Here is a 224,272-nt window from a genome sequence, read left to right on the forward strand (position 1 = left end):
ACACGGCGATGCTGGGCATCGGCACGGCCGCACTGATCCTGTTCGCGTTCCCCTTCCTGCCCTACCCCGGGCAGGCCTGGCAGCCGGCCCTGCTGATGCTGCTGCTCGGCGCCGCGCTGGGCCTGTTCCAGCTGCCGCTCATCGTCGGGGTGCAGTCGACGGTGGGATGGGCGGAGCGCGGCACGACGACCGCCTCCGTGCTGTTCTGCCGCCAGACCGGCCAGACGATCGGCGCGGCGGTCTTCGGCGCGGTCGCCAACGGGGTGCTCGCCGCGCGGCTCGGCGGGGCGGGCGACCTCGACTCGGTGACGCGGGCACTCGACTCCGGCAGCGCTCCGGAGGCGACCCGGCGGGCCATCGCCGACGCCGTGCACGCCGTGTACATGGGCGCGGCGGGCGCGGCGGCCCTGGCGTTCCTGGTGCTGCTGTTCCTCGCGCCCCGGACGTTTCCGGTACTGAAGGACTGAGCGCGTCCGTATCCTCGCGCCCATGGTGACCTTGGAGCCCCTGCGGGCGGAACACGCGGACGCGTTGCTGGCCTTCGAGCGGGAGAACCGGGCGTACTTCGCCCGGACGGTGCCGGACCGCGGGGACGCCTTCTTCACGGCGGATGGGTTCGCCGCACGGCTTCGGGCGCTCCTCGACGAGCAGCACGCGCGCGTGTGCCGCTTCCACGTGGTCCTCGGGGAGGACGGGGAGCTGATCGGCCGGGTGAACCTGATCGACCTGGTGGACGGCGGCGCCGAACTCGGCTACCGCGTCGGCGAACAGGCCGCGGGCCGGGGCGTGGCGACGGCAGCCGTGGCGCAGGTGTGCCGCCTCGCGGCGACCGACTACGGCCTGACGTCCCTCACCGCGCGAACGACCCTCGACAACCCGGCTTCCATGCGGGTCCTGACCCGCAACGGCTTCACGCGGGTGGAGAACACGACCGTGGGCGGCAGCCCGGGGATCCGCTACGAGCGCCGGCACCTCGACGCCGCCCCCGGGAACCCCTAGGGCTCGCCCCCGACCCGTTTCCGGGTTCGGACACTCTTGCGGGTGACGCGGAGTGACGGGCCGTGCGTGTCTGCTGGTGGCATGGACTTCAACAGGCGCACGGCGATGGCAGCGGGACTCGGGGCGATGGTCGCGGGCAGCGGCAGCACGGCGCGGGCGGCCGCGCCCATGACGATGACGGTGACGGTGCAGGGCGAGTCCGCGGTGCGGACGAACATCCCGGTGGTGAGGGACCGCAGGGCGGCCGGCGGCCGGTACCTGCGGTTACGGACGACCGGGAAACCCCCTGCGCGGACCGGCTGGTACGCGACGTACTCCGTGCGCGCCCCGCGGGCCGGGGTGTACGCGCTGACGGCCGTGGCCACGGCGCCGGTCGAGACGCCGCACACCGAGGCCGTCGCCTCCTACCTGCACCTGTCCGTGAACGACGGCCCCTTCTCCGAGATCGCGGGCTCGCAACCGCACTGGTACGCATCGCGGCCCGCCTGGGGCGACCTGTCCCGGCTGGATCTGGGGACGGTCGAACTGCGGGACGGCACCAACACGTTCACCTTCCGCGTCACCGAACCGGCCGTCCTGGACACCACGACGGCGTACGTCCTGTCGCTGGACCGCTTCACGCTGCGCCGTCTGGACGGGCACCCGGCCCTGAGCGAACTGTCGGTCCCCCGGCACCGCGAGGGCGAACCGGCCCGGCTGCGTCTGACCCTCGACGGGCACGCCACCCGCGACCACCGGGTGCGGTACGTGGTGAGCGACCACCACGGCCACCGCGTCGCCACCGGCCACGCCGCCGTCGCCGCCGGTGACCTCGGCGCGACGGTCACGCTGCCCGCACTGCCCCCGGGGCACTACCGCGTGGAGGCGGAGGGCGTGACGGGCCGGTTCGCCCGCCTGCCGGCCCGGCCCGCCGTCACCGGCCCCGCCGCCCGCTTCGGGGTCAACCTCTGGGCGTCCTCCCTCGTGCCGCCCTCGCGTCTGGCGGACTTCGCCTCCGCCCTGCGGGACATGGGAGCCGGCTGGGTACGGGACGGCCAGTCCTGGCCCGCGGTCGAGCCGGTGCCGGGCGTCCACGACACCGGCGTCCACGACCGCCGCACCCGCACCCTGCGCGCCCACGGCCTGGCCGTCCTCGACGTGCTCTCCCCCGCCCCCGAGTGGGCCATGACCGACGCCTCACTCCCCCTCCCGGCGGACCTCAGGCACGCCTACCACTACGCCCGGCGCCTCACGGCCGCCGCCCCCGAGGCGCTCCAGCTGTCGAACGAACCGGACGTCGACACCACCCGCAGCACCGGCGACGCCCACGCCGCGTTCGTGAAGGCCACCGCGCTCGGCATCAAGGACGCCGCGCACGAACCCTGCCTCGTCGTGCTGCCGGGCATCGCCCAGACCGGCCCCTTCCAGGACCTGCTGCTCGCGAACGACATCGTGCGGTACGCCGACGTGTGGGCCTTCCACGGTTACCCCGATCCCACCGAGCCGGGCGAGCCGCGGTTCCCGGGCGCCGCGGACGAGCAGCACGAACTGGCCCGGCGGCACGAGGCGGGCATACCGCTGTGGATGACGGAGTGCGGCGCGTTCCAGAAGACGCGGCCGGGCGCGGACCTGACACCCGCGCAGGAGATGGAGCAGGCGCGGTACGTGGTGCGTTCGATGGTGGAAGGGCTGGCGGCGGGCAACGACCGGCAGTTCTGGTTCGCGGGCCCGCCGCTGCACGACGACGGCGTCTACTTCGGGCTGCTCGACCGCGACTTCCGGCCGCTGCCGGCCTACAGCGCGTTCGCGGCCCTCACCTCACTGCTCGGCGCGGCCCACTTCACCGGCCCCGCGCCCCTGCTGCCGGACGGCGTCCGAGGGTTCGTCTTCGACAGCGGCCGCGGCGAGCAGGTCACGGTGGTCTGGGCGGAGCGGCCCGTGCGCCTGACCCGGTGTCCGGCGGGGACCGCCTACGACCTCATGGGCCGCCGCCTTCCCTCCGGGAAGCCGGTGACCGCCTCGCGCGACCCGCTCTACTTCACGTCCGCGGCGCCTCCCGCGGCCTCGCCTCAAGCCCCCGCCCGGCCGAGGGGCCGGCTCTCCCCCGCCGAACACATCGTCCTCGCCCAGCGCTTCCCCGCCCGCAACGCCGCCCCCGGCAAGCAGGACGGTGACGCACCCCCGCCGCACGGTTACCGCCTCGGCCGCCGCACCCGCATGAGCGTCGACGTCTACAACTTCGACGACATCGCACACCGCGTGACGGTCTGGGCACCACCGGTGGGCGGCGGCTGGACCGCGGGGACCGACCAGGGGCAGGGCCAGACCTGCGTAAACGTGCCGGCCGGAGGGAGGGCAGGCGTCAACTTCACGATCCTCGCGGAGAGTTCGGTCCCGCGCCGGATCGACCGGCGACTGACCTTCAGGGCGACGGCCGACGGTCAGGCAGAAGTGCCCGCGTCCGTGTCGCTGATCCACCGCCGGTGACGCACCGGGAATCCCGGAAAAGCCGAGTTAACGCGGGTAACACCCGAGGTCGGAAAGGTAAGCGCATACCGACCGATCAGTTTGCAGAAACCCTCGCGCAGGACCCCTACTCCGAAGTAGCGTGCGTGGCTCCCGCCCCCCACCTCCCTGCGGCCCGCCGCACCGGATCCCACCCTCGCAAGGAGAACCGGGATGTCCTACGACCCGTCCCCGTCCTACCCGTACCGACCACCCGAACCACCCCCCTCCTACGACCCGTACACGTACGACACCTACCCCTGGGCACCGCAGGAGGCTCCCGAGCCGGCCGGACGGCGTCCCCAGCGCCACGCCGCGCTCGGACACCACAGCGACCTGCGGGTGCTGCGCAGCGCCTACCGCTGGCAGCGGCGCGTGGCCACGCTCACGGCGCTCGGCTACTTCGTCCTGTTCCTGACCCTGTCGGCGTTCGCGCCCTCGTTCATGACGAGCACCGTCACCGACGGCCTGCCCACCGGCCTGCTGCTGGCGCTCGTCCAGGTCCCCGTGACCTGGCTCGCGGTCGCCCTGTACGAACAGACGGCCCGCCGCCGCGTCGACCCGATCGCGGACCGGATACGCAAGCACGCCGAGCTGGACGCGAAGCGGGAGGGAGCGCGGTGAACACCGTCTTCAGCGGCAACGCCCAGGCGATGTCCCTCGTCGGCTTCTCCGCCGTCGCCACGATCACGCTGCTGCTGTGCGTGATGACGGGCCCGGACCGGGACGACCTGGACGAGTTCTACACCGGCTACAGCTCCCTGTCCCCCATGCGCAACGGCCTGGCGATCGCCGGTGACTACATCTCCGCCGCGACCGTCCTCGGCACCGGCGGGGTCATCGCCCTGTTCGGCTACGACGGGATCGTGCTGGCACTGAGCACGGCCCTGTCCCTGATGCTGCTGATGTTCCTGCTGGCCGAACCGCTGCGCAACGCCGGCCGGTTCACCATGGGCGACGCACTGACCCGCCGGATGCCGGGACGCGCCGTCCGCATCGCCGCCTGTGCGGTGACCCTGGCGGCACTGGTGCCGCTGATGCTGGTCCAGCTGGCGGGGACCGGGCAACTGATGGCGTTCATCCTCGGCTTCTCGGGCGAGTCACTCCAGACAGGCTGCATCATCGGCGTGGGCGCGCTGATGATCAGCTACGCGGCGATCGGCGGGATGAAGGGCACCGCCCTCATCCAGATCCTGAAGATCGTGATGCTGCTCGGCTCCGGCATGGTGGTCGCGATACTGATCCTGAACCGGTTCGACTGGGACCCGGGCGCGTTGTTCGACGCGGCCGCACAGAACAGTGGTGTCGGCTCGGCGTTCCTCTCCTCGGGCCTCCAGTTCGCGGGCGGCCCCAGCCCCGACCTGGACATGATCACCGCGCAGCTGACCGTGGTCCTCGGCGGTGGCGTCCTGCCGCACGTCACCATGCGCATGTACACGGCCTCCAGCGCCCGGCAGGTGCGGCGCTCGATGTCCTGGGCGGTGTCGGGTGTGGCCCTGTTCGTACTGGTCATCACGGTCGTCGGCTTCGGCGCGACGGCGTTGATCGGGCGGAAGCTGATCGCGCAGGTCGACCCGCAGGGCAACACGGCGTATCTGCTGGGATCGCAGGCGGCCTTCGGGCGGGACGTGTCGTCGGCGGAGACGTTCCTGTTCACCACCGTCACCACGGCGGTCTTCCTCACGCTGCTCGCCTCCGTCGCCGGCATGATCCTGGCCTGCGCCAACTCCCTCGCGCACGACGTGTTCGCGGCCCGGGTGCAGGAGATGTCGCCCCGGCGCGAGATGACCGTGGCCCGGCTGTCGGCCCTGGCCGTGGGCATCCCGGCGATCATCCTGGCCACCCAGGTCCAGCACCGCAGCCTGCAACCTCTGGTCACGCTGTCCTTCTGCCTGGGTGCCTCGGCCATCGCGCCCGCGCTGGTCTACAGCCTCTTCTGGCGCCGCTACACGCGAACAGGCCTGCTCAGCACCCTCATCGGCGGCTCCCTCGCCGTCCTGGTGCTGATGCCGGGCACCAACCTGGTCTCGGGTTCACCCGTCTCGGCCTTCCCCGAAGCCGACTTCAACTGGTTCCCGTTCACCACCACGGGCCTGCTCTCGATACCCCTGGGCTTCGCCTGCGGCTGGCTGGGCACGATCGCCTCCGGCCGCCGGAAGTCGGAGGAGCAGCGCCACCAGTACGAGGCGGTGGAGGGGTGGATCCTGGCGGGCGCGGTACGCAGGGACAACTGACGCGAAGCCCTGGCCCGCCGGCCCGCACGGCATGCGTGCGCGCGCGTCCAGTGCCGCCCCCCGCCACGTCAACCGACGGGGTGGCGGCACTGGTACGGCGGCAGGCCGCCGGCTGTTTCAGTCCGCCGCCGCTCGTCCCGCCCACGCCGTCAGGCTGGTGTGGACACGGTCGATGTGCGCGAGGGCGTCGTCCCGTTGTTCGGCGTGCACGCGCAGGAGCCGGTCCGTCTCCGCCTCCGCGGCCTCCGCGTGCTCCCGCGCCCGGGCGACCAGTTCCGCCGCACGGGCGTGAGCCTCCTCCTCCAGCTCGCGGGCGGAGTCCTCGGCGTCGGCGAAGGCCTGCTCGGCCTCGGACAGTTCGGCCTCGGCGCGCGTCACCGCCTCGTCGTGGTGGGCGTCGAGGGCCGCTTCCCGGGCGGCCTCCTGCCGTTCCGTCTGCGCCCACCGCTCGGCGCGTTCCTTGTCCTGCTCGGCCAGCATCCCGGAGGTGCGCTGCCGCATCTCCCGCAAGGCGGCCAGGGCCTCGCCCCGATCCTCCTGCGCCTCGCGCCGGGCCGCGCCCAGGGTCTCGTCGGCCTCGGCGCGCGCGGCGAGCAGCCGCTGCCGGGCCCGCTCGTCGGCGTCGGCGCGTACGGCCTCGGCATGCGCCCGTGCGGACTCCCGCACGCCGTCCGCGGACGACCGCGCCCCCTCCACGTGTTGGCGCGCCTCTTCCCGCGCCCCCTCCCGTACGGCCGCGGCCTCCTGCTCGCCGAGTTCGAAGAGCCGGCGAGCCCGGTCGCCGAGCATTTCGTAGTTCTGCGGGGCCAGCCGGGCCACGGCCCCGCGCAGCCGCGTCAGTTCCTCGTCCATCCGCCGGGCGAGCACCGTCAGGCGGGCGGCTCGCTCCCAGGCCGCGTCGCGGTCCGCGGAGAGGGCCTCGGCGTACTCGTCGACCTGCTCGGGACGGTAGCCGCGCCCCCGCACGGCCGTGAAGCCGTGCGGCGACGCCGTCGCGCTGCTCATCCGGACCCCTCTCCACCACATCGGCGTGAAGTCGCGTCAGAAATGGGATGATTCAGCGCACATCTTGATGGATCAGACGGAAGTGTTCATAACGCGACACTCCGCTCGCAGCCCGGGGCCCCGCGGCCAGACGGGCGGCGGCCGTCATCCCCAGGTGGTGCCCGCGGGCTCCTGGATCGTCGTGTTGATGCGGTTGAACATGTTCGTGACCGAGACGGTGAGGATCAGCGCGGACAGCTCCTTCTCGTCGAAGTGGTCGGCCACCTCGTCCCACAGCGCGTCCGGCACCGACTCCCCCGAGAGGTCGGAAAGCCGCGTCATCGCCTCCGTCAGCTTCAGGGCCGCACGCTCGGCGTCCGAGAAGAAGGGCGTGTGCCGCCAGGCGGCGACGGCCGCGATGCGCTCCTCGCTCACCCCGGCCTTGCGGAGGTTGGCGACATGCCCGTACACGCAGGCACCACAGCCGTTGATCTGGCTGGCGCGCAGCCCGACGATCTCCGCCACCTCCTGTGCCAGGCCGCCCTCCCCGATCGCCTGGAAGAGCGTGCCGATGCCCTTCATCGCGCCGGAAAGGACGTACGCCGGGTTCGTCATCCGTGCCTGCATGATCTCTGCCTCCTGTGTCGGCCGTGCGTCGCTGTCACTGCACTGACGGAGCGGCGGAGGAAGATGTGACAGCCCGACGCGAAGAATTTCCGGCACGGCAGCAAGAAGCCGGGCCCGGTCGTACGAGCGACCCGGACCCGGCTTCTTGTGGCACGTCAGCGGCGACGGCTCACAGCAGTCCGTCCCACATCTCCTCCAGCAGCACCGACCACCAGCTCTCCGGCGAGCCCAGCGCCGCCGGGTCGAGCGCGGCCAGCTGGGCCTGGAAGTCGACGGTCCAGCGGCCCGCCTGCTCCTGGTTCAGCCCGAACCGCAGCCGCCACATCCGCCCGAGCAGCGCCAGGCAGCGGGCGAACTCCGGCAGCCCGGTGTTCACGAACTGCGGCGGCACGGGCGCCCCGCCCGGCCCCGCCTCCACCGGCACGGCGACGATGTTCGCCGTGCCGTACTGCACGCAGATCGCCTTGCCGAAGTCGCTGCCCATCACCAGGTAGGACCCCGCGTCCGAGGCCGGCTGCACACCACGCTCGGCCGCCAGCTCCGCCAGCGTCGGCACGGGCCGCCCCGGCTGGGCCTGCGCCCAGAAGAACGGGCCCATGTCCATCGGCAGCCCGGCCGCCACCAGCGTGTGCGCCACCACCGGCGGCACACCCTGGCGCGACACGGCGGCCTGCTCGAACCGGAACACCCCCGGCCCGAACGCGGCCCCCAGCTCCTGCCCGATGGCCTCCGGCGGGATCGGCGGCGCCGGCTGCACCGGCGGCAGCGGCGCGCGCACCGGAGCCGGACGCGCCGGGCCGTCCGCCACCTGGTGCAACTCGCCCTGGTGGGCCAGCAGCTGCTGCATGCCCTGCTGCCGGCTCGCGTGGTCGGTGCCGTACGGCGCGATGCTCGTGATGCGCGCCTGCGGCCACTGCTCCCGGATCATCCGCGCGCAGTACGCGCCCGGCAGCTCGCACGACTCCAGTTCGGTGTGCAGCTCCAGCACCTGGTCCGGGGGCACGTTCATGGCCCGCAGCTCGTGGAAGATCTGCCACTCCGGGTGCGGCGTGCCCGGCGCCGAGCGCCGGATCAGCTGCTGCTCGGAACCGTCCTGCGCGCGGTAGCGCAGCACGGCCTGGTAGCCGGGGCCCACGGTCGGCTGCCCGCCGGGCTGCTGCGGATAGCCGTACGCCGGCGGCTGCCCGGGGACGGGCGGGCCGGGCGGCGGCATCGCACCCGGAGGCATCCCGCCCGGAGGCATCGCGCCGGGCGGCATACCCGGAGGCACCGCTCCCGGCATCCCGCCGTGCGGGACGGGCGGCGGGCCACCCGGCATGCCGGGTGCTCCCGGGGCTCCCGGGGCTCCCGGGGCTCCCGGGGCTCCCGGGGCAGCGGGCGGCGCGCCGGGCGCCTGCGGCGGCGGAGGCACACCGGGGCCACCCGCCGGAGGCGTGGCGAGCATGGTCTCCGCGTGATGCACCGGACCCGGGCCGCCAGGAGCACCCGGAGCACCAGGGGCGCCGGGCGGGTGAGGAGCACCGGGCGGATTCGGAGCACCGGGCGGGTGAGGTGCGCCGGGCGCTCCGGGAGGGCCGGGCGGCTGCGGGGGCTGAGGCGCGCCCGGGCCCATCCGGCCGGGGTCGGCGAACATCGTGGCGGCATGGTGGACGCCCCCCGGAGGCGTACCACCAGGAGCACCGGGCGGCTGCGGCGCACCGGGGGCACCGGGCGGCTGCGGCGCACCGGGGGGACCAGGCGGCTGCGGCGCGCCGGGCGCATGCGCAGCACCCGCCGGCTGCGGGGGAGGCAGCGGCGCCCCCGGCCCCTGCGAAGAGCCGGCCCCCGCGGAACCGCCCGGGCCACTGGGCCCACCGGGACCACCGGGACCCTCCGAACCGGGTCCTCCCGGCCCTCCCGGCCCGTCAGGGCCGAGCGCCGACACGAGCTGCGTAGGGACGTAACCGCCCGCCGGAGTACCCGGAGCGCCGGGCCCCGACGGCGGGGGCGTGCTGCCCGGCCGCGCTCCCGGAGCACCCGGAGCACCCGGCGGGGGCGGCGTGGTCGGACCCGTGCCCCGCCCACGGCCCGGCGGCGGAGCCGCCTTGCTGGTCGCGGCGTCGGCGATGTCCCCGGCGTTGGGCGCGAGCGGCCGCTCCGGCACACCCGGCCCGGCAGGACGGGCAGGGCCGGCAGCCCCGCCACCCGATCCCTGCGGATAGCCGTACGGCTGCGCACCCGGCACTGGCGGAGGCGTACTGCCCTGCGGCACCCCACCGGCCGGCGTCCCCGGTCCACCGGGCGCGGTGGCCGGGCCCGAGGGGTAGCCGTACCCCGGGCCGCCCGCCGGGCCGGAATCCGAGGCGCCCGGACCGTCCACCGCCGGCGTCACCGCGGTCGGCGGAAGCTGACTGCCGCCCGACATCAGAGCCGTGTGGGCATCGGGCGTCGACGACGGCGGCGGCGTGGCACCGTCGGTCTCGCTCAGCGGCGGTGCGAAGACCGTCGCCGGCAGCGGTACGGAACGGTCGTCACCGGCATCGCCGTTGGTGTCCGTACCGGCCCACGGCGTCGCCCCCTCGGGCACACCCGGCGCGGCGGAAGCACCAGGACCGGCTGCCGAGCCGTCGCCCGCCTCCGCATCACTCCCCCCGGCGGCCGGCCACGCCGTACCACTCCCCGGCGCGACGGGCGCCCCCTGGGCGGGAGTCGCACCGCCCGCAGCCGAGGCACCAGAAGCGGAACCGGAACCGGAAGCCGACCCGCCGGCGGGCACCGGTCCATCGGCAGCAACCGCAGGACCCGAAGGGGCCGCAGAGGCCGAAGAAGCCGCAGAGGCCGAAGACGCCGCAGGAGCCGAACCCGTCTCACCGGCCCCCGCACCCCGCCGATCCGGAATCCCCAGCTTGTCCGCCGCATCCTGCAACCACTCCGGCGGAGTCAGCAGGAACGACGTCTGATTCAGATCCACCCGCGCGGCAGGCGCCGCCGGCGCCGGCTCCTCCGCCACGTCCGGACGGCCGTACTCCTCCTCGTACCGGCGGATCACCTCACCCACCGGCAGCCCGGGCCACAGCGTCGCCTCACCGCTGTCCCGCGCGATCACCAGCCGCTGCGCACCACCGTCCGACCGCGGCCCGTCCGCCCGGTCCTCGGCCCACACCACGAACCCCAGGTCGAACTCCCGCACCCGCACCTCACGATGCTGGTACGCCGGGAGATCCCCGTTGATCCACTCTTCCGCGCGCTCCTGCGCCTGCGCGAAGGTCACCATCGCCGACCTCACTCCCCCACGGCCGAGGACGACACCGCGCCCGCCGGCACCACACGCGCGAACCCGCCGTCCACCATCAGGTTCGCCACCGTCTCCAACTCCGGCGGATTGCCCGCCAGCCGCGACAGGAAGACATCGAAGTCGTCCCCGCACGGCAGCAGCAGCCGCTCCACCCGCTCCGCCGGCGGAACCGAGGGATCCACATCCCGCGCGTCGTCGTACGCGCAGAACCACACGGACCCGATGCGCTCACCCTTCACCTTCACGGCCAGCAGCCCGCCCTGGACGAAGGCGACCCCCAGATAGTCCTTGGTCAGATGGTCACGCAGACACTTGTTGACGTACACCAGGTCATTGACCGCGGCCTCGTCACGCACCGTGAAGAACGGCTGGTCCACCAGCAGCCCCAGCTCCGCGTCCAGCGCGGCACCCACCGGCGCGCACCCGCCCGCCGCCTTCAGGAACGACCGGTACGCACCCGGCAACCGGTAGCCGAGGTCCTCCTCGACGCCCTGCACCTGCGACTCCGTCACCGCCACACCCGACTTCGGCAGCCCGAAGTGCGCCGGACGCGTCTCCTGCAACGGCCGCGTCCCCCGCTTGGAATGGTCGACCCCCGACGTCGCCACACCCCCGTGATGCCGCAGCAAGGCCTTCACCTCGACCGGCACCAGCTCCAGCCGCCGCGACCCCACCACGTGGTGCCACGTCCAGCCGTGCGGCGTCGCCACCGCCGGCACCGTGTCCCACAGCTCGTGCCCGGACGCCGACAACGCCGTGTTCGCCGACACGTAGTCCGTCAGCCGCAACTCGTCGACACCGAAACCCTCCGGCGGCTCCGCGATCTCCGCGGCCGCACGCGCGTAAGCCGAGAAGTCGGGGTAACCATGCTCATCGACCCGTACCCCTCTCGGGTGACGGGCCGCCCGGACCGGATCCGGGAAATGCACGACCTGCCCGGCGTAGGCCGCGTTCGGCGGCGCGGCTTGCTGCCCGAGCCGACCTGTCGTCATGGCGGTTGCCCCCTGCGGCACTCTGTACGACCCGTATTGACCACCCTTGGCGCACTACGACCCGTATCGACTGTCACGTCTTGTTTCTCGACTCCACTGCACCTCGGCGCACTTCACCGCACCTCACTGCACACCCCGACCCCGCGGACCACCCTCCGGTTCACTGCATCGAACCCCGAACGGATCACCGCATCGCCAACGGTGCCGACAGCCTATGCGGTACGACGACACCGGTCACCGGCACCGGTCGGCACCCCCTCCGCTTCCGTGACCAGCCGTCACCCCACCGTGACGGCACACCCCGCTCCGGGCGTGTCGCCGCGCCCCAGCTTCCGCACCAGCCACGGCATTTGGCAGTCTGTGACCCCCGGGGGGATGCACGGAGGGGAAGACGATCATGAACGCCACGCAGACGGGACCACACACCGGCCGGTCCGCCGACCCACGAAACAGCGACCCCAGAGGCACAACCCGCGACACCGGCCCCCAAGCCGGCGACCCACGGGCCACCGACCCCCTGGGCGGCGACCCCCGCATCGGCTGGAGCACCACCGAAGCCACCCACACCCCCGCCCTCCGGCACCGCCGCGACGGCATCCTCCCCACCGTCGCCGCCGCCCTCTCCGTCCGCGGCGCCACCCTCACCGGCACCGCCGCCCGCGGCGACACACCCCCCGCCCTGCACCCCCTCGTCCAGGACTTCCTCGACACCCTCACCAGCGCCCAACGCGACCGCTTCACCGGCCGCTGCGCCGAAACCATCCTCATCTCCCGCCACATCGCCGCCGCCGACACCGCACGCAGCAAACGCGCCGCACGCAAACCCATGACCAACGGCGAGGCACGCAAGGCCCTCAAGCAGGCCAAACTCACCGCCCGACGCATCCGCGAGGACGGCGACCCCCTCCACGGCAGCTTCGCCACCCCCTGCCGCGCCTGCACCGCGCTCAGCGCCCACTTCGGGGTTCGCATAGTCGACCCGGCGTCCCAGAACGGCTGACGCCCACCCCCCACCCCCAGCACACGCAGCACGGCGCACCCTCACGCGCGCCCCAAGACCTCGACGAGACGAAGGGCAGATGCACACCGACCGCACCTCCACCACCCGCTTCGCCGTACCCGTCGACGCCGCGCTGCGTGCCGCCGGCTGGCAACCCGGACGCTGGGACATCAAACAAGCCGAAATCTGGGCCGACACCCTGCGCGACCACACCTCACCCGCAGGACACCGCCACACCGTCTTCCCCGCCGCCGTCGAAGCCTGGGCCGAATTCGGCGGACTCCACATCACCCCCACCGGCCCCGGCCGCCAAGTCGCCCCCGCAGGCCTCCACCTCGATCCGCTGCACGGCCTCCACATGGCCCGCACCCTCGCCGACCTCGGCCGCGCCCTCGACACCGACGTCTGCCCCCTCGGCACCGAAACCGACAGCCAGGCCCTCCTCGCCATCGACACCGACGGCCGCGCCTACACCCTCGACCACACCGGCGACTGGTACCTCGGCCCCGACATCGACCACGCCCTGGCCACCCTCATCACCGGCACCGAACCCGCCCGCCTCACCACCGCCTGACCACCCGAGGCGGCCTACGACGCCGGAATCACCGCCGACACCCGGAAACCCCCCGCATCCGTCGGCCCCGACACGAACACCCCACCCAACGCCGACACCCGCTCCTTCATCCCCACCAGCCCATTCCCCCCGGACGGCAACCGTGCCGACGCCGCCGCCTCCTCCGGCGGCTCGTTCTCCACCTGCATCGCGATCTCCGACACCCGATGTGCCAACCGCACATACGTCTTCGCCCCGGCCGCGTGCTTGTGGACGTTCGTCAACGCCTCCTGCACCACCCGATACGCCGTCTGCTCCACCAACGGCGCATACGACCGGACATCCCCCTCCACCGACAACGCCACCACCATCCCCGCGGCAGCCGACTGCCCCACCAACTCCTCGATCTCCGCCAGACACGGCCCCTCGTCATCCGCCGCCCGCGAAGCCGCCGCCGCGGCAGCCACCCCCACCGCCACCAGCGGCACCGACGCGGCAGACTCCCGCCGCCCCTCCCCGCCACTGCGCAGCACCCCGAGCATCTCCCGCAGCTCCGTCAGCGCCTGCCGCCCCATGTCCCCCACCAGCGCGGCATTCCTCACCGCCTTCTCCGGATCCTTCCGGGCAACAGCCTGAAGCGCAGCCGCATGCACCACCATCAGACTCACCCGATGCGCGACCACATCGTGCATCTCCCGCGCGATCCGCGTCCGCTCCTCGTTCCGGGCCCACTCCGCCCGCTCCTCCGCCCGCTCCGCGAGCAACTGAAGCTCCCGCTCCAGACTGTCCGCCCGCTCCCGCAAGCTCTCCATCAGCCGCCGCCGCGCCCCCACGTACAGCCCGAGCAGCACCGGAGGCGCCGTGAAGCCCAGCGACATCGTGATCGCAGCGAAGGGGACGAACCAGTCCCCTATGTCCAGGTCACCCCGGGACATGTCCTGCCGCGTCTTCACGAACGTCACGATCAGCGTCCCCACCAGCGACATCCCCGCCAGCGAGCCGATGATCCGCCGGGGCAGCTCGGCCGCGGCCAGCGTGTACAGGCCGACGACGCCCATCAGGAAACCCATCTCGGCGGGCGTGATGGCGATCGACACCAGCACCACCGCGATCGGCCACCGCCGCCGCACCACCAGCACGGAACCGGCCAGCAGCCCGAACACGACCCCCGCCGCCACCGGGATCCCGGCGTCCCGCGCGAACGGAATCCCCTCCAGCGCACACTCCAGCGCGGACACCACGGCCAGGCTCACATCGAACACGGCGCTACGCCGCCTGGCCCACCACCAAGGCCCTCCCCGGGCCGTCACATGGTCTTCCCCCGTCGCGGTCATGCCTCCCAGCCTACGGGCGGCCCCCGCCGGTTTTCCGGTGAGTTTCCCGGACTGGCCTACACCACACACGGTGACCGTTCGGCTGCGAAACCGCCCGATATCCCTCGAACTGCTGAATCGCTCACCGTTCGACCCCGGAGCCCACCATTCCGCCCGGACGGTATGCGTATGACACATGCACCCGGCAAGTACGCGGACTTCGAGGGACTACGGGAGAGGGCGGTGGCGCTACGCCGAGAGGGCCTCAGCCGCCGCCAGATCCGAGACCGCCTGCACGTCGACAACAACGACATCCTCAACCGACTGCTGGAGGGCGAACCCCCACCGGCCTGGACGAAGCGCCCGAACGCGAAGGACGACCTCCGCGAGAAGGCCCGGGAGCTCCGGCTTCAGGGCTGGACGTACGACCAGATCCAGGTCGAGCTGGGGTGCTCGAAGAGCTCGATCTCATTGTGGGTACGGGACCTGCCGAAGCCGGAGCGCAAGCGCAGCACCGAGGAGGCGTCGGCTATCGCCCGGCGAGGCTGGGAAGCCGCACTGCAACGTCGCGAGGATGAGCGCCGGCACGCGAAGGAGGCCGCCAAGCATGCGGTCGGCGATCTGTCCGACAGGGAGGTGTTCCTGGCCGGAGTGACCCTCTACTGGGCCGAGGGAGCCAAGGACAAGCCCTACAGTCGCCGCGAGAGGCTGCACTTCATCAACAGCGACCCGAACGTCATCAGCTTCTTCCTGCGCTGGCTCGACGTACTGGGCGTGGAGCGCGAGCGCCTGCGCTTTCGGGTGAGCATCCACGAGTCCGCCAACGTGGCGAGGTCCGAGACGTTTTGGGCCGCCTTGGCAGGTGTCGAGCCCTCGACATTCCAGAGGGCCACCCTCAAGAGACACCATGCGAAGACAAGCCGAAAGAACACCGCGGACGCGTATCACGGCTGCTTGATCGTGTACGTACTCAGGAGCGCCGACCTGTACCGTCGCATGGAAGGCGCCTGGTACGGCATAGTAGGAGGCGCTGCTCGACGACCTGGCTAGATGTCCGGTTTAGTCGAGTTCGTTCCCCCGTGGTGTAATTGGCAGCACTGTGGCTTTTGGTGCCATCTGTCCGGGTTCGAGTCCTGGCGGGGGAGCACATGCTCAAGTTCGGGCCCTGACCGGCGGCAGCCAAGTCAGGGCCCACGCTCATGCCCCCCACAAAACCCCCCGGTATCCTGCGGATGTCACCCCACCCCATCCACAGCCGAAGGGCATCCCGTGAGCGCCAACCGCCCGGCAGCCGTCGTCGTTCTCGCAGCGGGTGAGGGCACCCGTATGAAGTCGGCCACACCCAAGGTCCTGCACGAGCTCTGCGGTCGCAGTCTCGTGGGTCATGTGCTCGCCTCCGCCGGCGAGCTCCAGCCCGAGCGCTTGGTCGTCGTGGTCGGCCACGCCCGTGAGAAGGTCACCGCCCACCTCGGTGAGATCGCCCCCGACGTCCGTACCGCCGTACAGGCGGAGCAGAACGGCACCGGGCATGCCGTGCGGATGGGCCTGGAGGAGCTGGGCGGGTCCGTGGACGGGACGGTCGTGGTCGTGTGCGGGGACACTCCGCTGCTGACCGGTGCGACCCTGCGGGCCCTCGCCGACACCCACTCCGCCGACGGCAACGCGGTCACCGTGCTGACCGCCGAGGTGCCGGACGCGACGGGGTACGGGCGGATCGTGCGGGACGACGCCACGGGTGCCGTCACCGCCATCGTGGAGCACAAGGACGCCACCGAGGCGCAGCGGTCGATCCGTGAGATCAACTCGGGTGTGTTCGCGTTCGACGGTCAGCTGCTGGCGGACGCGCTGAAGAAGGTGCGGACGGACAACAGCCAGGGTGAGGAGTACCTGACCGACGTGCTGGGGATCCTGCGTGAGGCGGGGCACCGGGTGGGGGCGTCCGTGGCCGGTGATCATCGTGAGATCGCGGGGATCAACAATCGTGTGCAGCTCTCGGAGGCCCGGCGGATCCTCAACGACCGGTTGTTGACCGAGGCGATGCTCGCCGGTGTGACCGTCATCGATCCCGCGACGACCTTCGTCGATGTCACCGTCACGTTCGAGCAGGATGCCGTCGTTCACCCGGGCACCCAGCTGCACGGCACGACGCATCTCGGCGAGGGCGCGGAGGTCGGGCCCAACTCGCGGCTGACCGACACCCGTGTGGGTGCGGGGGCGCGGGTCGACAACACCGTGGCCGCGGGCGCCGAGATCGGCGCGGACGCGACGGTGGGGCCGTTCGCGTATCTGCGTCCGGGGACGCGGCTGGGTGTGAAGGGCAAGATCGGTACGTACGTGGAGACGAAGAACGCGTCGATCGGGGACGGGACGAAGGTGCCGCACCTGTCGTACGTGGGTGATGCGACGATCGGTGAGCAGACCAACATCGGTGCGGCGAGTGTGTTCGTGAACTACGACGGGCAGGACAAGCACCACACGACGATCGGTTCGCATTGCCGGACGGGTTCGGACAACATGTTTGTGGCGCCTGTCACGGTGGGGGACGGTGCGTACACCGCTGCGGGGTCGGTGATCACGAAGGATGTGCCGCCCGGTTCGCTGGCCGTGGCCCGTGGTCAGCAGCGGAATATCGAGGGTTGGGTGGCTCGTAAGCGTCCGGGGAGCGCTGCCGCGAAGGCGGCGGAGGCGGCTTCCCGGGAGTCGGCCGGCGAGGGCTGACCGGAAACCGATGCCTCAAACACGGCGTACGGTGATAAGTGCACAACCCGCACCCCCACCAGCTGAGACGGCCTCCGGCAAGCCGGCTGCGAGGTCTCTCGCCACCCAGCTGCGACACCTCTGAGGAGACAGTGCTGTGACCGGGATCAAGACGACCGGCGAGAAGAAGTTGATGTTCTTCTCCGGCCGCGCCCACCCCGAGCTTGCGGAGGAGGTCGCCCAACAGCTGGGTGTCGGGGTTGTCCCGACGAAGGCCTTCGACTTCGCCAATGGTGAGATCTATGTGCGTTATCAGGAGTCGGCGCGTGGTGCCGACTGTTTCCTGATCCAGAGCCACACGGCTCCGATCAACAAGTGGATCATGGAGCAGTTGATCATGATCGACGCGTTGAAGCGTGCGTCGGCGCGTTCCATCACGGTCATCGTGCCGTTCTACGGTTACGCGCGGCAGGACAAGAAGCACCGTGGGCGTGAACCGATTTCGGCGCGTCTGATCGCGGACATGATGAAGACTGCCGGCGCGGACCGGATCTTGACCGTGGATCTGCACACGGACCAGATTCAGGGTTTCTTCGACGGTCCGGTGGATCACCTGTTCGCGTTGCCGCTGCTGGCGGACTATGTGGGCCGGAAGGTGGACCGGGAGAAGCTGACGGTCGTGTCGCCGGACGCGGGCCGGGTGCGGGTCGCGGACCGCTGGTGTGACCGGCTGGGTGCGCCTCTGGCGATCGTGCACAAGCGGCGTGACAAGGACGTCGCGAATCAGGTCACCGTCCACGAGGTCGTGGGTGAGGTGAAGGGTCGCGTGTGTGTCCTGGTGGACGACATGATCGACACGGGTGGGACGATCTGTGCCGCGGCGGACGCGTTGTTCGCACACGGTGCGGAGGACGTGATCGTGACGGCGACTCACGGTGTGCTGTCGGGTCCGGCTGCGGACCGGCTGAAGAACTCGCGGGTGAGTGAGTTCGTGTTCACGGACACGCTGCCGACGCCGGGTGAGCTGAGCCGGGATCTGGAGAAGATCTCGGTGTTGTCGATCGCGCCGACGATCGCGAGTGCGGTGCGTGAGGTGTTCGAGGACGGTTCGGTGACGAGCCTGTTCGACGAGCAGTAGGCACCTGTGGTGGTGTTTGGGTAGATCCTTTTGGGTGCGGCCTCCCTTTCCGAGTAGACTGCTGAAGTTGCTCGGCGAGGGAGGCCGTTTCCGTTTCCGGATGCGGTGGTCCGTTATCGACGCGCTCTTCGTAGCAGGCCGTTCGTGGCCGGGTGACCACGTCCGTTTCTGACTTCGAGGAGTGACCATGTCCGAGGTGAAGATCTCCGCCGCGACGCGCACCGAGTTCGGCAAGGGTGCCGCGCGCCGTATCCGTCGTGAAGACAAGGTTCCGGGTGTCCTGTACGGGCACGGTTCGGACCCGCTGCACCTGACCCTGCCGGGTCACGACCTGCTGATGGCGCTGCGTACGCCGAACGTGCTGATCGCGCTGGACATCGACGGCAAGTCGAACGAGCTGGCGATTCCGAAGTCGGTGCAGCGTGACCCGCTGAAGGGCTTCCTGGAGCACGTGGACCTGCTGCTGGTGAAGCGCGGCGAGCAGGTCACGGTCGAGGTCCCGGTGCACACCGAGGGCGAGCTGGCCCCGGGTGGCTTCCTGCTGGAGCACGTGCTGAACGCGCTGCCGGTCGAGGCCGAGGCGACCCACATCCCGGAGTCGGTGACCGTCTCCATCGAGGGTCTGGCTGCGGGTGACTCGGTCCTCGCGAAGGACATCAAGCTGCCCAAGGGCACCACGCTGACCGTCGAGGACGACACCGTCGTCCTTCAGGTTCTGGCCGCGCAGGCCGAGGAGGCCCCGGAGGGCGAGGAGGCCGCTGAGGAAGAGGCCGCCGAGGCCTGATCCTCTGCGTCGTCGTTTCGTCGGCCGCTGTTCCCGTGCGGGGCAGCGGCCGACGCGTATGAAGGAGACATGGACGTGACGACCGATGCCGCCGCTCCCTGGTTGATCGTGGGGCTGGGCAATCCGGGGCCGGAGTACGCGGGGAACCGGCACAACGTGGGTTTCATGGTGGCCGATCTGCTGGCGGACCGGGTCGGGGGGAGGTTCAAGCGGGCCGGGCGGGCGCAGGCGCAGGTCGTGGAGGGCCGGATCGGGCCGCCGGGGCCGTTGAACCGGCGCGTGGTGTTGGCGAAGCCGATGTCGTTCATGAATCTGTCGGGTGGGCCGGTGAACGCGCTGCGGGATTTCTACAAGGTGCCGGTGGCTCATGTGGTGGCGATTCATGATGAGTTGGACATCGATTACGGGGTGCTGCGGCTGAAGCTCGGTGGTGGCGACAACGGGCACAACGGGTTGAAGTCGATGACGAAGGCGTTCGGGGCGGATTATCACCGGGTGCGGTTCGGGATCGGGCGGCCGCCGGGGCGGATGCCGGTGGCGGATTTCGTGCTGAAGGATTTTGCGTCGGCGGAGCGCAAGGAGCTGGACTACTTCGTGGACCGGGCGGCGGACGCGGTGGAGTGTCTGGTGATCGAGGGGCTGGAGCGGGCGCAAAGCACGTACAACTCCTGACTTGTCCCCCGGCTAGGTTGACGGGCCGTTCAGGCATGGCCAATGATCCCGGCCATGCCTGCCCATGCCACCCCTTCGTCCCCGGCCTCGGCCGTCGTGTTGCGGTTCGGGCGGTTCGCTGCGATGGCTGCGGTCGCGGTGCTGATCCTGATCGCGGGGGTGTGGGCGTCGTGGGGTACGGCGCAGCACGTGATGCTGACGAAGGGCCGGGAGCGGGGCACGGTCGAGGTGGCGCGGTGCGGGCCTGACGTGTGCTGGGGGCGGTTCGCGCCGTCGTCGGCGGGTGCGCAGCCGCGGTCGCGGGTGGTGCTGGAGAAGTCGGTCGCGGTGGAGAAGGGCCGGACCTACGCGGTGGTGGTGAAGCCCGGCGGTGACGACGCGGTGCGTTCGGGGCCGGCGGGGGTGTTGTACGCGTGGGTTCCGCTGGGTGGTGCGCTGTTGCTGGCGTCCGTCGTGGTGGCGGGTGGTCTGTTGCGGACGCGGGCGGCGTGGGTGCTGGCGTTGTCGGGGGTGGCGTTGCTGACGGCGGCATTCGTGACCGTCTGAGGGTTGGGGCGTTCTCTCCTTCTGTGGAGGGACGAGCGTTGTGTGTTCGTGATTGACGTGTCGGCGGCCGGGGCTGGAAGCTGAGCCGCCCCCTCCACATCTTCCCGGTCACTTCTCGAAGATGGACTACCTCGCCATGCGAACCCTCTCTCGTCTCGGCGCTGTGTGCGCCGCCGCTTCCGCGGTCCTTCTGCTCGCTCCGGCCGCTCAGGCCAGTCCTCCCGGTGACAACGGGACGGTGAAGATCCATGACGCCTCGACGGGTGAGGAGCTGCGCCGTAACGAGCCGCACGTGTGCATGTTCTACCTGGATGCCTTCGGTTTTGACGGTGGTCAGGAGGTGGACTGGCACATCGATGCGATCCCTCCGAGTGAGAACAAGGGGGAGACGGTGAAGTCGGGTGCGCTGACGCTGGACGCCGAGGGTCACGGCCGCAGTGCGGACCTGTCGCTGCCCGACGGGCACTACAAGCTGTTCTGGACCTTTGAGGGTGAGAAGGGTTCGGCCAAGCACAAGGTGTTCTGGACGGACTGTGAGGACGAGCAGGAGCCGGGTGGTGCGACGCCGTCCGGGTCGGCTTCGCCGTCGTCCTCGCCGGGGGCGTCCGAGGCACCGTCGGGTGAGCCGGGTGGGTCGGCGTCGCCGAGTTCGTCGGTGGGCGGGGGTGTGCCGGCGTCCGCGTCGCCGTCCCCGCAGGGCGGTACGGACGGTGACCTGGCCGAGACGGGCAATGGGGCCCCGGTGGGTGTGCTGTCGGGTGTGGCGGCGGCGCTGCTGGCGGCGGGCGGTTTCCTGGTGGTCCGGCGCCGGCGGGCCGGCCGCGGCTGACGTACGGCACGAGCGTGCCCCCGAACCTGTGCGAGGTTCGGGGGCACGGTCGTGTGCGGGGCTGGTTCAGCCGGTGTTGCGCAGGCCGGCTGCCACGCCGTTGACGGTGAGGAGCAGGGCGCGGGCGAGGAGCGGGTCGGGCTGTTCGCCGGCGGTGGCCGCGTCGCGCTGGCGCTTGAGCAGGGCGACCTGGAGGTAGGAGATGGGGTCGAGGTAGGCGTCGCGGATGGTGAAGGTCTGCTTCAGTACGGGCGCGGCGTCGAGGAGTTCGGTTTCGCCGGTGACGCGCAGGACTTCGCGGATGGTCAGTTCGTGCTCGGCCTTGATGGTGTCGAAGACGTGCTTGAGCTCGTCGGGGACGAGGGTGTCGACGTAGTGCTGGGCGATCCGCAGGTCGGTCTTGGCGAGGGTCATCTCGACGTTGGAGATGAAGTTGCGGAAGAAGTGCCACTGCTGGTGCATCTCGTCGAGGACGGTGTCGAGGCCGGCTTCGCGCAGGGCCTTGAGGCCGGAGCCGACGCCGAACCAGCCGGGGACGATCTGCCGGGACTGGGTCCAGCCGAAGACCCAGGGGATGGCGCGCAGGCCGTCGAGCGAGACGCCGGAGCCAGGGCGGCGGGAGGGCCGGGAGCCCAGGTGCAGGTCGGCGAGCTGGTCCACCGGTGTCGACGCGAGGAAGTACGTCGGCAGGTCGGGGTCCTCGACGAGGCGGCGGTAGGCGGCGTGGGCGGCGTCGGAGACGACGTCCATCGCGGCGTCCCAGCGGGCGAGGGCCTCGTCGGACTGGCGGGGTGCGGTGTGCAGGGCGGACGCCTGGAGGGTGGCCGCGACGGTCAGCTCCAGGTTTTCCCGGGCCAGGGAGGGGATGAGGTACTTGTCGGAGATGACCTCGCCCTGCTCGGTGACCTTGATCTCGCCCTCCAGGGTGCCCCAGGGCTGGGCGAGGATGGCGTCGTGGGTGGGGCCGCCGCCGCGGCCGACGGTGCCGCCGCGGCCGTGGAAGAGGCGCAGGCGTACGCCGTAGCGGTGGGCGACGTCGCGCAGGCGGCGCTGGGCGCGGTGGATCTCCCACTGGCTGGTGGTGATGCCGCCGAACTTGGAGGAGTCGGAGTAGCCGAGCATGACCTCCTGGACGTCTCCCCGGAGTGCGACGAGGCGCCGGTAGGACGGGTCGGAGAGCATGTCTTCGAGGATGGTGTCGGCGGCCTTGAGCTCGTCGGTGGTCTCCAGCAGCGGGACGATGCCGATCTTGGCCCAGCCGGCGTGGAGGTCGATGAGGCCTGCTTCGCGGGCGAGGACGGCGGCGGCGAAGACGTCGTCGGCGCCCTGGCACATGGAGATGATGTAGGACTCGATGACCTCGGGTCCGAAGACCTCCAGGGCGCGCTTGACGGTGCCGAAGACGCCGAAGGTCTTCTCGCCGGGTGCGTCGACGGGGGCCGGGGTGGGCGCGAGCGGCCTGCGGGAGCGGAGTTCCTTGGCGAGGAGCTTGGCGCGGTAGTCGCGGGGCATGTCGGCGTAGCGCCAGGATTCCTCGCCGAGCCGGTCGAAGAGCTGGCCGAGGGCGTGGTGGTGGGCGTCGGCGTGTTCGCGGACGTCCATGGTGGCGAGCTGGAGGCCGAAGGCGGCGAGGGTGCGGATGGTGCGGGCGAGGCGGCCGTCGGCGAAGAGCCCGCCGCGGTGCTCGCGCAGGGAGCGCTGGATGATCCGCAGGTCGTCGAGGAGTTCGCTGGTGCCGAGGTAGTCGCGGCCGTCGCGGTGGGCGGTGCCCTTGGCGAGGCGCTTCTTGGTGTTCTCCAGCTTCTGCCGGATGCAGGTGGCCTTGAGCCGGTAGGGCTCTTCGGCGTTGAGGCGCTTGTAGCGGGGGCTGATCTCGGGGAGGTTCTCCAGGTCGGCCTGGAGGGAGGTCAGCAGTTCCTCGGTGGCGCCGGCGTAGCGGATGGAGTTGGACAGGAAGCCGCGGAGTTCGTCGATGGTCTCCAGGGCGTCGTTGATGCCGTGCTCGTGCTGGAGGATCAGGACGTCCCAGGTGACCTGGGGGGTGACGTTGGGGTTGCCGTCGCGGTCGCCGCCGATCCAGGTGCCGAAGGTGAGGGGGCGGGTGTCGTCGGGGAGCTTGACGCCGGCGCGCTCCAGTTCGGCGGTGAGGTCCTCCAGGACGTCGCCGACGGCGCCCGCGTGCAGCTCGTCGAGGTAGTAGATGGCGTTGCGGGCCTCGTCGGCGGGCTCGGGGCGCACCACGCGCAGTTCGTCGGTCTGCCAGACGAGGTCGATGTTCTCGGCGAGGCGGGTGTCCAGGCGGCGCCGGTCGGATTCGATGACCGGGGTCTCCAGGAGCGCGGCGATGCGCCGGAGCTTGTTGAGGACGGAGCGGCGGGCGGCCTCGGTGGGGTGGGCCGTGAAGACGGGGCGGACGTTGAGGTTGCGGACCGTCTCGCGCAGGTGGTCGGGGTCGGCGTCCTTGAGCCGGTCGGCCGTACGGGCGAGGAGTCCGCCCTCGGCGGCGCGGCGGGCGCGCAGCTCGCGGCCGCGGTGGACCTGCTCGGTGACGTTGGCGAGGTGGAAGTAGGTGGAGAAGGCGCGGACCAGCTTGGCCGCGGTGTCGAGTTCGGTGCCGCGCAGCAGCTCGGCGGCGGCCTCGCCGTCCTCTCGGGTGAGGCGGCGGACCTTTTCGACGAGTTCCAGCAGCTCGGGGCCCTCTTGGCGGACGAGGGTCTCGCCGAGGAGGTCGCCCAAGCGGCGGATGTCGGCACGCAGCTCACTGCTCGTCGTCGTGGTCTGGTCGTCGGCACTGCTCACAGGTGCGGCTCCTTGCAGTGTTGAAGCTCGTCTGGGAGGGGAACCCGGACGGCGTCTCGCGCGGCGGGGCGCCGCATACGGATCGGACATCCGGGAAGAAATCAGAGCGGACCGCGCTGTCCGACCGACTCCAGGATAGGTGTCGGCCGGGACGCGCAGGCTCGCGGGCTCTTGCCGCCGGGCAACGCACTGCCATACTTACGATGCCGTAGGTTACGGACCCGTAGGAAGCACGTCACGGTTCCCGCGCTCCGGCCACTCCTTCTCCATCCACTTACCCCCCAGGGGACGCGTATGACCAGTAGCTCCGACGTGATCGACACCGCCCCAGAGGCGCGCGGTCAGGCCACCGACGCCGCATCCGCCACGCTGGGCGGCGAGAAGAAGCGGTCCATCGAGCAGGTCGCCCTGCTCCTCTTCATCACCGTCCCGTTCGTCGCGCTGCTGGCGGCGGTTCCGCTGGCGTGGGGCTGGGGGGTGAGCTGGCTGGACCTCGGTCTGCTGGTCTTCTTCTACTACCTGGGGTGTCACGGCATCACGATCGGTTTCCACCGTCACTTCACCCACGGGTCCTTCAAGGCCAAGCGGCCGCTGAAGATCGCGCTGGCGATCGCGGGGTCGATGGCGGTCGAGGGTCCGCTGGTGCGCTGGGTGGCCGATCACCGCAAGCACCACAAGTTCTCGGACGCGGAGGGTGACCCGCATTCGCCGTGGCGGTTCGGGGAGACCCTTCCGGCGCTGATGAAGGGCCTGTGGTGGGCGCACATCGGATGGATGTTCGATGAGGAGCAGACGTCGCAGGAGAAGTACGCGCCGGACCTGATCAAGGACAGGACGCTCCGTGCCATCTCCCGTCAGTTCGTCTGGTGGACGGTGCTGTCACTGGCGCTGCCGCCGCTGATCGGCGGTCTGGTCACGATGTCCTGGTGGGGCGCGTTCACCGGGTTCTTCTGGGGTTCGCTCGTCCGGGTGGCCCTGCTGCACCACGTGACCTGGTCGATCAACTCGATCTGTCATGCGGTCGGCAAGCGGCCCTTCAAGTCGCGCGACCGTTCGGGCAACGTGTGGTGGCTGGCGGTCCTGTCGTGCGGCGAGTCCTGGCACAACCTGCACCACGCCGACCCGACCTCGGCGCGTCACGGCGTGATGCGCGGCCAGCTGGACTCGTCCGCCCGGCTGATCCGCTGGTTCGAGATGGCGGGCTGGGCGTACGACGTGCGCTGGCCGTCACGCTCGCGTATCGATTCGCGCCGTAACACCGGGGAAGGCGGCTCCCCGCGCGGGAAGGAGCCCGTCGAGGCGGCATGATGGTCGCTGTGGCGACCGACTCGAACAGCACCCCAGGCAACGACAAGCCGCGGCGAGCGCGTCGCACCCGGATGACCGGTGCCGAGCGCCGTCAGCAGTTGCTGGAGATCGGTCGCACGCTCTTCGCGGCGAAGGGGTTCGAGGGCACGTCGGTGGAGGAGATCGCGGCGAAGGCCGGGGTCTCGAAGCCGGTGGTGTACGAGCACTTCGGCGGCAAGGAAGGGCTGTACGCGGTCGTCGTGGACCGCGAGATGCGACGTCTGCTGGACATGGTGACCAGCTCGCTCACCGCCGGTCACCCTCGCGAACTGTGCGAACAGGCGGCGTTCGCCCTGCTGGACTACATCGAGGAGTACACGGACGGGTTCCGCATCCTGGTGCGTGACTCCCCCATCCCCCAGTCGACGGGTACCTTCGCCTCGCTGATCTCGGACATCGCCACCCAGGTGGAGGACATCCTGGGCCGCGAGTTCAAGAGCCGCGGCTTCGACCCCAAGCTGGCGCCGCTGTACGCCCAGGCCCTGGTCGGCATGGTCGCCCTGACCGGCCAGTGGTGGCTGGACGTGCGCAGGCCGAAGAAGGCCGAGGTGGCCGCGCATCTGGTGAACCTGGCCTGGCACGGCCTGGACGGGATAGAGGCCAAGCCGCACCTGATAGGGCGCCGCAAGGCCTGAACCCCTGACGCTGCCGCACCGCCCGCCGGCGCGTGCGGGGGCGGTGGCCGTCAGCCCGGCTTCCGGGCGACGGCGAACACCCGGCGGAACGGGAACGGCGTGCCGTGCGGGCCGGCCGGGTACGCCTCGCGCAGGGCCTCCCGGTACTCGGCGACGAAGTCCTCCCGCGCCTCGGGCTCGTCGGCGAGGGCGGTCAGCACGGGCCGCAGTCCGGTCCCCTTCACCCAGTCGAGCACCGGGTCCTCGCCCTGGAGCAGGTGGATGTACGTCGTCTCCCACACGTCGGCCGCGCAGCCGAGGGACGTCAGCCGCTCCAGGTAGGCCTCGGGATCGAGGACGGCGTCGGCGTGGCGCAGGACGCCGTCGAGCCGGTCGCGCCAACGCGGCAAGGCGGCGATGTCGCGCATGAGCCGGTGGCTGGGGGCGTCGAAGTTGCCCGGCACCTGGAAGGCGAGGGTGCCGCCGGGCTTCAGACCGGCCGTCCAGTCGGCGAACCGTTCGGCGTGCCCCGGCACCCATTGCAGCGTGGCGTTGCTGACGATCAGGTCGTACGGCTCGTCCGGCGTCCACGTCCGTACGTCGGCGTGGCCGAAGTCGAGACGCCCGCCGTGCGAGGTCGGCCCCTCATGCTCGACGTGCGCCTTGTCGAGCATCTCGGGCGAGTTGTCGTAGCCGGTGATCAGGGCGGTGGGCCAGCGGGCGGCGAGCAGTGCGGTGACGTTGCCGGGGCCGCAGCCGAGGTCGGCGATGCGGGGCGCGCCGCCGGGCAGCTCGGGGACGCGGGCGAGGAGGTCGGCGAAGGGGCGCGCACGGTGACCGGCGTGCCGGAGGTACTGGGCGGGGTCCCAGGTGGGGGCGGCTGCGGGCATGGGTCCTCCTGGTGTCCTGGGGGTGGCCGAACGGGGCGCGTACCCAGCGTGATCGAGCAGCTATCTCGATGTCAAGAAACTAGACATCAAGAGACTCTACGTCGACACAACCACTACACTGATCGTCATGGAGGACGAGGTCGATCGGCTGGTCGCAGCGTGGCGCCGGGAGCGCCCGGACCTCGACGTGGAACCGCTGGAGGTACTCAGCCGGGTGAGCAGACTGGCCCGGCATCTCGACCGGGCCCGGCGGCTGGCCTTCGCGGAGCACAACCTGGAGCCGTGGGAGTTCGACGTCCTGACGGCGCTGCGCCGCGCGGGCACGCCGTACCAGCTCTCGCCGGGACAGCTCCTCACCCAGACCCTGGTGACGTCGGGCACGATGACGAACCGCATCGACCGCCTGGCCAAGAAGGGCCTGGTGGAGCGGCTTCCCGACCCCAGTGACCGCCGAGGCGTCCTGGTCCGGCTGACGGACGAGGGCCGGGACCGCGCGGACCAGGCCCTGGCGGGTCTGCTGGACCAGGAGCGCGCGATCCTCGCGGAACTCTCCCGGGCCCAGCGCGGCGAACTGGCGGGGCTGCTACGCCAGCTGACCGCCCCGTTCGACAACATCCCCGGCTAGGTCCGCGGGCCCGACCCCGGCCCGCCGCGCCAGGGCGACGGCGGCGAGGGTGGAGTGGACGCCGAGCTTGCCGAGGACGTTCTGCATGTGCGTCCGCACGGTGTGCGGCGACAGGTACAGGCGCTCGGCGACGGCCTTGCGCCCCAGCCCCGCCACCATGCACCGCAGCACTTCCCGCTCACGCGGAGTGAGGGACTCCACGAGCCGCTCGCTCTCGGTGCGGTGCTTGCGGGCGGCGGTGAGCTCTCGCAGGACGCCCGTCAGCAGGGCGGGAGGCAGATGGGTCTCCTCCCGCAGCACACCCCGGATGACCGTGAGCAGCCGGGACAGCGAACAGTCCTTGGCGACCCACCCCGAGGCGCCGGCCTGTAGGGCGAGCGCTGCCCGCCGCGGATCGTCCTTCTCCGCGAGCACGACGATCCGTACGTTCGGCTGCGCCGAGCGCACGCCCGTGACGAGGGAGATCCCGTCGACGAGCCCGTCCTCGTTGCCCTCCTGCACGGGTACGGCCGGGCGGGCGCCCGGCACCTTGCCGCCCAGATCGGCGTCCACGAGCAGCACGTCGAAGCGCCGCCCCTCGGCGACCGCGCGCTCCAGACTGCGCAGCGCGGCCGGACCGCTGCCGGCCGCCGAGACGTCGACATCGGGCTCGGCGGCCAGAGCCGCCGCGAGTGACTCCGCGAAGATGCGATGGTCGTCGACGACCAGGACTCGGATGCGAACCACGAAACCCCCTTCCCCGAGCTCCCGAAGAGCAGGGGCTACCCCATCACCGGAGGATGACACCGCGCGGGTACGACGCCGGAGTGTCCGGATCTGCCGCGCCGACCGTCCGTCGTTGCCGCAGCAGCCTGTTCGGGTCGCCGCAGCCGCACGGCCGCCGCCGTGCAGTAACCGCTACCCCCACCCCGGGCGTCGTACCCGGCTGTCTCGCCCCCTGATCGGCACCGGCCCCCACCGGTGCTGTTCATCAGGGTACGGACGGGGGCCCGGAGCGGAAGGTTATTTGCAGAACTGACTGTCCGACGCGTTTATGGTGTGCCGCATGTTCCGTCTTGAGACAGAAGTCGACAAGGCCCGACGTGATCTGCTCCGCACACGCCTGCGGGACACGAACACAGCCGCCTCTCCGGTCCTGCGCGCCCTGCGCGGGACTCCGGACGAAAGGGACACCCCCTTGCATGTGTGGGCTGTGAACGACGGCGACGACGACCTCGCCGGCGGCCTGGTCGGCCACACCTGGGCGACCTGGCTCCACGTGACGTACCTCTGGGTCGACGAACGCCATCGCGGCAGGGGGCTGGGTGCGCAGTTGCTCGCGCAGGCGGAACACATCGCGACAGCGTCCCGCGGCTGCCGCGCGGCCCGCCTGGAAACCTGGGACTTCCAGGCCCCGAGGTTCTACGAGAAGCAGGGGTACGAGGTGGTGAGCGTGATCCCGGACTATCCGCCGGGGATCACGGAGTACGCGTTGGTGAAGAGGCTGGGCTGATCTGCGGGGCCGAAGCCCTCCATGACGCACCGCCATAGCCCACCGATAGCGTTGGTTCGCTTGAGTTATCCCCCCACACATGATCAACGGGAGACACAGTGAACCGCCCCGCTCGGCTCGTGACAGCCGCGCTCACCGCATCCGCGGCCCTTCTGCTGACCGCCTGTGGTTCGGGGGGAGGTGACGGTTCGTCGTCGTCCGACAAGATCGCCGGAGCGGATTCGGGCGACAAGGCCTCTGCTTCGCCTTCGGCTTCGGCTTCGGCGTCCGCGGACGGGATCGACCGGCCGGAGATCAAGCTGCCCTCGGATATGAAGCTGGTGTTCGAGGGCCGGCAGACCGGGGACGCCGTCAAGGACGCGATTCTGGCGGACAACGAACGGGCCGTCAGCACGGTGTGGCAGGCCGTGGCGTCCGGCGATCTGAAGAAGTCGGGCATGGGCTTCTACTACACGGATGCCGCGCTGAGGGGCGTCTACAACTACGCGAAGGACAACAACGCCAGGAAGACCAGCTGGGCAGGAACCCTGCGCTACTTCGATCGCCAGGTGACGGTGTTCGACAAGACCTCTGCGGCGCTGACGTACTGCGTGGACGAGAGCGAAGCGAACGTCAAGGACCTGAAGACGAAGAAGGTTCAGGTGGTCGAGACCTCGCCCGACAGCTACGTGTACTACAACACCGGCGTGAAGAAGGACAAGCAAGGCGTCTGGCAGATCTGGAGCCTGCACGAGGACCGCGGTTCTCAGAGGTGCCAGCCGTGAACCAGCGCGTGGCGCTCGGGGCCCTGACCGCCGCGATGCTCTTCGGAGGAGACGTCTGGTGACGCCTCAGGACCCATGCTGGAGTCGCGCGTCAGCTTCAACGTGAAGGGCAGCGCCCCCTCGAAGGACAGTGGCGCGATCACGTCCACCGCCGTGGACTGGGAACCGCCGGCCTGCTGGTACGAGCCCTACTGGAAGGCCAAGGACTTCAAGACCTACACCGCGGCCAATTGGTCGATCTACGACTCGGTCGGTGGTGCGCCTGCGGGGGTCGCGGACGACAAGGCGCGCTACAAGGGGGCCGCCCCTACAAGAACTTCAACGTCGACAAGAACGACGAGGGCATGTGGTGGGTCGCCGTCAAGAATCCGAAGATGGAGGACGACCCCGCCGCCGGAAACTGTAAGCGCGACCCCTTCTGGGTCGACACCGGTGATGACCCCGGCGTCCCGCAGGCCATCGACACCGAGACTCTCGCCGGGCTCGCGCACCAGCGCACCGTCGTGCCGCCGACCAGGATCTCCCTGGCACCGAACGCCCGGTCGACGATGAACGCACCCACCTGGGTCTGGCTGGACAAGGGCGCCTTCAAGCCCGTCTCCGTCACGGCGAGTCTGCCCGGCACCGGACTGTGGGCGACGACGACGGCTCCATCGGAGAGCCGTACGCCCGGGGCAAGGGAGAGCTGACGCCTCCGTGCGGCGTGCGGTACCTGCGCTCGTCGGGAGACGGCACCTACGGCCTGGAGGCGACTCTCACCTGGGAGATCACCTGGGAAGGCGCGGGCGGCACGGGCGGGGACCTGCCCGACGGCACGTTCGCCACCACCACCCGGGTGCCGGTCCAGGAGATCCAGTCCGTCAATCGCTGACCGGGGCGCGCGGTGAGAGCGGCGCCCCCGCAGGGCGAGGGTGCCGCTTTCGGCGGGGCCGTCAGCGGAGGCGGCGGGCTCCTGCCGACGGGACCGCTTCGAAGACGCGGGGCGTCGTGAAGCCCGCCGCCGCGAACGCCTCCGTCACCGCCTTGGTGATGGAGTCGACGTCCGGCTCCTCCGCGAGGACGATCGCCGAGCCGCCGAAGCCGCCGCCCGTCATGCGCGAGCCCAGGGCGCCGGAGGCCAGGGCCGTGTCGACGACCAGGTCCAGTTCCGGGCAGGAGATGCGGAAGTCGTCGCGGAGGGAGGCGTGGCCCTCGACGAGGACCGGGCCGATCGCGCGGGTCTCGCCCGACTCCAGGAGAGCCACGACCCGTTCGACGCGTTCGTTCTCCGTGACGATGTGGCGGACCAGGCGGCGGACCTCCTCGTCGTCGCCCAGGCGGGCGAGCGCCGCGTCCAGGCCGGAGTAGGGGACGTCCCGGAGCGCGTTGACCCCCAGCAGGTCGGCGCCCTTCTCGCAGCCGGCCCGGCGCTTGCCGTACTCGCCCTCGCTGTGGGAGTGCTTGACCTGGGTGTCCACCACGAGGAGGCGCATGCCTTCCGCCGCCAGGTCGAAGGGGATCTGCTTCTGGGAGAGGTCACGCGTGTCGAGGAACAGGGCGTGGCCGGCCTCGCAGCAGGCCGACGCGGTCTGGTCCATGATGCCGACGGGGGCGCCGACGTAGACGTTCTCCGCGCGCTGGCACAGGCGGGCCAGCTGCCAGCCGCGCAGGCCGAGGGAGAACAGGTCGTTCAGGGCCAGGGCGACGACGACTTCCAGGGCCGCCGACGACGACAGGCCCGCGCCCGAGGGGACCGTGGAGGCGAGGTGGATGTCCGCGCCCGTGACGGCGTGGCCGGCCTCACGCAGGGCCCAGACCACGCCCGCCGGGTACGCCGTCCAGTTCTTGTCCGACCCGGGGGACAGGTCGTCGAGGCGGAGCTCGGCCACTCCTCCCTCCACGTCCTGCGAGTGCAGGCGCAGCACGCCGTCCGCACGGCGTGCCACCGCCGCCACCGCCGTGTGCGGCAGGGCGAACGGCATGACGAAGCCGTCGTTGTAGTCCGTGTGCTCGCCGATGAGGTTGACGCGGCCCGGCGCCGCCCACACACCGTCCGGTTCGGCTCCGTACAGCTCGCCGAACCGTGCGGCGACCGTCTCCGCCACAGCCTCGCTCATGCCTGACCCCTGACCCTTCCGTGCCTTCTAGTTGCCGCGCCGCTGCGCGAAGTCCCACGCGTCCGCGACGATTCCCGCGAGGTCCGCGCGGGACGGGTTCCAGCCCAGCTTCTCGCGGGCCGTGGCGGCCGAGGCCACCAGGACCGCCGGGTCGCCGCCCCGGCGCGGGGCGACCACCTCCGGGATCGGGTGGCCGGTGACCGTGCGGACCGTTTCGATGACCTCGCGGACCGAGAAGCCGTTGCCGTTGCCGAGGTTGCAGATCAGGTGCTCACCGGGAGCGGCCGCCGTCAGGGCCAGCAGGTGGGCCTCGGCCAGGTCCGCGACGTGGATGTAGTCGCGCACGCACGTGCCGTCCGGCGTCGGGTAGTCGTCGCCGAAGACGGAGATCGCCTCGCGCCTGCCCTGCGCGACCTGGAGGACCAGCGGGATCAGGTGGGACTCGGGGTCGTGGCGCTCGCCGTAGGCCCCGTAGGCGCCCGCGACGTTGAAGTAGCGCAGGGAGACCGCGCCCAGGCCGTGCGCGGCGGCCTCGCCCGTGATCATGTGGTCGACCGCGAGCTTGGAGGCGCCGTAGGGGTTCGTCGGGGACGTGGGCGCCGACTCGACGATGGGGACCTGTTCGGGCTCCCCGTACGTCGCCGCCGTGGAGGAGAAGACCAGCCTGCGGACGTCCGCCTCGCGCATCGCGGCCAGCAGCGCCATGGTGCCGCCGACGTTGTTGTCCCAGTACTTTTCGGGCTTCACGACCGACTCGCCGACCTGTGAGAACGCCGCGAAGTGGAGCACGCCGTCGAAGGAGGGGTCCAGCCATTTGGCGGCGTCGCGGATGTCGCCCTCGACGAACGACGCGCCCGCCGGGACGCCCTCGCGGAAGCCCGTGGAGAGGTTGTCGAGGACGACGACCTCGTGACCGGCCTCCAGCAGGTGCTGGGCGACCACGCTGCCGACGTATCCCGCGCCGCCCGTCACCAGGTACTTCCCGCTCATGAACTCGCTACCTCTCGCAGTCGCTCGGCCGCGCGCTCCGGCGGCACGTCGTTGATGAACACGTTCATGCCGGACTCGGAACCCGCGAGAAACTTCAGCTTGCCGGAAGTGCGGCGGATGGTGAAAAGCTCGAGGTGGAGCGCGAAGTCCTCACGCACGACCCCGTCGAACTCCTCCAGCGCGCCGAACGGGGCCTGGTGCCAGGCCGCGATGTACGGCGTCGGGGGTTCACTCTCACCGAAGATCCGGTCGAAGCGCCTCAAGAGTTCCAGATAGACCTTGGGGAACTCTGTGCGCGCGCCCTCGTCCAGCCCGAGCAGGTCGGGCACGCGACGCTTGGGGTACAGGTGGACCTCGTACGGCCAGTGCGCCGCGTACGGCACGAAGGCCACCCAGTGTTCACCCTCCAGGACGACGCGCTCACCGGCGAGTTCACGCTCCAGGACGGCGTCGAAGAGGTTCTCCCCGCCGGTCATCTCCTTGTGCGCCGCGGCCGAGCGGAGCATCAGGGCGGTGCGGGGGGTGGTGAAGGGGTAGGCGTAGATCTGGCCGTGCGGGTGCCCGAGGGTCACGCCGATCTCGGCGCCCCGGTTCTCGAAGCAGAACACCTGCTCGACGGCGGGGAGGTGGGACAGCTCGGAGGTGCGGTCCGTCCACGCCTCCAGGACCAGAGCGGCCTGCTCCTCGGTGAGGTCGGCGAAGGACGCGTCGTGGTCGGAGGTGAAGCAGACGACCTCGCAGCGGCCCGAGTCACCGGCGAGCGAGGGGAAGCGGTTCTCGAAGACGACGACGTCGTAGGACGAGTCCGGGATCTCGCTCAGGCGGTCGCCCTCGGAGGGGCACAGCGGGCACTCGTCGGCCGGGGGGTGGTAGGTGCGGCCCTGGCGGTGCGAGGCGATGGCGACGGAGTCACCGAGGAGGGGGTCGCGGCGGATCTCGGACGTGGTGACGGTGCGGTCCAGCGGGCGTCGGTCGGTGGCGTCCCGCACGCTGTCGTCACGCAGGTCGTAGTAGATGAGCTCGCGACCGTCGGCCAGCCGGGTCGAGGTCTTCTTCACGCCGGACTCCTTGTCCTTCAAACAGAACCCAACATATCAAAACACAACTCACCACAATCGTCAACATCACAATCAAACAAAGAACATCAGCGGGCGTGTTCAATTACTGAATGCGGAGAAGTGGATTCCGCGAGGTGTCAGTTCCCGCAACAAAGCGAGGGCTCATGCAAACCCCCACCTATCTGTCGGCCGAGCTGCGACTCCCCACGAACTGGCTCGACTACACGATCCTCGGCATCTACTTCGTCGTCGTCCTCGGCATCGGCTTCGCCGCCCGCCGCTCGGTGAAGACCAGCCTCGACTTCTTCCTCTCCGGCCGTTCCCTGCCCGCCTGGGTGACCGGTCTCGCGTTCATCGCGGCCAACCTGGGGGCCACCGAGATCCTCGGCATGGCCGCCAACAGCGCCCAGTACGGCGTCTACACCACACACTGGTACTGGATCGGCGCCATCCCGGCCATGGTCTTCCTCGGCCTGGTGATGATGCCCTTCTACTACGGCTCCAAGGTGCGCTCGGTCCCCGAGTTCCTGCTGCTGCGCTTCGACAAGGCGGCGCATCTGCTCAGCTCGGTCCTCTTCGCCTTCGCCGCGATCCTCATCGCCGGCGTCAACCTCTACGCCCTGGCCATCGTCGTCGAGGCGCTGCTGGGCTGGCCGGAGTGGGTGGCGATCGTGGTCGCCGGGTTCTTCGTCCTGGCGTACATCACGCTCGGCGGCCTGTCCTCGGCGATCTACAACGAGGTCCTCCAGTTCTTCGTGATCCTGGCGGCGCTCATCCCCATCTCCGTCCTCGGCCTGAAGAAGGTCGGCGGCTGGGACGGCCTGTCCGACTCCCTCACCGAGAGCCGCGGCGCCGACTTCATGACGTCCTGGGGCGGCACGGGCATCGGCAGCGACAACCCGCTCGGCGCGAACTGGCTGACGATCGTCCTGGGCCTCGGGTTCGTCCTCTCCTTCGGCTACTGGACGACGAACTTCGCCGAGGTGCAGCGCGCGCTGTCCGCGAAGAACCTCTCGGCGGCCCAGCGCACCCCGCTCATCGCCGCGTTCCCGAAGATCTTCATCGTGTTCCTGGTGATGATCCCGGGTCTGGTCGCCGCCGTCCTGGTCCCGAAGATCGGCACCTCCGGCTCCGACCTCCAGTACAACGACGCCATCCCGTACCTGATGGAGCAGTTGCTGCCGAACGGCGTGCTGGGCATCGCCGTCACCGGCCTGCTCGCGGCGTTCATGGCGGGCATGGCGGCGAACGTGTCGTCCTTCAACACCGTGTTCACGACGGACATCTGGGCCAAGTACGTCGTCAAGGGCCGGGAGGACGAGTACTACGTGCGCTTCGGCCGGCTCATCACGGCGATCGGCGTCCTCGCCTCCATCGGCACGGCGTTCCTCGCGCGGTCCTTCTCGAACATCATGGCCTACCTCCAGACGTTGTTCTCCTTCTTCAACGTGCCGATGTTCGTCGTCTTCATCATCGGCATGTTCTGGAAGCGGGCGTCGATGAAATCCGGCTTCTGGGGACTGCTCGCGGGCACCACCGCCGCGATGGTCAACTACTTCGTCCTCTACAAGCAGGACATCATCGACATCCCCTCCGACCAGGGGGCCAACTTCGTCTCCGCGATCGCGGGGTTCGTCGCGGGCGCGGTGGTGATGGTGGCGGTGTCGCTGTTCACCGCGCCGAAGCCGGTGGAGGAGTTGCAGGGACTGGTCTACGGCACGACCTCGCCGGGCATGGCGGAGCCGCCGGCGCCCGGGGACGAGGCCTGGTACCGCAAGCCGGCGCTGCTCGGCTGGGGCGCGATCGTCCTGGCAGCGGCCTGCTACATCCCGTTCTCGTTCTGACCGAGGGAGGATCGACAGATGTCCGAGCACTACTCCGACCGGGATGTGCAGCGGGAAGTCACCGACTTGGAGGGCAAGTCGGCGACCGCCGCGAGGCTGTTCGACATCCGGCGGATCATCGGCGGACTGTTCGTGGTCTACGGCGTCATCGTCACCATCGCCGGGTTCACGGCGTCCGACGCCGACCTCGACAAGGCGGAGGGGGTCAACATCAACCTGTGGACCGGGCTGGGAATGCTGCTGCTGGGCTTGTTCTTCCTGGTGTGGCTGAAGCTGCGGCCCGCGGCCCCGGCCCCTCCGGGGGTTGAGCCGGAGGACGACGAGCGGGTGGAGTGACCCGGGCCCGCCGTTGCCCAGGCCGGGTGGGTCCGCAGCCCGGCGTGGCGGGGTGCCGCCTGCGCCCACCCTCCCCCAAGCTCTCGGCTTCGCTCGAGCATGGGGCCCCATCGCCCCCAGCGGCACGCATGCCCGCAGGCTGAGCGGACTCGCACCCGCCGTCGTACGCAAGGGGACGTGTCGGGGGGTGTCCGCCCGCAGCGGTTGGCGCGTCAACGCCAGTGAGTCGGTATGACACCCCATCGCGCCGTTCCGAGGACGGACACCCCCCGGCGCGGCCCCGACCCACCACCCGGCGTCAGGCGAAGCGGGCGCGCACCCCCACCACCGATCAGACGGCTCACGGCTCCCGGGACACCGGCCCCGCCCGGTCCAGCAACCCCGTCCGCGCCGCCAGCGCCGCCGCCTCCAGGCGCGACCCCACGCCCAGTTTCATCAGCACCCGCTGGACGTGCGTACGCGCCGTCGACGGTGCGATGCCCATGCCCGCCGCGATCAGGCGGGTGTCCTCGCCGTCCGCGACGCGGACCAGGACCTCGACCTCCCGCGGCGTGAGCATGGACAGCAACCGCTGGCCCTCGTCGTCCGGTTGGGCCGCCGGGTTGAGCAACTCGCCGAACGCTCCTTGCAGCAGCTGCGGCGCCACCGCCGCCTCCCCCGCCCGCGCCTTCATGATCGCCCGCTCGACACCCTCTATGCGCTCATCGTGCCGGACATAACCGGAGGCCCCCGCCGCGAAGGCCGCCGCGATGCCCCGCGGGCTCGGCACCGGCCCCAGCACCAGCACCGCGACCTGCGGACGCTCCCGCTTGATCCGCACCACCGGGTCGAAGATCCCCGGCTCCGCCGGCGCCGCCGTCCCCAGCAGGCACACCTCCGGCGCCCGCGTGATCACCAGCTCCGCCGCCCCCGCGGCCGGCGCCGCCGCGGCGAGCACCCGGTGCCCCCGCAGCTTCAGCGCCGAAGCCAGCGCCTCGGCCAGCAATCGGTGGTCGTCGACCACCATGAGCCGCACTCCCATCGAGCAACCCCCCAGTCACCCCAGCCCCCCATGGAAGCCCCCCGGCTCCCCCGCCTTCATGCCCCCGGAAGCTACACGCTTGTTCGACGTTGCGCTCCCCCTACCGGCGAGAATCGCCCCGGATCGCCGAAATACCCCTCACTCCGGGTTGACCGCGCCAAACGCGAACGGTCCCGCCCCTGAACAGGGACGGGACCGAAAGGAACATCAGCCGATCACCGGACGATCAGCTCGTTCCGAAGCCGACCGCCAGGTACTCCTTGTCCCTCACCGTCGACCGCTTGCTCGCGTACACCTTGGACATGAAGAGGTGCCCATCGGCGTACAGGAACTCGGAGTACTCCGGCGACATGCTGGTCTCCACGTCGCGCACGGCGTCCGTCGCGGGGTTCTGGAGCAGCGTCGTCTCCTTGAAGGCGGTGCCGGAGATGCTCACGACCTGTCCGCCCTTGTCGTACGGGGGACGCTTGTACGCGATCAGGTTGCCGCCGTCCATGCGCAGCGGCGAGATCGTGTAGCCGTCGCCCGCGTCGGCCCGCTGCCCGGTCTGCTTGCCGGTGGCGAGGTCGAAGGCGACGATCTCGTTGGTCTGGCTGTACTTGCCGGTGCCGTCGTGCTCCTCGGTCGGCAGGTACAGCCGGTCGTTGCCGACGGCCAGCAGGTTGCACGCCTCGACGCGGGTGATGCCCTCGCAGCGTGCCGCGAACTGCTCGCCCGGCGCGGAGATGCGCGTGCGCAGCTTGCCGGTCTTGCCGTCGATGGAGAAGAAGTCGGAGATGCCGCTGCCGTCCCCCGCGGAGTCGCCGACGTCGGCGGCCACGACCAGCGGGTTGGTCGACACGATGCTGGCGTACTCGATGCCCTCGGTCATCTTGTACTCCGAGATCACCTTCCCGGACTTCGGGTCGATGGTCTGGATGTGCAGCTGCCGCTGGCCGTAGGAGCCGCACTTGCGCACCGCGACCAGCTTGTCGCCGCCGCCGTACCCGGCGTCGTAGCAGGAGTCGGCCGGCTTCGGGCTCCACAGGAGCTTGCCGGAGACGTCGAAGGCGGCGCCGCCGCTGGTGCTGCCGACGGCGACGGTCTTCCCGCTGAGGGTGATGTTGTCGAAGTTGATCAGCTGGTCACCGGTCTTGACCGTCTTGGTCCACAACCTCTTGCCGGCGTCGAGGTCGATGAGCGCGATCTGGCTGCACCCGTGCGAGGGGTCGGCCTTGGTGGGCATCGCCGGCTGGTAGAGGATCGCCGTCAGGTTGTCGTCCGTGACGTGGCGGCTGGCCTGGCAGACCGGACCGTCCAGCGGGATCTTCCACAGCTCGCCGCCCTTGTCGCGGTCGTAGCCGACGATCCGGGCGATGCCGCTCTTGACGTACGCCTTGTCGGTGAGCCACGAGCCGGAGACGACGACCGTGCTGTCGTTCTTCACCTCGGGCGCCGGGACCTGGAAGAGGACCTTGGCGCTGGGGTCGGACGGCGCCTTCTCCTTGCCGGCGGTGGTGCCGCCGTTGCCGTCGTCCGTGCCGCCGGTGCCGCCGCTGGAGGAAGCGGTGTCGTCCTTCTTGCCGTCGTCCTTGCCGGACGAGGCGTACCAGACACCGCCGCCGATGATCAGGGCGATCGCCACGACCGCGGCGACGATGATCAGCATCTGCGCGTTGAGCTTCTTGCCGCCGCCCGGCTGACCGGCCTGCGGCGGGTGCGGCATGGTCTGCTGCGGATAGCCGTAACCGGGCTGCTGCCCGTACCCCGGCTGCCCGAAGCCCGGCTGCCCGTACCCCGGCTGCCCGTAAGGCGCCTGCTGCGGCTGCCCGTACGGCCCCGGCTGCTGACCGGGATAGCCGTATCCGGGCGGGGTCTGCGGGGTCTGCGGGGGCTGCGGGGTCTGGGGCGCCGGAGCCCCCTGCGGATACCCGTAACCCGCCGGAGGCTGGGGCGGGTTCTGCGGGGCGGCCGGCGGAGGCGTCTGCGGCGCCTGGGGGTAGCCGTACCCCGGCTGCGGGGTCTTGCCGAGGTCCGGCCCGGCCGCGGGCGGCGGGGTCTGCGGCGGCTGGTCCTGGGGCGGCCCGAAACCGCCCCCCTGCGGGGGCTGCTGGGGCGGCGGGGGCGGCGGCTGGGTCATGGCGTGGGTACCTCGGGAAAGGGGACGGACGACTGGCGGAGTGCGGAAGGAGGCTGTGGAAGGGGAAGAGTCACTTGCCGTAGGCGAGCATCAACTTCTCCTTCGTGTCGTCGTTTCCGCTCAGCCGGGTCGTCGAGATGTAGAAACGCCCGTCGGCCCAGTCGATGTCCTTGGAGAAGAAGCTGTCCTCGATGTCCGCGGCACCCTGCGGGTTCTGGAGCAGCTTGGTCGGCTTGTGGCTGCTGCCGCCGGTCGGGATGGACACGATCTGCCCGCCCGCGTCGTACGACGGCTCCACATAGGCGATGAGCTTGCCGCCCTCGGTCTTGATCGGCAGCATCGACTCGTCGGAGGGCGACTTCACCCGCCACTTCTCCTTGCCGTTGGCCAGGTTGACCGCGACGATCTCGTTGGCGCCGGAGGTGGCCTCGGTCGGCAGGTACAGCGTGGTGTCGTCGACGGCGACGCCCTCGCAGCCCGTGAGGTCGCGTTCGAGGATGGCCCAGCCGCACTCGGGGGCGAAGTCCTCGTCGAAGCCGACCTGCGAACGGAACTTGCCGCCGGAGGTGAAGGTGGAGATGTTCCAGGCCTTCTTGTCCTCGTTGGTGCTGTAGACGACCAGCGGGCTCACCGAGTAGGTGCGCGCGACCCGCCAGCCCTTGTCGAACGGCTGGGTCCACCTGGCCTTGCCGGTCTTCGGGTCCAGCTCCTGGATCTCGTCGTGCTCCTTGTCGCTGCCGGCGCCGCAGGAGGAGACGGCGATCAGCTTCTGGCCACCGGCGAACGCGGCGGGGAAGCAGGCGTTGCCGTACTTCTTCTTGTCGAAGAGCTTGTCGCCGTTGGTGACGTCGTAGGCCGTGCCGGACTGGGAGCGGCCCACCATCAGCGTCTTGCCGGTGATGGACAGTTCGACGGAGAGCGTGGAGTCGAACAGGGCGCCGTCGGCGACCTGTTCCTTCCAGCCCTTCTCGCCGGTGACGAGGTCGATCTCCTGGAGCTGGTTGCACTTGGCGCGGTCGCTGCTGCCGCTCATGTACGCGACGACGATCTTGTCGTCGGACGTCTTCTGCGGAGTCGTCGCGCAGATCTTCTGCGGGAAGGTGATCGCGTCCCAGGCCGGCTTGCCGTCGCCGACGTTGTAGCCGGACAGCTGCTTGTAGGCGGCCTTCACCGCGGTCTTGCCGGTGATCCACATGCCGTCGGCGTCGGCGCCGGAACCGGGGGCGTCGGGCGCCTCCTTGTACCAGAGGACCTTGGCCTCGCCGGCCTGGCGGCCCGCGTTGAGGTCCTCGGGGTCCTCGCCGCCGTCGCCGCTGCCGTCACCGGGGTTGACCGGGGCGGAGGTGCCGGGCTTGGCGTCGTCGGTCTTCTGTGCGACGGGCTTCTTCTTGCCCTTGTCGTCGTCGCCGGTGACGGCCCACACCGTGCCGCCGACCACGAGCAGCGCGGCGACCGCGGCACCGATGATCAGGGCGGGCTTGCCCTTGAAGAAGTTGTTCGAGCCGCCCCCGGGCGGGGTGCCGGGCGCGCCGGGGTACTGCGGCTGCGGCGGGTAGCCGTACCCGGGCTGGCCGTACGGGCCCGGCTGCTGCGGCTGGCCGTACGGGCCGGAGTTGTACGGGCCGGGCTGGCCGTACGGACCGGGCTGCTGCGGAGCCTGCTGCGGGTAACCGTAGCCCGGCTGCGGCGGGCCCTGCGGGGGCGGCGGCGTCTGGGGCGGGCCCTGGGGCGGCGGCGGGGTCTGCGGCGCTCCGTAACCACCGCCCTGCGGCGGCTGGTTCTGCGGTGCTCCGAACCCACCGTGCGGTGGCTGACTGGGCGGCTGAGTCATCAGCGGCTCCCCCGTTCGATCACTGATTTTTAGCCACGCCCTGAGGTACGCGATGGGCTCAGAGTCGCTTCATAAAGTTCTAAGACGCCTCTTTCTATCACCAGGTTCCGACAGCACAGCGGGCCGATCACCCCCTGTTCCCAAGGGAGGACCGGCCCGTGATGCCCTCGTTATGCGCCTTCACGCACCCTTCACGCGTCCTCGGCCAGTTCCAGCCAGCGCATCTCCAGCTCCTCGCGCTGACCGGCCAACTCCCGCAACTCTGCGTCCAGTTCGGCCACCTTCGCGAAGTCCGTGGCGTTTTCAGCGATTTGGGAGTGGAGCTTGGTCTCCTTCTCGGAGACCTTGTCGAGCTGCCGCTCGATCTTCTGGAGCTCCTTCTTGGCGGCGCGCTGGTCGGCCGCGCTCTTCTCCGGGGCGGCGGACTGCTGCTGCGCGGCGGCGGGGGCCGAGGCGGCCGCGGCCTCCTCCATGCGCTGCCTGCGCTCCAGGTACTCGTCGATGCCGCGCGGCAGCATCCGCAGGGCGCCGTCACCGAGCAGCGCGAAGACGCGGTCGGTGGTGCGCTCGATGAAGAACCGGTCGTGGGAGATGACGATCATCGAGCCGGGCCAGCCGTCGAGGACGTCCTCCAGCTGCGTCAGCGTCTCGATGTCGAGGTCGTTGGTGGGCTCGTCGAGGAAGAGGACGTTGGGCTCGTCCATGAGCAGGCGCAGCAGCTGGAGCCGGCGGCGCTCACCGCCGGACAGGTCGCCGACGGGGGTCCACTGCTTCTCCTTGCCGAAGCCGAACGTCTCGCACAGCTGCCCGGCGGTCATCTCGCGTCCCTTGCCGAGGTCGACGCGCTCGCGCACCTGCTGCACGGCTTCGAGCACGCGCGTGGCCGGGTCGAGTTCGGCGACCTCCTGGGAGAGGTAGGCCAGCTTCACCGTCTTGCCGACGCGGACGCGCCCGCCGACGGGCTGGGTCTCGCCGTCGGACCGGGCGGCCTCGGCCATGGCCCGCAGCAGGGACGTCTTCCCGGCGCCGTTGACCCCGACGAGGCCGATCCGGTCGCCGGGTCCGAGCTGCCAGGTGACGTGCTTGAGGAGGACCTTGGGGCCCGCCTGGACGGTGATGTCCTCCAGGTCGAACACGGTCTTGCCGAGCCGGGTGGAGGCGAACTTCATCAGCTCGCTGCTGTCCCGGGGCGGCGGCACGTCCGCGATGAGCTCGTTGGCCGCCTCGACGCGAAAGCGCGGCTTGGACGTCCGGGCGGGCGCCCCGCGGCGTAGCCAGGCCAGCTCCTTGCGGACGAGGTTCTGCCGCTTGGCCTCCTCGGTGGCGGCGATGCGCTCGCGCTCGGCCCGGGCGAAGACGTAGTCGGAGTAGCCGCCCTCGTACTCGTAGACGTCTCCGCGCTGGACGTCCCACATGCGCGTGCACACCTGGTCCAGGAACCACCGGTCGTGGGTGACGCACACCAGCGCCGACCTGCGGTTCTGCAGATGCCGGGCGAGCCAGGCGATGCCCTCGACGTCGAGGTGGTTGGTGGGCTCGTCCAGGACGAGCAGGTCCTGCTCCTCGATGAGGAGCTTGGCCAGTGCGATCCGGCGGCGCTCACCGCCGGAGAGCGGGCCGATGACGGTGTCCAGGCCCTTGGGGAAGCCCGGCAGGTCGAGCCCGCCGAACAGGCCGGTCAGCACGTCCCTGACCTTGGCGTCGCCGGCCCACTCGTGGTCGGCCATGTCGCCGATGACCTCGTGGCGGACGGTGGCCCCGGGGTCGAGGGAGTCGTGCTGGGTGAGTACGCCGAGGCGCAGCCCGCCCGAGTGCGTGACGCGCCCGGTGTCGGCGTCCTCCTGCTTGGCGAGCATGCGGATGAGCGTGGTCTTGCCGTCGCCGTTGCGGCCCACGACACCGATGCGCTCCCCTTCGGAGACGCCGAGGGAGACGCCGTCGAGCAGGGCGCGGGTGCCGTACACCTTGCTGACGTTCTCGACATTGACCAGGTTGACGGCCATTACTCTCCTGCCAAGGGGGATGGATCGACCCTCCAGGGTAGTCGCGCGCGGGGGTGCTCCGGCCGGGCGGTCAGCCGCCGTCCGCCTGCTCCCGGCGGCGCTGGTAGCGCCACACGTCCATCAGCCGCTCGTCGTACGGCAGCTCCGGGTCGACGGGCCCGATCCGGTGCTCGGCCTCCACGCAACGCGGATCGTCGCGGTAGGCCAGACCGGACACGGCGTCGATGCGGATCTCCTGACGCTCGTCATGGGTCAGGGCGTCCAGTGCGTCCCCCACCTCGGGCTCACTCCCCCGGTAGTGCCCGAGCCAACGGCAGGCGGCCTCGCGCACGCCGGGGTCCTCGTCACCGGCGAGCGTGAGCACCACGGCGAGGCTCTCGGGGCGGACCTGCGAGCGGCCGTCCTCGGAGCGCTCCAGGGTGTCCGGCACCAGGGCGCGCACCCTCGGGTCCGGGTGGGTGAGGTGCGACAGTCCCACGGCCTCGATCTCGGGGGCGGTGTCGTGCGTCATCGCGTTCAGGAGGGCGGCCAGTACCTCCGGGTCCTCCTCCTGTCCGGCCCAGGGCACCAGCTCCCTGCCCCGCTCCCAGAACGGGTGGCTGTCCTGCGCGGCATCGCCGAGGACCAAGAACATCAGGATCTCCGCGGCGAGCAGGCGGTGCAGCCGGTCGGGGTGGTTGAGGAGGCCCTTGGTCCACTGCCAGGTCTCCTCGTCCAGGCGGCGGCCGAGGGTGAACACCACGTCCGACCAGACGACGTGGTCCCGGTCGGGGTGGGCGAGGGCGCGCGCGACCAGTTCGTCGAAGGGGGTGCGGACGCCGTAAAGGACCTCCATGGACGTGAGGATGGCCCGGTGCTCGTCGCGCACGGTCACGGGGCCGAGCGTGAGCTGCTCGCACCACCAGCCGATCTCGTCGTCCACGACCCGGATCCGCTCGACGGGCCCGGTGAGGCCGGTGATGCGGCGCAGCTCGGCCTCGGCACCCGCCTCGGCCCAGCGGCGGGCCCGGGACAGCATCTCGGCGCGGGCCCGTACCGGGAGCGGGATCCGACCGGTGGCGAGCGCGTGGACCAGGAGGTGCGCCCCGCCGTCCACGGCCCGTGTCAGCGGCGTGCTTCCGTCGGGCAGCGGGTGCAGGGGGTCGGCGCCGGCTTGCAGCAGCGCGTCGGCGACGTCCGTGTCGTACGCCGCCACGGACAGGCAGAGGACCGGCAGACCGGCCGCGAGGGTGTCGGGGTCGGCCCCGTCGTCCAGCAGGGCCCGCACCTCGTCCGGGTCTCCGCGCCGCACGGCCTCGACCAGTCGCTCCACGTTCGTGCTCCCCTCGTCGACGACCCGGAGGAGCCTAGACACCCGGCGGCTGCCGGGGCACGTGATCAACCGGCGGCCGCCACCGTCGCGCCGGGCGCCGGGCCCGCTGCCGTGCGCACGGTCCGGCAGGTCCCGGACGACACCAGCGCCTGCGCCACCTCGGCAGCCGACTCCGGGCCGCGGACCAGGAAGGCCGTGGTCGGGCCGGAACCCGAGACGAGCGCGGTGAGGGCGCCGGCGGCCCGGCCCGCGGCCAGGGTGCCGGCGAGTTCGGGGAAGAGGGACAGGGCCGCGGGCTGGAGATCGTTGGAGACGGCCGCGGCGAGCGCGTCCGGGTCGCCCTTGGCGAGCGCGGCGAGGAGTTCGCCGGAGGCGACGGGCTCGGGGATGTCCGTGCCCTCGCCGAGCCGGTCGAACTCACGGAAGACCGCCGGGGTGGACAGGCCCCGCCCGGCCATCGCGAACACCCAGTGGAAGGTGCCGCCGGTCTCCAGGGGTGTCAGCCGCTCGCCCCGTCCGATGCCGAGGGCCGCCCCGCCGACCAGGCTGAACGGCACGTCGCTGCCCAGCTCGGCGCAGATCGCCAGGAGTTCTTCGCGGGAAGCGCCGGTCTCCCACAGGGCGTCGCAGGCCACCAGGGCGCCGGCGCCGTCCGCGCTGCCGCCCGCCATGCCGCCGGCGACGGGGATGTCCTTGGCGATGTGGAGGTGGACGTCGGGGCTGCGGCCGTACCGCTCGGCCAGCGCGATCGCCGCGCGCGCCGCCAGGTTCGTACGGTCCAGGGGGACCTGGTCGGCGTCCGGGCCGTCGCAGGTGACGCGGAGCTCGTCGGCCGGGGTGACGGTGATCTCGTCGTAGAGGCCGACCGCGAGGAAGACGTTGGCGAGGTCGTGGAAGCCGTCGGGGCGGGCGGCGCCGACCGCCAGCTGGACGTTGACCTTGGCCGGGACGCGGACCGTGACGCTCACGCGGTCTCCTTCTCCTGGTGCCGGTTCGCCGCGTGCTCGGCGATCCGCGCGAACTCCTCCACGGTCAGCGACTCGCCCCGGGCCTGCGGCGAGACTCCGGCGGCGACCAGGGCCTCCTCGGCCGCGGCGGCGGACCCGGCCCAGCCGGAGAGCGCGGCCCGCAGCGTCTTGCGGCGCTGGGCGAACGCCGCGTCGACGACGGCGAACACCTCGCGCTTGGAAGCCGTCGTCCTCAGCGGCTCGCTCCGGCGGACCAGCGAGACCAGGCCGCTGTCGACGTTGGGCGCCGGCCAGAACACGTTCCGCCCGATGGCACCCGCGCGCTTGACCTCGGCGTACCAGTTGGCCTTGACCGAGGGGACGCCGTAGACCTTCGAGCCGGGCGGCGCGGCGAGCCGGTCGGCGACCTCCGCCTGGACCATGACGAGGGTGCGCTCGATGGTCGGGAAGGTGTCGAGCATGTGCAGCAGGACCGGGACGGCCACGTTGTAGGGGAGGTTGGCGACCAGTGCGGTCGGGGCCGGGCCGGGCAGGTCGGTGACGTGCATGGCGTCCGAGTGGACCAGGGCGAACCGGTCGGCGCGCTCGGGCATGCGGGCCGTGACGGTCGCGGGCAGCGCACCGGCGAGCACGTCGTCGATCTCCACGGCCGTGACCCGGTCGGCGGCCTCCAGCAGCGCGAGGGTGAGCGACCCGAGCCCGGGGCCGACCTCGACGACCACGTCGTCGGGGCGGACCTGCGCGGTGCGGACGATCCGGCGGACGGTGTTCGCGTCGATCACGAAGTTCTGTCCGCGTTGCTTGGTCGGGCGCACGCCGAGGGCCGCCGCGAGCTCGCGGACGTCGGCGGGGCCCAGAAGGGCGTCGGGGGTGGGGCTGCTGGTCACGGGACAAGGGTACGGGGGTTCGGTTCCCCCCTTGTCCGCCCGATCGTCCGCCCGCTCATCCGCCCAGCCGTGCCCCGCAGTGCGGCCAGGGGCTGGCCCCCCGCCGCACGTACAGCTTCTTCGCCCGGTACGTCTGCTCCGCCGCCGGGGCGTCCTGGGGGCGGCCGCTGCCGCCGAGGGCCTGCCAGGTGCGGGTGTCGAACTGGTAGAGGCCGCCGTAGGTGCCCGAGGAGTCGACCGCGTCGGGCCGGCCGCCGGACTCGCAGGCCGCGAGGCCCTGCCAGTCGAGGTGATCGGCCCCCTGCACCGAGGCGGGGCGCGGCTTGGTGCCGACCTTGACCACCTGCGGGCGCGGCTCGCGCACCACCTCGGACCTGATCCGGCGCGGCTTCTGCTTGACGCCGTTGACCGTGCGCAGGGAGAAGGTGACCCGGCGCAGGCCCGGCTCGCCCGCGTGCTCCACGACCTCCGTGCCCCGGAACAGGTCCGGGTCCTCCGTGCGCCGCACCTGGAACGGGATCGCCTCCTCGCGGACTTCCCTGCCGCCGGTGATCCGCAGCACGGTCACGGTCTGCCCGTCGCGCGGGAAGCTGCCCTGCGGGACCGACGTGGTGTCCTGGCCGTGCAGGGTGATCCCGGCCTCCTCGACGGCTTCCCGTACGGTCGCGGCGTTGGTGCGCACCGTGCGGGCGCGGCCGTCCGCCATGATCGTGACGGTGCGTTCGGTCCGCACGTCCAGGGCGAGCCCTTCGCGTCCGATGCGCCGGGAGCGCGACGCGGACACGTACGCGCCCTCCTGTCGCACGCCCAGCTGCCGCAGCGCTCCCTCCACCGTGTGGGCGGTCGTCCAGACCTCGCGCCGGTGCCCGTCGAGGGTGAGCCGTACGGGACGGGCGAAGTGGACGGCGACCTCGTCGCCGCTGCTGATCTCCGTGCCGGGTCCGGGCGCGACCACGTCGTGGGCGCCCACTACGACGCCCTCCTCCGCGAGCAGCTCGGTGACGTCGTCGGCGAAGGTGTGCAGGGTGCGTGCCCTGCCGTCGACGTTCAGCTCGATCGCCTTGTCCTTGGCGACGAACGCGGTGGTGCCGCCGGCCAGGAAGGCGACGACCAGGGCCTGCGGGAGGAGCCGCCGCATGGGGCTGTCCGGGCGCTCGGCGTAGCGCGCCTTGCGCCGGCGTGCGGATCTTCGGTGCGCGCCGGTGCGCGCCGCGGCACGCGATCCGGCGTGTCCACCCGGGTCCTGGCCCGGCTGTTCGACCGGCCCGGGCGCCGGCCCGTGGTCCGGAGCCCCCTGCCGGGGCAGCCCGGGCAGGGTCGGCGCCGCGTAGGCGGGCCGGTAGGTGTCCGCGTAGGCGGGCCGGTAGGTGTCCGCGTAGGCGGCGGGCGCCCCGGGCGTTCCTACGCCGAGCGTCTCGGCGCTGTGCAGATCGGCCGGTGGCGCGTCGAAACCGCCGTACACGGGGTCGGCGTAGGCCGGGCCATACGTCTCGTACGTCTCGTAAGTCTCGTACGTCTCGTACGTCTCGTACGTCTCGTATCGGGAGTTGCTCACGCCGACACGCTCCAGGGGCCGGAGGGGGTCCAGAGGGGTCCGGATCGGGCCCCCAGAACCTAGCGGAGCGTTCGTCACTCTCCAAAGCGACGCGGCTACGCACAGTAGTGCGGCCGGTGTCAGTACCCGAAGGCCCGTGCGGTGTTGGCGCCGAGCGCCGTGGCGAGGGTGTCCTCGTCGATGCCGCGCACCTCGGCCATGGCCCGCACGGTGACCGGCACGAGGTACGGGGCGTTGGGCCGCCCGCGGTAGGGCGCCGGGGTGAGGAAGGGCGCGTCCGTCTCGACGAGGAGGAGCTCCAGCGGGGCCACCGCCACCGCGTCCCGCAGGTTCTGGGCGTTCTTGAAGGTGACGTTGCCGGCGAAGGACATGAAGTAGCCCGCGCCCGCGCAGATCTCCGCCATCTCGGCGTCGCCGGAGTAGCAGTGGAAGACGGTCCGCTCGGGGGCGCCCTCCTCCTTCAGCACGCGCAGGACGTCGGCGTGGGCCTCGCGGTCGTGGATGACCAGGGCCTTGCCGTGCCGCTTGGCGATCTCGATGTGGGCGCGGAAGGACAGCTCCTGCGCGTCCTTGCCCTCGGGCCCGGTGCGGAAGTAGTCGAGGCCGGTCTCGCCGACGCCCTTGACCTGGGGCAACGCGGCGAGCCGGTCGATCTCGGCGAGGGCTTCGTCCAGCGCCGCCCGGCCGCCGGCTTCGCGGGCGCCCTGCCGCGACCAGCCGTCAGGGTCGCCGTGCACGATCCGGGGTGCCTCGTTCGGGTGCAGGGCGACCGTGGCGTGGACGGCGTCGTGGGCCGCCGCCGTGTCGGCCGCCCACCGGGAGCCCTTGAGGTCGCAGCCGACCTGCACGACCGTCGTCACTCCGACCGACGCCGCCTTCGCCAGTGCCTCCTCGACCGTGCCGGACTGCATGTCCAGGTGGGTGTGGGAGTCGGCGACCGGCACCCGCAGGGGCTCCGGAAGGGGCGGGGCCGCGTTCTTGTCCTGGCGGCCGGAGTCGTTCGAAGGCATGCCCCGATCCTACGAAAGGGGTACGCCCTCCCCGATGGGGGAGGATCGGGGAGGGCGTCGGACAAGGCGGCCGGACGGGTCAGCTCGCCTTGCGCTGGAAGGGGTGCAGCAGGTCGGACAGGTGCCAGTGGTGGTGCTCGCGCTCCTCACCCGCGGCCCCGGCCGGCGCCGCGGGCACTTCCACCGGCCCGGCGGGCGGCGGCACGCGGGAGGGCCGGTGCGCCGCGTCGCGCGCCGACGCGACCCGCCCGGGCCGCATGATCCGCACGACGTGGCTGTCGCAGTGGTGGCACTCGGGCCTGCTCAGCGGAGAGGGCACCACCTTGCCGTCCGCGACGTAGAGGACGAACTCGTGCCCCGCGGCGTCCGTATGGTGCTCTATCTCGTACGACTGCTCCCAGCCGTGCCCGCACCGCATACAGGCGAACGAGTAGGACTCGTTGACGACTGCGCTCGCACCGGCGCGGAGCCCGGTCTGCCCTGCGATCTCACTCATGCCAGCTCCTGTTCCGCTGTGCCGTGAGGACGATTCCGTCCCCGCAACCCAGTGGACTCCCCGGCCGGACCGATGGCAGCAGACCTGTCGACTGTTGGCCCCGATTTGGGCGTCCCTTGCCGTTGCACCCCTTGCGCTTTGCCCACCCATGGGGCGCACGCTCATTCGACATGCGCCCTGCTCAGAGGGGTTTGAGCGCCCCGTAAGGGGCGCGGGGAACTGCGCGATCAACCCCACACAACCGGCACCCCGCACAGCACCCCAAGGCCCCACCCCGAACCCGGCTAGGGAGCCGCGTTCTTCGCGGCGACCACCGCATCGAAGACCACCCGCTTCGGCACCCCGGCCTCCACCGCCACCGCCGCGATCGCCTCCTTGCGCCGCTCCCCCGCTTCCTCCCGCACCCGGACCCGCCGCACCAGCTCCTGGGGACCGACCTCCTCGGGCCCCTTCTCCGGCGCGCCCTCCACCACGACGGTGATCTCCCCGCGCACCCCCTCCGCGGCCCACGCGGCCAGGTCCGCGAGCCCGCCCCGCCGCACCTCCTCGTACGTCTTGGTCAGCTCCCGGCACACCGCGGCCCGCCGCTCCGCCCCGAACACCTCGGCCATCGCCGCCAGCGTGTCGTCGAGCCGGTGGGGAGCCTCGAAGTAGACGAGCGTCCGCCGCTCCCCGGCGACCTCCCGCAGCCGCCCCAGCCGCTCCCCCGCCTTGCGCGGCAGGAACCCCTCGAAGCAGAACCGGTCCACCGGCAGTCCGGACAGCGCGAGCGCGGTGAGCACCGCGGACGGCCCGGGCACGGCGGTGACCCGCACGTCCCGCTCGACCGCGGCGGCGACCAGCCGGTACCCCGGGTCGGACACGGACGGCATCCCCGCGTCCGTGACGAGCAGCACCCGCGCCCCGCCCACCAGCTCCTCGACCAGCTCCGGCGTCCGGGCGGACTCGTTGCCCTCGAAGTACGACACGACCCGCCCCCGGGGCGTGACGCCGAGTGCCTGGGTCAGCCGGCGCAGCCGCCGCGTGTCCTCGGCGGCGATCACGTCGGCTCCGGCCAGTTCCTCGGCGAGCCGGGGCGGGGCGTCCGCGATGTCGCCGATGGGGGTGCCTGCGAGTACGAGGGTTCCGATCACGCTCCCATCCTCCCAGGGGCGGCGGGGGCGGACTCCTCCCAGGGGCGGAGGATGCGGACGCATACCGGCCATGCACGGGACTCACACAGAACGGTTCCCTACGATGGCGCGGTGACCAGTACCGCGTCCTCCACGGACACCCGGCAGGGCCAGGCGCCGCTCGACCAGCGGCCGTCCTGGCAGCAGCGGCTGCGCCGCTTCGGCTACCAGGGGCAGCCCAGAAGCGACGCCCGCGACGTCCGTGACCGCCTGGTGCCGCCGTACACCGAGCCCTCCCCGCGCCTGTGGGCGGCGCTCGGCGTCCCGCACAAGCTCGCGGGCCGGCTCGTGCGCTGGTCGGGCTGGATCGGCCCGCTGCTCGTCACGCTGCTGGCCGGAGTGCTGCGGTTCTGGAACCTGGGCAGCCCCAGGGCGGTGATATTCGATGAGACGTACTACGCCAAGGACGCGTGGGCGCTGATCCACCGCGGGTTCGAGCTCAACTGGGACAAGAAGGCCAACGACCTGGTCCTGTCGTCGGGCGGGCACGTCACGCTCCCGACGGACGCCGCGTACGTCGTGCACCCGCCGGTCGGCAAGTACGTCATCGGACTCGGCGAGCTGATGTTCGGGTTCGACCCCTTCGGCTGGCGCTTCATGACGGCCGTGCTCGGCACGCTGTCCGTGCTGCTGCTGTGCCGGATCGGCCGCCGTCTGTTCCGCTCCACCTTCCTGGGGTGTCTGGCGGGCGCGCTGATGGCGGTGGACGGTCTGCACTTCGTGATGAGCCGCACGGCGCTGCTCGACGGTGTGCTGATGTTCTTCGTGCTGGCCGCGTTCGGCTGTCTGCTCGTCGACCGTGACCGGGCCCGCGCGAAACTCGCCGCGGCGCTGCCGCTCGACGAGGACGGCCGGGCCCGGCCCGACCGGCACACGGCCGAGACGGCCCGCCTGGGATGGCGCCCCTGGCGCTGGGCGGCGGGCCTGATGCTGGGCCTGGCCATCGGCACGAAGTGGAACGGCCTCTACATCCTGGCGGCGTTCTGCCTGATGGCGGTGTTGTGGGACGTCGGTTCACGGCGGGTCGCCGGTGCCCGGCACCCGTACGCGGCGGTCCTCAAGCGCGACACCGGCCTCGCGTTCCTCGCCACGGTCCCGGTCGCGCTGGTCACCTACCTGCTGTCCTGGACGGGCTGGATCCTCTCCGCCACGAACGGCTCCGGCGGCTACTACCGCAACTGGGCGGCGACCAGCGGCAAGGGCGGCAGCTGGACGTTCCTGCCCGACTGGCTGCGCAGCCTGTGGCACTACGAGCACCAGGTGTACGAGTTCCACGTCGGCCTGTCCTCGCCGCACACGTACCAGTCCAACCCGTGGAGCTGGCTCGTCCTCGGCCGCCCGGTGTCGTACTTCTACGAGTCCCCGGCCCCCGGCAAGGACGGCTGCCCCGCCGACGCCGGTGAGAAGTGCGCCCGCGAGGTCCTCGCCCTCGGCACGCCGCTGCTGTGGTGGGTCGCCTGCTTCGCCGTCCTCTACGTGCTGTGGCGCTGGTTCTTCCGCCGTGACTGGCGCGCGGGTGCCATCGCCTGCGGCATCGCGGCCGGCTACCTGCCCTGGTTCATGTACCAGGAGCGCACGATCTTCTTCTTCTACGCCGTCGTCTTCCTGCCGTTCCTGTGCCTGGCGGTGGCGATGCTCCTCGGCGCGATCATCGGTCCACCCCGCTCCAGCGACACCCGCCGCGTCGCGGGCGCCACCGCCGCGGGCGTCCTGGTCCTGCTGATCACCTGGAACTTCATCTACTTCTGGCCGCTCTACACCGGCCAGGCCATCCCGATCGACGACTGGCGGTCACGGATGTGGCTGGATACATGGGTTTGATCTGTGTTCGGTCAAAAATCGAAACTCCCGTCCCGGTAGCAACCGCTTACGCATAGAGTGCCCCCCGGCAACGAGCTTCTGAACGCGTTCAAAGGAGCGCGTGGGGCTCAACGGGGAGGGATCCGCCCATGGGCAAGGGGGTCAAAGCCGCCGTCATAGGCGGGGTGTTCGCGGTGATGGTGGGCGGGGCCGGATACGGCGCCTACAACATCGTGAGCGCGCTGAACGGTGACGGGGGCGGCACGGGCGGGGTGGCCGCGGAGAAGAAGTCGGGACCGCCCGACAAGGACGAGGTCGAGGAGACCACGGCCAAGTTCTTCTCGGCCTGGGAGAAGGGCGCCGCCGCCACGGCGGCCTCGTACACGAACAACGACGGCGCCGCCGAGCAGCTGCTCACCGCCTTCGGCGACGACGCGCACATCACCGACGTGAAGATCACGCCGGGCGCGGCCCGGGGCACCACCGTGCCGTACACGGTGAAGGCGAAGGTCGCCTACGACGGGAAGTCCAAGCCGCTCAGCTACAAGAGCCGGCTGACGGTCGTGCGCGGGCTGACCACCGGGCGGGCACTGGTCGACTGGCAGCCGTCCGTCGTGCACCCCGAGCTGAAGAAGGAGGACACCCTCGTCACCGAGCAGTCGGCCACGCCGCCCATCGAGGCCGTGGGCCGCGACGGCTCCGAGCTGACGAAGGAGAAGTACCCCTCCCTCGGCCCGATCCTGGACGCCCTGCGCGACAAGTACGGCGAGCAGGCCGGCGGCACTCCCGGCGTCGAGCTGGTCATCCGGCACCCCGGCGACGGTGCTCCCGACACTCCGCTGCTCACCCTCGCCAAGGGCAAGCCGGGCAAGCTCACCACCACGATCAGCCCGGGCGCGCAGGCGGCGGCCGAGAAGGCGGTCAAGCGGTTCGCCCAGTCGTCGGTGGTGGCCGTCAAACCCAGCACCGGCGAGGTGCTGGCCGTGGCCAACAACCGCACGGACGGCTTCAACGCCGCCTTCCAGGGCGAGGCGGCACCCGGCTCCACCATGAAGATCATCACCGCCGCGATGCTCATCGACAACGGCGTGACCTCCATGAACGGTCCGGCCCCCTGCCCGGACACCGCCGTGTGGCAGAGCCAGACGTTCAAGAACCTGACCGGCATGAAGCCCGACGAGAGCGCGACGCTCGCCAACAGCTTCATGCGGTCCTGCAACACCGCCTTCATCAAGCTCATCGACGAGAAGCCGCTCACGGACGCCTCGCTGACCCAGGAGGCCGAGGAGCGCTTCGGGCTGGGGCAGGACAACTGGAAGACCGGCATCGCCTCCTTCGACGGCAGCGTCCCCGCCGTCGACGGGCCGGACCGGGCGGCGGGCGCCATCGGGCAGGGCCAGGTGCAGATGAGCCCGCTGAACATGGCGTCGGTCACCGCGACCGCCATCACCGGCGCCTTCCGCCAGCCCTACCTGGTCTCGCCGGAGCTGGACGGCCGGGAACTGGCCCGGGCCCAGGGCCTGCGGGCGAGCACCGCCGCGCAGCTCAAGCAGATGATGCGGCTCACGGCCACGCAGGGCACCGCCGCGCAGGCCATGGCCGGTCTCGGCGGTGACATCGGCGCCAAGACCGGTTCCGCCGAGGTCGACGGCAACGCCAAGTCCAACAGCTGGTTCACCGGATTCCGGGACGACATCGCGGCGGCGGCCATGACCGAGGAAGGCGGTCACGGCGGCGACGCGGCCGGGCCGATTGTCGCAGCCGTGCTACGAACAGGTGGCTGATCTCACCTCCGCCGCACGGGACTCTAGGGTGGTGGCCGTCGTTGCAACATGGGACAGCTGAGGGCGACGGGGACCCTGGGGAATCTCGGAGGAACGGACAGCAGTGGGCAACAGAAGGCGCGTCGCCGAGCGACGGAAGACCAGACCCGCCGTGATCGGCGGGATGATCGCCGTGGTCGTCGTGGGCGCCGGGGCCGGTGCCTACGCGCTGTACGGCGGTGGCGCCGTCGCCGACGACGGGACGCGGTCCGCGGACCGGAAGCCCGAGGTGAAGACGGGCCCGCTGTCCCCCGCCGAGGTCACCACCGCCGCCCGTGCCTTCCTCACCGCCTGGCAGTCCCAGAAGGCCGACCGGGCCGCCGCGGCCACCGACGACGCGGCCGCGGCCCGGGCGCTCCTCACCGGCTACACCAAGGACGCCCACATCAAGGACGTCACCCTCACCCCGGGCAGGCCCACCGGCGACAAGGTGCCCTTCTCCGTCAAGGGCACGGTGTCCTACAAGGGCACCGACAAGCCGCTGGCGTACGAGAGCGCCCTGACCGTCGTGCGCCGCGCCGCCGACGGAAAGCCGCTGGTCGACTGGCACGCGGCGGTCGTCCACCCGGATCTGCGGGACGGCGACACCCTGGTCACCGGCGCGGCGGGCACGCCCCCGGTCAAGGCGCTCGACCGGGACGGCGGCGAACTGACCAAGAAGAAGTACGCCTCGATCGGCCCGATCCTGGACGGTCTGCGCGAGAAGTACGGCAAGGAGGCCGGCGGCAAGGCCGGCATCGAGTTGCGGGTGGTGCGCGGGAAGGCCGCCGAGGCGAAGGATCTCTCCGACAAGACCCTGCTGGAGCTGAGCGAGGGCACGCCCGGGACGGTGAAGACCACGCTGGACCCGAAGCTCCAGGCGGCGGCCGAGCAGCAGGTCGGGAAGAAGGCCCGGTCGTCGGTGGCGGTGGTGCGGGTGTCGACCGGTGAGATCCTGGCCGCCGCCAACGCCTCCCCCGGTTTCAACACCGCCTTCCTGGGTTCCCTGGCCCCGGGCTCCACGATGAAGGTCATCACCTCGTCGCTGCTGATCGAGAAGGGCCTGGCCTCGGCGGACAAGAAGCACCCGTGCCCGAAGTACTTCACGTACGGCCACTGGAAGTTCCAGAACGACGACAAGTTCCAGATCAAGAACGGCACGTTCAAGGCGAGCTTCGCCCGCTCCTGCAACACGGCCTTCATCAGCCAGGCCCCGAAGCTGAAGAACGACGACCTGACCAAGGAGGCCCAGCAGGTCTACGGCCTGGGGCTGAACAACTGGGCGATCGGTGTGCCGTCCTTCGACGGCTCGGTGCCCGTGCAGTCGGCCGCGCAGATGGGTGCCTCGCTCATCGGGCAGGGCGGTGTCCGCATGAACCCGCTGAACATGGCGTCGGTGTCGGCGACGGTCAAGGCCGGCACCTTCCACCAGCCGTACCTGGTCTCCCCGGACGTGGACGGGCGCACGCTGGCGAAGGCCGCGCGGACGATGCCGGCGAGCACCCTGTCCCAGCTGCGTGAGCTGATGGCGTACACCGCCGCGTACGGCACGGCCGCGGAGGCGATGGCCGGGGTCGGCGGCGACGTCGGTGCGAAGACCGGGTCCGCCGAGGTCGACGGGCAGAAGAAGCCGAACGGCTGGTTCACGGCCTACCGGGGCGACCTGGCCGCCGCGGGCGTGGTCCAGCAGGGCGGGCACGGCGGTTCGACGGCCGGTCCGATCGTGGCGGCCCTGCTGAAGGCGGGCGGCTGAACCCCCCCGGGGCACGAGGTCAGTGGGTCACGGGTTCCGCGGCGGCCATGTACGTCCGCCGCAGGAACCGCAGCAGCGCCTGCCGCTCGAACTGCACCACCGACACCCCTTGCGCGGAGTGGAACTCCACCACGACCTGCACCCGGCCGCACGGCCACACCCGCACCTCGCCGCTCCCGGCGGGGGCCCGCAGTCCCTCCTCCAGCAGCTCGCGGCTGAACACCCACTCGCGTCCTGCGGCGCCCGGCAGCGCCATGCGCACCTTCCGGGGGTCGTGGTCGGGGTCGTACCGCAGGGTGACCGGAACCGCCTCCAGCTCGTCGACGAGCGGCACGGCCGCGTCCGAGACGATGTGGGCTCGCGCGTACTGCTCGACTACGGACATCGGACGGCCCCTTCACCGTGCGCAATCCGAGTGGAAACCGTGCGTCCACTCCCTCTCCAATGTCGCATATTTTCCGGATTGCGCTTCTGGAGCCGGATATATCACGGGTGAGATAAAACGAGCATCACGCTCTTGCAAACCGTTCGCATCAAGCCACATCATCGAACGGTGCATGTACCTGACGGATTCATCAACGCGCCCACCTCCGCCGCCACCGGTGTGATCGCCGCGGGAGCCATCGCCGTGAGCCTGCGCGGCGCCCGCCGCGAGCTCGACGAGCGCACGGCGCCGCTGGCCGGGCTCGTGGCGGCGTTCATCTTCGCCGTGCAGATGCTGAACTTCCCCGTAGCCGCGGGGACCAGCGGCCATCTCCTCGGCGGTGCGCTGGCGGCGATACTCGTCGGCCCCTACACCGGGGTCCTGTGCGTCTCCGTCGTCCTGCTGATGCAGGGCATCCTGTTCGCGGACGGCGGTCTGACCGCGCTGGGCGTGAACATCACCAACATGGCGATCGTCACGACGGTCGTGGCCTACGCCCTGTTCCGCGGCCTGGTGAAGGTGCTGCCCCGCACCCGCCGGTCGGTCACCGCGGCCGCCTTCGTCGCGGCTCTGGTCTCCGTCCCGGCCGCCGCGCTGGCCTTCACGCTGATGTACGCGATCGGCGGCACCACCGACGTCTCGATCGGCAAGGTCGCCACCGCCATGGTCGGCGTGCACGTCCTGATCGGCATCGGCGAGGCCGTGATCACCGCGCTGACCGTGGGCGCGGTCATCGCCGTCCGCCCGGACCTGGTGTACGGGGCGCGCGGGCTGACGCAGAAGCTCAAGCTGCGGGTGAACGGCGAACTGGTCGACGCCCCCGCCGCCGAACCCGAGCCCGTGCCCGCCGCCCGGACCTCGCACCGCAAGGTGTGGGCGGCCGGTCTGGTCGCCTCCCTCGTGCTGGCCGGGTTCGTCAGCTTCTACGCCTCGGCGAACCCCGACGGCCTGGAGAAGGTCGCCGCCGACCACGGCATCGACGAGAAGGCCGAGGACCACGCGGTGGCCGACTCCCCGCTCGCCGACTACGGCGTCAAGGACGTCGACGACACCCGCCTGTCCGGCGGGCTGGCGGGTGTCATCGGCGTGGGCGTCACGGTCGTCGCGGGCACCGGTGTGTTCTGGGCGGTGCGCCGCCGCCGCACGGACGACACCTCCCCGTCGGAGACGTCGAGCGCGACGGACGCGACGGACACGACGGACACGGCGAGCACGAGCGTCTGACATGGGAGCCGGGCACGCGCACAAGCTGTACCGGCACGGGCACTCTCCCGTGCACGGCCTGCCGCCGCACACCAAGCTCGCGGCCGTCTTCGCCTTCGTGGTCGTCGTGGTGTCCACGCCGCGCGAGGCGATGTGGGCGTTCGGGCTGTACGCCGTGCTGCTCGGGGCCGTCGCGTGCGTCGCGCGCGTGCCCGCCGGCTTCCTGCTCAGGCGGCTGCTGATCGAGGTGCCGTTCGTCGCGTTCGCGGTGCTCATGCCGTTCGTGGCGGAGGGCGAGCGGGTCGACGTCCTCGGCCTGTCCCTGAGCGTGAACGGCCTGTGGGGCGCCTGGAACGTGCTCGCCAAGGGCACGCTCGGCGTCGCGGCGTCGGTGCTGCTGGCCGCCACGACCGAGCTGCGCGAACTGCTGCTGGGCCTCCAGCGCCTCAAGCTCCCGCCGCTGCTCGTGCAGATCGCCTCCTTCATGATCCGCTACGGCGACGTCATCACCGATGAGATGCGGCGCATGCGGATCGCCCGGGAGTCCCGCGGCTTCGAGGCCAAGGGCGTCAAGCACTGGGGCGTCCTCGCCAAGTCGGCCGGCGCGCTGTTCATCCGCTCCTACGAGCGCGGCGAGCGCGTGCACCTGGCCATGGTCAGCCGTGGCTACGCCGGCTCCATGCCCGTCATCGACGAGGTGACCGCGTCCCGGGCGCAGTGGTCGTACGCCTTCACCCTCCCCTGCGCCGCGCTGCTCGTCTGTCTGCTGGGATGGACCCTGTGACTGCTTCTCTGGAGGTCTCGGGCCTCGCTTTCGCCTACCCCGACGGGCACCAGGCCCTCTTCGGCGTCGACTTCTCGGTCGCGCGCGGTGAGCGGGTCGCACTGCTCGGGCCGAACGGCGCCGGCAAGACGACCCTCGTCCTGCACCTCAACGGCATCCTGACCGGCGGCGCCGGCACGGTGAAGGTCGCCGGGCTGCCCGTGGACAAGCGGAACATGGCCGAGGTCCGGCGCCGGGTCGGCATCGTCTTCCAGGACCCGGACGACCAGCTGTTCATGCCCACGGTCCGGGAGGACGTGGCGTTCGGGCCCGCGGCGGCCGGGCTGAAGGGGCCGGAGCTGGAGGAGCGCGTGCAGCGGGCGCTGGAGCGGGTCGGCATGGCGGAGTTCAAGGACCGGCCGCCGCACCACCTCTCCTTCGGTCAGCGCCGCCGGGTGGCCGTGGCGACCGTGCTGGCGATGGAGCCGGAGATCCTCGTGCTGGACGAGCCGTCCTCCAACCTCGACCCGGCCTCGCGCCGCGAACTGGCGGACATCCTGCGCTCCCTGGACGTGACCGTGCTGATGGTCACGCACGACCTGCCCTACGCCCTGGAGCTGTGCCCGCGCTCCCTGATCCTCAGCGACGGGGTGATCGCGGCCGACGGGCCGACCGGCGAGGTGCTCTCCGACAAGGAGCTGATGCGGGCCCACCGGCTGGAGCTGCCGTTCGGTTTCGATCCGCGTTCCGTCCCGGCGGTTCAGGCCCGTCCGTGACAATGGCCGCGTGACGAACGAGGAGAGCGCCGGACCACCGCTGCTGGACGACCAGCTGTGCTTCGCGCTGTACGCCGCCCAGCGCGCGGTGACGGCGGCGTACCGCCCGCTCCTCGACGAGCTGGGCCTGACCTACCCCCAGTACTTGGTGCTGCTGGTCCTCTGGGAGCGCGGTGAGACGACGGTGAAGGAGCTGGCCGCGGCCCTGCGCCTCGACTACGGCACGGTCTCGCCGCTGCTGAAGCGGCTGGAGGCGGCCGGTCTGGTCCGGCGTGAGCGGTCGGCGCGGGACGAGCGGTCGGTGCTCGTGGCCGTGACGGGGCGCGGGGAGGAACTCCGGGAGCGGGCGGGGCGGGTGCCCGGCGCGCTGGTCGCGGCGACGGGGCTCGACGGCACGGAGGCCGGGCGGCTGCGTGCGGAGCTGTGGCGGCTGGCCGAGCGGGCGGAGTCGGCGGCGGGCCGGGCCCGCTGACGGTTACCCGCGGTTGCCACCCCCTCGGCATGACAGGGGAGTTACCGGCCAGTACCTTGTGCACGATGTGTTTGTGCACACTTGGTTCCGGTGGAGGACAGCATGACTGACGGCCCCGCCGTCGACACCCGCCCGACGAAGATCATGTTCGTGGCGGAGGCCACCGCCCACGGTGGTCGCGAAGGCTACGTCACCAGCCAGGACGGACAGCTCGACCTCAAGGTCGCCATGCCCCCGCAGCTCGGCGGCGACGGCAACGGCACCAACCCCGAACAGCTCTTCGCGGCCGGCTACAGCTCCTGCTTCCACAACGCCCTGATCCTCGTCGGCAACCGTGAGGGCTACGACCTGACCGGCTCCACGGTCTCCGCGAAGGTCGGCATCGGCCCCAACCGGCAGCGCGGCTACGGCCTGGCGGTCGCCCTCAGCGTCTCCCTGCCGGTCGTCGACGCCGACCTCGCGACCAGGCTGGTGGACGCTGCCCACGAGGTCTGCCCGTACTCGAACGCGACCCGCGGGAACATCGACGTGACCATCCTGCTTGGCTAGAGGGGAACGGCCCGCAAGACGAGAGGTACCGACGTGGACGTGAACGGCACAGTCGCCGAGGGCTTCGAGCCGGTGAGGGACGCGTTCGTGCGGAACTTCGCGACGCTCGGGGACCGGGGCGCGGCGGTCGCCGTCTACCGGGACGGGCACAAGGTCGTCGATCTGTGGGGCGGCACCAAGGACGTCGACGGCACGGCCCCCTGGGAGCGCGGCACCGCGCAGGTCGTGCGCTCGGCGACGAAGGGGGTCGCCGCCGCCGTACTCCTGCTGCTGCATCAGCGCGGACAGCTGGACCTGGACGCGCCGGTGGGGCACTACTGGCCCGAGTTCAAGGCACGGGGCAAGGAGCGGGTGCTGGTCCGGCACGTGCTGAACCACCGCGCCGGGCTGCCGGTCCTCGACCGGCCGCTCACCCCTCAGGAGGCGCTCGACCCGCTGAAGGGCCCGGAGGCCGTCGCCGCGCAGACCCCCGCCTGGGAGCCCGGCACCGACCACGGTTACCACGCGCTCACCTACGGCTGGCTGCTCGACGAACTCGTGCGGCGCATCACCGGGCAGGGCACCGGACAGTGGCTCGCCTCCCAGGTCACCGGCCCGCTGGGGCTGGACCTCTGGCTGGGCCTGCCGGAGTCGGAGGCCGGCCGGGCCGGGCGGGTGGGCCGCGTGGAGGGAGCCGAGCCCACCGGAGGTCTGCGAGCCCGCCCGAAGCGTTCGGTCACCGAGGCCTACGAGGACCCGGCCTCCCTCACGCGCCGGGCGTTCGCCGCGATCTCCCCGTTCCCGGACCAGAACGATCCCGCCTACCGCGCGGCCGCCCTCCCCGCGACGAACGCCGTGGCGTCGGCGGACGGACTGGCCCGCTTCTACGCGACCCTGATCGGCGACACGGCCGGCGCCACGCGCCTGTTCACACCGGAGACGGTGGACCTGGCCCGGGCCGAGGAGTCGGCGGGCCCCGACCGGGTCCTGATGGTGGGCACCCGCTTCGGCCTCGGCTACATGCTGCACGGCAGCGCGTCGCCGTTCCTCACCCCGGGTTCCTTCGGCCACCCGGGCCGCGGCGGCGCCCTCGGCTTCGCCGACCCGGAGACGGGAATCGCCTTCGGCTACGTCACCAACGGCTTCCGCAAGACCGTGACGGCGGACCCGCGGGCGCAGGGGCTGGTGCGGGCGGTACGGGGCGCGCTTGGGGCCTAGTCCCCCTGCGCCCGGCTCGGTCCGGGACAGCCCCCGGGGCGTCAGGCCGCGATCAGCCGGGCGACCCGCTGGCCGTGCTCGGCGGCCTGCTCGTGCCCCGTCTTCATCGACTCCTCGGCCAGCCCTCGCAGCGACTCCATCTTCGGATCCCAGAACGCGTGGGTCAGCTCCGCCTCGGCTATGTGCAGGTCGAGGCCGAAGACGTCGGCCAGGATCCTGCGCAGATAGGGCGTGGCGTGGTCCCAGCCTTCCTTCGGGCTGCCGGGCCCGTAGCCGCCGCCCCGGCTCAACGTCAGGATCGCCGGCTTGCCCTTGAGCGGCCAGTCACCGTGCACCCCCACCACGGGGTGCTTGAGGATCAGGTCGATCCAGGTCTTGACCTGTTCCGGGACGTTCCAGTTGTACATCGGAACCGCGAACAGGAACGCGTCGGCGTCGAGGAGTTCCGCGCCGAGACGGTCGAGGAGCTCGTGCGCCTCGGCCGGGGCCGGTGCGGCCGGGTTGACGACTTCATGGGCGAGCGCGGTCCACGCGTCCCCGGGCAGGGGCTGGACGCCGAGGTCGCGCCGGGTCACGACCCCGCCCGGGTGCTGGGCGAGCCACGCCTGCTCGGCGGTGTCGGCGAGGGCGCGGCTCGCCGATCCTTCGGTACGGATGCTCGCGTCGAGACGGAACAGGTTCACGGTGCGGTACCTCCACAGAGTTCTGCTGTAACGCAGATAGTATGTCCAGCAGAACATCTTCTGGCAAGACCGTCTGTCGACATGCCGAATGCTGCTACGGTGATGGGATGTCCTCTGAACCCCGCGGCCGAGCGAGCAGCAGCGCTGAGTGTCCAGACCTGGACAACGACCTGGTGTGGGCCATTCGCATCATTTCGGGAGCGCTTCGGCGCGCTGCGGCCGAGGCCGCGGAGTCCCTGCCCGGAGGATCACGCGCCTACTTGGTGCTCATGGCGTTGGCCGCGACCGAAGGAAAGCCCCCCACGCAGCTCGAACTGGCCGGCCGCGTCGGCCTCGACCGAACGGTGATGACCTACCTTCTCGACGACCTGGAAGGGCTGGGTCTGCTGTCGCGACGCCCGAATCCGCGGGACCGGCGGGCTCGCCACGTGATCCTGACGGACGAAGGCCGAGCGCAGTTGCAGCGCGTGCGAACCGATGTCACGGCCACCGAATCACAGCTGCTCGCGGAGTTGAGCGAAGAGGACCGGGTCCAGTTCCGAGACCTCCTGGCCCGGGTCGCGCTCACCGCTCAGCGGGGCGCTCTGACAGAGTGAAGGGCTGCTCCTGCCGGACCGCGCCCCGCAGCCACGAGCCCGCCCGGGCACACCTTGGTATCGGCCCGACGCGAGAGCGTCCGAACGCCTCCCTCAGACGTGGATCGGGTGCGAGGTCCGCCCGGAGGCCTGGTCGATCTCCTCGTGGGCTTTGGTCAGCAACCGCATGGCGAGTTCGTTGAGCGCCCTCGCCCCGGCGATCTCCTCCCCGACCCTCGGCTGATTGGCGTCGGTCCGGTGCCAGCTCGCGTGACCGTGCGCCCGTACCTCGGAGCCGTCGGGCAGGCGGACCATCGCAGCCGCTCGCGTGTGCTGGTCGTCCTCCGTGAACTCCATCTCGACGTGCCACCCCACGGTGGTGTGCATCATGACGATCACCTCCGGAACGCTTAGTTCCAGGGTGCTCCTCGCGCGGGCCGGGCGCACCCGTCCGACGGGCCCCTATCCGCCGTGCAGCATCAGCCCGATGCCGACGACGAGCAGCCCGGCCGCCGCGATCCTCGGCGCGCCGAATCTCTCCTTGAAGAACACCGCCCCGATCGCCGCGCCCACGATGATCGACGACTCGCGCAGGGCCGCGATGGGGGCGAGTTCGGCCCGGGTCTGGGCCCACAGGACGAGGGCGTAGGCGGCGACGGACAGCGCGGCCCCGAGCAGCCCGAGCCCGGCGAAGGGCCGGAGCCGCACGACCGTGTCGCCGCGCCAGTGCCGTGCCGCGTAGGCGGGGATGACGACCCCCTGCACCGCCATCAGCCAGGCGATGTAGCCGAGGGAGGAGCCGGAGGCCCGTACGCCGAGGCCGTCGACGACGGTGTACACCGCTATGGTCAGCCCGGTCGCCAGGGCCGCGCCGATCGCCGCCCAGTCGGGCCGCCGCCCGCGCAGCCCCCACAGGGCGACGCCGGTCAGCCCCGCGCAGGACAGGGCGATCCCGGCGGCGGCCCACCCGTCGGGCACCTCGTGCGCGAAGAGGGCGGCGAGCAGGGTCACGACCAGCGGCGCGGTGCCCCGGGCGATGGGGTAGGCCTGCCCGAAGTCGCCCAGCCGGAAGGACTTCATCAGCAGGGCGTAGTAGGCGATGTGGACGGCGGCGGAGGCGAGCAGGTACGGCCACGCTCCGGCCGCCGGGAACGCCACGAAGGGTGCCAGGGCCAGTCCGATGAGGACCCCGCCGCCCGAGATCAGCGCGAAGCCGGCCAGCTTGTCGGTGATCTTGTGGGCGATGGCGTTCCAGCTGGCGTGGGTGACGGCGGCGAGCAGGACGGCGGCCGTGACCAGAGGAGTCACGCGGTGCGCTCGCGCACGTCCACCAGGGTGCCGTCGGCGTGGGCGACGAGGTCTTCGGGGGCCATAGGGAACACGGCGTAGGGCGTCCCAGCCGCGGCCCAGACGACGTCGTGCTCCAGCAGGGACCGGTCGGCGAGCACGCGGGTCCTGGTCCGGTGCCCGAAGGGCGGCACACCGCCGATGGCGTACCCGGTGGTCTCCCGTACGACGTCGACCTTGGCCCGGGTGACCTTGTCGGCGCCGAGTTCCTTGCGGACCAGTTCGAGGTCGACCAGGGAGGACCCATCCATGAGCACCAGCACCGGCACCCCATCGGCTGCGAAGATCAGCGACTTGCAGATCTGGCTCAGCTCGCACCCGATCGCGGCGGCGGCCTCGGAGGCGGTACGGGTGGCATCGTGAAACCGTCGGACCTTGCCCACGACATCCCCGAGCCCCAGCTCCCGCAGGGCCTCGGCGAATCGGGGGTGGGCTCCGGAGCCCTCGGCGTCAGTGGCGGCTGTCGTCGTCATGCCCTGCACGCTAGCGGTAGGTGTAGAGGACAAGCGAGACCGTTTCAGCCGGTGGCGTCCTCCGGCCGGACGTCCGCGAACTCCCACCAGGCGAGCGGCAGCCAGTCGCCGTCGACGAAACCGTCGACGGATCCGCCGGTGCCCTGGATGGCCACGCGGGTCCCGACCGGGTAGGTGGTGCCGGACAGTCCGGAGACCGCCACGAGAAGGGTGCCGATACGACGAGACAAAGCCCTACTTCCTTTCTCCACTGGGTGCAAATCGTCTCATCATGCACCAGCCTGGTATATGAGCCACGGCACAGACGGAGGTGCTTGACGATGAGGGCTGTCGTATACAAGGGGCCCTTCGAGGTAGCGATAGAGCAAGTGGAGGATCCACGCATTCAGCACCCGAACGACGTGCTCGTCCGGGTCACGTCAACGGCGATCTGCGGCTCCGACCTGCACATGTACGAGGGCCGCACGGCCGCGGAGCCGGGCATCGTGTTCGGCCACGAGAACCTCGGCGTCGTCGAGGAGACAGGAGAGGGGGTCACGACCCTCAGCAAGGGTGACCGGGTGGTCATGCCGTTCAATGTGGCCTGCGGGTTCTGCAAGAACTGTTCGGCGGGCTTCACGGGGTTCTGCCTGACGGTGAACCCGGGCTTCGCGGGCGGCGCCTACGGCTATGTCGCCATGGGCCCCTATACGGGCGGCCAGGCGGAGTACGTACGGGTCCCGTATGCCGACTTCAACTGCCTGAAGCTCCCGGAGGGCACCGAGAAGGAGACCGACTTCGTCCTGCTCGCGGACATCTTCCCGACGGGCTACCACGGCAACGAACTGGCCGACGTGCGCCCCGGTGACACGGTCGCCGTGTACGGCGCCGGTCCGGTCGGGCTGATGGCGGCCTACTCCGCGATGCTGCGCGGTGCGAGCAAGGTGTTCGTGGTCGACCGGGTGGCGGAACGTCTCCAGAAGGCCGAGGAGATCGGCGCGGTCCCGATCGACTTCACCCAGGGCAACCCGGCGGAGCAGATCAAGGAGCAGACCGAAGGCCAGGGGACCGACAAGGGCATCGACGCGGTGGGCTACCAGGCCCAGGCGCAGGGCGAGGACCGCGAGGAACCGGCGATCGTTCTGAACTCCCTGGTCGAAACGGTCCGTCCGACGGGCGCGCTCGGCATCCCCGGCCTGTACGTCCCGAGCGATCCGGGCGGTCCGGACGAGCAGTCCAAGAAGGGCATGCTCATGGTCTCCGTCGGACGCCTCTTCGAGAAGGGGCTCCGCATGGGCACCGGGCAGTGCAACGTCAAGCGGTACAACCGCCACCTGCGGGACATGATCATCGAGGACCGTGCGAAGCCCAGCTTCGTCGTCTCGCACGAGCTGCCGCTCGACCAGGCATCGTCGGCGTACGAGAAGTTCGACAAGCGCGTCGAGGGCTACACGAAGGTGGTCCTCCACCCACAGGCGGCGTAGGAGGCCCGGCCGGGCCGGCTGTCACTCGGTGACGTACGCGAGGAACGACTCCCACGTGGCGGAGGCGACCGTCACGTGGGGAGTCCCCGGGGTCTTGGAGTCCCGGACGTGGATCATGGCGGGGGTGTGGGCGACCTCGACGCAGTCGTTTATGTCACTGCTGCTGCTGTAGCTGCTCTTGAACCAGTGGAGTTCCGGGACACTCATAGTTCTCCCAGCTTCCGCTCGATGAAGGCCAGCGACTCCCTCGGCGTGAGAGCCTGCGCCCGGATCATTCCATAGCGCAGCTCAAGGATGCGAAGATCCCGAGGACTTGAGACCGGGCGGCCGTTGAACGCCCCTCCGGAGCGTCCGATCGCCGTGCCATCGGCGAACTTCAGCACCTCGATCAGCCCTTGGATTCCCGCGTGCTCCTCACGGTCGGTTGGCATGACCTGGAGCATGACGTTCCTCAACTGCCCTACCTCCAAAAGGTATTCGAGCTGTCGACGCAGGACCATTCTCCCACCGTGAGGGCGTTCGAGCGTCACTTGCTCCTGGACGAAACTGAGCGTGGGGGCGGGCTCCCGCTCGAAGACCGACTTCCGGGCCGCACGCGCGGCCACTCCCCGCTCGACCTCGCTCGGCGTATATGCGGGCTGGTGCATTTCGAACAGCGCCCTCGCATACTCCGGCGTCTGGAGCAGCCCGTGGATGTTGTGGTGGCTGTAGAGCAGCATCTCCACCGCCCGCTCCTCCAACTGCGCCAGCTCCCGCACCTTCTTGGGATACCGAGCCCTCTCCATGTCCTTCGTGAACGCCCTCAGATGCCCGTGGGCATTCAGCGCCCGGTCCGCCCTGTCCAGGTACTCCGGTCGGGGAATCCGTGCTCCCCGTTCCATCTTGCGGATCATGTCCTCGCCGTAGCCGAGCACCTCGCCCAGTTCGGCGACCCGCATGCCCGCCGCCTCGCGGCACACCTTCAGCAGCTTCCCCACCGCCTGGACCAGCGGCTCGATCTCGTCGCCCGGTTCGACATCCCAGCCGGCCTCGTCGACAGCCTCGTTCATGCCCCACCTCCATCGCGCAGCCGTACCCGTACAACGACCGGGACAGCCGAGACAGCACGAGACAAGCTCCGGACAGTAGCGGTACGCACACGTGCTGCGGCCGGTCGCTGCGCGCGGACTCCGCCACGCTGAGTCACATGAACCACGAGACCGCCATCCGCAACTTCAGCCTGCTGCTCTCCCCTACACCGCGGGGAGCCCGGCTGGCCCGGCTCCTCGCCGTGGAGCAACTCCGCTCGTGGGGGCTGCCGTTGGACCCTGCGGAGCAGATCGTCGCCGAGCTCGCGGCCAATGCCGCCACCCACGGGCGCGTCCCCGGGCGGGACTTCCGGCTGAAGCTCTACGTCGTCGGCGGCACCTTGCGTATCGAGGTCACGGACACGCGCGGTGACCGGCTTGCGCACCCCGCCCGGCCGGCCCCGGACGCCACCACCGGCCGGGGCCTCCTCCTGGTGGCCGCCCTCGCCGACCGCTGGGGCGTGGTTCCGGGCCCACACCCGCGCAAGACGGTGTGGGCCGAAGTAGGCGGGCTCGCATGAGAGGCCGGTGAGGGCGCACCGTCCCCACGGTGCCCTCACCGGCCGGTCCTCGTACGGGCCCGTCAGACGCGGACCGGTTCCCTGTCGTCGTCGCCGGAGGCGGTGCGCAGGCCCTCGCCCTCCACGTCGACGTTGGGGAGCGCGCGGTCGAGCCACGTGGGCAGCCACCAGGCCTTGCGGCCGAGGAGGGCCAGGACGGCCGGGACGATGGCCATGCGGACGACGAACGCGTCGAAGAACACCGCGATCGCGAGGCCGAAGCCGATCATCTTGACCATGGACTCGGACGAGCCGATGAAGCCGGCGAAGACGGCCATCATGATGACCGCGGCGGCGGTGACGACCCGGGCGCCGTGCCGGAACCCGGTGACCACGGCCTGCGCGGGCTTCTCGCCGTGCACGTAGGCCTCCCGCATCCGGGTCACGAGGAACACCTCGTAGTCCATCGCCAGGCCGAAGACCACGCCGACCATGAAGATCGGCATCATCGACATGACCGGCCCGGTCTGCTCCACGCCCATCAGGCCGGACAGCCAGCCCCACTGGAAGACCGCGACGACCGCGCCGAGGGCCGCCATCACCGACAGCAGGAAGCCGAGGGCCGCCTTCAGCGGGACCAGGATCGAGCGGAACACCACGATCAGCAGGAGGAAGGCCAGCCCGACGACCAGCACGAGGTAGGGCACCAGCGCGTCGTTGAGCTTCTCGCTGACGTCGATGTTCATCGCCGTGCTGCCGGTGACCAGGACGTTCGCGTCCGTGCCGGCCTTGATGTCCGCGCCCGCGTCCCGGATCCCGTGCACCAGGTTCTCCGTGGTGACGGAGGACGGCTTGGAGCCGGGGATGACGGTGATGGTGGCGGTGTCACCGGCCTTGTTGGGCTGCGCCGGCGTGACCGTGACGACGTCCTTCAGGTCCCTGATCCGGTCGCCGGTCTCGGCGAAGACCGCCTTGGGGTCGTCGCTGTCCTTCGCGTCGACGACGACCATCAGCGGGCCGTTGAACCCCGGCCCGAAGCCCTCGGACAACAGGTCGTAGGCGCGGCGCTGGGTGGTGGAGGTGGGCTGGGAGCCGTCGTCGGGCAGGCCCAGTTCGAGGGAGGTCGCCGGGACGGCGGCCGCGCCGAGGCCGATGACGCCGAGCAGCAGGACCGCGACCGGGCGGCGGACGACGAAGCTCGCCCAGCGCGTGCCCAGGTTCGGCTTGGCCGGCCGGTCCTTCTTCTTCGCCCGGCCGAGGAGCTTGCCCTTCTCCCCCATCGGCCTGACCTTGCGGCCCGCGTAGCCGAGCAGGGCCGGGACCATCGTCAGGGCGATCAGCACCGCGATGGCCACCGTGCCCGCGGCCGCGATGCCCATCTTCGTCAGCATCGGGATGTTGACGACGGACAGGCCCACCAGGGCGATGACCACGGTCAGGCCCGCGAAGACCACCGCGGAGCCCGCCGTGCCGACGGCCCGGCCCGCCGCCTCCTCGCGCTCGCGGCCCTCGGCCAGTTCGGCGCGGTAGCGGGAGACGATGAACAGGGCGTAGTCGATGCCGACGGCCAGGCCGATCATCATCGCGAGGATGGAGGTGGTCGAGCCGAGGTCCAGCGCACTGGCCAGGCCCGTGATCGCGGAAACGCCGATGCCCACGCCGATGAGCGCCGTCAGCAGCGGCAGCCCGGCCGCGACCAGCGAGCCGAAGGTGATGACCAGGACGACCGCGGCGACCGCGATGCCGATGATCTCGCTGGAGCCGGTGTGCGGGACCGCCTGGAGCGCGTCACCGCCGATCTCGACGGTCAGCCCGGCCTCGCGCGCGTCCTGCGCGGTGTCCTTGAGGGCGTCCTTCGCGGCGTCGTCCAGCTCCATGCCGGAGACCTTGTACGACACCTGCGCGTAGGCGATCGTGCCGTCCTTGCTGACGGCCTTCGCCTGGTAGGGGTCGGTGACGCGGACGACCTCGGAGCCGTCGGACAGCTCCTTCACGGTTTCCTGGACGGTCGCCTTGTTCCCCGGGTCGGTCATCTTCTCGCCGCTCGGCGCCTTGAAGACGACGCGTGCGGTGGCTCCGTCGGCACTGGTGCCGGGGAAGCGCTGCTCCAGCAGGTCGAAGGCCTTCTGGGCCTCGGTGCCGGGGATGGAGAACGAGCTGTTGCCCGCAGCGGGGGCGCCGGCCGCGCCGACACCGGCGAGGGTCAGCAGCGCCACCCATATCAGGGCGACGAAGTGCCGCCGCCGGAACGAGAGCCGGCCGAGTTTGTAGAGGAAAGTGGCCACGAGGGCGTACTCCCGGTCAGTCGTGGGGTGTTCAGGGCAGGGGTGATCGGCCCGACGACGTGAGCGGATACGTCAGGTTGGGGCTTGGCTAAGGGGGACTACTCGGAGGGCACGCCGAGGGCGGGGAGGACCACGGCGTCGATGTACGAGAGGAGGAACCGCTGGGTCGGAGGCCGGTCGTCGATCAGCGTGCGCGTCGCGAACGCGCCGATGAGCATGTGGACGACGTAGTCCAGCGCCGGGCAGTCGGCGCGGACCTCGCCTCTGTCGACGGCCCGCTGCACCACCCGGTGGAACTCCTCCATCTCCGGCTCCACGAGGAGTTCCTTGAACGCCTGGAGGAGGTCGGGGTTGGCGTGCACCGCCATGAACAGGCCCCGCATCAGCGCGGCGTTCTGCTGCATGGTGCAGTCGTCCTCACGGGAGGTGAGGGCGTGCAGGTCGCCCCGCAGGGAGCCGGTGTCGATGTCGGCGATGTTGCCCGGCTTGTTGTGCCGGATCGCCTTCGCCACCAGCTCCGGCTTACCGCCCCACTGGCGGTAGAGGGTGGCCTTGCTGGACCGGGTGCGCGCGGCGACGGCGTCCATGGTGAGGGCGTCGTAGCCGACTTCGCGGAGCAGGTCGAGCACGGCCGTGTAGAGCTCGGCCTCACGCTCGGGGGTGATCCGACTGCGACGCGCGGCGGCGACCTCAGTCATCTCGCTCACCTTCCTGACTCCGAACGACACGGTTTCGTACGTCACGAAGGTAGCGCACCGCTCATGAAAACGAAACCGTTTCGTACGTGTGCTGGGTCACGGGCTGGCTTTTGCCTTGAGTTGCCCCGGTCCGTCCCCCGGCAAAGCATGAGGACGTGACCTATCTGCGTCTGCCGCACCTCCATGACGACCTGCTGTGCTTCGTGGCCGAGGACGACCTCTGGCTCGCCCCGCTCGACGCACCCGGCCGGGCCTGGCGGATCACCGTCGACCGCACCAAGCTGGGCCACCCCCGCTTCTCGCCCGACGGCCGCCGGCTCGCGTACACGAGCTGGCGCAGCCTGGTGCCCGAGGTCCACGTCGTCCCGGTGGACGGCGGCCCGGGCCGCCAGGTGAGCCACTGGGGCAGCGCCGACACCCGCGTCTGCGGCTGGACCCCCGAGGGCGAGATCCTGGCCGTGGCCTCGCACGGCGAGCCCTTCTCCTTCTTCACCTGGGCCTACAAGATCTCCCCCGCGGGCGACCCGGGCCGCAAACTGCCCTGGGGGCCGGTCGCCGACATCCAGGTCGCCGACGTGGCCGGCGAGCGCAGGTCCCTGCTGCTCACCGGCACCCCGCCGCACGAACCGGCCTCCTGGAAGCGCTACCGCGGCGGCGCCACGGGCCGGCTCTGGCTGCACGGCGAACGACTGCTCGAAGGCCTCGGCGGCCATCTGCACTCCCCCATGTTCGTCGGCGGCCGCATCGCGTTCCTCTCCGACCACGAGGGCGTCGGCAACCTCTACTCCATCGCCCACGACGGCTCGGACCTGCGCCGGCACACCGACCACGACGCCTTCTACGCCCGGCACGCCGCCAGCGACGGCACCCGGGTGGTGTACCAGTGCGCGGGCGACCTGTGGATCGTCGACGACCTCTCCCCGGACTCCGAACCGCGCCGGCTGGACGTACGCCTCAGCGGGCCGCGGGCGGGGCGGCGCCCCTACCAGGTGGCGGCGTCCCGGCACGTCGACGGGCTCTCCGTCGACGAGACCGGGCGGGCCAGTGCCGTCGTCGTGCGAGGCAGCCTGTACTGGCTGACGCACCGGGACGGCCCCGCCCGCACCCTCACCGACACCCCCGGCGTCCGGGTGCGGCTGCCCGAGATGCTCGGCGCGAGCGGACGCGTGGCGTACGTGACCGGCGCGGAGGGCGAGGACGCGATCGAGATCGCCTCCCTGCCCCGGGCGAGCGGCGAGCGGGCACCCCGGCGTCACGCCCCGGGCGCGCTGGGCCGGGTGCGCGAACTGGTCTGCGACCCCGAGGGCGAGCGGCTGGCGGTCGCCTCGCACGACGGCCGGCTCCTCCTCGTCGACGTCACGGAGGACTCCGACGGGGAGGTCACCGAGCTGATCCGGTCGATCAACGGACCCGTCCGCGACCTCGCGTTCTCCCCGGACGGGGCCTGGCTGACGTGGTCCCACCCGGGCATCGGGCGGACCCTGCGGCAGATCAAGATGGCCCGGCTCGCCGACCGGCTGATCGTCGACGTCACCAACGGCCGCTTCGAGGACGAGAACCCGGTCTTCACCCGCGACGGCCGCTACCTCGCCTTCCTGTCCTGGCGCGGCTTCGACCCCGTCTACGACGTGCACACCGGCGACCTGTCCTTCCCGCTGGGCTGCCGCCCGTACCTCGTTCCGCTGTCCTCCGCGACGCCCTCCCCGTTCGCGGTGAACCCCGAGGGCCGCCCGGCCGCCGGGGGCCTGGACCCGGTGGAGGACGACGACAACGGCGACAACGGGGCTGTCACCGTCGAGGCCGAGGGCCTGGAGAGCCGCGTCACCCCGTTCCCGGTGGCCGCCTCCAAGTACTCCGCGCTGCACCCGGTGGCCGGCGGCGGGCTGGTCTGGCTGCGCTGGCCGATCTCGGGCGCCCTCGGCGAGACGTTCGCCAACCCCGACGACACCACCGGCCGGCCGACCCTGGAGCACTTCGGCATCACCAAGGCCAGGAAGACCGAACTCGCCCAGCACCTGGACTGGTTCGCCGTCAGCGGCGACGGCAGCCGGCTGGTGATCGTCGACGAGGGCGAGCTGCGCGCGGTCCCGGCGGGCGAGCAGAGCGACAGCGACTCCACCGTGTGGATCGACGCGCGCCGCATCCTGCACACGGCCGACCCGGCGGCGGAGTGGCGGCAGTCGTACGAGGAGGCGGGGCGGCTGATCCGGGCCCACTTCTGGGATCCGGGCATGTGCGGCATCGACTGGGACGCGGTGCTCGACCAGTACCGCCCGCTGGTCGAACGGGTCGCCTCCCCCGACGAGTTCGCCGACCTGCTCCGCGAGGTCCTCGGCGAACTGGGCACGTCCCACGCCTACGTCACCGCCGCCCGGCGCAACGAGGGCCCGCCCCACTACCAGCGCCGGCAGGGCCTGCTGGGCGCCAACTTCGTCCGCAGGAACGGCGGCTGGGCCGTGAAGCGGATCCTGCCCGGGGACTCCTCCGACTCCAAGGCCCGCTCCCCGCTGGCCGGTTCGGGCATCCGGGAGGGTGCGGTCCTCACCCACGTGGACGGCCGCCCGGTGGATCCGGACGCGGGCCCCTACCCGCTGCTGGCCGGCGCGGGCGGCACGACGGTGGAGCTGACCTTCGACCCCGCGGAGGGCACGGGCCCCTCCCGGCGGGTCGCCGTCGTCCCGCTCGTCGACGAGCGGCCGCTGCGCTACCAGGACTGGGTGGCCAAACGCCGGGCGGTGGTGCGCGAGTTGAGCGGAGGCCGCTGCGGCTATCTGCACATCCCCGACATGGGCGGCTCGGGCTGGGCGCAGTTCAACCGCGACCTGCGCATGGAGGTGTCCCGCCCGGCCCTGATCGTGGACGTGCGCGGCAACGCCGGCGGTCACATCAGCGAGCTGGTCATCGAGACGCTGAGCCGGACCATCCTCGGCTGGGACCTGACCCGCGACGCCCAGCCGGTGTCCTACACCTCGAACGCTCCGCGCGGCCCGGTGGTGGCCCTGGCCGACGAGGCGACCTCCTCCGACGGCGACATGATCACCGCCGCGTTCAGGCTGCTGAAGCTCGGCCCGGTCGTGGGGCAGCGCACCTGGGGCGGGGTGGTCGGCATGACCGGCCGGCACGAACTGGGCGACGGCACGGTGATCACGGTGCCGATGAACGCGGCCTGGTTCGACGCCTACGGCTGGTCGGTGGAGAACAAGGGCGTCTCCCCCGACATCGACGTCCTGCGCACCCCGCTGGACTGGGCCGAAGGGCGGCACGCCCAGCTGACCGACGCGGTGGAACTGGCGCTCGGACTGCTGGAGAGCAACCCACCCGCGACACCGCCGACCTACAGCGACGTACCGGACCGCTCCCGCCCGAAGCTGCCGCCCAGGACGTGAGGCCCGGGCCCGGACACGGGAAAGGGGCGCCCCGCACGGGGACGCCCCAGTCCGCTCAGCACGCAACGTCAGGCGTCGAAGTCCTGGTCGAAGCGGTCCTCCTGCTCGCGCTCACGGTCGCGGTGCGGCTCCGTGCGCTCACGGTCGCGCTGCGGCTGCGAGGGGTCCATGTCCTCGTCGCGCCGGCGGTTGCGGCCCGGCACCTGCTCACGAGCCTGCTCCGCCTTCTGGCGAGCCTGGTTCTGCCACTGCTCGGACTTCTCCTGGAACTGGTCCTTCATACCCATGTGGGTTCACTCCCGTTGGGGGTGAGGGGATCTGGCTCGATCAGATTCACACGGGCCGTGACGCTGCGCATGTCGATCACTCACGGAGCGTAGTGCGCTGCTGTTCATCGGCCGCGCCACCGGCCCCGACCAGGCCCGTGCGCATGCCCGTCAGCCGGTCCGCGAACCGCCGCATCTCGCGCTGGCCCACCGTCCCGATGACCCCGGGCAGGTACCCGCGCACGCCCTGCATCCCGCGCAGCCACCACTGCCCGTACACATGGCTCGACCGGCGCTCGATGCCCTCCACGAGCCGGTCCACGGCCGGCCCCAGCGGGTAGGTCTTGTTCGACGGCCAGGGCAGCCGCTGCCTCAACTCCCGCATCACATCGTCCTGGTCGGCCCCGCGCACCATGTCGGTGTCGGTCCACGACAGGTACCCGACGCCCACCCTCACACCCCGGTGCCCGACCTCGGCCCGCAGGCTGTGCGCGTACGCCTCCACACCGGACTTGGACGCGCAGTACGCGCTCATCATCGGCGCCGGGGTGATCGCGGCGAGGGACGCGATCTGGAGCAGATACCCCCGGCTCTCCAGCAGCGACGGCAGGAAGGCCCGGCCGGTCACCGCCGAACCGATCAGGTTGACCTCGATCACCCGCCGCCAGGACTCCGGGTCGGAATCGACGAAGGGCCCGCCGGTGGCGACACCGGCGTTGGCGACGACGATGTCGACCCGCCCGAAGCGCTCCTCGACCTCGCTCGCGACCCGGGCCATCGCCTCGTGGTCGGTGACGTCGGCGTGCCAGTGGTCGCTGTCGCCGTGCAGCCGACCGGAGACCTGCTTGAGCGCGTCCGGCTCCAGGCCGACCAGCGCCACCTTCACCCCGCGCGCGGAGAGCTTGCGGGCCAGCAACTCCCCGACCCCGCGCGCCGCCCCGGTCACCACGGCGACCTTGCCTTCCAGGCTCACCCTGCTCATGCGCTCTCCTCGGATACGACCTGGATGTGTGTGCGGACCAGCTCCCGGATGGTGCCGGTGACCAGCTCGGGCGCCTCGACGGGCGTCATGTGGCCGACACCGGGCAGCTCGACGATGCCGGTGCAGTGCGGCAGCGCGGCGGCCAGGGCCCGTGCCTGCACCGGCGGCGTGAGCCGGTCCGCGGTCCCGACGATCACGGCCGTGGGCACGTCCAGTGCGCGCACGCCGTGGTCGAGGTCCAGCAGATCCAGCACCTGCGACCAGGAGTGACGGACCTTGCGGGGGCAGGCGTGCACGATCCGGGCACACGCCTCGATCATGTCCGGGGCCGAACCGGGGCCCATCGTCCCGTACTTGAGAATGCGGCGAGCCAGCGGCGTGACCGGCCCGAGCGGGGCCCGGGAGCCCAGGATCCGCCGGGTCAGCCAGGTCCGTACCCGCCCGGCCCTCATCGGCACGACGGTGGAGGCCGCGACCAGCTGCGAACTGCCCGTGCTGCACAGCAGGACGGCGGCAGCGTGCGCCCGGAACGGGGCTCTCCCGGAGGCCGCCATGACGGTCATCCCGCCCATGGAGTGCCCGGCGACCACGGCCTGCTCGCCGGGCGCGAGGGTGGCTTCGAGGACCGCTTCCAGATCGTCGGCCAGCGCGTCCGCGCTGCACACGGGGCTCGCGGGGCTGCGCCCGTGGCCCCGCTGGTCGTAGGCGATGACCCGGTGGTCGGCGGCGAGATCACGGATCTGCGCGGCCCAGAAGGCGGTGGAGCAGGTCCAGCCGTGGGCCAGGACGACGGCAGGAGCGCTCTCGGGCCCGTGGACCTCGACGTGCAGCCGGGCGCCGTCGGCGGAGACGGCCGTCAGTTCACGCGCCGGAGCGGGCGGGGCGTAGGGGCCGGAATCGACGTGCAGGAGGCGGCTCACGCTTCCACCCCGGCCTTCTCCTGCGCGGTGCCCTTCCTCGCCGCGGGAGCCCGCAGGACGTCGTACTCCGCGAGGTCGACGCGCCGTGTGGCCCGCCGGAACTCGCCGGTCGTACCGGGCCAGATGGTGGTGTTGCGGCCGCTCGCGTCGAGGTACCAGCTGGTGCAGCCGCCGGTATTCCACACGGTGCGCCGCATGCGCTCCTGCACCCGGTGGTTCCAGGAACGCACCGCGTCCGGACGGGCATCGAGGGCCACCCGGCCGCCGAGCACGTCGAGTTGACGGACATAGTCGGCCAGGTAGTTCAGCTGCGACTCGATCATCAGGATCATCGAGGAGTTCCCGAGGCCGGTGTTGGGCCCGATGATCGTCATCCAGTTGGGGAAGCCGGCCGCGGAGGCGCCGCGCAGGGCCTCCATGCCGCCCTTCCAGGTCTCGGCGAGGGTCCGCCCGTCGGCGCCCACGACCCGCTCGGCGATGGGCATGTCGGTGACGTGGAAGCCGGTGCCGAAGACGATCGCGTCCACCTCGGCCTCGCTGCCGTCGGCGGCGACCAGGGTGGACCCGCGGACCTCGGCGAGCCCGCTGGCCACCACGTCCACGTTGGGCTGCGCGAGGGCGGGGTAGTAGTCGCTGGACAGCAGGATCCGCTTGCAGCCGATGCGGTAGTCCGGGGTCAGTTTCGCCCGCAGCGCCGGGTCCTTGACGGAACGGGCCATGTTGCGCCGCGCCAGCTCCTCGACGAGGCCGAGCTGCTTGGGATGCTTGGTGAACGCCTGCACCTGCAACTCCCGGATCCCCCACAGCAGTCCGCGCCGGAGCTGCGAGGTGAAGGGCAGCTGCCGGTGCAGCCACCGCTCGGCGCCGCTGATGTTCCGGTCGACGCGGGGCATGACCCAGGGCGGCGTGCGCTGGAACAGGGTCAGCCGCGAGACCTCCGGCTGGATGGCCGGCACGATCTGGGCGGCCGAGGCCCCGGTCCCCACCATGGCGACGCGCTTGCCGCGCAGATCGCAGTCGTGGTCCCAGCGGGCCGAGTGGAAGACCTCACCCGGGAAGGAGTCAAGACCCGGGATGTCCGGGATCTTCGGGTCCGACAGCGGCCCGGTCGCCGACACGACCAGGTCCGCCGACAGGCTCCCGCTGCTGGTCTCGATGTCCCAGCACAGCCGTTCGGCGTTCCAGCTCATCCGCTTCACCTCCGAGTCGAAGCGGATGTGCGGACGCAGCCGGAACACGTCCGTCACGTGCTCCAGATAGGCGCGGATGTGCTCCTGGCCCGAGAAGGCGCGCGGCCAGTCGGGGTTGGGCGCGAAGGAGAACGAGTAGAGATGGGACGGCACGTCGCACCGGCACCCTGGGTAGCTGTTGTCCCGCCAGGTGCCGCCGACACTGCTCGCCCGCTCCAGGACGACGAAGTCGGTGACGCCCTCGCGACGCAGCCGCACGGCGGCCCCCAGCCCGCCGAACCCGGACCCGACCACCGCGACCCGCACATGCTCGTGTTCGCGCTCGCCCATGCCGACACCTCCACACACCACGAGAACCATGCCAGTGAACACTGGCGCAATGGGAGCGTAGGGCAGCGGCGTACTGATGGGTAGGGGGCGGGGCGAGGAAAGTTACCCCTGGTACGCCTTAAAGTGCCCAGGTGGCCGAGAAGCGTGAATACCGCATGGAAGAGCTGGCCCGCCTCGCCGGGATCACGGTGCGCACCCTGCGCTTCTACCGCGAACGCAAACTGATCCCGCCACCCCGCCGCGAGGGCCGCATCGCCTGGTACGACGACCAGCACCTGGCCCGGCTGCGCACGATCACGGCCCTGCTGGAGCGCGGCCACACCCTCAGCGGCATCGCGGAACTGGCGGAGGCCTTCGACCACGGCCGCGACGTCGGCGACCTGCTCGGCGTCGGCGGCCCCACCGAGGAGGAACCGGTCCACCTCACCCCCGAGGAACTCGCCGACCACTTCGCCGGCGAAGCCACCCCGGAGAACCTCGCCGCCGCGATGGAACTCGGCTACCTCGGCACCGACGGCGGGGAGATCGTCCACGTCAGCCGACGCCTCCTGGACGTCTCCTCCGCCCTGGTCCACGAGGGCATCCCCCTCGCGGAGGTCCTCGCCGCGGCCCAGCAGGTCCGCACCCACGCCGACGCCCTCGCCGACCTCTTCACCACCCTGGTCCTCCGCCACGCCTCCCCGGAAGACCTGCCCCGCCTGCGCCCCCTGGCCCGCAGCGTGGTGGAGGCGGAACTGTCACTGGCGCTGGACCGCAGGATGCGGAAGCCCTAACGGTCGTAGACGACGGTCACCGGGGCGTGGTCCGACCACCGCTCCGCATGCGTGGCCGCCCGCTCCACGAACCCCTTGACCGCCCGCTCGGCGAGCCCCGGGGTGGCCACGTGGTAGTCGATCCTCCAACCGCTGTCGTTATCGAAAGCCCGCCCCCGGTACGACCACCACGAGTACGGCCCCTCCGTGTCCGGATGGAGCGCGCGGACGACGTCGACGTAGCCGCCGTCCTCGGCAGTGAGGACCCGGGTCAGCCACTCCCGCTCCTCCGGCAGGAACCCGGAGTTCTTCTGGTTGCCGCGCCAGTTCTTGAGGTCGGCCTGCTCGTGGGCGATGTTCCAGTCGCCGCAGACGAGCACCTCGCGCCCCTCGGCGGCGGCACGCTCCCGCAGTCCCTTCAGGTAGGCGAGGAACTCGCCCATGAAGCGTTCCTTCTCGTCCTGCCGCTCGGTGCCGACCTCGCCGGAGGGCAGGTAGAGGGACGCGACGGTGACCCCCGGCAGGTCGATCTCCACGTACCGCCCGCTGCCGTCGAACTCCTGCGAGCCGAACCCGACCCGGACCCGGTCGGGCTCGCGGCGGCTGTACAGGGACACCCCGGCCCGCCCCTTGGCGGCGGCCGGCGCGTGCACGACATGCCACCCCTCCGGCGCTCGCACGGACCCGGGCAGCTGCTCCGGCTCGGCGCGCACCTCCTGGAGGCACAGCACATCGGCTTCGGTCTCCGCGAGCCACTCCACGAAGCCCTTCCTCGCGGCGGCACGCAGCCCGTTCACATTCACAGAGGTCACAGTGAGCACCCCGGCACGATACCGGCACCCTGGACGGGGTCCAGTTCCGGATCGAATACGGTAGCGGCCATGCACATACGCCGGGTCTCCTTCGACCACCCCGACGCCATGAAGCTGAACGACCAGGTGCAGGCCGAGTACGCGGTCCGCTACGGCGACGACGGCGATGCCACGCCCATGGCCGCCGCGGACTTCGAACCGCCCCACGGCACGTATCTGATCGCGTACGACGAGCACGGCACGCCCGTCGCCTCGGGCGGCTGGCGCGCGCAGGACACCAACGACGAGGGCAACCTCGACGGCGACGCCGAGCTCAAGCGCATGTACGTGGTCGACGGCATGCGCGGCCTGGGTCTGGCCCGGCGCATCCTGGCCGCCCTGGAGGAGGACGCCCGCGCGGCCGGCCGCGTCCGCATGGTCCTGGAGACCGGTACCAAGCAGCCGGAGGCCATCGCCCTGTACACGTCCAGCGGTTATGAGCCGTGCGCCAAGTTCGGCTACTACCGCCTGTACGAGTCGAGCCGCTGCTTCGCGAAGCGGCTCGGAGCCGCCGACTGACGGGATCTCAGGAACCGCCTCGGTCGGTGCTCTTGTCCCGCGCCGCGCGCTGCTGCCACCACTCGGTGACCGAGCCGGTCTCACCGCGCCGGTGCGGCGGCACCAGCGCCTTCGGCCAGTTGAACCAGGCGATCGCCAGGTGCAGCGCCATCCAAGGGATCGAGCCCAGGATGAAGATCGCGCCGATATGCACGAGTGCGAGCCCGGCACCGCCCTTGGCAGCATCAATGGCTGCGACGCCGCCCGTGAGGCAGAGCGCCGACGCGGCGAGGGCGACGATGCCGCGCTCGTGCCCGCTCACGACCGACGGGTTCCACGAGTACCCGAGCATGACGTCGGGCGCCCGGTCGGAGCCCGTCCAGTGCAGCCACGCCGCCCGGACGAGGAGCAGGTCCGTCCCGCCCGCGAGGACGACGGCGACGGCGTCGGGAATGAGGTGTGCCACGGCACCTCCGCGGTGAGCGCATCGGCTGGACGCCCCAGTGTCCGCGGTGAGATCGCGCGGGAGTTCCACGGCCGGGCCAAGCTTGGGCAACGTTGTGGCGCTGAACACACGTCAGAGCCCCGGTCGGTTTCCCGACCGGGGCTCTGAGCTGCGTGGACCTGAGGGGATTTGAACCCCTGGCCCCCTCGATGCGAACGAGGTGCGCTACCGGACTGCGCCACAGGCCCTTGCAACGAGTGAAACTTTAGCACCCCGATCGGCCTGCTTGGAAATCCGTTCCTCAGGGGCGGTCACCTGCGGCTTCGCGGCCTACTCGTTGGCGGCCCGGGGACGCTCGCCGTCCTCGTACTGGTCGAAGAGCGGGGTGCGGCCGCGCTCGCGGGCCCGTCGGGCGGAGGCCGCCCGGCGGGCGTCGGTGCGTCCGTCACCGTCGTCGTCACCCGTGTCCTGGGCGGGGGGCTGTGGCTCGCCCGCGTGGTCCGCGGCGGCGGACTCGCTCCGCGCGTTCGGGGTGACCGCGCTCGACCGGGCCGCGCTCCAGGTGTCGGGGGCGCCGAGATCCACGTCACTGGTGGCCCGCGGGGCGACCGGGGCGGTCACGTACGTCGGCAGGGGCACCGGCACCGGCTCCCAGCTGTCGCCGCCCTGCCCGGGTCGCCGCTGCCGCTCGCGCTGCTGATCGACCCACTCGGCGTGGTCGGTCTGTTCGACGAGGGCGCGCCGGTCGGCCGCGAGGGCCGACAGGCCGGGGTCGGTCGCCGGCTCGGGTCCCTCCTCCGGTTCGTCGCGCTCCTCGTCGGCGAGGGTGCGCCGGCGGGGCTGGCGCTGCCGTTCCCGCAGGCGCTGCGCCGCGGCCTCGGCCATGCGGCGGTCCATCTGGTAGGCGAAGCGGCGGCGCTCCTGGGAGCGCAGGTACGCGATGTAGACGCTGAGCATGACCGCGGGCACGCCGGGTGCCCACAGGAAGGCGAGCCCTCCGACCGCGGCGACGATGGCGCCGAGGGTGAAGGCGAGGAACAGCATGGTGGTGGTGCGCCGGCGGCGCGCGAGCACCTTTGAGCGCCGGGCTCGTGCCGCGGCCGCCTGGTTCGCCTGCGCCGAGGCGTTGCGCCGGGCGGCGGGGACCCGCTCCCGGGGGCGTCCGGGTGTCGCCGCGTGCGGTGCGGGCGACTGACGGGCGGGGGGTTCGGGGGCCGCCGGGCGGGCCGGCTGCTCGGGGCCGGGCGAGGGTACGGGTGCCTGGGTCTGGGGACGGGTCTTGGACACGGCGAAGGCCCGGACGTCCACCGAGTCGGTGACGGCGTCCAGGTCGCCGGCGTCCTGCTCCCCCTCGTCGGTGGAGCGCGCCCGCAGGTCCTTGGCGTACCGGCGCTCCATCCCCGCCCGTCCGGACAGCAGCCGGATGGCGGTGCTGAAGCGTTCCGTCGGACGGGCCTCGTTCAGCTCGTCCTGCCTACGGAGCCACATCGGCACCAAGTAGGCGGCCCAGGCCCCGACAATGACTGCGTAGATGAGGCCGCTGCTGCTCACGCCTCACACCGTAGAGGGGTTTGCGTGAGGCCATCTGCCAATTGAGCCGGTGTGTCGCACGATCTGGCTGATATTTCGAACTTTTCTTGTGACTGATGCGATCAGCAGACCGCCCAGGCCGGGAATTCATTGCCCTGAGATGGTCACCGGTCGATCAATTTCGAACACTTATTCAATTTCCGGGGTGGTGCCGCATTCCCGGATTACTCTGCGATCGTGCCCGCTGCCAGCGCCTCAGCAGCCCCTCCGGCACCTCCTCCGCGGTGAGGGCGAAGACGAGATGGTCGCGCCAGGCCCCGTCGATGTGGAGATAACGCGGCCGCAGCCCCTCCTCGCGGAATCCGAGTTTCTCCACCACCCGGCGGCTGGGCCCGTTCTCGGGGCGAATGCAGACCTCGATGCGGTGCAGTCCGACGGTGCGGAAACAGTGGTCGGTGACGAGCGCGACCGCCGTCGGCATCACGCCGCGGCCCGCCACCGACTCGTCCACCCAGTAACCGACGTGGCCCGAGCACATCGAGCCCCAGGTGATCCCGGCGACCGTCAACTGCCCGACCAGCCGCCCCTGGTACTCGATGACGAAGGGCAGCATCCGGCCCGCGTTCGCCTCCGACCGCAGGTGGCGGACCATCTGGCGGAAGGTCGGGCGGTGCGTCATCGGCCCGCCGGGTGTGGGCGGCGGGATCGTCGCCTCCCAGGGGCGCAGCCAGTCGCGGTTGCGCCGGTTGACCTCGCGCCATGCCCGCTGGTCGCGCAGCTTTATCGGCCGAAGGACGATGTCGCCGTCCACCAGCTCCACGGGCCAGGATGGGCTGCTCAGCTCGCACCCCCGCCGGCGGGTCTGGGGTGGTCGCCGCCCCGGAGCTGCTCGACGGCGTGGACGAGCAGCGGCTCCAGGACGGCGAGTCCGTCCTTCACGCCGCCGCTGGAGCCGGGCAGGTTGACGATCAGGGTGCCACCCGCCACTCCGGCCAGGCCCCGGGAGAGCGCCGCGGTCGGCACCTTCTCCCGGCCGTACGCCCGGATGGCCTCGGCGATGCCCGGCACCTCGTGGTCGATGACGCGGCGGGTCGCTTCGGGGGTGCGGTCGGTGGGCGAGATGCCCGTGCCGCCGGTGGTGACGATGACGTCGTAGCCGGCGTCGACACCGGCGCGCAGGGCGGCCTCGACCGGGTCGCCGTCGGGGACGACCTGGGGGCCGTCGACCGCGAAGCCGAAGCGCTTCAGGCCGTCGGAGACCATCGGGCCGCCCTTGTCCTCGTAGATCCCGGCGGCGGCCCGGTTGGAGGCCGTGACGACGAGAGCGGCGTACGGCTGAGGCAGTGCACCGCCGATCGAAGCGTCCAGTGTCATGCCCGGCTCCAGTCGCCCGACTTGCCGCCCGTCTTCTCCTCCACCCGTACGTCCGTGATGACCGCTCCCTTGTCGACCGCCTTGACCATGTCGATCACGGTGAGCGCGGCGACGGAGACCGCGGTGAGGGCCTCCATCTCCACACCCGTGCGGTCCGTCGTCTTCACCGTGGCCAGGATCTCCACCGCGTCGTCCGCGACCGACAGGTCCAGTTTCACACCGGACACCGACAACGGGTGACAGAGCGGGATCAGATCGGGGGTGCGTTTGGCGCCCATGATCCCGGCGATCCGCGCGGTCGCGAGGGCGTCGCCCTTGGGGACGCCCTCACCGCGCAGCAGCTCGATCACGCGGGGCGAGACGAGGACACGTCCGCTGGCGCGGGCGGTGCGCGCGGTCACGTCCTTCTGGGACACGTCGACCATGCGGGCGGCGCCCGCAGCGTCGATGTGCGTCAGCCGGTCCTGGGTGGGGCCGTCCTGCGGGGGTGGGTCCTGCGTGCTCATGCTGTGTGGCGCTCCCGGTCCGGGCCCGTCGCGGTGCGGCGCACGGGCCTGTTGTGCGCGACACGGTACCCCCAACCAGCGCCTATCGGCCGAGCAGGACCACCTCGACCTCGGTGCCCGGCTCGACGGAGACGGTGTCCTCGGGGACGGCGATCAGGGCGTCCGCGTGGGCGAGGGCGGCGACCAGGTGGGATCCGGCGCCGCCGACCGGGGTGACCTTGCCGTCGGCGTAGGTGGCGCGCAGGAACTGGCGGCGGCCCTTCGGGGAGGTCAGGGCCTTGTCCGCGGCGAGGGTCGCCCGGGTCGTAGGGCGGTGAACGTCCTGGAGGCCCATCAGGGTGCGGATCGCGGGGCGGACGAAGAGTTCGAAGGAGACGTACGACGACACCGGGTTGCCGGGCAGGGCCAGCAGCGGGGTGTGGTCGGGGCCGATGGAGCCGAAGCCCTGGGGTTTGCCGGGCTGCATGGCGAGCTTGCGGAAGTCGATGCCGCTGCCGGCCTCGTCCTCGTCGCCGACGTGGGACAGGGCTTCCTTGACCACGTCGTACGCGCCGACGCTCACCCCGCCCGTGGTGACCATCAGGTCGGCGCGGACCAGCTGGTCCTCGATGGTGGAGCGCAGGGTCTCGGCGTCGTCTGCGACGGCGCCCACGCGGTAGGCGATGGCGCCGGCGTCGCGGGCGGCGGCGGTGAGGGCGAAGCTGTTGGAGTCGTAGATCTGACCGGTGCCCAGTTCCGTGTCCGGCTGGACGAGTTCGCTGCCGGTGGAGAGCACCACCACGCGCGGGCGCGGGCGGACCCGGACGGTGCCGCGGCCGATCGCGGCGAGCAGGGAGATCTGGGGCGGGCCGAGGACGGTGCCGGCCTCCAGGGCGCGGTCGCCGGCCTTCACGTCGCTGCCCTTGGCGCGCACGTGCGCGCGTGCCTCGGCCGGGCGGTAGACGTGCACGTGGCCGGTGGCGCCCTCGGGGCCGAGGCTACGGGCGCGCATGCCGCGCACCGGGCCCTCGCCGAGCCCGCCGTCGGTCCACTCGACGGGCACGACCGTCTCGGCGCCGGGCGGCAGCGGGGCGCCGGTCATGATGCGGGCGGCCTGGCCGGGGCCCACGTGGAGCAGGTCGGCCTGGCCCGCGGCGACGTCCCCGACGACCTCCAGGGCCGCCGGGAACTCCTCGGTCGCGCCCGCGACGTCCGCGACCCGTACCGCGTAGCCGTCCATCGAGCTGTTGTCGAAGGGCGGCAGGGACACCGGCACCGTGATGTCCTCGACGAGGACGCAGCCCTGGGCGTCGAGCAGGTGCAGCTCGATGGGTTCCAGGGGCCGGACGGTGGCGAGGATGTCCTCCAGGTGCTCGTCCACCGACCACAGGTGGTCGGGGCCGGCGTGGTCCTGGCCGGTGACGTGGGGCGCGGCGCTGCTCAACGGGCTACATCTCCTCGGCTACGTAACTGCGAAGCCAGGTCCGGAAGTCCGGGCCCAGGTCTTCACGTTCGCATGCGAGTCGGACAATGGCACGCAGGTAGTCGCCGCGGTCGCCGGTGTCATAGCGGCGGCCCTTGAAGACGACGCCGTGTACCGGGCCGCCGATCTTCTCGTCCTCGGCGAGCTGCTGGAGGGCGTCGGTGAGCTGGATCTCGCCGCCGCGGCCCGGCTCGGTCCGGCGCAGTATCTCGAAGATGTGCGGGTCGAGGACGTAGCGGCCGATGATGGCGTAGTTGGACGGGGCGTCGGCCGGGTCGGGCTTCTCGACCAGGCCGCTGATCCGGACGACGTCGCTGTCCTCGGTGGTCTCCACGGCCGCGCAGCCGTAGAGGTGGATCTGCTCCGGGGCGACCTCCATGAGCGCGATGACGCTGCCGCCGCGCTGCTCCTGGACCTCGACCATGCGCTGGAGCAGCGGGTCGCGGGGGTCGATCAGGTCGTCGCCGAGGAGGACGGCGAAGGGCTCGTCGCCGACGTGCGGGGCGGCGCACAGGACGGCGTGGCCGAGGCCCTTGGGGTCGCCCTGGCGGACGTAGTGCATGGTCGCGAGGTCGCTGGACTCCTGCACCTTGGCGAGACGGCCGGCGTCGCCCTTCTTCTGGAGGGCCGACTCCAGCTCGTAGTTGCGGTCGAAGTGGTCCTCAAGGGGGCGCTTGTTGCGGCCCGTCACCATGAGGACGTCGTCGAGACCCGCGGCGACGGCCTCCTCGACCACGTACTGGATCGCGGGCTTGTCCACGACCGGCAGCATCTCCTTGGGAGTGGCTTTGGTGGCCGGCAGGAACCGGGTGCCGAGGCCTGCTGCGGGAATGACAGCCTTGCTGATCCGAGGGTGCAACTGAGTCATGTCGGCCACCCTATCCGGTGCCTTTGCATGGAATCTGCGGCTCCGGTTCATAGGCGCTCATATGAGCGTATTGCGACGGTACGGGAGCAACCATTGAGGCCTATCGCACGTCCGGGCGAGCCTGACAAGCGGAGTTTGCGGCGCGAGATCCTCGCGGTGAGGAACAGGTTGACGCCGGATGACCTGCGGGAAACGTCGGCCGCACTGGCCGGGCGGGCGCTGGAGCTGCCCGAGTTGGCGCAGGCAGGGACGGTGGCCGCATACGTCTCGGTGGGGAGCGAACCCGGGACGCTCGCGCTCCTGGACACGCTGCGCGCCCGGGGCGTGCGCGTGCTGCTGCCGACGCTGCTGCCCGACAACGACCTGGACTGGGGCGTGTACGAGGGCGAGGGTTCCCTGGCGCGCGTGCAACACGGCGGCCGGATGGCCCTCTTCGAACCCGCGGGCGAGCGCCTCGGGCCCGACGCCGTGACCGCCGCCGGCGCCGTGCTGCTGCCCGGCCTCGCGGTGGACGCGCGCGGGATGCGGCTCGGCCGGGGCGGTGGCTCGTACGACCGGGTCCTGGCGCGGCTGGAGCGGGCGGGGGCGCATCCCGCGCTGGTGGTGCTGCTGTACGACTCCGAGGTCGTCGGGCGGGTCCCCGCCGAGCCGCACGACCGGCCGGTGGACGCGGTGGTGACACCGTCGGGAGTACGACGGTTCCGGCCGGCGTCCTGACGCCGAAAGGGCCCTCACGCGTGCGCGCGGAGGGCCCTTCGTTCACCGGCTCACGGTCTGAGCACCAGCTTGTCGGCCGTGCTCTTCTCGACCGCCTGGTCCGAGAAGGACCACGGCAGCAGTTCGCCGTCGGCCCACTTCTCGGTCTGGTCGACGTAGTGGGAGTTGTAGGCGTGCCCGGAGGCGCCGGTGAGGTTGATCCACTTCGACTTGTCGAGGTCGCCGAGGTTCACCACCATCCGCATGGACGGCACCCACACCACTCCGTAGCCGCCGGCCGCGTTCCAGCCGGTCGCGTTGACCGTGGCCTCGCCGCCGCCGAGCTCCCAGGGGCCGCGGTTGAGGGCGTACTGGATGAAACCGGGGCCCGCGGTGCCGAGGGTCTGGTTCTTCAGGAACAGGCGGTGCAGCCGGCCCCAGCTCCAGGTGTCGATGTCCTTGCCGAGCTTGGCGGTCAGCTCCCAGCGGGCGTCGATCATGGCCCGCTTGAACAGCTGGTCGCGGTCGACGGCGCCCGGGCGGCTGTTGCTCACCTTGGGCGTCTTCCACCAGTCGCTCTTCGGCTGGCTCATGAGCCCCCGGACCACCTCGAACCAGCGGTCGCCGCCGTCCGGCTGCGCCCGGTCGGGGTCGCGCTGGCCGCACTCGCGGACCTTCTCGGCCTCGTCGGCGGGACCGGTGGTGTTGACCGGCTCGACCCACAGGCACTGGCCCTTGGGGCGCAGCTCCTTGGGCAGCTTGTTGCCGAAGGCGAGCTTGAGGATGTTGCGCCACACCGCGTTGAAGTAGGCAGCCGCCGCGGAGTCGGCGTCCTGGGTGTAGTCCCAGCCTTCCAGGAGCTTCTGCGCCTCGCGGACGTCCTTGTTCCCGGGGTCGATCTTCAGCAGCGTGGGCACCAGGAGCCGGGCGATCTCGCTGCTGTTGTCCAGCTGCATCTGGCGCATGTCGTCCGTGGAGATCTTGCCGCCGTCCTTGATCTTCGACTGGATCAGGTCGGTGATCCGCTGGCTCCGCGCGCCGTAGCCCCAGTCCGCGGTGAGCGTGTACGGGTACTTGTCCGGGTCGATCACGGCCTGGTTGGCGGTGACGATGTAGCCGCGCTCCGGGTCGTACTCGTGGGGCAGCGCGTCCTGCGGGATGTAGCCGGTCCAGCGGTACTTGGGGTCCCAGCCCGGCGCCGGGACGGAGCCGTCGTCGCCCTTCTCGCGCAGCGGGATCCTCCCCGGCAGCGTGTAGCCGATGTGGTTCTCGGTGTCGGCGTAGATCAGGTTCTGCGAGGGCACCTCGAACTGCGCGGCGGCCTTGCGGAAGTCGGTCCAGTTCTTCGCCTTGTTCATGGCGAAGACGGCGTCCATGGTGGTGCCGGGCTGAAGGGCGGTCCAGCGCAGCGCGACGCCGTAGCCGTCGCCCCTGTCGGGTGCGGCGGTGTCGACGGTGGCCTTCCTGCCGACCTTGACGAGCTCCTCGTCGCGGTCGGACAGCAGGGGCCCGTTGTTGGTCTCGCGGACGACGATCTTCTTCGGCGAGCCGCCGGCGACCTTGATGGTCTCCTCGCGGGTCTCGAAGGGCTTGACCTTGCCGTCGTACAGGTAGCCGTTGCCGGTGATCTTCTCCAGGTAGAGGTCCGTGACGTCGACGCCGGAGTTGGTCATGCCCCAGGAGATGTTCTGGTTGTGGCCGATTATGACGCCCGGCATGCCGGCGAAGGTGTAGCCGCTGACGTCGTACTGGCAGGCGCTGGAGACGCTGCGGCAGTGCAGGCCCATCTGGTACCAGACCGACGGCAGGGAGGGCGACAGGTGCGGGTCGTTGGCCAGCAGCGGCTTGCCGGTGATGGTGTGCTCCCCGCCGACGACCCAGGAGTTGGAGCCGATGCCGTCGCCGTTCACGCCGACGGCCGGCGGGAGGTCGTCCAGGACATTGGTGAGGCCGCCGAGCTGACTGTCCAGGCCCGCGGTGCCCGAGGCGCCGGAGGCGGTGCCGCTCGCGCCGGAGGCGCCCGAGGCGGTGCCCTGGGTGCCCGCCGTTCCGGCGGAGGCCCCCGCGGTGCCACCGGTGCCGTTCACGCCGGACGTACCGCTCGTGCCGGATGCGCCGGCATCGCCACCCTGCTCGAACGCCTCCGTCAGCTCGTTGTACTGGCCCTCCTGGACGATCGCCTTGTTCCGGCTGTACGGGTACTGCGGGTACAGGTCGGCGATCTGCTTCGGGCCGAGGCGGCTGGTGAGCAGGGCGCGGTCGATCTCGTCCTGCATGTTGCCGCGCAGGTCCCAGGCCATCGCCTTCAGCCAGGAGATCGAGTCGACCGGGGTCCACTTCTGCGGCTTGTAGTCGTTGGTGAAGCCCAGCGCCGCGTACTCCAGGGAGATGTCCTCGCCGTCCTTGCCCTGGAGGTAGGAGTTGACTCCCTCGGCGTAGGCCTGGAGGTACTTCTTCGTGGTGGCCGACAGCTTGGTGTCGTACTCCTGCTTGGCGACCCGGTCCCAGCCGAGGGTGCGCAGGAACTCGTCGTTGTCGACCTGGCTCTTGCCGAACATCTCCGACAGCCGCCCGGCGGCCATGTGGCGGCGGACGTCCATCTCGTAGAACCGGTCCTGCGCCTGGACGTAGCCCTGCGCCATGAACAGGTCCGCGTCGGAGGAGGCGTAGATCTGCGGGATGCCGTAGTCGTCGCGCTTGACCTCGACGGGGCCCGACAGGCCCTTCAGCGTGAGGGTGCCCTTGGTCTGCGGGAAGGAGGCCCGGACGGTACTGATGGACCAGTACGACCCGTAGGCCACGCCCCCGATGAGGGCCAGCACCAGGACGAGCACGATAAGTCGGGCTTTGCGCCCCTTTCTCCTGCCGGACTTGCCGGGCTGCTGACCCGTGGAGGCGGTGGTGTTGGGGGGCATCGCTGTCCTTGCTGTCCTAACGCGAGCGGCAGGTTCGGCTGTGCTTTTAACTGAGCGCTGGAGCAACGATAGGCGCAGGGCCTTGCGCCCCTTGACGCGGAGTCGGGAACCGGCACGGACGGACGTTCGATCTTGCCCCAAGAAGTGTCAAGAAATCGTCAAGAGTTAGGTAAGGTAACGAAGTAGTTGGCGCGGTGCGCCACAGCTTCATGTGCGATGTACGTGAGCCCACGCGCGCGTGCGTGCGGGCCAGGGAAGGAATCGGCCGCTGACTGTTCACCACCTCAACCAGCTCCTGCTCGTCTGCTCGCTCGTCCTGCTCATCGCCGTCGCAGCGGTACGGATCTCCTCGCGCAGCGGGCTCCCCAGCCTGCTCGTCTACCTGGGGATCGGCGTCGCCATGGGCCAGGACGGCGTGGGCGACATCCACTTCGACAACGCCGAACTGACTCAGGTCATCGGGTACGCGGCCCTGGTCGTGATCCTGGCCGAGGGTGGCCTGGGCACGAAGTGGAAGGAGATCAAGCCGGCCCTGCCGGCTGCCACGGCACTGGCGTTGGCCGGTGTCGCGGTGAGCGTCGGGGTCACGGCGTCGGCAGCGCACTACCTGATCGGCCTGGAGTGGCGGCAGGCCCTCATCATCGGGGCGGTCGTCTCCTCGACCGACGCGGCGGCCGTGTTCTCCGTGCTGCGCAAGATCCCGCTGCCCGCGCGCGTGACGGGCACGCTGGAGGCGGAGTCCGGCTTCAACGACGCCCCGGTGGTCATCCTCGTGGTGTCCCTGTCCACGGCCGGGCCCGTCGAGCACTGGTACACGCTGCTGGGCGTGATCCTGCTGGAGCTGGCGATCGGCGCGGCCATCGGACTCGCGGTGGGCTGGCTGGGCGCCTGGGGGCTCAGGCACGTGGCGCTGCCCGCCTCCGGCCTCTACCCGATCGCCGTCATGGCGATCGCCGTGGTGGCCTACGCGGCCGGCGCGCTCGCCCACGGGAGCGGCTTCCTCGCGGTGTACCTCGCCGCGATGGTGATGGGCAACGCGCGGCTGCCGCACTGGCCGGCCACCCGCGGGTTCGCCGACGGGCTCGGCTGGATGGCCCAGATCGGCATGTTCGTCCTGCTCGGCCTGCTGGTCACCCCGCACGAGCTGGGCGACGACATCGTGCCCGCGCTGGTCATCGGGCTGGTGCTGACCATGGTGGCGCGACCGCTGAGCGTGGTGCTCTGCCTGTCGCCGTTCCGGGTGCCGTGGCAGGAGCAGGCCCTGATGTCCTGGGCGGGGCTGCGCGGAGCCGTGCCCATCATCCTGGCGACCATCCCCATGGTCCAGGGTGTCGACGCCAGCCGCCGGATCTTCAACATCGTCTTCGTGCTGGTCGTCGTCTACACCCTGGTCCAGGGCCCGACACTGCCGTGGCTCGGCCGCAAGCTGCGCCTGGGGGACGGCTCGGAGGCCGCCGACCTCGGCATCGAGTCCGCCCCGCTGGAGCGGCTGCGCGGCCATCTGCTGTCCGTGGCGATCCCCGGCGAATCGAAGATGCACGGCGTGGAGGTGGCCGAGCTGCGGCTGCCGCACGGCGCGGCCGTGACGCTCATCGTGCGCGGAGGCGAATCGTTCGTCCCGCTGCCGACAACGATATTGCAGCGCGGGGACGAGCTCCTGGTGGTCGCCACGGACCCCGTCCGGGACGCGACCGAGAGCCGGCTGCGGGCCGTGGGGCACGGCGGCAAGCTGGCCGGCTGGCTGGGCACGGACGGGGCGGACCGCTGAGGGCGTTTTGCCCGATTTGAGATTTGTAGGGCGCGCAGGGCCATGGTGCTCACTTTCACAGGAGCACAGCACCTTGATCCCTGTACGATGAAGGCGTTACCCAGATCGAACCAACTCTGCCTGACGCAGAGCTGGCGCGACCGTATGGCGGTCGGGACACCCCTCCTCACCGGGCCCCGGCATCTACCGCAGTTCCGCGCAAGAGGACAGCTCTCGGCGCCGCCCGCTACGGGGCCGCGCTACCAGGCGGCAGAAAGGCACGGGCCGTGGCGTCCACGGTCACCTCGAAGACGTCGGAGAACCCGTCGGCTTCCGCCCGCCCGGGATACGGCCGGCTGCTGCGCACCCGCGGCGCCTGGACGTTCCTGCTCCCCGGCTTCGCGGCACGCCAGCCGTTCGCGATGCTGACCATCTCCATCGTGCTGCTGGTGCAGCACACCACCGGCTCGTACGGAGCGGCGGGCGCCGCCGCGGCCGTCACCGGTGTGTCCATGGCCCTGTTCGCGCCCTACAGCGGCCGTCTCGCCGACCGCTACGGACAGCGCGCCGTGCTGGTCCCCGGAGTGCTGCTGCATGCGGTGTCCGGTCTGACGCTGACCGCGCTCGCGCTGCTGGACGCGCCCCTGTGGGCGGTGTTCGCGGCGGCCGTCCCGACCGGCGCCTCGGTGCCGCAGGTCGGCCCGATGGTGCGGGCCCGCTGGGGCGTGAAGCTCAAGGACTCGCCGCTGATGACCACCGCCGCGGCCTTCGAGTCCGTGACGGACGAACTGACCTTCGTGGTCGGACCGCTGCTGGCCACCGCCCTGTGCACCGCCGTCGACCCGGCCGCCGGACTCGTCACGGAAGCCTCGCTGACCCTGATCGGAGGCCTGCTGTTCGCCGCGCAGAAGAGCACGCAGCCCTCGGTCGCCACCGGCGGGCACGCGCGCGTGGAGCACGCTTCGGCGCTGCGCGTCCCCGGGGTGCGCGTGCTGATCGTGACCTTCCTGGGCATCGGCACCGTCTTCGGCGGCATGCAGGTCTCCCTGGCCGCGTTCACCGAGTCGATCGGCGAACCGGGCCTGAACGGCGTCCTCTACGGCGTCTTCGCCGCGGGCAACATGCTCTCCGGAGTGGTCTGCGGCGCGATCGCCTGGAAGGCGGCCCCGCAGCGGCGCCTGGTCATCGGCTACGCGGCGCTCGCCCTGGCCGCTTCCGGCCTGTGGGCCGCCCACTCGGTGCCGGTCCTCGCCGGCCTCGGTCTGCTGGTCGGCATGTGCATCGCGCCCGCCCTGATCACCGGCTACACCCTGGTCGACAGCCTGGTCCCGGCCGGTGCCCGCACCGAGGCCTTCACCTGGCTGACCGGGGCAGTCGCGCTCGGCCAGGCCGCCGCCGTCACGGTCGCCGGACAACTGGAGGACCGCCTCTGGTCGGGCGCCGGTTTCCTGGTGCCGATGGGCGGCACGGTGCTGGCCCTGGCGACCCTCCTGGCGCTGCGCTCCCGGCTGGCGGCGCGGGCCGGCGGCCGGACCGTCGCACGTGGCGTGGGTCACCGCGTGCCGGTGGCAGTGGACTGAGCGGCCGGAATACGTCACTATGGATCGTCGTTAGCACTCATCGAGTGAGAGTGCCAGGAGGAAGACAGTGCCCACCTACCAGTACCAGTGCACCGCGTGCGGCGAGGGCCTTGAGGCGGTGCAGAAGTTCACCGACGACGCCCTGACCGAGTGCCCCAGCTGCCAGGGCCGCCTGAAGAAGGTGTTCTCGGCGGTCGGCATTGTCTTCAAGGGTTCCGGCTTCTACCGGAACGACAGCCGCGGCTCCTCGTCGAGCAGCTCCCCGGCGGCGAAGTCGTCGACGTCCTCGGGTTCGTCGTCCTCCGACTCCGGCTCGTCGAGCTCCGCTGCGAGCTCGTCGTCGAGCACCGGCAGCTCCTCCTCCAGCAGCAGCACCACCGCCGCGTAAGGCCTGATTCTTACGGGACCCTGTCGCCTCCGGGCGACGGGGTCCTCGGCGTTTCCGCATGCGGTTAAGGTGCGGGCATGGCGAACAAGGCGAACGTGGCGGACCAGGAAGGCGCCGGGATCGGCGTCATCGGCGGCTCGGGGTTCTACTCCTTCCTCGACGACGTGACCGAGATCCAGGTCGACACCCCGTACGGGCCGCCCAGCGACTCCCTCTTCCTCGGTGACGTCGCCGGCCGGCGGGTCGCCTTCCTGCCGCGGCACGGACGCGGTCACCACCTGCCGCCGCACCGGATCAACTACCGGGCCAACCTGTGGGCGCTGCGCTCGGTCGGCGTGCGCCAGGTCCTGGCCCCGTGCGCCGTGGGCGGGCTGCGCCCCGAGTACGGTCCGGGCACCCTGCTGGTGCCGGACCAGCTGGTGGACCGCACGAAATCCCGTGCCAACAGCTACTTCGACGGGCTGCCGCTGCCCGACGGCTCCGTGCCGAACGTGGTGCACGTGTCGCTGGCCGACCCCTACTGCCCCGCGGGGCGGGCCGTCGCCCTGAAGGCGGCGCGCGGCCGGGACTGGGAGCCGGTGGACGGCGGCACGCTCGTCGTGGTCGAGGGGCCGCGCTTCTCGACCCGTGCGGAATCGCTGTGGCACCAGGCTCAGGGCTGGTCGGTGGTGGGCATGACCGGCCATCCCGAGGCGGCGCTCGCCCGGGAGCTGGAGCTCTGCTACACGTCGCTGACCCTCGTCACCGACCTCGACGCGGGCGCCGAGACGGGTGAGGGCGTCTCGCACGACGAGGTGCTGCGGGTGTTCGCGGCGAATGTGGACCGGCTGCGGGGGGTGCTGTTCGACGCCGTGGCCGGGCTGCCCGCGGAAGGTGAGCGGGACTGTCTGTGTGTGAGTGCGCTGGGTGGGATGGATCCAGGGTTCGCACTGCCGTAGGCGTTCGGCCGGGGACGCCTGAGGGGGCGGAAGTCACCGTTCGGGTGAGGGAGTTGTCCACAGGCCGGCGGTGGGTCCACAGGCCTGAGCGGGCGGTGGCGCGAGGCCTCATCGTGGTGGGCGCAAGCCGGTCCCTCGTCGCAGGTGGTGGTCTCCGTGTCCCTCGCTCGTTCCTCGGTCGTGCCCTCGTCCCCTTCCTGGTCACTCGCCTCGTGCCCGCCCGGTGCGGAGGTGCCCGCGACCCGTGAGGTGCCGCGGTTCGATCCGGTACGGGTGCGCGGCGGACACCGGTCCGGCCGGCTCGTCCGACACCGGCGGCGGGCCGTGGCCGTGGGGCTCGCGGTCACCGCCACGGCACTCGTGGCGGCGGGCCCGCGCGATACCGAGGGCGCCCGTGGCCATCCCCGGGCGCGGCCTCCCGCGCAGACGGCCCCGGTGTCCGGGGAGCATCCCGCGCACACGCGCCGTACCACCGGACCCGTGACCGCACCGGTCCGGATCGCCGACGCGGCCACGGTAGGGCTGCTGCGGCCCGGCGACCGGGTCGACGTCATCGCCGCCGAGGGGGCGGTGCCGGGCGGCGACGCCCGGGTGGTCGCGCGCGGGGCCAGGGTGACGAAGGTGCCGGAGCCGGTGGAGGGCGCGGGCGACAGCGGGGCGCTGGTCGTGCTGTCGGTGCCGCGGGGCACCGCCGCGCGGCTGGCCGGTGCCGGTGCCACAGGGCGGTTGGCGGTGACCCTGTGGTGACGTACTCGTCAGAGGGACCCAGGTGCTCCGTTCGGCCGCTCGTTGACGTAGGTTGCGGAGCGTTTTGTTCCACAAGCTGCTCTACAAGCTGCTCGTACGAGGAGAGGCCCCCAGGTGAGCGAGAAGAAGGAGCCGAGTGTCTGGGAGGGCTTCCGGGCCTTCCTGATGCGCGGGAACGTCGTCGATCTGGCGGTGGCGGTGGTGATCGGTGCCGCCTTCACCAACATCGTCAACGCCGTGGTGAAGGGGATCATCAACCCGGTCGTCGGCGCCATCGGCACCAAGAACCTCGACCACTACAGCTCGTGCCTGAGCTCGACCTGCGAGGGCGAGCAGGGCATCCAGATCCTGTGGGGCTCCGTCCTCGGCGCCGCCCTGAGCTTCGTGATCACCGCCGCGGTCGTGTACTTCCTGATGGTCCTGCCCATGGCGAAGTACCTGGCCCGGCAGGAGGCCCGCCGGAAGGCGAAGGAGGGCACGCAGGAGATCTTGGAGGTGACCGAGCTGGAGGTGCTGAAGGAGATCCGGGACGCCCTGGTCGCCCAGCGCGGCTCGGGGCACGACCGCGAGTAGCGCGACGGCTTCAGAGGTGGTGGGGCGGCTTCTCGTCCAGGAAGCGCTTGAGGTCGGCCGCACCGCCACCGGAGTCGGTGCGCTCGCCCCAGCCGCGGTCGGTGTCGTCGGAGGACTGCTGGTCGAGCGGGTCGTCGAAGACCAGCGCGGGCTTCGGCTCGCGCGGCTCGGGGCCGGGGACGGTACTCATGCAACCAGGGTACGGTCGCGGAGAAATTCCCCGTGCCTTCTGCTCTGCTGGGACGCATGACGTCCAGCCCCACTCCCCCGCCCGTCCCCTCGCGCCCGCCCGGCAGCGGGGGGGCGCTGCGCAGGCTTCGGGCCCGTGGCCGCGACGAGGCGCACCGGACGGCCTCGCCGCTGGAGCTCTTCTTCGACCTGTGCTTCGTCGTGGCGGTAGCCCAGGCGGGCATCGCGCTGGTGCACGCCGTCGCCGAGGGCCACGCGGGCCAGGGCATCCTCGACTACGCGATGGTGTTCTTCGCCCTGTGGTGGGCGTGGATGAACTTCACCTGGTTCGCCTCGGCGTACGACAACGACGACGTCCTCTACCGGGTCGTCACGCTGGTGCAGATCGCCGGTGTGCTGGTCCTCGCGGCGGGGGTCTCGCGGGCGTTCGAGGACCACGAGTACCTCGTGGTCTGGCTCGGCTACGCGATCATGCGGGTTGCCATGGCGGCGCAGTGGCTGCGGGCGGCCCGCGCCTCCGGTGGCCCGGAGCGCACGACGGCCCTGCGGTACGCCGGCGGCGTGCTGGCGTGCCAGGTCGGCTGGCTGGGGCTGCTGTTCCTGCCCGAGGGTGCCCTGCCCTGGTCGTTCCTGGTGATGGCGCTGCTGGAGATGTGCGTGCCGCTCTTCGCGGAGAGGGACTTCTCCACATCCTGGCACCCTCGCCACATCGCGGAGCGGTACGGGTTGTTCACCATCATCGTGCTCGGCGAGACGATCGCGGCGGCCACGATCGCGGTGAAGTCCGGCGTCGACGAGAACGACGCGCTGGGCGAGCTCCTCCCCATCGCGGGAGGCGGGCTGCTGGTCGTCTTCGCCGCGTGGTGGATCTACTTCGTGGTGCCCATCCACGGCCATCTGCGGACCAACCGCCAGGCGTTCCTGTGGGGCTACGGCCACTACCTGGTGTTCGCGTCGGCGGCGGCGATCGGGGCCGGGCTGGAGGTGGCGGTGGAGCAGACGGTCGGCAAGGCGCACATCTCCACGCTGGCGGCATCGGCTGCGGTGACCCTGCCGACGGCCCTGTACCTGCTCACGGTGTGGGCCCTGCACTCACGCCACTTCAAGCGGGGCATCACTCAGCAGCTGGTGCTGCCGACGACGGCCCTGCTGGTGATCTGCTGCACGTTCCTGGGTCACTGGGCGGTGTTCGCCGCGGGAGTGGTCTGCGCGCTGTCGGTGGCGGCCGGAGAGACCCTGGCCACGCGCCTGGCCACGCGGGAGAGCGGGCCGGCGACGCGGACCGGGTGAAGACCTCCACGCTCCGGTCCCCGCTCCGGTCCGCGATCCGGTCTGCGATCCGGTCCGCGCGCAGGTCAACCGGCTGACGGGGCGGCCACCGGCCCGGTACGCCCGCAGGGGCCGGCGGCGGACGAGACTGTGCCTCATGACAGTTGACGCACTGACGGATGTCTCCGGTCTGCGTGTGGGACACGCGACGCGCACCGGCGACGGTTGGCTCACTGGCACCACGGTCGTGCTCGCCCCGGAGGGCGGGGCCGTGGCGGCCGTGGACGTGCGGGGCGGCGGGCCCGGCACCAAGGAGACGGACGCGCTGGATCCGCGCAACGTGGTGCGGAAGGTGGAGGCGGTCGTGCTGACCGGCGGCAGCGCGTACGGGCTCGACGCCGCGTCGGGGGTGATGGCCTGGCTGGAGGAGCGGGGGCGCGGGATCCGCGTCGGGCCGGAGGCAGGGCAGGTCGTGCCGGTGGTGCCCGCCGCCTGCGTCTTCGACCTGGGGCGGGGCGGTGACTTCCGGGCCCGGCCGGACGCGGCGACCGGCCGGGCCGCGGTCGAGGCCGCCGCGGCGAGCGAGCCGGGCGCGCCGGTGCCCCAGGGGTGCGTGGGGGCGGGCACGGGAGCGGTGGCCGGGGTGGTGAAAGGCGGTATCGGCAGCGCGAGCACGGTGCTCGGCTCGGGGATCACGGTGGCCGCACTGGTCGTGGCCAACGCGGCGGGATCCGCGGTGGATCCCGAAACGGGGGTGCTGTACGGGGAGTTGTTCCAGGGGCGGGTGGAGTACCCGGCGGAGGAGGTGCACGCGCGGGCCCTGCGGCGCCTGGCCGAGGCGGCCGCGAGGAACACGCCGCCCCCGCTCAACACGACGCTCGCCGTGGTGGCCACGGACGCGGACCTGTCCAAGGCGCAGGCGCAGAAGCTGGCCGGCACGGCGCACGACGGCATCGCCCGAGCGGTGCGTCCGGTGCACCTCCTCAACGACGGGGACACGGTGTTCACACTGGCGACGGGCGACCGGGCCCTGGACTCGGCGAACCCGCTCGCGCTGAACGAGATCCTCGCGGCGGGTGCGGACATGGTGACGCGCGCGATCGTCCGGGCCGTGCGGGCGGCGCACCCGGTGGACGGTCCGGGCGGGGCGTGGCCGTCGTACGGGGAGCTGTACGCGCGCGGCTGAACAGGCCTGCGGGCACAGCGGATCCACAGCCGAACCGGAATTTGTCGCGGTTCTGTCACGTGACGGCCTTCATGGGGAACGGACGGAACCCGACCGGCTCCCCGGCCCCTCTTCCCTCACGTACCGGAGCGGATCACGCAACATCACATGAACTGGGAGCAGCCCGTGACAACGCCGAACATTTCAGCGCGGCGCACTCTGGGGGCCTGTGCCGCCCTGATGGTCGGCGCCCTGACGCTCACCGCCTGCGGTGGCAGCGCCAACGCCAAGGACGACGAGAAGGGCGGCGGCGAGGGCGGCCCGAAGACGTCCGTGGCGAAGATCGCCATCTCGGCGAAGGACGGTTCGACCGGCGCGTCCATCAACACGACCGGCGTGAAGGTCAGCGACGGGAAGCTGACCGAGGTGAAGATGACCGTGGCGGGCAGCGGGCAGACCGTCGCGGGGTCGGTCTCCGGGGACGGCAAGGCCTGGAAGCCGAAGGAGCAGCTGGAGCGCGGGACGAAGTACCAGATATCGGCGACCGCCAAGGACGCGGACGGCCGGACGGCCGCGGCCAACTCCATCTTCACGACGGTGACGACGTCGAACAGCTTCATCGGTACGTACACGCCGGACAACGGCACCACGGTCGGCGTGGGCATGCCGGTGTCGTTCACCTTCGACAAGGCCATCACCGACCGGAAGGCCGTGCAGTCGCACATCACGGTCTCCTCCAGCAGCGGGCAGAAGGTCGTCGGGCACTGGTTCAACGGGCAGCGCCTCGACTTCCGGCCCGAGGAGTACTGGAAGGCCGGCTCCAAGGTCACGATGAAGATCGACCTGGACGGGGTCGAGGGCGCGAACGGCGTCTACGGCGTGCAGAAGAAGACGGTCACCTTCACGGTGGGCCGTTCGCAGGTCTCCACGGTCGACGCCGGCACCCAGACCATGACGGTCGTCCGGGACGGCAAGACCGTCAAGACGATCCCGATCTCGGCGGGCAGCCCGGAGCACACCACGTACAACGGGCAGATGGTGATCTCCGAGAAGTTCGTCCAGACCCGGATGAACAGCCGGACGGTCGGGCTGGGCGGGGAGTACGACATCCCGGACGTGCCGCACGCGATGCGACTGACGACGTCGGGCACGTTCATCCACGGCAACTACTGGTACAACAAGGGCAATCCGCCCTTCGGTCGTCAGGGCACCAGCCACGGCTGCGTCGGTCTCGCCGACGTGCAGGGCGCGGGCGGAGCCACGCCGGCCAAGTGGTTCTACGACAACTCCCTCATCGGGGACGTGGTGATCGTGAAGAACTCCCCCGACAAGACGGTGGCTCCGGACAACGGGCTCAACGGCTGGAACATGGCGTGGAGCCAGTGGGTCGCGGGCAGCGCCTCCTGACCCCCTGAAAGACCACCCCAGCTGGGGTTTTTGACGGACCGACCGGGCCGCGCGGGAACATTTCGCGCGGCCCGCGCGTTTTCCCGGACGTACGTTTTCTCGGTTCCCGGACATGATGTCCGACCGAGGGGCTACCGTATGCACCCACAAGGTGACATGCAGCAACGCCGGGAGAAACCTTGAGCGTTCCGTACGAGACGGCAGCGTACGAACCCGACTCGCCCGAGACTCCGGAGGAGCACCTCGCGCGACTCCTCGGCCGCGCCCTGAACTCCTTCGAGCTACCGGACGAGACGATAAGGCGCCTGGACTGCGCGCTGGCGCACGACGGTTCGCTGCACTCCGCGCACCACAGCGCGGGCCTGCACCGGGAGACGTACCGGCACACGTGGCTGCTCGCCGACGGTTCGGCGCTCACCCTCTGGGAGCTCGTCCACAACACCGCGCCGGGCAGCGAACCGCATCACGAGGTGTACGTCGACGAGGAGGAGCTGCGCGCCGCCACCCTGCGGCTGCCGCTGCCGCCGGAGACCCCGGACTTCGAACTGCCGGTGGCGGTACAGCTGTCACCGGTCCCCGCTCCCCGGCACGCGTACGCCGCGGAGAACTCCGCGGACCACGCGCGCCGTTTACTGCGCCGGGCGGAGAACGCGGACCGGCCGGGCGCGGACACGGCGGCCCTGCTGGCCACCGCGTCGGGGCACCAGATCACCCAGGCCTTCGGCCGCCCGTGCAGGGCGGGCCGGGCGGGCCTGGGCTTCTCGCTCTACGAGCACGCGTTCCTGCTGCGCGACGGCGAGGAGGTCTCCCTCTGGGAGGTCGAGCACACGGCGACGCCGGACGGGCGGCACATGTGCGAGGTGTACGCCAGCGAGGACGCGGCGCGCGACGCGATGGAGCGGCGGGCGTCGCAAGTCTCCTGAGGAGGACCGACTTCTGCTGGACGCTTCTAGACGCCTCTGTCGCCGAGTTGGCGCACCAGCTCGGCGAAGGCGGCTCTCTCCTCGGTGGTCAGCTCCACGGACTCCGACCGGGGGCCCGTCTGCCGCTGCTGCGGGAGGGCGGGGAGCGGGTGGCCTTCGGGCCATCGGGAGACGTGCTCGGGCATGCGCCCCAGTAGACACCACGGCCCGGGACTTCGGTCCCGGGCCGTGACTTTCGTGATCTATCTCGCAGGTGGCATGAACGGTTCACACACCTCGAAAGGGGCGAACCTCCAGCCGCTTCACGCCGCGACGGGCTGCTTCGTCTCCGCCGCCCGGGCCGCGCCGCCCTCGCCGGAAGCCGGGGCGGCACCCTCGACCGGCTTGCGCAGGCCCTTGAGGACGACCACCAGGGCCGTCGTGACGCAGACGCCCGCGGCGATCGCGATCAGGTAGAGGAACGCGTTGCCGATCAGCGGGACCACGAAGATGCCGCCGTGCGGGGCCCGCAGCGTGGCGCCGAAGGCCATCGACAGGGCGCCGGTGACCGCGCCACCGGCCATGGAGGCCGGGATGACGCGCAGCGGGTCGGCCGCGGCGAACGGGATCGCGCCCTCGGAGATGAAGGAGGCGCCGAGCACCCAGGCGGCCTTGCCGTTCTCTCGCTCGGTCTGGGTGAAGAGCTTGCCGCGCACGGTCGTCGCCAGGGCCATGGCCAGCGGCGGGACCATGCCGGCCGCCATCACCGCGGCCATGATCTTCATCGCCGAGTCGCTGGGGCTGGCCACCGCGATGCCGGCCGTGGCGAAGGTGTAGGCGACCTTGTTGACGGGGCCACCGAGGTCGAAGCACATCATCAGGCCGAGGAGGGTGCCGAGCAGGATCGCGTTGCTGCCGGACAGGCCGTTCAGCCAGTCGGTCATGCCCTTCTGGGCCTCGGCGATGGGCTTGCCGATGACGACGAACATCAGGAACCCGACGATCGCCGAGGAGATCAGCGGGATCACCACCACGGGCATGATGCCGCGCAGCGCCGCCGGGACGTTCACCTTCTGGATCGCCATCACCACGCCGCCGGCGATCAGACCGGCCGCCAGGCCGCCGAGGAAGCCTGCGTTGATGTTGAACGCGATCATGCCGCCGACGAAGCCGGGCACGATGCCGGGCCGGTCGGCCATGCCGTAGGCGATGTAGCCGGCCAGGACGGGGACGAGGAAGCCGAAGGCGACGCCGCCGATCTGGAAGAGCAGGGCCGCCCAGCTGTCGGCCTGGGTCCACAGGAAGTGGTCCATCACCGACGGGGCCTTGTTGATCTTGTAGCCGCCGATCGCGAACCCGAGGGCGATGAGCAGACCGCCCGCGGCGACGAACGGCACCATGTAACTGACGCCGGACATCAGCCACTTGCGCAGCTTGGTGCCGTAGCCCTCGCCGGAGTCGCCCGCGCGGTCCACCGGGGAGGCCGGGGCGGATCCGGAGGTGACCTCGCCGCGCGCCGCCTTTTCGCGGACCTCGGCGATGAGTTCGGCGGGGCGGTTGATGCCCGCCTTCACGCCGACGTCGACGGTGGCCTTGCCGGCGAACCGCTCCTTCTCCCGTACGGGCACGTCGTGGGCGAAGATCACGGCGTCCGCCGCCGCGATGACCTCCGGGTCGAGCCGGGTGAAACCGGCCGATCCCTGGGGCTCGACGGTGAGTTCCACACCCGCCTCACGGCCGGCGTTCTCCAGGGACTCGGCCGCCATGTAGGTGTGGGCGATGCCGGTGGGGCAGGAGGTGACGGCGACGATCCGGAACGGCCGCTCCTCGGCGGGAGCGGGATCGTAGGTGACCGTGGCGGCGGCGGGAGAGGCCGCTCCCGCCGACGCCACGGTGTCTTCGGAACCCGCGGGTGCGGGCGCTTCGGGCTCGTCGCCGCGGATCAGCGCCGCCGCGGCCGGCGCGTCGCCCACCGCGCGCAGGGCGTCGGTGAACTCGCTGTTCATCAGCTGCCGGGCCAGCGACGACAGGATCGTCAGATGGGCGTCGTCCGCACCGGCCGGCGCGGCGATCAGGAAGATCAGGTCGGCAGGGCCGTCCGGGGCGCCGAAGTCGATGCCGGAGGCGCTGCGGCCGAAGGCGAGCGTCGGCTCGGTGACGTGCTCGCTGCGGCAGTGCGGGATGCCGATGCCGCCGTCGAGGCCGGTCGGCATCTGAGCCTCGCGGGCTGCCACATCGGCGAGGAAGCCGTCCAGGTCGGTCACCCGGCCCAGGGCCACCATGCGCTCGGCGAGGGCTCGCGCCGCCGCTTCCTTGGTGTCGGCGGCCAGGCCGAGATCGACCAGGTCCGCCGTGATCATGTCGCTCATCGCGGGCTCCTTAGCACGCGTATCGCCCGGTGGGAGGGGTGGGCGGGGAGGGGGACGGGGGTGCGGTGGGGGGTGACGGGGGTGGAGGCGGGGCCCGCGGGTAACGGGGAGGGGGCCCGCCGCTCGCGCGTCGGTCCGCGCTGCTCGTCGTACGTCATGACACCGGCTCCTTCAGCACACGGTCGGCCGGGACCTCGGCCGTGACCGTCACCGCCGCCGGGTCCAGGTCGCTCGGTGTCGGCATGACGCTGCCGGGGAGCTGGACGGCCGCCGCGCCGTGGGCGACCGCGGAGGCGAGGGCCTCGGGGCCGTTGCCTCCGGCGATCAGGAAACCGGCGAGGGAGGAGTCGCCGGCGCCCACGTTGCTGCGGACGGCGGCCACCCGGGCGCTGCCGAACCAGGCGCCCTCGTCGGAGACGAGCAGCTGCCCGTCGGCGCCGAGGCTCGCGAGGACGGCCCGGGCACCCATCTCACGCAGTTCCTCGGCGGCCTTGACGGCGTCGATGACAGTGGCGAGGGGACGGCCGACGGCTCCGGCGAGCTCCTCGGCGTTCGGCTTGACGACGTCCGGCCGCTCACGCAGGGCGGCGAGCAGCGCGGGCCCGGAGGTGTCCAGGGCGATCCGCGCCCCGGCGGCGTGCGCGCGGGCGACCAGCTCGGCGTACCAGGACGGGGCGAGGCCGCGCGGGAGGCTGCCGCAGCAGGCGATCCAGGAGGCGTCGCGGGACTGCCGGCGCACGGTCTCCAGGAGCAGTTCGCGCTCGGCGTCGGAGAGTTCCGGGCCGGGCGCGTTGATCTTCGTCAGGACGCCGTCGGCCTCGGCGAGGGCGATGTTGGAGCGGGTGGCCCCGGCGACCGGGACGGGCGCGACCTCGATGCCCTGCTGGTCGAGCAGGTCGGCGACGAGGGCGCCCGGGGCGCCGCCCAGGGGCAGGACCGCCACCGTGCGCTGCCCCGCCGCGGCGACGGCGCGCGAGACGTTCACGCCCTTGCCGCCCGGGTCCATCCGCTCGCCGGTGGCGCGGATGACCTCGCCGCGGTCGAGGGACGGCACCTCGTAGGTGCGGTCCAGTGACGGGTTGGGGGTGACGGTGAGGATCATGCGCGCACTACTTCCGTGCCGCCACGCTCGATCGCGACGGCGTCTTCGGGGCTCAGCCCGCTGTCGGTGATCAGCAGGTCCACATCGCTCAGGTCGCCGAAGCGGGCGAAGTGCTCCTGGCCGTGCTTGGAGGAGTCGGCGAGCAGCACCACCCGGCGAGCGGCGGCCACGGCCGCGCGCTTCACGGCGGCCTCGGCGAGGTCGGGCGTGGTCAGACCGTGCTCGGCGGAGAAGCCGTTGGCGGCCACGAACAGCACGTCGGCGCGGATCTCGCCGTACGCCCTGAGCGCCCAGGCGTCCACGGCGGCGCGGGTGCGGTGCCGTACGCGCCCCCCGATGAGGTGGAGCTGGATGCCGGGGTGGTCGGCGAGGCGGGCGGCGATGGGGAGGCTGTGCGTGACGACGGTGAGGGAGGCTTCCAGCGGGAGGGCGGCGGCCATCCGGGCCACCGTCGTCCCGGCGTCGAGGATGACCGTGCCCTCGACGGGCAGCTCCGCGAGGGCCGCCTTGGCGATGCCGTCCTTCTCGTCGGCGGCGGTCGTCTCGCGTTCGGCGAGGTCCGGCTCGAAGTCGAGGCGCCCGGCCGGGATGGCCCCGCCGTGCACCCGGCGGACCAGTCCGGCGCGGTCGAGGGCCTTCAGATCCCGGCGGATCGTCTCCGCCGTCACCTGGAACTCCTCCGCCAGCGACACGACATCCACTCGGCCGCCGTCACGGGCGAGCCGGAGGATCTCCTGCTGCCGTTCCGGTGCGTACATGTCCGTTCGCCTCCGCCTCATGCCCGAACGTGTGGTTTCAGCGGGAGGCTACGCCGAGATTTCCGCAAAGTAAACAGGTTCGGACCCAATCGGGCATGAGCGGAAACGCGGGCGGGCCCGGCACCCGAGGTGCCGAGCCCGTTCAGTCCCGATCGCCGCCCTAGGAGACCAGCGCCGGTTCCTTCTCCACCCCCTGCGCCTGCTCGCCCTCCACGTGCTGAGCGGGCCGCTTCGGCAGCGCGAACATCAGCAGGAAGATGGCGCCCATCACCCCGGCGACCCAGCCGAGCGCGTTCTGGAAGGCGTCCGCGAAGGCCGGACCGATCTGCTCCCGCCGCAGGTGGTCGGAGATCGTGCCGAAGAACACCACCGACACCAGGCCGAGCCCCAGCGCGTTGCCCATCTGCTGCACGGTGTTGATCAGCCCCGACGCCGAACCGGAGTGCTCGCGCGGCACCTCCGAGAGGATCGCGTCGGTCAGCGGCGCGACGATCAGCCCCATGCCCACGCCCATCACCACGAGCGGGAGCGCCATCTGCCAGGGCTCTATCGCGAGGCCGTAGTGCCCGGACTCCCAGATGTAGAGCAGCACCCCGGCCGCCATCACCAGCGCGCCCGCCTGGAGCACCTTGCGCCCGAAACGCGGGACCAGCTTCTGCACCGACATCCCGGCCGCCACCGACACGGCGATCGAGAACGGCACCCCGGTCAGTCCGGCCTTCAGCGGGCTCCAGCCCAGCCCGAACTGCATGTACAGCGTCCAGACCAGGAAGAACACGCCGAGCGCGACCCCGAAGACGGTCTGCACGGCGATCCCGGCCGCGAAGCTCTTGACCTTGAACAGCGACAGCTCGACCAGCGGGGACCCGTCCCGCGCGGCCTTGCGCTTCTCGTACGCCACCAGCGCCGCGAGGACGACGAGCGACCCGGCCATCGAGACGTACCCCCACACCGGCCAGTCCAGCTCGCGGCCCCGGATGAGCGGGTAGAGCAGCATCAGCAGGCCCAGGGTCACCAGCGCGACGCCCACCAGGTCCAGCTTCAAGGCGCGCGGCGCCTTCGACTCGCTGATGTAACGGCTGCCGAGTATCAGGCCGGCGACGCCCACCGGCAGATTGATCAGGAAGATCGACCGCCACTCCCAGCCGAACAGGTTCCACTCGGTCAGCAGCGCGCCCAGCAGCGGACCGGACACGGCCCCGAGGCCGACGACCGCGCCGAACAGCCCGAACACCTTGCCCCGTTCGTGCGCCGGGAAGGTCGCGTGCACGATCGACAGCACCTGCGGCACCATCAGCGCCGCCATGCCGCCCTGGAGGAACCGCGAGGCGACCAGCATCTCCGGGTTCACCGCGAGACCGCAGAGCGCGGAGGCGACCGTGAACCCGCCGATCCCGACGAGGAAGATCCGCTTGCGCCCGTGGATGTCGCCGAGCCGTCCGCCGGTGATCAGGCCCGCGGCGAAGGCGAGGGCGTAACCGGCGGTGATCCACTGGATCTGGCTGAAGGACGCGCCGGACTCCCGCTGGATCGAGGGGATGGCGATGTTGACGATCGTCACGTCGACGAGGTCCATGAAGGCCGCGGTCATCACGATCGCGAGGGCGAACCAGCGCCGGCGGTCGGTCCCGCCGCCCGCTGTGCCGAGGGTGGTGTCGGTGGAGTTCATGGTTCGAAGTTAGTCCCCTACTAGGTCAGATCGTGTCCTAGTGCTGCGGCATCCTCTTCGGTATGACGACGGACACTCCGGCCCGGCTGCTGACACTCCTCTCCCTCCTCCAGACGCCCCGTGAATGGCCGGGCGGTGAGCTCTCCGAGCGGCTCGGGGTCTCCCGCCGCACGGTCCGGCGGGACATCGACCGGCTGCGCGAGCTGGGCTACCCCGTGCAGGCGACCAAGGGCGCCGACGGCGGCTACCGGCTGGTCGCCGGCAAGGCCATGCCACCGCTCGTGCTCGACGACGAGGAGGCCGTGGCCATCGCGGTCGGCCTGCGTGCCGGGGCCGGGCACGCCGTGGAGGGCCTCGACGAGGCCTCGGTGCGGGCGCTGGCCAAGCTGGAGCAGGTCCTGCCCGGCCGACTGCGTCACCGCGTGGCCACCCTCCAGGCCGCGACCACTCCACTGACCAGCGGGGACGGGCCGAGTATCGCGCCCGAGACACTGACCGTCATGGCCTCGACGGTGGCCGGGCACGAGCGGCTGCGGTTCGCCTACCGGGCCGCTGACGGCACCGAGTCGCGGCGCCTGACGGAGCCGTACCGGCTGGTGTCGACGGGCCGCCGCTGGTACCTCGTGGCGTATGACATCGACCGGGACGACTGGCGCACGTTCCGCGTCGACCGGGTCAGCGAGCCGTTCGCCACGGGGGCCCGGTTCGCACCGCGCGAACTGCCCACGGGGAGCGCGGCCGAGTACCTGCGGCGCTCGATGCAACGGCAGCAGCAGTCCTACGACTTCGAGGTCACGTTCGCCGCACCGGCCGACTTCGTCGCGGCCCGGGTGCCCCACTGGCTGGGCACGCCCGAGCCGTTGGACGACGGCAGCTGCCGGCTGCGGGGGTCCGCCGGGGACGCCGTGCAGTGGGTGGCGTTCCGGCTGGCGATGCTGGAGTGCGACTTCGCGGTGCACGAACCGGCGGAACTCGTCACGGCCGTCAGGGAGTTGGGGGCCCGGTTGAGCAGGGCGGCCGGCGGACGGGACGCGGAGGGGCCATGAGCCCTGGCGTCACGGCCCCCACCTGAAGTCCCGCAGGGCCGCGAGATTGCGCAGGGCGAGTTCCGCCGGACCGTCCGGACCCTCGACGGGCCCCTCCCCCGCGGCCCACGCCTCCAGCGCGGCTCGGACGGGCCATGAGCCCTGGCGTCACGGCCCCCACGGGAAGTCCCGCAGGGCCGCGAGATTGCGCAGGGCGAGTTCCGCCGGACCGTCCGGACCCTCGACGGGCCCCTCCCCCGCGGCCCAGGCCTCCAGCGCGGCTCGGACGGCGGCGCTCGCCACGGCGGCGGCGAAGCGCAGCTCGGGGGTGAGCGCGGGTGGCTCGCCCGTCGCGGCAACGTTGTCGCCGCCCCTGGGCAGCCCGGTCACGCCGGACGTCCCGGGGGTGCCTGCACGTGTCACCCGTTCCGCGAGCACCTCCCCCAGCAGCCGCTCGGACGCCTGGCACACCTCCGCCCACACCCTGCGCAGGGACGGCGTCGCCTCGGCCAGGCGCAGCAGCGAGCGGACCCACTCCCAGGAGGACGCCGAGACGGCTACGCCGGGGGTGAGGGTGTGGCGCACCCCCTGCTCCAGGGCCCGCAGGACCCCGGCGTCGGCGGGAGCGGCACGCACCGCCTCCACCCAGCGCTGGGCTCCGGCCGCGTAGAGCGGGGCGACGGCCTCCTCCTTGGTGGCGAAGTACCGGTAGAAGGTGCGCGGGGCGATGCCCGCGGCCTGGGCGATGTCCTCCGCGCGGCTGGCCCGCAGGCCGTGCCGTACGAAGAGGCCGGCCGCCGCCCGGGCGATCTCCATACGTGTCTCGGCCTTCCGCCGCTCGGTCAGCGAGGGCGGAGGCGGGGTCGGGGTGGTGCTGCTCACGCCCGGCAGGCTATGCCCATGTGACACAATCTGCCATCTGGCGGGCCACCCCGTGGTTCAGGTACGGGGTGCCCCGCCCTCCAGCAAGAGAGCCGGGCCCCGACGTCCGGGGGGAAGGACGCCGAAGCCCGGCTTCGGGGAAAGTCCCGGCGCCGGGGGGAGTGCGACGGGACGTGGCTTGCGGGGTCAAGGGGGTGTGCCCCGGGCCCGAACTGGTGGACCCAGAAGTCTTGTTCCCTGAGTCCGCGGATTGAAGCAGCGTTACAACGCCATGTTTGCGCGGTCTTTCGCCACCCGGCGTACGCGGGGCCCGCCGGGCGCACACGGTCCGTCACCACTGGCCGTGGGAACGAGTCGTACGCCCGGCCGCACTCCGTGCTCACGGGTTGCGGCGCCCGGCGCAAGGTTCTTGCGCCGCCGGTCTCACGCCGCCCGGCGCAGGGGTGTTGCTCGGCCGCGCGGGCCGGGCGTCACGCCGCCGCGTCGAACCCGGTGCTGCGGGCCAGCTTCTTCAGCTCCAGCAGCGCGTGCTTCTCGATCTGGCGGATCCGCTCGCGGGTCAGGCCGTGCTCCTTGCCGACCTCGGTCAGCGTGCGCTCCCGGCCGTCCTCGATGCCGTAGCGCATCTTGATGATGGAGGCCGTGCGCTGGTCGAGGCGGCCGATCAGGTCGTCGAGCTCCTCGCTGCGCAGCAGGGTGAGGACCGACTGCTCGGGCGACACCGCCGAGGTGTCCTCCAGGAGGTCGCCGAACTGGGTCTCGCCCTCGTCGTCAACCGACATGTTCAGCGAGACCGGGTCGCGGGCCCAGTCGAGGACGTCGGTGACGCGCTCCGGGTTGGAGCCGAGCTCGGCTGCGATCTCCGCGGGCTCCGGGTCCCGGCCGTGCTCGCGGTTGAACTCGCGCTGCACACGGCGGATCCGGCCGAGCTCCTCCACGAGGTGGACGGGCAGGCGGATCGTACGGGACTGGTCGGCTATCGACCGGGTGATGGCCTGGCGGATCCACCACGTGGCGTACGTGGAGAACTTGAAGCCCTTGCGGTAGTCGAACTTCTCGACCGCGCGCACCAGGCCGGCGTTGCCCTCCTGGATCAGGTCCAGCAGCGGCAGGCCGCTGCGGGGGTAACGGCGGGCGACCGCGACGACCAGACGCAGGTTGGAGCGGATGAAGACGTCCTTGGCACGCTCGCTCGCGTCGACCAGGGCCCGCAGCTCCTCGGGCGAGGCCCCGGCCTTGTTCTCCTCCAGGCCGTCGAGGATCTGCTGTGCGAACACACCCGCTTCGATGATCTGCGACAGCTCGACCTCCTTGGCGGCGTCGAGCAGCGGTGTGCGCGCTATCTCGTCGAGGTACATGCCGACCAGGTCGCGGTCGGCGATCTCGCCGCCATGGGCGCGAACACTGCTTGCCGCGTCGGCCGTCTCGCCGGTGGCGGACTGACGACGGGCGACGGCACGGGTTGCCATGCGAGCTCCCTTGCGATGGTGAGGTCAGCGGGTGGTCCTTCGGACGCTGGACTCCGTCTTCCGGGACTCTCCGGACTCTCCTCGGGTGCCCTGCATCCGATGGAAACAACGACTGGAATCAGGACAGAATTCCCAACCCGGCCTCCGATTTTTCTGATCATGCAGTACCCTGTCCGGCCACGCAGGGAGGCGCGATGCTGCCGGAACGTACAGAGGTGCAGGTCAGGCCGGGGGTCGAGGGTGACCTCGAAGCTCTCACAGCCCTCTACAACCACTATGTACGTGAGACGGCGATCACATTCGATACCGCGGTTTTCACTCCGGAGGAGCGCCGCCCTTGGCTGCTCTCCCACCCTGAAGACGGGCCGCACCGCCTGATGGTTGCCACGACGGCGGACCCGCAGGAGATTCTGGGCTACTCCACATCAAGCCCTTTCCGAGCGAAGCCCGCCTATGCCACCTCCGTCGAGACGACCGTGTACGTCGCCCCGCAGGCCGGCCGGCGCGGTATCGGCACGCTCCTCTACACGGCCCTCTTCGAGGCCCTGTCGGGCGAGGACCTGCACCGCGCCTACGCGGGCATCGCGCTGCCGAACGAGGCGTCGGCCCGGCTGCACGAGCGCCTCGGCTTCCGGCACGTCGGCACGTACCGTGAGGTGGGCCGCAAGTTCGGCCGGTACTGGGACGTGGCCTGGTACGAGAAGCCGCTGTAGGAGCGCCCCCGGGCAGGCCCCGCCGGGGCCCGTGTCAGCCGAACTGCACCGACCGCTTCGCCAGCCCCATCCAGAACCCGTCGATCATGGACTTCTGCGCGTCCAGCTCGCCGGCCGCGTCGGCCGCGCCCATCGTCACGAAGAGCGGGGCGAAGTGCTCGGTGCGCGGGTGGGCCAGCTGTCCGGCGGGGGACTTGCGGGTGAAGTCGAGCAGGGCGTCCACGTCACGCGCCTCCAGCGCCCGCCGGCCCCAGTCGTCGAACTCCGCCGACCAGGCGGGGATGCCGCCCTGCCGCAGCGCGGCCAGGTTGTGGGTGAAGAAGCCCGAGCCGACGATGAGCACGCCCTCGTCCCGCAGCGGGGCGAGCCTGCGGCCGATCTCCATGAGCCGGACCGGGTCGAGCGTCGGCATGGACACCTGGAGGACCGGGAGGTCGGCCTCCGGATACATCTCGACCAGCGGGACGTACGCACCATGGTCGAGGCCGCGGTCGGGGACGTCCTGGACGGGCATGCCGGGGGCGCGCAGCAGCTTGCGTACGGACTCCGCGAGCTCCGGTGCGCCGGGGGCGTCGTACGTCACCCGGTAGTAGTGCTCCGGGAAGCCCCAGAAGTCGTAGACGAGCGGGACCGTCTCGGTGGCACCGAGGGCGAGCGGGGCCTCCTCCCAGTGGGCGGAGACGATCAGGACGGCCTTGGGGCGCGGCAGTCCGGCGGACCAGGCGGCCAGCTCACCGGGCCAGACCGGGTCGTCCGCCAGGGGCGGGGCGCCGTGGCTGAGGTACAGAGCGGGCATGCGCTCCTGGGTGGCGGCGGACATGCTGCGGCTCCTTCCAAAACGTGGTTCCCTACAAAACTGTACGGACCATTTGTTTAAAGTTCAAGGAGGAGCCGCGTAAAGTGGAAGGCATGAAGGCACCCGCATCCGCACCGACACCGGGCTCCGCCCAGGAGCCCCAGGAACCGCGCTGGCTCACCGACGAGGAGCAGCACGTCTGGCGTTCGTTCATGGAGGGCGTCACCCTCCTCGACGACCATCTCGACCGTCAGCTCCAGCGCGACGCGGGCATGCCGCACGTCTACTACGGCCTTCTGGTCAAGCTGGCCGAGGCGCCGCGGCGGCGGCTGCGGATGACCGAACTCGCGATGCTGGCCAAGATCACCCGGTCCCGGCTCTCGCACGCCGTCGCACGGCTGGAGAAGAACGGCTGGGTGCGCCGGGAGGACTGCCCCGACGACAAGCGGGGCCAGTTCGCCGTGCTCACGGACGAGGGCTACGACGTGCTGCGGCAGACCGCACCGGGCCATGTGGAGGCCGTGCGGCAGGCGGTCTTCGACCGGCTCACCCCGCAACAGCAGAAGTCCCTCGGCGAGATCATGCGGATCGTCGCCGAGGGACTTCAGCCGGCCGAAGCGGGTGCGGACCTGCCCTGGCTCCGCTGACGCGGGAGCCGGGCAGGTCCTGGAATCCGCAGGCGCGAGGCGTCCCCTTCCTCGCGCCTACGGGTGGCCCGAAGGGGTGCGGTCCTACGGGTGGCCCGAAGGGGTGCGGTGCGCGGGCGTCAGTGGGCGACGACCGGGATCTGCACCTCGTCCGCCGCGTCCTCGCCGGAGGACGCCACCGTCGTACCGCCCGGGCGGCCGGCGTTGACGAAGGTCAGGGCGATCGCGGCGGCCACCACGAGGATGCCGACGGCGAACCAGATGGCGCTGGTGTAGCCCTGCACCATGGCCTCCAGCTGGACCAGCTGCTGCTGGGACCGGCTGGTCGCCCCGGCGATGTGGTCGGCGACGTACGCCGTCGTCGCCGAGGCGGCGATGGTGTTCAGCAGGGCCGTGCCGATCGCGCCGCCCACCTGCTGCGAGGTGTTGACCATCGCGGAGGCGACACCGGAGTCCCGGGGCTCGACGCCCTGCGTGGCCAGCGACATGGCCGGCATGAACGCCGTACCCATGCCGAGACCGAGCAGCAGCATCGCCGGCAGCAGCAGGGCGGCATACGAGGAGCCGATCTCCAGCTGGGTCAGCAGCAGCATGCCGAGCGCGGCGACCAGGAAGCCGGGGCCCATCAGCAGGCGCGGCGCGACCCGGGTCATCAGGCGGGTGCCGATCTGGGTGGAGCCCGTGATCATGCCCGCGATCATCGGCAGGAACGCGAACCCGGTCTTGACCGGCGAGTAGCCCTTCACGATCTGGAGGTAGTAGGTCAGGAAGAGGAACAGGCCGAACATCGCGATGATCGCGAGACCGAGGGAGAGGTAGATCCCGCCGCGGTTGCGTTCGGTGACCACGCGCAGCGGCAGCAGCGGGGCCTTGACCTTGGACTCGACGAACACGAAGGCCGCGAGCAGCACGGCGGAGGCGACGAACATGGCGACGGTCACGGTGTCGCTCCAGCCGTCGGACTCGGCGCGGGTGAAGCCGTAGACCAGGGCGACCAGACCGAAGGTGGACAGCAGCACGCCGGGGATGTCGAGCGGCGAGCGGTTGCGGCCGCCCTCGGGCTCACGGATGACGAAGTACGCCCCGGCCGCGGCGACGATGGCGAACGGGATGTTCACGAAGAACGTCCAGCGCCAGTCCAGGTACTCGGTGAGGAAACCGCCGAGGATCAGACCGACCGCACCGCCACCACCGGCGATGGCGCCGTAGATGCCGAACGCCTTGGCGCGCTCCTTGGCGTCGGTGAACATCACGGCCAGCAGGGAGAGCGCGGCGGGCGCGAGCAGGGAACCGAAGACACCCTGGAGGGCGCGGGCGCCGAACATCATCGCCTCGTTGGTGGCCGCGCCGCCGAGCGCGGAGGCCGCGGCGAAACCGCCCAGACCGACGACGAAGGCCTTCTTGCGTCCCCACAGGTCGGCTATCCGGCCGCCGAACAGGAGCAGACCGCCGAAGGCGAGCGCGTAGGCCGTGACGACCCACTGCCGGTTGCCGTCGGAGATGCCCAGGTCCTGCTGGGCGGAGGGCAGGGCGATGTTCACGATGGTGGCGTCCAGGACGACCATCAGCTGGGCGAGCGCGATGAAGACGAGCGCTTTCCAGCGGTTGGCGTCCGGTTCCCTGGCCGGTGTGCCGAGGGCCTTTGAGGCTGTTTCAGACATGGGGATACCCACTTCGGGACTTCGTGACGGAAAAATCGGGACTTCGTACTGTAAAAGGGTGACGAAAGGTGACGGCTTGCCTGCGGGGACGGCCGTAGGGCTGCCGTTCGGACGTAGGGGCTGCCGTTCGGACGTAGGGGCTGCCGTTCGGACGTAGGGGCTGCCGTTCGGCTGTCGTTCAGGGTTCAGACGGGTGGGGCGGCCTGAAACTCATCGGCGAAGCGGTCGGACGGAAACCAGGGAACTGGAGGGATCGGTCTGGTTCGAATCGGGCTGAACGGATCGGGCTGAACGGATCGGTCAGGGCCGGCGCAGGTCCTCCAGAGTCACGGCCGTGCCCGGGAGGGCGGAGCGGGCGGGGGCCCGCAGCCCGTCCAGGAACAGCTGGAGATGGCGGTGGACGAACCGGTCGGCCCGGAAGCAGTCCGTGCCGGCCGGGGGCCGGCTGAGCTGGGCCACGGCGATCATGACGTCCCCGACGTCCACGTCGGACCGGAGCTGCCCGGCCGACCTGGCGCGGTCCATGACCTCCGCGATCAGCCGCTCGACCCGTTCGCGCGCGGCCTCCAGATCCGGGTGGTGCTGGTCGAACGTGCTGGAGATCATCGGGCACAGCGCGCTGATCCGCTCGTCGGCGGCGGCGTGCACGAAGCGCTCCAGCGCCTCGAACGCGTCGCCGGTCTCGGCGAGCGCGACCTCGGCCGCCGCAGCCGTACGGTCCATGACGGAGCAGACGACCTCGCGGACGAGCGCGTCGCGGTCCGGGAAGTTGCGGTACACCGTGGCGTTGCCGACGCCGGCCCGGCGGGCGATCTCGTCGAGGGGCACCTCGGGGCCGTGCTCGACGAACATCTCCCGGGCGGCGGTGACGATCCGCTCCCGGTTGCGCAGGGCGTCGGCGCGGGGCCGGGGCACCTTGCGCGCTTCGGGGGTGGCGGTCTGCACGGTGTACTCCTGGTGAGTGAGGCGATCCGGGGACTGCATCCCCGTTTCGGTCGGACACATGGCTAAACGGGGAGTAGGTCCCCGGTATTTCCCGCTCCCGCAGAAAATGTTTGTGACCTGGCTCACAAGCCCCCTCGGCCCCTACTGACGGGAAACCCACGATCGGTCTCTCCCAGCGCGCGCCCCTTCACCCCGCGACGCAGGGTGATCGCAAGGGTGCAGCCGGAGACCGGTGGCTGCCGTGGCGCGGGAGGTCCCTTGCAGGTCCCTTGCACGCAGCCGCAGCCACGGCGCCCCCGGCCGGACGGCGCGGGCCCGCGCGGCCACCGGATACCCAGGCGCCGGCTGGCCGCCCTGGCGTGCGTGACCGCCCTGACCTTCACGGTCAGCACCTCGGCGGGCACCGGCCCACTCGCCCCGGGCTCCAGTACGGCGGGAGCAGGCCCCATCACCCTGTCCCACACCTCGGCACACGGCCCCTGCATGATCCGCGGCGCCCGCGAGGTCCAGATGTCCGAGGGCATCCCCACCTCCGCCGGCTACACCCGCTCCACCGGCACCGTCCGCGCCCTCACCCTCATGGTCGACTTCTCCGACGCCCCCGGCGAGGGTGACGCACAGGACCGCTTCCACGAGTTCTTCCCGCAGACCCGCGACTGGTTCCGCACCAGCTCCTACGGCCGCCTCGACTACCGCCCCGAGACCCCGATACCCGGCTGGCTGCGGATGCCGAAGTCGTTCCGCGAGTACGGCATAGAGCGCGGGGCCCCGTTCGAACCCGGTTACCGCGCCCTGGTCGAGGACCTGGTGGCGGCGGCCGACCCGAAGGTGGACTTCCGCGCGTACGACCTGCTGAACGTCCTGGTCACCCCGAACGCCGGCCCCTCCGCCCTGGACACGGTCCTGTCCGTCACCTTCGCCGGCAATCCGGAGGCACCCCAGGCCGACGGCATACCCGTGGCCAACGCCTCCTTCGTCTACTCCCGCCAGGACGACGGCTCCGGCTCCTACGACCGCACCGGCTACCGCGTCCTCCCCCACGAGAACGGCCACGTCTTCGGCCTGCCCGACCTGTACACCGCGGAGGGCGGGGGCGCGGTCGGCCACTGGGACATCATGAGCGAGGACTGGGGGGCCAACAACGACTTCCTCGGCTGGCACAAATGGAAGCTGGGCTGGCTCGACGCCACCCAGGTCCACTGCGCGGCCTCCCCCGGGACCTCGGAGTACACCCTGACGCCCCTGGCCCTCGCCGGCGGTTCCAAGCTGGTCTTCGTCCCCCTGGACGGCAGAACCGGCTACGCCGTCGAACTGCGTACCCGCGCCGGCAACGACGAGGCGGTGTGCCGCCCGGGTGTGCTGATCTACCGGGTCGACGCGGAAGTGGACACGGGCATGGGCCCGGTCACCGTCATCGACTCCCGCCGCGACAGCGGCGGCTGCACACGCGCGCCGAACGTCCACGCGGAACTGTCGGACGCACCGTTCACCCCCGGGGAGAGGTTCCATGACGCGGGGAGCGGGATCACGATCGAGGTGACGGGGGTGGGGGCGGGGACGGTGGGGGCGGCGGGGGCCGGTGCGGAGGAGGGGTACCGGGTGCGGGTGACGAGGGGGTAGGGAGGGGGCGGGCGGGAACGGGGGCCACCGGGAACCGGGGGGCGGGAACGGGGGCCACCGGGAACCGGGGGGCGGCGGGGGTCGGCGTGGAGGAGGGCCGGGTGCGGGTGCCGAGGGGTAGGACGGGGGCGGGAACGGGGGTCGGTGCGGAGGAGGGGGTACCGGGTGTGGTGACGCGAGGGGGTAGGGGGGTAGGGAGGGGGCGGCCTGCGCAAGCATGGGGGGTCGGTCATGCCCCCGGGCAGCCCGGCCTCCGGCCCACCGTTTCGGATTACGGTGGGCTTGCCGCGACCGCCGTACCGGAGAACCGATGCCAGCGAAGCCCATGCCCGAGACGCCTCCGGAGGAGTCCGCCCCCACGGCCGACAAGAAGGGGCCGCCGGCCGAGGCGGCCACTACCGCCAGGACTCCTGGCCTCACCGGCACCGGTGGGAGCGCCCCCGCGGAGGCGGTCGCACCCCTCATCCGCGGCATCGCGGTGCTGCGGGAACTGACGGAGGCGAACGGCACGCTGAGCCTGAGCGGCCTGGAACGCGCCACCGGCCTCGCCCGCTCCACGGTCGACCGCATCACGGCCACTCTCGCCCGCATGGGGTACGTCCGCTTCGACGGCCGGGACGTCCACCTGTCCCCCCGCCTGATGGAGCTGGGCAACGCCTACCTGTCGGCCCTGCGCCTGCCCGCCCTGCTCTCCCCGCACGCGGACGCCCTGGCGGACGACCTGGACGAGTCGGTCTCCCTCGCTGTCGCCGACCAGGACGGCATCCGCTTCATCCACCAGGCGACCCGCCGCCGCGCGATGTCCCTCAGCTTCCGCATCGGCGACCTGCTCCCGGCCGAACGCACGGCCCCCGGACCGCTGTTCGCGACGGAGTGGACGACCACGGACTGGCGGCGCTGGCGGCACCGCAGGGCGACGGACCCCAGGGACCTGTCCTTCACGGCCGTACCGCCACGGACCCACCGACCGGACGCGCGGGACGACGACGCCTTCGTCCGCCGCACGGAAGAGGCGTCCGCCCACGGCTGGTCCCTGGACGACCAGTTGATCGAGCCGGGTCTGGTGGCGATCTCGGTGCCGGTCCGCAGCCCGGGAGCGGACGGCCGGATCGCAAGCGTGGCGAGCGTGGTCAGCCACACGAGCCGCCACACCGCGCACGACCTGCGGGCGACCCTCCTCCCGAGGCTGCGGTCCGCGGTCGAGGCGATGGAACGCGAACTGCGCGACACCCCGCCCCCCGAGCCCGGGCCGCCCCCCGCGGACCTGGCGCTCTGGACGGGCGCGTCCAAGCAGCGACTGGGCCGTGAGTTCATCGAATCCCTGGCCCGGGGGCTGACGGTCCTCACCGCCTTCGGCGAGGGCAGGCCGGAGCTGACCCTCACCGAGGTGGCCCGGGCGACGGGCCTGGCCCGGGCGACGGCCCGCCGGGCCCTGATCACCTACGAACACCTGGGCCTGGTCGCCTCCGCCGACCGCACCTTCACACCGACCCCCCGGGTCCTCTCCCTCGGCTTCCCACCCTTGTCCCGCACCACCCTCCCGGAGATCGCCCAGCCGCACCTGGCCGACCTGACGTCCCGCATCCACGAGTCGACGTCACTGGCGGTGCTGTCGGACTCCGGCGAGGAGATCCAGTTCACGGCCAGGGTGACCACGGCCCGGGTGATGAGCGTGAACATCACGGTGGGCACGCGCTTGCCCGCCTACGCGACGGCACTGGGCAGGGTCCTCCTGGCGGACACCCGTGACGACGAGGCCCTGGCCTCGGTCCGCTCCGAGGGGTACGCCCTGGTGGACGAGGAACTGGAAGAGGGCCTCCGCTCGATCGCGGTCCCGGTCCGCGACCGGTCGGGCCGGGTGGTGGCGGCCCTGAACACGGCACTCCACGCCAGCCGCCGCACCCCGCGGGAGTGCGTGACGGACCTCCTCCCGGAACTGACGGCGACGGCGACGCGCATCCAGACGGACTTCCACACGGCGGCGCGCTTCACTCACGTTCCCGTGTCCTGAATCCCCACCGGCCCGGCCCACGCCTCTGACGTGACCCCCACACCCGCCGGACCCGTATCCGGTACGCTGACGCCTGTGGTCCTCCCAGACCACAGGCGTGTCGCTGCTTGCGTCGACTGCCACCGCCTTCGTAGCTCAGGGGATAGAGCACCGCTCTCCTAAAGCGGGTGTCGCAGGTTCGAATCCTGCCGGGGGCACCAGCCAAAAGGCCCACCTACGACTTTCGTAGGTGGGCCTTTGACATCTACTTCTGACATCAACGCGGGCGGTCACTCGCGGATGGGACGTCTCCTGAGCAGACGGTCCATGTGGCTCATGGCTTCGCGCTGCGTGTCCTGGACGACGTGGGTGTAGACGTCCATCGTGATGCTGATCTGGCTGTGCCCGAGGATCTCCATCACCACGCGGGGCGCGACTCCGGCCGCCGTGAGGAGGGTGGCCGTCCCGTGGCGAGCGTCGTGCAGCCGGATGACGCGGAGGCCGGCGGACACGGCGACGCGGGTGAAAGAGCGGTACAGGTTGCGCGGCTCCACGGGGCGGCCGGTGCGAGTGGCGAAGACGTAGTCCGACTCCTGCCACCTCTCCCCCGCCTTGGCGCGAGCGTCCGCCTGCCGTAGGCGGTGCCAGCGCAAGGGCGCGATGCAGAGGGCGGGCAGAGGGACTGCGCGGCGACGACGGCTCTTGGGGTCGTCGTCGTACAGGACGCCACGGCGGCGCTGGACCTGGTGGCGGACGTACAGGACACGGTTGTCGAGGTCGAGGTCCGACCAGCGCAGGCCCACGATCTCTCCTCGGCGGAGCCCCATGGCGATGGCGAGCACGAAGGCCGCGTAGAGCGGGTCCTTGCGGGAGGCAGCGAGGAAGTCGAGCGTCTCGTCGAGGGTCCAGGGGTGCAGCTCGGGCTTGTCCGTGCGGGGCGGCTCGACGAGCTTGGCGACGTTGCGCGTGATCAGCTCCTCACGGCAGGCGGAGGACAGCGCCGAGCGTAGAACTCGATGCGACTCCTTGGCCGTTGCGGCGGTCGTCTCCTTCTCCAGGCGAACGAGGAAGCGGCGGACGTCGGCGACGCCGAGGGATTCGAGCCGCTTGGAGCCGAGCAGGGGCACGAGGTAGAGCCGGACGTGTGCCTCGTACTTGTCGAACGTGCTGAGCTTCCGCCGGGGCTTGATGACGTTGTCCAGCCAATACGGGAGCCAGTCCGAGAGCTTGGCCGACTTGGTGGGCACGGGCACGCCCTGGTCGACCTTGTCGAGCAGCTCACGACGCTTGGCGTCGCACTCGGCCCAGGTCTTGCCGTAGGCGAACTTACGGGCGCGGGTGCCGTCCGGCTGGAGGACGTAGACCGCGCACTGGAAGCGGCCGTCCTTGCGCTTGGTGATGGTGCCGGCGCCGTTGGGATTGCGCTTGCGTTGCTGGGCCATCAGGCGGCTGCCTCCAGTTCGTGGGTGATGTACTCGCGGACAGCCCGCGCGGGGATGCGACGGCACCGGCCGATGGTGATCGAGGGCAGACGACGGGAGCGGATGAGGTCGTAGACGGTTGAGCGGCCGAGCTTCAGCCGCTCCATCACGTCAGGCACCGTCAGCAGTTCGTCGTCATGCATGGGTGGGCTCTCCTTCCGTTCCGGGAGCGGGTTCGAGGGATGCGGCTAGCCAGGCTTCGGTGTCCGAGAGGCCGGTTCCGGCGAAGACCCAGTGCGAGAGCACGTACGTCGTGTCGGTCTCGGGGCCGTTGGCAGGAGTGGCTTGCGCACGACGCCACTCGGCGCGGGCGTCGCGGAGGGCGCCGAGGGTGGTGGAGTAGCGGCGGGACTTGGTGGAGAAGTGGCCGCGGAATCCGAGCATGTGGGCCCAGGCACGCAGGCGGAGGTGTTCGAGGTCCTTGCGGGCGCCGAGGAACCATGCGGTGCGGATCAGGCGGCGGGCGTGGTCGCTGATGTCGAGCTGGGCGAGTTCGGCGGCGAACTTGAGTGGGCGGTCGAGAGCTCCCGTCGCGGTCTCGGCGCCCTTGGTGGCGTATTTGGCGATGTAGGCGGCGACGGCCCGCTCGGTGAGCTCCTGGCCGTCGTCGAAGTCGGCCGAGCGGATGGTGCGGACGTCGAGTTGGCGGCCGAAGGTGAAGGTGTGGGTGCGGCCGTCGATGGTCGGGCCGTCCACGCGGACCTTGGCGGCAGCAGCGCGGATGGCGTCCGTGAGCAGCTCGGCCGTGGCCCAGGTAGGGGGTGGCGTGTCGCCGCCGCTGGGACCGTCGATGCGGATGACGGCGTGGAAGTGGACCGCGCCGCGCTTCTGGTATTCGGCGACCTTGGCAAAGCTCACGCGGGCGTGCTCGCGGAAGCGTCGCTGAGACAGGCCGGCGCGCTTGGCGACCTCTCGGCGCAGGTAGGTGGAGAAGCGCCGCCAGAGCGGACCGGCGTGGGCGTTCCAGAGCACGGCGGCTTCGTAGTCGTAGGTGTCCGGGTCGAGCGGGGAGCCGAGGACGTCGTCGTCCTGGTCGTGGTGGGTGCCGCAGCGGCAGGGGCGCCCGCTGGAGGGGCGGTTGTGGACCGGGCCGAAGCTCGGGGCGGTGAAGGTGGCGAAGACGCGGGGGTGGGCGGCGACGTGTTCCGGGATGCCCTTGCCGCCGCGCAGGCCGGAGGTGATCAGGTGGAAGGTGTCGCGGCGGTATACCTCGGCGCAGGCGGCGCAGCGGGTCGTGCGGCGGTTGTTGCAGCGGACGAGGAGCTGTCCGGCCGGGAGGCTGGAGGAGTCGAGGCGGTGGACAATGTTGCCGATCTCGCCGGTGCGGGTGTCGACGTCGTACTCGGTGCGGTGGCCGTCGAGGCGGATCGGGTGGGTGCAGCCGCCGAGTCCGGAGAGCTGGCGGAGGATACCCGGCAGCGTGCCCTGCGCGGCGAGGTTCGCGAGTTCCGGGAGAGGTGCCGGAGTGGTGCGGGTGAAGATGGCGTTTCCCTTCTGGCTGGCTCGGTCGGGAGGAACCGGCGCCGGGGCGGCGTAATGCTTGGTCGTGTGCCGCCGCCCCGGAGTCCTGGCGCGGTTCAGCGGCGGTGGTGGTCGCGGAGCATGGAACGCAGGACGACGGCGGCGACGGCCACCGAGATGGCCGTGACGGCTACGGCGGCCAGGAGGGCGGTGAGGACGACCCCGCCGACGACCAAGGCCACGACGGCCTTCTGATCGATGGAGACAGACGGGAGTGAGCGCCGTACGGGCGCCGCCTCGGTCGGGGTGTGGGTGTGCACGGGCGGCGGTGTCGGGCTGTCGGGGTATTTCGGGAGGAACACGGTCGCGAACTCCTTATCTACTCGTCTATGCGTGTGAACCGTTTATGACGGTCACGCCGGAGCGGGTGCCGGACTCGATGGCGGGTGCGAGGAAGGTGCGGGAGAGCCAGAAGCCGAAGAGGGCGATCAGGACGACGATCCAGACGCGGACGCCAAGGAACCTGACGGCTCCCCAGGCGAAGAAGCCGAGGACGACGACAAGCGGCAGGCTGACAGTCACGGTTTTCGGGGTCCTCTCAGCGGGCGGGGCAGCGGTGGGTGCGGGCGGCCAGCTCGGCGGCGGCGCGGCTGTCGTAGTCGGTGGAGAAGCCGCAGCGCGGAGCGGTGCACGCGGCGGTGTGCTTCTCCTGGCCCCGGCCGTCGTAGTACGTGCCGACCTGGACGGGGCCGATGCGGCTGACGTGGCGGAAGCGCTTCGGTGCGGGCATGGTCAGTCCTCCTGTCGCGGGCTGGGGCGGGGGAAGTCGCGCAGGATCCAGGCGGCTTCTTCCGGATCCGGCGTGCGGTCGGCGGCTTCCTCGGCGAGGAGCCGGGCAAGCGCCGTCCGACCACTGAGGGCCATCTCGCGGGCCGCTTCGAGGTAGTCGGCGGCCGTGTTGAAGCAGAAGAGCGGCATGCTGTCCCTTTGCTGTTCAGGTGAGTTGGGCTGCAATGGCTTCGGCCATGGGCGGCGGGACGCCGAGGCGTGCGCGCAGGGTCGGGGTGTCGATGGCCGTTCCGGTGCGGGTGTGGTGCTCGGCGGCGACTTTGCGGGCGTGCTCGACCAGGGCGGCCGGGACAGCGACCGGAGGCGGGGCCAACGGTGGGGCCGGTGCCGGGTCGGCCGCCGGTGGCGTCGGGGGGTCTGGGGCGGGATCGGGCGCGTGCTCCTGGTCCTCGATGTCCTCGGGTTTCTGTTCGTCCACGGCGTCAGTGGTCTCGTCGTGCGATGCCGGCGGCGAGTGGACCAGGAGGGTTCCGCCGAGGAAGGCGACCGCGGGCCAGCCCGCCACCAGGATGCGCAGCCAGGCCGGGACGTGGTCCAGATCGAGCAGCCCGGCGGTGGCGACGTTCGCGCCGAGGGACGCGGCAAGTGCGACCAGGAACCAACACCACCCGGCCGCTTTAGCCTCCCCGGAGCGCAGTCGGCGCCAGGCGGCGACGAGCAGCAGGTCAACGCTGATCGGGTAGGCCCACGCCTTCCACCCGTCCTGTCCGGCCGCCGAGGCGACGTCGTGCAGGTGGGCGAAGGACAGCGCGGCGGCGATGACCGCTTGGACGAGCACCGCGTCAACGCGGGCCAGTTGGGCGCGCATGATGCGGCTCCTTCCGGATTCAGGCATGGGAGGGGTAGGGACTTGGCGTGAGACGGTCTCGCCGACCGGGGTTGAGCGGTGGCGCGGGTCAGTCGGTCACCGGTCGTGGCCGCACGGCCGGGCCTGGTATCTCGACGGGCCGTACGGGCACGTCGGGCCGGAAGGGCTTGAGTGCGGGCAGGTCGGGAACCAGGTGTGCGGTCTCGCGGCAGGTCTCGGCGGCCTCGCCGAGGGACAGGTACGGCGTGCGGATGCGGGACCAGCCGCCGGAAGTGTCGCCGGCCACGGCGAGGCCGGGTCGTTCAGGTGCGATGGCGCAGGCAGCCGAGACCGCTTCGGGTGCGATGTCGCCGAGCGCCATCTTCGCGGAGGCTTCGTCGTTCACTCGGTGGCAGACGCGGCCGGTCAACTGGGCCCGCAGCATGGTCGCTCCCTTGCCGAGTTCGGCGCCGAAGCGCTGCCCGCAGACCTCCAGGTAGATGCCGGCCGCGCGGCCGAGCTGGGCGAGCCGGATGAGCTGGGTGACCATCTCGTCCCGGCGTTCCTCGTCCTTCTTCGTGGCGACGAGGAAGAGTTCGGCTACCTCGTCCACGAACAGCACGAGGGGGACGGAGCGTTCGGAGTCGGGCAGTCCCCAGATGTCGGAGGTGATCTCTTCGGCCGGGGTGTCCGGGGCGATGCCTTGCCGGGCCTTGATCAGGTCGTATCGGTCCTCCATTTCCTTCACGAGTACGGGCAGCAGTTCGGCGGCCTGGTCGGGTTCGGTCGCCAGCGCGGAGAGGCGGGCCGCGAACGGCGCCAGCTCGACACCGCGCTTGCAGTCGATGCCGACCAGGGCGACAGGCTGGGGGGCGAGTCCGGCGATCAGGTGCCGCAGGTACATGGACTTGCCCGACAGGGTCGCGCCGAGGGTGAGTTGGTGAGGCACGGTCCGGTAGTCGCGTATGAACGGCATGGCGTCCTCCCGAAGGGCCACCGGCGCCTGAAGGAACCCGGCGTCCACCTTGCGAGGCATCCGCACCTTCCGCAGCACGTCGAAGCCGACCAGCCGCAGCTCAACCACTCCGGGCTTGACCGTCGAGACGTACACGGCGTGAACGCCCCAGGCATGCCGCAGCCGTTCCGCCGAGGCGGCGACGTCGGCTGGTTCCTGCCCCGGAGCGAGCCGCAGACGGAGCCGCAGCCCGGTCGAGGTGGGCCGGATGATGCCGCGACGCGGCGGTACGGGACGGACCTCGCGGCGGGTGGTGGCCTTGACGGCCAGCATCCGCAGCCGGGACGGAGCCACGGTCAGGCCGCAGGCCTCCATGACCGAACCGTAGGAGCTGAGGAGCCGGGCCGCGGATATCGGCAGGCCGACAGTGGACCAGTACACCCCGGGATGCTTGGCCCGGGCGTAGGCGGCCCCGCCGCCGAGTGCGGCGACAGGACCACCCACCTCCAGGAGCGTCGTCAGATCGGTCATCAGGCAGCGGCCCCGGTGGCGGCCGGGAACGCGGCCGAAGTTACGGCGGCAGCGCGGTAGGCAATGCCGTGCCGCTGCTGCCCGTTGAAGACGCTCTCCCACGGCCGGGCCACCAGACCCGGCAGCGAGACCGGTGCCCCGAGCGTCAGCCCCTCGGCCACTCCGCTCTCCGGAACGGTGACCTTGATCAGCGACGACTCACCGTCCTCCAGGTAGACGACGCCGATCGTCATCAGGGCCTCTCCGCTGGTGGCGTCCTTTGCGATCTCGCCGGTCTGCCGGTCGCGGACCTTGGGCTCGGGCGCCTCGGTCAGCAGGATCGTTGCGGCGGAGGTCTCTACACGGATGGTGCGCAAGACTTCTTCCCATCTACTCGTCTATACAAGATGCGGCGTTCGAACCCGATCTCCGGGAACGGCAACCACCTTGCCACACGACTTGCCCACTCGTCTATACGAGTAAGCCTGTTGGGGTGTACGAGTTCGGAGAAGCCTCCCCGCGCACCACCGCCAGTCAGGCGCTCACGTCGCCGGGAGCTGGTACGACAGGACGTACGCGTCGGCCGCCATGACCGTGTCGCAGACCTCCACGGCCCGTCCCTCCTGATCGAACGCGGTGCGGATCAGGTGAATGACCGGCACGCCGGAGGCCAGCCGCAGCGTGCGCACCTCATCGGGCGAGGGCATCCGGGCACGGATCTCTTCCTCGAAGTGGTCGAGGCGGTGCCCCAGCTCCTCAAGCCGGGCGTAGATGCCACCGGGCCCGGGGTTCGGCTCGGCGATCGGTGTACCGCGCGCGATGTCGAGCGGCAGATACGAGGTGGCGAACTCCACGGGTCGCCCGTCGAGCAGACACCTGCGACGCCGGGCCAGCACCCGCCGCACGGACCCGAGCCGGGTGGAGACGTCCTGGCTGGCCTTCTCCTCCTTGACCTCCAGGCTGTCCACTTGCGGGTGGCTGCCGGCGGCGTCGGCCTCCACGATGAACGCGGACTTCCCCTGCTCGCGATGGCGCCGGGCGAACCGGTCGGAGGCCAGCCGTCGTACAGGCGGGCGTGGTCGCACGAAGACGCCCTTGCCGTGCTCGGCGTGCACCAGGCCCTCGCCCTGGAGGACGGAGAAGGAGTTTCGAACCGTCATACGGGAAACCCCGTAATGCTCGACAAGCTCCGCTTCCGAAGGCAGCTTTTCGCCCTCCTTGAATCGCCCACGGTCGATGGCCTCGCGCAGCTGGTCGGCGATCTGCCGAAAGACCGCACGATCGCTCGTGGGGTCGAGGTCGCCGAGGAGGCCGGAGGAAAGGGAGGGCACGTGTACTCCTTTAGGTATCTAGACGAGTGGGCGAGCTTTGTTGCTACGGTGGAGAGCCTAGCCATCCGAGAGGGCAGAGGAACGTGAGCACCGAACGTCCGCACTCCGTAAGCGTCGCCGGAGTCATCGTCGACGACCAGGACCGCGCCCTCTTGATCAAGCGCCGCGACAACGGCCACTGGGAACCCCCGGGCGGCATCCTCGAACGCGAGGAGACCATCCCCGAGGCCCTTCAGCGCGAAGTTCTCGAAGAGACCGGCATCAAGATCGCGCTTCCCGCGACCCTGACCGGGATCTACAAGAACATGAAGGGCTTGATCGTCTCCATGGTCTTCCGCTGTGAGGCCGCCGACGGCACGCCCACCACCGGGGACGAGACCCGCGCACTGCGCTGGGCCACCCGCGAAGAGGTCATCGAACTCGCCGACGAGGCATACGCGATCCGCGTCCTGGACGCATTGGACGCTGCAGCCCCGCCGGCCATCCGCGCCCACGACGGCGTGAAACTCGTCTAGCCCGAACCCGCTGCACATGGCGGCCTACCAGCACGAAGGAACTTGTATGCACGAGTATACGAGCACCGCCCGGGTCTGGGGACTCACTTGCCCAGGATTTCCGGAAGAGGTGAGCCGGGCCCGCCGCTGGACGCGGGACATCCTGCGCGGATCTCCCCTGACCGACGACGCCGAACTGATCGTGAGCGAGCTGAGCGCGAACGCGATCCTCCACACCGCGAGCGGCGGACTCGGCAGCTTCCACCTGACCCTCGCCGTCTCCCCCAAGGTGGTCGCCCTGTCGGTCACCGACGAGGGAGGGACGGGCACCGCCCCAAAGGTCGAGCAGCCGAGCGAGGACGCGGTACACGGCCGCGGCTTGGGCATGGTCAGCGTCATCGCACACCGGCTCATCGTCCACGGCAGCCACAGCAGCTACACCGTCACCGCCCAACTCTTCACGGACGCACAGCCGGGAGGGCACCCGTGCTGATGGACAAGCCCCAGAGGGGCTTCTGGTGCGAGTGCTGGACGCAAGACGTCAACGACGAGACAGGACGGCCGGCACTCCGGGCATCCTTCGACGCCTACTCGGCACCACAGGCTGACAGATGGGTAGCGGTCGCCCTCCGCACCATCTCACCAGCACTCGACCCCGACGCCTCCGACGACGCCTGGGCCTGGCTCTACGACGGCCGCATCGACACGCGACGAGCCCTGTTACGCATGGAAGCCTGCACGGTCTCTCTGACCCACGCCAGCACCCGCATCACATGGACGATCCGGCCAGTGGTCTTCCTACCGATGGCCCACCGGCAAGGCCTCGAACTACCGTCCTGCGCATACGACTTCAAGCCTCAGCCGTCCGTCTAATCCCAGGTGAACGCGGCGACTGTCAACCATCAGCTGGGACCGAAGTGTCAAGCATCTACCGGGACCGGACGCACCCCAGCCGACCGACTGAGTTACAACTTTCTCTACTGGTTCAAGGCGGCTCGCTCCGCTCACCGCGCGCGGCACGGCCCCCGGCCGGGCCTGCGCTCCTGCCTTCGTCCCGCTCCAGCCCGGCCGGCGCCCGTGCCGCGCGCACAGCAATCAGCCACCTGATGCCAGAGAAGAGGTACGTCGCGGCTGGGGTGGTCGGCTCCACGGCTTTACGGAGCCACTTTGGCGCGAGCCTCGAAGATCATGGCCCCAACGTCGTGCTTTACCGGGCAGGTCCACAGACTGCCCGACGCGCCGCAAGCTTACGGGGCCATGATCACTCGCGCCAAAGCAGCGCCACCCCAAAGCCGCTCCACCGACCTCGTCGTCAGCGGGGAGGCAGTTCATCAATCCACGAAAAATCCCCAACACCTTCCTCAGCCCAGATCATACGAAACGCATGAATGGGCTTTTTTTCGCTTGGCAACCCATTCCATGTTAGGAATTTCCCAGTAGTTGTGCCCATGGAGCCGATGTTCCTCAAGTAGTCGGCAATTCGGCCGACGCCAGGCGCATCATCCCTGATCCTGTCAAGCAAGTGCGCCATCATCTGAGTGATTGGCTCGGGGGCGTCGACGCGACTCCTGAATCCCCATGCCTGCGTCATGTGCATGAGCCTCAATACGGAATCATCATCTTCGGCGCAGAATCCAGTCCATGAAGCCAGGTCAGCTACACACAGAGAGTCGATTGCCTCTCCCGGCAATTTTGCGTACTTTTCAGTACTTGCCATGAGCGCTCTCTGGATATTTTTTACCGGACTTGATGCGGCGGATTTCCAAGAGTGCGTATGGGCAAGCACTCCGAAGAACAACTCACCCGCAGGTCGGCCTTCGGCTACGGCCATACTCTCGATAAGCGCAGCTGTGTGGGCGCATTTTTTAATGTGAGAGGACTTCAAGGTCAACTTACATTCAAAAGCCGCTACTACCGCAGGCGCCAAGAAATACTTGAGTTTCAGGAGTCCGGGTGGGTAAGAGGGATGCAACACTATCACGTCGAGCTGGGGAGATGTGTTCCCTGCACTGTCCAGAATTCTCCCTCCTGTTACAACTTGATAGCCGGAGGGGAGCCATTCTCGAAGTAGGCGCGCCCACGTTTCCTCGCCCTGCTGCCCAGCCGTGCCGGGATCTTCTCGGGCTCTGACTCGTAGACGCTCGTATTCCGCATTCAGTTCCTGAGTCATGCTGGTCAGGAAGTGACGGATATCATGCTGAGCCACTAGAACTCCCGCTGGATTTCCGGCATACGTGACTGAAATCTATTGATGCTTGCCGAGTTGCGCATGGCGATGGTTTTGACGGAATCGAGAAATGGCGCTCGCCATAGTCGATGGCGAGTTTGCTAGGCCCGAATTAAGCAGCCCCCATGAGCGACCCAATCCGTTCATCAAGTGCGCTGTGAACTGCCTTGTAATCGATGATCCCGTCCTCACGACGGGCAAGTTGGTCCAAAAAATTACGCCACACGGCATTGCGCGCAATGCCCAGATGTGCAGTAGCGAGGTAGAACTGGGCCGCGTAGTCCACCATGTAACGACCCCAGCACTGGTTGTTCGCTTCCCAAGCCAATAGAACTGCCTGCAATTGCTCCAAAGTCACGTAAGGGGCGCATGGCAGCACTGCGGTGCGGGCAGCGAATGCACCAGAGTCGAAGGAGCCTACCTCTGCAAGCACCTCTGCGAGAAAGCCAGCGAAGTACGGACCCGGCCTATGTTCGATCACCGTGGCGCGACGGTGCCAGCCGAGCCCGGCGAAGGCAGATTCCAAGGAAGGCAGGGCGACACGGACTTCCTCCAGGGATACCAGCGACAAGATCTGGGCATCTGCGGGTTCGAGATTTGGCGGCTGCCAGTATTCAAGATTCGCTTGCTGGCGGCCGACGGTGCGCACGATAGTGTCCAGTTGGCTACGCAGAGGATCATCAATCCCGCTCCAAAAAGCGTCCAGGTCACCCAGTCGTGCCAGGGTGCGGCTCTGAACGGGCACGGCGGCTGCCGACAGACGGTCGGTGAACTTACCCACGAGCTCGCTAACCAGGATCCGGTCTTCTGTGGCGAAGATCTTCAGGCATGTGGCCATTCTGTCGGCCAGAGCAGCCGCGTCGAGCGTGGCATCGTCTAGGGCTGGTTCCAGCATGGCGTGACGCGCCGCAAATTCCACCACTCGGCGCCGCGCAGCCGGCCGCACCCTACGGAAAAAGGCAGACGCAATGTGGTTCGGATCGCCGACAAAGCCAGGATCCAGAACGTGTGCAGCGAAACTGGAGACGATCTTTCTACCTTGGCTTGCCGGTTGAACCAGGACGGCCTCCAAGGCGACGACCAGATGGGTGCGCGCGTACTCCAGTGGTGGGTCAAACAATTCGCCCATCGGTCGCAAAGAAGGATGTGCGCTCAAATTGCGGTCCTCCCGCAAGCGCTCTAGCTGTATTTTCTGCGTAGCATCGATGAGTTCGAGGGCCACGGCCTGATCAAGCAGGGTGTTCTCCACTGTTTGCATCGTGCGAATTGCCGTAGTGTCCAAGTTTCCCTGCGCCTGATCCACCTGAGTGATCAAGGAGGTTGCTTGGCTCTCGCCTCCTTCGTGCAGTGTCCTGACCTTGTCAATCAGGTCAGCGCAGACCGCTGTCCATGTCAGGACAATGGTGGCTCGCGCGGCTCCTGCCGTGTAGGCGCGGTACGCCTCACGCACCAGAGGGCGCACCTCTACGCTACGAACGCGAGTGATCCACTGCTCAAGATCCTGCACAGGTCCTCTTCCTCCACTGAACGCTAGGAGCATTCTTCAGACAGGTGACCACCGTGCGAGAAGTTTCGCCCAGATGGGCTGTGTTGCATAACTCTTTGTGCCCCGACTTCCCCGGCAGTCCGAGCCGCTATCACGGGCCGTCCCTGGGCCGTCCGAGGCCGCTCGACAGTGGCCAATAACGACCAACGACGATCACCAGGAGCACGAACCCACCGCCCCTGACCAGCAAAAAACCAGCTCACCAAGACCCCCGGCAACACCCAGGGCAAGAAGAAGCCGGAGCTACGACAACAATCGGCTGGCCAGGACCTCTGCCGCCACCCACGATGAGCCCATGGACCGGTTGCAGTTCAGCGCCTGGCAGTACGTGGCGGAGATCCTCCCTGCCGAGGAACTCCCGATGCTCGCTGCGCATGCGCTTGCCGATGGACGTGATTCCCCTGCACTGCGCGAGCTGGCCGGTTTGCCGCGCCGGAGCGACCCAGCCGAAGCCCGGGAACTCTACGTTCTAGCCCTGTGCGAACTCGGCATGCCCCTTCCCGACGAGGAGACAGCTGGCCGATGTCTCCTGGTGAGACTCGCGTTCGGCCTCGTCCATGGCGAGCTGAGCCCCCAGGATGTGGGCAATGGACTGTCAATGACGGTCACAGCCCGCACCCGGGAGGAGACACGGTTCCTGTCCGTCGCAGCGGACTACAGCGAATGGCTCGGCCCCGATGAGCTTCCGGGATGGGAGAAGGAGCTGAGAACCGCGGCCCACTCGTTGGCCGCCGCCACTGATCTCGGCCCCAGCATCGGTGTCCCATGTGGACGGTCCGACTGACCAAGCCGCGGTGAGTCATCGCCGACACCGCCGGCCATGCAGGCAGCGGCCCGTCTCAGCCCTCAGCCGGTCTGAGGCACTGTGCGGCGGCCACAATGACCCCTGGTGACGCGTCCGGGTAGGCGTCGGCAGAGCTCAGCAGGGCTTGCTACCTGGCAAAATCCTTCGCAAGGGCGACAACTACTGCAAGAACGGCATCTAGGGGGTAACTATGGGCGTCTTCGACAATTCCGCGAGCAGCAACAGTGGCTTGGGGCGAGCGTGTCCTGACTGCGGGGAAGTTTTGTGGGCCGACTCAGACGAACTTGCTGGCCGGTACGAATGCCACAACGACAGTTGCTTTGGGTTCAGGGTCTACTTCGACGTAGATGGCATGCTTCTTGACCCGCCGACCCGTGCCAAGAACCGCGGCGGTGGCACCTGCCAGTGGTGTCAGTCATCGCTCTCGGGTGGAGCGAGCTACTTGCCCTATGAAGATGGCAGCAACTCACACGCTTACATCGTTTGCCCATCCTGCAAGCAGGAGAACATCCGATACGGCTTCGGCGAGGACGACTGAGGACAGGCTCTCTGCAGGAGCCACGCCAACCTGAGGGGTGAGTGTCTAACTGCGTGACAACGCCCACGAACAACCGCGGACGTCCGCGGACCATCAGCCCAGGTGAGAACTGCACCAGCCCACGGCAGCGGTCCCGTCCAAGTTGCTTCGGGACGCAGGGATCGCCGTGCAAGACGCACCGGGTGTAGCCGTCTCGCGGTCTAGGTCGCCTGGCGTCCGCGTCCATGCCACGGTTCTCGTGTAATTCGAATCCGGGCTACCAATTGTCCCAACTCTTGAATTCAACCTTTCCGGTGCTCATCCGGAAGTTCCCGTTCGAGTACAGCGTGGGACGAGCCTCGACGTGGTTCCCGCTGTACTTTTCTACATGTCTGACCTGAGCGCCGCCGGGAACTGTGAAGTCAATGAGGGCAATTGCTACCCAGTAGGACAAGTTGCGGTTATTGAACAGCGGTACGGTGACGGTGGAACCTCTTCCGTCGGTGACGACTGCTCGGGCCCCGTAGGACTTGAACGATCCAGTGCCGTTCTCCAAAGCGCTGTAAGCGCATAGGAGCACGTAGCCCTGAAGGTCGGGGCGACGGATGGTGATGGTCTCTCGACCTGGCACCTTGGAGTCACCGTCCAAAGCAATGTACGGCGGCGCAACGGAGGAGCCGAGCTGTCGGTAGTAGACGACCTCGTCAGACTTGGTTGGACGCTTCCCCTGCGGGGTTACGACACTCTTGGGAACGTAGAGAGCGTAGAGGTCAAGGTCGGCGCCAGCTTGCCGTCGCTCCAAGCTGCCGCCGTTCCACTCAAGCATGGCCGTAACAACCAGGCTCGGGTCGTCCTTTCGCATGTCAATCGTCGCCTCACCGGACTTGGTGAGCGCGACCTTGCCCAGAGGGCGAGGCGTTGCCATCTGAAGGACTGGTGCAGTCCGTGGTGGGCTGCTCGGTACGTAGGTGGGGCGCGGTGGGTGAGTCGGCCGTAGGCGGGTTTGAGCGGCCCTGGCTGCAACTGGCGTCTGAGCTGGGCTTGGTCCTGGATCATCCACGACAATGCCAACGTCCCTGGCCAGGCCAGCTAGTCCCGTATCCCAGCCCTGACCGACCGCCCGTGCCTTCCAACCGCCGGCACGTCTGTACAGCTCGATCAGGATGGCTACCGTCTCCCGATCCGTAAGGGGAGGCGGAACAAAAGTGATCTGTGTGCTGCCGCAGTCGACGACCGCGGCGGGGGTGCTGCCTGCGTCGAAGTGCGTGGCCCGCAGTTCGGGGTCGATGCTGGCCACGATGGCGATGCGGTCAACCGCCGCCGGTACCTCGGCCAGGTTCGCGACGATCGTCTGGCCTTTCAGGGCAACCCCGTCCTGAAACGGATGGTTGTAGAAGACGAGATCGTCGTCCCCCCTCACCTTGCCGTCCTGCTTGAGCAGGACAGCCGAGACGTCGATACCTGTGGTGCCCGAGGTAAGGGTTACGCGGCAGGTGCCGAATGGCAGTGGCGCGTTGCCGCCTTTTGTGAGAGCAGTCGTCATGTGTGGCCCCTCGTGTGTTATGTACATCGTGGGGCCTCCGTCCGGCTCATGTACGCCAAACGCCAATGACGGATGGTTGGTTGGAAGCATCGGCTAGGCGGCATGCCTCGATGACACCAGAGGTGGGAGATTGTGGTGGTCTTACGCGCCCTGGCAGGGACGACGCGCTCCTACAGCTCCGGTTCCGCGCCGAACGTTGATCGAACTTTCGTGTGCTCACCCGATCGTGGCCTATCTGTGGACTCGTCCCGCTCGATCTAACGTGGGCAGCGCCATGCCCTGCCGCATCGCCCGGCTCTCACGGGGCCTCCGGAGCCGTGTCGCCATGTACGCCTAAGCCTTGCCGCCGGTTTCTGCGACTGGCACACAGTGACGGCTGCCTGCACATATGGTTCCTCCGGATAACGACGGAGGGGGACTGGTGCGATACAGCGCTCTGCCCTGGATGATCTTTGCCGCGGTGCTGCTACTTGCCGGCTGCACGTCAGCCAACGATGTCTACTGGGATGCGTTTTCCACCGGCGAAGAAGTGGCCGGCGGCTACGAGGCTCCCTCGCAGCCCGCTGACTGTTCAGGCAAGGAGGGTGCTGAAGCCATCGCGTGCGGCGCTGGGTGGAACAGCCCTACACAGTTCTGGATCAACGACGAATGTGGAAGCAGGATGCCCGACACGTCGGAGCGGCAGGTGTGGATGGAGGGCTGTCGACACGGAGCCAATGACTCGCCTAACTATGAGCAGTACGGACCCCGCCCGTAACCACCAGACGGTCGCAAGAAGAGCTCCTGCCAGAACCGTGCCAGATCGTACGGGGAATCACGGGGAATGACGGGGACCAAGCCGTCGGCCCGTCAGTCCGCACAGCCGGTCCACCGCAGGTCAGGCCGGCAACCGTCCGTGGAGAACCCAAGCTTCCCAAGCTGAGGTCGGACCGTTGTCTTCGTCCGTCAGTCCAGCCAGACGAGCATCGCGTCGTCCGCCCTGGCAGCAGCCTCGAAGAACTGTGTGAGGCCGTCGTACCAGGGACGCCCCCACTCCAGCGCGCCAGGCTCACTCCACCCGAGGGGATACACCTCGGCGCTGCTCAGCTCAGCAGGATCCACGCCACTGATCAGCTCGGCATAGCCGGTAGCCCGCAGAGCTTCCGCCGCGAGCCGGACCCGCTCAGGCCGCAGGTACCTCGGAGGCCCGTACCCCCAGTCCTCATCCTCGGCGAACGGTTCCTCACCGTTGATCACGTTCACAGGGAACTCGGCGCGCGCCAGCAAGAAGCGGAGCATGTCCCAGGTCTTGTACGTGCTGAAGTGACGCGCCCTGGCCGGCGCAAGCTCCGCCTCTTCCTCGGCGTCCCGAACCTCTTCGACGAAGTCCAGAGCCCAGTCGGGGTCTCGGATCGCCCGGTCAAGCTCAGCAGCCGTGACACGCAGGTACTCACCGATCATGCTCATGGCCGGAGACTAGGCGAGGCCCCTGACAGCGGCCACTGGATGGCCGTCTCAGTTTCCGTCTCATTCAGCACGGTTCACCGCCGTTCAACCGAGACCTGGAGCGGATCCCAGCCCGGTGGCCAGCCACCCATGAACGCAGGTGAACACCCCTGCGCGCACCCCACCAACACACTTGGAAAGCGTGCGCCTTCCTGCGCGTCGCCATGGTGGTGGCCCTCCGTACGAGCCACCCGAGCCACAGAGGTCACCGCGGTAGCATCCCGCATGCCCATTCCTTGGCGGTCCAGCGCCGACGCGTTCGCGCAGATCTTGAGACAGCGTGGGGTCGAGCCCGACGCTGTACGTGACGTGGGGGCCGCGTGGGAAGCGTTCGGTGAGTTTCTCCAGGTCGAGATCGCAGGGATCGAGGGGCCTGAGAACGATGGCGACGGCTTCATCGTCGAATGGGGCAGGTGGGACTGGAACGACGATCAGCCTGCACTGTCCTTTGGCCGGCAGGTTGCCGTCACCGAGCCCGATGAGCGCGACGATCCCCATTAGCAGCCGGAGTACTGGAAGGTAGAGCTGCAGCTCATCTTCGGAGAGGACCCGGCCTGGGCTGATCTCGACAGCGTCGGCCATCAAGACACCGGGTTCGACTTCGACGAGATCGGCGCGCCCAGGACTGCTGCGCTGGGAAGGATCCGCCACTTCATGGAGTCCTACCCCCAACTGGCGGCCATGTGGCGAGCCGAGCCCACTCGCAGTGACTTGACCCTTGACCGTGCGGGATAGCTTCCGCGCCCGGAGCAGCACGGAAGTACAGCCACCACAACAACCGTCACCGCCCAGTAGGTCCTTCAACGCCTTCAAAGCGACCGCTATGGCCGCCGCTGACCCATCCACATAGAGCTACGGATCAGAAGGCTGCTGACATCCACGGCTGACATCAACGACGCCGGACGAGGGCGTACACCAGCGTCTCTGCCCGGCCGTCACTTCAGCCGACGGCCGCAGCCGAAGGGCGCTCGGATCGAACTCCTAAAGCGGGTGTCGCAGGTTCGAATCCTGCCGGGGGCACGACGCATTACCGCTCTGACCTGGGATTTCTCCCCCAGGGAGGGCTCCTGCTCGGCCTCGGACCCTCGTCCGGGGCCGTTTACGTGAGCGGACGGAGAGTTGATCTCCGAAATTTCTCCAGCGGATATGCATCATCCGGCACGGGCTCCGGCACGCTCTTCTCCGGGCCATCGGGCTCTGGCTCCGCTTCGGGCACCCAAGGAGCTCACGAGCGGGCACGGAAGCATCGCTCTTCTGTCGAAAGTGGTTACGCCCCTCCGGAGCCCAGGGCGGTTTCCGCGTCGTGGCCGCCCCAACTGTCGGGGGTGCGCCACAGGACCTGCACCCCGAAGACACCGAACACGGTGTCGGCCGACCAGTCCTCGGCGGGCGGTTCGGAGAACACCAGGTAGAGGCGGTCGGCAGGAGCGGATAGGGTGTGGTTGATCTCCAGCAGGCGGGTGGCTCCCGCGCGGAGGTCGGCGTAGGTGGAGCGGCCGGCACCGAGGACCTCATAGAGGAAGTGGCCGTCGTCCGCGATCCGGCTGACGTCGACGACCGAGGAGTCGGTCGGCTGCAGATCCTCCCAGAGCAGGGCGGCCTTGAGAGCATGCCGTACCGCCTCGTGCTTCGCTGGAGAGCGCGGCGACCGCCGACCGCACGTGCAGACATTGCAGCCGGGATCTCGACGCGCCATGCGGCGAGGTCCCGGCTGCCGGTGTCCAGGAATTCCCTTCCATGCCAGCTGGACGAAACCCATAGCTCCTCATGAATGACTCAGCGTTTTTCATCCTCGGTCTGGCCTGGTCGGTGCAAGTAAGGACGGCTTGAACCAGGGTGGTGATACGGATGGTGGAACACCTCAGCTCCCGCAACTCGGCCAATGCGGCGCTGAATCAATCGTCATCAGCGGCTGGCTCTGCGTCGTAGGGCTCGAATTCGATGTAGTCGAGGGGGTCCTCGTCGCGGCGTCCGAGCGGGGGCAGGCCCTCGGTCGCGAACCGGCCGCGCAGCCACTCCAGCAGGGTTCTGGTGAGGTCGAGGTTGAGCGGTGGGCCTTGGTCGGCATGGCGCGGTACAACGATCAACGGCCAGTCGTCCGGCGTGGCACCTTCGGTCAGCCAGCACAGTTGGTCACCGTCGATGGAGTCGGCGAAGGGCAGGAATCCGCCGGGCTCGGGATAGACAGCCAGGGGATGATACTCAGGGAACTCGGCTCGCTGCCCCTGGTAGGTCTCCGCGTACCACTCGGCCCACGGTGCGAGCGCGTACCGGTCCTCGCCGAAGGGGATGTTGAAGCGTAGCCAGCCGCACCAGGAGCCGGCCCCGTACCGCTCCATCAGTCGTACGTACTCGCCGGGCAGACGTGTACCCAGCCGTTCGTACAGCCAGTCCCAGTTGTGCTTACCGAGCGCGGGTGTTTCCGGCGGCGGGACGAGTGCGATCAAAGTCTCGAGCCCGCTGCCTGAGGTGAGCGCCGTCCGCTGCTGAGCGGTTGGCTCCGGTCGCCGAGGCGGCGGTGTCCACGGGGTGTGATCCAGGTCGGTTTGCATGCCGCTTCGGGCGGCCACGGGGCGCATGCCGTCGGCCACGAGACGGGCCAGCGTCGGCACGAGCGGGGTCGCGAAGCGCCGCCAGGGGTCGCGGCCCGCGTTCTCGTCGTCCTGACAGTGCATGACGACCGGCCACCGGTCGGGGTCGTCGGATGTTGTGGTGTCCCAGTAGAGGGTATCGGCGGTACGGGTGGCGCCGAAGGGAAGGACGCCGGGGGCGTCACGCCGAGTCTGCTGGACCCAGGTCCCGTAGTCGAACCAGCCGCGGTTCACGCATGGCGTGTGAAGCCAGAGCCAGGCGCCGATGTCGAGTGGGCCGTACGCGGCGGCGATGGCCTTGTAGTCGGCGGGCAGGCTCGTCCCCAACCAGGACTCGACTGCAGCCCAGTCGACAGGTACGGCGAAGTCGGCAGGCGGATCGCCGAAGATCTCGGCGAAGGCGTTGACGTGCGGATCTGAAGCATTCATGGTCTATGGACCTTTGCCAGGAGCAAACGGGTGTTGACCGGGAGGGCCGAGAAGCACATGAGCTTCTCCCGACCTGCGGCAAGAGCAGGGTGGTTGGGCTGAACATGTGGTGAAGCCCCTGGTAGATGGGTTTTCGATCAAGAGAACCGTCTCCACCAGAGGCTTCGCACGCTTGTCTACCCGTCGGGCGTCGACGTGTCCAGTTCTGCCGCTCCAGGCGGCGAGCAGCGCGAAGGTGGCGGTGTCGAGGGTGCAGGTGCGTCTGCCGGCGCGGTTCTCGGGGGGCTCATAGACCTCGTAGGAGGCGCTGGTGACGAGGGTTCGGAGTGGGCCACCCTCTGGGAATCAGCGGTCAAAGGTCGGGGTGTGTGACGTGCGCGGGGATTCTCGCCGGGCTCAGCGCCTGGATGATGAGGGCCAGGTCTGCAGGGGCCGCCGTGAGGTGGACCGGTCGGCTCGCGTCGTCGAGTTCGGCGATCTGCCAGCTCCTGGGGACGCCGTCACCGTCGCCGCCGCGGGGGCGCCGTACGTCCTTGACTGTGAGCCGCTCCACCGGAATCCGCTTCGCCGCGAACCGGCCCGGGCCGGGGTGGGGTGTGACGGCGGGCGGGCCGCCGCCGAGGACGATGTGGGTGCCGAAGTTGTTCGGGTTGTAGTCGGTGGACTCCAGGAAGCGGGCGGACAGGAAGACCTCCTCCCCCTCGTCGGAGGGCTCCGGGGGAGTTCGGGGCACCGCGGCCCTCTGGGGCGTACGGATGCGGGTCGCGCGCCAGGCCCAGGTGAACAGGCCCAGCGTGGCCAGGGAGCCCGCGACCGCCCAGGTGAGGTCCACGGGAGAGGTCGGCGGGTTCGTGGGGTGGAGGTAGCAGAGCGGCAGCAGCCACAGGGCCGTGGCGACCAGGGCGCCCGCGAACGGGAGCGCCGACGGCAGGACCTCGTCGGCGGGCAGCCGACGGCCGCGTCGACGCAGCATGGCCAAGGAGGCGGGGTAGCCCGCGGCCAGGGCGCACCCGGCCGCGATGACAGCGACCTCTCCGCCGCTGTTGAAGTGCTCGCGCCAAACGTGGTGCTCCCCGGTGACCTCCCTCACCTCACCGCGCCAGACGGTGAGTTCGACGCGGTCGCCGGGCCGGAATCCCAGGGCGCCCTCCTGCGAGACCGAGAGCCGCTCCAGCGGTCGGCTCTCGGCGAAGTACAGCCAACTGCGCCGCTTCCCCTTGCCGACCTCGGCCCGCGTGATCACGGCCGACAGCGTGGTCAGGCACTCTCCGTCAGGCTCTCGGCTCCGCTCGGGCGCGCGGGGCCCCGACCCTTCCTCGGCGGTGCACGGGGCAGCCGACGTCCACGCCTGTTTCGCCGACTCCGTGGCCGGCACGAACCAGGCGGCCAGGCCGGCACTCGCGAGCAGCAACACGCACAGGGTCAGCGGCACCGCCGTACCGCGCCCGGCGGTGCGCTTCGAGATGACGGCGACGTGGCTCGACTCCGGGGTGCCGTACAGGCGGTGCAGCGCGCGCAGAGCGTCCAGCTTGGCGTCGAAGTCCGGCCGGTCGTCCGCGGACAGGCTCGCCGGCAGAGGCAGGCGGCGCGTCTGTCCGCCGCGCAGCACCATGTCGATGCGGTGGATCTCCTGGCCGTGGCGCCCGTACTGCACGTACACGCGCAGGTCGGCGATGTCGTGCCACGGCACGCTGCGGCGACGCAGCAGCGTGCGGGAGTGCACGCCGTACGCGTCGGCGCTCACCTGAACGACGGCCCCGTGCAGGCACGCCAAGCCCAGCAGCGCGACCAACAGGCCCACGTAGACCCACACGTCCACCAGCCCGTCCCCGTACGCCACGCGCACCACGGCCAGCCCCGTCCCGGCCAGGCTCGCCCCGGTCGCCGCGAGGGCGACGAGCCGCCACACGGGGCGCTTCAAGTGAGGACGACAGGTCACTTCCCGGACACCGTTCATGAGCAGAATCGTGGCATCGGCAAGGTTGTGCCTGCTTGTGCGGTGTACGGCAGTTTTCCGGCCGCGACGTTGCAGGGTCGGGCCCGTGGTGAGGGGCGCGGAGGAGCGGAACGCACGCGTATGCAGAATCGGAACCATCCCGTAGCCTCCTCGCCCCGCAACCCCGGCGCCGCCCCGGGTGTCTAGCCGTGGCTTCAATGGTCGAGAGCGGTCAAAGAGAGGACGGACCCCCATGCCTGGTCTCAGAGGTACGTCGGTGATAGCCGTGGTGGGCGGGATCCTGGCGTTGGCAGGGTGCCAGGAGGTGTCGAACTCCCACGCCGGCTCAGGCACACCCGCATCCGCCTCCACCTCCTCCGCCTCCTCGTCCTCGCCTTCCGCGCAGGCCCCGACGTCGACCGGCACCCCTACGACCAGCCCGGCCACCATCACGCCCACGCCGTCGGCCACCGCTGCCACCCCGGCCAAGGCCGCAGCGCCCACTCCCGCGGCGACCCTCCCCCCTTCCGTCAACCACGCCGACTGCCGCAATCTGACCGCCGGCAGTCAGGTGAAGGCCGCCGTGACGGAGGCGTACCGGCGTAGCTTTCCCCGGTTCGTCCACATTCGCACGGAGCCGGGGCGGTTCTTCTACGGCCAGTGCGGCGGCGTCCGCTACGCCGCCACCAGCTTCCAGGCCACCCCTGGTGCCACGCACGACGAACTGGTGAACATGCAGGACGAGGGCAGCGTCACCAAGTACTTCCGCAGCACTTCCGCAGGCGGCTGGACCTACATCACCAGCGACGGCTTCCTCCGTGGGGCACAGGGCTGCGGCGATGTCGCGCAGATTCCCGAAGCCCTCTCCGTGCTCTGGGGGAACTGCCCGGTCGCGCGGTGAGCGTCGAACGCCCGCGACGTCAGCCGGGCCGCCCGGAGACTTCCGGAGTCCGGCAGGGACGGCGGCCCCTGCGCGAGGGCAGAATCCGTGTCACGGAAGCAGGGGACGGGACGGGGCGTGACGGTTTCCGTTTGTGCTGGATCGGCCTGTTCACGGCACTACTGCCTTCCGGCATCGCCATGCCCCGCAGCTAGGCGCCGAAGAGGGCGCGCGCACGATACTCCCCGGCCCGGATCCGGTTGGGCCCGATAGGCCGCAGACCGCGCGTCCTCAGAGTCGCCCTTGGACGGCCTGGCGATGGCGCGCCCGCGCCCCATGTCCCTCTCGCCTGGATGCGGCTGCGCTGCTGGGATGTGTTGAGGCGCTACCGACCCGTGTGCCGGTCGTGATGACCACGGCTCTTGCGTGCATGACAGATGAAGAGTGCCGGAGTTCGTGGTGTGACTAGGGCCTTCGTCCGGCACGCCGAGAGCACGCACCGGACACCGCGGGCACGCACAGCACTCTCGAAGCACCCCCTGGGACATCCAGAGCATTTCCCTACGCCAAGCGCCCTCTGAGAACGGAGGACTCATTCATCGAGGGTGCGGGCGAACTGGATTCCGTGACGGTTGAGGTGGCACCATCAGGGTCGACGAAAGCCGCGAGTGCGAGTCCGTGGCCGACGGCCCACAGCAGCAACTCGAAGGATGTGTCCATGCGGCTGGCTCTGAAGGCGTCGGACCCTGTGCGAACCCGGTCCCTGCGAAGGGTCCTCATCACACTTCTGGTTGCCGCTGTCGCCGCTGTCCTGGTGATCGGCTGGCTTGCGATTGCCAACGCGGTGAACCAGCCGGATCTCCGTATACGCGGCATCCCCCACGACGCCGTGCTGAACGCCGCCGAGCTCTCCGAGGCCACGCTCACGGTGGACGTCGTCGATCGCAGCGACGACGACTCTCTGGGCATTGAGGCGCTGCGCAATGTCGAGGTCAGGCTGAACGGCGAGATCGTCCCCACCCTGTGGGTCGGAGACCACAGGGTGCTCGATGTAGGGGCGTTGCGGGACGGGGAGTACGAGCTGACGGTGACCGCCGACCCGGGCCTGCTCTCGCGCGAGATCACTCTCAATCGCCGCTTCATCGTGGACACCACCCAGCCCTGACCTCAAGGTCCGGAAGCCTGCGTGCACTTCTGCCGGCCGATCCTCTCGTGACGGACGCACACACGGGCTGGAACACCGTGAACACGAGAGAACTGCGGAACAGTGTGTCTCCCCCACCATCCAACTGACGCGCCGTGAGCACGACTCACAACCGCCGACTGCCGAGCACGGACGAGGAGCGGAATCCTCACGGCACGGCTCCCATCGGTTCCGAAACGGCTGCGGCCTCGGTGGCGTCGGCAGGGACTCTCGCTTCGGTGCCAGCGCCCTGCCGCCTTACCGGTGGCGGCCATGAGCCGGGGGAACTCTGTTCCCTCCTTACGCCCAGAGCCCGTCTCAGTTCCGCAAGTTGATCTCCGGAACCATTGCCGACGGATCGGCATCATCCGGCACGGCCTCCGGGCCGTCCTTCTTTCCGTCGTAGGGCTCGGACTCCGCTTCAAAAGCGGAGTCCCGGAGGTGGCGCGGGCTCGCGGTGCGGGCCGAGCCGCGGCGCCGCCGCGATCGCGGCACTCAGTCCCGGGCCGCGCCCCAGGGCCGCATCGGCTCGTGCGGCCCTGGGCACGGACGCCCTGGAGGAGGCCACCCGTGTCCGGGGCCCGGGGCCCGTGGCCTGGGCCGTCGAATGGGGCGCCCGCGCTCTGGACACGGTCGTCCTGAAGGAGTCGGAGCGAACCGACCTGCCGGTCCAGGCGATACACCGCTCCTGCGAGGCACTGCTGCTGGAGATCCTGACCAGACTCTCCGGCCACGACTTCCAGCCCGATGTCACCGACACCTACCTGCAGATCGCGGCCTCCGCCGCCGAGCAGGCGGTTCCCCGTGCCCAGCCCTCGGCGCGGGCTTCGACACCGAGGCGAGCACACGCCTCCTCGTAGGTCTCCTCCATATCTGGAGGCAGAGAGGTCGGCCGGAGCACCACCACGCCCGCCAACCGCACCGGTGGGCGGTTCTCCTCGGGCAAACAGCCGTCGCCGGGAAAGGGGTAATGCCGGATCTCGCGTGCACTGCTCTTGCGAAACCCATTTGTGAACCGACTTGCTCCGCCGCTGTACTGACGTCCCACCGTGAGTCTGCCGCGTGACGGAGGTAGTAACTGTGACGGGTTATAACGCGCTTGCCGAGGTGTACGAGTGGCTCATCTCGGATGCAAAGCTGGCTCCGGCCGACTTCGCTGCGTCGTTCGATGACGTCCTCAGTCTCCTGCCGCCGAACGCTCACGTCCTCGATTGTTCGTGCGGAACGGGACAGTTGGTGGTCGGCCTCGCCGGTCTTGGCGTGCAGGTTGTCGCAACTGACGCCAGCGAAAGAATGGTTCGCCGGACTGCGGAGCTGGCTGAGGAATTCAAGGCATCTGTCCGGACCGTGCGGGCGGACTGGCAAGAGTTGCCCGACCACTTCGATGACGCCACCTTCGACATGGTGTTCTGCGTTGGCAACTCGCTGCACCATGCCGTGGGCGCGAGAGGCAGGGTTGCTGCTCTGACGTCGATGTCACGGCTTCTGCGCCCTGGCGGGCGCTTGGTGCTCACCTCCCGTACTTGGGAACTCGTGAGGGCCAGAGGTTCCCGGCTGGACATCGGTGACCGACTCGTCCGCCGGAACGGTCGCAATGCTGTCGTGGTCTACCGCTGGGAGATTGCGCCGCATTGGGAGGACGAGCACCACATCGAGATTGCGATCGCGCAAGTTGATGCGGCTGGGCCGGTTCTTGTCCGCTCGGAACGGCTGTCGTGCTGGCCGTACCGATATGACGAACTCGAAATCGAGTTGCAGCGGGTCGGACTTCGGACGGAAATGAGCACGTTCAACCCTGAGGCCGAGAACTACATGGTGGTGGCGAGCAAGGTTTAGACAACGGGCTCGCAGTCCCTGGCCGGACCGCGCGGTTTTCTGCGGCGTGCGCGGGTGAGGAGACGGTGGCGGACAGGACGACGAGCGCGGCCGCTCAGAGGCCCCAAGCTTCCCGAGCTGAGGTTCCGGCGAAATCCCCCTGCTGCCGTCCCCAAGGTGTTCTACCGTTCCACGCATGTCTCCGATCAGCCACGAGAACCCACTGACCTCCGAAGACGCCGAGGCGTTGCTTGCCATGCTCTCTTCCCGCGTCGAAGTGAAGCGAGGCATGAGCGAGCGGGAACTTGATCACGTCGAGGAGCGCTGGGGGTTCCGTTTCGCGCCGGAGCACCGAACGCTGTTGAGCGCAGGGCTGCCCACGGGGAGCCGTAGTTGGCCCGACTGGCGGGACGGCGACCCGGAGGACCTGGCGGAGCGGTTGGCCTGGCCGGTGGACGGGGTGCTGTTCGACGTGGAGCACAATGCTTTCTGGCATCCGGACTGGGAACCGCGGCCGGCGGGCACTCAGGATGCCCTGGACGTGGCACACGCCTACTTGGCCAAAGTCCCAGTGATGGTGCCGATCTACTCGCACCGGTACTTGCCGGCCGATCCAGACCGCACCGGTACGCCTGTGTTGTCGATGTACCAGACGGACATCATCTATTACGGCACCGATCTGGTCGACTACTTCCACCGCGAGTTCGGCCACCCTGTGCCGACGCCCGAAGGCCACCAGTACGCCGCGATCCCCTTCTGGTCCTACTTCCTGCACTGAGCGGCCCCCGGGTCGGGCTCGAGGGTTCGCGTGCCACAGTCGTGCCAGATGCAGGGCTAGCCATGGTCAACAGCGGGGACGAGCGGGGGCATCCGTGCCCGCCAGCTCAACCAAGAAGGCCCCAGGTCACCGGCCAAGCGCCCCAGCCTCTCTCCCCCGAAGTGGTTGTCCAGCGATCACCGCGATCCACACCCGCTGAAACTCCTCGGCCGGAATGACCTCCAGCAGATCCTCTTCAGGGTCGATCGCTTGGTCGGTCAGGCCGCCGTGCTGCCGGGGCACAACCCGCTACCGCTCCGACCTCGGGTTTCTCTCCCAGGGAGGGCTTCTGCTCGGCCTCGGACTCCTCGTCCGGGACCGATTGCGTGAGCGGACGGGAGTTGATCTCACGAATGTCTCCCGTCAGATCAGCTCTCGTTCGGCACGGGTTCCGGGTCAGGCTTCTCCGCGTCGGCGGGCTCTGGCTCCTTCGTGGGAGGGGTGTTCTCGGAGGTGGCGCAGGCGTTCGGAACGAGCCGCACCCCGACGGGTCCGGCGAACGCGCCATGAGCGACGCCGTCCTGCACGCGTTCAGGACACCGGTGTGGGCCGAAGGCCGGAGAACGCTGTGTGGCGCGGTTCCCGTCGCGGGTGCCGTGCCGCAAGGATGGCGGGTCATGACGATCGTGTTCCGGGTCCCGGCCGGCGGTGCGGAGCGGGTGGGGTTCGCCTATTCGCCGACGATGGAAGCCGTACTGAGTCTCCATGTGCTGGTGGAGCCCAAGCATCATCCCGTCCAGCACGGCTGGGTGCGTGCGATGCGCAAGCTGTCCCCGGCGCTGAAGCGGGAGATCGAGGCGTTCTCCTACGCGGTGCGCTCGTACTTCCCCGAGTTCCTCTTTCCGCAGCCGACCGGCGGACTGACGGACTTCGCCGACGAACTGGCCGGCCTGCGCGGGGAGGATCCGGAGCTGGTCCGGCTGGAGTTCGCCGTCCCCCTGCTCACGCCCTGGCCGGGCAGCGGCCAGGCAAGGGATCCGCGCGTGCTGGACGAACCGGAGGTACGCCGACTGTTGCGGGAGCGAGTCGCGCGGGAAAGCGACGCAGCGATGGCCGCGATGCTCCTCGACGACCCCCGCGCGCTGCTCGAACGGTTCCTGAGCATGCTGGAGCGCTACTGGCGGGAGGCCTTCGAGGAGGAATGGGCACGGCTCGAACCCGAACTCGCCGCCGGCGTCAGCGAGGCCGGACACCAGATCGAGCAGCGCGGCCTGTACGGGATGCTCCGCGGCCTCTGGCCGGAGGTGCGCAGCGATCCGCGCGCCGAACGCTTCTGGCTGGAGCGGCCGCACGACCACGAGGTCGCCATCGGCCCGGACGACACCCTCGTCCTCGCCCCCAGCGCCTATGTGTGGCCGCACGTACGCGTCAACTGCGACGGTCCGTGGCCCCTCGGGCTCGTCTTCCCCGTCTCCTCGATCGCCCGGGAAGCCCGCCCGAGGATTCCGCCGGCCAGGCTCGTCGGCACCCTCCGCGCGCTCGCCGACGACACCCGGCTGCGCGCGCTGCGACTGCTCGCCGAACGCCCTCGCAGCACCCAGGAGTTGGCCCCGCTCGTCGGCGTCAGCGAGGCCGCCCTGTCCAAGCACCTGCGCGTCCTGGCGGACGCGGGTCTCCTCGAACGCCGCCGCGAGGGCTATTACGTCCTGTACCGGCTCGCGCCCGGACGAGTGGCGAGCCTGACCCCCAGCCTGGAAAGTTTCCTGCACGACGGCGGCGACGGCGACGGCGAGCCGACTGATTAGCCATCTGCCTAATAAGTGGATCGGGCCCCCGACGGGACCCGACAGTGGCCGGCATGTCACTGCTGAAGGACCGCGACTTTCTGCTTCTCTTCGCCGGCCAGGGCATCTCACGCTTCGGTGACGGCCTGTACACCGCCGCGACCGCCTGGCTGGCCTGGTCACTGACGAAGGACCCGACGGCCGTCGCCCTGGTCAGCGTCTCCGCGTTCGCGCCCGCGTTCGTGGCCACCTTCGTCGTCGCCTCGTACGCCGACCGCCGCGACCGCCGGAAGCTGATGATCGCCACCGACCTGGCCCGGGTCGCCGTGGTGGCCGTGGCTTCGGTCCTGCTCTCCCTCGACCTGCTGAACCTGTCCCTGCTCGTGGTGACCACGGCGCTGTTGGCGCTGATCGGCGCCCCGTTCGCCCCGGCCCGCAACGCGATCGTCCCGCAGATCGTGCCGGAGGACCGCCTCCAGCAGGCCAACGGACTGCTGCAAGTCGCCTTCCGGGCTGCCTTCTTCGTCGGCCCGCTGATGCTCGCGCCGTTGCTGGCCTTCGGCTCACTGCAGTCGGTGCTGGTGGTGAACGGACTCACGTTCCTGGGGTCGGCGGCCGCCGTGGCCGCCATCCGCGTGACCCGCCCCGCCCCGGCCGGCGGTCAGACGGGACTGTGGTCCGATCTCGGCGCCGGGCTCAGGGCAGTGCGGGCCGCTCCCGACGTACTCGTGGTCATCGTGACCTTCGTGCTCGCCCTCGCCCTGACCAACGGTTTCCTGACCGTCGGGCTTGTCTCGGTCGTGGGAGAGGGCGGCCAGTACGGTCTGCTGCTCGGGGTCGCCGGCGTCGCCGAGGTGGTGGGCGCCCTGTTCCTGGCCGGCCTGCGCATCCGCAGACTCGCACTGGCCGCGGTGCTGGCGTGGGCCCTGCTCGGGATCTTCCGGGCTCCGCTGGGAACGGTCACCTCCCACGCGGTGGCGGCGGTTCTCCTGACGGCCACGGGGCTGGCCTCGGCCCTCACGGACATTCCCTTGATCGCACTGGTGCAGAAGCGCATACCGAGCCACCATCTGGCGAAGGCGCTCGGCCTGTGGGAGGCCGGGGTGGCGGGAGCCCTGGCGATCTCCCCCTTCGTGGCCTCGACCGCCATCAGCCTCGCCGGAGTCGAGAACGCCTTCCTGCTCTCGGGAGCCGCCGTCGTCGTCCTGGCCCTGACCGCCGCGCTCGCCCTCGCATGCGTCGGCGCCCGGCAGCCCGGTCAGGAACCCTTCGTCACGGCCGACGGCACGGCAAGTGTCGCGGCGCCGGAAGGGACAGCGGTGATCAAGATGGCGCCGAAGCGCAACTGTCCGCCCTGATCCGCATCGCCTGGGTTCATGAGGTACCGCTGTCGGACTTCGTCGAGTGAGGGGCCGCAGCCGAGGGTCAGGCCCGGGCGGTGACGACGAGCGTCCCCACACGGCGGGTCCCCGCCGGCGCGGTCAGGACGGTCGCTCGCACGCCGGTGTAGCCGTGCTCGGCCAGAAGGCGCTCCCAGGCGTCGGGCTCGTAGTCCCACCGCTGCACGACGAGCGGGTCCTCGTCGTCGCCGCGCAGGATGTACGAGGCCTGGCGGCCGTAGCAGCCTTCCACGGGAGGCCGCTGCGAGAACACCAGCCGGCCGCCGGGGCGGAGCCGCTCACGTACGGCGGGCAGTAGCCGGGCCGGGTCGGTGAACCACAGTGCCCCGTACACCGAGTAGACGGCGTCGAAGCTCTCGGTCGTGTCCCGCAGGAAGCTGACGGCCTCGGCTTGGTACAGCTCCGGGCCGGACTCGTACCCCCAGCGCTCGCGCGCAGCGCGCAACTGCACTGGGGAGACGTCGATGCCGACGGCTTGCATGCCGGTAGCGGCCAGGTGTGCGGCATTGCCGCCCTTGCCGCAGCCGATGTCCAGGGCGCGGCCCCCGGGCGGCAGTTCCAGGAGCTCAGCTCCAGGCCCGTGGTCGGGGTACTGGGTCCAGTTGAACCAGGTGGTGTCGCCGCGGGCGTTCACCGGCCGACGATCGGGCCGCTGCCGCGAGTAGGTGTCCCAGGCGATCGCCGTGTCTGTCACGTCCACCGACGACTACCGGCTCTGCTCAGCGGAAGGGCGTGAAGCCGGCGGACTGGTCGAGGTGGAACGCGGAGCCCGGAGTCGTCGGAGTCCACCCCATGCTGAGGGCGAGCTGAACTGCCGCGGCAACGCTGGAGGGCAGTACAGGGGCGGCGTCGCGACCGATCCAGTTGCTCGCATGCGGTTGGTCGGTGGTGACCACGAGCGTCCTGCCCGGCATCTCCGCATGCTCGACCGCGAACGTGCACGGCGACCAGGTCAAGCCCTGGGAGTAGGTAGGCCTGCCACGCAGGCGCCAGCGGTACGCCGTACCGTCGACAACGATCCGTCGTGATCCCTTGCGGGCCAAAGACATGACGCCTCCTTGAGCCGGGCTTCCTGAGGCAGGTTACCGTTCGACTTCTGAAGGAGTTCACCAGACCTCCGCAGCGTCGGCCCTATTCAGCGCTGACCAAATGCCATCACTCACAGAATCGTTTTTCCTGATCGCACTGGGTAATCCCTGTTGCCGGATGGCCTCAAGTGATCCCACTTGACAAAAATCGCGAAAATGTTCTATCTCCACTGCTTGTATTCAAAGAGACCGTCACCGTAATCTCCAAGCAGGCGAGGCAGCCCACCTGCCGAGCGACGCGAAGAGCGGTAGAGCAGGTGCCGGAGTTCCTCCTGGGGCTGAGCCGGACTTCGCGGGAAAGGAAACCCGCCTCGTGGACTGGAACTCCGCCACCCTGCTGGCTTTGGCCATCTTCGGCTTCGTGGCCCTGTGTGTCATGCTCGCGATCTCATTACTCCGCCAACTGCCAGAATTGTTCGAAGCCTGGCGTAAAGCAAAAGGCTCGTGGCGTGGAGCGCCGGAACCGCCGGCCTCAAATACTTCAACGAATCGCGACAGTGATGATTAGCGCCGCCAAGGCGAGAGCGAAAGGAAGGCAAGAGCGGCTCTGACGGCACCCGGCACCGGCCAGCACGGCCGGGATGGCGAACCCGCACGGCCGTCTCAGTCCCGTGCCACCCCGGCCAGGGACAGCTCCCAGTAGGCGGCGTACCGGCCCGCGCGGCGCAGCAGCTCCTCGTGGGTGCCCTGTTCGATGATCCGCCCGGCGTCCAGGAAGGCGACGTGGCCGGCCCGGTGCACGGTTCCCATGCGGTGCGCCACCATCACCACGGTCCGGCCCGCCATCAGCTCCTCGATGCCGGCGTGCACGGCCGCCTCGTTCACCGGGTCCAGGGCCGAAGTGACCTCGTCGAGCAGCACGATCGGCGCGTCCTTCAGCAGCGCGCGGGCGATGGAGACGCGCTGCCGTTCGCCGCCCGACAGCAGCGCCCCGCCCTCGCCCACCTCCGCCGACCAGCCGCCGGGCAGCCGTTCGATCACCTCGTCGAGACGGGCCGCGGCGGCCGCGGCCCGTACCTCGGCGTCGGTGGCGTCCGGGCGGCCGAGGCGCACGTTCTCCTCGATCGTGCCGTCGAAGAGGTAGACGTCCTGGAAGACGATGGCGATCCGCGCCATCAGCGCCGCGCTGTCCATCTCCCGTACGTCCACGCCGCCGATCCGCACCGCGCCCGCGTCGACGTCGTAGAAACGGGCGAGCAGGTGCAGCAGTGTCGTCTTGCCCGCGCCCGACGGTCCGACGACGGCCAGCCTCCCGCCCTCGGGTACGGACAGCGTCACCCCGTCGGCGATCACACGGTCTCCGTGCCGGAAGGTGACCGTGTCGAACTCGATGTCGTGGCCGGACGGTTCGCGCGGCGTGCGGGGTTCCGGCAGTGGCTCGGTGGTGAGGACGTCGTCGAGGCGGGAGAGTTCGGCGCGGGCGGCGCGGATGCCACCGCTCATCTCGGCGAGGGACAGCAGCGGGTCGGCGCAGCGGGCGGCGAGCACCAGGAGGGCGAGAACCTCGGCCGCGCCGATGTCCCCGCCGAGGGCGAGGTACGCGCCGAGTGCGAGCAGAGCGGTGAACGCCGCCTGCACGGTGACCGCGAGACCGAGCACACCCGGCAGTGCCGAGAGGGTGGAGCGACGCGAGGCGCGGCGCAGTTCCTCCAGGGAGTCGTCCAGCAGACCGAATCGCTCACCGGTGCGGCCGCCGGCGCGCAGCACCGGCTGGGCCTGGAGGTACTCGATGACGCGGCCGGTGGCGGCGCGCTCGCGCTCCACGCGCTCCGTGTCGGTCACCGTCGTCGCACGGGCCGTGCGGAGCTGGACCGCGGCCACCACGGGCACGGCGGCCAGAGCGGCGAGCCCCAGTTGCCAGTTGAAGGCGAGCATCACGGCGACGATCGTCAGCGGCGTCACACAGGCGGAGACGAACGGCGCCAGCAGGTGCGCGATCACGCTCATCGCCTGCAACACGCCCTGGCTCGCGAGGACGGACACCTCGCCGGTGCGGCCGGGCCGGTACCAGCCGATGGGCAACCGGGCGAGGTGGTCGCCGAGGCGCTCGTACATGCCGTGCAGCATCGTCGTGCCCACGCGGAAACCGGAGCGGTCGCTGACGTAGCGCAGCGTCGCGTAGAGCGCGACGGCCGCGCCGAAGGCGGCCAGCCAGGGCCGGGCGTTCTCGGGTGAGCTGCCGAGGAGCGCGCGCAGCACGGGTACCAGCAGGGCGTACGACAGCCCCTCGGCGAGGGCGGTGGCCGTCAGAGGGCGATGGTGCGGCGCACCGGCCCGGCGTACTCGTGGCCGAGCACGCGCAGCAGAGTGCTGATCATCGGGCCTCTTCCCCTTCCATGACGCCGGCACCGGCACAGGCACAGGCACCGGCACCGGCACCGGCACCGGCACCGGCGTGGATCTTCCAGAATTCGGCGAACGCGCCGTTTCTCGCCAGGAGTTCCTCGGTCGTGCCCCGCTCCACGATCCGGCCGTCGCGCAGCATCACGACGGTGTCGGCGTCGGCGATCGTCTCCAGGCGATGGGCGATGACCAGCGTCGTCCGTTTCTCCCGGGTCCGCGCCAGCGCCTCGCGCACCGCCTGCTCGGTCTGCGGGTCGGCGAAGGCGGTGGCCTCGTCGAGGACCAGGACGGGAGTGTCCGCGAGCAGGGCGCGGGCGATCGAGACGCGCTGCGCCTCGCCCCCGGAGAGGCGGGCGTCCTCGCCGATCACCGAGTCGTAGCCGCGGGGCAGTTCGAGGATGCGGTCGTGGATGCTCGCCCGGCGGGCGGCGCGGACGACGGCGTCGCGGTCGGCGTGCGGGACGGCGAGGGCGATGTTGTCCGCGACCGAGGCGCGCAGCAGCCGGACGTCCTGGAAGACGAAGGACACCCGCCGGTACAGCTCCTGGCTGCCCACCTCACGCAGGTCGACGCCACCGAGGAGCACGGAGCCGTGCGTCGGGTCGGAGAACCGTGGCAGCAGCTGCACCAGCGTTGACTTGCCGCTGCCGGACGGCCCGACCACGGCCGTGACCGTCCCCGGCTCCAGCACCAGGTCGATCCCGCGCAGCACCTCGCGCCCGGCCCCGGCAGCCTCGTACCCGAAGCGGACGTCCCTGATCTCCACCCGGTGTCCCTCGGGCGTCAGCGGCCGTGCGGGCTCGGGCAGCGAGGGCTCGGCGAGTACGTCCCGGATGCGGCCGACGGCGCGCCGCGCGGCCTGAAGGTCGTCGAAGCCGTGCCCGAGCGCGGCCACCGGGGCGGTCAGCCCGAGGCCGAGAAGCAGGAAGGGCAGCAGGTCCGCCGGGGCGAGCCCGCCCCCGGTGATCCGGTACGCGCCGCCGGCCAGCACCGCCAGCATGACGAACGGCGGCGACAACGCCACCTGCATCCCGGCGGCGATCCCGGAGAGGCCGCGCACCATCCGGTAGAAGCTCCGGGTGAAGTCGTCCACCGCGGTACGGAACGTGCCGTGCGCCCGCTCCGATCCGCCGAAGGCCTTCACCACCGCGATGCCCTGCACGAACTCGACCACCGACGCCGAGATCCGCCCCATCGCGGCGTCGAACTCCTGCTGCTCGCGCAGCCGCGCGGGGGTCATCATCAGCGGCACCAGCGCGACCGCCAGCAGCACGGGGATCAGGGTGATCAGCGTCAGCCGCCAGTCCACGGTGAGGAGGTAGCCGAGCGAGACGAGCGGCACCACGAAGGCGGAGACCAGCTCGCCCGGCGTGTGGGCGATGAGCGGGTGCACGGCGCTGACGTCCTCGCCCACCAGCTTCGCCAGCTCCCCGTTGCGGCGCCGCGCGAGCCGGCCGATCGGCACCCGCCCGAGCCGCGCGGCGAGTTGCCGGCGCAGTGCCAGCTGCACGCGGGTGTCGAGGAGGTGCCCGACGCCGGACGAGGCGGCCGTGAACAGCAGTCGTACGAGCAGCCCCGCGGCACCCGCGATCACGACGTCGCGGACGTGCCCGTCGTCGGCCGGCCCCGGCGCGAGCAGCGTACGGCCGAGCTCGGCGACCGCGAGGAGCGGCGCCAGGCCGGCGACGGCGCCGATGACCTGGAGGACGACGACGGCGGCGAAGCCGCCCGCGTACGGGCGCAACAGACGGGACACGCCCGGTGGTGGCGGCGCGGTGGTTCCGGTGGAGGTCATGCGCTCACCTTCGCCGCGGCTGCCGTCCGCCGGATTGGAGAAATGTTCCGTCCGGCGGGCCGCCCGTAGCATGGACGTATGGCAACTGCCGTGCGCGAGAGTGCCGTTACCCCCGTGTGGGAGGTCACGCGACCGGCCCGGCGCAGCCGCGTGCCCGGCGTCGTCCTGGCGGGGCTGCGCGACCGCGGCCCGGCTCCGGTCGACCACCGGCTCGACCCGCACCCCGTGCTGACGCTGGCGCTGGCCTGCGGTGAGGCGGCGCTCGGCATCGACGAGCCGACGGGCCGGCAGCACCGCGGCAGCCTGGTCACCGGGCTCGGGTTCGGCGTCGGCGAGGCGGCGCGGGTGCGGGCCGCGAACGTCGAGTGGGTGCAGGTGCGCCTGTCCCCCGCCATCGCGCGCGCCGTACTGGGCGTGGGCCCTGCCGAGCTGGAGCGCTCCGTGGTGGCCCTGGACGACCTGTGGGGAGAGCGGCGGGCAGCGCGGCTGCGCGAGCGGCTGGCCCGTGCCGCGTCTTGGGAGGAACGGTTCGCGCTCGTCGAAGCGTGCCTCGCCCGGCTGACTGCCGCGGGGCCCGCCATCGAGCCGGAGCTGGCCTGGGCCTGGGACCGTATCGTCGCCGGGCACGGCCAGGTGCGGGTCGAGGGGCTGGCCGGCGAGCTGGGCTGGAGCCGCAAGCGCCTGTGGTCCCGCTTCCACGCGCAGCTCGGCCTGCCGCCCAAGCGGGCCGTGCGGCTCGTCCGCTTCGACCGGGCCGCCACCCGTCTGGCCGGGGGCCAGGCGGCGGCCGGGGTCGCGGCCGACTGCGGTTACGCCGACCAGTCACATCTGCACCGGGACGTCGTGACGTTCACCGGTGTGACCCCCGCGACCGTGGCCGGCCAGTCGCTCGTCGCGCCGGCCGACATGGCGTGGGTGGACCACGTGCCGCGCCTCCCGGCACGCTGGGGCAATGCCCCGGCCCCGGGCGGAGTACGGATGCACGGTCCCGCCACCGGCGTTGCCCACGCGTCGAGTTGAGGACTGCCGACGCACGCGGACTTCCTATGCTCTGAGCATGTCATCACCCCGTGTCACGCCGAACCGGCCTTCCAGGGATGCACCGCGAAGCGGCCGGGCCTCGTCCGTGCTGGACTGGGTGATCACTGGATCGTCCTGGTGTTGGGTGGCTTCTCCCCTGGTACTGCTGACTCCTGCGGTCGCCTTTGCCCTGGGCTTTCCGAAGGTACGGGATGAGTTCGGCGTGATCTTCGGGTCGGTCGCCTTGATCAGCGCGGTGGCGGCGCCACTCGTGGGGCTCGTGACATCACTCGTCGCTCGCCGGCAGCGGGCTCGCCGACGCTTCATCGTCATGGGAGCGGTGTCGAGCGTGCCGGTCCTCTTCTTCCTGGTCTTCGGCGTGCTGTACACCGAGTGTCCCGACGGTCAGCACTGCTAGGCCGTCCCTCGGCGGCACGCTTCGGGCGCGCTGCGCCTCGCACCGCGCCGGGCGGCGCTGGGCTCAGCCGGTCAGCACGATGGCGTGTGGCGACGGCGCCAGCCGCGCACGGTAGCGGCGGATCCCCCAGCTGCGGTGCTCCAGCTCCGCCGCCATCAGCACCTCCGCCGTGTTCAGTCGGTCGGGCACGAGTTCCACCAGCGCGGCGACCGGATGGTCGCCGGCCAGCGGGAAGCTCTTGACCCGACGGAACTCCCACTGCGGGTTCGGCTGGGAGGAGCCGTGGCCGCGGACGATCCACTCGTCCCTCTCCGCCCCCGCACCCGGCGCCTTCTCCACGCCCACCTCCAGCACCCCCGCGTTGACCGTGAAGCTCATGCCCATGCCGGAGCCGGGGACGGGGCGGGTGCGCTCGCCGGGGTCGATCAGGCGCGCCACGGGCTGAGCCCCGCCGTCCGGTGTGGACAGGGACACGCCCAGGGAGGCATGACGGAACGCGCCTTTGCCGGTCGGCGTCTCCGGTCGGAACGAGCACACCATCAGCAGCTGCCGGAACTCGCGGTCGGGCGTCGCCTTGACGTAGGACGCCCACTCCGCGGGCACGCCCTCGTGGTCGGCGGGCAGCACGTCCCAGCCGAACGTGAGCCTGCCGCGCAGCGGTTCGTCGTCGGCTGGGCCGCCGAGTGTGCGCTCCGGCAGGAGCTCGACCTCGTGCAACCGGACCTCGGTCATGCCACGGCTCCTTCGCTCCGACCGTGCAGGTAGGTGAACGCTCCCCAGTCACGGTAGTGCGGATACCGCGCACGGGTGGCGAGTTGGGCCTCGCGGAAGGCACCCTCCGGATCCAGGAGGTCGTGGGCGATCCGGTGGTGCATGTGGTGGTAGAAGTACGTGGCCGGCTCCGGGCGTACCGGCCACAGGCAGCCGACGACAGCCTGCGCCCCGGCGGTGATCAGTGCGGACGGGACGCCCCGGACGTTGTCCGCGCGATCGAACCGGCCCAGCGCGGACTCGCACGCGGCGAGGGTGACCAGGCGGACACCGCGCAGGTCGGCCTCCAGGAAGTCGTAGGCGAAGACCCTGCCGTCGTCGTCGCGGCCGGGGGTGAGGTGGAGGCAGTGCAGCCATGGCGCGTCCTGGTCGAGCGTCCCGTGTGCGGCGATGTGGATCACGTCCGCCGTGGAGAGCTCCGCGAGGAGCCTGTCGCGCGTGGCCGCGTGGCCGGTGACGGCGTCCGTGCCGACCGCGCCGGCGACCCGACGCGCGTGCTCCTCCAGCACCGGTTCGGCCTGGAGCCCGTAGGGCACGCCGCCGTCGGCGGAGGCCAGCACCGCGGTGCGGCGCGGCCGTACGGGGCCTTCGGCGGGGGCCAGGGCTTCGAGGCCGGCGATGGTGGTGACCGTCCAGTCGTCGGCGATCATCCGGTCCCCGGTGCGGCACAGCGGCAGCGGCAGGTAGTGCAGGGCGCCGTGCGGCCAGGCCAGGATCCGGTCCTTGCCCTGGGCCCGCCACGTGTCCCACAGTCCGCTGCCGCCGAGCGGCAGGTCGCCCGGCTGCCGCAGCAGGCGGCTGCCTTGCGGTGTCACGTCGCCGAACAGCGGGTCGCGTTCGACCTCCGCCCGGATCGCCTCGACCCGGTCCGCCACCGGGTGCCGGTCGTCGTTCTCGTCCGCGCCGTCGCCCAGGTGCACGACGAGGTCCCGACCCTGCCGGGTGACCGCGAGCAGCACGGCCGCGCCGCTCACGGCGGCGGGCAGGAACCAGGTCAGCAGGACAGTCCGGTCGTCCAGCAGCTGGTGCGCCTTCGCCCAGAGGTGCCGGTCGTCGATGAGCGGTGCCGAACGGCGGCTCAGCTCGTCGTCGATGAGCGACGAGACGTGCCACCGCAGGTTCCGGGCGATCTGCCGGGTGTCGTGGCCGCCGGGGCGCTGGTCGGAGTCCAGTGCGTTCAGCAGGGGCGACGGCCCGCCTGGCGCGCCGGGGGATGCGGCGGGGTCCTCCAGGTCGCGCAGCTTGCCGAGAAGGTGCTGGATGTGCGCGGGCAGCGCGAGCGGACCGCCGATCCGCCACCACGCCCCCAACTCCGGCCCCTTGCCCGCCTGGTGCAGACCGAGCATCAATCCCAGGGGCAGCGTCTCGGACTCCGCGGTGAGCTGCCGGACCGCCGCATGCACGAGGTCGCGCAGTACCCCGCCGAGTTCGGGCGCGCGGCTCGTGTCGAAGTTCGGCACGTCCACGATGATCGCGGACAGTGCCGCCTTGAGTGCTTCGCCGCGCAGGTTGCCCACCTGCTGCACGAACGGCACCAGGCACGCCCGCGCCAGTTCCTCGAAGCCGAGCGATGCGTAGCCGAGTGCCGCGTACGTGTAGTAGCCCCACGGGAACGGGACGGGGCCGGCGACCGGCTCGCCCGCCTGGGCCGACTGGTAGTACAGGTCCGCCGTCAACAGCCTGGCCTCTTCGCTCCGTACGTCGCCCGCCTGCTTCAGGAGGGTCAGCCCCAGCGCCGGCTGTCCCAGGTCGCGGGCGTGTGCGGCTGTGTGCAGCAGCGCCGCCGACCGCTGCGCCGGGGTCCATGACCGTGGGGACTGCGGGAACGGTGCGGCGAGCGGGCGGCCGGGGCCCGGGCAGTCGGTGGGGTCGTCGGGCAGTACGTGGAGGCGTGCCTCGGTCAACTGCCGGCGGTGGGCGGGGTCCCAGTGGAAGCCGAGCCGCTCCGCCCAGTCCAGCACCGTGCGCAGCAGCGACCGGTCCGCCTTCTCCCGGGCCAGGTTGACGCCCTGGCTGATCACCTTCGCGGTGACGACGTGGCCGTGGGCGGCGACGAAGTCGGCCCGCGGCGATGCGAAGATCGCCCTGGGCAACCCGTCGGCCAGGCTCGGGGGAATGCCGTCCACCACCCTCAGCAGGAACAGGGCGACATCCGGATCGTCGGCGGTGGACGAGTCGAGCCATACCGCCAGCGCGGATTCGGCGGTGTCCCGGTGAACTCCTTCCTCGTCCGCGAGGATCTGCGCCAACGACGCCAGGAGCCGGGGCCTTCGCGTCCCGCCGTCCAGCTCCAGCGCGCGCACCACCAGGTGTCCCGCCTCCACCAGCAGCCGGGGGCACTCGGCCTGGAAGGGCTCCTCGTCGGTGAACCAGGTGCGGTACAGATCCGCGTCCAGCCGAGCGGACCAGACGGTGCGCAGCCCGCGGGCGTAGTGGTCGGCGGCGAGATCCTCCGCACCCCGGGTGGCCATCCGCAACCGGGCGGCGGCCAGCAACGCGGCTTCCTGTCCGGCGGGATCGCTCAGCTCGTCGATCAACCGTGTCGCCAGCGCGTCGGCTTCCTCGAACACCGCGCGATCGCACCGCTCCGCCACGAGGTGGACGGCCGACTCGGCGGTATGGAGCGCCGCGTCCCGCCAAGCGGCCTGCGCCCCGCAGGCGTCGGCGACCTCGGCGACCAGCCTCCAGTAGACGTAAAGGAGTTCGGCCCGGCCGCGGTGGTCCAGGAACTCGTCCCGGAACAGCAGGTCCACCATCGCCTCGGCGGTCACAGCCTGGTCCGTGTGTTCCGCCAGGGCTCGTCTCGTCTGCTCCAGCTCGCGCGCCCGCTGCTTCGCCCGGGGCAACGACAGGATCCGGTCGCACGTGAACTGTGCCAGCTCCAACAGCGTGCCGACGGGGTCGACGAGGAACCTGACCGTCGGCGCGCCGCCCTCCGCGTCACGCGGTGCGCCCGGCTCGCCGAAGCGCACGGGGCCGGCGCACACCATGCCCTGCCGTGTCTCGGAGTCGAGCACGCCGATGGGATCGTCCTCGGCAGGCAGCACGTGGGAGACGACCAGCATGACCGAACCCGAGGCGATCGCCGCCTCCTGCCAGCCCGGCGGCTCGTCCAGGCGGAGGTCGTGCGCGAAGTGCGCGCCGTCCGGGCCGATGACGGACAGCACGCCTGCGTCATCCCGCGTGACACACCACCTGTGGTCGACGGGGTGCCCGAAGGGCAGTTCGTTCAGTGAGAGGAGCACGGGGAGTCCCCACCAGCCGTTCGCGCGGGTGAACAGGCTGCCTCCGGACCCCTCGCCGGTGGTGAACGGGCTGATGGCGGCCGGCCCTACCGCCAGGCCGGCATGCCGAACGCCCTCCACCTCCGCTGTGAACGCCCACCCCGTGATGTCCCGCGACAGCCGCACGCCATCCCCCCCTCGCGCCAAAGCGGTCATCGGCGAGACTCACCATGGCACGCCCGTGGGCGGCCCCGCTCGCCGGACTTGACCTCGCCGACCGTCCCTGATCGGCTGAGCCCATGGCCATGGACCCCAGCGACGACGAGGCGACGCCGATCGTGGCTGCGTGGCTTCCCCACTTCGCCCGGATCGAGCGGGTGGCCGGCCGGGGCGGTTCGCCGCACGAGGTGGTCGCGGCGTGAGCGCCCTCGCCGCCCAGGCCATCAGCACCGGGCGGCTGGACCTGCTGCCGCTGCGTGTCGAGCACGCCGAGGAGATGGCCGCCGTGCTGTCCGATCCGGCCCTGCACGCCTTCATCGGCGGTGCTCCCAAGACCCCGCGGGACCTGCGCTCGCGCTACCGGCGCATCACCGCGGGCTCGCCCGATCCGGCCGTCTGCTGGCTGAACTGGGTGATCCGGCTTCGTGACGAGTCCTGCCTGACGGGCACGGTCCAGGCGACGGTCGGCCCCTCCGGCCAGGCAACCGTCGCCGAGGTCGCCTGGGTGGTGGGGGTCCCGTGGCAGGGGCGAGGCATCGCCGTCGAAGCAGCCCAGGGGCTCGTCGACTGGCTCGGTGGGCAGCCGGTGGACGCCGTCGTCGCCCACATCCACCCCGAGCACCGGGCGTCCGCCGCCGTCGCCACCGCCGCCGGGCTCACTCCCACCGACGCATGGCATGACGGAGAGGTGCGCTGGCTGCGGAGCGTCGGGCGATAGCCGCCGCGGGCACGCACTGACATCGGCAAGCCGCGGCCGGGGGTCGCGGACATGCCTCAGCTCCTGCTCTACGGGGATGTACTGGTCGCCCGGAACGGCAGCAGGGTCGTCTCCCTGCTGCCGCAGACCGGTGGCTGATCCGGCCGGCCGGAAAATCCTGTGCGCCTGCCTTCCCCGCCCGGTACGGTCGCGCTCGCGCCGCGGGCTCACCGGGAGCTCCGCGCGCGGCCGTCCGGGCAGCCCGATCCCCCACACCGAGAGCAGGTTTCGTCCATGGCATGTCGTATCAGTGAACTCGTGCTCGGTTGCCGCGACGTCGAGGTGCTGGCGCAATTCTGGTGCGAGGTCCTGGACTTCGTCGTGCTCGACCGCGAGGGGGACGAGTGCATCGAGATCGGGCCGCGCGAGGGGTTCGGCGGACCTCAGCCGACGATCATCCTCAGCCGGCGGGACGAGCCGGAGCCGGGCAAGACCCGGCTGCACATCGACGTCAATCCCACCGACCGCGATCAGGACGCCGAGCTCGAACGCCTCCTGAAGCTCGGGGCGCGTCCGGCCGACATCGGGCAGACGGGCGAGGAGCAGTGGCACGTGCTGGCCGACCCCGAGGGCAATGAGTTCTGCCTGCTCAAGGCCCGCCTCAAGGAGCTCTGACGGCGCGCAGCCCTGCCGCAGGAACGTGAGGCCCCTCGGCGACCGGGGGGCCTTGTGGCTGTGTGGTCACGGTGCAGTCCGTCGCGGCCCGCCACGGCCTGACCGAGATCATCTGGCACGTCGACTCACAGGACTGGAACGGCGCGAGCACCGACGCGATCGTCCGGTCCACCGCCCGCCTCACCAACGGCCAGGTCATCCTCACGATCTCCCCCCGGACCGGCCTCGCGGTGGCACCGTAGTGGCCGTTCCCGTACCCGGCCCACCTGAGTACGCGTGCTCATGACCGGCCCGCTGCCGTCCCCCGATCCTGGGTGCATGACTATTCGGGGAATGGTGGCGGCCGGGGCCGCGCTCGTCGGTGGGGTGCCTGTGGCTGCCTGGGGGCTGATGGGGCAGCAGAACTACCGCGGGCTGCCGGCCAGTGAGCTCGACTACGCGTTTCAGCCGTGGGACATCGGGGACGGCGTGGCCGCCGTCGCCGGGGGGCTCGCGCTGGTGCTGGCGGTGGCCGGTGCGGCGGTGCTCGTGCGGGGCACGCTGCGCGGGGCGATGGACCGGCGGTGGTGGGGGGTGCTCGGGCCGCTGGTGGTGCTCGGTCTCATGCTCGGGGTGGGATGGCGGATCCTGACCGCTGGGGGCATCGGGGCCAACATCGGAGCCGGACTGCTGATCATCTTCGGTACCCCGGTCGCCGCCGGGCTGCTGCTGTGGGCCCTGGCCTGGGCGTTCTGGCTGGTCACCCAGCGCCACGGGCACGAGGGCGGCGGCGACCTGGGCGGGATCGCCTCCCGCGGGGTGTAGCAGCGGGCCGGTCGTGGCCGAAACCGCGCGCCGGGCGCCCGGCGGGATGGGCAACATCCGTATCTCGTCGGGAAGTTCACCTAGGTTGGGGGCCGGTCCCCCTTCCCCGCCCCCCAGGAGGCCCTGCCATGTCCGACGACAGCCTGCGTGACCGCATCGACACCTCCAAGCCGCACTCGGCCCGCTTCTGGAACTACTTCGTCGGCGGCAAGGACAACTACGAGGTCGACCGCGAGATCGGCGACCAGATCAAGTCGATCTTCCCGGGCCTCGTCGACGTGGCGGTCACGAGCCGCCGCTTCCTGGGGCGGGCCGTCGAGTACCTGGCCGGTGAGCAGGGCGTACGGCAGTTCCTGGACGTCGGTACCGGACTGCCCACCGCCGACAACACGCACGAAGTGGCCCAGCGCGTCGCGCCGGACGCCCGGATCGTCTACGTCGACAACGACCCCATCGTGCTGGCTCACGCCAACGCCCTCCTCACCAGCACCGCCGAGGGCAGGACCGCCTATCTGGACGCCGACCTGTACGACCCCGAGGCCGTCCTGAAGGCCGCCGCCGGCACGCTCGACCTCTCCCGGCCGGTCGGCCTGATGATCCTCAACACCCTCGGCCACGTCGCCGACTACGAGCGGGCCCGTGAGCTGGTACGGCGGCTCATGGCCGGGCTGCCGGCCGGAAGCCACCTCGTGATCAGCGACAGCACCGCGACCAGCGAGGGCATGATCGCCGCGTCGGAGGCGTACAACGCGAGCGGTGCGGTGCCGTACTACGTCCGTCCGGTCGCCGAGATCGCCGGGTTCTTCGACGGGCTTGAGCTGGTGGAGCCGGGGGTGGTGAGGGTTCCCGAGTGGCGGCCCGGGGCTTCCGGTGATGCCGGCCTCGGTGCCGGCGCCGTGGACGCGTACTGCGGAGTGGGGCGCAAGCCGTAGGCGGGTGTACGGGGCCAGTGCGGCGTCGTGGGGGGCCGGTCGCGCCGTTCCCCGCGCCCCCGAGCGCGTCACCCGTCCGGGCCGGTCATCGCAGCCCCCGCCCGCCCCCACGCGATAATCAGGACATGCCCGCCCCTCCCCCCGTCCCCGAGCCCGCCGGCCGGCTCCTCGGTGATCTGCTCGCGGTGGGTGAGGCCTCCTCCCTCGTCCTCGCGGGCGGGTACGCGGCGCTGGCGCACGGGCTGGTCGAGCGGACCGGGCCGGACGTGGACCTGGCCACGGAGCACCCGGCCGCGATGGAGGCCATCGCGGACACCGTCCGGACCGGGCTGGTCGGGCGGGGCTGGCTCGTGCAGACCCTGGAGACCGGGCCGCTGTCCGCCCAATTCCTCGTCACGGACGCGGTGAGCGGCGTGGAGTGCGCGGTCGCCCTGCACAAGGAGGTGCTGTGGCGCCCGCCCGTGGAGACGGAGCTCGGCCCGGCGCTCTCCCTCGACGACCTCGTGGGCACCCGGGTGCGGGACCTGGCCGACCGCGGACTCGCGCGCGACCTGGTCGACGTGCACGCCGCCTCGGCCCGCTGGAGCCACCCCGAACTCGAAGAACTGGGCCGCCGCCACGCCCCCGACACCTTCGACCTCACCGACCTCCAGGTCCGGCTGACCGGCACGGACTGGCTCGACGACAGGGCGTTCACCACGGCCGGCCTCGACGCCCCGGCCGTCGCCGGGCTGCGCCGCTGGGCCCAGGAATGGGCCGACGACATCGCTGAACGCCTCATCGAGGGCGAGGCCCCGGACGAGGAGTGACGCACCCGACGGCACCGCGACAGACCGGTCGGTACCCTGACCCGATGGGGAACGGGGCAACCGGACAGGTGGGGGTGGTCGCCGCGCTGGTGCGCGCGGCGTTCCTGGTCGACGGTGTGTACGCGGAGGCCAGCCGGGCGTACGGACTGACGCCGCAGCAGGGGCAGTTGCTGTGTGTGCTGGTGCACCGGCCGTACGGCATGAGCGAACTCGGCGAGACGCTCGGGCTGGCGAAGTCGAGCCTGACCGGGCTGGTGGACCGGACGGTGCGGCGAGGGCTGGTACGGCGGGAGGCCGACCCGCGCGACGGACGGGCCGTGCGGGTGGGGCTGACGGACCGAGGAGCCGCGCTCGCCGGGGAGTTCTACGCCGAGACCTGCCGCCGCATGGAAGCCCTGCCGTCCGGGCTGAGCGGCACCGAGCGGGACCGGCTGGCCGTTCTGCTGTCGAGGGTCGTCGTGGACAACGAGGTCCCCGAGGTGTTCGTGGAGGCCGCCCCGACGGTCCCCGTCCCTGCCTCCGGCGGCTCCCCCGTCTGACAGCCCCTCACCGGCTCACCGCCCTCAGCTCCTGCCGCTTCGCCGCGCCCGCCAGCAGCAGCGTCACCCCCGCCGACGCCACGGCCATCACCGCCATCGCCCGGGCCGGGGACGTCAGTTGGGCCACCGACCCCGCGAGCGCCGCCGCCACCCCCTGTGTCGTGAGCATCCCCGCCGAGTGCAGCCCCAGGGCATGCCCCGTGAGCCCGTCGGGCGTGAGGGCCACCAGTCGCTCCTGCTGGACGAGGCTCGCGCCGAACCCCACGGAGGCCAGCGTCACCGCGGCCGCCGCGAGCGGAAGCGCCGGCCGCAGCAGGAACACCACGTACGGGAGCGCCAGGAGCAGCAGGAGCGGAAAGCCCAGGCGGGAGCGCCGTCCCGGCGGGAGCACGCGGCCCACCAGCACGTCCCCCACGAGCATGCCCAGCGCGGCGCAGGCGAAGAGCGTGCCGGCGGCGTCGGGGGCGTAGGAGACGAAGAGGGATTCGCAGCCGACGACCAGGCCGTTGGGGATCCACAGGGCCAGATAGATCCGGCGGCGGGGCGGCGAGGACCAGAGGAGCGCGTTGGCGCGCCAGGTCGCCGCCACCGACGGGCGGCCCGTCGCACGGGGCGGACGGCGGGACAGGCCGAGCCGGACGACGACGGCCGCCGCGCCGTACAGGCCGGCGGCGGCCAGCAGGGACAGCCGCGGGGACAGCAGGGCCACGAGAGCGCCGCCGGCCGCGTAGCCGGCGATCTGCATGACGCCGCTCATCATGTTGAACACCGAGCGGCCGAGCAGGTAGCCGTCCTTGGAGAGGATCTCGTTGAGCAGGCCCCAGCGCACGCCCCCGCCCACCGACTCCACCAGCCCCTTGGCGAGGACGATCACGAAGAGCCAGCCGACGGACAGGCCGGGCAGGGCCAGGGCGGCGGTGGCCGCGGCGAAGAGCAGCGGCAGAGCCGTCAGGGCGGCGCGAGGGGGCAGCCGGTCGGCGGCGGAGAGCAGGAAGCTCGCGCCCAGCACCTGCACCAGCGACGAGCCGAACATGCTGACCGCCGACAGCAGCGGTGAGCCGGTCGCCCGGTAGACCAGGGTGCCCAGGGCCAGTCCGCCCATGGTCTGGGCGACCGTCTGCGCCGACGCGGCCAGGAAGAACGGGGTGAACTCGGGCGTGCGGAACAGTTCGCGGTAGCTGCGCATACGCGGAGTCTTCGACGCCCCCGATCGCGTGGTTATTGTTTCGCGCGGACGCGAAACCTCGCCAAGGGGGCGGCTCATGGGCTGGTGGCAGATCAGCGCCGACACCCTGGCCGGGAGCCGGTTCGTGATCTCACCGTTCGCCGAGACCTTCGCGAGTCTGCGGCTGCTGCACGCCGCCGAGGCGGCGCATCCCGGCGAGCGGCGGTGGCTCGACGCCCATCTGCCGGCCTACCGGCGTCGGCTGGCCCGGGACCCGGTGACCGCGCAGCTGATCAGCGCCGGGATCGGGCGGGAGTGGACGGCCGACTTCCTCTCCCCCGCCCCGCGGGACGGGGAGCCCTTCGAGCAGGAGGTCGAGCGGGTGCGGGCGGCCGACCCGGAGGCGGCCCGCGCCCACCTCACCGTGTCGCTGCGCGGCCCGGTCCCGGCGGTGCTGCACCGGGACGACCTGCCGGAGCGCGCCGCGGACCTGCTGGCGTACGTCTGGACCACGGCGGTGCGGCCGTACTGGCCCCAGCGCCGGCACATCCTCGAAGCCGATGTGGTCGCGCGGACCGCGCAGGTCAGCCGGGGCGGCTGGGCGAGCGCGCTGGACACGCTGCGGCCGGGGACGCAGTGGCTCGGGGAGAACCGGCTCCAGGTGAACGCGCACGAATACCCGCCGCGCGAGCTGTCCGGCGCCGAGCTGGTGTTCGTGCCGATCACCACGCAGCGCATCGGCTGGGTGGCCTGGGAAGGCTCGGACCGGTACGCGCTGGTCTACCCGTGCGCCGGGGCACTCGCCGACCCGGGCGGCAGACCCGTGCCCGCGAGCCTCGGCGCGCTGCTGGGCGCGGCTCGCGCCGGGGTGCTGGTCCGGCTCGGCTCGCCGCTGAGCACCAGCCAGCTGGTCGCCGTGACCGGGCAGGGGCTCGGCTCGGTCGGGCGGCATCTGCGGGTGCTGCTGGACGCCGGTCTGGTGGAGCGGCGCAGGGCGGGCAGGTCGGTGCTGTACTCGCGGACGGCGGCCGGGCAGGTCCTGGTGGAGGCCACCGAGGCCCGGACCCGGCCCGGACCCGGCCCGGCACCGGCCCGGACTCCGCCGGAGCTAGGGTCTGAGGCATGACGACTACCAACGGTTCCTCTCCCCTCGACGTCGAGATCGGCGCGCTCCAAGGCGGCCCGGCCGACCTGTCCCAGTACGCGGGCAAGGCGGTGCTCGTGGTGAACGTCGCCTCCAAGTGCGGCCTGACCCCGCAGTACACGGGCCTGGAGAAGCTCCACGAGCAGTACGCCGCGCGCGGTTTCTCCGTCCTCGGCGTGCCCTGCAACCAGTTCCTCGGGCAGGAGCCCGGCGGCGCCGACGAGATCGCCGAGTTCTGCTCGGCCACGTACGGCGTGACGTTTCCGATGACCGAGAAGGTCGAGGTGAACGGCGAGGGCCGGCACCCGCTGTACGACCGCCTGACGGGCTTCGCGGACGCCGAGGGGCACAGCGGTGACATCCGCTGGAACTTCGAGAAGTTCCTCATCGGCCGCGACGGCCGGGTCGTGGCGCGTTTCTCGCCGCAGACCGAGCCGGACTCCGCGGAGGTCGTGGCGGCGATCGAGGCTCAGCTGGCCTGACGTCCCGCTCGTCGAGCATGGCCCTGGGGCAGGCCCGGAGCTGTTGAGCCGATCCCCTGGTGCCTGCTCAGGCCCGCGGGCACCAGGGAGCCCTCTCGGCTAGGACGGCGATGCTGGTCGAGAGGGCTCTGTCGGTGGTGCGTGTGGTGCGGTCGGTCCCGGGGGTCAGGCCTTGACCGAGTCCACGAAGGCGTTCCACGCGGCGGCGGGGAACGCCAGCTTGGGGCCCTCGGGGATCTTGGTGTCCCCGAGCTCCAGGGCCTCGTCGACGGTCGACCTGACCATCACGCACGCGCCGTTGTTGTTGGTGTAGGAGGACGTCGTCCACGTTTCCGTGGCGCCCAGACGAATTGCCATGTTCGCTCCGTTGCCAGTTGCGTTTACGCCAACCCGTGCTGGTGGTTGGCGTGATCGACGCTACTCGCCAACATCCTCGTTCGGAGCAGTCATTCACTCGACTGGATGGCATATTCCAGGGGAGACTTCCAGTCAGGCGTGTCAGGGGTGTAGCATCCCGCGCTTTGCCCGGTGGAAGGTCATCCTCCGGCGGTGGTTCAGCGCGCGTACTCCTTCGCCACGCGCTCGATGAGCTGCCGCGACTGGTCCACGTTCAGCGACTGGGCCCGCAGGTGCTCGTACATCACCGTGTACTTCTGCACGTCGAGCGGCTTCTCCAGGTAGAGGTCGCTGGTGACGCCCTCGATGTAGACGACGCTGGAGTCGGCCGCGTCGGCGAACTCCAGGATCGAGTACTGGCCGTTGATGCCGGCGTGCGCGCCGACCTCGAACGGCAGGACCTGCACGGTGATGTGGGGCAGCTGCGACATCTCGACCAGGTGCTCCAGCTGCTCGCGCATCACCGGCCTGCTGCCGACGATCCGGTGCAGGGACGCCTCGTCCAGGACCACCCACAGCCGCAGCGGTTCGGTCTCGGCGGTGATCCGCCCCTGCCGGCGCAGCCGGACCTCGACGCGCTTGTCGTTGTCGGCCTCCGACGCCTCGGGCGAGCCGCCGCGGATGATGGCCTCGGCGTACGCACGGGTCTGCAACAGGCCGGTGATGATCTGGGGTTCGTAGACGCGGAGCGACTCGGCGTCCGTCTCCAGGCCGATGTAGACGCTGTAGGGGATGTCGCCGAAGGCGTGCCACCAGCCCTGCTGCCGGGAGTCCTTGGCCATCTGCATCAGCGAGTCGACGATCCGCTGGTCCTCGACCTCGTAGACACCGCACAGGTCGCGCACGTCGCGCTGGCTGATGCTGCGCCGCCCGTTCTCCAGGCGGCTGATCTTCGACTGCGACACCAGCAGCCGCTCGGCCACCTCTTCGGCCGTCATGCCCTTGAGCTCACGGAGCCTGCGGAGCTCCTGGCCCAGCCGGCGCCGCCTGACGGTGGGATTGACATTGGACGCCACGGGACGTGCACCTCCGGCTGCGTGCCTCTACTTTGCGTATCTGCTGTTGAGCAGACTGCCACCAAGGTGCTTACTACCGCTGGGAAACGGTGGATATGCGACGGGTACACGCCAGTTCGGACACGGCACGCCGAGCGGGGCGGAGAGAGTGTGCGCTCTCTCCGCCCCGCTCGGACAGCGGCTCCCGTGACCGGGTCGTGGGTCTCGTGGTGCGTGTGCCGGTCGTAGGTCGTGCTGGTGCCGGGTCGTGCCGGTGCGGCGCGGCTCAGTGGGCCACGGCGCGGGCCATGCTTCCGTGGCGCGGTTGCATCGGAACGCCGCGGGCGGGTTCCGGTGCGGGCCTGGTCGTGCCGGCCGCCTGACGGCCGGACGGTGCCGGGCTGCGGCGCGGCTGGGCCGCGACGCCGTTCTGGACGTCCATCACCGCGTGCGCGACGAGACCGCCCATGGGGTCGTGCCTGATCAGGTCCCTGAGCCGGGAGCGAGAGGAGCGTCCCTCGTTGCCCGGGTACAGGTGCTTGCCGAGGCCGACCGCGTGAGCGAGGGCCGCGAGGGCCGCGGTCCGCGGGTCCGGCGGTACGCCGGTGCGGATCGCGGAGTCCAGCCGGGCCCTGATCTCCCGGCTGATCTCGGTGTCCGTCGCCTGGTAGCGAGTCGTCGGCAGCACTCCGCACATCTGGCCGGCCACGGCATGCACCATGCCGCACCGCTCCAGATGCGAGAGGTAGGTCTGGCGCAGCCCGAGACGCGGCCCGCCGATCCAGTTCACCGCCCGCACGGGAGCGCCACGCCTTCGCAGCAACTCCAGTGCGCAGTCCAGTGTTGGATCTCCAGTCGGCCGTGGTGCCACCACGGCGATACGATCCCCGTCTGGGGCTATCCGTCCGGCCAGCGCCAGCTCCACTAGCTGTGCTCCGGCCAGACCGAGGTCGAGCGACTGCGGCTGTGCGGTGGTACCCGTGGTCGGGTCCAACGCCAGCAGCAGAAGCTCCTCCGGAAGTGTTCTGCGGCTCCTGCCCATCCATGCCTCCCCGCGTGGATGAAAGACAGGGTGACCCCTCTCACATTGGTCTGTCGAGGGTGCGTGACCGGTTCGTAGTGGAACCAGTAGGTATGTCGTTCTCGTCTACCGGATGGGTTTGGCCCGCACACAGGACACTGGTACATGGTTCGGACAGCGCCGGAGCGGTGTCACGGGCGGCGGTTCACGGTTCGGTACGCGCACGCGGGGCATGCGGCGCGAGGAGGAGGCATCGGTGGCGGGCGAGTCCCCCGACAGGTCGAAGCAGCGCGAGTCGTCGGCACGAGAGACGTCGGGGAGCGCGAGTCCGGTTCCGGAGGCCAGGAGCGAAGTCGCCGACCCGCGGCTCGCGGTGGCGCGTGAGCCGGAGAGGTCCGCCGCGCGGGGCGGTGCCGATACGGCGACCCGCGTGCTGTCCACGCGGACGCCGGCGGAGGAGCCGGAGACGGAGAAGACCGGGGACGACGCCGAGCGGGCCGACGGCGACCGGGACGCCGAGGGAGCCGAGAGCGACTCGGGCGCCGAGGACGCGGCGGCCGAAGCCGGGCAGGACGCTTCCGGCTCGTCCGCGGGGTCCGAGGCGTCCGAGGGCACGGACGGACGGCTGCGGGATGCCGTGGCCGCGTGGGTCGCGTCCGCGGACGAGAGCGAGGCCGCGGCCGCCGAGGGCGCGGGGAAGGCCAAGGAGGCCGAGAAGGCCGACAAGGCGGTCGCGGACGCCCAGGAGGCCGGGGAAGCCACCGTGGCCGCGGAGCCGGGCGCGGACGCCGACGCCGACGCCGAGGACGACCGTGCGGACGAGCCCGCGGGGGCCGGCACGGACGCGGAGGACGGCACGGACGCGGAGGACGCCGAGGGCGCCGAGGACGGCCAGGAAGCCGCAGAGACGGCGTCCGAGGGCTCCGGGGCGGGCCGGGGTGACGCCGACGAGCCCGAGGCGGACCGTTCCGCCAACGTCGACGCCAACGCCGGCGCCAGTGCCGACACCGACGCCGAGAACGCGGCCGAGGCCGAGGCTGACGCTGAGCCGGAAGCTGACGATCAGACCGACGACCAGGACTCCGAGCCCTCAGCCTCCACTGCCGACGACGAGGACTCCGACCCCTCGGCCTCCGTCTCCGTCGCCGACAACGACGTCAAGGGCCCCGGCCCCGGGACCACCGGCAAGACCGCCGACACCGACGCCGAGGACGGCGACTCCGACCAGGGCAAGACCCCTGACGACGCCGCCGACGACGACACCGACGACACCCCCGCCGCACCCCCCGTCGACCAGCCCACCGCCGTCTTCAAGGCCGTGCGGCCTCCGGTCGACCAGCCCACCACCATGCTGAAGCTCGGGGGTGCGGCCAAGGACCTCCCGAAGACGGACCTCCCGAAGAAGGACACTCCGGGGAAGGACACTCCGGGGAAGGACGCCCCGAGGAAGGACGCCCCGGAGAGGGACGCCGAGCGGACCAGCAAGTTCGTCGCGCTCAAGCCGCTGGACGACCCGTCGGCCAGGAAGCCGGCCGCGCCGGCGACGCCCCCGGCGGCCGCCCAGGCGGCGGCCCCGGCCGACGCCACCGCGCCCGTCCCCACCGTCGGCCCCGAGCGGACCACGCAGCAGCCCCTGCCGCCCAAGCCGCCGCTGGATCTGCTGGCCGAGCTGACGAACACCCCGCCGCCCCCGGAGACCCCGCTGCGGACGGCGGCCCGGCGGGTGAAGATCTGGACGCCGCTGGTGCTGCTGCTGGTGGTCGTCTTCGCGGTCGTGCAGAGCGTGCGCCCGCTCCCCTCGCCCACCCTGGAGCTCACCGCCGAGGACAGCTACACCTTCGAGGGCGGCAAGGTCGACATCCCCTGGCCCACCAAGGGCCAGGCCGCGCTGGACGTCCAGGGCATCGGCACGTTCGGCTCCTCCGGCGAGCAGAAGCCCGTCCCGATCGCGAGCGTCGCCAAGGTCATGACCGCCTACGTCATCCTGCGCGACCACCCGCTCAAGAGCGGCGCGGACGGCCCGAAGATCCCGATCGACCAGGCCGCCCAGGACCAGTCCGACGCGGGTCAGGAGTCCACCGTCGACGTCACCAAGGGCGACGCGATCACCGAGCGGGAAGCCCTGGAGAGCATCCTGATCGCGTCCGCGAACAACGTGGCGCGTCTGCTCGCCCGCTGGGACGCGGGGTCCGAGAAGGCGTTCGTGCAGAAGATGAACGACGCCGCCGAGGACCTCGGCATGAAGAACACGACGTACACCGACCCGTCGGGCCTGAACAACACGACCGTCTCCACGGCCGTGGACCAGGTGAAGCTCGCCAAGGCCGCCATGCAGCAGCCGGTGTTCCGTGAGGTCGCGGCGATGATGTCGTACGTCGACTACAAGGGGAAGAAGCACGACAACTGGAACCGTCTGGTCGGTTACAACGACGTCACCGGCATCAAGACCGGCACCACCACGTCGGCGCTCGGCAACCTCGTCTTCGCGGCCAAGAAGGACGTGAACGGCGAGACCCGCCGGATCATCGGCGCGGTCGTGCGCCAGCCCGCGGGCGGGCCGGACAACACGATCCTCGGCGCCGCGCTCCACGAGGGCGACAAGCTGATCCGGGCAGCGCAGGGCGCGCTGGAGTCGGCGACGATCCTGAAGAAGGGCGACATCGTCGGGTACGCCGACGACGGTCTCGGCGGCCATACGCCGGTCGCCGTCACCAAGGACGTCACGGCCGTCGGCTGGGCGGGCCTGTCCGTCAAGCTGACGTTCGCCGCGGACGACCTGCCGCACACGGCGAAGGCCGGCACGAAGGTGGGCACGCTCACCGTCGGTGACGGCACCACCAGCGCCGTGAAGGTCCCGGTGGCCCTCCAGAAGGACCTGGTGGAGCCGGACTTCGCGGCCAAGCTCACGCGTCTCGGCTGACCCGGGGCGCCACCCGCACCACCGCACTCCGCCGGTAACGGCCCGTCCGGGCGCCGCCCGGCGGGGTGCGTGCTAGCGTCCCGAACCGGGACAGAGCGAGAACAGAAGACGGGACACGGGGAGTGCCTTCGAGTGGCCACTGCGGAGCCGACACGCGCAGACGACGCCGAACCGGGCTCGGTATCAGGCCCGCGAATACGCCTGCCCGAAGCACCGGAAGCCGACGCGCCGCAAGCCCGCGCGGCTGACGGCAACGCGTCCGAGGACAGCGCGCGGGACAACGGCCGGGCGGGCTTCGAGTGGCCCGCCCCCGTACTGGCGCTGCGTGAGCGCATGCTGCGGCACCCCGTCCTGTCCGTCACGGGCCTCGCCGCGGCGCTGCACATCCTCTGGTTCTTCACCTTCGCGAACAGCGGTGGCGACCTGGCCGCGCAGGACGCGTGGGCCGAGTTCGTCGGCCGGCACCCGGACTCGGCGTACAACCTCGCCTGGTACGGCGGGATGCACCCCGTGTCGTACAGCATGGTGTCGCCGTATCTGATGTCGCTGCTCGGTGTGCGGACGACGATGATGATCGCGGGCACGGTCTCGGCCGGTCTGCTGACGCTGCTGCTCCTGCGCAGCCGCTCGGTCCTCAACCCGCTGTGGGCGTCGCTGGCCGGTGTGTTCGGGCTGTTCTGCAACGCGGTGTCCGGACGCGTGACGTTCGGCCTCGGCATGATGTTCGCGCTCGGCGCGGTCGCCGTCGTGTTCTGCTGGCCGTACCGGTGGCGCTACAAGCGCTGGGCGAAAGCCCTGAGCGCGGCGCCGCTGGCCGCGCTGGCCACCATGTCGTCGCCGGTCGCGGGCCTGTTCGTGGGCCTGGTGGCGGTGGCGCTGTTCCTTCAGAAGCGGCGGCCGGGCGCGTGGGCGCTGGGTCTTGCGCCGACCGCGGTGGTGGCGGTGTCGGCGTGGCTGTTCCCGTTCTCGGGCACGCAGCCGATGATGATCGGCTCGGTGCTGCTGCCGCTCGCGTTCTCGGTCCTCGCCTACGTGCTGGTCCCGCGGGAGTGGAAGACGGTCCGGCTCACGGCCGCGGTGTACGGCCTGGGGGTCGTGCTGGTGTGGCTGATCAGCTCGCAGATCGGGTCGAACATCACGCGGCTGGCGATGCTGTTCGCCGGGGTCGCGCTGGTCGCCGCGCTGCCGTTCACGGTGCCGCGCAGCCGCAAGTGGTACGCGGCCGTCGTGGCGCTGTGCGGTTTCGGCGTGTGGATCGGCTTCAAGACGGTCGACGACATCGTGCACACGGCCCCGGCGGCGTCCTGGTCGCGTGAGCTCGCGCCGCTCGTCAACGAGCTTCAGGAGGTCGGCGCCGAGAAGGGCCGGGTCGAGGTCGTCCCGGCCCGCTCCCACCGTGAGGCCTCCGCGCTCGCCCCGTACGTCAACCTGGCCCGCGGCTGGAACCGCCAGGCCGACATGGAGCGCAACCCCCTCTTCTACGACGACACCCTCAACTCGGCGAACTACCACGAGTGGCTGAAGCGCTGGGCGGTGCACTACGTCGTGCTGCCCAAGGGCGAGCCGGACGGCGACGGGGGCCAGCGGGAGCGGGCGCTGGTGCGGCGCGGGCTGCCGTACCTGACGCAGATCTGGGGCGACGCCACCTGGCAGCTGTTCAAGGTGAGCGACCCGACCCCGCTGGCCGAGCCGAACGCGGTGGTCGACCGGGCCGAGCAGGGCGAGATGGTCCTCCAGGTGAAGAAGGCGGGCCGGATCCTGGTCCGCATCCCGTACTCGCCGTGGCTGAGCATCGTCGACGCGGAGGGCAAGAGCCTGAAGCCGCCGCAGGAGACGGAGGAGTCCAGGAACCGTCCCGAGGGCGAGCCGAAGACGTACGTGAACGTCAACGGCTGCCTGACGGAGACGGAGGAGGACGCGCAGGGCGACAAGTGGACGGAGCTGCTGGCCCCGAAGGCCGGCACGTACCGCCTGGCGGCGCCGTACCAGCTTCCCCGGGGGACGCCGTGCCCGGAGGAGCTGCGCTGATCCGGTGGGCCCGGTCCGCATCACCCCTCTGAACACCTTTCCCGTTCGATTACAGTGCTGAGCTGTCGTACGTATGGACGGTGCCCCGGGGAGGTCTAGGTGGGTGCGACTGCCGGCGCCGTCTGGGGCCGTACAGAGCAGCAGGACTTCCGCAGCCGGGTGCGCGGGACCCTGCTCGGCGTGGCCGTGGGAGACGCGCTGGGGACGCCGGTCGACGGGCTCACCATCGACGGGATACGGGAGGCGCACGGGGCGGAGGGCCTGGTGGACCTGGCCCCCGCCTTCGGCAGACGCGGCGCCGTCACGCACCTCACCCAGCTCACCCTGTTCTCCGTCGACGGGCTGATCCGCGCCCAGGTCAGGCGGGACACCGGTGCCTGGCATCCGCCGACCGATCTGCACCGGGCCTATCTGCGCTGGGCCGCCACCCAGCGTGACTGGGGGCCCGACGAACGCCGCAAGGAAGACGGGTGGCTGGCGCGGGAGGAGTGGCTCTACGCGCGGCGGGAGCCCAGCCGCGCGCTGCTGCTGGGCCTGGGCGACGAGACCATGGGGACGCCGGAGGCGCCCAAGAACCCCGGTGAGGCCGGGCCGGAGGCCGCCGCCCGGTCGGCCCCCTTCGGGCTGCTGGTGGGCTGGGAGCCGCAGCTGGTCGCCCAGCTCGCCGTCGAGTGCGCGGCGCAGACCCACGGTCATCCCACGGCGGCCCTGGCGGCGGGCGCGTACGCCGTGATCGTGCATGCGCTGGCGCTGGGCGAGAGCCTAGACGCGGCCGTGCAGCGGACCTTCGGGCTGCTGGCCGCCCGGCCGGGGCACCAGCCGGTGTCGGACGCCTTGCAGCATGCGCTGGGTGCCGTGCGGCAGGGCCTGCCCGGCCCGGAGCGGGTGGCCGAGCTGAGCGGGGCGGGTACGGCGGAGGGGCTGGTCGCCGCGGCCGTGTACTGCGCGCTGGTCGCGGCGGACGTCCGGCACGGGCTGTGTCTCGCCGTGAACCACGACGGCCCGTCCGCCGCCACCGGCGCGCTGACCGGCGGCCTGCTCGGCGCGCTGCACGGGGAGACCGCTCTGCCGCCGGCCTGGCTGGCCGAGCTGGAGGGCCGCCCGACCATTCTGGAACTGGCCGACGACTTCGCCATGGAGATGACCCAGGGCCCGGCCCTGCACGGCCCGGCCGGCTCCTCCCCCGGCTGGCTCGCCCGCTACCCGCGGGCCTGAAGCCGTGGTGCCGGGCGGCGCCTGCCCGATCGGCGGGGGCCGCCCGGCGTGAGCGTCCGGAGGTTCACCTCTCGGCGGTGCGCACCACGTCGTCCGCCGGACCGGCCGGGGCCGGGATCGTGGCCGATGCCGCGCCGTCCCCGTCCGTGTTGATCTTCTCGATGATCGCCAGCCGCTCCGGGGTGTCCTCCGGCCGGATGTAGCCGACCAGGATGTAGAGGACCAGCGAGACGGCCAGCGGGATCGACACCTGGTACTGGAGCGGCACGCCACCCTCGACGTTCCAGTTGATCGGGTAGTTCACCAGCCAGAACGCGAGCAGGCCCATCGACCAGCTGACGAGGGCCGCCGTCGGGCCGGAGCGGCGGAACGCTCGCAGCAGGCCCAGCATCATCGGGATCGCCATCGGGCCCATCAGACCGGCCACCCACTTGATGACGACCGTGATGATGTCCTTGAAGGCGGGGGAATTGACCTGCGTCGCCGCCGCCATGGACAGGCCGAGGAAGACGACCGTGGCGATGCGGGCGACCCGCAGGCCCTGGCTCTGGTTCCAGGCCCTCGCCCGTGCCCAGATCACCGGCGCGCAGTCCCGGGTGAAGACGGCCGCGATGGCGTTGGCGTCCGAGGAGCACATGGCCATGGTGTGCGAGAAGAAGCCGACGATCACCAGGCCCAGCAGGCCGTGCGGCAGGAGCTGTTCGGTCATCAGGGCGTAGGAGTCCGAGCCGTCCGGCTTCTGCGACTCGACCAGCAGCGGCGACATCCACATGGGGAAGAACAGCACCAGCGGCCAGACCAGCCAGAGGATCGCCGAGAGGCGGGCGGAGCGCTCGGCCTCCTTGGCGTTCGGCGTGGCCATGTAGCGCTGGGCCTGGTTGAGCATGCCGCCGTTGTACTCGAAGAGCTTGATGAAGAGGAACGCGAGCAGGAACACCGTGCCGTAGGGTCCGACCAACGGCTTCTCGTGGCCCTGGAGTTCGGGCGAGTCCCAGACGCCGAAGAAGCCGCCGTGGTCGTCGAGGCGTACGAAGACCGCCACGAACATCGCGATGCCGGCCAGCAACTGGATGATGAACTGGCCGAGTTCGGTCAGCGCGTCCGCCCAGAGGCCGCCGATCGTGCAGTAGATCGCCGTGATGCCGCCGGTGATGAGGATGCCCTGGTTGAGGGAGATGCCCGTGAAGACGGACAGCAGCGTGGCGATCGCCGCCCACTTGGCGCCCACGTCCACGATCTTCAGCAGCATGCCCGACCAGGCCAGCGCCTGCTGCGTCTTGAGGTCGTAGCGGTTCTTCAGGTACTCCAGCGGGGAGGCCACGTGGAGCCGGGAGCGCAGCCGGTTGATGCGCGGGGCGAACAGCTTCGACCCGATGGCGATGCCGAGGGCGATGGGGAAGGACCAGGTGACGAAGGACGTGACGCCGTAGGTGTAGGCGATGCCCGCGTATCCGGTGAACATCACCGCGCTGTAGCCCGACATGTGGTGCGAGATGCCGGAGAGCCACCACGGCATCTTGCCGCCGGCGGTGAAGAAGTCGCTGACGTTGTCGACGCGTTTGTGCGACCAGACGCCGATCGCGACCATCACGGCGAAGTAGCCGATGAGCACGGCCCAGTCGAGACCGTTCATGTGCGCCCTCCCAGGGATCAGCCCGGCGCTCATCGTGGGCGCTGCCGCGTGAACACGACAAGTGATCGTAAGGTCAAAGGGAGGCAAAGAAGTTCTGTGTGATGGTTGCCGTTCACTCACATGAACTCAACGCATCAGCTCCCCGGCGTTGACCAGCAACGACTGTCCGGTGATCGCCCGCGCCCTGTCCGACGCCAGGAACGCCACCGCGTCGGCCACGTCCGTGTCCGTGGCCAGATCCGGCAGTGCCATCCGCTCGGTCAGCCGCTCCAGGACGGCCGCCTCCGGCACCCCCTCCGACTGCGCCGCGAACTGCACGTAGGCCTGCACCGGCGGCCCCCACATCCAGCCGGGCAGCACGGTGTTGACCCGGATCCGGTGGGGCCCCAGCTCGCGCGCGAGCGAGTACATCGCACTGGTCAGCGCCCCCTTCGAGGCCGCGTACGCCGCCTGCCGCACCTGCGACGGGGCCGCCACCGCCGACTGCGTCCCGATGAACACGACGGAACCACCGCCCTCTTTCAGCGACGGCAGACAGGCCCGGGTCATCCGCAGCGTGCCCAGCAGGTTCACCTCCAGGACCGACCGCCAGGACTCGAAGTCGGCGTCCTCCAATCCGCCGAAGTAACCGTCCAGCGCGGCCACATGGACGACGGCGTCGATCCCGCCGAACCGCTCCCGCGCCAGCCGAGCCAGTGCCTCGCACTGCGTCTCGTCGCGGATGTCCGTGGCCCGGAACGCCGTACCCGCCCCGCCGGGATCGACCTCGGCCGCCGTCTTCGCCAGGCTCGCCTCCGTCCGGGCGCCGAGCACGGCACGCCCCCCGTCCCGTACGACGGCCGCAGCGACCTGCCGTCCGAGCCCGGCCCCGACCCCCGACACGACGACCGTCTTCCCCGCGAGCAGTGACATGGCAGGACCTCCCCGGACCGGAACCCTGGCGCTCTATCTGACGGAGCGTCAGAGTATGGGTCAGCCACCGACGAAGGGGAAGGGCATGAGCGAGGACACCCGCAGCGAGCTGTACGCCGAACTGGCCGCCGTCGGCCCCTACGGCACCCATCCCGGACACGCCCTCATCACCATGGTCGAGCCGCACCCCGGCCACGAGTACGCGTACAACCGCTGGTACGAGGACGACCACTACTACGCCGGCGCTATGGCCATGCCCTGGATGCAGGCCGGCCGCCGCTGGGTGGCGACCCGCGACCTCCAGCTGCTGCGCTACCCGGAGAAGCCCGCGATCGCCCAGCCCGTCACCGCCGGCTGCTACCTCTCCACGTACTGGATCACCGCCGGCCGCTACGACGACCACATGCGCTGGACCGTCGCCGTCAACAAGCGCCTCAACCGGGACGCCCGCGTCTACCACGACCGCACGCACGTCCTCACGGCGTTCCAGAACCACGAGACGACGGTGTACCGCGACGGGGCGGCCGGCCCCCGGGACGTCCACGCCCTCGACCACCCCTACGCGGGCCTGGTCCTCCAGGTCGTCGAGGCGGACACCCCCGAGCAGCGCGCCCCGCTCCTCCATTGGCTGCGCACCCGCCACCTCCCCAAGCGCCTGGCGGGCTCCCCGGCCGCCCTGGTGACGGTCTTCAGCCCGACGCCCCTCCCCGGCGACCGCATGACGTACGTGAAACAGGTCGAGGGCGTCGACACCCGCCTGACGCTCCTGTGGTTCCTCCAGACCGACCCGGGGGAGTGCTGGGAGTCCTACTTCACCGGCCTCGACGCGACCGTGGCGGAATCGGGGCTGGGCAGGGTGGAGTTGGTGGCCCCGTTCATCCCGACGGTGCCGGGGACGGACACGTACGTGGACCGGCTGCGCTGAGGCGGGGCGCGAGCGCGCGGGACGGCGAGCCCGGCCCCAGCGCCAGTTCCGCCCACACCGTCTTGCCGTGGGCCGCTGCTTCCAGCACGCCCCAGCCGTGCGCGTACGCCGCGACGATCCGCAGCCCGTGGCCGGTCTCCGCGTCGTCCGCGACCGGTTCCGGGACCCGGGGGATCCGGTCACCCCGGGCGTCGGTGACCTCGATGCGCAGCGTGCGGTCGGCGTGCAGCCGCAGCGCCAGCCGGAAGTCCCTGCCCTGGACGCGCCCGTGCAGCACCGCGTTCGACGCCAGCTCCGCCACCACTTGCGCGGCGGCGTCGTACGCCTCGCCCCACTCGTCGAGCTGGCGTTCGGCGAGCAGGCGAGCCAGTCGAGCACCCCTTCGAGTGGCGGACAGCTGGATCGCGAAGTGGCGCACGGGGGTGCTGATTTCAGCGAGGGATTTCTGGCTCATGTCACCCAGCGTGGCCGTCCGTCCCTACTCTGAACAGCGACGGCCCCGGTACGGAGCGTGACTGTCCGGGCGCAGGGCGGGGTCGTACGGCTCGTACGTCAGGAGGGGAAGGCGTGGAGGACGAGGAAGCGGCGGCCGTGCTCAGGACGGTCGGCCGGCAGATCAAGATGTGGCGCGAGGCGGCCGGGCTGAAGCAGGCGGAGTTCGGTGCGGCGATCGGGTACGGCGAGGAGATGGTGTCGTCCGTGGAGCGGGCGCGACGGATCCCCAAGCCGGACTTTCTCGACAAGGCGGATGAGGTGCTGGGTGCCTGCGGCAAGATCTCCGCGATGAAGGAGGACGTGGAGAAGGCGAGGTATCCGAAGACCGTCCGGGACCTGACCAAGCTGGAGGACCAGGCGGTCGAACTCGGGGCGTACTCGGCGCTGCACATCCACGGCCTGTTGCAGACTCCCGAGTACGCCCAGGCGCTGTACGCGATGCGGCGACCTGCTTTCAGCGAGGACGAGGTCGACCGCCACGTGGCCGCTCGCATGGCACGGAAGGTCGTCTTCGACCGGGCACCCCGCCCTCTGATCACCTTTGTCCAGGAAGAGATGACACTGCGGCGGCCCCTCGGGGGCAAAATGGTGCTGCGCCGCCAACTCGAACACCTGTTGGAGGTGGCCGGGTTGAGGCACGTCGAGATTCAGGTGATGCCTACGCGCAGGGACGACCACGCAGCGGTGATGGGCTCGTTCCGGCTGCTGAAGCTCCGGGACGGCAAGGCACTCGGCCACACGGAAAGCCAGCTGTACGACCGGGTGATCAGCGATCCGAGCGACGTCCAGATCCTCGATATGCGTTATGGCATGATCCGGGCGCAGGCCCTCTCGCCCCGCGATTCATTGGCCTTCATCGAGAAAGTAATGGGAGAAGAGACATGACGCCCACCCCGCTGACATGGATCAAGAGCAGCTACAGCGGAAATGACGGACCCGATTGCGTAGAGGTCGCCATATCCACGACCCAGCCCGCCGTTCTCCTCCGCGACTCCAAGAACAAGGACGGCGCGCGGCTGGCGTTCACCGGTGACGCCTGGTCCGAGTTCGTGGAGTTCGCGGCGGGGCGTTGAACGTCAGTTCTGAACAAGGGGCGTTTCAGGGGTATCGGTCGGCTCGTCGGTCTCCTCGCGCTCCTTCTTCAGGGCGAGTTCCCGCGCCAGCTTCTCCGAGTACAGCCTCATTTCCGCTTCTTTGCGCTCGTCGAACACGGACGCCTCCTCTGTGCACAGGGGTGTTGACGGGTGGGTACCACCAGGGGGAAAGGGAGAGACCGGTCAGGCGGAAACGCGCTGGAACCGGGAAACGCCGTGGCCCGGGAGCGCGTGTGCCGACTGGTGACCGGATTCATCAGGGATCGTCCGCCGCACCATCGCACACCTCCCAGAAGACAACTCGACCGAACCACAGACCTCTTGACTCGGATACTACCCGACGGGCCGGGATCGCGAAACGGCCGGATTACTTTCGCACACAGGTAATTCGCGTGGTGTTCACCCGGCGAGAAGCGGAGCCAGTACCGCGCGGTCGGTATCCGGAAGCCGTTCCAGGATCTCGGAATTGAGTTCCCGTACACGCTCCACATCCGCCCGGGCCTCTTCCCACCGCTGCGTGACGGCGTGCAGCACGGCCCGGCGGCACAGTGCCCAGACGTACCCGGGGCGCATCTCCACCGCCCGGTTCAGGTCGGCCAGTGCCTCCGCGTGGCGGCCCAGCCGGGCCAGGGACTCCCCCCGGCTCGCGTAAGCCGACACGTATGCGGGGTCCAGGGCGATCGCGATGTCCAGGTCGGCCACCGCCTCCTCGTCGCGGCCCGCGATCCGGAGAGCGTCGCCCCGTTCGCAACGGCTCCAGGGCCAGTCCGGGTTCAGGGAAACCGCGTGGTCGAGGTCGGCCATCTGGCGATCGGGGTGGCCCAGTACCCGCCACACCCGAGCCCTGCGGGTGAGCGCCCACGGATAGTCCGGTTCGAGTTCCAGGGCCTGGGTCAGGTCGGCCAGCGCCGCCTCGGGATCGCCTCGGTTGAAACGGATCGCTCCGCGTGACGCCCACGCGATGTGCGTCCCGGGGTCGAGCCGGATCGCTTCGTCGAGGTCAAGCAGAGCCTTGTCGTAGCGGTCCTCGATGCGCAGGTAGTCGCCGCGGATCGCGCGGCCGCGCGCGTCCTCGGGGTGCAGTGACAGCGCCTCGTCGAGGTCCGTCAACGCACCCTCGTAGTCGCCCAGTTCGCCCTTGGTCATGGCGCGGCTGCGGTACGCCGGGGCGAGGCCGGGGTCCAGCGCCAGCGCCCTGTCGTACTCGGCGAGCGCCTCCTCGTGCGCGCCGCCGTGCCGCAGGGCGCTGCCGCGGGCCGTATGGGCCAGGGCACGGGTCCCGGGGTCGAAGCCCGCGCGCCGCAGGAGCAGTGCCAGGGCCGCCGTGACGCCGCCGTCGGCGAGGGCCGCGGTGAGGTCGCCGCCCCAGTCGGCCGCCCCCTCGGCCTCCGCATCACGGCCGGCGTCCGTCAGGGCCTGTGCCCAGTGCCGGGCCGTCACCTCGTCGACGGCGCATGCCCGTACGCACTCCCGCAGCGCGGCCGGGACCGCCTCCCTGTCGCCCGTGCAGAGCAGGTGGTACGTCTCGGCCAGGCGCAGGTCCCGCCAGGTCCCGTCCGTCCAGGGATCGGCAACGGCCTGTTCGGCCTCCTCCCGCCAGCGCCCGAACACCTGCGCCAGTTCCCGGTGCCGCGCCGCCCAGCCGCGCGGGGAGCGGCGCCGCTCCGCCCGCAGCATCGGCGCCCGCACGACATCGTGGTAGCGCCACCGTCCGCCGTCCCGGTCGGCTACGAACGGCAGCGACCGCAGCCAGTCGCAGACCGTGTCCGCGTCCTCGTCCGGGCAGTGGGCCGCCGCCCGGAACACGTCCCCGTCCAGCCACCTCGGGAGCGCGCAGGAGAGCGCGGCGGCCCGGCGCACCGGGTCGCGCTCCCACTTCAGGAAGCGCTCCACCGCCGTCGCGCTCGGGTCGCCCACGTCGCCGGGGTCGGTGGGGCGGGACTCGGCGAGGGTGGAGACCAGGACGGGGAGGCCGCCGCTCAGGCGCAGGACCTCGGACACGACCGGTTCGGCGGTCACGCCCCTGGCGGCCAGCAGGCCGCGTGCCTCCGGCTCCGTGAAGGGGACCAGGGGCATGACGGTCACGAAGTCGGCCAAGCCGCCCCAGCGGGACCGCTCCAGGGGTGTCTGGCCCGCCGTGACCACCACCGTCGTGGCGGGCATGGCGCCGTGGCGGTCGGTCGTCATCGTCTCGTGCAGCCAGGCGTCCAGGTACGCGCCCGTACGCTCGTAGGTGTCCAGGAAAAGGGTGACCCACGGGGCCGGGGCTTCCATCAACTCGCGCAGGAGCACCGGTGTGAGTACCTGTTCGGGGGCGAGGACCAGTTGCAGGTCCTCGTGGCTGCGGAAGCGAGCGGCCAGTCCGGCGCGCAGTCGGTCCGCCGCGCGCGCGAGTTGGTCCTCGTCCAGCATCCCCGCCAGCGGGCCGACCACCGGCACCATCCCGGCGGCCACCATCCCGGCCCGTGCCGCCACCCGCCCGCCGGCCGACGGCCCGGTGGCCTCCTCCTCCGTGTCCAGCGCCGTCAGCGCGGCCAGCTCCGCTTCCTGCCGGCGTTCACGGTGAGCGGCGAGCAGCCGGTCCAGTTCCTTCAACCGCCGTCCCTGGGCCGCGAACTGACGGCTGATCTCCGCCATCATTTCCGGCACGCTGCCCGCACTGTCGTCGACGTACGCCGTCAATGCGCCCTGTTCGCGGGCGATGTGCTCGAACTCCCGCAGCAGGAAGGTCTTGCCGACGCCGGCGTTGCCCTGCACATGGATGCGGAAGCGGTGGCGTTCGTCGTGCGGGGCGGTGTCGAAGTTCGCCCGGAACACGGCTCGTTCGGCGCCCCGGCCGACGAATCCGGCCCGGGTGCGCTGCCGGATCAGCTCCTGCATCGACGGTCGCGCCTGGGCCATCGTGAAGTCCCCTCGTCTCGCGCGGTCGGCTTCGGGCTCATTCTGTCGCGTCCGCCCCGGCCGCTGGGGAGAATGATCGGCATGGCCACCTCCACACCCTCCACACCGCGCGGCGCACTGTCAGCAGCCGCCACCCTGCTCACCGCCACCGTCGCCCTCTACATGGCGCTCGTCGCCTTCGGGAACATCACCGACTTCGGGACCAACCAGCAGTTCGTCCGGCACGTGCTGGCCATGGACACCACGTTCAAGGACGAGGACCTGATGTGGCGGGCCATCACGAGCCGGGGGCTTCAGGACGCCGCCTACGTCGCGATCATCGTCTGGGAGACCGTCGCCGCGCTGGTCCTCATATACGGGACCTGGCTGTGGGCCAGGCGCGATGACCCGCGCGCGCGGCGGATGTCCACGTACGGGCTGCTGATGGTGATGCTGCTGTTCGGGGCCGGGTTCATCGGCATCGGCGGCGAGTGGTTCTCGATGTGGCAGTCGGAGGACTGGAACGGGCTGGACGCCGCGACACGGATCTTCCTGTTCAGCGGCGTCGTGCTGATCGTCAACCAGCTGCCGGCCCCGCGGGCGGAGACGCCCGCCTCCTGAGCGCTGCCGCTACTTGACGACGGTCACGGTCGTGCCGACCGTGCCGAACGCCCACAGTGCCGTGCCGTCCGCCTTCCGCATCCGGACTCCGCCCGTCTTGGTGCCGGAGGCGGCGGGCGGCGGTGAGGCCCCGTCGACCGCGTTGGAGAAGGCGACGGACACCCCGTCCTTCGCGGCGAAGTACAGGATGTGCTCGATCTGGACGCCGTCCGAGCCGGTCGTGCCCGCGTTGCGCGACGACACGGTGTAGGTGCCCGGGTCGGGGCTGACGGACCCCGGCCAGACGGTGAACGTACGGCGGGTCGCCTCGCTCGCGTCGACCAGCCACACCCGCTTCTCCCCGAGGGAGTAGACGACGCGCCGGCCGGTGCCGGAGCCGTCGGGCACCCGGGCCGGCGCCGACGCGGTGGGGGTGGGCTGCGCCGAGGCCGTGCTGCTCGGCTTGGCCGACGTGGCGGTGGGATGGGAGCCCCGGTCCGCCTGTACGCCCAGGACCGTCACCGCGGCTATCGCTCCCACGGTCAGCCCGGTCACCCAGGCCCACGAAGGAAGTCGGGCAGGCACCGGCACGCATCTCCTCAGTCACGGGACCCCGCTCGAAACGGGGTTCCGATCATCGTACTGCGCACCCGTGGCCCCTCGGCTCCCTCAGGGGGTGTCCCGGGCGGTCTTGCGGACCGGGACCGGGCCCGTGCCGGCGCCGCGGGCGGCGTAGCGCGGGGTGCGCACCGGCGCCGGGTAGGAGAGGTGCACCAGCCGGGTCTGCTCCTGGCGCATGTGCATGAGCGATTCGAGGATGTACCCCACGAGCAGCACGAGCGCCGCGATGGTCATGATGGCGGCGGCGAGGATCGCCGTGGGGACCCGGGGCACGGTGCCCGTCTCGACGAAGTCGGCGATGACGGGGATGCCGAGGATGAGGGAGACCAGGGCGAGGACGCCCGCGAGGACGGTGTGGACCAGCGAGGGGCGCTCGCGCCGCGCCAGGTCGAGGATGACGCGCAGGATGCGCCAGCCGTCCCGGTAGGTGCGCAGCTTGCTCTCGCCGCCGGCCGGCCGGACCCGGTAGTCCGTCAGGACCTCCGCGGTGGGCAGCCGGAGGTGCAGCGCGTGGATGGTCATCTCGGTCTCGGTCTCGAACTCGCGGGCGAGCGCCGGGAAGGACTTCACGAAGCGCCGCGAGAAGACCCGGTAGCCGCTGAGCATGTCGGTCACGTCGTTGCCGAAGAGGGAGCGCACCGCCCCGGTGAGCAGTTTGTTGCCGACCGCGTGCCCGGCCCGGTAGGCCCCGTCGACCGTCACCCGGCGGGCGCCGACGACCTGGTCGTACGGCCCCTCGAAGAGCAGGTCCACCAGGTCGCGGGCGCGGGAGGCGTCGTAGGTGTCGTCGCCGTCGATGATGAGCAGCGCGTCGGCGTCCACGTCGGCGAAGGCGCGGCGGATGACGTTGCCCTTGCCCTTGCGGGTCTCCTGCCGGACGACCGCACCGGCCTCCCGGGCGACCTCCACGGTGCGGTCGGTGGAGGCGTTGTCGTACACGTAGACGACGGCCTCGGGGAGGGCCGCGCGCAGGTCGCGTACCACCTTGCCGACGGCCGCTTCCTCGTTGTGGCACGGCACGACACACGCGATCGTCGGTTCCACGACCACTCCTCACTCGACCGGTTCCGCATACCGTCAGCACCTCATACATCAGCACCTCATACAGTCGGACATAGTGCGATATGAGCGCGCCTGACCGGATGGGTCCCGCCGGGTCGTTACGCTCGCCGTGTGCCGGTCCTCGACTCTGTGACGCTGCGTGCGCGTGACGCCATCAAGGGCATCTGGCGCGAGGCCGCCAAGTTCGGTGTCGTCGGGGCCCTGGCCTTCGTCGTCGACAACGGCGGCTACAACCTGCTCGTCTTCGGTCTGCCCGGTGGCGCGGAGGGCGGGGTGATGCGGACGGCTCCCGTGCAGGCGTCCGTCATCGCGACGGCCGCCGCCGCGCTCTTCAGCTGGGCCGGGAACCGCTACTGGACCTACCGCGGCCGGCACCGCGAGAAGGTGACCCAGGAACTCGTGCTGTTCCTCGTGGCGAACGGGGTCGGGCTCGCCATCACCGCGGGCACGGTCTTCGCCTCCCGGCACCTGCTCGGGCTGGACTCGGCGCTCAGCGACAACACCGCCCGCATCCTCGGCTGGGTTCTCGCGACCCTGTTCCGCTTCTACGCCTACCGGCGCTACGTCTTCGTCGCATCCTGAGCCGCTAACATCCGGCATATGGGACAAAAGACACTGCTGGCGCGTACGCAGCGCTGGGTCTGGGGTCTGGCCGCCGTCGCCGCGCTCTGCTGCCTGGCCACGGTCCTCGTCTTCGCCCCCGGGTTCCTGAGTCCCGACAGTCTCGACCAGCTCCGGCAGGCCAGGGGCGATGCTCCCCTGACCGACTGGCATCCGCCGGTGCTGAGCCTGGTGTGGCGGGCCCTCATCGCCCTGACCGGGTCGATCACGTCGATGCTCGTCCTCCAGTCCGCCGTCCTCTGGGGCGCGCTGTGGGTGCTGGCCCGGTGTGTGTGGGAGCTGACCCGGAGCCGTGGCGGGTCACTCGCCGTGCTCGGCGTGGGGCTCGCACCCTTCGTGCTGAACTTCGCCGGAGTGGTCTGGAAGGACGTGCACGCGGCGTTCGCGCTCCTCGCCGCCGTCGCGGTCGCCTTCACCGGCCTGCTGCTGCGGGACCGCGACCTGCGCCCCGCCGTCCGCTGGGGCCTGCTCTGGCTGGGCGTGCTGTTCCTCGCCTACGCGATCCTGGTGCGCAAGAACGCCGTCGTCGCCGCGGTCCCCGTCTTCGTCATGCTGGTCCTCGCCCTGTGGGGCAGGCCCGGACGCCGTACGTGGGTGGCGTGCACGGCGGCCCTCGTGGCCGGGCTCGCGGTGCCCGCCGCCGCCATCTCCCTGTTCGCCGCGCCGCTCCAGACCAAGCAGGGCGCCCAGATCATGCTCGACGACCTCGTGCACGTGCTGAGCGTGGAGGAACTGCGCTCGGCGGACGTGCCGCCCGCCCTGCGCGACCGGCTCGTGGCCTCCGCACGGGAGTGCGAGCGGGTCGGCGCCCTCTCGGACGCCTACTGGGCCTGCTACCGGCGCCCGGCCGACGGTCTGCGCGGGGACTCCGGCGCGATCACGTCACTGTGGCTGCGCGAGATGGGCGGGCACGTGCCGGGCTATCTCCAGTACCGCCTGCTGCTCTTCACGACCCTGCTGTTCGAGACCGACTACGCGTACAAGGCCGGGATCACCCGCAACGACTTGGGCATCGAAGTGGCGCACCCTCGGCTGGAGGACGCGCTCGGCACCTACGTCAAGGGCATGATCGAGGACCTGCCCTGGCTGTTCCGCGGCTGGTTCTGGCTCACGGTCGCGCTGGTGCTGGCGATCCTTCCCGGCCGGGGCCTGTTCGCCATGCCCGTGCGGGCGCTGGGCATCAGCTCGGCGGCCTACATCCTCGGCTATCTGCCGATCATGCCCGCGACGGACTTCCGTTACGTCTACTGGCCCGCACTCGCCTGCACCCTCGGCCTGCTGCTGCTCTGGCTGGGCCGCGGCAGGACCGCACCGCCCCCTGCGGCCCCCGGCGCCGCGGCCGGCCGCACCCTGCCGGTGCATCAGCCGGCGGACGCCGGGGGCCAGTAGCGCGCGTCAGTCCAGCACCGGCAGCAGCTGCGGCAGGTGCCCGTCCGACGCGGCCGCCGCCCGCTGCCGCTCCTCGGGGACGTCCCCGTACAGGGTGGTGCGGGCCCTGGCCGGGCGGCCCGCGGCATCGGCCACCGCGATGAGGTCCTTGACCGACTTGTACGAGCCGTACGACGAGCCCGCCATGCGGGAGATGGTCTCCTCCATGAGGGTCCCGCCGAGGTCGTTCGCACCCGAGCGGAGCATCTCGGCCGCGCCCTCGGTGCCCAGCTTCACCCAGCTGGTCTGGATGTTGGGGATGTACGGATGCAGCAGCAGCCGGGCCATAGCCGTGACCGCCCGGTTGTCCCGCATGGTCGGGCCCGGGCGGGCGATCCCCGCCAGATAGACCGGCGCGTTGGTGTGCACGAACGGCAGCGTCACGAACTCGGTGAAGCCGCCCGTGCGCTGCTGGATGCCGGCCAGGGTGCGCAGGTGCCCGAGCCAGTGGCGGGGCTGGTCGACATGGCCGTACATCATCGTCGAGGAGGAGCGGATGCCCAGCTCGTGGGCGGTCGTCACGACGTCGATCCAGTCGGCCGCGGGCAGTTTGCCCTTGGTGAGGATCCAGCGGACCTCGTCGTCGAGGATCTCGGCGGCCGTGCCCGGGATGGTGTCCAGGCCCGCCTCCTTGGCGGCGGCCAGCCACTCGCGGATCGACAGGCCCGTGCGGGTCGCGCCGTTGACGACCTCCATCGGCGAGAAGGCGTGCACGTGCATGCCCGGAACGCGTTCCTTCACGGCCCGCGCGATGTCGAAGTACGCCGTGCCCGGCAGGTCCGGGTGGATGCCGCCCTGCATGCAGACCTCCACCGCGCCCACGTCCCAGGCCTGCTGGGCCCGGTCGGCGACCTGGTCCAGGGAGAGGGTGTAGGCGTCGGCGTCGGTGCGGCGCTGGGCGAAGGCGCAGAAACGGCAGCCCGTGTAGCAGACGTTGGTGAAGTTGATGTTGCGGGTGACGATGTAGGTCACGTCGTCGCCGACCGCCGACTTGCGTACGTCGTCGGCGACTTGGGCGAGTGCGTCCAGCGCCGGGCCGTCCGCGTGCAGCAGGGCCAGGGCCTCGTCGTCGGTGAGCTTCGTCGGGTCGTCGGCCGCCGTGCGCAGGGCCGCGCGTACGTCGGTGTCGATGCGCTCGGGGGTCATGCCCGGGGCTGCGGCCTCGCGCAGGGCGCCCCAGTCGCCGTACACCTCGTCGAAGTCGTCGCGGCGGTCGGAGCTGCGGCCGTCCGTGTCGATGGAGGTGTGCAGGTCGGTACGGCCCGACGCGACGAAGACCTCCTCGGGCTCCTGCCAGGGCAGGCCCTGCGGGAGGGCCTCGGGGCGGGCCAGGCCGGTCTCCGGGTCGGCCAGGGCGGCCACGTGCGGGCGCAGCCGCGGGTCCAGCCAGGGCTCGCCGCGGCGCACGAACTCCGGGTAGACGCAGAGGCGTTCGCGCAGCTCGAACCCGGCTGCCCGGGACTTCTCGGCGAGCTGCTCGATCTGCGGCCAGGGGCGCTCGGGGTTGACGTGGTCGATGGTGAGCGGAGAGACCCCGCCCCAGTCGTCGATACCGGCGCCGATGAGCCGCTCGTACTCGTCGTCGACGAGGTTGGGCGGGGCCTGGATGTTGCCGCTCGGGCCCATGAGGAGCCGGGCGACGGCGACCGTGGCGACCAGTTCGTCCAGTTCCGCGTCGGGCATGCCGCGCATCGCGGTGTCCGGCTTGGCGCGGAAGTTCTGGATGATCAGCTCTTGGACGCCGTGGTAGGCCCGCGACACCTTGCGCAGCGCGAACAGCGACTCGGCGCGCTCCTCGTAGGTCTCTCCGATGCCTATGAGGATCCCGGAGGTGAAGGGGACGGAGGAGCGGCCCGCGTCCTCCAGGACCCGCAGGCGGACGGCCGGTTCCTTGTCGGGAGAGCCGTGGTGGGGGCCGCCGGGCTCCGACCAGAGGCGGGTCGCGGTGGTCTCCAGCATCATGCCCATGCTGGGCGCGACGGGCTTGAGGCGCTGGAACTCGGTCCAGGACATGACGCCCGGGTTGAGGTGGGGCAGCAGCCCCGTCTCCTCCAGGATGCGGACGGAGATGGCCCGGACGTAGGCGAGGGTGTCGTCGTAGCCGTGCGCGTCGAGCCACTCGCGCGCCTCCGGCCAGCGGTCCTCCGGCTTGTCGCCGAGGGTGATGAGGGCTTCCTTGCAGCCGAGGGCGGCGCCCTTGCGGGCGATGTCCAGCACCTCGTCCGGCGACATGAACATCCCGTGGCCCTCCCGGCGCAGCTTGCCCGGGACGGTGACGAACGTGCAGTAGTGGCACTTGTCCCGGCACAGCCGGGTCAGCGGGATGAAGACGGACTTGGAGTACGTGATGACGCCGGGCCGCCCGGCCGCCGCCAGGCCCGCGTCCCGCACCCGGGCGGCCGAGGCCGACAGGTCCTCCAGCTGCTCACCCCGCGCCTGGAGCAGCACCGCCGCCTCGGCGACGTCGAGCGAGACACCGTCCCTGGCCCGTTTCAGGGCGCGACGCATGGAGTTGTCGGTGGGTCCGGTTCCGGAGGTCGCGGAAGTCGTCATCCTTCGAGCATACGAGTGCGCTGATCAGCCGTGACAGCGGCGCCTGCGCCGACGGGTGCGGGCAGTACGTGGTTTCTCGCGCCGTTCCCCGCGCCCCTGAAGGGGCCGCAGGCCTGTCTTCAGGGGCGCGGGGAACGGCGCGACCGGCCACCGCGAACCTGCGGCCGGCCACACACCCTGCCCGGCAGACGAGACCCCGGCTACCCCACGAACGCCCCGTACCTGTCCAGCACCTCCAGCAACTCCCGCTCCCCCGCCGGAGGCAACTGCACCACGACCTCCTCGATGCCGAGGTCGGCGTAGTGGGCGAGCTTGCCCGGGGTCGGGTGAACGGCGTAGGGGACGACCTGGAGGGCCTGGGGGTCGCGGCCGGCGTCGGCCCAGGCGGCGCGCAGGACCGGCAGCGACTCGCCGAGGCCCCGGCCGCCGATCGGCAGCCAGCCGTCGGCGTACTCGCTGATGTGGGCGAACAGCTTGGGCCCGGCGGCCCCGCCGACGAGTGTGCGCGGGCCCACGACCGGACCGCGCGGCTTCTGCACGGGCTTCGGATACGCGTGACTGGCCCGGACGCCGCCGAACTCCCCGTCGTACGCGAGCGGCTCCTCCGACCACAGGGCCCGCATCAGCGCCATCCGGTCCCGGACCAGCTCGCGCCGGGTGCTCCACCGCACGCCGTGGTCGGCGGCCTCCTCGACGTTCCAGCCGAAGCCGAGCCCGAGCGTGAACCGGCCGCCGGAGAGGTGGTCGAGGGTCGCGACCTGCTTGGCCAGGTCGATCGGGTCGTGCTGGGCGACGAGCGTGATGCCCGTGCCGAGCCCGAGCCGCTCGGTGACGGCGGCAGCCTGGCCGAGGGCCACGAACGGGTCGAGGGTGCGGCCGTACTCGGGCGGCAGCTCACCGCCCGCCGGGTACGGCGTGGTCCGCTCCACGGGGATGTGGGTGTGCTCGGGCAGGTACAACCCGGCGAATCCGCGCTCCTCCAGCTCCCGGGCCAGCCGGGTCGGAGTGATCGTCTCGTCGGTGAGGAAGATCGTCACGGCGATGCGCATGACCTCTCTCTACCCGAGGGCGGCCCACCTGTCCATACCGACCGGTCGGACCATCCGCCGTTCGCTGTCCGGTTCCCCTCCCTTGCGGGCACGTTCACGACTCCGTACAAGGGTTGCGCGCACCACCCCCGCACCACCCACGCCACGTCACCGACGACACCCGGGGAGCAGCAGCATGTGCGAGGACAGCCAGGGCGGGCTCGGCCGGCGCGCTCTGTTCATGACGGGAGCGGCGGCCGCGCTTACGTTGGGAAGCGTGAGCTTCGCATCAGCGGCCGACGGGGACCAGGAGACCAGGACCGTGCGCGGCACGCTGCCGCCCGGCTCCCCGGACTTCGTGTACGTGCCCGTCGAGGTCCCGGCCGGGGTCCGGGAGCTGAAGGTCGCCTACACCTACGACCGGCCGTCCGTCCCGTCCGGCACCCTGGGCAACGCCCTCGACATCGGCGTCTTCGACGACCGCGGCACCGAGCTGGGCGGCCGGGGCTTCCGCGGCTGGTCGGGCGGGGCGCGCACGGAGTTCTTCCTCCGCGCGGACGACGCGACGCCCGGATACCTCCCGGGCCCGGTGCGCGAGGGCACCTGGCACATCGCGCTCGGCCCGTACACGGTCGCCCCGCAGGGCCTGTCGTACGAGATCACGATCACGCTGACGTACGGGGAGCCGGGCGAGGCCGCCGAGCCGGTGTATCCGCCGGAGCGGGCCAAGGGCCGGGGCCGGGCCTGGTACCGGGGCGACTGCCATCTGCACTCCTGGCACTCCGACGGCCGCCGCACCCCCGCCGAGATCGGGGAACTGGCCCGGGCGGCCGGCCTGGACTTCATCAACTCCTCCGAGCACAACACGCACGCCGCGCACGCGCACTGGGCCGACGTGGCCGGGGACGACCTGCTCGTCATGCTGGGCGAGGAGGTCACGACCAGGAACGGGCACGTGGTCGCGCTCGGCACCGACCCGGGCACCTTCGTCGACTGGCGCTACCGGGCCCGCGACAACCGCTTCGGCCGGTTCGCCCGGCAGATCCGCCGCGCCGGCGGCCTGGTCGTCCCGGCCCACCCGCACGCCACCTGCATCGGCTGCAACTGGAAGTTCGGCTTCGGCGAGGCGGACGCGGTCGAGGTGTGGAACGGCCCCTACACGCCCGACGACGAGGTGGCGCTGGCCGACTGGGACAGCATGCTGGTGGCGTCCGTACGGGACGGGCGGGACTGGATCCCGGCCATGGGCAGCAGCGACGCGCACCGCTCCCCGGACGCGGTGGGCAGCCCCCAGACGGTCGTCCTGGCCGACGACCTGACCCGGGAGGCCGTCCAGGAGGGCATCCGGGCGGGGCGCTCCTACGTCGCCGAGTCCGCGAGGGTCGCGCTGTCGCTGCGGGCGTCCGGCGGACGCGGCCGGCACGCGGGCATCGGCGAGCGGCTCACCGTCGGCCGCGACACCCCGGTCACCGTCCGCCTGGAGGTCACCGGCGCCCCGCGCTGCACGGCCCGCCTCGTCACCGACCAGGGCGTCGTCCACACCGGTCCCCCGCTGCCGGTGGCCGGCTCGGGCGTGGTCGAGTGGCGGACGACCCCGTCGTACGCGGCGTACGTCCGGGCCGAACTGCGCCACGAGGCGGCCGCGGGACCGCTCCCCGGGCCGCTGGCGGCGTTCACCAACCCCATCTTCCTGGGGCGCGACTAGGCGGTGTCGGTCCGCAGGTCCGCGACGACCGCCGCGTGGTCGGAGGGCCACACCCCGTCGACCGGGGCGTCGCAGGCCCGCCGTACGGCACGGACGTGGCCGAGTCCGCCGGGGCCGGGCGGGCCCACGTGGATGTAGTCGATGCGCACGCTGGGCTCCAGGGTGCGCGCCACGTACGGGTTGGCCGTGTCCCAGGTGGCGGCGGGGGCGGCAGGGTCGGCGTACTCCCACGCGTCGAGGAGGACCTGGCCGGGCACGGCCGGGGCGGTCTTGTAGCCGCCGAGGAGGCGGACCTCGTCGGAGTCGGGCCAGGCGTTGAGATCGCCGGTGACGACCGGCGGGAAGAGGGTGTCACCGCGGTGCCGGGCCACGAAGGCGGCGAGCGCGGCGGCCTGGTCGCAGCGGACCGCCGAAGCGGCCGGGGCGGAGGTGAAGTGGGCGGTGAAGAAGGGCACTTCGTGACGGGGGGCGGCCAGCCGGGCGTAGAGGGCGAGGCGGCCGTCGTCCGTGTCGGCCGGGGCGGGCAGCGGCAGCACGTCCTGGTCGAGAACCGGCCATCTGCTGAGCACGGCGTTGCCTATGCCGACGGTGGGGTCCCCGATCCGCCGCTGCCAGCGCTCGGGGGCGGGCGAGGCGCCCCAGGCGCAGTGCAGGCCCAGCTCGCCGGCGAGCCACTCGGCGAGGTTCTCGCCGCCGGCCGCCCACACCTCCTGGAGTCCGACGACGTCGGGCCGCAGCTCCCGCAGGGCCGTGAGGATGGCCTTCTGCCGCGTCTGCCACGGCCCGAAGCGCCACCACAGGTTCCAGCTCACGATCCGCATCCGCAGCCACCCGCTCTCCTCGTTGCCGCGTGGGGGCTCATTGAAGCAGGATCCCTTGCAGAAACCGTGAGCGCCTTGTGCGAAGGAGACCCGCTGCCGATGTCCCGCCGCACCGACCTGAGGTTCCGCGCCACCACAGCCGTCCAGCGCCGCCTCAACCCGTTGTTGCGCCGCCTGCCCCTCCAGACGGTTCTGGAGACGACGGGCCGCGTCTCGGGGCAGCCCCGCCGGACACCGGTGGGCGGGCGCCGCGTCGGCGGCTCCTTCTGGCTGGTGTCGGAGTTCGGCGAACGGTCGCAGTACGTGCGCAACATCATGGCGGATCCGCGGGTACGGGTACGGATCCGCGGGCGCTGGCACGAGGGCACCGCCCATCTGATGCCGCAGGACGATCCGGTGGCGCGGCTGCGGGGGCTGCCGCGGATCAACAGCCTGGGGGTGCGGGCCCTGGGGACGAACCTGCTGACGGTGCGGGTGGACCTGGACGGCTGAAGGGTCTTCGCACCAGGAGCGTCCGATCAGGGCGCGTGGTCTGGTGCCGTGCAACGCGGCGAGGTGCGGTGCCTGACCGCGCGCCCCGGACGGGCCTGGTGAAAGGACGTCTGAGGGGCCTCACCCGGGCCAGACGATCGCCTGCACCTCGCTGTAGGCGTGCAGCGCGTACGAGCCGACGTCCCGGCCGACGCCGCTCCTCTTGAAGCCGCCGAAGGGCGCCTCCATGTTCCGCCCGACGGTGTTCACGCCCACCCCGCCGGCCCGCAGCCGCCGGGCCACCCGGAAGGCCCGGGCCACGTCGCCCGACCAGACGTAGTCGATGAGGCCGTAGTCGGTGTCGTTGGCGAGCGCGACGGCCTCCTCCTCGTCGTCGAAGGGGACGACGGCCACCACCGGCCCGAAGATCTCCTCGCGGACCACGCGCATGTCGTTGGTGCAGCCGGCCAGGAGGGCCGGCGCGACGTAGAAGCCGCGGGGCAGGTCCGGGCGTTCGCCGCCCGCGACCACCACCGCGCCTTCCTTCCGGCCCAGTTCGACGTACGCCTCCACCCGGTCCCGGTGGGCCGCCGAGATCACCGGTCCGACCACGGTGTCCGGCTCGCGCGGGTCGCCGACCTTCAGCCGGCCCGCGTAGGCGGCCAGTTGTTCCACCAGCCGGTCGTGGATGCCGCGCTGCGCCAGGACGCGTGTCGGTGCCGTGCAGATCTGGCCGCTGTAGAAGGAGAAGGTGGTGCCGATCCCGGCGACGGCCGAGCGGAGGTCGGCGTCGTCGAAGACGAGCGCGGCGCCCTTCCCGCCCAGCTCCATCAACTGCCGTTTCATGTCGCGCCCGCACACCTCGGCGATGCGCTGCCCGACCGCCGTGGAACCGGTGAAGCTGACCATGTCGACGTCCGGTGACGCCACGGCCGCCTCACCGACCCCGGTCGACCGGCCGGACACCACGTTCACCACGCCCGGCGGCACACCCGCCTCTTCCAGCGCCCGCGCCATCCGGTAGACCGACAGCGGATCCTGCGGGGCCGGCTTCACCACCACCGTGTTGCCCATGGCCAGGGCCGGCGCGACCTTTCCGGCCGGGTTGGCCCAGGGATTGTTGTACGAGGTGACGCAGGTGACGACCCCGACCGGCTGCCGGACGGCCAGGGCGCCCATCACACCGGCCTTCCCCATCGGCCCGGCCTCGTTGATCTGGGGCGGTACCGGCCACTCGGAGGGCTCCACCCGCGCGTAGCGGCGGAAACGGGCGGCGGCGACGCCGACCTGCATGCCGCGTGCGGTGCCGAGGGTCGCTCCGGTCTCCGCCCGGGCCAGATCCGCGTACTCCGGCAGCCGGCCGCCGATGATCCCCGCCGCCCGGCCCAGCACCGCGGCCCGCTCCTCCGGTGCGGTGCGCGACCACGGCCCGAAGGCCTCGCGGGCCGCCGCGCAGGCCGCGAGCACCTGCTCCCGCGAGGCCTCCGGCGCCCACCCGACGGTCTCCTCGTTCGCCGGGTCGATCACCTCGTAGTGCCCGTCGTCCGGCTCCACCCAGGAGCCGCCGACGAACAGCGGCTGCCGTGCCGTCACCGCGTGCTCACCGTCTCCGTGTCCCGCCCGGAGCGGAGCACCCGGCCCGGTACGGCCCCGGTCACCACGTCGTCCCGGATCGCCTCGACTCCGTTGACCCACACGGCCCGCACGCCCAGCGCCCGGGAGTCCAGGCGCGGACTGCCGCCCGGCAGGTCGTGCACCAGGGTGGCCGGGCCCGCGTCGATCCGCTCCGGGTCGAGCAGGACCAGGTCGGCGTGCCAGCCCTCCCGCACCTGCCCCCGCTCGCGCAGCCCGAAGAGGCGGGCCGGGTCGTCGGTCAGCATCTTCACGGCCTGCTCCAGACCGACCAGCTTCCGGCCCCGCAGACAGTCCCCGAGGAACCGGGTGGTGTAGGGCGCCCCGCACATCCGGTCCAGGTGGGCGCCCGCGTCGGACCCGCCGAGCAGCACGTCCTCGTGCTGCCAGGTCCGGGCCCGCAGCGCCCAGGACGCCGGGTCGTTGTCGGTCGGCATCGGCCACAGCACCGTGCGCAGATCGTCGTTGGCGCAGATCTCCACCAGACAGGCGAAGGGCTCCTGCCCGCGCTCCTCGGCGATGTCCCGCACCACGCGCCCGGTGAGCCCGGCGTTCGCCTCGCTGTAGGTGTCGCCGATGACGTACCGCCCGAAGTTCGCGAGCCGCCGGAAGACGCCCGCCTCCTTGGAGTTCGCCCGTCGCAGCAGCTCGGCCCGCACGTCCGGGTCGCGCAGCTTCTCGATCCGCTCGGGGACGGGCAGTGCGAGCACCGGTCCCCACCCGGGGATGAGGTTCAGCGCGCAGAACGTCCCCAGCGACATGTTCATGGGGGTGAGGATCGGCATGGTGAGCGCCACGACCCTGCCGCCGGCCTTCCGCGCCTGCTCGCTCGCCAGCAGCTGCCGGGGCACGCGCTCGGGGACGGCCGCGTCGATGGTCAGCACGTTCCAGTTCAGCGGCCGGCCCGCCACCGCGCTCATCTCCACGAACAGGTCGATCTCCGCGTCGCTGAACTGGTCCAGACAGCCCGCGACGATCGCCTCGATCTGCGTGCCCTCGCACTCCCCCACGGCCCGGGCCAGCGCCAGCAGCTCGGCCGGCTGGGCATGCCGCGAGGCGACCGGCTGCCCGTCCCCGTCGGAGTGACTGCTCGACTGGGTCGTGGACAGCCCCCAGGCCCCGGCGTCCATGGCCTCCCGCAGCAGCCGCACCATCGCGGCGAGCTGTCCCTGGCTCGGCTGTCCGCCCACCGCGTCCGGCCCCATCACGTACCGGCGCAGCGCACAGTGCCCCACCATGAAACCGGCGTTGACGGCGATCCGCCCTTCCAGGGCGTCCAGGTACTCCCCGAACGAATGCCAGCTCCAGGGCGCCCCCTCCTCCAGCGCCACCAGCGCCATGCCCTCGACCCTGGACATCATCCGCCGCGTGTAGTCGGCGTCCTCGGGCCGATCCGGATGCAGCGGCGCCAGCGTGAACCCGCAGTTCCCGCCGGCGACGGTGGTGACCCCGTGGTTGAGCGAGGGCGTGGCGTACGGATCCCAGAAGAGCTGGGCGTCGTAGTGGGTGTGGGGGTCGACGAAGCCGGGGGTGAGGACGAGCCCGGTGGCGTCCTCGACCGACCGTGATTCCTCGGAGACCGTCCCTACCACGGAGATACGGCCGTCCCTGATGCCGACGTCCGCGGTGAAGCCGGGCGCACCGGACCCGTCGACGACGGTCGCCCCTTTGATGACGTGATCGAGCATGGGGGTTCACCTCCTGATGGGCAGCGGGATGTCCCACCTGGGGGCGCGGGGAACTGCGCGACCGGCCACAGCGCACCCGCACCCGCCGACGGCGATCAAGCGGCACTCCGGAACCGCGAAGTCCGATGCACGGGATCCGTATCGATCCTGGGAATCACGTACTCCCCGACCAGCCGGATCGTCTGGAGCGTCTCCTCCTTCGGCACCCCCACCGGCAACCCGAAACTCAGCTGATCCGCCCCGGCCTGCTCCCACCGCTTGCACTGCCGCAGCACGTCGTCGGGATCCCCGCAGATCAGCAGCTCCTCCTCGATGAGGGCCTCCACGAACTCCTCGGTGTACTCCGGCAGCGTCTCCGGCCACACCGGGAACCCTTCGGGCCGCGGGAACGTGTCGTGGTACCGGAACACCAGGGAGGGCAGATAGTGCAGCCCTCCGCTCGCCGCGATCCGCACCGCCTCCTCGTGGGTCGGCGCGCAGATCGCCGTGGTCGTCACCATCACGTTGTCGTTGACGAACGCGCCGACCGGCTCCGCGTCCACGATCGCCGTCTTGTACTGCTCCAGCACCCACTCCATGTCGGAGACCTTCTGGACGCTGAAGCCGAGCACGCCGAGCCCCTTCTTCGCGGCCATGGCGTACGACGGCGGTGACCCGGCCGCGTACCACATCGCCGGGTGCGAGCCGCCGTACGGCTTCGGCAGGACCTTCCTCGGCGGCAGCGACCAGTGCTTGCCCTGGAAGCCCTGGTACTCGTCCTGGAGCCACATCCTGGGGAACTCGGCGATGGTCTCCTCCCAGAGTTCCTTGGTGTGGTTCATGTCGGTCACCCCCGGCATGAACCCGAGGATCTCGTGGGATCCGGCGCCGCGCCCGCTGCCGAACTCGAAGCGGTTGCCGCTGAGGTGGTCGAGCATGGCGACCTTCTCCGCGACCTTCACCGGGTGGTTGACCGGGGCGAGCGGGTTGAAGATCCCCGAGCCGAGATGGATCCGCTCGGTCGCGTGCGCCAGGTACCCGAGGAAGACGTCGTTGGCGGACAGGTGCGAGTACTCGTCCAGGAAGTGGTGCTCGGAGGCCCAGGCGTACTTGAAGCCGGACTTGTCGGCCTGGATGACGTACTCGGTCTCCTCCATCAGCGCCTTGTGCTCGGCGAGCGGGTCGGTCTCGGCCCGTTTGCCGACGTATCCCTGAACGAAGATGCCGAATTCCAAGGAGGTTCACCGCCCCACGGTCAGTTCTGACGCACCGTCAGATTTATGGCTCCGACTGTTCCACCGGCCTCCGAGGCCGTCAATAGCTGATGCTCCGCCAGCTGATGCTCCGTCAGCTGTTGCCGTCAGACGACGCTGACCCCCGCCAGCCACCCGCCGTCGATCACGAACGGCTGCCCCGTGATGTACGACGAGTCCTCCGAGGTCAGGAACAGCGCGAGCCGGGCCACCTCCTCGGGCCGCCCGGCCCTGCCCAGCGGCACGAGCCTGCGGTACAGCCGGTCGAGGCCCCGTGCCGTCTCCTCCGGGTCGGCGTCCGGGTCGAGCCGGGCCGGGTTGGACATCGCCGTGTCGACGGCCCCCGGGCAGACGGCGTTGACGCGTATCCCGCGCCCGGCCAGTTCCAGGGCGGCGACCCGGGTCAGGCCGACCACGGCGTGCTTGGTCGCCGCGTAGGCGCCCACCGCGGCCATTCCGGTCAGGCCCGTGTAGGAGGCGGTGTTGACGATCGTGCCCCCGTCGGCCATCTCCGGGGCGACCGTCTTCATGCCGAGGAAGCAGCCCACCTGGTTGACCTGCACGACCTGCATGAACTCGTCGAGGGGTGTGTCGAGGAGAGAGTTGAAGCGCAGGATGCCGGCGTTGTTGACGAGCCCGTCGACGTGGCCGTACGCGTCCTTGGTGGCCGTGACGGCGGCCTGCCAGTCGTCCTCCCGCCCCACGTCCAGATGGACGTAGCGCGCGCCGATCTCCTTCGCGAGGGCCTCGCCCTGGTCGTCGAGCACGTCCGTGAGGACCACCCGGGCCCCCTCGGCCGCGAACAGCCGGGCCTCCTGCTCGCCCTGGCCGCGTGCGGCGCCGGTGACGATGACGACCCGTCCGTCGAGCTTGCCCATGGGGTCTCCTCACAGCTCGGGGGCGACCTCGGCGCCGAACGCCGCGATCTGGTCGGTGAGTTCGCTGCGGCTCCGGCTGCGGAACCGCACCTGGATCCGGTGCACTCCCATCGCCCGGTACGCCCGCAGCGACTCGGCGAGCTCCTGCGGCCCGCCGGTGAGGGTACGGCGCCCCACCTCCCACCGGGGCGTGCCGACGTACAGCGGCTCGGCTATGGCACCCACGGTGAACGGGCCCCGCGCACCGGCCTTCTCGCGCAGTTCCCTGATCCGGGCGATCTGCCCGGGCAGCCGGTCCCTCGGATCGCCCTGCGGCAGCCACCCGTCGCCCTTGAGCGCGGCCCGGCGTACGGCGGCGGGGGAGCTGCCCCCCACCCAGACGGGGATCCGGTCCTGCGCCGGCCGGGGCCGCTGCCCGAGCCCCTCGAAGTCGTACAGCTTGCCGTGGTGCTCGGGGAACTCGTCGGGCCCCAGGGCGGCGCGCAGGGCGTCGAGGCACTCGTCCAGCACGGCTCCGCGCCCGCGGAAGTCGACGCCCAGGGCCTCGAACTCCTCCTGGACGTGCCCGGCGCCGACCCCGAGGATCAGGCGACCGCTCGAAAGGTGGTCGAGGGTGGCGTACTGCTTGGCGGTGAGCAGGGGGTGCCGCAGCCCGACGATCGCGACGTGGCTGAGCAGCCGGACGCGTTCGGTGGCGGCGGCGAGGAAGGCGAGGGTGGCGACGGGGTCGTACCAGACGGTGCTCATCGCGGCGGCCAGCCGGCGGGGGATGCCGACGTGATCACAACCGGCCAGGTAGTCGAATCCGGCCCGGTCGGCGGCGCGGGCGATCTCCAGCAGGTCGTCCGGGCCGGCCTCCGCCTCCCACGCCTCGGCGTAGAGGGTGCTCTGGGACTGGACGGGGAGCTGCATCCCGTAGCGCAGGCTCACCGCGCACCACCGCCGCCGCCCGGCCACAGGCCTTCCTCCGTCAGCCCGAGCAGCTCGATGGCGTTGCCGCGCACGATCCGCTCGACCACGTCTGCCGCCAGATGCCCCATCTGCGCCTCGCCGACCTCGCGGGACTTGGGCCAGGTGGAGTCGGAGTGCGGGTAGTCGGTCTCGTAGAGGACGTTGCCGACGCCGATGGAGTCGAGGTTGCGCAGGCCGAAGGCGTCGTCGAAGAAGCAGCCGTAGACGTGCTCGGCGAAGAGTTCGGACGGCGGCCGGTGCACCTTGTCGGCGACCCCGCCCCAGCCGCGGTTCTCCTCCCACACCACGTCGGCCCGCTCCAGGATGTAGGGGATCCAGCCGATCTGGCCCTCGGCGTACATGACCTTGAGGTTCGGGAACTGCTCGAACTTGCCGCTCATCAGCCAGTCGACCATGGAGAAGCAGCAGTTGGCGTAGGTGATGGTGGAGCCGACGGCGGGCGGGGCGTCGGCGGAGGTGGACGGCATGCGGCTGCTGGAGCCGATGTGCATGGCGATGACGGTGCCGGTCTCGTCGCAGGCCTGGAGGAACGGGTCCCAGCCGTCGGTGTGGATGGAGGGCAGTCCGAGGAACGGCGGTATCTCGGAGAAGGCGACGGCACGGACCCCGCGGGCGGCGTTGCGCCGGACCTCGGCCGCCGCCAGCCCGGCGTCCCACAGCGGGACGATGGGCAGGGGGATGAGCCGCCCGTGCGCGTCCGGGCCGCACCACTCCTCCACCATCCAGTCGTTGTAGGCCCGTACGCAGAGCAGGCCCAGCTCGTGGTCCTTCGCCTCGGTGAAGGTCTGGCCGCAGAAGCGCGGGAACGTGGGGAAACAGAGGGCGGACTGGACGTGGTTGACGTCCATGTCGGCGAGCCGCTCGGTGACGTCGTAGGACCCGGGGCGCATCTGCTCGTAGGTGATGACCTCCAGCCGGATCTCGTCCCTGTCGTACCCGACGGCGGTGTCGAGCCGGGTCAGGGGCCGCCGCAGATCCTCGTAGACCCACCAGTCGCCGACGGGCCCCTCGTCACCGGGCTGCCCCATGACCGGCTTGAAACGGCCCCCGAGGAACGTCATCTCCTTCACAGGAGCCCGGACGATGCGTGGTCCGGCACCCCGGTACTTCTCCGGGAGCCGGTCCTGCCAGACGCCCGCGGGCTCCACGGTGTGGTCGTCCACGGAGATGATCAGCGGAAACGTGCTGTCGTGGGTGTCCATGGCGCTCACGGTAGCGCTGATCTGACGGCCCGTCAGCTACACGGGTGAGGGCTGTTTCCGGACGTGATGGCGTGATCCAGTCGACCTGACCGCGCGTGTGCGGAGAGACTGTGCAGACTTCATGGACTCCCGTGTGCCGCCCTGTGATCGGCGTCTCCCACGGCTGACGTATCCGCCGTCAACAAGGCAAACTGGCGTGGTTGCTCAGGATGTCTAGGGGGACTGCATGGACGGTGTACCGAACGGTGTGCCGCGCGTACCGGAGCAGCGGCGTTTCGACTCCACGCCGTCATCGCCGGAGTCGGCGGCGACGGCCGGGCCGGAGGAGCCGGAGGGACCCGCCGAGTCCCTCAGCCTGCGCTTCAGCGTGCTCGGCCCCGTGCGCGCCTGGCGCGGTGACGAGCCGGTCGCCACCGGATCCCCCCAGCAACGCGCCCTGCTCGCCGCCCTGCTGCTGCGCGAGGGCCGGACGGCCACGGCGGCGGAGCTGATCGACGCCCTGTGGGGCGAGGAATCGCCCTCGCAGGCGCTGGCGGCGGTACGGACGTACGCCTCCCGCCTGCGCAAGGTGCTGGACCAGGGCGGCGAAGGGCGCCGGCCGGGCGGCACCGCCGCCGTCCTGGTCAGCGAGTCCGGCGGCTACGCTGTCCGCGGTCTCGCCGAGGGCGCCCTGGACCTCGCCGTCGCGCAGGATCTGGCGACCGAGGCGGAGAAGGCCCGCTCCGCCGGCGACCTCTGCCACGCCCGCGACACCCTGCGCCGCGCCCTCGCCCTGTGGGACGGGGAGACCCTGGCGGGAGTGCCCGGCCCCTACGCGGAGGCCCAGCGGGTGCGCCTGGAGGAGTGGCGGCTGCAACTTCTCGAATCCCGCCTGGACATGGACCTGGAGCAGGGCTGCCACGCCGAGGCCGTCTCCGAGCTCACGGCCCTCACCGCGGCCCACCCGCTGCGCGAGCGGCTCCGCGAGCTCCTGATGCTGGCGCTCTACCGCAGCGGCCGCCAGGCCGAGGCACTGGCCGTGTACGCCGACACCCGCCGTCTGCTCGCCGACGAACTCGGTGTGGACCCGCGCCCCGGCCTGAGCGAGTTGCAGCAGCGGATCCTCCAGGCGGACCCCTCGCTGGCGGAGCCCTCCTCCCCGGCCCCCGAGCCTGCCGCGGTCCCGGTACGCCCCGCACAACTGCCCGCCACCGTCCCGGACTTCACCGGCCGCTCGGCGTTCGTCCGCGAACTCGGCGACATCCTCGCCTTCGCCGAGGGCCGGGTCATGGCCGTCTCGGCCCTGGCCGGGATCGGCGGCGTCGGCAAGACGACCCTCGCGGTGCACGTGGCCCACCAGGCACGCACGGCGTTCCCGGACGGGCAGCTCTACGTCGACCTCCAGGGCGCGGGCGCCCGGGCGGCGGAGCCGGAGACGGTCCTCGGCTCCTTCCTGCGCGCCCTCGGCACGGCCGACTCGGCGATCCCCGACTCCCTGGAGGAGCGCGCGGCCCTCTACCGCTCGGTCCTGGCCGGGCGCCGGGTGCTGGTCCTGCTGGACAACGCCCGGGACGCCGCCCAGGTCCGCCCCCTGCTGCCCGGCACGGACGGCTGCGCCGCGCTGGTCACCTCCCGCACGCGGATGGTGGACCTGGCGGGCGCCCACCTGATCGACCTGGACGTGATGTCCCCGGACGAGGCGCTGGCGCTGTTCACGAAGATCGTGGGCGAGGAGCGGGTGGCGTCCGAGCGGAAGGCCGCCCTGGACGTCGTGGCGGCCTGCGGCTTCCTGCCGCTGGCCATCCGCATCGCGGCGTCCCGGCTGGCGGCCCGCCGCACCTGGACGGTGTCCGTCCTCGCGGCGAAGCTCGCCGACGAGCGCCGCCGCCTGGACGAACTCCAGGCCGGCGACCTGGCCGTCAAGGCCACCTTCGAACTCGGCTACGGCCAGCTGGAACCCGCCCAGGCCCGCGCGTTCCGCCTGCTGGGCCTCGCGGACGGCCCCGACATCTCCCTCGCCGCAGCGGCGGCGGTCCTGGACCTGCCGGTCGAGGACACGGAGGACCTGCTGGAGTCCCTCGTGGACACCTCCCTCCTCGAATCGGCCGCCCCCGGTCGCTACCGCTTCCACGACCTGGTCCGGCTCTACGCGCGTGCCTGCGCCGAACGGGACGAACTCCCCCCGAGCGAACGGGGATCGGCACTGTCCCGGCTGCTCGACTTCTACCTGGCGTCGGCGGCGGGCGTGTACGCGATCGAACGGCCGGGAGACCGGCTGGTGGACCATCTGGAACCCACGTCGTACCCGGGGCTGCGCTTCGACGACCGGCACGCCGCGCAGGACTGGCTGTACGCGGAGGCCATCTGCCTCCTCGCGTGCGTACGGCAGTCCGCGGGACGGCCGGAGACCCTCCCCCGGGCGATCGACATGCTGTGGGCCGCGCACGACCTCTCCGAGTCGGGGGCCAATTCCAAGGAGTACGAGGCGACCGCCCAGGCGCTCGTCGGCGCGGCCCGCTCGCACGGCCTCGGGCGGGCGGAGGCACGAGCGCTGATGACGCTCGTCAACGTCCACCACGTGGGCGGCCGTTTCGAACGGGCCGAGGAGGAGGCGGAACGGGCCATCCGCCTCGCGCAGGAGTCCGACGACCTGCTCCCCGTCTGCTGGGCGCGCAACGCCCGCGGCATCATCGCGCTGTACCAGAACCGGCACACGGACGGCGAGGAGCACCTCTCCCGGGCCATCGAGCACTTCCGGGCCCTGGGCGACCGCCCGGGTGAGGCCGCCGCGCTCTGCAACCTCTCCCGGATCCACCTGGCGACCGGGCGGACCCAGAGCGCGGTCGCGCTGGCCCAGGAGGGCATCGACATCTACGACGGCATGGGCAACTCGATGCGCGGCGCGAACGCCCGCTACGCCCTCGGGCTCGCCCTCACCCAGAGCGGCGAACTGGGCAACGCGGCCGCCCGGCTCCAGGAGGCCCTGGAGGTGTTCCGCGACAGCAGGCAGCGCCTCTGGGAGGGCATGAGCCTGTTCCGGCTGGCCGAGGTGGATCTCGCCGCCCGGCGCGCGGCACGGGCGGCCGCCAACGCCGAGATGGCGCTCACCGTGCTGCGCGGGATCGGCGGGGAGTGGCGGCGGGGCAACGTCCTCACGGTGCTCGGGCGCGCGCTCAGCGGCATCGGCCAGACCGGCCGGGCCCAGGTCTGCTGGCAGGAAGCGGCCGGCATCTACGAGGAGCTGGGCTCGCCCGAGGCCGCCGAGGTGCGTGCGCTGCTGTCCCCGGTGCAGGCGGCCTGAGGCTCCGCCTGGGCGTTCATCATTCGTTTATCCCCCCACGCCATCATGGACGTAGTCGATCCGTCGCGTCGGGGGGCAGACGGGTCGCCGCACGGGTCTCGCTCCGGTTTCGGGGCGAGCGGCCCGGGCGGGCCTGCCCGGCCACCCTCGGGGGAGTGACCGGGCGGGCCCGCCGACCTCACTGCCTGTTCCACGCCAAGGGGAGTTGACGATCATGGGCGACGAGCTCAAGCCGCAGGACCTGCACGCCACGGACGAGCCGCTGGAGACCAAGGACCTGCACGCCACGGACGAGGGCGCCGTCAAGAAGCAGGACCTGCACGCCACCGGCGAGCCGCTGGAGACGAAGGACCTGCACGCCACGTCGGAGCCTTTCAAGCCGACGAAGTAAGCCACCGTTACACGGGGTTCGGCCGCGGCGGCGCGGAGGGGGAGCCGTCGCGGCCGAGGTGTGTCCGCGGGCAGGTGTCGTCACGTCACAGCGACACGACCCGCACGCCCGGCCCGCACAGCTTTCCCATGTCGTCCTCGTCGGACGTGAAGAGCACCGCGCCTGCGGGCTGCCGGCCCGCGATCACGGCCAGCGCCGCGTCGATCGCGTACCTGTGGCCGTGCAGGCCCGTTTCCTGGAGCAGGGAGACAGCGGCGTCGGCGACCTCCCGTGTCACGGGTTCCACCACGACACGCGACATCGCCCAAGCCCAGGCTTCGCGCCTCACCCGGCCGTGGTAAGCCTCGATCAGCGTCATCGAGCTGGTCACGACGCGGACGCCGGAACGGTGCGCGTCCTTGAGCCGGGCGAGCATCACCCGGTCCCCCAGGACGGTCCGGGACAACGCCTCGCAGTCCAGCACGTAGCAGGACGGCACCACTAGCTCGCCCTCCGGTCACGCTCGCCGGTCCCCGTGCCCTGCTCGGTGAAGTGGCGCTCGAACTCCCTGCGCTCGGTCTCGGCCGACGCGAGCTCGTCGTCAGTGACTGGACCGTGCTCGTTCTCCAGCCAGGCCACCAGTTCTCCGAGCCTGTCCAGCTCCCGCTGACGCTCTATGGCCCGTGTCACGTAGGAGCTGAAGCCACCGGACCCGACCTCCTGCCGGATCTCCTCGGCGAGCTCCTCCGGCAGCGTCACCGTGTACTTCTTCGTTGCCATACCACTTACCATACCGGTCCTGAGCGTGTTCGGCCCGGCGCGGTGCGGCGTCGGCCGCGGCGCGCGATAGTGGGTCCGAGATCACCCTCCCGAGCCCGAAGGCGGCCTCATGCCCGGCGAGCAGCCCCATCTCTACGAGACCCTCGACGACCGGTTCCGGACGGGCAGGTGTCAGGCGGGGGACTCACGGCTGGAGACGTTGTACGAGGGGTGCCGGTGGGCCGAGGGGCCGGTGTACGTGCCCGCCGGGCGGTATCTCGTGTGGAGCGACATCCCCAACGACCGGCTGCTGCGGTGGGACGAGACCACCGGGGCCGTCGGGGTGTTCCGCTCCCCCGCCGGGTACCCGAACGGCAGCACCCTGGACGGCCAGGGCCGTCTCATCACCTGTGAGCAGGGCAACCGGCGGGTGACCCGGACCGAGCACGACGGCTCGGTCACCGTGCTCGCCGAGCGGTTCCGGGGCAAGCGGCTCAACAGCCCGAACGACGCCGTGGTGAGGTCGGACGGGTCGGTGTGGTTCTCCGACCCCGAGTTCGGGATCGCCACCGACTACGAGGGGCATCGCGCCGAGAGCGAGATCGGGGCCCGCAACGTCTACCGCGTCGACCCCGTGACCGGTGAGGTGCGGCTGGTCGCCGACGGGTTCCAGGGGCCCAACGGACTGGTCTTCTCGCCGGACGAGCGGCAGTTGTACGTCTCGGACAGCGTCGCCAACCACATCCGCGTCTTCGACGTCGCCGAGGACGGCACCGCCCTGTCCGGCGGCGATGTCTTCGCCACGTGCGGCAACGGCAACTTCGACAACATCCGGTTCGACGACCGGGGGCGGCTCTGGGCCGCGGCGATGGCCGGGGGCGTGCACTGCTACGACCCCGACGGCACGCTGATCGGCCGCATCCTGGTGCCCGGCACCGTCGCCAACGTCCGCTTCGGCGGCGCCCGGCGCAACCGCCTGTTCATCGCGGCCGACACCACCCTGTACTCGCTGATGATGTCGGTCACCGGCACTCCGGCCCTGCCGATCGGCCGGTGACCGGGTCCCGCAGCGCGCCCTTCACGACCTTCCCGCTCGCGTTGCGCGGCAGGTCCGCGACGAAGCGGACGGTCCTGGGAACCTTGTAGTTCGCCATCTCCCTGCGGGACCAGGCGATCAGGTCGTCGGCGGTCAGCAGGGCGCCGGGGCGCCGTACGACGTAGGCCCTGCCGACCTCCCCGAGCCGGGCGTCCGGCACGCCGATCACCGCCACGTCCGCCACGTCCGGGTGAAGGCCCAGCAGCTGCTCTATCTCGGCGGGGTAGGCGTTGAAGCCGCCGACGATGAACATGTCCTTGAGGCGGTCGGTGATGCGCAGGTTGCCCGCGGCGTCCAGGACGCCGATGTCGCCGGTGCGCAGCCAGCCGTCCTCCGACAGCACCTCGGCGGTGGCCCGCTCGTCCTCGTAGTAGCCGCTCATGACGTGGAAGCCGCGCACCAGGACCTCGCCCGGCACGCCGGGTGCCAGGGGCCGGCCCTCGGGGTCCACGACCCGTATCCGCGTGCCGGGAATGGCCCGGCCCGAGGTGGAGGCGATCACCGTCGGGTCGTCGCCGCGCCGGCACATCGTGACGACACCGCTCGCTTCGGAGAGGCCGTAGGCGGTGAGGACCGTGCCGATGCCGAGTTCGGTGCGCAGCCGCTCCACCAGCCGCAGCGGCACGACCGCCGCTCCCGTCACGACCAGGCGCAGGGCCGTCAGGTCGTGGGCGTCGCGTGCGGGGTGGTCCAGCAGGGACTGGAGCAGGGTCGGAGGGCCGGGGAGCACGGAGATGCGCTCGGCGGCGATGTTGGCGAGGACCGTCGTCACGTTGAACACCGGCTGGGGGACCATCGTCGCGCCCCGCATGAGGCAGGCGATCACCCCGGCCTTGTAGCCGAAGGTGTGGAAGAAGGGGTTGACGATCAGGTAGCGGTCGCCCCGGGTGAGGCCCGCCAGGTCGCTCCAGATGCCGTACGCCCGCAGCGTCTGGCCGTGGGTGATGACGGCGCCCTTGGGCCGGCCCGTCGTACCCGAGGTGAAGATGATGTCCGAGGGCCAGGTCCCCTGGACGGCCGCGGACCTTCCGCGTACGTCGGCCGCCCCCACCCCTTCCCCCGAGGCCAGGAAGTCCTTCCAGGTCAGGAAGCCGGCCGGGGCGTCGTCCGAGAGGACGACCGCGTGCTTCAGGGCCGGCAGGCCGGGCAGCGGGCCGGCGCCGGGACCGTCTCCGGCCGCCCGTCGCAGGGACGCCACGTACGAGGTGCCGAGGAACGTGCCGGTGACGAACAGCAGCCGGGTGCCGCTGCGGCGCAGCACGTCCGCCGCCTCGGCGCCCTTGAACCGGGTGTTCAGCGGCACGAGCACCGCGCCCGCGGAGACCGCGCCCAGGGCCGCGACGATCCAGTCGAGCGAGTTCGGGGCCCAGATGCCGACCCGGTCACCCGGTTCGACCCCGGTCGCCATGCAGGCCGCCGCCGCGCGCTCGACCCGTGCGCCCAGTTCCGCGTAGGTGACGCGGGTCCGGCCCTCGACGACCGCCTCGACGTCCGCGTACTGCTCGGCCGCCGCCCTGACCAGGCCCGGAACGCTTCCCCATGCCGTATCCGCTCGCACAGCGCGCCTCCCGACGACGTAGGAGCTGACTACCCGTCAGATTATCTGTAATCTGACGGCCTGTCAGCGACCGTTCGGGCCCGGAGGTGCGCGCAGCATGGCAGCAGGATCGGGAGGCCTCAAAGACGCCACCGCCATCGTCGGCACAGGCCAGACGCCCTTCGCCAAACGGCTCCCGGAGGACGAACGCACCCTGGCCTGCCGGGCCGTCCTGGCCGCCCTCGACGACGCGGGGATCGCGCCCGGCGAGGTCGACGCCCTCGCCTCCTACACCATGGAGGAGACCGACGAGGTGGAGCTGGCGAAAGCCTGCGGCTTCGGCGACCTCACGTTCTTCAGCAAGGTCGGTTTCGGGGGCGGGGGTTCGTGCGCCACCGTCGCCCACCTCGCCGCGGCCATCACGGCCGGGCAGGCGAGCGTCGGGGTGGCCTGGCGGTCCCGCAAGCGGGGTAGCGGGCCCCGGCCCTGGACGAACACCACCGTCCAGCTCCCGACCCCGGCCCAATGGACGCGGCCGTACGGGCTGCTCAGGCCCGCCGACGAGATCGCGATGCTCACCCGCCGCTATATGCACGAGTACGGCGCCACCCGCGACCACCTGTTCAACGTCGCCCTGACCTGCCGCAACCGCGCCAACCAGAACCCCGCCGCGATCATGTACGACCGGCCCCTCACCCGCGAGATGTACATGAGCTCCCGCTGGATCAGCGAGCCGCTCTGCCTCTTCGACAACTGCCTGGAGACCGACGGGGCCCTGGCCTGTGTCGTGGTCTCCGCCGAGCGCGCCCGCGACTGCCGGCGCAGGCCCGTGTACGTCCATTCCGCCGCCCAGTCGCTCCCCGCCCAGCACCACGGCATGGTCAACTACTGGAACGACGACCCCCTCACCGGCCCCGCCTGGAGCGCCGCACGGCACCTGTGGAAACACTCCGACCTGACCCCCGAGGACGTCGACGTCGCCCAGATCTACGACGCCTTCACGCCCCTGGTCCTGCTCTCCCTGGAGGGCTACGGCTTCTGCGGGCGCGGTGAGGGCGGGGCGTTCACCGAGGGCGGGGCGCTGGAGACCGGCGGGCTGCTGCCGCTGAACACCGGCGGGGGCGGCCTGTCCGAGGCTTATGTGCACGGTTTCAACCTCATCAACGAAGGGGTCAGGCAACTGCGCGGCACGAGTACCGCGCAGGTCCCCGGCGCCTCCGCCTGTCTGGTCACGGCGGGTGAGGGAGTCCCGACCTCCGCCCTGCTGCTGAGGAACTGAGGAGTCACCGATGCTGCGTCCCGTCCCCGACGCCGACGGCGCCCCGTTCTGGGAGTACGCCGCCCAGGGCGAACTGCGCGTCCAGGCCTGCGCCGCATGCGGCGAGTTCCGCTTCCCGCCCCGGCCCTGCTGCCCGCACTGCCAGTCCTTCGAGAGCGAGTGGCGTGCGGTGTCCGGCCGGGGCCGGGTCTGGTCGTACGTCGTCGCCCATCCGCCGCTGCTGCCCGACTACGCGGCGCGGGCGCCGTACAACGTGATCGTCGTCGAGCTGGAGGAGGCGCCCCGCATCCGGCTGGTGGGCAATCTGGTCGCCGCGGCCGGGGAGCCCCTCGGCTCCCTGCCGCCGGAGCGCCTGCGCATCGGCGGCAGGGTGCGGGCCGTCTTCCACGACGGCCTTCCCCAGTGGGTCCCGGAGCGGTCATGAGCGGTGTGCTCATGCGGGCCGACCGGGACAGCGGGGTCGCCGTCGTGACGCTCGACCGGCCCGGGCGGCTCAATGCCGTCGACCTCGCCATGGCCGACGAACTGGCGTCCACCTGGCACGAGTTGCGGTTCGACGACACCGTGCGGGCGATCGTCCTCACCGGGGCCGGTGAGCGCGCCTTCTGCACCGGCATCGACCGGGACGCCGTGGTACCGCAGCCGAACTCGCCCTACGCGCAGGACGATCCGCTGCTCGGGATCGGGCCGAAGGCGAACGACCTGTGGAAACCGGTCGTCGCCGCCGTGCACGGCATGGCCTGCGGAGGGGCCTTCTACCTGCTCGGCGAGGCGGAGTTCGTCGTCGCGGACACCACCGCCACCTTCTTCGACCCGCACACCACCTACGGCATGGTCAGCGCCTACGAGTCCGTCCTCATGGCACAGCGCATGCCCTACGGCGAGGTGGCGCGGATGGCGCTGATGGGGACCGCGGAGCGGATCTCGGCGCGGCGGGCGTACGAGATCGGGCTGGTGTCGGAACTCGTGCCGGAGGGCGAGGCATTGGGGGCGGCGACCGCATGCGCCGCCGTCCTCGCCGGGTACCCGACCGAGGCCGTGCAGGGGACCGTGCGGGCACTGTGGGCCGCGAGTGCGGCGGGACGGGCGCAGGGGTTCGCACAGGCCCCGCACCTCATCGCACTCGGGAACGCGGCGGGCGAGCGGCAGGCCCGGCTGTTCACCGAGCGACGGCGGGAGTACCGGTTGCGCGAGTGAAGTCGTTTACCCCTACACCCGTATGCTCGGGGGCGTGGTTGAGCATCGGATGATCGACGTCAATGGCATACGACTGCACATCGCGGAGCAGGGCGAGGGCCCGCTCGTGGTGCTGCTGCACGGGTTCCCGGAGTCCTGGCACTCCTGGCGGCACCAGTTCGGCCCGCTGGCCGAGGCCGGTTTCCGGGTGGTCGCGCCCGACCAGCGCGGGTACGGCGGCAGCGACCGCCCCGAGGACGTGGCCGCGTACAGCATCCTCCACCTGGTGGGGGACGTGGTCGGGCTGGTCCACGCGCTGGGCGAGGAGCGGGCGTTCGTCGTCGGGCACGACTGGGGCGCGCCGGTGGCCTGGCACACTGCGCTGCTGCGGCCGGACGTGGTGCGCGGGGTGGCCGGGCTGAGCGTGCCGCCGCCGTTCCGCGGCAGCCGGCCTCCGCTTCAGACCATGCAGGAGCGGTTCGAGGGCCGCTTCTACTGGAACTACTTCAACCGGCCGGGGGCCGCGGACGCCGAGTTCGCCGCCGACACCCGCAGGACTCTGCGCAAGCTGCTGTACTCCGCCTCCGGTGACGCGCCGGACGCCGGGCGTCCCGAGCAGGCCCTGGTAGACCTGGAGCGCGGCTGGCTCACGGACGCGCCGGACCCCGAGGTGCTGCCCGGGTGGCTCACCGAGCAGGACCTCGACGTGCTCACCGAGAGCTTCGAGCCGGGCTTCACCGGCGCGCTCAACTGGTACCGCAACCTGGACCGCAACTGGGAGCTGACCGCCCCCTGGCAAGGCGCGGTCGTCACCCCGCCGGCGCTGTACGTGTACGGCGACCGCGACCTGGTCCCGGCCTTCCCGGGGACGCCGGAACTGATCGAGCGGCTGCCGGAGTTGATGCCGGACCTGCGCCGCAAGCCGCTCGTGCTGCCGGGCTGCGGCCACTGGACTCAGCAGGAGCGGCCCGCCGAGGTGAACGAGGCGCTGATCGACTTCCTGACGGAGCTGCGGGACTGACGCGCCGCGGCCGGCCGGGCCGTTGCGTGGCGACGGGCCCGTACCCGGCGTAGCGTCATGGGTGGGAGCGGTGCACGGGCCGCTCCCCGACGAGCGACGGCCGCCGTCCGGAGCACCCCTTCCGTACGCCGTGACGACGGCCGTCCCGGGAGGGTGAGGCGGGGTGCGTCAGGCGGTGCGCGCCGTGCCCGTGCCCTTCTCCGCGTCCAGTGCGTACACGCAGCGGTCCTTGCTGCACGCGTACACCACCCCGTCCCGGACGACCGGGGAGCCGGTGATCTCGCCGCCGGTGGCGAGTTTCCAGCGGAGCCGGCCGTCGTCGGCCTTCAGGGTGTAGAGCAGGTGGTCGGTGGAGCCGAAGTGGATACGGCCCTCGGCGACCGAGGGGGCGCCGACGATGTCGCCGCCCGCCTGGAAGCGCCACTTGGGCGTGCCGGTGACCGCGTCGAGGGTGTAGAGGCCCTTGCCGCTGCCCACGTGGACGTGTCCCGCGGCGACCAGGACGGGGTCGACGCAGGAGCGGGCCTCGGTGGCGATGCGCCAGCGGTCACGGCCGTCGGTGGCGTCGAGCGCGTAGACCGTGCCGAGGTAGTCGGCGAGGTAGATGCCGCCGCCGGTGACGGCAGGGCCGGGGACGAAGGTGGGCGGGCAGAGGAACACGGCCGGGGCCTCGAAGTGCCACTTCACGTGCCCGGCGGCCACGTCCAGGGCGAGGACGCGGGTGCCGGCGCAGACGTAGACGTAGCCGTCGGTGGCCGGGGTGAGCCGGATGGGGACGCCGCCGCAGGAGGCCGCGTCGCCGATCGGGTACGACCAGCGCTCGTCGCCGGTGCGGGCGTCCAGGGCGCGCAGCCGGGCGTCCTGCCACACGTACACCGTGCCGTCGTGCAGGGCGGGTCCTGCCTCGGGGGACTCGAAGTCCGACTGGCAGCCGGTGATCTCCCACAGCTTCTGGCCGCCGGAGGCCTCCCAGCCCTGGACGCCGCCGCCGCGGGTGCCGGTGACGACGGTGCCGCGGTCGGCCTTGAGCGAGTACACCCAGGCGTCCGTCTGGAGGCGCCAGAGGTCGGCGCCCTCACGGGCGTCCAGGGCGAACAGCGTGGGCCCGTCGGAGGCGTGGATACGGCCGTCCGCGACCGCCATGGACCAGGCGACGTCCCGGGTCTTGAAGCGGCGGCGGCCGGTGGCGACGTCCAGCGCGTGCACCTCGAAGGACGTGACGTAGACCAGGTCGCCGGCGACCGAGGGTGTGCCCCAGACGTCGTTGGACATGCGGAAGCGCCAGGGCCGCCAGCCGCCGGCCTGCTCGGGCGGCGCGGCAGGGGCCGGGGGCGCGGCGACGGCGGGGCCCACGGCGGGGTCCGTGCCGTTGACGCCGGGGCGCGGCTTGGACCAGGAGGCGGCGAGGGCGGCCTCCGGTGCCGGCGCCTGCACGGCGGCGGCGCGTACGTCCGCGACGCGCGGGCCGGGGCCGATGGGCACCTTGGCGCCGGCGAGGCGGACGGGGCCGGTGTCGGGACCGCCGACCGGCGCGGGCGCGGGGGCGGGCGACGGGATGACCGGGTCGTGCGCGGGCGGGGGCGGGAGGGGCGCCGGGCCCGGCGTGGGGCGTCCGCCGCCGCTGCGGCCGGCGCCGGGGGCGGGCTTGCCGGCCGGGCGGCCGTTGCGGCGGGACTCGATCAGGCCCACGGCCCGCTCGGGCAGCCACGCGGAGGCCGTGCCGCTGTCGTCGGAGCCGGAGCCGAAGAGGTGAGGGGCCAGCTGGGCCTGGAGGTCGGCCGGGTTGGGGCGGGCCGTCGGGTCCATCTGCATACAGGACTCGATGAGCGGCCGCAGCTCGTCCGGCAGGCCTTCGAGGTCGGGGCCCTCGCGCAGCAGCATGAAGACCGTCTCGACCGGGTTGGCGCCGTGGAAGGGCGGGTGGCCGGTGGCGGCGAAGACCAGCATCGAGCCCAGGGAGAAGACGTCGCTGGCGCCGGTGACGCTGCGGGAGTCCTTGGCCTGCTCGGGCGACATGTAGGCGGGCGTGCCGACGGCGACGTTCGTCATCGTCAAACGCGTGTTCGAGACGCCCGACGCGATGCCGAAGTCGATCACCCGGGGCCCGTCCTCCACGACGAGGACGTTCGACGGCTTGAGGTCCCGGTGCACCAGGCCCGCGCCGTGGATGGACTGGAGCGCCTCGGCCACGCCCGCCGCCAGCCAGCGCACCGCCTGGGCCGGCATCGGGCCGCAGTCGTTCACTATCTCTTCGAGGGAGGGTGCCGGGACGTACGCGGTGGCCAGCCACGGCACGGCGGCGCGCGGGTCGGCGTCCACGACCGCGGCCGTGTAGAAGCCGGAGACGGCGCGGGCCGCCTCCACCTCGCGCGTGAAGCGGACCCGGAACAGCTGGTCCTCGGCCAGCTCCGTCCGGACGGTCTTGATCGCCACGCGCCGGCCGGACGCCGAACGCGCGAGATAGACCAGCCCCATGCCGCCGGCACCCAGCCGTCCCAGCACCTCGAACGGCCCGATCCGCCGCGGATCGTGCTGCGTCAGCTGATCCACCACTCTGCCTGCCACCTCCCCGTACGAGCCGCGCCGAAGCCACATGTTCCACGCGACCCCGTGCAGCGTCTCACCACCGCACCGCCATGGCGGCACGCACCCTGATTCTTCCTGGCCGGAGCCCTGGTTGCGAACCCGGTGACAATTGGGATGCCTCGGAGGATAAGTGATCGAACGATGACCAAACAATGCCCGCTCAGCGGCGCAGCAGCGCGAAGGACGCCCCCTGATCGTCCGTGACGACGGCGACCTCGCCGTACGAGGTCTCGAACGGCGGGGCCTGGACCCGGCCGCCGAGCCGCGTCACGTCCTCCAGCGCGGCCGGCACGTCCTCGACGGCGAAGTGCACGAGGAAGTGGGGCGGCATCTGGGCGGGGAACACGTCCGAGACGGGGGCGCGGCCGAAGTCGGGCTCGGCGTCCGGTCCGAACAGGGCCTCCCGGAAGAGTTCGCCGTAGAAGGCGTTGGCGGCGTCGGTGTCGCGGGCGTAGAGCTCGGCCCAGGCGAAGGTGCCCGGCTCGTGCCGCTTGCCGAAGCCTGGGTGCTCCTCCGGCTGCCACAGGGCGAAGACGGCGCCCTCGGGGTCGGTGACGAGCGCGGTGACGCCCAGTTCCCCGGCCGGTACCGGCGCCGAGACGATCTGCCCGCCCGCGTCCCGGATGCGCCGGGCCAGGGCCGGTGCGTCCGGGGTCGCGAAGTACACCGTCCACACGGTGGGCAGCCGGCCGTCCACCTTGCGGACCAGCGCGGCCACGGGTTCGTCGTCCTTCAGCGCCTGCGCGAAGGAGCCGAACCAGTCCTCGAAGGTCCATCCGAAAAGTTCACCGTAGAACCGCTTGCCCGCCTCGACGTCGGGAAGCTGCGCGTCCACCCAGCAGGGGACGCCCTCTCCGTACACCGATGCCCTGTTTTCGGCCATGCCGCCAACGTAACCGCGACCGCCGCAACCCGCAGACCAGGCACACAGCCTCCGCACTCCCTTACACCCCATTTGCAGTCGGCCGAATCGCGCCCCGATCACGCCTCGGTAAGCTGACGGCATGACAGGACAAGTGCGTACCGTCGACGGCCGCGTGGCCGGTAGGCGTGGGCAGGCGACCCGGCAGAAGCTGCTCGACTGCCTCAGCGAGATGCTCAGCTCCTCCCCGTACCGGGACGTCAAAGTCATCGATGTCGCCCGGAAGGCGGGTACTTCGCCCGCGACCTTCTACCAGTACTTCCCGGACGTCGAGGGCGCCGTCCTGGAGATCGCCGAGCAAATGGCGACCGAGGGCGCCGCGTTGACGGAGCTTCTGGAGGGCCGTTCGTGGGCCGGCAAGGCCGGCTGGCAGACGGCCCAGGAACTCGTCGACGGTTTCCTGGAGTTCTGGCGCAAGAACGACGCGATCCTCCGGGTCGTCGATCTCGGTGCCGCCGAGGGCGACAAGCGCTTCTACAAGCTCCGGATGAAGATCCTCAACTCGGTGAACAACTCCCTGGCGGACGCCGTCGCCGAGCTCCAGGCCAAGGGCAGGGTCGACAAGGACGTGAACCCGGCGGCCGTCGCCGGTTCGCTCGTCGCGATGCTCGCGGCCGTCGCCTCCCACCAGAAGGGCTTCTCCTCCTGGGGCGTGAAGCAGGCCGAACTGAAACCGAACCTCGCCCTGTTGGTGCACCTGGGCGTCACCGGCCGGAAGCCGACGAAATAGCGCGGCGCAGCGGCCTCTCACGCATCCAAGTCCTGTCTGGCGGGCGGTGGTTCACGCAGGTGGACCACCGCCCGTCGCGCTTTCCCGCCTCGGCACCAGCCGGAACACCCGGATCTCCCGATCGACCCGCGCCTGATACGTGGCGTACGGCGGCCAGAACGCCAGCAGCGCCTGCCACGCCGCCGCCCGCTCCTGTCCCGCCAGCAGCCGGGCCGTGACCGGGACGTCCCGGCCCTTCCAGCTGATCTCCGCGTCGGGATGCGCGAGCAGGTTGTGGCTCCAGGCGGGGTGCCCCGGCCGTCCGAAGTTGGACCCGACGAGGATCCAGCGGCGCCCGCCGTCCTCCGGCATGCAGGCCAGGGGGGTACGGCGGGGCAGACCGCTCCTCGCCCCCGTCGAGGTCAGCACCACCCCGGGGAGCATGTGGGCGCTGAGCAGCACCTTCCCCCTGGTGAGCCGGTGGACGGCCCGGTCGAGGGCGGGCACCACGTGCGGCGCCACCCGGGCGAAGCCCTTGGTCGACGACACCTTCTGCACCACACGCGCACCCCTCATGTGCCGGCCTCCTCGAAGACGTGTGCCGCGTCGGCCGCGTGCGCCCGCAGCCGGTGCACCGGCCCGAACAGCAGCTCGTCGCCCGCGGCACGCTTGAAGTACAGGTGAGCCTCGTGCTCCCAGGTGAATCCGATGCCGCCGTGCAGCTGGATCCCCTCGGCGGCGGCGCGGCGCAGTGCTTCGAGCGCCTGGGCGAGGGCCAGAGCGCCGGCCGTCTCCGCCCCGGGGGCCGGGGCGGCGGCGGCCCAGGCCGCGTAGTAGGCCGCCGACCGGGCCGCCTGGACCTGGACGTAGGCGTCGGCCAGCCGGTGCTTGACCGCCTGGAAGGAGCCGACCGGCCTGCCGAACTGCTCGCGCTGCCCCACGTACTCGACGGTCCGCTCCAGCACCCGGCCGGCGGCCCCCACGGCCTCGGCGGCGAGACAGGCGGCGGCGGTGTCGCCGAGCCGGGCCAGGGCGGCGAGGGCGTCGGCGGCTTCGTCACCCAGCAACTCGGCTGGTGTGTCGCGCAGTTGGATCCTGCCCTGGGGGCGGGTGGCGTCCAGTGCGGTCTGCCGTACGCGGGTGAGCCCGGCGGCGCCCGCGCGCACGAGGAAGAGCAGCACCCGCGATCGGGCGAAACCCCCGGTGTGCGCGGCGACCACGAGCAGCTCGGCACTGTGCCCGTCGAGCACCTGGTCGACCTGCCCGTACACCTGCCAGCCACCCTCCACCCGCCGGGCCTGGACGCCCCCGGACCGCCCCCCGCCGGCCCACTCCCCGCGCCCGTCGTGCCCGGTGAGCGCGAGGGCGGTGGCGAGAGCGGGCCCCGGTACGGCGAGGGCGGCGGTGAGCGCGCCGGAGGCGATGCGCGGCAGGAGCCCGGCGCACTGGGCTCCGGTGCCGAGGGCGAGCAGCAGCGGGGCGGCGAGGACGGCGGTGGCCAGCAGCGGGGTGGGGGCGAGGACCCGGCCCGTCTCCTCGCAGGCCAGGGCCATCTCGGTCACCGAGCAGCCGACTCCGCCGCAGGTGGCGGGGAGGGCCAGGCCGGGCAGGCCCAGTTGTCCGGCGAGGGCGGTCCACAGGGCCCGGTCGTGCCCGACCGGGGTGTCGACGGCCGCCCGCACCTCTTGTGGACCGCACCGCTTGTCGAGCAGGTCGCGCAGGGTGCGGCGGATCTCGTCCTGTTCGTCGGTGAAGCGGGCGTCCAATGGGGCCACCTCTCTCCGCACCTCACTCACTATCTGACGGTGCGTCATATTAGGGCGGTGGAACGGGGAAGCCCAGAGCCCTGCCGCGCCCGGCCGCATCTGATGTACCGTCAGATTCATGGTGGCCCGGAGGAAAGTGGCCGTCGTCGGCGCGGCCCTGTCGGACTGCGGCCGCGTGGACGACGCGACGCCGTACGCCCTGCACGCCCAGGCGGCCCGCCGCGCCCTGGCCGACGCGGGCCTGGACCGCGCGCTCGTCGACGGCTTCGCCTCGGCGGGCCTCGGCACCCTGGCGCCCGTGGAGGTCGCCTCGCACCTGGGCCTGCGCCCCACCTGGGTCGACTCGACCTCCGTGGGCGGCTCCACCTGGGAGGTCATGGCGGCCCATGCGGCGGACGCGATCGCGGCCGGGCACGCCCGCGCGGTGCTGCTCGTCTACGGCTCGACGGCCCGCGCCGACGTCCGCGCGGGCCGCCGCACCGGGACCCTGTCCTTCGGCACGCGGGGCCCCTTGCAGTTCGAAGTCCCCTACGGCCACACCCTGATCGCCAAGTACGCCATGGCGGCCCGCCGCCACATGATCGAGTACGGCACGACGATCGAGCAGCTGGCGGAGGTGGCGGTCCAGGCCCGGGCCAACGCGGCCCTCAACCCGGAGGCGATGTTCCGCACCCCGGTCACGGTCGACGAGGTCCTGGCCGGGCCCATGATCGCCGACCCCTTCACGAAGCTGCACTGCTGTGTGCGCTCCGACGGAGGGGCCGCGGTGCTGCTGGTGGCGGAGGGGTACGTACGGGACTGCCGTACGTCACCGGTGTGGGTGCTGGGAGCCGGGGAGTGCGTCTCGCACGCGGCGATGTCCGAGTGGCCGGACTTCACGGTGTCGCCGGCGGCGGTGAGCGGGCGGCTGGCGTTCGAGCGGGCGGGGGTGCGGCCGTCGGAGATCGACTTCGCCGAGCTCTACGACGCGTTCACCTACATGACGCTGGTGACGCTGGAGGACCTCGGCTTCTGCGCGAAGGGCGAGGGCGGCGCGTTCGTGGAGAAGGGGCGGCTGCGGGTCGAGGGCGGTGAGCTGCCGGTGAACACCGACGGGGGCGGGCTGTCGGCGCAGCACCCCGGAATGCGGGGGTTGTTCCTGCTGGTGGAGGCGGTGCGGCAGCTGCGCGGGGAGTGCGGGGAACGCCAGGTGCGGCGGGGCGACGGCACGCTGCCGCGCCTGGCGGTGGCGTCGGGGACGGGGGGCTGGTTCTGCTCGTCGGGGACGGTGGTGCTGGGGGCGGAGTGAAGGGTCCGCACACTCTCCCCGGCATGCGCCATCCGGGACGTGCCGTCGGAGGGGGCCGTCGTCCCTCCGCACCGCCCCGCCGGGGACCGGTGACAATCGAGGCATGGCAACCGATCTTCACGAGCTGCTGAGGTCACTTCGGGTCTGGGACCCGGAGGTCACGGACCTGCCCGCCTTCGATCCGGCCGGCGCCCCGGCCGCTCCCCTGCCCCTGTTCACCGAGTGGTTCGCGGCGGCGGTGGCGGCCGGCCAGACGGAACCGCACACCATGTCACTGGCGACGTCGGACGAGTCGGGCCTGCCCGACGTACGGATCGTGATGCTGCACGGCGCGGACGCCGACGGCTGGTCCTTCGCGTCCCACGCCGGGAGCCGCAAGGGCCGGCACCTCGCCGGACGCCCGTACGCCGCGCTCGGCTTCTACTGGCCGGTGCTGGGCCGCCAGGTCCGGGTGCGCGGCCCCGTGACGGCGGCTCCCTCCGAGGACGCCCAGGGCGACCTGCACGCCCGCTCGACCGGGGCGCTGGCGGCGGCACTGACCGGGCGGCAGAGCGAGGTCCTCCCCTCGCTGGACGACCTGGCCCGGGCCTCGGAGTCGGCGTGGGAACGGGCGTCACGCGAGCCGGAGGCACCGGTGCCGTCCTGGACGCTGTACCGGCTGCGCGCCGAGGAGGTGGAGTTCTTCCAGGGAGACGGGCGTCGGCGGCACGTCCGGCTCCGCTACCGGCGGGAGGGGGAGCGGGACGGCGAGGCGTGGTCGCGGGAGCTGCTGTGGCCCTGAGGTGTCCGTCAACGGGCCCGAGATCACCGCGGCTTGGGGACTAGGCCATTGGTGCCGACGGGTTGGTCCTGCGGTCCGATGCCCGGGACCGCGGTGCCGGTTAGCGTCGCACCATGCGTATAGGACTCCTCGGCACCGGTCATGTCGCCCGCGCCCTGGCCCACGGCTGGAGCGCGGCGGGACACGACGTACTCCTCGGTTCGCGCAAGCCCGCGGAACGAACGGACCTGGGACTGCCCGTGGCAGGCCTGGACGAGACAGCGGCCCATGCGGAGGTACTGGTCAACGCGACCCCGGGGACCGTCTCCCTGGACCTGCTCCGCTCCCTCGGGGCCCCCGCCCTGGCGGGCACGCTGCTGATCGACGTCGGGGTCGGACTCTCCGACGACTACACGGAGCTGTCCCACCCCAACAGCAGCCTGGCCGAACAGATCCAGCGGGCCTTCCCCCAGACGCCCGTCGTCAAGACGCTGTGCACCATGGACTCGACGGCGATGACCGCGCCCGACGGCCTGGCCGGCCCGACCACCGTCTTCCTCTCCGGCGACGATCCCGAGGCCAAACAGACCACCGGCCGCCTGCTCGCCGACCTCGGCTGGCCCGCCTCGTCCCAGCTGGACATCGGCGGCATCACCACGGCCCGCGGCCAGGAGCACTTCGCCCTGCTCTTCATGGGCATCGCGAACGGCCTGGGCTCCCACACGTTCAACATCCGGGTGGTGCCGCGGGCGGCCGCCTAGGCGGCGCCCCCTCCCAGCCGATGCCAGTCGTGACCGCACCCGTCGGCGCAGTACCGCTCCCGGCGCCGCGCGTCCGCGCTGCCCAGGACGTGGACCAGCAGACGGAACGCCTTGATCCGCTCATGGCGCGGCCGCAGGGCGGCGACCTTGCCCAGCTGCTGGTCGAAGCGTCCGGCCAGGATCAGCACCGACGGGGTGTGGGTCGGCCGGAGTCCGGAGCGCCGGATGGCCTCCACGGCGTCTTCACCGGTGGCACGGGCCTGGACGCAGAACTCGCGGAGCAGCAGCAGCACCTCGTGCTGTTCGTCCTCGGCCAGGCCCTCGAACCATGCGATGCCCTCGGCCGGCGGGCGCAGGCCCTGGGCCAGCTCGTTGAGCAGAACGTCGCGCTCGTTCACGGGTCACGCCCCTTCGCTCTCCGCCACGAAGTCGTACACCTCGAAGTCCGCCACCGGACGGTACCCGATGCGCTGGTAGAGGCCGTTGCTGGTCGGGTTGGCCAGGTCCGTGAAGAGGAGGACCTCGTCCGCCCCGGCGGCCAGTGCGGCCCGGCTGACCTCGGCCGTCGCCGCGCCCGCGTAGCCACGCCCGCGGAAGCGCGGCGGGGTGTAGACCGTGGTGACGCGGACCTGACCGGCGACCCGGGGGCTCGTGCCGGCCATGGCGACGGGAGTGCCGTCGGGGGTCTCCCAGAAGGTGATGCTCCCGCTGTCGATACGCGCCTGAACCCACTCCGCGGGGTCGCGGACGGTACCTCCGCCGACGGCCTCCCCGAACTCGTCGTGCCAGCGCCCCAGCCGCTCTCGGTCGGACTCGACGGCGACCCGGGGGCGGCCGGGCGGCACGGGTCCGGGCGCGGTCAGGGTGCCGAGCCGGTAGAGCCGCTGCTGCTGGCGGAGGGCCGCCGTCGCGCCCGTGTGCCGCTGCCAGGCCGCCGCGAAGGCGGCCGCGGTGCCGGACTCCGCGTTCACCCCGGGCAGGCTCCGGCCGAGGGCGGCCAGTCGCGCGGCGAGGGCGTCGGCGTCCTCGGGGGTGAGGGCCGTGACGTTCAGCCAGTGGGGCGGGGTGCGGAAGAAGGCCGCCCGGACCTCTCCGCCCCGCTCCAGCGCGCCGAACTCCGGCGCTCCCTGGCCGTACACGCTCCGGCCGCGCGTGCGCAGGTTCTCCGTGACCGTCAACGGCACGGTGTGCAGCGCCGGCCGGGAGCGGAGGAAGGCGCCCGCGCGGGTCAGGAAGTCGTCGAGGTCATGGGTGAGGTGCCAACTGCCCGTGTCCGTGGCTGTATCGGTGTCGGTATCCATGGTTCATGGTGCCGTCCGGGGCCGCCCGGGCTCTCCTGATTTTCGGTGGCGGGCCCTCTCGCCTCACGCGCCGGCGCCCTCGGCGAGCGTGTGCGCCACCAGCGCGTTGGCGTGCCCGTGCCCCAGGCCGTGTTCGGTCTTGAGCCAGTTGACGAGCTCCATGTGCCGGGTCAGCGGCGAGCTGCGGATGAGCTCCTGCCACTCGGCGACCGGCCGGCCGTACTTCTTCTCGATGGAGGGGAAGTAGCTGGCGGGGCCCTTCACGGGTGCGGTCATGTCGGCCGGTCCCTTCTTCGCTGCGATGGTGCTGCGGTCAACGGGTATGACCCGCGGTGCGGGCCGGACTGATCGCCCGTCGGCGGTGATGCGCGTCACATTTTCGCGGCCCGCCCGTCCGGCTCTCCCCATGGGTCCGCCGGCTCCGGATCCGTGGCCAGGCGGGCGTGCAGATGGGCGTCCCGGAACGCGTCGTGCCGCTCCTCCTGGAAGATCGCGCCGCGCAGGGTCCCCTCGTACGGGAACCCGCATCTCTCGGCGATCCGGCACGACGCGTCGTGACCGACCGCGTGGTCCAGCTCCAGCCGGTGCATGCCGAGTTCCGTCAGGGCCCAGCGGGCGGCGAGCAGCAGGGCCCGGGTGGCGACGCCCTGACCGCGGGCCTCGGGGAGGACCCAGTAGCCGACCCGGGCGACCTTCAGGTGGTATTTGATCTCGTTGACGCCGATGTGCCCCAGCGGGGCGTCGGTGCGCGCGTCCGCGACCCGGAACGACACCGACGTCCCCTCCATGGCGGCCTGCGCCCGCGCGAGCAGCGACTCCCTCGCACTCGCCCGGTCCGTGACCGGCCGCAGCGGGGTGTTCCAGCGCCGGAACTCCGGATCCCGCAGCCCGCGCAACCACGTGTCGACGTCGGCACCGGACCCCGCCTCCCAGGGGCGCAGAAGCAGGCCGTGGCCGCGGAGATCCGGGTGGGGGCCGGTCATCGAGTGGTCGCGTATGGGGGCCATGGGTCCCATTCAAGCCCCTGGGGCGCGATCCCGGGGTGCCGTGAGAGGAAGAACGCGGTTGCGCCTGCGGGCCCGGGCTCCGGGACGCCGGGCTCCCGGGCGCCGGCCGCTCAGTCCCTCGGCACCGGCCGGAACACGGGGATCCCCTCCCGGAACACCACCTCCAGTTCCGCTCCGCCCGACAGGTCCGCAGCCCGCCCGGCCCGCTGGACCGCCGTCCCCACGATCTCCGTCATCATCCGCGGTCCCTCGGCGAGTTCGACCACGGCGGCGACGTACGGCACACGGTCCGCGAACGGCGGCAGGTCGTTGCGGTGGACGACGGACCAGGTGTAGAGCGTGGCGCGCCCGCTCGCCGTCTCCCAGGTCACGTCCTCGCTCCAGCAGTGGGGGCAGAACTCGCGTGGGTAGTGGTGGGCCCGGCCGCAGGTCCCGCAGCGGCGGATCAGCAGCCGGCCGCCGGCGGCCGCGTCCCAGTACGTCCGTGTGAAGGCGTCGGGCTCGGGCAGGTCGAAGCGGCCGGCCATCAGAAGAGCCCCAGCGCGCTGTCCAGCGACCAGGTCTGCCAGGACATCCCGAACAGCGCGACCACCGACATCAGCCCCATCATCGCGTTCTGCCCCTGCTCGGCGACGTCGTGGATCATGAGCGTGAAGTAGAGGGCGTTGAGGAGCAGCGCGCCGGCCAGGGCGACCGGGGTGAGGAAGCCGGTGATCAGACCGAGGCCGAGGGCCAGTTCCGCGTAGACGACGACGTACGCCATCACGCGCGGGCGCGGCGCGACGGCCACCTCGAAACCGGAACGGACGGCGCTCCAGCGGTGCTCGGCGGCTATGCCGGCCGCCCAGGCGATGCCGGCGCCCCGCTCGAACCAGGCCTTGCGGTCCTTGTGCCGCCAGCTCTCCAGCCACCACAGCCCGAGCCCGATCCGCAGCACGGCCAGCCATTCCGCTCCGGTGAGCCAGATCGTGTCCATGCGATCTGACGGTACGTCAGTTCTCGGGGACCGCAAGGGGCCGCAGACACCCTTCCTCCGATGGATCACCGAAGCCGCCCCCACCCGCCGCCCGCCACACATGATCACGACCCCGACACAACCGGGCCCGCTGCGCCACGAGCCCCACCCCCTCCCGCTACAGCCGTGATCAATCCGAAACCAATTCCGGTCTTGACCGAGACCCATCAACCGGTCCCGTGATTACGCTCCCGCTCATGGCCGACTCCACACCCCCCACACACGCCTCCGCGCAGCCCCCACCCGACCGCCCCGTCTACGTCATCGGCGGCGGCCCCGGAGGGCTCTCCGTCGCGTACGCGCTGCGCGCCCGGGGCATACGGGCCGTCGTCCTGGAGAAGTCCGACCGCGTCGGGTCGTCCTGGCGCGGCCACTACGACCGGCTGCACCTGCACACCACCCGCCGCCTCTCGGCCCTGCCCGGCCTGCCCATGCCGCGCCGGTTCGGGCGGTGGGTGTCCCGGGACGACGTGGTGCGGTACCTGGAGAAGTACGCCGAGCACCACCGTCTGGAGATCGTCACCGGCGTCGAGGTGTCCCGTGTCGAGCGCACCCCCGACGGCACGGGCTGGCTGCTGCACGCCACCGGCGGCCGGGAACTGACCGGCGCGGCGGTGGTCGTCGCCACCGGCTACAACCACACCCCGCGCGTGCCGGACTGGCCCGGCCGGTCCGCCTTCACCGGCGCGTTCCTGCACGCCCGCGACTACCGCAGCGGCACGCCCTACGCCGGCCGGGACGTCCTCGTCGTCGGGGTCGGCAACACCGGCGCCGAGATCGCCGTCGACCTGGTGGAGAGCGGCGCCTCCCGGGTCCGGCTCGCCGTGCGCACCGTCCCCCACATCGTGCGCCGTTCCACCGCCGGCTGGGCCGCCCAGTACAGCGGCGTCCTGGTCCGCCGGCTGCCGGTCGGCCTGGTCGACCGGATCTCCCGGGTGCAGGCCAGGGTGGCCCTGCCCGACCTGTCGGCCCACGGCCTGCCGCGTCCGGACACCGGGCTGTACACGCGGGTGAAGGAGGGGGCCGTCCCGGTGCAGGACGTCGGCCTGATCGACGCCGTGCGCAAGGGCAGGGTGGAGATCGTGGCCGCCGTGGACGGATTCGAGGACGGCGGCAAGATCGCCCTGGCCGACGGCACCCGGATCTCCCCGGACGCGGTGATCGCCGCCACCGGGTACGTCCGCGCCCTGGAGGGCCTGGTCGGCCACCTCGACGTGCTCGACGACCGCGGCAGGCCCGTCGTCCACGGCGCCCGCACCCCCACCGCCGCTCCCGGCCTGTACTTCACCGGCTTCACCAACCCGATCAGCGGCAACCTCCGTGAGATGGCGCTGGACGCGGTGAAGATCGCCAAGGCGGTCGCGCGCAACGGCCCCGGGAGCGTGTCCCGCCTGCCGGGCTGAGAGGCCCGGAAGGCGGCTTCGGCAACTTTGCCCGCCCACACCGTTCCTGACGTCGCATCAGTTCAGTAATCTGACAGAGCGTCAGTTAGCGGCTGTCTCACAGGAGCGGGCGGAAACGATGCTTGGATCGACCCACGGCACCCTCACCACCGACTCCCGCCGGGCCCGGGCCATCGCCTGTGGCGAGCGGTCCGGGCCCGTCGTGCACGGCAGGCCCGCCCAGGACGGCGACCTGGACGTCAGCGGACGGCCGCTGCACGCCGCCGTGCCCGACCTGGACCGCTTCTTCCGCCCCCGGTCCGTCGCCGTGATCGGCGCCTCGGACGCCGAGGGCCGCCCCAACACCGGCATCACACGGCAACTCGCCGACTGGGCGGAGCGGGTCGGTGCCCGGCTCCACCCGGTGCATCCCAGCCGTCCGTCCGTCTTCGGCATCCCCTGCTCCCCGTCCGTCGCCGACCTGCCCGAGCAGGTCGATCTGGCCGTGGTGCTGGTCGGCGACCCCCTCCCGGTGATCGAGGAACTGGCCGAGGCCAAGACGCGGTTCGCGGTCGTCTTCGCGTCCGGGTTCGCCGAGACCGGGCCGGAGGGTGAGGCCGCCCAGCGGCGA

The 224,272-nt window shown here is 71.2% G+C and carries 214 protein-coding genes, 3 tRNA genes and 3 pseudogenes (2 of these 220 only partly in view); 106 read left to right on the top strand and 114 right to left on the bottom strand.

The features are described from left to right. From AB0E85_RS00245 to AB0E85_RS00265, 5 genes are all read left to right on the top strand, one after another. Positions 1-467, top strand: partial view of an MFS transporter gene (locus tag AB0E85_RS00245; protein WP_361920883.1) — the final stretch only. Its footprint begins 1,027 nt before the window's first position; 467 of the gene's 1,494 nt are visible here — the last part of the coding sequence; the start codon falls outside the window, past its left edge; it ends in the stop codon at positions 465-467. Between the two features lie 22 nt (positions 468-489). After that, positions 490-999, top strand: coding sequence for a GNAT family N-acetyltransferase (locus tag AB0E85_RS00250; RefSeq protein ID WP_361920885.1), 510 nt, complete (start codon positions 490-492; stop codon positions 997-999). 81 nt (positions 1,000-1,080) lie between these two features. Beyond that, on the top strand, positions 1,081-3,465 hold the full coding sequence (locus tag AB0E85_RS00255) for a hypothetical protein (RefSeq protein WP_361920887.1): 2,385 nt from the start codon (positions 1,081-1,083) through the stop codon (positions 3,463-3,465). A 192-nt stretch (positions 3,466-3,657) separates the two neighbouring features. After that, positions 3,658-4,107, top strand: a complete 450-nt coding sequence (locus AB0E85_RS00260; protein ID WP_361920889.1) for a DUF485 domain-containing protein — start codon at positions 3,658-3,660, stop codon at positions 4,105-4,107. Then, positions 4,104-5,717, top strand: a complete 1,614-nt coding sequence (locus AB0E85_RS00265) for a cation acetate symporter (protein ID WP_361920891.1) — start codon at positions 4,104-4,106, stop codon at positions 5,715-5,717. Before AB0E85_RS00260 ends, AB0E85_RS00265 begins: the two co-directional genes overlap by 4 nt. Before the next feature lie 117 nt (positions 5,718-5,834). Here AB0E85_RS00265 and AB0E85_RS00270 read toward each other — a convergent pair whose 3' ends face one another. The 4 genes from AB0E85_RS00270 to AB0E85_RS00285 all read right to left on the bottom strand — a co-directional run bounded on the left by AB0E85_RS00270 (position 5,835) and on the right by AB0E85_RS00285 (position 11,594). Then, positions 5,835-6,722, bottom strand: a complete 888-nt coding sequence (locus tag AB0E85_RS00270) for a cellulose-binding protein (protein ID WP_361920893.1) — start codon at positions 6,720-6,722, stop codon at positions 5,835-5,837. A 144-nt stretch (positions 6,723-6,866) separates the two neighbouring features. Beyond that, complete coding sequence (locus AB0E85_RS00275; protein WP_361920894.1) at positions 6,867-7,328, bottom strand: carboxymuconolactone decarboxylase family protein; 462 nt, start codon at positions 7,326-7,328, stop codon at positions 6,867-6,869. 169 nt (positions 7,329-7,497) lie between these two features. Beyond that, positions 7,498-10,581 carry an SUKH-4 family immunity protein gene (locus AB0E85_RS00280; protein WP_361920896.1) on the bottom strand — a complete coding sequence of 1,028 codons (3,084 nt, stop codon included), beginning with the start codon at positions 10,579-10,581 and terminating at the stop codon, positions 7,498-7,500. Positions 10,582-10,589: 8 nt separating this feature from the next. Further along, positions 10,590-11,594 carry an SMI1/KNR4 family protein gene (locus AB0E85_RS00285; protein WP_184847189.1) on the bottom strand — a complete coding sequence of 335 codons (1,005 nt, stop codon included), beginning with the start codon at positions 11,592-11,594 and terminating at the stop codon, positions 10,590-10,592. A 397-nt stretch (positions 11,595-11,991) separates the two neighbouring features. Between AB0E85_RS00285 and AB0E85_RS00290 the strand changes: the two genes are divergently transcribed. Together AB0E85_RS00290 and AB0E85_RS00295 are read left to right on the top strand one after the other, a co-directional pair. Further along, positions 11,992-12,594 (top strand): YwqJ-related putative deaminase, encoded by a 603-nt coding sequence (locus tag AB0E85_RS00290; protein WP_361920898.1) that lies wholly within the window; start codon positions 11,992-11,994, stop codon positions 12,592-12,594. A 79-nt stretch (positions 12,595-12,673) separates the two neighbouring features. Next, positions 12,674-13,168, top strand: a complete 495-nt coding sequence (locus tag AB0E85_RS00295) for an SUKH-3 domain-containing protein (RefSeq protein WP_361920900.1) — start codon at positions 12,674-12,676, stop codon at positions 13,166-13,168. Positions 13,169-13,182: 14 nt separating this feature from the next. Here AB0E85_RS00295 and AB0E85_RS00300 read toward each other — a convergent pair whose 3' ends face one another. Then, complete coding sequence (locus AB0E85_RS00300; RefSeq protein ID WP_361920902.1) at positions 13,183-14,481, bottom strand: histidine kinase; 1,299 nt, start codon at positions 14,479-14,481, stop codon at positions 13,183-13,185. A 168-nt stretch (positions 14,482-14,649) separates the two neighbouring features. Here AB0E85_RS00300 and AB0E85_RS00305 point away from each other — a divergent pair, with 168 nt between their 5' ends. From AB0E85_RS00305 to AB0E85_RS00340, 8 genes are all read left to right on the top strand, one after another. Beyond that, entirely contained in the window at positions 14,650-15,510 is an 861-nt protein-coding gene (locus AB0E85_RS00305; protein WP_361920903.1) for a hypothetical protein, read from the top strand. Positions 15,511-15,533: 23 nt separating this feature from the next. Continuing rightward, positions 15,534-15,605: transfer RNA gene (locus AB0E85_RS00310), tRNA-Gln, on the top strand. 124 nt (positions 15,606-15,729) lie between these two features. Next, positions 15,730-17,178 (top strand): bifunctional UDP-N-acetylglucosamine diphosphorylase/glucosamine-1-phosphate N-acetyltransferase GlmU, encoded by a 1,449-nt coding sequence (glmU, locus tag AB0E85_RS00315; RefSeq protein ID WP_361920905.1) that lies wholly within the window; start codon positions 15,730-15,732, stop codon positions 17,176-17,178. 136 nt (positions 17,179-17,314) lie between these two features. Further along, a complete protein-coding gene (locus AB0E85_RS00320; protein ID WP_033312075.1) occupies positions 17,315-18,295 on the top strand; it encodes a ribose-phosphate diphosphokinase in 981 nt (326 codons plus the stop codon). A 187-nt stretch (positions 18,296-18,482) separates the two neighbouring features. Beyond that, on the top strand, positions 18,483-19,079 hold the full coding sequence (locus tag AB0E85_RS00325; protein WP_361920907.1) for a 50S ribosomal protein L25/general stress protein Ctc: 597 nt from the start codon (positions 18,483-18,485) through the stop codon (positions 19,077-19,079). Between the two features lie 69 nt (positions 19,080-19,148). Further along, positions 19,149-19,751 (top strand): aminoacyl-tRNA hydrolase, encoded by a 603-nt coding sequence (gene pth / locus AB0E85_RS00330; RefSeq protein WP_361920909.1) that lies wholly within the window; start codon positions 19,149-19,151, stop codon positions 19,749-19,751. Between the two features lie 42 nt (positions 19,752-19,793). Beyond that, positions 19,794-20,297: a hypothetical protein gene (locus AB0E85_RS00335; protein ID WP_361920910.1), complete on the top strand. Its 504-nt coding sequence runs from the start codon at positions 19,794-19,796 to the stop codon at positions 20,295-20,297. Positions 20,298-20,433: 136 nt separating this feature from the next. Further along, positions 20,434-21,126: an LPXTG cell wall anchor domain-containing protein gene (locus AB0E85_RS00340; RefSeq protein ID WP_361920911.1), complete on the top strand. Its 693-nt coding sequence runs from the start codon at positions 20,434-20,436 to the stop codon at positions 21,124-21,126. A 66-nt stretch (positions 21,127-21,192) separates the two neighbouring features. Here the strand turns inward: AB0E85_RS00340 and ppc are convergent, their stop codons facing one another. Further along, positions 21,193-23,925, bottom strand: a complete 2,733-nt coding sequence (ppc, locus tag AB0E85_RS00345; RefSeq protein ID WP_361920913.1) for a phosphoenolpyruvate carboxylase — start codon at positions 23,923-23,925, stop codon at positions 21,193-21,195. Between the two features lie 294 nt (positions 23,926-24,219). Between ppc and AB0E85_RS00350 the strand changes: the two genes are divergently transcribed. After that, a complete protein-coding gene (locus tag AB0E85_RS00350) occupies positions 24,220-25,233 on the top strand; it encodes a fatty acid desaturase (protein ID WP_361920915.1) in 1,014 nt (337 codons plus the stop codon). Then, positions 25,230-25,907: a TetR/AcrR family transcriptional regulator gene (locus AB0E85_RS00355; RefSeq protein ID WP_361920917.1), complete on the top strand. Its 678-nt coding sequence runs from the start codon at positions 25,230-25,232 to the stop codon at positions 25,905-25,907. The genes AB0E85_RS00350 and AB0E85_RS00355 overlap by 4 nt, the downstream gene beginning before the upstream one ends. A gap of 50 nt (positions 25,908-25,957) precedes the next feature. Here the strand turns inward: AB0E85_RS00355 and AB0E85_RS00360 are convergent, their stop codons facing one another. Further along, the gene (locus tag AB0E85_RS00360; RefSeq protein ID WP_361920919.1) at positions 25,958-26,776 is read right to left on the bottom strand and encodes a trans-aconitate 2-methyltransferase; all 819 of its coding nucleotides are present in this window, start codon (positions 26,774-26,776) and stop codon (positions 25,958-25,960) included. 127 nt (positions 26,777-26,903) lie between these two features. Between AB0E85_RS00360 and tamR the strand changes: the two genes are divergently transcribed. After that, positions 26,904-27,401, top strand: coding sequence for a MarR family transcriptional regulator TamR (gene tamR, locus AB0E85_RS00365; protein WP_184561325.1), 498 nt, complete (start codon positions 26,904-26,906; stop codon positions 27,399-27,401). Here the strand turns inward: tamR and AB0E85_RS00370 are convergent. After that, on the bottom strand, positions 27,360-28,127 hold the full coding sequence (locus tag AB0E85_RS00370) for a response regulator transcription factor (protein ID WP_184561324.1): 768 nt from the start codon (positions 28,125-28,127) through the stop codon (positions 27,360-27,362). The two genes, tamR and AB0E85_RS00370, sit on opposite strands and share 42 nt — an antisense overlap. A gap of 307 nt (positions 28,128-28,434) precedes the next feature. Here AB0E85_RS00370 and AB0E85_RS00375 point away from each other — a divergent pair, with 307 nt between their 5' ends. The 4 genes from AB0E85_RS00375 (at position 28,435) to AB0E85_RS00390 (ending at position 30,528) form a co-directional block, all read left to right on the top strand. Continuing rightward, positions 28,435-28,893 (top strand): N-acetyltransferase, encoded by a 459-nt coding sequence (locus AB0E85_RS00375; RefSeq protein ID WP_361920921.1) that lies wholly within the window; start codon positions 28,435-28,437, stop codon positions 28,891-28,893. Between the two features lie 98 nt (positions 28,894-28,991). Beyond that, complete coding sequence (locus tag AB0E85_RS00380) at positions 28,992-29,657, top strand: hypothetical protein (RefSeq protein WP_361920923.1); 666 nt, start codon at positions 28,992-28,994, stop codon at positions 29,655-29,657. 230 nt (positions 29,658-29,887) lie between these two features. Further along, positions 29,888-30,346, top strand: a complete 459-nt coding sequence (locus AB0E85_RS00385) for a hypothetical protein (RefSeq protein WP_361920925.1) — start codon at positions 29,888-29,890, stop codon at positions 30,344-30,346. Between the two features lie 14 nt (positions 30,347-30,360). Continuing rightward, positions 30,361-30,528 (top strand): hypothetical protein, encoded by a 168-nt coding sequence (locus AB0E85_RS00390; protein ID WP_361920927.1) that lies wholly within the window; start codon positions 30,361-30,363, stop codon positions 30,526-30,528. A 61-nt stretch (positions 30,529-30,589) separates the two neighbouring features. Here the strand turns inward: AB0E85_RS00390 and galK are convergent, their stop codons facing one another. From galK to galT, 3 genes are read right to left on the bottom strand one after another with little or no spacing between them, the layout of a single operon-like run. Further along, entirely contained in the window at positions 30,590-31,753 is a 1,164-nt protein-coding gene (galK, locus tag AB0E85_RS00395; RefSeq protein WP_361920928.1) for a galactokinase, read from the bottom strand. A gap of 27 nt (positions 31,754-31,780) precedes the next feature. Further along, positions 31,781-32,743, bottom strand: coding sequence for a UDP-glucose 4-epimerase GalE (gene galE, locus AB0E85_RS00400; protein WP_361920929.1), 963 nt, complete (start codon positions 32,741-32,743; stop codon positions 31,781-31,783). Next, positions 32,740-33,801: a galactose-1-phosphate uridylyltransferase gene (gene galT / locus AB0E85_RS00405; protein WP_361920931.1), complete on the bottom strand. Its 1,062-nt coding sequence runs from the start codon at positions 33,799-33,801 to the stop codon at positions 32,740-32,742. Before galT ends, galE begins: the two co-directional genes overlap by 4 nt. A 164-nt stretch (positions 33,802-33,965) precedes the next feature. Here galT and AB0E85_RS00410 point away from each other — a divergent pair, with 164 nt between their 5' ends. Together AB0E85_RS00410 and AB0E85_RS00415 are read left to right on the top strand one after the other, a co-directional pair. After that, the gene (locus AB0E85_RS00410) at positions 33,966-35,645 is read left to right on the top strand and encodes a sodium:solute symporter family protein (protein WP_361920933.1); all 1,680 of its coding nucleotides are present in this window, start codon (positions 33,966-33,968) and stop codon (positions 35,643-35,645) included. An 18-nt stretch (positions 35,646-35,663) separates the two neighbouring features. Beyond that, positions 35,664-35,981 carry a hypothetical protein gene (locus AB0E85_RS00415; RefSeq protein WP_361920935.1) on the top strand — a complete coding sequence of 106 codons (318 nt, stop codon included), beginning with the start codon at positions 35,664-35,666 and terminating at the stop codon, positions 35,979-35,981. A gap of 340 nt (positions 35,982-36,321) precedes the next feature. Here AB0E85_RS00415 and AB0E85_RS00420 read toward each other — a convergent pair whose 3' ends face one another. The 11 genes from AB0E85_RS00420 to rsmI form a co-directional block, all read right to left on the bottom strand. Next, positions 36,322-37,002, bottom strand: coding sequence for a response regulator transcription factor (locus tag AB0E85_RS00420; protein ID WP_361920937.1), 681 nt, complete (start codon positions 37,000-37,002; stop codon positions 36,322-36,324). A 226-nt stretch (positions 37,003-37,228) separates the two neighbouring features. Next, complete coding sequence (locus AB0E85_RS00425) at positions 37,229-39,121, bottom strand: PQQ-binding-like beta-propeller repeat protein (RefSeq protein WP_361920939.1); 1,893 nt, start codon at positions 39,119-39,121, stop codon at positions 37,229-37,231. Between the two features lie 70 nt (positions 39,122-39,191). Next, the gene (locus AB0E85_RS00430) at positions 39,192-40,952 is read right to left on the bottom strand and encodes a PQQ-binding-like beta-propeller repeat protein (RefSeq protein WP_361920941.1); all 1,761 of its coding nucleotides are present in this window, start codon (positions 40,950-40,952) and stop codon (positions 39,192-39,194) included. 191 nt (positions 40,953-41,143) lie between these two features. After that, the gene (locus AB0E85_RS00435; RefSeq protein ID WP_361920943.1) at positions 41,144-42,955 is read right to left on the bottom strand and encodes an ABC-F family ATP-binding cassette domain-containing protein; all 1,812 of its coding nucleotides are present in this window, start codon (positions 42,953-42,955) and stop codon (positions 41,144-41,146) included. A gap of 70 nt (positions 42,956-43,025) precedes the next feature. Further along, complete coding sequence (locus AB0E85_RS00440) at positions 43,026-44,267, bottom strand: HEAT repeat domain-containing protein (protein WP_361920945.1); 1,242 nt, start codon at positions 44,265-44,267, stop codon at positions 43,026-43,028. A 65-nt stretch (positions 44,268-44,332) separates the two neighbouring features. Further along, on the bottom strand, positions 44,333-45,235 hold the full coding sequence (locus AB0E85_RS00445) for a 4-(cytidine 5'-diphospho)-2-C-methyl-D-erythritol kinase (RefSeq protein ID WP_361920947.1): 903 nt from the start codon (positions 45,233-45,235) through the stop codon (positions 44,333-44,335). Continuing rightward, positions 45,232-46,122 carry a 16S rRNA (adenine(1518)-N(6)/adenine(1519)-N(6))-dimethyltransferase RsmA gene (rsmA, locus tag AB0E85_RS00450; RefSeq protein ID WP_361920949.1) on the bottom strand — a complete coding sequence of 297 codons (891 nt, stop codon included), beginning with the start codon at positions 46,120-46,122 and terminating at the stop codon, positions 45,232-45,234. Before rsmA ends, AB0E85_RS00445 begins: the two co-directional genes overlap by 4 nt. A gap of 55 nt (positions 46,123-46,177) precedes the next feature. After that, positions 46,178-47,677 carry a ubiquitin-like domain-containing protein gene (locus tag AB0E85_RS00455; RefSeq protein ID WP_361920951.1) on the bottom strand — a complete coding sequence of 500 codons (1,500 nt, stop codon included), beginning with the start codon at positions 47,675-47,677 and terminating at the stop codon, positions 46,178-46,180. A 119-nt stretch (positions 47,678-47,796) separates the two neighbouring features. Beyond that, complete coding sequence (locus tag AB0E85_RS00460) at positions 47,797-48,687, bottom strand: TatD family hydrolase (RefSeq protein WP_361920953.1); 891 nt, start codon at positions 48,685-48,687, stop codon at positions 47,797-47,799. Between the two features lie 79 nt (positions 48,688-48,766). Further along, on the bottom strand, positions 48,767-49,183 hold the full coding sequence (locus AB0E85_RS00465) for a hypothetical protein (RefSeq protein WP_361920955.1): 417 nt from the start codon (positions 49,181-49,183) through the stop codon (positions 48,767-48,769). 284 nt (positions 49,184-49,467) lie between these two features. Then, positions 49,468-50,316, bottom strand: coding sequence for a 16S rRNA (cytidine(1402)-2'-O)-methyltransferase (gene rsmI / locus AB0E85_RS00470; protein ID WP_361920957.1), 849 nt, complete (start codon positions 50,314-50,316; stop codon positions 49,468-49,470). 111 nt (positions 50,317-50,427) lie between these two features. Here rsmI and AB0E85_RS00475 point away from each other — a divergent pair, with 111 nt between their 5' ends. From AB0E85_RS00475 to AB0E85_RS00485, 3 genes are all read left to right on the top strand, one after another. After that, positions 50,428-52,176, top strand: a complete 1,749-nt coding sequence (locus AB0E85_RS00475; RefSeq protein ID WP_361920959.1) for a phospholipid carrier-dependent glycosyltransferase — start codon at positions 50,428-50,430, stop codon at positions 52,174-52,176. Between the two features lie 128 nt (positions 52,177-52,304). Next, positions 52,305-53,939, top strand: a complete 1,635-nt coding sequence (locus tag AB0E85_RS00480) for a penicillin-binding transpeptidase domain-containing protein (protein WP_361920961.1) — start codon at positions 52,305-52,307, stop codon at positions 53,937-53,939. A gap of 103 nt (positions 53,940-54,042) precedes the next feature. Then, the gene (locus AB0E85_RS00485) at positions 54,043-55,710 is read left to right on the top strand and encodes a penicillin-binding transpeptidase domain-containing protein (RefSeq protein WP_361920963.1); all 1,668 of its coding nucleotides are present in this window, start codon (positions 54,043-54,045) and stop codon (positions 55,708-55,710) included. Positions 55,711-55,729: 19 nt separating this feature from the next. Here the strand turns inward: AB0E85_RS00485 and AB0E85_RS00490 are convergent, their stop codons facing one another. Then, a complete protein-coding gene (locus tag AB0E85_RS00490) occupies positions 55,730-56,095 on the bottom strand; it encodes an SsgA family sporulation/cell division regulator (protein WP_033312101.1) in 366 nt (121 codons plus the stop codon). A 168-nt stretch (positions 56,096-56,263) separates the two neighbouring features. Here AB0E85_RS00490 and AB0E85_RS00495 point away from each other — a divergent pair, with 168 nt between their 5' ends. The 6 genes from AB0E85_RS00495 to AB0E85_RS00520 all read left to right on the top strand — a co-directional run bounded on the left by AB0E85_RS00495 (position 56,264) and on the right by AB0E85_RS00520 (position 61,094). Further along, entirely contained in the window at positions 56,264-57,358 is a 1,095-nt protein-coding gene (locus AB0E85_RS00495) for an energy-coupling factor ABC transporter permease (protein ID WP_361920965.1), read from the top strand. A 1-nt stretch (position 57,359) separates the two neighbouring features. Further along, entirely contained in the window at positions 57,360-58,121 is a 762-nt protein-coding gene (cbiQ, locus tag AB0E85_RS00500; protein WP_361920967.1) for a cobalt ECF transporter T component CbiQ, read from the top strand. Beyond that, positions 58,109-58,876 carry an ABC transporter ATP-binding protein gene (locus tag AB0E85_RS00505; protein ID WP_361920968.1) on the top strand — a complete coding sequence of 256 codons (768 nt, stop codon included), beginning with the start codon at positions 58,109-58,111 and terminating at the stop codon, positions 58,874-58,876. Before cbiQ ends, AB0E85_RS00505 begins: the two co-directional genes overlap by 13 nt. 10 nt (positions 58,877-58,886) lie before the next feature. Next, the gene (locus AB0E85_RS00510) at positions 58,887-59,348 is read left to right on the top strand and encodes a MarR family transcriptional regulator (RefSeq protein ID WP_361920970.1); all 462 of its coding nucleotides are present in this window, start codon (positions 58,887-58,889) and stop codon (positions 59,346-59,348) included. Between the two features lie 102 nt (positions 59,349-59,450). Further along, the gene (locus tag AB0E85_RS00515) at positions 59,451-59,897 is read left to right on the top strand and encodes an organic hydroperoxide resistance protein (protein ID WP_361920972.1); all 447 of its coding nucleotides are present in this window, start codon (positions 59,451-59,453) and stop codon (positions 59,895-59,897) included. 33 nt (positions 59,898-59,930) lie between these two features. Next, complete coding sequence (locus AB0E85_RS00520) at positions 59,931-61,094, top strand: serine hydrolase domain-containing protein (RefSeq protein WP_361920974.1); 1,164 nt, start codon at positions 59,931-59,933, stop codon at positions 61,092-61,094. Positions 61,095-61,135: 41 nt separating this feature from the next. Here the strand turns inward: AB0E85_RS00520 and AB0E85_RS00525 are convergent, their stop codons facing one another. After that, positions 61,136-61,777, bottom strand: a complete 642-nt coding sequence (locus AB0E85_RS00525) for an NAD(P)H-dependent oxidoreductase (protein ID WP_361920975.1) — start codon at positions 61,775-61,777, stop codon at positions 61,136-61,138. Positions 61,778-61,884: 107 nt separating this feature from the next. Between AB0E85_RS00525 and AB0E85_RS00530 the strand changes: the two genes are divergently transcribed. After that, positions 61,885-62,373: a MarR family transcriptional regulator gene (locus tag AB0E85_RS00530; protein ID WP_361920977.1), complete on the top strand. Its 489-nt coding sequence runs from the start codon at positions 61,885-61,887 to the stop codon at positions 62,371-62,373. 93 nt (positions 62,374-62,466) lie between these two features. Here the strand turns inward: AB0E85_RS00530 and AB0E85_RS00535 are convergent, their stop codons facing one another. The 4 genes from AB0E85_RS00535 to AB0E85_RS00550 all read right to left on the bottom strand — a co-directional run bounded on the left by AB0E85_RS00535 (position 62,467) and on the right by AB0E85_RS00550 (position 64,402). Further along, a complete protein-coding gene (locus AB0E85_RS00535) occupies positions 62,467-62,742 on the bottom strand; it encodes a DUF1876 domain-containing protein (RefSeq protein ID WP_361920979.1) in 276 nt (91 codons plus the stop codon). 72 nt (positions 62,743-62,814) lie between these two features. Then, a complete protein-coding gene (locus AB0E85_RS00540; protein WP_361920981.1) occupies positions 62,815-63,660 on the bottom strand; it encodes a DMT family transporter in 846 nt (281 codons plus the stop codon). Beyond that, a complete protein-coding gene (locus AB0E85_RS00545) occupies positions 63,657-64,172 on the bottom strand; it encodes a YbaK/EbsC family protein (RefSeq protein ID WP_361920983.1) in 516 nt (171 codons plus the stop codon). Before AB0E85_RS00545 ends, AB0E85_RS00540 begins: the two co-directional genes overlap by 4 nt. A 44-nt stretch (positions 64,173-64,216) precedes the next feature. Next, a complete protein-coding gene (locus AB0E85_RS00550; RefSeq protein ID WP_102910814.1) occupies positions 64,217-64,402 on the bottom strand; it encodes a hypothetical protein in 186 nt (61 codons plus the stop codon). A gap of 90 nt (positions 64,403-64,492) precedes the next feature. Between AB0E85_RS00550 and AB0E85_RS00555 the strand changes: the two genes are divergently transcribed. Then, positions 64,493-65,635, top strand: a complete 1,143-nt coding sequence (locus AB0E85_RS00555) for a glutathione-independent formaldehyde dehydrogenase (protein WP_361920985.1) — start codon at positions 64,493-64,495, stop codon at positions 65,633-65,635. Between the two features lie 21 nt (positions 65,636-65,656). On the opposite strand, the gene AB0E85_RS00560 is transcribed toward AB0E85_RS00555, so the two are convergent. Then, positions 65,657-65,842, bottom strand: coding sequence for a DUF397 domain-containing protein (locus AB0E85_RS00560; RefSeq protein WP_361920987.1), 186 nt, complete (start codon positions 65,840-65,842; stop codon positions 65,657-65,659). Beyond that, positions 65,839-66,684, bottom strand: a complete 846-nt coding sequence (locus AB0E85_RS00565; protein WP_361920989.1) for a helix-turn-helix transcriptional regulator — start codon at positions 66,682-66,684, stop codon at positions 65,839-65,841. Before AB0E85_RS00565 ends, AB0E85_RS00560 begins: the two co-directional genes overlap by 4 nt. Before the next feature lie 137 nt (positions 66,685-66,821). On the opposite strand from AB0E85_RS00565, the gene AB0E85_RS00570 reads away from it, so the two are divergent. Further along, positions 66,822-67,223: an ATP-binding protein gene (locus tag AB0E85_RS00570; protein WP_361920991.1), complete on the top strand. Its 402-nt coding sequence runs from the start codon at positions 66,822-66,824 to the stop codon at positions 67,221-67,223. Between the two features lie 62 nt (positions 67,224-67,285). Here AB0E85_RS00570 and AB0E85_RS00575 read toward each other — a convergent pair whose 3' ends face one another. Together AB0E85_RS00575 and AB0E85_RS00580 are read right to left on the bottom strand one after the other, a co-directional pair. After that, positions 67,286-69,487: an MMPL family transporter gene (locus tag AB0E85_RS00575; RefSeq protein ID WP_361920993.1), complete on the bottom strand. Its 2,202-nt coding sequence runs from the start codon at positions 69,485-69,487 to the stop codon at positions 67,286-67,288. A 98-nt stretch (positions 69,488-69,585) separates the two neighbouring features. Next, on the bottom strand, positions 69,586-70,185 hold the full coding sequence (locus AB0E85_RS00580; protein WP_361920995.1) for a TetR/AcrR family transcriptional regulator: 600 nt from the start codon (positions 70,183-70,185) through the stop codon (positions 69,586-69,588). Positions 70,186-70,340: 155 nt separating this feature from the next. Between AB0E85_RS00580 and AB0E85_RS00585 the strand changes: the two genes are divergently transcribed. Then, positions 70,341-73,571, top strand: coding sequence for a S41 family peptidase (locus AB0E85_RS00585; protein WP_361920997.1), 3,231 nt, complete (start codon positions 70,341-70,343; stop codon positions 73,569-73,571). Positions 73,572-73,639: 68 nt separating this feature from the next. On the opposite strand, the gene AB0E85_RS00590 is transcribed toward AB0E85_RS00585, so the two are convergent. The 4 genes from AB0E85_RS00590 to AB0E85_RS00605 all read right to left on the bottom strand — a co-directional run bounded on the left by AB0E85_RS00590 (position 73,640) and on the right by AB0E85_RS00605 (position 77,259). Continuing rightward, a complete protein-coding gene (locus AB0E85_RS00590) occupies positions 73,640-73,858 on the bottom strand; it encodes a hypothetical protein (protein ID WP_161369811.1) in 219 nt (72 codons plus the stop codon). 76 nt (positions 73,859-73,934) lie between these two features. Continuing rightward, the gene (locus tag AB0E85_RS00595) at positions 73,935-74,819 is read right to left on the bottom strand and encodes an SDR family oxidoreductase (protein ID WP_361920999.1); all 885 of its coding nucleotides are present in this window, start codon (positions 74,817-74,819) and stop codon (positions 73,935-73,937) included. Continuing rightward, positions 74,816-75,739, bottom strand: a complete 924-nt coding sequence (locus AB0E85_RS00600; protein ID WP_361921001.1) for an alpha/beta hydrolase — start codon at positions 75,737-75,739, stop codon at positions 74,816-74,818. The genes AB0E85_RS00595 and AB0E85_RS00600 overlap by 4 nt, the downstream gene beginning before the upstream one ends. Continuing rightward, on the bottom strand, positions 75,736-77,259 hold the full coding sequence (locus tag AB0E85_RS00605; protein ID WP_361921002.1) for an NAD(P)/FAD-dependent oxidoreductase: 1,524 nt from the start codon (positions 77,257-77,259) through the stop codon (positions 75,736-75,738). The genes AB0E85_RS00600 and AB0E85_RS00605 overlap by 4 nt, the downstream gene beginning before the upstream one ends. Positions 77,260-77,414: 155 nt before the next feature. Here AB0E85_RS00605 and AB0E85_RS00610 point away from each other — a divergent pair, with 155 nt between their 5' ends. Continuing rightward, positions 77,415-78,032, top strand: a complete 618-nt coding sequence (locus AB0E85_RS00610) for a MerR family transcriptional regulator (protein WP_355834765.1) — start codon at positions 77,415-77,417, stop codon at positions 78,030-78,032. On the opposite strand, the gene AB0E85_RS00615 is transcribed toward AB0E85_RS00610, so the two are convergent. Further along, positions 78,029-78,832: an exodeoxyribonuclease III gene (locus tag AB0E85_RS00615; RefSeq protein WP_361921004.1), complete on the bottom strand. Its 804-nt coding sequence runs from the start codon at positions 78,830-78,832 to the stop codon at positions 78,029-78,031. The two genes, AB0E85_RS00610 and AB0E85_RS00615, sit on opposite strands and share 4 nt — an antisense overlap. A 60-nt stretch (positions 78,833-78,892) precedes the next feature. Here AB0E85_RS00615 and AB0E85_RS00620 point away from each other — a divergent pair, with 60 nt between their 5' ends. Beyond that, the gene (locus AB0E85_RS00620) at positions 78,893-79,381 is read left to right on the top strand and encodes a GNAT family N-acetyltransferase (protein WP_361921006.1); all 489 of its coding nucleotides are present in this window, start codon (positions 78,893-78,895) and stop codon (positions 79,379-79,381) included. Between the two features lie 7 nt (positions 79,382-79,388). Here the strand turns inward: AB0E85_RS00620 and AB0E85_RS00625 are convergent, their stop codons facing one another. The 8 genes from AB0E85_RS00625 to galU all read right to left on the bottom strand — a co-directional run bounded on the left by AB0E85_RS00625 (position 79,389) and on the right by galU (position 85,545). Further along, positions 79,389-79,826, bottom strand: a complete 438-nt coding sequence (locus AB0E85_RS00625) for a hypothetical protein (protein WP_361921008.1) — start codon at positions 79,824-79,826, stop codon at positions 79,389-79,391. 153 nt (positions 79,827-79,979) lie between these two features. Next, positions 79,980-80,053, bottom strand: a tRNA-Ala gene (locus tag AB0E85_RS00630). Positions 80,054-80,135: 82 nt separating this feature from the next. Further along, complete coding sequence (glpR, locus tag AB0E85_RS00635) at positions 80,136-81,356, bottom strand: gephyrin-like molybdotransferase receptor GlpR (protein ID WP_361921010.1); 1,221 nt, start codon at positions 81,354-81,356, stop codon at positions 80,136-80,138. Positions 81,357-81,528: 172 nt separating this feature from the next. Beyond that, positions 81,529-82,146: a GNAT family protein gene (locus tag AB0E85_RS00640; RefSeq protein WP_361921434.1), complete on the bottom strand. Its 618-nt coding sequence runs from the start codon at positions 82,144-82,146 to the stop codon at positions 81,529-81,531. A 26-nt stretch (positions 82,147-82,172) separates the two neighbouring features. Then, positions 82,173-82,709, bottom strand: a complete 537-nt coding sequence (locus tag AB0E85_RS00645) for a MogA/MoaB family molybdenum cofactor biosynthesis protein (RefSeq protein WP_361921012.1) — start codon at positions 82,707-82,709, stop codon at positions 82,173-82,175. Then, on the bottom strand, positions 82,706-83,215 hold the full coding sequence (gene moaC, locus AB0E85_RS00650; protein ID WP_062927360.1) for a cyclic pyranopterin monophosphate synthase MoaC: 510 nt from the start codon (positions 83,213-83,215) through the stop codon (positions 82,706-82,708). The genes AB0E85_RS00645 and moaC overlap by 4 nt, the downstream gene beginning before the upstream one ends. Positions 83,216-83,297: 82 nt before the next feature. Further along, the gene (gene glp, locus AB0E85_RS00655) at positions 83,298-84,638 is read right to left on the bottom strand and encodes a gephyrin-like molybdotransferase Glp (protein WP_361921015.1); all 1,341 of its coding nucleotides are present in this window, start codon (positions 84,636-84,638) and stop codon (positions 83,298-83,300) included. A gap of 4 nt (positions 84,639-84,642) precedes the next feature. After that, positions 84,643-85,545 (bottom strand): UTP--glucose-1-phosphate uridylyltransferase GalU, encoded by a 903-nt coding sequence (galU, locus tag AB0E85_RS00660; RefSeq protein WP_361921017.1) that lies wholly within the window; start codon positions 85,543-85,545, stop codon positions 84,643-84,645. 93 nt (positions 85,546-85,638) lie between these two features. Here galU and AB0E85_RS00665 point away from each other — a divergent pair, with 93 nt between their 5' ends. After that, positions 85,639-86,262 carry a 5-formyltetrahydrofolate cyclo-ligase gene (locus tag AB0E85_RS00665; RefSeq protein WP_361921019.1) on the top strand — a complete coding sequence of 208 codons (624 nt, stop codon included), beginning with the start codon at positions 85,639-85,641 and terminating at the stop codon, positions 86,260-86,262. A 50-nt stretch (positions 86,263-86,312) separates the two neighbouring features. Here AB0E85_RS00665 and AB0E85_RS00670 read toward each other — a convergent pair whose 3' ends face one another. Further along, positions 86,313-89,156: a penicillin acylase family protein gene (locus tag AB0E85_RS00670; RefSeq protein ID WP_361921021.1), complete on the bottom strand. Its 2,844-nt coding sequence runs from the start codon at positions 89,154-89,156 to the stop codon at positions 86,313-86,315. 238 nt (positions 89,157-89,394) lie between these two features. On the opposite strand from AB0E85_RS00670, the gene AB0E85_RS00675 reads away from it, so the two are divergent. The 6 genes from AB0E85_RS00675 (at position 89,395) to mscL (ending at position 95,129) form a co-directional block, all read left to right on the top strand. Further along, positions 89,395-90,924, top strand: a complete 1,530-nt coding sequence (locus AB0E85_RS00675; RefSeq protein WP_361921023.1) for a potassium/proton antiporter — start codon at positions 89,395-89,397, stop codon at positions 90,922-90,924. A gap of 266 nt (positions 90,925-91,190) precedes the next feature. Continuing rightward, entirely contained in the window at positions 91,191-92,483 is a 1,293-nt protein-coding gene (locus tag AB0E85_RS00680; protein WP_361921025.1) for an MFS transporter, read from the top strand. Between the two features lie 67 nt (positions 92,484-92,550). Further along, entirely contained in the window at positions 92,551-92,871 is a 321-nt protein-coding gene (locus AB0E85_RS00685; RefSeq protein ID WP_361921027.1) for an FmdB family zinc ribbon protein, read from the top strand. A gap of 77 nt (positions 92,872-92,948) precedes the next feature. Further along, the gene (locus AB0E85_RS00690; protein ID WP_361921029.1) at positions 92,949-93,809 is read left to right on the top strand and encodes an S-methyl-5'-thioadenosine phosphorylase; all 861 of its coding nucleotides are present in this window, start codon (positions 92,949-92,951) and stop codon (positions 93,807-93,809) included. A 231-nt stretch (positions 93,810-94,040) separates the two neighbouring features. Beyond that, entirely contained in the window at positions 94,041-94,556 is a 516-nt protein-coding gene (locus tag AB0E85_RS00695; RefSeq protein WP_361921031.1) for a hypothetical protein, read from the top strand. 114 nt (positions 94,557-94,670) lie between these two features. Next, on the top strand, positions 94,671-95,129 hold the full coding sequence (gene mscL, locus AB0E85_RS00700) for a large conductance mechanosensitive channel protein MscL (RefSeq protein ID WP_209442627.1): 459 nt from the start codon (positions 94,671-94,673) through the stop codon (positions 95,127-95,129). Between the two features lie 10 nt (positions 95,130-95,139). Here the strand turns inward: mscL and AB0E85_RS00705 are convergent, their stop codons facing one another. Next, complete coding sequence (locus tag AB0E85_RS00705; protein WP_361921033.1) at positions 95,140-95,319, bottom strand: hypothetical protein; 180 nt, start codon at positions 95,317-95,319, stop codon at positions 95,140-95,142. A 56-nt stretch (positions 95,320-95,375) separates the two neighbouring features. Here AB0E85_RS00705 and AB0E85_RS00710 point away from each other — a divergent pair, with 56 nt between their 5' ends. The 4 genes from AB0E85_RS00710 to AB0E85_RS00725 all read left to right on the top strand — a co-directional run bounded on the left by AB0E85_RS00710 (position 95,376) and on the right by AB0E85_RS00725 (position 100,082). Continuing rightward, complete coding sequence (locus AB0E85_RS00710) at positions 95,376-96,608, top strand: low temperature requirement protein A (RefSeq protein ID WP_361921035.1); 1,233 nt, start codon at positions 95,376-95,378, stop codon at positions 96,606-96,608. Between the two features lie 136 nt (positions 96,609-96,744). Further along, on the top strand, positions 96,745-97,773 hold the full coding sequence (locus AB0E85_RS00715) for a P1 family peptidase (protein WP_361921037.1): 1,029 nt from the start codon (positions 96,745-96,747) through the stop codon (positions 97,771-97,773). Between the two features lie 165 nt (positions 97,774-97,938). Further along, positions 97,939-99,159, top strand: a complete 1,221-nt coding sequence (locus tag AB0E85_RS00720) for an Ig-like domain-containing protein (RefSeq protein WP_361921039.1) — start codon at positions 97,939-97,941, stop codon at positions 99,157-99,159. 179 nt (positions 99,160-99,338) lie between these two features. Continuing rightward, complete coding sequence (locus AB0E85_RS00725) at positions 99,339-100,082, top strand: DUF6227 family protein (RefSeq protein WP_361921041.1); 744 nt, start codon at positions 99,339-99,341, stop codon at positions 100,080-100,082. Between the two features lie 26 nt (positions 100,083-100,108). On the opposite strand, the gene AB0E85_RS00730 is transcribed toward AB0E85_RS00725, so the two are convergent. The 5 genes from AB0E85_RS00730 to AB0E85_RS00750 all read right to left on the bottom strand — a co-directional run bounded on the left by AB0E85_RS00730 (position 100,109) and on the right by AB0E85_RS00750 (position 105,959). Continuing rightward, positions 100,109-100,267, bottom strand: a complete 159-nt coding sequence (locus AB0E85_RS00730; RefSeq protein WP_361921459.1) for a hypothetical protein — start codon at positions 100,265-100,267, stop codon at positions 100,109-100,111. Between the two features lie 117 nt (positions 100,268-100,384). After that, complete coding sequence (locus AB0E85_RS00735) at positions 100,385-102,430, bottom strand: fructose-specific PTS transporter subunit EIIC (protein WP_361921043.1); 2,046 nt, start codon at positions 102,428-102,430, stop codon at positions 100,385-100,387. A gap of 154 nt (positions 102,431-102,584) precedes the next feature. Then, positions 102,585-103,532: a 1-phosphofructokinase gene (gene pfkB, locus AB0E85_RS00740; RefSeq protein WP_361921045.1), complete on the bottom strand. Its 948-nt coding sequence runs from the start codon at positions 103,530-103,532 to the stop codon at positions 102,585-102,587. After that, the gene (locus tag AB0E85_RS00745; RefSeq protein WP_184561265.1) at positions 103,529-104,290 is read right to left on the bottom strand and encodes a DeoR/GlpR family DNA-binding transcription regulator; all 762 of its coding nucleotides are present in this window, start codon (positions 104,288-104,290) and stop codon (positions 103,529-103,531) included. Before AB0E85_RS00745 ends, pfkB begins: the two co-directional genes overlap by 4 nt. Before the next feature lie 160 nt (positions 104,291-104,450). After that, entirely contained in the window at positions 104,451-105,959 is a 1,509-nt protein-coding gene (locus tag AB0E85_RS00750; RefSeq protein ID WP_361921047.1) for an MFS transporter, read from the bottom strand. 62 nt (positions 105,960-106,021) lie between these two features. Between AB0E85_RS00750 and AB0E85_RS00755 the strand changes: the two genes are divergently transcribed. Then, entirely contained in the window at positions 106,022-107,005 is a 984-nt protein-coding gene (locus AB0E85_RS00755) for a YafY family protein (RefSeq protein ID WP_361921049.1), read from the top strand. A gap of 147 nt (positions 107,006-107,152) precedes the next feature. Here the strand turns inward: AB0E85_RS00755 and AB0E85_RS00760 are convergent, their stop codons facing one another. Together AB0E85_RS00760 and AB0E85_RS00765 are read right to left on the bottom strand one after the other, a co-directional pair. Continuing rightward, positions 107,153-107,866, bottom strand: coding sequence for a TetR family transcriptional regulator (locus tag AB0E85_RS00760; RefSeq protein ID WP_361921051.1), 714 nt, complete (start codon positions 107,864-107,866; stop codon positions 107,153-107,155). A 470-nt stretch (positions 107,867-108,336) separates the two neighbouring features. Then, positions 108,337-109,335: a sigma-70 family RNA polymerase sigma factor gene (locus AB0E85_RS00765; RefSeq protein ID WP_033314571.1), complete on the bottom strand. Its 999-nt coding sequence runs from the start codon at positions 109,333-109,335 to the stop codon at positions 108,337-108,339. Between the two features lie 197 nt (positions 109,336-109,532). On the opposite strand from AB0E85_RS00765, the gene AB0E85_RS00770 reads away from it, so the two are divergent. Then, positions 109,533-110,048, top strand: coding sequence for an N-acetyltransferase family protein (locus AB0E85_RS00770; protein ID WP_361921436.1), 516 nt, complete (start codon positions 109,533-109,535; stop codon positions 110,046-110,048). Between the two features lie 34 nt (positions 110,049-110,082). Here AB0E85_RS00770 and AB0E85_RS00775 read toward each other — a convergent pair whose 3' ends face one another. Continuing rightward, the gene (locus AB0E85_RS00775; RefSeq protein ID WP_361921054.1) at positions 110,083-110,868 is read right to left on the bottom strand and encodes a class III extradiol ring-cleavage dioxygenase; all 786 of its coding nucleotides are present in this window, start codon (positions 110,866-110,868) and stop codon (positions 110,083-110,085) included. An 89-nt stretch (positions 110,869-110,957) separates the two neighbouring features. Between AB0E85_RS00775 and AB0E85_RS00780 the strand changes: the two genes are divergently transcribed. Beyond that, entirely contained in the window at positions 110,958-111,491 is a 534-nt protein-coding gene (locus AB0E85_RS00780; protein WP_358952871.1) for a MarR family transcriptional regulator, read from the top strand. Positions 111,492-111,610: 119 nt separating this feature from the next. Here the strand turns inward: AB0E85_RS00780 and AB0E85_RS00785 are convergent, their stop codons facing one another. Continuing rightward, positions 111,611-113,152, bottom strand: coding sequence for an MFS transporter (locus tag AB0E85_RS00785; protein ID WP_361921056.1), 1,542 nt, complete (start codon positions 113,150-113,152; stop codon positions 111,611-111,613). A gap of 300 nt (positions 113,153-113,452) precedes the next feature. Next, positions 113,453-114,097 carry a helix-turn-helix domain-containing protein gene (locus tag AB0E85_RS00790; RefSeq protein ID WP_361921058.1) on the bottom strand — a complete coding sequence of 215 codons (645 nt, stop codon included), beginning with the start codon at positions 114,095-114,097 and terminating at the stop codon, positions 113,453-113,455. Between the two features lie 363 nt (positions 114,098-114,460). Between AB0E85_RS00790 and AB0E85_RS00795 the strand changes: the two genes are divergently transcribed. The 3 genes from AB0E85_RS00795 (at position 114,461) to AB0E85_RS00805 (ending at position 117,928) form a co-directional block, all read left to right on the top strand. Then, complete coding sequence (locus AB0E85_RS00795; RefSeq protein ID WP_361921060.1) at positions 114,461-115,717, top strand: M6 family metalloprotease domain-containing protein; 1,257 nt, start codon at positions 114,461-114,463, stop codon at positions 115,715-115,717. A 310-nt stretch (positions 115,718-116,027) separates the two neighbouring features. Next, the gene (locus AB0E85_RS00800; protein ID WP_361921061.1) at positions 116,028-117,728 is read left to right on the top strand and encodes an IclR family transcriptional regulator C-terminal domain-containing protein; all 1,701 of its coding nucleotides are present in this window, start codon (positions 116,028-116,030) and stop codon (positions 117,726-117,728) included. Positions 117,729-117,852: 124 nt separating this feature from the next. Continuing rightward, positions 117,853-117,928 (top strand) — tRNA-Arg (locus AB0E85_RS00805). A gap of 69 nt (positions 117,929-117,997) precedes the next feature. On the opposite strand, the gene AB0E85_RS00810 is transcribed toward AB0E85_RS00805, so the two are convergent. From AB0E85_RS00810 to AB0E85_RS00860, 11 genes are all read right to left on the bottom strand, one after another. Further along, positions 117,998-119,149, bottom strand: a complete 1,152-nt coding sequence (locus AB0E85_RS00810) for a site-specific integrase (protein WP_361921063.1) — start codon at positions 119,147-119,149, stop codon at positions 117,998-118,000. Beyond that, complete coding sequence (locus tag AB0E85_RS00815) at positions 119,149-119,331, bottom strand: helix-turn-helix domain-containing protein (protein ID WP_062927388.1); 183 nt, start codon at positions 119,329-119,331, stop codon at positions 119,149-119,151. Before AB0E85_RS00815 ends, AB0E85_RS00810 begins: the two co-directional genes overlap by 1 nt. Then, the gene (locus AB0E85_RS00820; protein ID WP_361921438.1) at positions 119,324-120,607 is read right to left on the bottom strand and encodes a replication initiator; all 1,284 of its coding nucleotides are present in this window, start codon (positions 120,605-120,607) and stop codon (positions 119,324-119,326) included. The genes AB0E85_RS00815 and AB0E85_RS00820 overlap by 8 nt, the downstream gene beginning before the upstream one ends. Before the next feature lie 158 nt (positions 120,608-120,765). Beyond that, positions 120,766-121,011: a SpdD protein gene (locus AB0E85_RS00825; protein ID WP_361921066.1), complete on the bottom strand. Its 246-nt coding sequence runs from the start codon at positions 121,009-121,011 to the stop codon at positions 120,766-120,768. A gap of 25 nt (positions 121,012-121,036) precedes the next feature. Then, positions 121,037-121,231, bottom strand: coding sequence for a hypothetical protein (locus tag AB0E85_RS00830; protein ID WP_102910781.1), 195 nt, complete (start codon positions 121,229-121,231; stop codon positions 121,037-121,039). A gap of 16 nt (positions 121,232-121,247) precedes the next feature. Then, positions 121,248-121,439: a mobile element transfer protein gene (locus tag AB0E85_RS00835; RefSeq protein WP_333937282.1), complete on the bottom strand. Its 192-nt coding sequence runs from the start codon at positions 121,437-121,439 to the stop codon at positions 121,248-121,250. 2 nt (positions 121,440-121,441) lie between these two features. Continuing rightward, the gene (locus AB0E85_RS00840) at positions 121,442-121,627 is read right to left on the bottom strand and encodes a hypothetical protein (RefSeq protein WP_361921068.1); all 186 of its coding nucleotides are present in this window, start codon (positions 121,625-121,627) and stop codon (positions 121,442-121,444) included. A gap of 16 nt (positions 121,628-121,643) precedes the next feature. After that, the gene (locus tag AB0E85_RS00845; protein WP_361921069.1) at positions 121,644-122,306 is read right to left on the bottom strand and encodes a DUF2637 domain-containing protein; all 663 of its coding nucleotides are present in this window, start codon (positions 122,304-122,306) and stop codon (positions 121,644-121,646) included. Between the two features lie 88 nt (positions 122,307-122,394). Further along, complete coding sequence (locus tag AB0E85_RS00850) at positions 122,395-123,771, bottom strand: FtsK/SpoIIIE domain-containing protein (protein ID WP_361921071.1); 1,377 nt, start codon at positions 123,769-123,771, stop codon at positions 122,395-122,397. Beyond that, complete coding sequence (locus AB0E85_RS00855) at positions 123,771-124,127, bottom strand: hypothetical protein (protein WP_361921073.1); 357 nt, start codon at positions 124,125-124,127, stop codon at positions 123,771-123,773. The genes AB0E85_RS00850 and AB0E85_RS00855 overlap by 1 nt, the downstream gene beginning before the upstream one ends. 165 nt (positions 124,128-124,292) lie before the next feature. Further along, entirely contained in the window at positions 124,293-125,012 is a 720-nt protein-coding gene (locus AB0E85_RS00860) for a GntR family transcriptional regulator (protein ID WP_361921440.1), read from the bottom strand. Between AB0E85_RS00860 and AB0E85_RS00865 the strand changes: the two genes are divergently transcribed. The 4 genes from AB0E85_RS00865 to AB0E85_RS00880 are packed head-to-tail and all read left to right on the top strand — an operon-like array spanning position 124,926 to position 126,448. Next, a complete protein-coding gene (locus tag AB0E85_RS00865; RefSeq protein WP_361921461.1) occupies positions 124,926-125,168 on the top strand; it encodes a hypothetical protein in 243 nt (80 codons plus the stop codon). The two genes, AB0E85_RS00860 and AB0E85_RS00865, sit on opposite strands and share 87 nt — an antisense overlap. Then, a complete protein-coding gene (locus AB0E85_RS00870) occupies positions 125,165-125,596 on the top strand; it encodes an NUDIX hydrolase (RefSeq protein WP_361921074.1) in 432 nt (143 codons plus the stop codon). Before AB0E85_RS00865 ends, AB0E85_RS00870 begins: the two co-directional genes overlap by 4 nt. A 46-nt stretch (positions 125,597-125,642) precedes the next feature. After that, positions 125,643-126,068 (top strand): ATP-binding protein, encoded by a 426-nt coding sequence (locus tag AB0E85_RS00875; protein WP_361921076.1) that lies wholly within the window; start codon positions 125,643-125,645, stop codon positions 126,066-126,068. After that, positions 126,068-126,448: a hypothetical protein gene (locus AB0E85_RS00880; RefSeq protein WP_361921442.1), complete on the top strand. Its 381-nt coding sequence runs from the start codon at positions 126,068-126,070 to the stop codon at positions 126,446-126,448. The genes AB0E85_RS00875 and AB0E85_RS00880 overlap by 1 nt, the downstream gene beginning before the upstream one ends. 439 nt (positions 126,449-126,887) lie before the next feature. On the opposite strand, the gene AB0E85_RS00885 is transcribed toward AB0E85_RS00880, so the two are convergent. Both AB0E85_RS00885 and AB0E85_RS00890 read right to left on the bottom strand, forming a co-directional pair. After that, on the bottom strand, positions 126,888-127,745 hold the full coding sequence (locus AB0E85_RS00885) for a DUF6602 domain-containing protein (protein ID WP_361921078.1): 858 nt from the start codon (positions 127,743-127,745) through the stop codon (positions 126,888-126,890). 169 nt (positions 127,746-127,914) lie between these two features. Beyond that, complete coding sequence (locus AB0E85_RS00890) at positions 127,915-129,309, bottom strand: hypothetical protein (RefSeq protein WP_361921080.1); 1,395 nt, start codon at positions 129,307-129,309, stop codon at positions 127,915-127,917. Between the two features lie 334 nt (positions 129,310-129,643). Between AB0E85_RS00890 and AB0E85_RS00895 the strand changes: the two genes are divergently transcribed. Beyond that, the gene (locus AB0E85_RS00895; protein WP_361921081.1) at positions 129,644-130,132 is read left to right on the top strand and encodes a hypothetical protein; all 489 of its coding nucleotides are present in this window, start codon (positions 129,644-129,646) and stop codon (positions 130,130-130,132) included. An 815-nt stretch (positions 130,133-130,947) separates the two neighbouring features. On the opposite strand, the gene AB0E85_RS00900 is transcribed toward AB0E85_RS00895, so the two are convergent. Both AB0E85_RS00900 and AB0E85_RS00905 read right to left on the bottom strand, forming a co-directional pair. Continuing rightward, a complete protein-coding gene (locus tag AB0E85_RS00900) occupies positions 130,948-132,213 on the bottom strand; it encodes a TerD family protein (RefSeq protein ID WP_361921083.1) in 1,266 nt (421 codons plus the stop codon). A 945-nt stretch (positions 132,214-133,158) separates the two neighbouring features. After that, a complete protein-coding gene (locus AB0E85_RS00905) occupies positions 133,159-133,659 on the bottom strand; it encodes a YfbM family protein (protein WP_361921085.1) in 501 nt (166 codons plus the stop codon). Between the two features lie 264 nt (positions 133,660-133,923). Here AB0E85_RS00905 and AB0E85_RS00910 point away from each other — a divergent pair, with 264 nt between their 5' ends. Continuing rightward, a complete protein-coding gene (locus tag AB0E85_RS00910) occupies positions 133,924-134,199 on the top strand; it encodes a hypothetical protein (RefSeq protein ID WP_361921087.1) in 276 nt (91 codons plus the stop codon). A gap of 766 nt (positions 134,200-134,965) precedes the next feature. Here the strand turns inward: AB0E85_RS00910 and AB0E85_RS00915 are convergent. The 3 genes and pseudogenes from AB0E85_RS00915 to AB0E85_RS00925 all read right to left on the bottom strand — a co-directional run. Further along, positions 134,966-135,328: pseudogene (locus AB0E85_RS00915) on the bottom strand (ATP-dependent DNA helicase); the annotation flags it as partial. Positions 135,329-135,593: 265 nt separating this feature from the next. Next, the gene (locus AB0E85_RS00920) at positions 135,594-136,718 is read right to left on the bottom strand and encodes an SMI1/KNR4 family protein (RefSeq protein ID WP_361921089.1); all 1,125 of its coding nucleotides are present in this window, start codon (positions 136,716-136,718) and stop codon (positions 135,594-135,596) included. Between the two features lie 352 nt (positions 136,719-137,070). Further along, entirely contained in the window at positions 137,071-138,675 is a 1,605-nt protein-coding gene (locus AB0E85_RS00925; RefSeq protein ID WP_361921091.1) for a PH domain-containing protein, read from the bottom strand. A 232-nt stretch (positions 138,676-138,907) separates the two neighbouring features. On the opposite strand from AB0E85_RS00925, the gene AB0E85_RS00930 reads away from it, so the two are divergent. The 7 genes from AB0E85_RS00930 (at position 138,908) to AB0E85_RS00960 (ending at position 146,431) form a co-directional block, all read left to right on the top strand. Continuing rightward, positions 138,908-139,555 (top strand): hypothetical protein, encoded by a 648-nt coding sequence (locus AB0E85_RS00930; RefSeq protein ID WP_361921093.1) that lies wholly within the window; start codon positions 138,908-138,910, stop codon positions 139,553-139,555. Positions 139,556-140,252: 697 nt separating this feature from the next. Continuing rightward, positions 140,253-140,699 (top strand): hypothetical protein, encoded by a 447-nt coding sequence (locus AB0E85_RS00935; RefSeq protein WP_361921095.1) that lies wholly within the window; start codon positions 140,253-140,255, stop codon positions 140,697-140,699. Between the two features lie 608 nt (positions 140,700-141,307). Further along, a complete protein-coding gene (locus AB0E85_RS00940) occupies positions 141,308-141,577 on the top strand; it encodes a hypothetical protein (RefSeq protein WP_361921097.1) in 270 nt (89 codons plus the stop codon). Positions 141,578-141,797: 220 nt separating this feature from the next. Beyond that, a complete protein-coding gene (locus tag AB0E85_RS00945; RefSeq protein ID WP_361921099.1) occupies positions 141,798-142,553 on the top strand; it encodes a class I SAM-dependent methyltransferase in 756 nt (251 codons plus the stop codon). Between the two features lie 175 nt (positions 142,554-142,728). Next, positions 142,729-143,310: a hypothetical protein gene (locus tag AB0E85_RS00950; RefSeq protein WP_361921101.1), complete on the top strand. Its 582-nt coding sequence runs from the start codon at positions 142,729-142,731 to the stop codon at positions 143,308-143,310. Between the two features lie 656 nt (positions 143,311-143,966). After that, a complete protein-coding gene (locus tag AB0E85_RS00955) occupies positions 143,967-145,094 on the top strand; it encodes a DUF5937 family protein (protein WP_361921103.1) in 1,128 nt (375 codons plus the stop codon). Between the two features lie 53 nt (positions 145,095-145,147). Beyond that, the gene (locus AB0E85_RS00960; RefSeq protein WP_361921105.1) at positions 145,148-146,431 is read left to right on the top strand and encodes an MFS transporter; all 1,284 of its coding nucleotides are present in this window, start codon (positions 145,148-145,150) and stop codon (positions 146,429-146,431) included. Positions 146,432-146,498: 67 nt separating this feature from the next. Here the strand turns inward: AB0E85_RS00960 and AB0E85_RS00965 are convergent, their stop codons facing one another. Then, the gene (locus AB0E85_RS00965; RefSeq protein WP_361921107.1) at positions 146,499-147,173 is read right to left on the bottom strand and encodes a class I SAM-dependent methyltransferase; all 675 of its coding nucleotides are present in this window, start codon (positions 147,171-147,173) and stop codon (positions 146,499-146,501) included. 19 nt (positions 147,174-147,192) lie between these two features. Beyond that, positions 147,193-147,522 carry a hypothetical protein gene (locus AB0E85_RS00970; protein WP_361921109.1) on the bottom strand — a complete coding sequence of 110 codons (330 nt, stop codon included), beginning with the start codon at positions 147,520-147,522 and terminating at the stop codon, positions 147,193-147,195. A gap of 352 nt (positions 147,523-147,874) precedes the next feature. Here AB0E85_RS00970 and AB0E85_RS00975 point away from each other — a divergent pair, with 352 nt between their 5' ends. Next, positions 147,875-148,069, top strand: coding sequence for a hypothetical protein (locus tag AB0E85_RS00975; RefSeq protein WP_361921110.1), 195 nt, complete (start codon positions 147,875-147,877; stop codon positions 148,067-148,069). 95 nt (positions 148,070-148,164) lie between these two features. On the opposite strand, the pseudogene AB0E85_RS00980 reads toward AB0E85_RS00975, so the two are convergent. Next, a pseudogene (locus AB0E85_RS00980) lies at positions 148,165-149,879 on the bottom strand (ABC transporter ATP-binding protein). Continuing rightward, positions 149,876-151,699, bottom strand: a complete 1,824-nt coding sequence (locus tag AB0E85_RS00985; protein WP_361921112.1) for an ABC transporter ATP-binding protein — start codon at positions 151,697-151,699, stop codon at positions 149,876-149,878. The pseudogene AB0E85_RS00980 and the gene AB0E85_RS00985 overlap by 4 nt, the downstream one beginning before the upstream one ends. A gap of 78 nt (positions 151,700-151,777) precedes the next feature. Between AB0E85_RS00985 and AB0E85_RS00990 the strand changes: the two genes are divergently transcribed. Beyond that, positions 151,778-152,719, top strand: coding sequence for a helix-turn-helix domain-containing protein (locus AB0E85_RS00990; protein ID WP_361921114.1), 942 nt, complete (start codon positions 151,778-151,780; stop codon positions 152,717-152,719). A gap of 145 nt (positions 152,720-152,864) precedes the next feature. Beyond that, complete coding sequence (locus AB0E85_RS00995; RefSeq protein ID WP_361921116.1) at positions 152,865-153,137, top strand: hypothetical protein; 273 nt, start codon at positions 152,865-152,867, stop codon at positions 153,135-153,137. 63 nt (positions 153,138-153,200) lie between these two features. Here the strand turns inward: AB0E85_RS00995 and AB0E85_RS01000 are convergent, their stop codons facing one another. Together AB0E85_RS01000 and AB0E85_RS01005 are read right to left on the bottom strand one after the other, a co-directional pair. Continuing rightward, a complete protein-coding gene (locus AB0E85_RS01000; RefSeq protein ID WP_361921118.1) occupies positions 153,201-153,869 on the bottom strand; it encodes a hypothetical protein in 669 nt (222 codons plus the stop codon). Beyond that, on the bottom strand, positions 153,866-157,318 hold the full coding sequence (locus tag AB0E85_RS01005) for a CHAT domain-containing protein (protein WP_361921119.1): 3,453 nt from the start codon (positions 157,316-157,318) through the stop codon (positions 153,866-153,868). Before AB0E85_RS01005 ends, AB0E85_RS01000 begins: the two co-directional genes overlap by 4 nt. A gap of 113 nt (positions 157,319-157,431) precedes the next feature. On the opposite strand from AB0E85_RS01005, the gene AB0E85_RS01010 reads away from it, so the two are divergent. From AB0E85_RS01010 to AB0E85_RS01045, 8 genes and pseudogenes are all read left to right on the top strand, one after another. After that, the gene (locus tag AB0E85_RS01010; protein WP_361921121.1) at positions 157,432-157,554 is read left to right on the top strand and encodes a hypothetical protein; all 123 of its coding nucleotides are present in this window, start codon (positions 157,432-157,434) and stop codon (positions 157,552-157,554) included. Continuing rightward, a complete protein-coding gene (locus tag AB0E85_RS01015; protein WP_361921123.1) occupies positions 157,551-158,069 on the top strand; it encodes a GNAT family N-acetyltransferase in 519 nt (172 codons plus the stop codon). Before AB0E85_RS01010 ends, AB0E85_RS01015 begins: the two co-directional genes overlap by 4 nt. Before the next feature lie 273 nt (positions 158,070-158,342). Further along, on the top strand, positions 158,343-158,723 hold the full coding sequence (locus tag AB0E85_RS01020; protein ID WP_361921124.1) for a VOC family protein: 381 nt from the start codon (positions 158,343-158,345) through the stop codon (positions 158,721-158,723). Between the two features lie 68 nt (positions 158,724-158,791). Next, positions 158,792-158,926 (top strand): annotated as a pseudogene (locus AB0E85_RS01025) (polysaccharide deacetylase family protein); the annotation flags it as partial. A gap of 115 nt (positions 158,927-159,041) precedes the next feature. Further along, positions 159,042-159,527 (top strand): hypothetical protein, encoded by a 486-nt coding sequence (locus AB0E85_RS01030; protein WP_361921126.1) that lies wholly within the window; start codon positions 159,042-159,044, stop codon positions 159,525-159,527. 128 nt (positions 159,528-159,655) lie between these two features. Further along, positions 159,656-160,459, top strand: a complete 804-nt coding sequence (locus AB0E85_RS01035) for an SAM-dependent methyltransferase (RefSeq protein ID WP_361921128.1) — start codon at positions 159,656-159,658, stop codon at positions 160,457-160,459. Between the two features lie 125 nt (positions 160,460-160,584). Continuing rightward, a complete protein-coding gene (locus tag AB0E85_RS01040) occupies positions 160,585-161,268 on the top strand; it encodes a nucleotidyl transferase AbiEii/AbiGii toxin family protein (protein ID WP_361921129.1) in 684 nt (227 codons plus the stop codon). A gap of 44 nt (positions 161,269-161,312) precedes the next feature. Beyond that, positions 161,313-161,807, top strand: coding sequence for a MarR family transcriptional regulator (locus tag AB0E85_RS01045; protein WP_361921131.1), 495 nt, complete (start codon positions 161,313-161,315; stop codon positions 161,805-161,807). A gap of 7 nt (positions 161,808-161,814) precedes the next feature. Here AB0E85_RS01045 and AB0E85_RS01050 read toward each other — a convergent pair whose 3' ends face one another. Beyond that, on the bottom strand, positions 161,815-162,993 hold the full coding sequence (locus tag AB0E85_RS01050; protein ID WP_361921133.1) for an MFS transporter: 1,179 nt from the start codon (positions 162,991-162,993) through the stop codon (positions 161,815-161,817). A 76-nt stretch (positions 162,994-163,069) separates the two neighbouring features. Here AB0E85_RS01050 and AB0E85_RS01055 point away from each other — a divergent pair, with 76 nt between their 5' ends. Both AB0E85_RS01055 and AB0E85_RS01060 read left to right on the top strand, forming a co-directional pair. Then, on the top strand, positions 163,070-164,098 hold the full coding sequence (locus AB0E85_RS01055) for a helix-turn-helix domain-containing protein (RefSeq protein ID WP_361921135.1): 1,029 nt from the start codon (positions 163,070-163,072) through the stop codon (positions 164,096-164,098). Further along, the gene (locus AB0E85_RS01060) at positions 164,095-164,598 is read left to right on the top strand and encodes a glutathione peroxidase (protein WP_361921137.1); all 504 of its coding nucleotides are present in this window, start codon (positions 164,095-164,097) and stop codon (positions 164,596-164,598) included. Before AB0E85_RS01055 ends, AB0E85_RS01060 begins: the two co-directional genes overlap by 4 nt. 165 nt (positions 164,599-164,763) lie before the next feature. Here AB0E85_RS01060 and AB0E85_RS01065 read toward each other — a convergent pair whose 3' ends face one another. The 3 genes from AB0E85_RS01065 to AB0E85_RS01075 all read right to left on the bottom strand — a co-directional run bounded on the left by AB0E85_RS01065 (position 164,764) and on the right by AB0E85_RS01075 (position 167,031). After that, positions 164,764-164,955: a DUF397 domain-containing protein gene (locus tag AB0E85_RS01065; protein ID WP_033312893.1), complete on the bottom strand. Its 192-nt coding sequence runs from the start codon at positions 164,953-164,955 to the stop codon at positions 164,764-164,766. Between the two features lie 197 nt (positions 164,956-165,152). Beyond that, the gene (locus tag AB0E85_RS01070) at positions 165,153-166,010 is read right to left on the bottom strand and encodes a helix-turn-helix transcriptional regulator (RefSeq protein WP_062927438.1); all 858 of its coding nucleotides are present in this window, start codon (positions 166,008-166,010) and stop codon (positions 165,153-165,155) included. A gap of 265 nt (positions 166,011-166,275) precedes the next feature. Next, the gene (locus tag AB0E85_RS01075; protein ID WP_361921139.1) at positions 166,276-167,031 is read right to left on the bottom strand and encodes a GPP34 family phosphoprotein; all 756 of its coding nucleotides are present in this window, start codon (positions 167,029-167,031) and stop codon (positions 166,276-166,278) included. Between the two features lie 235 nt (positions 167,032-167,266). Here AB0E85_RS01075 and AB0E85_RS01080 point away from each other — a divergent pair, with 235 nt between their 5' ends. The 3 genes from AB0E85_RS01080 to AB0E85_RS01090 all read left to right on the top strand — a co-directional run bounded on the left by AB0E85_RS01080 (position 167,267) and on the right by AB0E85_RS01090 (position 173,173). Continuing rightward, positions 167,267-169,930: a D-alanyl-D-alanine carboxypeptidase gene (locus AB0E85_RS01080; RefSeq protein ID WP_361921141.1), complete on the top strand. Its 2,664-nt coding sequence runs from the start codon at positions 167,267-167,269 to the stop codon at positions 169,928-169,930. A 132-nt stretch (positions 169,931-170,062) separates the two neighbouring features. Then, entirely contained in the window at positions 170,063-171,958 is a 1,896-nt protein-coding gene (locus tag AB0E85_RS01085) for an MFS transporter (RefSeq protein WP_361921143.1), read from the top strand. A gap of 99 nt (positions 171,959-172,057) precedes the next feature. Beyond that, positions 172,058-173,173: an ADP-ribosylglycohydrolase family protein gene (locus tag AB0E85_RS01090; protein WP_361921145.1), complete on the top strand. Its 1,116-nt coding sequence runs from the start codon at positions 172,058-172,060 to the stop codon at positions 173,171-173,173. Between the two features lie 64 nt (positions 173,174-173,237). On the opposite strand, the gene AB0E85_RS01095 is transcribed toward AB0E85_RS01090, so the two are convergent. Further along, positions 173,238-174,806 (bottom strand): sodium:solute symporter family protein, encoded by a 1,569-nt coding sequence (locus tag AB0E85_RS01095; RefSeq protein WP_361921147.1) that lies wholly within the window; start codon positions 174,804-174,806, stop codon positions 173,238-173,240. A gap of 126 nt (positions 174,807-174,932) precedes the next feature. After that, entirely contained in the window at positions 174,933-175,718 is a 786-nt protein-coding gene (locus tag AB0E85_RS01100) for an SDR family oxidoreductase (protein WP_361921149.1), read from the bottom strand. A gap of 85 nt (positions 175,719-175,803) precedes the next feature. On the opposite strand from AB0E85_RS01100, the gene AB0E85_RS01105 reads away from it, so the two are divergent. Next, complete coding sequence (locus AB0E85_RS01105) at positions 175,804-176,643, top strand: hypothetical protein (protein WP_361921151.1); 840 nt, start codon at positions 175,804-175,806, stop codon at positions 176,641-176,643. Here the strand turns inward: AB0E85_RS01105 and AB0E85_RS01110 are convergent. Then, the gene (locus AB0E85_RS01110) at positions 176,594-177,097 is read right to left on the bottom strand and encodes an ATP-binding protein (protein WP_361921153.1); all 504 of its coding nucleotides are present in this window, start codon (positions 177,095-177,097) and stop codon (positions 176,594-176,596) included. The genes AB0E85_RS01105 and AB0E85_RS01110 overlap by 50 nt on opposite strands. Before the next feature lie 113 nt (positions 177,098-177,210). Between AB0E85_RS01110 and AB0E85_RS01115 the strand changes: the two genes are divergently transcribed. Both AB0E85_RS01115 and AB0E85_RS01120 read left to right on the top strand, forming a co-directional pair. After that, positions 177,211-178,023, top strand: a complete 813-nt coding sequence (locus AB0E85_RS01115; RefSeq protein ID WP_361921155.1) for a helix-turn-helix transcriptional regulator — start codon at positions 177,211-177,213, stop codon at positions 178,021-178,023. Then, a complete protein-coding gene (locus tag AB0E85_RS01120) occupies positions 178,020-178,211 on the top strand; it encodes a DUF397 domain-containing protein (protein WP_361921157.1) in 192 nt (63 codons plus the stop codon). Before AB0E85_RS01115 ends, AB0E85_RS01120 begins: the two co-directional genes overlap by 4 nt. A gap of 3 nt (positions 178,212-178,214) precedes the next feature. Here the strand turns inward: AB0E85_RS01120 and AB0E85_RS01125 are convergent, their stop codons facing one another. Then, on the bottom strand, positions 178,215-178,349 hold the full coding sequence (locus tag AB0E85_RS01125; RefSeq protein WP_257784340.1) for a hypothetical protein: 135 nt from the start codon (positions 178,347-178,349) through the stop codon (positions 178,215-178,217). A 282-nt stretch (positions 178,350-178,631) separates the two neighbouring features. After that, entirely contained in the window at positions 178,632-181,133 is a 2,502-nt protein-coding gene (locus AB0E85_RS01130) for a tetratricopeptide repeat protein (protein ID WP_361921159.1), read from the bottom strand. 81 nt (positions 181,134-181,214) lie between these two features. Here AB0E85_RS01130 and AB0E85_RS01135 point away from each other — a divergent pair, with 81 nt between their 5' ends. Continuing rightward, positions 181,215-181,733, top strand: a complete 519-nt coding sequence (locus tag AB0E85_RS01135) for a DUF2165 domain-containing protein (protein ID WP_361921161.1) — start codon at positions 181,215-181,217, stop codon at positions 181,731-181,733. 9 nt (positions 181,734-181,742) lie between these two features. Here AB0E85_RS01135 and AB0E85_RS01140 read toward each other — a convergent pair whose 3' ends face one another. Continuing rightward, positions 181,743-182,303 (bottom strand): hypothetical protein, encoded by a 561-nt coding sequence (locus tag AB0E85_RS01140; RefSeq protein ID WP_361921163.1) that lies wholly within the window; start codon positions 182,301-182,303, stop codon positions 181,743-181,745. Positions 182,304-182,381: 78 nt separating this feature from the next. After that, on the bottom strand, positions 182,382-183,383 hold the full coding sequence (locus AB0E85_RS01145; protein ID WP_361921165.1) for a glycosyltransferase family 2 protein: 1,002 nt from the start codon (positions 183,381-183,383) through the stop codon (positions 182,382-182,384). 123 nt (positions 183,384-183,506) lie between these two features. On the opposite strand from AB0E85_RS01145, the gene AB0E85_RS01150 reads away from it, so the two are divergent. Both AB0E85_RS01150 and AB0E85_RS01155 read left to right on the top strand, forming a co-directional pair. Then, positions 183,507-183,977, top strand: a complete 471-nt coding sequence (locus tag AB0E85_RS01150) for a GtrA family protein (RefSeq protein WP_361921167.1) — start codon at positions 183,507-183,509, stop codon at positions 183,975-183,977. Between the two features lie 18 nt (positions 183,978-183,995). Next, entirely contained in the window at positions 183,996-185,405 is a 1,410-nt protein-coding gene (locus AB0E85_RS01155) for a hypothetical protein (RefSeq protein WP_361921169.1), read from the top strand. Between the two features lie 6 nt (positions 185,406-185,411). Here AB0E85_RS01155 and AB0E85_RS01160 read toward each other — a convergent pair whose 3' ends face one another. Beyond that, a complete protein-coding gene (locus AB0E85_RS01160) occupies positions 185,412-187,997 on the bottom strand; it encodes a bifunctional FO biosynthesis protein CofGH (protein ID WP_361921171.1) in 2,586 nt (861 codons plus the stop codon). A 200-nt stretch (positions 187,998-188,197) separates the two neighbouring features. Continuing rightward, complete coding sequence (locus AB0E85_RS01165; RefSeq protein WP_361921173.1) at positions 188,198-189,046, bottom strand: LLM class F420-dependent oxidoreductase; 849 nt, start codon at positions 189,044-189,046, stop codon at positions 188,198-188,200. A gap of 175 nt (positions 189,047-189,221) precedes the next feature. Between AB0E85_RS01165 and AB0E85_RS01170 the strand changes: the two genes are divergently transcribed. Next, entirely contained in the window at positions 189,222-190,730 is a 1,509-nt protein-coding gene (locus tag AB0E85_RS01170) for a CehA/McbA family metallohydrolase (RefSeq protein WP_361921175.1), read from the top strand. Here the strand turns inward: AB0E85_RS01170 and AB0E85_RS01175 are convergent. Beyond that, positions 190,727-191,551 carry an endonuclease/exonuclease/phosphatase family protein gene (locus tag AB0E85_RS01175; protein ID WP_361921177.1) on the bottom strand — a complete coding sequence of 275 codons (825 nt, stop codon included), beginning with the start codon at positions 191,549-191,551 and terminating at the stop codon, positions 190,727-190,729. The genes AB0E85_RS01170 and AB0E85_RS01175 overlap by 4 nt on opposite strands. 99 nt (positions 191,552-191,650) lie before the next feature. On the opposite strand from AB0E85_RS01175, the gene AB0E85_RS01180 reads away from it, so the two are divergent. Further along, complete coding sequence (locus tag AB0E85_RS01180) at positions 191,651-192,043, top strand: nitroreductase/quinone reductase family protein (RefSeq protein WP_361921179.1); 393 nt, start codon at positions 191,651-191,653, stop codon at positions 192,041-192,043. A 120-nt stretch (positions 192,044-192,163) separates the two neighbouring features. On the opposite strand, the gene AB0E85_RS01185 is transcribed toward AB0E85_RS01180, so the two are convergent. The 6 genes from AB0E85_RS01185 to AB0E85_RS01210 all read right to left on the bottom strand — a co-directional run bounded on the left by AB0E85_RS01185 (position 192,164) and on the right by AB0E85_RS01210 (position 199,626). Beyond that, positions 192,164-193,615 carry an aldehyde dehydrogenase family protein gene (locus AB0E85_RS01185; protein WP_361921181.1) on the bottom strand — a complete coding sequence of 484 codons (1,452 nt, stop codon included), beginning with the start codon at positions 193,613-193,615 and terminating at the stop codon, positions 192,164-192,166. After that, positions 193,612-195,342 carry a D-aminoacylase gene (locus AB0E85_RS01190; RefSeq protein ID WP_361921183.1) on the bottom strand — a complete coding sequence of 577 codons (1,731 nt, stop codon included), beginning with the start codon at positions 195,340-195,342 and terminating at the stop codon, positions 193,612-193,614. Before AB0E85_RS01190 ends, AB0E85_RS01185 begins: the two co-directional genes overlap by 4 nt. A 95-nt stretch (positions 195,343-195,437) precedes the next feature. Further along, positions 195,438-196,556, bottom strand: coding sequence for an LLM class flavin-dependent oxidoreductase (locus tag AB0E85_RS01195; RefSeq protein WP_361921185.1), 1,119 nt, complete (start codon positions 196,554-196,556; stop codon positions 195,438-195,440). A 125-nt stretch (positions 196,557-196,681) separates the two neighbouring features. Further along, on the bottom strand, positions 196,682-197,452 hold the full coding sequence (locus tag AB0E85_RS01200; protein ID WP_361921187.1) for a glucose 1-dehydrogenase: 771 nt from the start codon (positions 197,450-197,452) through the stop codon (positions 196,682-196,684). 9 nt (positions 197,453-197,461) lie between these two features. After that, the gene (locus tag AB0E85_RS01205) at positions 197,462-198,364 is read right to left on the bottom strand and encodes a TIGR03619 family F420-dependent LLM class oxidoreductase (RefSeq protein WP_361921444.1); all 903 of its coding nucleotides are present in this window, start codon (positions 198,362-198,364) and stop codon (positions 197,462-197,464) included. Positions 198,365-198,378: 14 nt separating this feature from the next. Next, a complete protein-coding gene (locus AB0E85_RS01210; protein ID WP_361921189.1) occupies positions 198,379-199,626 on the bottom strand; it encodes an amidohydrolase family protein in 1,248 nt (415 codons plus the stop codon). A gap of 226 nt (positions 199,627-199,852) precedes the next feature. Between AB0E85_RS01210 and AB0E85_RS01215 the strand changes: the two genes are divergently transcribed. After that, positions 199,853-202,906: a BTAD domain-containing putative transcriptional regulator gene (locus AB0E85_RS01215; protein ID WP_361921191.1), complete on the top strand. Its 3,054-nt coding sequence runs from the start codon at positions 199,853-199,855 to the stop codon at positions 202,904-202,906. Positions 202,907-203,120: 214 nt separating this feature from the next. Continuing rightward, positions 203,121-203,297: a hypothetical protein gene (locus AB0E85_RS01220; RefSeq protein WP_361921193.1), complete on the top strand. Its 177-nt coding sequence runs from the start codon at positions 203,121-203,123 to the stop codon at positions 203,295-203,297. Between the two features lie 85 nt (positions 203,298-203,382). On the opposite strand, the gene AB0E85_RS01225 is transcribed toward AB0E85_RS01220, so the two are convergent. After that, on the bottom strand, positions 203,383-203,775 hold the full coding sequence (locus AB0E85_RS01225; RefSeq protein ID WP_361921195.1) for a PIN domain-containing protein: 393 nt from the start codon (positions 203,773-203,775) through the stop codon (positions 203,383-203,385). Positions 203,776-203,777: 2 nt separating this feature from the next. Next, complete coding sequence (locus AB0E85_RS01230; protein WP_361921197.1) at positions 203,778-204,056, bottom strand: hypothetical protein; 279 nt, start codon at positions 204,054-204,056, stop codon at positions 203,778-203,780. A gap of 109 nt (positions 204,057-204,165) precedes the next feature. Here AB0E85_RS01230 and AB0E85_RS01235 point away from each other — a divergent pair, with 109 nt between their 5' ends. Then, positions 204,166-205,092, top strand: a complete 927-nt coding sequence (locus tag AB0E85_RS01235) for an SMP-30/gluconolactonase/LRE family protein (RefSeq protein ID WP_361921199.1) — start codon at positions 204,166-204,168, stop codon at positions 205,090-205,092. Here AB0E85_RS01235 and AB0E85_RS01240 read toward each other — a convergent pair. Next, positions 205,058-206,689, bottom strand: a complete 1,632-nt coding sequence (locus tag AB0E85_RS01240; protein WP_361921201.1) for a FadD3 family acyl-CoA ligase — start codon at positions 206,687-206,689, stop codon at positions 205,058-205,060. The genes AB0E85_RS01235 and AB0E85_RS01240 overlap by 35 nt on opposite strands. Positions 206,690-206,786: 97 nt before the next feature. Between AB0E85_RS01240 and AB0E85_RS01245 the strand changes: the two genes are divergently transcribed. Genes AB0E85_RS01245 through AB0E85_RS01260 form a run of 4 tightly spaced genes read left to right on the top strand, consistent with a single transcriptional unit; the run spans position 206,787 to position 210,144 of the window. Next, a complete protein-coding gene (locus tag AB0E85_RS01245; RefSeq protein ID WP_361921202.1) occupies positions 206,787-207,947 on the top strand; it encodes a lipid-transfer protein in 1,161 nt (386 codons plus the stop codon). 10 nt (positions 207,948-207,957) lie between these two features. Continuing rightward, positions 207,958-208,371 (top strand): OB-fold domain-containing protein, encoded by a 414-nt coding sequence (locus tag AB0E85_RS01250; RefSeq protein ID WP_361921204.1) that lies wholly within the window; start codon positions 207,958-207,960, stop codon positions 208,369-208,371. Then, on the top strand, positions 208,368-209,144 hold the full coding sequence (locus tag AB0E85_RS01255; protein ID WP_361921206.1) for an enoyl-CoA hydratase/isomerase family protein: 777 nt from the start codon (positions 208,368-208,370) through the stop codon (positions 209,142-209,144). The genes AB0E85_RS01250 and AB0E85_RS01255 overlap by 4 nt, the downstream gene beginning before the upstream one ends. A gap of 49 nt (positions 209,145-209,193) precedes the next feature. Beyond that, a complete protein-coding gene (locus AB0E85_RS01260; RefSeq protein WP_361921446.1) occupies positions 209,194-210,144 on the top strand; it encodes an alpha/beta hydrolase in 951 nt (316 codons plus the stop codon). Between the two features lie 168 nt (positions 210,145-210,312). On the opposite strand, the gene AB0E85_RS01265 is transcribed toward AB0E85_RS01260, so the two are convergent. Continuing rightward, the gene (locus tag AB0E85_RS01265; RefSeq protein ID WP_361921208.1) at positions 210,313-212,697 is read right to left on the bottom strand and encodes a serine/threonine-protein kinase; all 2,385 of its coding nucleotides are present in this window, start codon (positions 212,695-212,697) and stop codon (positions 210,313-210,315) included. Positions 212,698-212,890: 193 nt separating this feature from the next. Beyond that, positions 212,891-213,613 carry a VOC family protein gene (locus AB0E85_RS01270; protein WP_361921210.1) on the bottom strand — a complete coding sequence of 241 codons (723 nt, stop codon included), beginning with the start codon at positions 213,611-213,613 and terminating at the stop codon, positions 212,891-212,893. A gap of 121 nt (positions 213,614-213,734) precedes the next feature. Between AB0E85_RS01270 and AB0E85_RS01275 the strand changes: the two genes are divergently transcribed. Next, positions 213,735-214,382 (top strand): TetR family transcriptional regulator, encoded by a 648-nt coding sequence (locus AB0E85_RS01275; RefSeq protein ID WP_167345935.1) that lies wholly within the window; start codon positions 213,735-213,737, stop codon positions 214,380-214,382. Between the two features lie 51 nt (positions 214,383-214,433). Here the strand turns inward: AB0E85_RS01275 and AB0E85_RS01280 are convergent, their stop codons facing one another. Beyond that, positions 214,434-214,937, bottom strand: coding sequence for a nitroreductase family deazaflavin-dependent oxidoreductase (locus AB0E85_RS01280; protein WP_361921212.1), 504 nt, complete (start codon positions 214,935-214,937; stop codon positions 214,434-214,436). Beyond that, positions 214,934-216,127: an acyl-CoA dehydrogenase family protein gene (locus AB0E85_RS01285; RefSeq protein WP_361921448.1), complete on the bottom strand. Its 1,194-nt coding sequence runs from the start codon at positions 216,125-216,127 to the stop codon at positions 214,934-214,936. Before AB0E85_RS01285 ends, AB0E85_RS01280 begins: the two co-directional genes overlap by 4 nt. A 118-nt stretch (positions 216,128-216,245) precedes the next feature. Here AB0E85_RS01285 and AB0E85_RS01290 point away from each other — a divergent pair, with 118 nt between their 5' ends. The 3 genes from AB0E85_RS01290 to AB0E85_RS01300 all read left to right on the top strand — a co-directional run bounded on the left by AB0E85_RS01290 (position 216,246) and on the right by AB0E85_RS01300 (position 218,936). Further along, entirely contained in the window at positions 216,246-217,415 is a 1,170-nt protein-coding gene (locus AB0E85_RS01290; RefSeq protein WP_361921214.1) for an acetyl-CoA acetyltransferase, read from the top strand. A gap of 103 nt (positions 217,416-217,518) precedes the next feature. Then, entirely contained in the window at positions 217,519-218,196 is a 678-nt protein-coding gene (locus AB0E85_RS01295; RefSeq protein ID WP_361921216.1) for a pyridoxal 5'-phosphate synthase, read from the top strand. Positions 218,197-218,309: 113 nt separating this feature from the next. After that, on the top strand, positions 218,310-218,936 hold the full coding sequence (locus tag AB0E85_RS01300) for an NAD(P)-binding domain-containing protein (RefSeq protein ID WP_361921217.1): 627 nt from the start codon (positions 218,310-218,312) through the stop codon (positions 218,934-218,936). On the opposite strand, the gene AB0E85_RS01305 is transcribed toward AB0E85_RS01300, so the two are convergent. From AB0E85_RS01305 to AB0E85_RS01330, 6 genes are all read right to left on the bottom strand, one after another. After that, positions 218,933-219,334: a DUF5958 family protein gene (locus AB0E85_RS01305; protein WP_361921219.1), complete on the bottom strand. Its 402-nt coding sequence runs from the start codon at positions 219,332-219,334 to the stop codon at positions 218,933-218,935. The two genes, AB0E85_RS01300 and AB0E85_RS01305, sit on opposite strands and share 4 nt — an antisense overlap. Before the next feature lie 3 nt (positions 219,335-219,337). Next, positions 219,338-220,237 (bottom strand): GNAT family N-acetyltransferase, encoded by a 900-nt coding sequence (locus tag AB0E85_RS01310; RefSeq protein WP_361921221.1) that lies wholly within the window; start codon positions 220,235-220,237, stop codon positions 219,338-219,340. A 63-nt stretch (positions 220,238-220,300) separates the two neighbouring features. Further along, a complete protein-coding gene (locus AB0E85_RS01315; RefSeq protein ID WP_361921223.1) occupies positions 220,301-220,513 on the bottom strand; it encodes a DUF4287 domain-containing protein in 213 nt (70 codons plus the stop codon). Between the two features lie 95 nt (positions 220,514-220,608). Further along, positions 220,609-221,244 carry a GNAT family N-acetyltransferase gene (locus AB0E85_RS01320; RefSeq protein ID WP_361921225.1) on the bottom strand — a complete coding sequence of 212 codons (636 nt, stop codon included), beginning with the start codon at positions 221,242-221,244 and terminating at the stop codon, positions 220,609-220,611. Positions 221,245-221,354: 110 nt separating this feature from the next. Continuing rightward, entirely contained in the window at positions 221,355-221,771 is a 417-nt protein-coding gene (locus AB0E85_RS01325) for an OB-fold domain-containing protein (protein ID WP_361921226.1), read from the bottom strand. After that, entirely contained in the window at positions 221,771-222,220 is a 450-nt protein-coding gene (locus AB0E85_RS01330; RefSeq protein ID WP_361921228.1) for a DoxX family protein, read from the bottom strand. The genes AB0E85_RS01325 and AB0E85_RS01330 overlap by 1 nt, the downstream gene beginning before the upstream one ends. A gap of 236 nt (positions 222,221-222,456) precedes the next feature. Between AB0E85_RS01330 and AB0E85_RS01335 the strand changes: the two genes are divergently transcribed. Both AB0E85_RS01335 and AB0E85_RS01340 read left to right on the top strand, forming a co-directional pair. Further along, positions 222,457-223,662 carry an NAD(P)/FAD-dependent oxidoreductase gene (locus tag AB0E85_RS01335; RefSeq protein WP_361921230.1) on the top strand — a complete coding sequence of 402 codons (1,206 nt, stop codon included), beginning with the start codon at positions 222,457-222,459 and terminating at the stop codon, positions 223,660-223,662. 118 nt (positions 223,663-223,780) lie between these two features. After that, positions 223,781-224,272: the beginning of an acetate--CoA ligase family protein gene (locus AB0E85_RS01340; RefSeq protein WP_361921232.1), read on the top strand. Its footprint extends 1,734 nt past the window's final position; 492 of the gene's 2,226 nt are visible here — the first part of the coding sequence; the start codon lies at positions 223,781-223,783; its stop codon lies off the right edge, out of view.

Source organism: Streptomyces sp. NPDC029044, assembly GCF_040637495.1.
Lineage (GTDB): Bacteria > Actinomycetota > Actinomycetes > Streptomycetales > Streptomycetaceae > Streptomyces.

What these genes read in the sequence shown, in the direction of transcription:
- AB0E85_RS01175 (WP_361921177.1), bottom strand. Translation starts at nt 191,551, where the DNA reads ATGCGGATCGTGAGCTGGAACCTGTGGTGGCGCTTCGGGCCGTGGCAG.
- AB0E85_RS01200 (WP_361921187.1), bottom strand. Translation starts at nt 197,452, where the DNA reads ATGGGCAAGCTCGACGGACGGGTCGTCATCGTCACCGGCGCCGCACGC.
- AB0E85_RS00840 (WP_361921068.1), bottom strand. Translation starts at nt 121,627, where the DNA reads ATGCCGCTCTTCTGCTTCAACACGGCCGCCGACTACCTCGAAGCGGCC.
- AB0E85_RS00295 (WP_361920900.1), top strand. Translation starts at nt 12,674, where the DNA reads ATGCACACCGACCGCACCTCCACCACCCGCTTCGCCGTACCCGTCGAC.
- AB0E85_RS00530 (WP_361920977.1), top strand. Translation starts at nt 61,885, where the DNA reads ATGTCCTCTGAACCCCGCGGCCGAGCGAGCAGCAGCGCTGAGTGTCCA.
- AB0E85_RS00845 (WP_361921069.1), bottom strand. Translation starts at nt 122,306, where the DNA reads ATGCGCGCCCAACTGGCCCGCGTTGACGCGGTGCTCGTCCAAGCGGTC.
- AB0E85_RS00775 (WP_361921054.1), bottom strand. Translation starts at nt 110,868, where the DNA reads ATGTCCGCCGCCACCCAGGAGCGCATGCCCGCTCTGTACCTCAGCCAC.
- AB0E85_RS00690 (WP_361921029.1), top strand. Translation starts at nt 92,949, where the DNA reads ATGGCGAACAAGGCGAACGTGGCGGACCAGGAAGGCGCCGGGATCGGC.
- AB0E85_RS01315 (WP_361921223.1), bottom strand. Translation starts at nt 220,513, where the DNA reads ATGACCGCACCCGTGAAGGGCCCCGCCAGCTACTTCCCCTCCATCGAG.
- AB0E85_RS00595 (WP_361920999.1), bottom strand. Translation starts at nt 74,819, where the DNA reads ATGAGCAGGGTGAGCCTGGAAGGCAAGGTCGCCGTGGTGACCGGGGCG.
- AB0E85_RS00335 (WP_361920910.1), top strand. Translation starts at nt 19,794, where the DNA reads ATGATCCCGGCCATGCCTGCCCATGCCACCCCTTCGTCCCCGGCCTCG.
- AB0E85_RS01270 (WP_361921210.1), bottom strand. Translation starts at nt 213,613, where the DNA reads ATGGCCGAAAACAGGGCATCGGTGTACGGAGAGGGCGTCCCCTGCTGG.
- AB0E85_RS00355 (WP_361920917.1), top strand. Translation starts at nt 25,230, where the DNA reads ATGATGGTCGCTGTGGCGACCGACTCGAACAGCACCCCAGGCAACGAC.
- AB0E85_RS01160 (WP_361921171.1), bottom strand. Translation starts at nt 187,997, where the DNA reads ATGACGACTTCCGCGACCTCCGGAACCGGACCCACCGACAACTCCATG.
- AB0E85_RS00490 (WP_033312101.1), bottom strand. Translation starts at nt 56,095, where the DNA reads ATGTCCGTAGTCGAGCAGTACGCGCGAGCCCACATCGTCTCGGACGCG.
- AB0E85_RS00425 (WP_361920939.1), bottom strand. Translation starts at nt 39,121, where the DNA reads ATGACCCAGCCGCCGCCCCCGCCGCCCCAGCAGCCCCCGCAGGGGGGC.
- AB0E85_RS00835 (WP_333937282.1), bottom strand. Translation starts at nt 121,439, where the DNA reads ATGCCCGCACCGAAGCGCTTCCGCCACGTCAGCCGCATCGGCCCCGTC.
- AB0E85_RS01220 (WP_361921193.1), top strand. Translation starts at nt 203,121, where the DNA reads ATGGGCGACGAGCTCAAGCCGCAGGACCTGCACGCCACGGACGAGCCG.
- AB0E85_RS01205 (WP_361921444.1), bottom strand. Translation starts at nt 198,364, where the DNA reads ATGCAGCTCCCCGTCCAGTCCCAGAGCACCCTCTACGCCGAGGCGTGG.
- AB0E85_RS00880 (WP_361921442.1), top strand. Translation starts at nt 126,068, where the DNA reads ATGGACAAGCCCCAGAGGGGCTTCTGGTGCGAGTGCTGGACGCAAGAC.
- AB0E85_RS01235 (WP_361921199.1), top strand. Translation starts at nt 204,166, where the DNA reads ATGCCCGGCGAGCAGCCCCATCTCTACGAGACCCTCGACGACCGGTTC.
- AB0E85_RS01170 (WP_361921175.1), top strand. Translation starts at nt 189,222, where the DNA reads ATGTGCGAGGACAGCCAGGGCGGGCTCGGCCGGCGCGCTCTGTTCATG.
- AB0E85_RS00925 (WP_361921091.1), bottom strand. Translation starts at nt 138,675, where the DNA reads ATGAACGGTGTCCGGGAAGTGACCTGTCGTCCTCACTTGAAGCGCCCC.
- AB0E85_RS00610 (WP_355834765.1), top strand. Translation starts at nt 77,415, where the DNA reads ATGGAAGAGCTGGCCCGCCTCGCCGGGATCACGGTGCGCACCCTGCGC.
- AB0E85_RS00785 (WP_361921056.1), bottom strand. Translation starts at nt 113,152, where the DNA reads ATGTCTGAAACAGCCTCAAAGGCCCTCGGCACACCGGCCAGGGAACCG.
- AB0E85_RS00950 (WP_361921101.1), top strand. Translation starts at nt 142,729, where the DNA reads ATGTCTCCGATCAGCCACGAGAACCCACTGACCTCCGAAGACGCCGAG.
- cbiQ (WP_361920967.1), top strand. Translation starts at nt 57,360, where the DNA reads ATGGGAGCCGGGCACGCGCACAAGCTGTACCGGCACGGGCACTCTCCC.
- AB0E85_RS00800 (WP_361921061.1), top strand. Translation starts at nt 116,028, where the DNA reads ATGCCAGCGAAGCCCATGCCCGAGACGCCTCCGGAGGAGTCCGCCCCC.
- AB0E85_RS00745 (WP_184561265.1), bottom strand. Translation starts at nt 104,290, where the DNA reads ATGTACGCACCGGAACGGCAGCAGGAGATCCTCCGGCTCGCCCGTGAC.
- AB0E85_RS00560 (WP_361920987.1), bottom strand. Translation starts at nt 65,842, where the DNA reads ATGAGTGTCCCGGAACTCCACTGGTTCAAGAGCAGCTACAGCAGCAGC.
- AB0E85_RS00865 (WP_361921461.1), top strand. Translation starts at nt 124,926, where the DNA reads ATGCTCGACAAGCTCCGCTTCCGAAGGCAGCTTTTCGCCCTCCTTGAA.
- AB0E85_RS00780 (WP_358952871.1), top strand. Translation starts at nt 110,958, where the DNA reads ATGAAGGCACCCGCATCCGCACCGACACCGGGCTCCGCCCAGGAGCCC.
- AB0E85_RS00420 (WP_361920937.1), bottom strand. Translation starts at nt 37,002, where the DNA reads ATGGGAGTGCGGCTCATGGTGGTCGACGACCACCGATTGCTGGCCGAG.
- AB0E85_RS01075 (WP_361921139.1), bottom strand. Translation starts at nt 167,031, where the DNA reads ATGGGCAGGAGCCGCAGAACACTTCCGGAGGAGCTTCTGCTGCTGGCG.
- AB0E85_RS00850 (WP_361921071.1), bottom strand. Translation starts at nt 123,771, where the DNA reads ATGACCGATCTGACGACGCTCCTGGAGGTGGGTGGTCCTGTCGCCGCA.
- AB0E85_RS00460 (WP_361920953.1), bottom strand. Translation starts at nt 48,687, where the DNA reads ATGCCTTCGAACGACTCCGGCCGCCAGGACAAGAACGCGGCCCCGCCC.
- AB0E85_RS00325 (WP_361920907.1), top strand. Translation starts at nt 18,483, where the DNA reads ATGTCCGAGGTGAAGATCTCCGCCGCGACGCGCACCGAGTTCGGCAAG.
- AB0E85_RS00735 (WP_361921043.1), bottom strand. Translation starts at nt 102,430, where the DNA reads ATGAGCGACATGATCACGGCGGACCTGGTCGATCTCGGCCTGGCCGCC.
- AB0E85_RS01105 (WP_361921151.1), top strand. Translation starts at nt 175,804, where the DNA reads ATGAGCGAGGACACCCGCAGCGAGCTGTACGCCGAACTGGCCGCCGTC.
- AB0E85_RS00410 (WP_361920933.1), top strand. Translation starts at nt 33,966, where the DNA reads ATGCAAACCCCCACCTATCTGTCGGCCGAGCTGCGACTCCCCACGAAC.
- AB0E85_RS01165 (WP_361921173.1), bottom strand. Translation starts at nt 189,046, where the DNA reads ATGCGCATCGCCGTGACGATCTTCCTCACCGACGAGACGATCACTCCG.
- AB0E85_RS00960 (WP_361921105.1), top strand. Translation starts at nt 145,148, where the DNA reads ATGTCACTGCTGAAGGACCGCGACTTTCTGCTTCTCTTCGCCGGCCAG.
- AB0E85_RS00285 (WP_184847189.1), bottom strand. Translation starts at nt 11,594, where the DNA reads ATGACGACAGGTCGGCTCGGGCAGCAAGCCGCGCCGCCGAACGCGGCC.
- moaC (WP_062927360.1), bottom strand. Translation starts at nt 83,215, where the DNA reads ATGAGCACGCAGGACCCACCCCCGCAGGACGGCCCCACCCAGGACCGG.
- AB0E85_RS01320 (WP_361921225.1), bottom strand. Translation starts at nt 221,244, where the DNA reads ATGGCCCCCATACGCGACCACTCGATGACCGGCCCCCACCCGGATCTC.
- AB0E85_RS00895 (WP_361921081.1), top strand. Translation starts at nt 129,644, where the DNA reads ATGGACCGGTTGCAGTTCAGCGCCTGGCAGTACGTGGCGGAGATCCTC.
- AB0E85_RS01135 (WP_361921161.1), top strand. Translation starts at nt 181,215, where the DNA reads ATGGCCACCTCCACACCCTCCACACCGCGCGGCGCACTGTCAGCAGCC.
- AB0E85_RS00755 (WP_361921049.1), top strand. Translation starts at nt 106,022, where the DNA reads ATGACGACGGACACTCCGGCCCGGCTGCTGACACTCCTCTCCCTCCTC.
- AB0E85_RS01180 (WP_361921179.1), top strand. Translation starts at nt 191,651, where the DNA reads ATGTCCCGCCGCACCGACCTGAGGTTCCGCGCCACCACAGCCGTCCAG.
- AB0E85_RS00815 (WP_062927388.1), bottom strand. Translation starts at nt 119,331, where the DNA reads ATGCATGACGACGAACTGCTGACGGTGCCTGACGTGATGGAGCGGCTG.
- AB0E85_RS00910 (WP_361921087.1), top strand. Translation starts at nt 133,924, where the DNA reads ATGCCCATTCCTTGGCGGTCCAGCGCCGACGCGTTCGCGCAGATCTTG.
- AB0E85_RS01100 (WP_361921149.1), bottom strand. Translation starts at nt 175,718, where the DNA reads ATGTCACTGCTCGCGGGGAAGACGGTCGTCGTGTCGGGGGTCGGGGCC.
- AB0E85_RS01325 (WP_361921226.1), bottom strand. Translation starts at nt 221,771, where the DNA reads ATGGCCGGCCGCTTCGACCTGCCCGAGCCCGACGCCTTCACACGGACG.
- AB0E85_RS00970 (WP_361921109.1), bottom strand. Translation starts at nt 147,522, where the DNA reads ATGTCTTTGGCCCGCAAGGGATCACGACGGATCGTTGTCGACGGTACG.
- AB0E85_RS00570 (WP_361920991.1), top strand. Translation starts at nt 66,822, where the DNA reads ATGAACCACGAGACCGCCATCCGCAACTTCAGCCTGCTGCTCTCCCCT.
- AB0E85_RS00765 (WP_033314571.1), bottom strand. Translation starts at nt 109,335, where the DNA reads ATGGCAACCCGTGCCGTCGCCCGTCGTCAGTCCGCCACCGGCGAGACG.
- AB0E85_RS00715 (WP_361921037.1), top strand. Translation starts at nt 96,745, where the DNA reads ATGACAGTTGACGCACTGACGGATGTCTCCGGTCTGCGTGTGGGACAC.
- AB0E85_RS00305 (WP_361920903.1), top strand. Translation starts at nt 14,650, where the DNA reads ATGACACATGCACCCGGCAAGTACGCGGACTTCGAGGGACTACGGGAG.
- AB0E85_RS01120 (WP_361921157.1), top strand. Translation starts at nt 178,020, where the DNA reads ATGACGCCCACCCCGCTGACATGGATCAAGAGCAGCTACAGCGGAAAT.
- AB0E85_RS01040 (WP_361921129.1), top strand. Translation starts at nt 160,585, where the DNA reads ATGCCCGCCCCTCCCCCCGTCCCCGAGCCCGCCGGCCGGCTCCTCGGT.
- AB0E85_RS01035 (WP_361921128.1), top strand. Translation starts at nt 159,656, where the DNA reads ATGTCCGACGACAGCCTGCGTGACCGCATCGACACCTCCAAGCCGCAC.
- AB0E85_RS00875 (WP_361921076.1), top strand. Translation starts at nt 125,643, where the DNA reads ATGCACGAGTATACGAGCACCGCCCGGGTCTGGGGACTCACTTGCCCA.
- AB0E85_RS00375 (WP_361920921.1), top strand. Translation starts at nt 28,435, where the DNA reads ATGGTGTGCCGCATGTTCCGTCTTGAGACAGAAGTCGACAAGGCCCGA.
- pth (WP_361920909.1), top strand. Translation starts at nt 19,149, where the DNA reads ATGGACGTGACGACCGATGCCGCCGCTCCCTGGTTGATCGTGGGGCTG.
- AB0E85_RS01155 (WP_361921169.1), top strand. Translation starts at nt 183,996, where the DNA reads ATGGGACAAAAGACACTGCTGGCGCGTACGCAGCGCTGGGTCTGGGGT.
- AB0E85_RS00545 (WP_361920983.1), bottom strand. Translation starts at nt 64,172, where the DNA reads ATGACGACGACAGCCGCCACTGACGCCGAGGGCTCCGGAGCCCACCCC.
- AB0E85_RS00590 (WP_161369811.1), bottom strand. Translation starts at nt 73,858, where the DNA reads ATGGGTATGAAGGACCAGTTCCAGGAGAAGTCCGAGCAGTGGCAGAAC.
- AB0E85_RS00505 (WP_361920968.1), top strand. Translation starts at nt 58,109, where the DNA reads ATGGACCCTGTGACTGCTTCTCTGGAGGTCTCGGGCCTCGCTTTCGCC.
- AB0E85_RS01000 (WP_361921118.1), bottom strand. Translation starts at nt 153,869, where the DNA reads ATGACCGAGGTCCGGTTGCACGAGGTCGAGCTCCTGCCGGAGCGCACA.
- galU (WP_361921017.1), bottom strand. Translation starts at nt 85,545, where the DNA reads ATGACTCAGTTGCACCCTCGGATCAGCAAGGCTGTCATTCCCGCAGCA.
- AB0E85_RS00350 (WP_361920915.1), top strand. Translation starts at nt 24,220, where the DNA reads ATGACCAGTAGCTCCGACGTGATCGACACCGCCCCAGAGGCGCGCGGT.
- AB0E85_RS01050 (WP_361921133.1), bottom strand. Translation starts at nt 162,993, where the DNA reads ATGCGCAGCTACCGCGAACTGTTCCGCACGCCCGAGTTCACCCCGTTC.
- AB0E85_RS00555 (WP_361920985.1), top strand. Translation starts at nt 64,493, where the DNA reads ATGAGGGCTGTCGTATACAAGGGGCCCTTCGAGGTAGCGATAGAGCAA.
- AB0E85_RS00810 (WP_361921063.1), bottom strand. Translation starts at nt 119,149, where the DNA reads ATGGCCCAGCAACGCAAGCGCAATCCCAACGGCGCCGGCACCATCACC.
- AB0E85_RS01210 (WP_361921189.1), bottom strand. Translation starts at nt 199,626, where the DNA reads ATGGACACCCACGACAGCACGTTTCCGCTGATCATCTCCGTGGACGAC.
- AB0E85_RS01330 (WP_361921228.1), bottom strand. Translation starts at nt 222,220, where the DNA reads ATGGACACGATCTGGCTCACCGGAGCGGAATGGCTGGCCGTGCTGCGG.
- AB0E85_RS01260 (WP_361921446.1), top strand. Translation starts at nt 209,194, where the DNA reads ATGATCGACGTCAATGGCATACGACTGCACATCGCGGAGCAGGGCGAG.
- AB0E85_RS00930 (WP_361921093.1), top strand. Translation starts at nt 138,908, where the DNA reads ATGCCTGGTCTCAGAGGTACGTCGGTGATAGCCGTGGTGGGCGGGATC.
- AB0E85_RS01255 (WP_361921206.1), top strand. Translation starts at nt 208,368, where the DNA reads ATGAGCGGTGTGCTCATGCGGGCCGACCGGGACAGCGGGGTCGCCGTC.
- AB0E85_RS00430 (WP_361920941.1), bottom strand. Translation starts at nt 40,952, where the DNA reads ATGACTCAGCCGCCCAGTCAGCCACCGCACGGTGGGTTCGGAGCACCG.
- AB0E85_RS01060 (WP_361921137.1), top strand. Translation starts at nt 164,095, where the DNA reads ATGACGACTACCAACGGTTCCTCTCCCCTCGACGTCGAGATCGGCGCG.
- AB0E85_RS00985 (WP_361921112.1), bottom strand. Translation starts at nt 151,699, where the DNA reads ATGACCTCCACCGGAACCACCGCGCCGCCACCACCGGGCGTGTCCCGT.
- AB0E85_RS01045 (WP_361921131.1), top strand. Translation starts at nt 161,313, where the DNA reads ATGGGGAACGGGGCAACCGGACAGGTGGGGGTGGTCGCCGCGCTGGTG.
- AB0E85_RS00670 (WP_361921021.1), bottom strand. Translation starts at nt 89,156, where the DNA reads ATGCCCCCCAACACCACCGCCTCCACGGGTCAGCAGCCCGGCAAGTCC.
- galE (WP_361920929.1), bottom strand. Translation starts at nt 32,743, where the DNA reads ATGAGCGGGAAGTACCTGGTGACGGGCGGCGCGGGATACGTCGGCAGC.
- AB0E85_RS00415 (WP_361920935.1), top strand. Translation starts at nt 35,664, where the DNA reads ATGTCCGAGCACTACTCCGACCGGGATGTGCAGCGGGAAGTCACCGAC.
- pfkB (WP_361921045.1), bottom strand. Translation starts at nt 103,532, where the DNA reads ATGATCCTCACCGTCACCCCCAACCCGTCACTGGACCGCACCTACGAG.
- AB0E85_RS00935 (WP_361921095.1), top strand. Translation starts at nt 140,253, where the DNA reads ATGCGGCTGGCTCTGAAGGCGTCGGACCCTGTGCGAACCCGGTCCCTG.
- AB0E85_RS00905 (WP_361921085.1), bottom strand. Translation starts at nt 133,659, where the DNA reads ATGAGCATGATCGGTGAGTACCTGCGTGTCACGGCTGCTGAGCTTGAC.
- AB0E85_RS00290 (WP_361920898.1), top strand. Translation starts at nt 11,992, where the DNA reads ATGAACGCCACGCAGACGGGACCACACACCGGCCGGTCCGCCGACCCA.
- AB0E85_RS01300 (WP_361921217.1), top strand. Translation starts at nt 218,310, where the DNA reads ATGCGTATAGGACTCCTCGGCACCGGTCATGTCGCCCGCGCCCTGGCC.
- AB0E85_RS00275 (WP_361920894.1), bottom strand. Translation starts at nt 7,328, where the DNA reads ATGCAGGCACGGATGACGAACCCGGCGTACGTCCTTTCCGGCGCGATG.
- AB0E85_RS00435 (WP_361920943.1), bottom strand. Translation starts at nt 42,955, where the DNA reads ATGGCCGTCAACCTGGTCAATGTCGAGAACGTCAGCAAGGTGTACGGC.
- AB0E85_RS00730 (WP_361921459.1), bottom strand. Translation starts at nt 100,267, where the DNA reads ATGCCCGAGCACGTCTCCCGATGGCCCGAAGGCCACCCGCTCCCCGCC.
- AB0E85_RS00710 (WP_361921035.1), top strand. Translation starts at nt 95,376, where the DNA reads ATGACGTCCAGCCCCACTCCCCCGCCCGTCCCCTCGCGCCCGCCCGGC.
- AB0E85_RS00580 (WP_361920995.1), bottom strand. Translation starts at nt 70,185, where the DNA reads ATGACTGAGGTCGCCGCCGCGCGTCGCAGTCGGATCACCCCCGAGCGT.
- AB0E85_RS01055 (WP_361921135.1), top strand. Translation starts at nt 163,070, where the DNA reads ATGGGCTGGTGGCAGATCAGCGCCGACACCCTGGCCGGGAGCCGGTTC.
- AB0E85_RS01335 (WP_361921230.1), top strand. Translation starts at nt 222,457, where the DNA reads ATGGCCGACTCCACACCCCCCACACACGCCTCCGCGCAGCCCCCACCC.
- AB0E85_RS01295 (WP_361921216.1), top strand. Translation starts at nt 217,519, where the DNA reads ATGGCAACCGATCTTCACGAGCTGCTGAGGTCACTTCGGGTCTGGGAC.
- AB0E85_RS01020 (WP_361921124.1), top strand. Translation starts at nt 158,343, where the DNA reads ATGGCATGTCGTATCAGTGAACTCGTGCTCGGTTGCCGCGACGTCGAG.
- AB0E85_RS01190 (WP_361921183.1), bottom strand. Translation starts at nt 195,342, where the DNA reads ATGCTCGATCACGTCATCAAAGGGGCGACCGTCGTCGACGGGTCCGGT.
- AB0E85_RS00565 (WP_361920989.1), bottom strand. Translation starts at nt 66,684, where the DNA reads ATGAACGAGGCTGTCGACGAGGCCGGCTGGGATGTCGAACCGGGCGAC.
- AB0E85_RS01280 (WP_361921212.1), bottom strand. Translation starts at nt 214,937, where the DNA reads ATGAGGGGTGCGCGTGTGGTGCAGAAGGTGTCGTCGACCAAGGGCTTC.
- AB0E85_RS00480 (WP_361920961.1), top strand. Translation starts at nt 52,305, where the DNA reads ATGGGCAAGGGGGTCAAAGCCGCCGTCATAGGCGGGGTGTTCGCGGTG.
- AB0E85_RS00920 (WP_361921089.1), bottom strand. Translation starts at nt 136,718, where the DNA reads ATGAATGCTTCAGATCCGCACGTCAACGCCTTCGCCGAGATCTTCGGC.
- AB0E85_RS00535 (WP_361920979.1), bottom strand. Translation starts at nt 62,742, where the DNA reads ATGATGCACACCACCGTGGGGTGGCACGTCGAGATGGAGTTCACGGAG.
- AB0E85_RS01110 (WP_361921153.1), bottom strand. Translation starts at nt 177,097, where the DNA reads ATGAGCCAGAAATCCCTCGCTGAAATCAGCACCCCCGTGCGCCACTTC.
- AB0E85_RS00750 (WP_361921047.1), bottom strand. Translation starts at nt 105,959, where the DNA reads ATGAACTCCACCGACACCACCCTCGGCACAGCGGGCGGCGGGACCGAC.
- AB0E85_RS00645 (WP_361921012.1), bottom strand. Translation starts at nt 82,709, where the DNA reads ATGACACTGGACGCTTCGATCGGCGGTGCACTGCCTCAGCCGTACGCC.
- AB0E85_RS00955 (WP_361921103.1), top strand. Translation starts at nt 143,967, where the DNA reads ATGACGATCGTGTTCCGGGTCCCGGCCGGCGGTGCGGAGCGGGTGGGG.
- AB0E85_RS00515 (WP_361920972.1), top strand. Translation starts at nt 59,451, where the DNA reads ATGACTGACGGCCCCGCCGTCGACACCCGCCCGACGAAGATCATGTTC.
- AB0E85_RS00280 (WP_361920896.1), bottom strand. Translation starts at nt 10,581, where the DNA reads ATGGTGACCTTCGCGCAGGCGCAGGAGCGCGCGGAAGAGTGGATCAAC.
- AB0E85_RS01250 (WP_361921204.1), top strand. Translation starts at nt 207,958, where the DNA reads ATGCTGCGTCCCGTCCCCGACGCCGACGGCGCCCCGTTCTGGGAGTAC.
- AB0E85_RS00465 (WP_361920955.1), bottom strand. Translation starts at nt 49,183, where the DNA reads ATGAGTGAGATCGCAGGGCAGACCGGGCTCCGCGCCGGTGCGAGCGCA.
- AB0E85_RS01065 (WP_033312893.1), bottom strand. Translation starts at nt 164,955, where the DNA reads ATGGCAATTCGTCTGGGCGCCACGGAAACGTGGACGACGTCCTCCTAC.
- AB0E85_RS01290 (WP_361921214.1), top strand. Translation starts at nt 216,246, where the DNA reads ATGGTGGCCCGGAGGAAAGTGGCCGTCGTCGGCGCGGCCCTGTCGGAC.
- AB0E85_RS00260 (WP_361920889.1), top strand. Translation starts at nt 3,658, where the DNA reads ATGTCCTACGACCCGTCCCCGTCCTACCCGTACCGACCACCCGAACCA.
- AB0E85_RS00705 (WP_361921033.1), bottom strand. Translation starts at nt 95,319, where the DNA reads ATGAGTACCGTCCCCGGCCCCGAGCCGCGCGAGCCGAAGCCCGCGCTG.
- AB0E85_RS00255 (WP_361920887.1), top strand. Translation starts at nt 1,081, where the DNA reads ATGGACTTCAACAGGCGCACGGCGATGGCAGCGGGACTCGGGGCGATG.
- AB0E85_RS00885 (WP_361921078.1), bottom strand. Translation starts at nt 127,745, where the DNA reads ATGACTCAGGAACTGAATGCGGAATACGAGCGTCTACGAGTCAGAGCC.
- AB0E85_RS00620 (WP_361921006.1), top strand. Translation starts at nt 78,893, where the DNA reads ATGCACATACGCCGGGTCTCCTTCGACCACCCCGACGCCATGAAGCTG.
- AB0E85_RS01130 (WP_361921159.1), bottom strand. Translation starts at nt 181,133, where the DNA reads ATGGCCCAGGCGCGACCGTCGATGCAGGAGCTGATCCGGCAGCGCACC.
- AB0E85_RS00900 (WP_361921083.1), bottom strand. Translation starts at nt 132,213, where the DNA reads ATGACGACTGCTCTCACAAAAGGCGGCAACGCGCCACTGCCATTCGGC.
- AB0E85_RS01230 (WP_361921197.1), bottom strand. Translation starts at nt 204,056, where the DNA reads ATGGCAACGAAGAAGTACACGGTGACGCTGCCGGAGGAGCTCGCCGAG.
- AB0E85_RS00340 (WP_361920911.1), top strand. Translation starts at nt 20,434, where the DNA reads ATGCGAACCCTCTCTCGTCTCGGCGCTGTGTGCGCCGCCGCTTCCGCG.
- AB0E85_RS01030 (WP_361921126.1), top strand. Translation starts at nt 159,042, where the DNA reads ATGACTATTCGGGGAATGGTGGCGGCCGGGGCCGCGCTCGTCGGTGGG.
- AB0E85_RS00300 (WP_361920902.1), bottom strand. Translation starts at nt 14,481, where the DNA reads ATGACCGCGACGGGGGAAGACCATGTGACGGCCCGGGGAGGGCCTTGG.
- galK (WP_361920928.1), bottom strand. Translation starts at nt 31,753, where the DNA reads ATGAGCGAGGCTGTGGCGGAGACGGTCGCCGCACGGTTCGGCGAGCTG.
- AB0E85_RS00360 (WP_361920919.1), bottom strand. Translation starts at nt 26,776, where the DNA reads ATGCCCGCAGCCGCCCCCACCTGGGACCCCGCCCAGTACCTCCGGCAC.
- AB0E85_RS01275 (WP_167345935.1), top strand. Translation starts at nt 213,735, where the DNA reads ATGACAGGACAAGTGCGTACCGTCGACGGCCGCGTGGCCGGTAGGCGT.
- AB0E85_RS00990 (WP_361921114.1), top strand. Translation starts at nt 151,778, where the DNA reads ATGGCAACTGCCGTGCGCGAGAGTGCCGTTACCCCCGTGTGGGAGGTC.
- AB0E85_RS01310 (WP_361921221.1), bottom strand. Translation starts at nt 220,237, where the DNA reads ATGGATACCGACACCGATACAGCCACGGACACGGGCAGTTGGCACCTC.
- tamR (WP_184561325.1), top strand. Translation starts at nt 26,904, where the DNA reads ATGGAGGACGAGGTCGATCGGCTGGTCGCAGCGTGGCGCCGGGAGCGC.
- AB0E85_RS00605 (WP_361921002.1), bottom strand. Translation starts at nt 77,259, where the DNA reads ATGGGCGAGCGCGAACACGAGCATGTGCGGGTCGCGGTGGTCGGGTCC.
- AB0E85_RS01245 (WP_361921202.1), top strand. Translation starts at nt 206,787, where the DNA reads ATGGCAGCAGGATCGGGAGGCCTCAAAGACGCCACCGCCATCGTCGGC.
- AB0E85_RS01010 (WP_361921121.1), top strand. Translation starts at nt 157,432, where the DNA reads ATGGCCATGGACCCCAGCGACGACGAGGCGACGCCGATCGTGGCTGCG.
- AB0E85_RS01215 (WP_361921191.1), top strand. Translation starts at nt 199,853, where the DNA reads ATGGACGGTGTACCGAACGGTGTGCCGCGCGTACCGGAGCAGCGGCGT.
- AB0E85_RS01095 (WP_361921147.1), bottom strand. Translation starts at nt 174,806, where the DNA reads ATGAACGGTCTCGACTGGGCCGTGCTCATCGGCTACTTCGCCGTGATG.
- AB0E85_RS00270 (WP_361920893.1), bottom strand. Translation starts at nt 6,722, where the DNA reads ATGAGCAGCGCGACGGCGTCGCCGCACGGCTTCACGGCCGTGCGGGGG.
- AB0E85_RS00250 (WP_361920885.1), top strand. Translation starts at nt 490, where the DNA reads ATGGTGACCTTGGAGCCCCTGCGGGCGGAACACGCGGACGCGTTGCTG.